Annotated in this window: 164 protein-coding genes and 3 pseudogenes (1 of these 167 only partly in view); 67 read left to right on the top strand and 100 right to left on the bottom strand. The window is 73.1% G+C overall.

The annotated features are described in order from the left end of the window. The 5 genes in view from ACF07N_RS22070 to fdhD are tightly spaced (at most 7 nt apart) and all read left to right on the top strand, a layout consistent with a single transcriptional unit that may run on beyond the window. Positions 1-801 carry the 3' portion of a 2-dehydropantoate 2-reductase gene (locus ACF07N_RS22070; protein ID WP_383321672.1) on the top strand. Its footprint begins 171 nt before the window's first position, so 801 of the gene's 972 nt are visible here — the last part of the coding sequence; its start codon lies off the left edge, out of view; it ends in the stop codon at positions 799-801. Beyond that, on the top strand, positions 798-2,717 hold the full coding sequence (locus ACF07N_RS22075; protein ID WP_392115491.1) for a molybdopterin oxidoreductase family protein: 1,920 nt from the start codon (positions 798-800) through the stop codon (positions 2,715-2,717). Before ACF07N_RS22070 ends, ACF07N_RS22075 begins: the two co-directional genes overlap by 4 nt. Before the next feature lie 6 nt (positions 2,718-2,723). After that, positions 2,724-4,556: an NADH-ubiquinone oxidoreductase-F iron-sulfur binding region domain-containing protein gene (locus ACF07N_RS22080; protein WP_392115493.1), complete on the top strand. Its 1,833-nt coding sequence runs from the start codon at positions 2,724-2,726 to the stop codon at positions 4,554-4,556. Continuing rightward, on the top strand, positions 4,553-5,413 hold the full coding sequence (locus ACF07N_RS22085; protein ID WP_392115495.1) for a 2Fe-2S iron-sulfur cluster-binding protein: 861 nt from the start codon (positions 4,553-4,555) through the stop codon (positions 5,411-5,413). Before ACF07N_RS22080 ends, ACF07N_RS22085 begins: the two co-directional genes overlap by 4 nt. A 7-nt stretch (positions 5,414-5,420) precedes the next feature. Then, positions 5,421-6,269: a formate dehydrogenase accessory sulfurtransferase FdhD gene (gene fdhD, locus ACF07N_RS22090; protein ID WP_392115498.1), complete on the top strand. Its 849-nt coding sequence runs from the start codon at positions 5,421-5,423 to the stop codon at positions 6,267-6,269. Between the two features lie 98 nt (positions 6,270-6,367). Here fdhD and ACF07N_RS22095 read toward each other — a convergent pair whose 3' ends face one another. Then, a complete protein-coding gene (locus ACF07N_RS22095) occupies positions 6,368-6,802 on the bottom strand; it encodes a MarR family winged helix-turn-helix transcriptional regulator (protein WP_383338802.1) in 435 nt (144 codons plus the stop codon). 104 nt (positions 6,803-6,906) lie between these two features. Between ACF07N_RS22095 and ACF07N_RS22100 the strand changes: the two genes are divergently transcribed. The 3 genes from ACF07N_RS22100 to ACF07N_RS22110 all read left to right on the top strand — a co-directional run bounded on the left by ACF07N_RS22100 (position 6,907) and on the right by ACF07N_RS22110 (position 11,091). Beyond that, positions 6,907-7,824, top strand: coding sequence for a zinc-binding alcohol dehydrogenase family protein (locus ACF07N_RS22100; RefSeq protein ID WP_392115501.1), 918 nt, complete (start codon positions 6,907-6,909; stop codon positions 7,822-7,824). 142 nt (positions 7,825-7,966) lie between these two features. Next, entirely contained in the window at positions 7,967-9,838 is a 1,872-nt protein-coding gene (locus ACF07N_RS22105) for an exo-alpha-sialidase (protein ID WP_392115504.1), read from the top strand. An 11-nt stretch (positions 9,839-9,849) separates the two neighbouring features. After that, positions 9,850-11,091, top strand: a complete 1,242-nt coding sequence (locus ACF07N_RS22110; RefSeq protein ID WP_392115506.1) for a DUF4185 domain-containing protein — start codon at positions 9,850-9,852, stop codon at positions 11,089-11,091. On the opposite strand, the gene ACF07N_RS22115 is transcribed toward ACF07N_RS22110, so the two are convergent. Continuing rightward, positions 11,027-12,043 (bottom strand): bile acid:sodium symporter family protein, encoded by a 1,017-nt coding sequence (locus ACF07N_RS22115; protein ID WP_392115864.1) that lies wholly within the window; start codon positions 12,041-12,043, stop codon positions 11,027-11,029. The genes ACF07N_RS22110 and ACF07N_RS22115 overlap by 65 nt on opposite strands. A gap of 172 nt (positions 12,044-12,215) precedes the next feature. Here ACF07N_RS22115 and ACF07N_RS22120 point away from each other — a divergent pair, with 172 nt between their 5' ends. From ACF07N_RS22120 to ACF07N_RS22130, 3 genes are all read left to right on the top strand, one after another. Continuing rightward, complete coding sequence (locus ACF07N_RS22120; RefSeq protein WP_392115509.1) at positions 12,216-13,094, top strand: LysR substrate-binding domain-containing protein; 879 nt, start codon at positions 12,216-12,218, stop codon at positions 13,092-13,094. 299 nt (positions 13,095-13,393) lie between these two features. Further along, positions 13,394-15,220, top strand: a complete 1,827-nt coding sequence (locus tag ACF07N_RS22125; protein ID WP_392115511.1) for an AMP-dependent synthetase/ligase — start codon at positions 13,394-13,396, stop codon at positions 15,218-15,220. Positions 15,221-15,378: 158 nt separating this feature from the next. After that, positions 15,379-16,170, top strand: a complete 792-nt coding sequence (locus tag ACF07N_RS22130) for an aldo/keto reductase (RefSeq protein WP_392115867.1) — start codon at positions 15,379-15,381, stop codon at positions 16,168-16,170. A gap of 66 nt (positions 16,171-16,236) precedes the next feature. On the opposite strand, the gene ACF07N_RS22135 is transcribed toward ACF07N_RS22130, so the two are convergent. From ACF07N_RS22135 to ACF07N_RS22145, 3 genes are all read right to left on the bottom strand, one after another. Beyond that, entirely contained in the window at positions 16,237-16,938 is a 702-nt protein-coding gene (locus ACF07N_RS22135; RefSeq protein ID WP_392115514.1) for an SDR family oxidoreductase, read from the bottom strand. Between the two features lie 85 nt (positions 16,939-17,023). After that, positions 17,024-17,980, bottom strand: coding sequence for a class I SAM-dependent methyltransferase (locus ACF07N_RS22140; protein ID WP_392115517.1), 957 nt, complete (start codon positions 17,978-17,980; stop codon positions 17,024-17,026). Between the two features lie 149 nt (positions 17,981-18,129). Continuing rightward, a complete protein-coding gene (locus tag ACF07N_RS22145) occupies positions 18,130-19,851 on the bottom strand; it encodes a glycoside hydrolase family 6 protein (protein WP_392115520.1) in 1,722 nt (573 codons plus the stop codon). Between the two features lie 399 nt (positions 19,852-20,250). On the opposite strand from ACF07N_RS22145, the gene ACF07N_RS22150 reads away from it, so the two are divergent. Together ACF07N_RS22150 and ACF07N_RS22155 are read left to right on the top strand one after the other, a co-directional pair. After that, entirely contained in the window at positions 20,251-23,169 is a 2,919-nt protein-coding gene (locus ACF07N_RS22150; protein WP_392115523.1) for a glycoside hydrolase family 48 protein, read from the top strand. A 152-nt stretch (positions 23,170-23,321) separates the two neighbouring features. Beyond that, the gene (locus ACF07N_RS22155) at positions 23,322-25,976 is read left to right on the top strand and encodes a cellulose binding domain-containing protein (RefSeq protein WP_392115526.1); all 2,655 of its coding nucleotides are present in this window, start codon (positions 23,322-23,324) and stop codon (positions 25,974-25,976) included. A 56-nt stretch (positions 25,977-26,032) separates the two neighbouring features. Here the strand turns inward: ACF07N_RS22155 and ACF07N_RS22160 are convergent, their stop codons facing one another. Further along, a complete protein-coding gene (locus tag ACF07N_RS22160; RefSeq protein WP_392115528.1) occupies positions 26,033-26,992 on the bottom strand; it encodes a helix-turn-helix transcriptional regulator in 960 nt (319 codons plus the stop codon). Positions 26,993-27,031: 39 nt separating this feature from the next. On the opposite strand from ACF07N_RS22160, the gene ACF07N_RS22165 reads away from it, so the two are divergent. Together ACF07N_RS22165 and ACF07N_RS22170 are read left to right on the top strand one after the other, a co-directional pair. Beyond that, positions 27,032-27,511 carry a hypothetical protein gene (locus ACF07N_RS22165; protein WP_392115531.1) on the top strand — a complete coding sequence of 160 codons (480 nt, stop codon included), beginning with the start codon at positions 27,032-27,034 and terminating at the stop codon, positions 27,509-27,511. Further along, a complete protein-coding gene (locus tag ACF07N_RS22170) occupies positions 27,508-27,666 on the top strand; it encodes a hypothetical protein (RefSeq protein ID WP_392115534.1) in 159 nt (52 codons plus the stop codon). Before ACF07N_RS22165 ends, ACF07N_RS22170 begins: the two co-directional genes overlap by 4 nt. A gap of 10 nt (positions 27,667-27,676) precedes the next feature. Here ACF07N_RS22170 and ACF07N_RS22175 read toward each other — a convergent pair whose 3' ends face one another. Further along, positions 27,677-28,420: a class I SAM-dependent methyltransferase gene (locus ACF07N_RS22175; protein WP_392115537.1), complete on the bottom strand. Its 744-nt coding sequence runs from the start codon at positions 28,418-28,420 to the stop codon at positions 27,677-27,679. Between the two features lie 4 nt (positions 28,421-28,424). Next, positions 28,425-28,730: a 4a-hydroxytetrahydrobiopterin dehydratase gene (locus tag ACF07N_RS22180; RefSeq protein ID WP_383321733.1), complete on the bottom strand. Its 306-nt coding sequence runs from the start codon at positions 28,728-28,730 to the stop codon at positions 28,425-28,427. Positions 28,731-28,859: 129 nt separating this feature from the next. On the opposite strand from ACF07N_RS22180, the gene ACF07N_RS22185 reads away from it, so the two are divergent. Beyond that, positions 28,860-29,666 (top strand): helix-turn-helix domain-containing protein, encoded by an 807-nt coding sequence (locus ACF07N_RS22185; RefSeq protein WP_392115540.1) that lies wholly within the window; start codon positions 28,860-28,862, stop codon positions 29,664-29,666. On the opposite strand, the gene ACF07N_RS22190 is transcribed toward ACF07N_RS22185, so the two are convergent. Beyond that, positions 29,648-30,073: a hypothetical protein gene (locus tag ACF07N_RS22190; RefSeq protein ID WP_392115543.1), complete on the bottom strand. Its 426-nt coding sequence runs from the start codon at positions 30,071-30,073 to the stop codon at positions 29,648-29,650. The genes ACF07N_RS22185 and ACF07N_RS22190 overlap by 19 nt on opposite strands. Positions 30,074-30,307: 234 nt before the next feature. On the opposite strand from ACF07N_RS22190, the gene ACF07N_RS22195 reads away from it, so the two are divergent. Both ACF07N_RS22195 and ACF07N_RS22200 read left to right on the top strand, forming a co-directional pair. Continuing rightward, a complete protein-coding gene (locus ACF07N_RS22195; protein WP_383321742.1) occupies positions 30,308-31,171 on the top strand; it encodes a helix-turn-helix domain-containing protein in 864 nt (287 codons plus the stop codon). A gap of 81 nt (positions 31,172-31,252) precedes the next feature. After that, a complete protein-coding gene (locus ACF07N_RS22200; RefSeq protein ID WP_392115546.1) occupies positions 31,253-31,720 on the top strand; it encodes a nitrate reductase molybdenum cofactor assembly chaperone in 468 nt (155 codons plus the stop codon). A 16-nt stretch (positions 31,721-31,736) separates the two neighbouring features. Here ACF07N_RS22200 and dnaK read toward each other — a convergent pair whose 3' ends face one another. From dnaK to ACF07N_RS22240, 8 genes are all read right to left on the bottom strand, one after another. After that, complete coding sequence (dnaK, locus tag ACF07N_RS22205) at positions 31,737-33,623, bottom strand: molecular chaperone DnaK (protein WP_392115549.1); 1,887 nt, start codon at positions 33,621-33,623, stop codon at positions 31,737-31,739. A gap of 64 nt (positions 33,624-33,687) precedes the next feature. Further along, positions 33,688-34,428: a glycerophosphodiester phosphodiesterase family protein gene (locus ACF07N_RS22210; protein WP_392115552.1), complete on the bottom strand. Its 741-nt coding sequence runs from the start codon at positions 34,426-34,428 to the stop codon at positions 33,688-33,690. Continuing rightward, positions 34,425-35,810, bottom strand: coding sequence for a hypothetical protein (locus ACF07N_RS22215; protein ID WP_392115555.1), 1,386 nt, complete (start codon positions 35,808-35,810; stop codon positions 34,425-34,427). Before ACF07N_RS22215 ends, ACF07N_RS22210 begins: the two co-directional genes overlap by 4 nt. Before the next feature lie 202 nt (positions 35,811-36,012). Beyond that, on the bottom strand, positions 36,013-36,441 hold the full coding sequence (locus ACF07N_RS22220) for an OsmC family peroxiredoxin (protein WP_309094191.1): 429 nt from the start codon (positions 36,439-36,441) through the stop codon (positions 36,013-36,015). A 72-nt stretch (positions 36,442-36,513) separates the two neighbouring features. Continuing rightward, a complete protein-coding gene (locus tag ACF07N_RS22225) occupies positions 36,514-38,244 on the bottom strand; it encodes a hypothetical protein (RefSeq protein ID WP_392115870.1) in 1,731 nt (576 codons plus the stop codon). A gap of 68 nt (positions 38,245-38,312) precedes the next feature. Further along, entirely contained in the window at positions 38,313-39,374 is a 1,062-nt protein-coding gene (locus tag ACF07N_RS22230) for an ATP-binding protein (protein ID WP_392115558.1), read from the bottom strand. A gap of 97 nt (positions 39,375-39,471) precedes the next feature. Beyond that, positions 39,472-41,547 (bottom strand): phage holin family protein, encoded by a 2,076-nt coding sequence (locus tag ACF07N_RS22235; protein ID WP_392115873.1) that lies wholly within the window; start codon positions 41,545-41,547, stop codon positions 39,472-39,474. Between the two features lie 109 nt (positions 41,548-41,656). Then, the gene (locus tag ACF07N_RS22240; protein WP_392115561.1) at positions 41,657-42,058 is read right to left on the bottom strand and encodes a hypothetical protein; all 402 of its coding nucleotides are present in this window, start codon (positions 42,056-42,058) and stop codon (positions 41,657-41,659) included. A gap of 83 nt (positions 42,059-42,141) precedes the next feature. On the opposite strand from ACF07N_RS22240, the gene ACF07N_RS22245 reads away from it, so the two are divergent. Both ACF07N_RS22245 and ACF07N_RS22250 read left to right on the top strand, forming a co-directional pair. Next, complete coding sequence (locus tag ACF07N_RS22245) at positions 42,142-42,915, top strand: MBL fold metallo-hydrolase (protein ID WP_392115564.1); 774 nt, start codon at positions 42,142-42,144, stop codon at positions 42,913-42,915. Positions 42,916-42,944: 29 nt separating this feature from the next. Further along, on the top strand, positions 42,945-43,565 hold the full coding sequence (locus ACF07N_RS22250; protein ID WP_383322359.1) for a DedA family protein: 621 nt from the start codon (positions 42,945-42,947) through the stop codon (positions 43,563-43,565). A 94-nt stretch (positions 43,566-43,659) separates the two neighbouring features. Here ACF07N_RS22250 and ACF07N_RS22255 read toward each other — a convergent pair whose 3' ends face one another. The 4 genes and pseudogenes from ACF07N_RS22255 to ACF07N_RS22270 form a co-directional block, all read right to left on the bottom strand. Next, the gene (locus ACF07N_RS22255; protein WP_392115566.1) at positions 43,660-44,724 is read right to left on the bottom strand and encodes an MBL fold metallo-hydrolase; all 1,065 of its coding nucleotides are present in this window, start codon (positions 44,722-44,724) and stop codon (positions 43,660-43,662) included. Next, the gene (locus tag ACF07N_RS22260; protein WP_392115569.1) at positions 44,721-45,968 is read right to left on the bottom strand and encodes an aminotransferase class I/II-fold pyridoxal phosphate-dependent enzyme; all 1,248 of its coding nucleotides are present in this window, start codon (positions 45,966-45,968) and stop codon (positions 44,721-44,723) included. Before ACF07N_RS22260 ends, ACF07N_RS22255 begins: the two co-directional genes overlap by 4 nt. 320 nt (positions 45,969-46,288) lie before the next feature. Further along, positions 46,289-46,966 carry a hypothetical protein gene (locus tag ACF07N_RS22265; protein WP_392115572.1) on the bottom strand — a complete coding sequence of 226 codons (678 nt, stop codon included), beginning with the start codon at positions 46,964-46,966 and terminating at the stop codon, positions 46,289-46,291. Between the two features lie 125 nt (positions 46,967-47,091). Then, positions 47,092-47,887: pseudogene (locus ACF07N_RS22270) on the bottom strand (RNA polymerase sigma factor SigF). Between the two features lie 255 nt (positions 47,888-48,142). Between ACF07N_RS22270 and ACF07N_RS22275 the strand changes: the two are divergent. Next, complete coding sequence (locus tag ACF07N_RS22275; protein ID WP_392115575.1) at positions 48,143-49,936, top strand: thiamine pyrophosphate-requiring protein; 1,794 nt, start codon at positions 48,143-48,145, stop codon at positions 49,934-49,936. Here ACF07N_RS22275 and ACF07N_RS22280 read toward each other — a convergent pair. After that, positions 49,890-50,075: a hypothetical protein gene (locus ACF07N_RS22280; protein ID WP_383321782.1), complete on the bottom strand. Its 186-nt coding sequence runs from the start codon at positions 50,073-50,075 to the stop codon at positions 49,890-49,892. The two genes, ACF07N_RS22275 and ACF07N_RS22280, sit on opposite strands and share 47 nt — an antisense overlap. 157 nt (positions 50,076-50,232) lie before the next feature. On the opposite strand from ACF07N_RS22280, the gene ACF07N_RS22285 reads away from it, so the two are divergent. The 3 genes from ACF07N_RS22285 (at position 50,233) to ACF07N_RS22295 (ending at position 51,784) form a co-directional block, all read left to right on the top strand. Then, positions 50,233-50,634, top strand: coding sequence for a DUF2795 domain-containing protein (locus ACF07N_RS22285; protein WP_383321785.1), 402 nt, complete (start codon positions 50,233-50,235; stop codon positions 50,632-50,634). Positions 50,635-50,714: 80 nt separating this feature from the next. After that, positions 50,715-51,149: a CBS domain-containing protein gene (locus ACF07N_RS22290; RefSeq protein ID WP_392115579.1), complete on the top strand. Its 435-nt coding sequence runs from the start codon at positions 50,715-50,717 to the stop codon at positions 51,147-51,149. 92 nt (positions 51,150-51,241) lie between these two features. Continuing rightward, positions 51,242-51,784 carry a type 1 glutamine amidotransferase domain-containing protein gene (locus ACF07N_RS22295; protein WP_383321791.1) on the top strand — a complete coding sequence of 181 codons (543 nt, stop codon included), beginning with the start codon at positions 51,242-51,244 and terminating at the stop codon, positions 51,782-51,784. A 56-nt stretch (positions 51,785-51,840) separates the two neighbouring features. Here the strand turns inward: ACF07N_RS22295 and ACF07N_RS22300 are convergent, their stop codons facing one another. Beyond that, positions 51,841-52,128: a DUF6158 family protein gene (locus ACF07N_RS22300; RefSeq protein ID WP_365744990.1), complete on the bottom strand. Its 288-nt coding sequence runs from the start codon at positions 52,126-52,128 to the stop codon at positions 51,841-51,843. A gap of 64 nt (positions 52,129-52,192) precedes the next feature. Here ACF07N_RS22300 and ACF07N_RS22305 point away from each other — a divergent pair, with 64 nt between their 5' ends. Then, on the top strand, positions 52,193-53,293 hold the full coding sequence (locus tag ACF07N_RS22305) for a Vms1/Ankzf1 family peptidyl-tRNA hydrolase (RefSeq protein WP_392115583.1): 1,101 nt from the start codon (positions 52,193-52,195) through the stop codon (positions 53,291-53,293). Positions 53,294-53,471: 178 nt separating this feature from the next. On the opposite strand, the gene ACF07N_RS22310 is transcribed toward ACF07N_RS22305, so the two are convergent. Further along, complete coding sequence (locus ACF07N_RS22310; RefSeq protein WP_392115586.1) at positions 53,472-55,091, bottom strand: ABC-F family ATP-binding cassette domain-containing protein; 1,620 nt, start codon at positions 55,089-55,091, stop codon at positions 53,472-53,474. Positions 55,092-55,156: 65 nt separating this feature from the next. Here ACF07N_RS22310 and ACF07N_RS22315 point away from each other — a divergent pair, with 65 nt between their 5' ends. Together ACF07N_RS22315 and ACF07N_RS22320 are read left to right on the top strand one after the other, a co-directional pair. Beyond that, on the top strand, positions 55,157-56,647 hold the full coding sequence (locus ACF07N_RS22315) for a diacylglycerol/lipid kinase family protein (RefSeq protein ID WP_392115589.1): 1,491 nt from the start codon (positions 55,157-55,159) through the stop codon (positions 56,645-56,647). Between the two features lie 99 nt (positions 56,648-56,746). Beyond that, positions 56,747-57,568 carry a class I SAM-dependent methyltransferase gene (locus ACF07N_RS22320; protein ID WP_392115592.1) on the top strand — a complete coding sequence of 274 codons (822 nt, stop codon included), beginning with the start codon at positions 56,747-56,749 and terminating at the stop codon, positions 57,566-57,568. A 48-nt stretch (positions 57,569-57,616) separates the two neighbouring features. Here the strand turns inward: ACF07N_RS22320 and ACF07N_RS22325 are convergent, their stop codons facing one another. The 13 genes from ACF07N_RS22325 to ACF07N_RS22385 form a co-directional block, all read right to left on the bottom strand. Then, positions 57,617-57,934 (bottom strand): gas vesicle protein K, encoded by a 318-nt coding sequence (locus ACF07N_RS22325; protein WP_383338751.1) that lies wholly within the window; start codon positions 57,932-57,934, stop codon positions 57,617-57,619. After that, the gene (locus ACF07N_RS22330) at positions 57,931-58,119 is read right to left on the bottom strand and encodes a gas vesicle protein (RefSeq protein WP_003994122.1); all 189 of its coding nucleotides are present in this window, start codon (positions 58,117-58,119) and stop codon (positions 57,931-57,933) included. The genes ACF07N_RS22325 and ACF07N_RS22330 overlap by 4 nt, the downstream gene beginning before the upstream one ends. Positions 58,120-58,135: 16 nt before the next feature. Continuing rightward, positions 58,136-58,891: a GvpL/GvpF family gas vesicle protein gene (locus ACF07N_RS22335; protein ID WP_383321813.1), complete on the bottom strand. Its 756-nt coding sequence runs from the start codon at positions 58,889-58,891 to the stop codon at positions 58,136-58,138. Next, positions 58,888-59,226 carry a gas vesicle protein gene (locus ACF07N_RS22340; protein ID WP_311680943.1) on the bottom strand — a complete coding sequence of 113 codons (339 nt, stop codon included), beginning with the start codon at positions 59,224-59,226 and terminating at the stop codon, positions 58,888-58,890. The genes ACF07N_RS22335 and ACF07N_RS22340 overlap by 4 nt, the downstream gene beginning before the upstream one ends. Beyond that, entirely contained in the window at positions 59,223-60,440 is a 1,218-nt protein-coding gene (locus ACF07N_RS22345) for an SRPBCC family protein (RefSeq protein WP_392115596.1), read from the bottom strand. The genes ACF07N_RS22340 and ACF07N_RS22345 overlap by 4 nt, the downstream gene beginning before the upstream one ends. Further along, entirely contained in the window at positions 60,437-61,078 is a 642-nt protein-coding gene (locus tag ACF07N_RS22350) for a DNA primase (protein ID WP_392115599.1), read from the bottom strand. Before ACF07N_RS22350 ends, ACF07N_RS22345 begins: the two co-directional genes overlap by 4 nt. Further along, complete coding sequence (locus tag ACF07N_RS22355; RefSeq protein WP_383321823.1) at positions 61,075-61,338, bottom strand: gas vesicle protein GvpG; 264 nt, start codon at positions 61,336-61,338, stop codon at positions 61,075-61,077. The genes ACF07N_RS22350 and ACF07N_RS22355 overlap by 4 nt, the downstream gene beginning before the upstream one ends. Before the next feature lie 4 nt (positions 61,339-61,342). Next, a complete protein-coding gene (locus ACF07N_RS22360) occupies positions 61,343-62,116 on the bottom strand; it encodes a GvpL/GvpF family gas vesicle protein (RefSeq protein ID WP_392115603.1) in 774 nt (257 codons plus the stop codon). After that, on the bottom strand, positions 62,113-62,535 hold the full coding sequence (locus ACF07N_RS22365; protein WP_383321829.1) for a gas vesicle structural protein GvpA: 423 nt from the start codon (positions 62,533-62,535) through the stop codon (positions 62,113-62,115). Before ACF07N_RS22365 ends, ACF07N_RS22360 begins: the two co-directional genes overlap by 4 nt. Before the next feature lie 49 nt (positions 62,536-62,584). Beyond that, complete coding sequence (locus ACF07N_RS22370; protein WP_392115606.1) at positions 62,585-62,956, bottom strand: gas vesicle protein; 372 nt, start codon at positions 62,954-62,956, stop codon at positions 62,585-62,587. 93 nt (positions 62,957-63,049) lie between these two features. Beyond that, positions 63,050-63,979 (bottom strand): non-homologous end-joining DNA ligase, encoded by a 930-nt coding sequence (gene ligD / locus ACF07N_RS22375; RefSeq protein ID WP_383321835.1) that lies wholly within the window; start codon positions 63,977-63,979, stop codon positions 63,050-63,052. Continuing rightward, complete coding sequence (locus tag ACF07N_RS22380; RefSeq protein WP_392115609.1) at positions 63,976-65,823, bottom strand: transketolase; 1,848 nt, start codon at positions 65,821-65,823, stop codon at positions 63,976-63,978. The genes ligD and ACF07N_RS22380 overlap by 4 nt, the downstream gene beginning before the upstream one ends. Continuing rightward, on the bottom strand, positions 65,820-67,778 hold the full coding sequence (locus ACF07N_RS22385; RefSeq protein WP_392115612.1) for an FAD-dependent oxidoreductase: 1,959 nt from the start codon (positions 67,776-67,778) through the stop codon (positions 65,820-65,822). The genes ACF07N_RS22380 and ACF07N_RS22385 overlap by 4 nt, the downstream gene beginning before the upstream one ends. A 162-nt stretch (positions 67,779-67,940) precedes the next feature. Between ACF07N_RS22385 and ACF07N_RS22390 the strand changes: the two genes are divergently transcribed. Both ACF07N_RS22390 and ACF07N_RS22395 read left to right on the top strand, forming a co-directional pair. Beyond that, positions 67,941-68,894: an LLM class F420-dependent oxidoreductase gene (locus tag ACF07N_RS22390; protein WP_383338744.1), complete on the top strand. Its 954-nt coding sequence runs from the start codon at positions 67,941-67,943 to the stop codon at positions 68,892-68,894. A gap of 117 nt (positions 68,895-69,011) precedes the next feature. After that, positions 69,012-69,353, top strand: coding sequence for a hypothetical protein (locus tag ACF07N_RS22395; protein WP_392115876.1), 342 nt, complete (start codon positions 69,012-69,014; stop codon positions 69,351-69,353). Between the two features lie 444 nt (positions 69,354-69,797). Here the strand turns inward: ACF07N_RS22395 and ACF07N_RS22400 are convergent, their stop codons facing one another. Further along, positions 69,798-70,271, bottom strand: coding sequence for a phage holin family protein (locus ACF07N_RS22400; protein WP_392115616.1), 474 nt, complete (start codon positions 70,269-70,271; stop codon positions 69,798-69,800). 48 nt (positions 70,272-70,319) lie between these two features. Between ACF07N_RS22400 and ACF07N_RS22405 the strand changes: the two genes are divergently transcribed. Next, positions 70,320-70,667 carry a VOC family protein gene (locus ACF07N_RS22405; RefSeq protein WP_383321855.1) on the top strand — a complete coding sequence of 116 codons (348 nt, stop codon included), beginning with the start codon at positions 70,320-70,322 and terminating at the stop codon, positions 70,665-70,667. Positions 70,668-70,685: 18 nt separating this feature from the next. Here ACF07N_RS22405 and ACF07N_RS22410 read toward each other — a convergent pair whose 3' ends face one another. The 11 genes from ACF07N_RS22410 to ACF07N_RS22460 form a co-directional block, all read right to left on the bottom strand. Continuing rightward, positions 70,686-71,246, bottom strand: coding sequence for a GNAT family N-acetyltransferase (locus tag ACF07N_RS22410; protein ID WP_392115619.1), 561 nt, complete (start codon positions 71,244-71,246; stop codon positions 70,686-70,688). A 31-nt stretch (positions 71,247-71,277) separates the two neighbouring features. Further along, the gene (locus ACF07N_RS22415) at positions 71,278-73,083 is read right to left on the bottom strand and encodes a CocE/NonD family hydrolase (RefSeq protein WP_392115622.1); all 1,806 of its coding nucleotides are present in this window, start codon (positions 73,081-73,083) and stop codon (positions 71,278-71,280) included. A 164-nt stretch (positions 73,084-73,247) separates the two neighbouring features. Beyond that, the gene (locus ACF07N_RS22420; protein WP_392115624.1) at positions 73,248-74,180 is read right to left on the bottom strand and encodes an LD-carboxypeptidase; all 933 of its coding nucleotides are present in this window, start codon (positions 74,178-74,180) and stop codon (positions 73,248-73,250) included. After that, positions 74,177-76,129 (bottom strand): prolyl oligopeptidase family serine peptidase, encoded by a 1,953-nt coding sequence (locus ACF07N_RS22425; RefSeq protein ID WP_392115627.1) that lies wholly within the window; start codon positions 76,127-76,129, stop codon positions 74,177-74,179. Before ACF07N_RS22425 ends, ACF07N_RS22420 begins: the two co-directional genes overlap by 4 nt. Positions 76,130-76,145: 16 nt before the next feature. Continuing rightward, positions 76,146-77,459 carry a M20/M25/M40 family metallo-hydrolase gene (locus ACF07N_RS22430; protein WP_392115630.1) on the bottom strand — a complete coding sequence of 438 codons (1,314 nt, stop codon included), beginning with the start codon at positions 77,457-77,459 and terminating at the stop codon, positions 76,146-76,148. Continuing rightward, on the bottom strand, positions 77,452-78,285 hold the full coding sequence (locus tag ACF07N_RS22435) for a M55 family metallopeptidase (RefSeq protein ID WP_392115632.1): 834 nt from the start codon (positions 78,283-78,285) through the stop codon (positions 77,452-77,454). Before ACF07N_RS22435 ends, ACF07N_RS22430 begins: the two co-directional genes overlap by 8 nt. A 74-nt stretch (positions 78,286-78,359) precedes the next feature. Continuing rightward, positions 78,360-79,457: an SGNH/GDSL hydrolase family protein gene (locus ACF07N_RS22440; protein ID WP_392115634.1), complete on the bottom strand. Its 1,098-nt coding sequence runs from the start codon at positions 79,455-79,457 to the stop codon at positions 78,360-78,362. 114 nt (positions 79,458-79,571) lie between these two features. Next, the gene (locus tag ACF07N_RS22445) at positions 79,572-80,297 is read right to left on the bottom strand and encodes a class I SAM-dependent methyltransferase (protein WP_383321879.1); all 726 of its coding nucleotides are present in this window, start codon (positions 80,295-80,297) and stop codon (positions 79,572-79,574) included. A gap of 123 nt (positions 80,298-80,420) precedes the next feature. After that, the gene (locus ACF07N_RS22450; RefSeq protein ID WP_392115636.1) at positions 80,421-82,859 is read right to left on the bottom strand and encodes a SpoIIE family protein phosphatase; all 2,439 of its coding nucleotides are present in this window, start codon (positions 82,857-82,859) and stop codon (positions 80,421-80,423) included. 144 nt (positions 82,860-83,003) lie between these two features. Next, entirely contained in the window at positions 83,004-85,394 is a 2,391-nt protein-coding gene (locus ACF07N_RS22455; protein ID WP_392115639.1) for an MFS transporter, read from the bottom strand. Between the two features lie 162 nt (positions 85,395-85,556). After that, entirely contained in the window at positions 85,557-86,000 is a 444-nt protein-coding gene (locus ACF07N_RS22460; protein ID WP_392115642.1) for an SRPBCC family protein, read from the bottom strand. Between the two features lie 170 nt (positions 86,001-86,170). On the opposite strand from ACF07N_RS22460, the gene ACF07N_RS22465 reads away from it, so the two are divergent. The 4 genes and pseudogenes from ACF07N_RS22465 (at position 86,171) to ACF07N_RS22480 (ending at position 89,691) form a co-directional block, all read left to right on the top strand. Further along, complete coding sequence (locus ACF07N_RS22465) at positions 86,171-87,211, top strand: Rv2578c family radical SAM protein (protein ID WP_392115645.1); 1,041 nt, start codon at positions 86,171-86,173, stop codon at positions 87,209-87,211. 137 nt (positions 87,212-87,348) lie between these two features. Next, positions 87,349-88,938 carry an alpha/beta hydrolase gene (locus ACF07N_RS22470; RefSeq protein WP_392115648.1) on the top strand — a complete coding sequence of 530 codons (1,590 nt, stop codon included), beginning with the start codon at positions 87,349-87,351 and terminating at the stop codon, positions 88,936-88,938. A gap of 61 nt (positions 88,939-88,999) precedes the next feature. Continuing rightward, a pseudogene (locus ACF07N_RS22475) lies at positions 89,000-89,161 on the top strand (RidA family protein); the annotation flags it as partial. Between the two features lie 32 nt (positions 89,162-89,193). After that, the gene (locus ACF07N_RS22480; RefSeq protein WP_392115879.1) at positions 89,194-89,691 is read left to right on the top strand and encodes a GNAT family N-acetyltransferase; all 498 of its coding nucleotides are present in this window, start codon (positions 89,194-89,196) and stop codon (positions 89,689-89,691) included. A gap of 1 nt (position 89,692) precedes the next feature. Here ACF07N_RS22480 and ACF07N_RS22485 read toward each other — a convergent pair whose 3' ends face one another. Next, positions 89,693-90,268 carry an adenylosuccinate lyase gene (locus ACF07N_RS22485; protein WP_392115651.1) on the bottom strand — a complete coding sequence of 192 codons (576 nt, stop codon included), beginning with the start codon at positions 90,266-90,268 and terminating at the stop codon, positions 89,693-89,695. Between the two features lie 428 nt (positions 90,269-90,696). Here ACF07N_RS22485 and ACF07N_RS22490 point away from each other — a divergent pair, with 428 nt between their 5' ends. The 9 genes from ACF07N_RS22490 (at position 90,697) to pssA (ending at position 101,573) form a co-directional block, all read left to right on the top strand. Continuing rightward, positions 90,697-92,502: a 3-hydroxyacyl-CoA dehydrogenase family protein gene (locus ACF07N_RS22490; RefSeq protein ID WP_392115654.1), complete on the top strand. Its 1,806-nt coding sequence runs from the start codon at positions 90,697-90,699 to the stop codon at positions 92,500-92,502. A 136-nt stretch (positions 92,503-92,638) separates the two neighbouring features. Further along, positions 92,639-93,448, top strand: coding sequence for a TetR family transcriptional regulator (locus ACF07N_RS22495; protein ID WP_383338714.1), 810 nt, complete (start codon positions 92,639-92,641; stop codon positions 93,446-93,448). Positions 93,449-93,827: 379 nt separating this feature from the next. After that, entirely contained in the window at positions 93,828-95,171 is a 1,344-nt protein-coding gene (gene ccrA / locus ACF07N_RS22500) for a crotonyl-CoA carboxylase/reductase (RefSeq protein WP_359763344.1), read from the top strand. A gap of 9 nt (positions 95,172-95,180) precedes the next feature. Continuing rightward, positions 95,181-97,208, top strand: a complete 2,028-nt coding sequence (locus tag ACF07N_RS22505) for a protein meaA (protein ID WP_383321907.1) — start codon at positions 95,181-95,183, stop codon at positions 97,206-97,208. Continuing rightward, positions 97,205-98,179, top strand: a complete 975-nt coding sequence (locus ACF07N_RS22510) for an HpcH/HpaI aldolase/citrate lyase family protein (RefSeq protein ID WP_383580368.1) — start codon at positions 97,205-97,207, stop codon at positions 98,177-98,179. Before ACF07N_RS22505 ends, ACF07N_RS22510 begins: the two co-directional genes overlap by 4 nt. Before the next feature lie 5 nt (positions 98,180-98,184). Then, positions 98,185-98,697 (top strand): MaoC family dehydratase, encoded by a 513-nt coding sequence (locus ACF07N_RS22515; RefSeq protein WP_383321913.1) that lies wholly within the window; start codon positions 98,185-98,187, stop codon positions 98,695-98,697. Between the two features lie 2 nt (positions 98,698-98,699). After that, the gene (locus ACF07N_RS22520) at positions 98,700-99,905 is read left to right on the top strand and encodes an acyl-CoA dehydrogenase family protein (protein WP_311680906.1); all 1,206 of its coding nucleotides are present in this window, start codon (positions 98,700-98,702) and stop codon (positions 99,903-99,905) included. A gap of 170 nt (positions 99,906-100,075) precedes the next feature. After that, complete coding sequence (locus tag ACF07N_RS22525) at positions 100,076-100,732, top strand: phosphatidylserine decarboxylase (protein WP_351361704.1); 657 nt, start codon at positions 100,076-100,078, stop codon at positions 100,730-100,732. 58 nt (positions 100,733-100,790) lie between these two features. Beyond that, entirely contained in the window at positions 100,791-101,573 is a 783-nt protein-coding gene (gene pssA / locus ACF07N_RS22530; RefSeq protein ID WP_050810223.1) for a CDP-diacylglycerol--serine O-phosphatidyltransferase, read from the top strand. A 106-nt stretch (positions 101,574-101,679) separates the two neighbouring features. On the opposite strand, the gene ACF07N_RS22535 is transcribed toward pssA, so the two are convergent. Continuing rightward, on the bottom strand, positions 101,680-102,798 hold the full coding sequence (locus ACF07N_RS22535) for a glycerate kinase (protein ID WP_392115882.1): 1,119 nt from the start codon (positions 102,796-102,798) through the stop codon (positions 101,680-101,682). A 188-nt stretch (positions 102,799-102,986) separates the two neighbouring features. Between ACF07N_RS22535 and ACF07N_RS22540 the strand changes: the two genes are divergently transcribed. The 3 genes from ACF07N_RS22540 (at position 102,987) to ACF07N_RS22550 (ending at position 105,441) form a co-directional block, all read left to right on the top strand. Then, positions 102,987-104,060, top strand: coding sequence for an ADP-ribosylglycohydrolase family protein (locus ACF07N_RS22540; RefSeq protein WP_392115661.1), 1,074 nt, complete (start codon positions 102,987-102,989; stop codon positions 104,058-104,060). Between the two features lie 50 nt (positions 104,061-104,110). Continuing rightward, complete coding sequence (locus tag ACF07N_RS22545; RefSeq protein WP_392115663.1) at positions 104,111-104,602, top strand: NUDIX domain-containing protein; 492 nt, start codon at positions 104,111-104,113, stop codon at positions 104,600-104,602. An 83-nt stretch (positions 104,603-104,685) separates the two neighbouring features. After that, positions 104,686-105,441 carry an NAD-dependent deacetylase gene (locus tag ACF07N_RS22550; protein ID WP_392115666.1) on the top strand — a complete coding sequence of 252 codons (756 nt, stop codon included), beginning with the start codon at positions 104,686-104,688 and terminating at the stop codon, positions 105,439-105,441. Between the two features lie 72 nt (positions 105,442-105,513). On the opposite strand, the gene ACF07N_RS22555 is transcribed toward ACF07N_RS22550, so the two are convergent. Both ACF07N_RS22555 and ACF07N_RS22560 read right to left on the bottom strand, forming a co-directional pair. Beyond that, a complete protein-coding gene (locus tag ACF07N_RS22555; RefSeq protein WP_383338706.1) occupies positions 105,514-105,996 on the bottom strand; it encodes a methylated-DNA--[protein]-cysteine S-methyltransferase in 483 nt (160 codons plus the stop codon). A 9-nt stretch (positions 105,997-106,005) separates the two neighbouring features. After that, a complete protein-coding gene (locus ACF07N_RS22560) occupies positions 106,006-107,475 on the bottom strand; it encodes an AlkA N-terminal domain-containing protein (RefSeq protein WP_392115885.1) in 1,470 nt (489 codons plus the stop codon). A gap of 142 nt (positions 107,476-107,617) precedes the next feature. Between ACF07N_RS22560 and ACF07N_RS22565 the strand changes: the two genes are divergently transcribed. After that, positions 107,618-107,983 carry a metalloregulator ArsR/SmtB family transcription factor gene (locus tag ACF07N_RS22565; protein WP_311680884.1) on the top strand — a complete coding sequence of 122 codons (366 nt, stop codon included), beginning with the start codon at positions 107,618-107,620 and terminating at the stop codon, positions 107,981-107,983. 24 nt (positions 107,984-108,007) lie between these two features. On the opposite strand, the gene ACF07N_RS22570 is transcribed toward ACF07N_RS22565, so the two are convergent. Next, positions 108,008-111,916, bottom strand: a complete 3,909-nt coding sequence (locus tag ACF07N_RS22570) for a glycoside hydrolase family 2 TIM barrel-domain containing protein (RefSeq protein ID WP_392115670.1) — start codon at positions 111,914-111,916, stop codon at positions 108,008-108,010. A 401-nt stretch (positions 111,917-112,317) separates the two neighbouring features. Between ACF07N_RS22570 and ACF07N_RS22575 the strand changes: the two genes are divergently transcribed. Then, positions 112,318-114,363 (top strand): SpoIIE family protein phosphatase, encoded by a 2,046-nt coding sequence (locus tag ACF07N_RS22575; protein WP_392115673.1) that lies wholly within the window; start codon positions 112,318-112,320, stop codon positions 114,361-114,363. A 37-nt stretch (positions 114,364-114,400) separates the two neighbouring features. On the opposite strand, the gene ACF07N_RS22580 is transcribed toward ACF07N_RS22575, so the two are convergent. The 4 genes from ACF07N_RS22580 to ACF07N_RS22595 form a co-directional block, all read right to left on the bottom strand. Next, complete coding sequence (locus ACF07N_RS22580; protein ID WP_392115676.1) at positions 114,401-115,675, bottom strand: diacylglycerol/lipid kinase family protein; 1,275 nt, start codon at positions 115,673-115,675, stop codon at positions 114,401-114,403. 53 nt (positions 115,676-115,728) lie between these two features. Next, entirely contained in the window at positions 115,729-116,178 is a 450-nt protein-coding gene (locus ACF07N_RS22585; protein ID WP_392115679.1) for a hypothetical protein, read from the bottom strand. A gap of 34 nt (positions 116,179-116,212) precedes the next feature. Then, positions 116,213-116,674 carry an SHOCT domain-containing protein gene (locus ACF07N_RS22590; RefSeq protein ID WP_383321945.1) on the bottom strand — a complete coding sequence of 154 codons (462 nt, stop codon included), beginning with the start codon at positions 116,672-116,674 and terminating at the stop codon, positions 116,213-116,215. A gap of 76 nt (positions 116,675-116,750) precedes the next feature. Further along, complete coding sequence (locus ACF07N_RS22595; protein ID WP_392115682.1) at positions 116,751-117,404, bottom strand: HdeD family acid-resistance protein; 654 nt, start codon at positions 117,402-117,404, stop codon at positions 116,751-116,753. 197 nt (positions 117,405-117,601) lie between these two features. On the opposite strand from ACF07N_RS22595, the gene ACF07N_RS22600 reads away from it, so the two are divergent. Beyond that, entirely contained in the window at positions 117,602-118,234 is a 633-nt protein-coding gene (locus tag ACF07N_RS22600) for a potassium channel family protein (protein WP_392115685.1), read from the top strand. Beyond that, entirely contained in the window at positions 118,231-119,640 is a 1,410-nt protein-coding gene (locus ACF07N_RS22605) for a DUF2252 domain-containing protein (RefSeq protein WP_392115688.1), read from the top strand. Before ACF07N_RS22600 ends, ACF07N_RS22605 begins: the two co-directional genes overlap by 4 nt. Before the next feature lie 21 nt (positions 119,641-119,661). On the opposite strand, the gene ACF07N_RS22610 is transcribed toward ACF07N_RS22605, so the two are convergent. The 4 genes and pseudogenes from ACF07N_RS22610 to ACF07N_RS22625 all read right to left on the bottom strand — a co-directional run bounded on the left by ACF07N_RS22610 (position 119,662) and on the right by ACF07N_RS22625 (position 124,874). Continuing rightward, a complete protein-coding gene (locus ACF07N_RS22610; RefSeq protein ID WP_383321957.1) occupies positions 119,662-119,859 on the bottom strand; it encodes a hypothetical protein in 198 nt (65 codons plus the stop codon). Positions 119,860-119,985: 126 nt separating this feature from the next. Beyond that, complete coding sequence (locus ACF07N_RS22615; RefSeq protein ID WP_392115691.1) at positions 119,986-120,495, bottom strand: hypothetical protein; 510 nt, start codon at positions 120,493-120,495, stop codon at positions 119,986-119,988. Then, positions 120,492-122,137, bottom strand: a pseudogene (locus ACF07N_RS22620) (MFS transporter). Before ACF07N_RS22620 ends, ACF07N_RS22615 begins: the two are co-directional and overlap by 4 nt. 64 nt (positions 122,138-122,201) lie before the next feature. Further along, positions 122,202-124,874: a LuxR C-terminal-related transcriptional regulator gene (locus ACF07N_RS22625; protein WP_392115694.1), complete on the bottom strand. Its 2,673-nt coding sequence runs from the start codon at positions 124,872-124,874 to the stop codon at positions 122,202-122,204. A 285-nt stretch (positions 124,875-125,159) separates the two neighbouring features. On the opposite strand from ACF07N_RS22625, the gene ACF07N_RS22630 reads away from it, so the two are divergent. Continuing rightward, the gene (locus ACF07N_RS22630; protein ID WP_392115696.1) at positions 125,160-125,993 is read left to right on the top strand and encodes a class II glutamine amidotransferase; all 834 of its coding nucleotides are present in this window, start codon (positions 125,160-125,162) and stop codon (positions 125,991-125,993) included. A 19-nt stretch (positions 125,994-126,012) separates the two neighbouring features. Here ACF07N_RS22630 and ACF07N_RS22635 read toward each other — a convergent pair whose 3' ends face one another. The 5 genes from ACF07N_RS22635 to ACF07N_RS22655 form a co-directional block, all read right to left on the bottom strand. Continuing rightward, positions 126,013-126,522, bottom strand: a complete 510-nt coding sequence (locus ACF07N_RS22635; RefSeq protein ID WP_392115699.1) for an O-acetyl-ADP-ribose deacetylase — start codon at positions 126,520-126,522, stop codon at positions 126,013-126,015. Continuing rightward, on the bottom strand, positions 126,519-127,928 hold the full coding sequence (locus ACF07N_RS22640) for a phytoene desaturase family protein (protein WP_392115702.1): 1,410 nt from the start codon (positions 127,926-127,928) through the stop codon (positions 126,519-126,521). The genes ACF07N_RS22635 and ACF07N_RS22640 overlap by 4 nt, the downstream gene beginning before the upstream one ends. A gap of 180 nt (positions 127,929-128,108) precedes the next feature. After that, complete coding sequence (locus ACF07N_RS22645) at positions 128,109-128,954, bottom strand: inositol monophosphatase family protein (RefSeq protein WP_392115704.1); 846 nt, start codon at positions 128,952-128,954, stop codon at positions 128,109-128,111. Positions 128,955-129,047: 93 nt separating this feature from the next. After that, positions 129,048-130,874, bottom strand: coding sequence for a gamma-glutamyltransferase family protein (locus tag ACF07N_RS22650; protein ID WP_392115707.1), 1,827 nt, complete (start codon positions 130,872-130,874; stop codon positions 129,048-129,050). A 119-nt stretch (positions 130,875-130,993) separates the two neighbouring features. Continuing rightward, on the bottom strand, positions 130,994-132,259 hold the full coding sequence (locus ACF07N_RS22655; RefSeq protein WP_392115710.1) for a cation:proton antiporter: 1,266 nt from the start codon (positions 132,257-132,259) through the stop codon (positions 130,994-130,996). 323 nt (positions 132,260-132,582) lie between these two features. On the opposite strand from ACF07N_RS22655, the gene ACF07N_RS22660 reads away from it, so the two are divergent. Then, positions 132,583-133,251: a hypothetical protein gene (locus tag ACF07N_RS22660; RefSeq protein ID WP_392115713.1), complete on the top strand. Its 669-nt coding sequence runs from the start codon at positions 132,583-132,585 to the stop codon at positions 133,249-133,251. A 28-nt stretch (positions 133,252-133,279) separates the two neighbouring features. Here the strand turns inward: ACF07N_RS22660 and ACF07N_RS22665 are convergent, their stop codons facing one another. The 9 genes from ACF07N_RS22665 to ACF07N_RS22705 form a co-directional block, all read right to left on the bottom strand. After that, positions 133,280-134,800 carry an NCS1 family nucleobase:cation symporter-1 gene (locus ACF07N_RS22665; RefSeq protein WP_392115716.1) on the bottom strand — a complete coding sequence of 507 codons (1,521 nt, stop codon included), beginning with the start codon at positions 134,798-134,800 and terminating at the stop codon, positions 133,280-133,282. Between the two features lie 132 nt (positions 134,801-134,932). Then, a complete protein-coding gene (locus ACF07N_RS22670; protein ID WP_392115719.1) occupies positions 134,933-135,955 on the bottom strand; it encodes a TIGR03842 family LLM class F420-dependent oxidoreductase in 1,023 nt (340 codons plus the stop codon). A gap of 11 nt (positions 135,956-135,966) precedes the next feature. Then, positions 135,967-137,352 carry a dihydropyrimidinase gene (gene hydA / locus ACF07N_RS22675; protein WP_392115722.1) on the bottom strand — a complete coding sequence of 462 codons (1,386 nt, stop codon included), beginning with the start codon at positions 137,350-137,352 and terminating at the stop codon, positions 135,967-135,969. A 91-nt stretch (positions 137,353-137,443) separates the two neighbouring features. Next, positions 137,444-138,286 (bottom strand): nitrilase-related carbon-nitrogen hydrolase, encoded by an 843-nt coding sequence (locus ACF07N_RS22680; protein ID WP_392115725.1) that lies wholly within the window; start codon positions 138,284-138,286, stop codon positions 137,444-137,446. A gap of 155 nt (positions 138,287-138,441) precedes the next feature. After that, positions 138,442-140,037 (bottom strand): PucR family transcriptional regulator, encoded by a 1,596-nt coding sequence (locus tag ACF07N_RS22685; RefSeq protein WP_392115728.1) that lies wholly within the window; start codon positions 140,035-140,037, stop codon positions 138,442-138,444. Between the two features lie 25 nt (positions 140,038-140,062). Continuing rightward, entirely contained in the window at positions 140,063-141,349 is a 1,287-nt protein-coding gene (locus ACF07N_RS22690) for an aspartate aminotransferase family protein (RefSeq protein WP_383580400.1), read from the bottom strand. Next, entirely contained in the window at positions 141,346-142,188 is an 843-nt protein-coding gene (locus ACF07N_RS22695) for a nitrilase-related carbon-nitrogen hydrolase (protein ID WP_383322009.1), read from the bottom strand. The genes ACF07N_RS22690 and ACF07N_RS22695 overlap by 4 nt, the downstream gene beginning before the upstream one ends. A 170-nt stretch (positions 142,189-142,358) precedes the next feature. Continuing rightward, positions 142,359-144,044, bottom strand: coding sequence for a hypothetical protein (locus ACF07N_RS22700; protein ID WP_392115733.1), 1,686 nt, complete (start codon positions 144,042-144,044; stop codon positions 142,359-142,361). A 110-nt stretch (positions 144,045-144,154) separates the two neighbouring features. Next, complete coding sequence (locus ACF07N_RS22705) at positions 144,155-144,406, bottom strand: helix-turn-helix domain-containing protein (protein ID WP_383580407.1); 252 nt, start codon at positions 144,404-144,406, stop codon at positions 144,155-144,157. A 32-nt stretch (positions 144,407-144,438) separates the two neighbouring features. Between ACF07N_RS22705 and map the strand changes: the two genes are divergently transcribed. After that, positions 144,439-145,206 (top strand): type I methionyl aminopeptidase, encoded by a 768-nt coding sequence (map, locus tag ACF07N_RS22710; RefSeq protein WP_392115736.1) that lies wholly within the window; start codon positions 144,439-144,441, stop codon positions 145,204-145,206. A gap of 179 nt (positions 145,207-145,385) precedes the next feature. Then, complete coding sequence (locus tag ACF07N_RS22715; protein ID WP_392115739.1) at positions 145,386-147,908, top strand: ATP-dependent Clp protease ATP-binding subunit; 2,523 nt, start codon at positions 145,386-145,388, stop codon at positions 147,906-147,908. Between the two features lie 48 nt (positions 147,909-147,956). On the opposite strand, the gene ggt is transcribed toward ACF07N_RS22715, so the two are convergent. Then, complete coding sequence (gene ggt / locus ACF07N_RS22720; RefSeq protein ID WP_392115742.1) at positions 147,957-149,756, bottom strand: gamma-glutamyltransferase; 1,800 nt, start codon at positions 149,754-149,756, stop codon at positions 147,957-147,959. Positions 149,757-149,860: 104 nt separating this feature from the next. Here ggt and ACF07N_RS22725 point away from each other — a divergent pair, with 104 nt between their 5' ends. Beyond that, entirely contained in the window at positions 149,861-150,625 is a 765-nt protein-coding gene (locus ACF07N_RS22725; RefSeq protein ID WP_383338669.1) for a hypothetical protein, read from the top strand. Positions 150,626-150,741: 116 nt separating this feature from the next. Next, entirely contained in the window at positions 150,742-152,310 is a 1,569-nt protein-coding gene (locus ACF07N_RS22730; protein WP_392115745.1) for a CocE/NonD family hydrolase, read from the top strand. A 222-nt stretch (positions 152,311-152,532) separates the two neighbouring features. On the opposite strand, the gene ACF07N_RS22735 is transcribed toward ACF07N_RS22730, so the two are convergent. Together ACF07N_RS22735 and ACF07N_RS22740 are read right to left on the bottom strand one after the other, a co-directional pair. Further along, a complete protein-coding gene (locus ACF07N_RS22735; RefSeq protein ID WP_383338667.1) occupies positions 152,533-153,276 on the bottom strand; it encodes an amino acid ABC transporter ATP-binding protein in 744 nt (247 codons plus the stop codon). Positions 153,277-153,414: 138 nt separating this feature from the next. Then, on the bottom strand, positions 153,415-153,822 hold the full coding sequence (locus ACF07N_RS22740; protein WP_383322034.1) for a DUF6278 family protein: 408 nt from the start codon (positions 153,820-153,822) through the stop codon (positions 153,415-153,417). 221 nt (positions 153,823-154,043) lie between these two features. Here ACF07N_RS22740 and ACF07N_RS22745 point away from each other — a divergent pair, with 221 nt between their 5' ends. After that, entirely contained in the window at positions 154,044-155,810 is a 1,767-nt protein-coding gene (locus ACF07N_RS22745) for an SGNH/GDSL hydrolase family protein (RefSeq protein ID WP_392115748.1), read from the top strand. Here the strand turns inward: ACF07N_RS22745 and ACF07N_RS22750 are convergent. The 4 genes from ACF07N_RS22750 to ACF07N_RS22765 all read right to left on the bottom strand — a co-directional run bounded on the left by ACF07N_RS22750 (position 155,807) and on the right by ACF07N_RS22765 (position 159,222). After that, a complete protein-coding gene (locus ACF07N_RS22750; protein WP_392115751.1) occupies positions 155,807-156,586 on the bottom strand; it encodes an exodeoxyribonuclease III in 780 nt (259 codons plus the stop codon). The two genes, ACF07N_RS22745 and ACF07N_RS22750, sit on opposite strands and share 4 nt — an antisense overlap. 53 nt (positions 156,587-156,639) lie before the next feature. Then, the gene (locus ACF07N_RS22755) at positions 156,640-157,275 is read right to left on the bottom strand and encodes an MBL fold metallo-hydrolase (protein ID WP_383322043.1); all 636 of its coding nucleotides are present in this window, start codon (positions 157,273-157,275) and stop codon (positions 156,640-156,642) included. A 33-nt stretch (positions 157,276-157,308) separates the two neighbouring features. Continuing rightward, entirely contained in the window at positions 157,309-158,616 is a 1,308-nt protein-coding gene (gene pcaC, locus ACF07N_RS22760) for a 4-carboxymuconolactone decarboxylase (RefSeq protein ID WP_392115754.1), read from the bottom strand. 63 nt (positions 158,617-158,679) lie between these two features. Beyond that, the gene (locus ACF07N_RS22765; protein ID WP_383322067.1) at positions 158,680-159,222 is read right to left on the bottom strand and encodes a DUF1707 domain-containing protein; all 543 of its coding nucleotides are present in this window, start codon (positions 159,220-159,222) and stop codon (positions 158,680-158,682) included. Positions 159,223-159,502: 280 nt separating this feature from the next. Here ACF07N_RS22765 and ACF07N_RS22770 point away from each other — a divergent pair, with 280 nt between their 5' ends. The 5 genes from ACF07N_RS22770 (at position 159,503) to ACF07N_RS22790 (ending at position 163,697) form a co-directional block, all read left to right on the top strand. Next, positions 159,503-160,018: a hypothetical protein gene (locus ACF07N_RS22770; protein ID WP_383322070.1), complete on the top strand. Its 516-nt coding sequence runs from the start codon at positions 159,503-159,505 to the stop codon at positions 160,016-160,018. 93 nt (positions 160,019-160,111) lie between these two features. Then, a complete protein-coding gene (locus ACF07N_RS22775; protein WP_383322073.1) occupies positions 160,112-160,948 on the top strand; it encodes a DUF4097 domain-containing protein in 837 nt (278 codons plus the stop codon). Between the two features lie 100 nt (positions 160,949-161,048). Next, positions 161,049-162,053, top strand: coding sequence for an ATP-binding cassette domain-containing protein (locus ACF07N_RS22780; RefSeq protein ID WP_392115759.1), 1,005 nt, complete (start codon positions 161,049-161,051; stop codon positions 162,051-162,053). Next, positions 162,050-162,841 (top strand): ABC transporter permease, encoded by a 792-nt coding sequence (locus ACF07N_RS22785; RefSeq protein WP_392115762.1) that lies wholly within the window; start codon positions 162,050-162,052, stop codon positions 162,839-162,841. The genes ACF07N_RS22780 and ACF07N_RS22785 overlap by 4 nt, the downstream gene beginning before the upstream one ends. Before the next feature lie 211 nt (positions 162,842-163,052). After that, complete coding sequence (locus tag ACF07N_RS22790; protein WP_392115764.1) at positions 163,053-163,697, top strand: FMN-binding negative transcriptional regulator; 645 nt, start codon at positions 163,053-163,055, stop codon at positions 163,695-163,697. 63 nt (positions 163,698-163,760) lie between these two features. Here the strand turns inward: ACF07N_RS22790 and ACF07N_RS22795 are convergent, their stop codons facing one another. Continuing rightward, complete coding sequence (locus tag ACF07N_RS22795) at positions 163,761-164,444, bottom strand: LmbU family transcriptional regulator (RefSeq protein WP_392115767.1); 684 nt, start codon at positions 164,442-164,444, stop codon at positions 163,761-163,763. Positions 164,445-165,067: 623 nt separating this feature from the next. On the opposite strand from ACF07N_RS22795, the gene ACF07N_RS22800 reads away from it, so the two are divergent. Then, positions 165,068-166,198, top strand: a complete 1,131-nt coding sequence (locus ACF07N_RS22800) for an IS701 family transposase (RefSeq protein WP_392115770.1) — start codon at positions 165,068-165,070, stop codon at positions 166,196-166,198. Between the two features lie 331 nt (positions 166,199-166,529). Further along, on the top strand, positions 166,530-167,372 hold the full coding sequence (locus ACF07N_RS22805; protein ID WP_392115773.1) for a DUF4097 family beta strand repeat-containing protein: 843 nt from the start codon (positions 166,530-166,532) through the stop codon (positions 167,370-167,372). A 32-nt stretch (positions 167,373-167,404) separates the two neighbouring features. On the opposite strand, the gene ACF07N_RS22810 is transcribed toward ACF07N_RS22805, so the two are convergent. The 11 genes from ACF07N_RS22810 to ACF07N_RS22860 form a co-directional block, all read right to left on the bottom strand. Continuing rightward, complete coding sequence (locus ACF07N_RS22810; RefSeq protein WP_392115776.1) at positions 167,405-168,175, bottom strand: thioesterase II family protein; 771 nt, start codon at positions 168,173-168,175, stop codon at positions 167,405-167,407. A gap of 40 nt (positions 168,176-168,215) precedes the next feature. Further along, complete coding sequence (locus tag ACF07N_RS22815) at positions 168,216-169,565, bottom strand: lysine N(6)-hydroxylase/L-ornithine N(5)-oxygenase family protein (RefSeq protein WP_392115779.1); 1,350 nt, start codon at positions 169,563-169,565, stop codon at positions 168,216-168,218. Positions 169,566-169,681: 116 nt separating this feature from the next. Next, positions 169,682-171,238: an FAD-dependent monooxygenase gene (locus ACF07N_RS22820; RefSeq protein ID WP_392115782.1), complete on the bottom strand. Its 1,557-nt coding sequence runs from the start codon at positions 171,236-171,238 to the stop codon at positions 169,682-169,684. Between the two features lie 44 nt (positions 171,239-171,282). Further along, positions 171,283-174,462 carry an AMP-binding protein gene (locus tag ACF07N_RS22825; RefSeq protein WP_392115785.1) on the bottom strand — a complete coding sequence of 1,060 codons (3,180 nt, stop codon included), beginning with the start codon at positions 174,460-174,462 and terminating at the stop codon, positions 171,283-171,285. Positions 174,463-174,693: 231 nt separating this feature from the next. Next, positions 174,694-177,807 carry a beta-ketoacyl synthase N-terminal-like domain-containing protein gene (locus ACF07N_RS22830; RefSeq protein WP_392115788.1) on the bottom strand — a complete coding sequence of 1,038 codons (3,114 nt, stop codon included), beginning with the start codon at positions 177,805-177,807 and terminating at the stop codon, positions 174,694-174,696. Position 177,808: 1 nt separating this feature from the next. Continuing rightward, entirely contained in the window at positions 177,809-184,378 is a 6,570-nt protein-coding gene (locus ACF07N_RS22835) for an SDR family NAD(P)-dependent oxidoreductase (RefSeq protein WP_392115791.1), read from the bottom strand. Continuing rightward, the gene (locus ACF07N_RS22840) at positions 184,375-202,998 is read right to left on the bottom strand and encodes a type I polyketide synthase (protein WP_392115794.1); all 18,624 of its coding nucleotides are present in this window, start codon (positions 202,996-202,998) and stop codon (positions 184,375-184,377) included. The genes ACF07N_RS22835 and ACF07N_RS22840 overlap by 4 nt, the downstream gene beginning before the upstream one ends. A gap of 42 nt (positions 202,999-203,040) precedes the next feature. After that, positions 203,041-206,229 (bottom strand): type I polyketide synthase, encoded by a 3,189-nt coding sequence (locus ACF07N_RS22845; protein ID WP_392115797.1) that lies wholly within the window; start codon positions 206,227-206,229, stop codon positions 203,041-203,043. Between the two features lie 52 nt (positions 206,230-206,281). Next, positions 206,282-207,019: a thioesterase II family protein gene (locus ACF07N_RS22850; RefSeq protein ID WP_392115799.1), complete on the bottom strand. Its 738-nt coding sequence runs from the start codon at positions 207,017-207,019 to the stop codon at positions 206,282-206,284. Continuing rightward, positions 207,016-208,266, bottom strand: coding sequence for a cytochrome P450 (locus ACF07N_RS22855; protein WP_392115802.1), 1,251 nt, complete (start codon positions 208,264-208,266; stop codon positions 207,016-207,018). Before ACF07N_RS22855 ends, ACF07N_RS22850 begins: the two co-directional genes overlap by 4 nt. Further along, the gene (locus ACF07N_RS22860; RefSeq protein ID WP_383322120.1) at positions 208,263-208,532 is read right to left on the bottom strand and encodes a phosphopantetheine-binding protein; all 270 of its coding nucleotides are present in this window, start codon (positions 208,530-208,532) and stop codon (positions 208,263-208,265) included. Before ACF07N_RS22860 ends, ACF07N_RS22855 begins: the two co-directional genes overlap by 4 nt. A gap of 199 nt (positions 208,533-208,731) precedes the next feature. On the opposite strand from ACF07N_RS22860, the gene ddaH reads away from it, so the two are divergent. The 3 genes from ddaH (at position 208,732) to ACF07N_RS22875 (ending at position 213,595) form a co-directional block, all read left to right on the top strand. Continuing rightward, positions 208,732-209,562 carry a dimethylargininase gene (gene ddaH, locus ACF07N_RS22865; RefSeq protein WP_383585375.1) on the top strand — a complete coding sequence of 277 codons (831 nt, stop codon included), beginning with the start codon at positions 208,732-208,734 and terminating at the stop codon, positions 209,560-209,562. 82 nt (positions 209,563-209,644) lie between these two features. Next, the gene (locus ACF07N_RS22870; protein ID WP_392115807.1) at positions 209,645-210,415 is read left to right on the top strand and encodes a thioesterase II family protein; all 771 of its coding nucleotides are present in this window, start codon (positions 209,645-209,647) and stop codon (positions 210,413-210,415) included. 12 nt (positions 210,416-210,427) lie between these two features. After that, entirely contained in the window at positions 210,428-213,595 is a 3,168-nt protein-coding gene (locus ACF07N_RS22875; protein ID WP_392115810.1) for a BTAD domain-containing putative transcriptional regulator, read from the top strand. Here ACF07N_RS22875 and ACF07N_RS22880 read toward each other — a convergent pair. From ACF07N_RS22880 to ACF07N_RS22900, 5 genes are all read right to left on the bottom strand, one after another. Then, positions 213,579-214,343: an ABC transporter permease gene (locus ACF07N_RS22880; RefSeq protein WP_383322132.1), complete on the bottom strand. Its 765-nt coding sequence runs from the start codon at positions 214,341-214,343 to the stop codon at positions 213,579-213,581. The two genes, ACF07N_RS22875 and ACF07N_RS22880, sit on opposite strands and share 17 nt — an antisense overlap. Further along, a complete protein-coding gene (locus ACF07N_RS22885) occupies positions 214,340-215,278 on the bottom strand; it encodes an ATP-binding cassette domain-containing protein (protein ID WP_392115814.1) in 939 nt (312 codons plus the stop codon). The genes ACF07N_RS22880 and ACF07N_RS22885 overlap by 4 nt, the downstream gene beginning before the upstream one ends. Positions 215,279-215,341: 63 nt before the next feature. After that, the gene (locus tag ACF07N_RS22890; RefSeq protein WP_392115817.1) at positions 215,342-216,127 is read right to left on the bottom strand and encodes a thioesterase II family protein; all 786 of its coding nucleotides are present in this window, start codon (positions 216,125-216,127) and stop codon (positions 215,342-215,344) included. Beyond that, positions 216,124-219,918, bottom strand: a complete 3,795-nt coding sequence (locus ACF07N_RS22895; protein WP_392115820.1) for an amino acid adenylation domain-containing protein — start codon at positions 219,916-219,918, stop codon at positions 216,124-216,126. Before ACF07N_RS22895 ends, ACF07N_RS22890 begins: the two co-directional genes overlap by 4 nt. Before the next feature lie 5 nt (positions 219,919-219,923). Next, the coding region (locus ACF07N_RS22900; RefSeq protein ID WP_392115823.1) for an amino acid adenylation domain-containing protein at positions 219,924-226,357 on the bottom strand (6,434 nt) is incomplete at its 5' end.

The raw sequence follows: 226,357 nt of genomic DNA on the forward strand, positions 1-226,357 counted from the left end.
GCGACCGACGACCCGGCCGAAGTCGGCCCGGTCGACTACGTCTTCCTGGGCCTGAAGGCCAACGCGTACGCGGCGTGCGGGCCGCTGATCGCGCCGCTGCTGCACGACACCACGGCGGTCGTCGCGGCCCAGAACGGCATCCCCTGGTGGTACTTCCACCGGCACGGCGGCCCCTGGGATGGCCACCGGATCGAGAGCGTGGACCCGGACGGCGCGGTCAGTGCGGTGCTCGCGCCCGAACGGGCCGTCGGCTGCGTCGTCTACGCGGCGACCGAGCTCGAAGGCCCGGGCATCGTGCGGCACCTGGAAGGCACCCGGTTCTCCGTCGGCGAGCCAGACCGCAGCCGCTCGGCGCGCTGTCTGGCCTTCGGCGAGGCCATGCGGGCGGGCGGCCTGAAGTGCCCGGTGGAACCGGACCTGCGCAACGACATCTGGCTCAAGCTGCTCGGCAACATCTCCTTCAACCCGATCAGCGCGCTGGCCCGCGCGACCATGCGGCAGATGTGCCTGCACGGCGGCACCCGCCGGGTCATCGAGATCATGATGACCGAGACGCTGGCGGTCGCCGGGGCCCTGGGCTGCGAGGTCGGGGTCTCCATCGAACGCCGGCTGGCGGGCGCCGAGCGGGTCGGCGACCACCGCACCTCCACGCTCCAGGACCTGGAGCGCGGCAAGCCGCTCGAACTCGACGTGCTGCTCGCGGCGGTCGTCGAACTGGCGGAGATCACCGGCGTGGAGGTGCCCACCCTGCGCACCGTGCACGCCATCTCGGACCTGCTCGCGCTGAGGAGCGCCGCATGAGGAAGCGTGAACCGAAGACCTACACCCGACTCACCCACCCTCTCGTGCGGGACTCCCGGGACCAGCCGTTCCGGCGGGCGAGCTGGGAGGAGGCCCTGGACCGGGCGGCCCGGGGGCTGGAGCGCCACCGCGGCGCCTTCGGCATGTTCTCCTGCGCCCGCGCCACCAACGAGATGAACTACGTGGCGCAGAAGTTCGCCCGGGTCGTCATGGGCACCAACAACGTCGACTCCTGCAACCGCACCTGCCACGCGCCGAGCGTGGCGGGCCTGTCGGCGGCGTTCGGCTCGGGCGGCGGGACGTCGTCGTACGAGGAGATCGAGCACACCGACGTCATCGTGATGTGGGGCTCCAACGCCCGTTTCGCGCACCCGATCTTCTTCCAGCACGTGCTGAAGGGCATCAGGAACGGGGCGCGGATGTACGCCGTCGATCCGCGCCGGACGTCGACCGCCGAGTGGGCGGAGAGCTGGCTCGGGCTGAACGTCGGCACGGACATCCCGATGGCGCACGCGATCGGCCGCGAGATCATCCACGCGGGCCTCGTCGACGAGGCGTTCGTCGAGCGGGCCACCACCGGCTTCGAGGAGTACAAGGCCCTGGTCGAGCCGTGGACCCTGTCCCTCGCCGAGAAGGTGACGGGCGTGCCGGCGGCGGCGATCCGGGAGCTGGCCCACGCCTACGCCCGGGCCGGGCGCGCCCAGTTGTGCTGGACCCTCGGCATCACCGAGCACCACAACGGCACCGACAACGTCCGCGCCCTGATCAACCTGTCCCTGCTCACCGGGCACGTCGGCCGCTGGGGCTCGGGCCTGCAGCCGCTGCGCGGGCAGAACAACGTGCAGGGCGGCGGCGACATGGGCGCGATCCCCAACCGTCTGCCCGGTTTCCAGGACATCCTCGATCCCGGCACCCGGCGGAAGTTCGAGTCGGCCTGGGACACGGTCATCCAGCCGCACTACGGCCTGAACCTCACCGAGATGTTCGAGGCCATGGAGGACGGCACCTTGAGGGCCGTCTACTGCATCGGCGAGAACCCGGCCCAGTCCGAGGCCGACAGCGAGCAGGCCGTACGGCGGCTGCGGGCGCTCGACTTCCTCGTCGTGCAGGACATCTTCCTGACGAGGACGGCCGAGCTGGCGGACGTGGTGCTGCCCGCCACGGCCGGCTGGGCGGAGACCGAGGGCACCACCACCAACAGCGAACGCCGGGTCCAGCGCGTGCGCCGGGCCGTCGCCCCGCCCGGCGAGGCCCGCGAGGACATCGACATCCTCTGCGACCTCGCCGCCCGCCTGGGCCACGACTGGAAGTACGCCGACGCCGAGACCGTGTGGAACGAACTGAGGTCGGTCTCCCCCGACCACTACGGCATGACGTACGCGCGCCTCGAGGAGCACCAGGGCATCCAGTGGCCCTGCCCGAGCACCGACGGACTGGAACCGACCTACCTGCACGGCCGGTTGTGGGACCCCGACCCGGCGCGGCGCGGGCGGCTCGCGCCGTTCGGGATCGTGCAGCACGACCCGCCGGTGGACCTCACCGACGAGCGGTACCCGATCCGGCTCACCACCGGGCGGCGCCTCGACTCGTACAACACCGGTGTGCAGAGCGGCGGTTACGCCTCCCCGTTGCGCCGCGGCGAGTACATCGAGCTGTCCCCGGAGGACGCCGAGCGGTACGGGGTCGTCGTCGGCGAGGAGGTCCAGGTGACCTCGCGGCGCGGGTCGGTGACGGCGCCGGTGTGGGTGGACCCCGCGCTGCGGCCCGGGCTCGCCTTCATGACCATGCACTTCCCGGACGAGGTGGACACCAACGCGCTGACGATCGAGGCGAACTGCCCGATCGCGGGGACGGCGGAGTTCAAGGCGTCGGCGATCCGGATCGAGAAGCTGCCCATCGCGACCACCGTGGGGTGACGCACCGTGGACCTGCACTTCGGCGACAGCAAACCGACGGACGAGGAACGGGCGGCCGTGGACGCCCTGCTCGGGCCCCCGGAGTCCTCCTGGGAGGGCGCCGCCCGCGACGAGATGCGGGCCGCCGACCTGAGGTGGGCCCGGGGCGGACGCGAGGCCCGGGACCGCCGCGACCTGCTGCTGCCGGGGCTGCACGCGATCAACGACCGGGTCGGCTGGATCAGCGGCGGCGCCCTGGACTACCTGTGCCGGCGGCTGACGGTGCCGCCGGCGGAGGCGTACGGCGTCGCCACCTTCTACGCGATGTTCTCCGTGCAGCCGCGCCCGGCGACCGTGCTGCACGTGTGCACGGACCTGGCGTGCGCGGCGGCCGGGGCGCCCGGGCTGTGCTCCGGGATCGAGGAGCGGCTGGGCCCCGGCAGCGGGGTGAGCGTGCAGCGCAGCCCCTGCCTGGGCCTGTGCGAACGCGCCCCGGCGGCACTCGCGATCAGGGCCGGGGACCCGGTCCGTACGGCGGTGTCGGCGCCGGCGACCGTCGCGGGGGCCGTCCTCGCCGCGAGCGCCCCCGACTCGGCGCCGGAGGAGCCCCCGGCCGCGCTGGCGGTGCCCCAGGCCGGGCAGGACGGCCTGATGCTGCTGCGCCGGGTCGGTGTGGCCGACCCGGCGTCCCTCGACGACTACCGCGCCCACGGGGGTTACGCGGCCCTGCGCCGGGCGTTCGAGCTGGGCCCGGCGGGCGTCATCCGGGAGGTCACCGACTCGGGCCTGGTCGGGCGAGGCGGGGCCGCCTTCCCCACGGGCCGCAAGTGGCAGGCCACGGCGTCGCAGCCGGACCGCCCGCACTACCTGGTCTGCAACGCCGACGAGTCCGAGCCCGGCACCTTCAAGGACCGGGTCCTGATGGAGGGCGACCCGTACGCGCTCATCGAGGCGATGACGATCGCCGGGTACGCGACCGGTGCCCACCGGGGTTACCTGTACCTGCGCGGCGAGTACCCGCGCGCCCTGCGCCGACTGGAGCACGCGATCGCCCGGGCTCGCGCCCGGGGGCTGCTCGGCGACGACGTCCTCGGGCAGGGGTACGCCTTCGACATCGAGATCCGGCGCGGGGCGGGCGCCTACATCTGCGGTGAGGAGACGGCCCTGTTCAACTCCATCGAGGGCTACCGCGGCGAGCCCCGCTCCAAGCCGCCGTTTCCGGTGGAGAAGGGCCTGTTCGGCAAGCCGACGGTCGAGAACAACGTCGAGACGCTGGTCAACGTGCTGCCGATCCTGACGATGGGCGCCCCCGCGTACGCCGCGATCGGCTCCGGGCGCTCGACCGGACCGAAGCTGTTCTGCGTGTCGGGGAGCGTGGAGCGGCCCGGTGTGTACGAGGTGCCGTTCGGGGCGACGCTCGGTGAGCTGCTCGCGCTCGCCGGGGTGCGGGACGGGCTGCGGGCGGTGCTCCTCGGCGGCGCGGCCGGCGGCTTCGTCCGGGCCGACGAGCTGGACGTCCCGCTCACCTTCGAGGGCACGCGCGAGGCCGGCACGACCCTGGGCTCCGGAGTCGTCATGGCCTTCGACGACACCGTGCCCCTGCCCCGGCTGCTGCTGCGCATCGCCGAATTCTTCCGCGACGAGTCGTGCGGGCAGTGCGTGCCCTGCCGGGTCGGGACCGTGCGGCAGGAGGAGGCGCTGCACCGGATCGCGGAGCGCACGGGTGCCGCCGCCGCGGACGACATCGCCCTGCTCAGGGAGGTGGGCCGCGCCATGCGGGACGCCTCCATCTGCGGTCTGGGGCAGACCGCGTTCAACGCCGTGGAATCCGCCATCGACCGTCTGGGGGCGTACGAATGACCGTCACACCGCTGGGGATCCCGCGCCGGATGCTGGAGTTCACGCTCGACGGCCAGGAGGCCCGGGTCCCGGAGGGCTCGACGATCCTCGACGCCTGCCGGGCGGCGGGCAAGGACGTCCCGACCCTGTGCGAGGGCGACACGCTGCGGCCGAAGAACGCCTGCCGGGTCTGCGTCGTCGAGGTCGAGGGGGCGCGCACCCTGGTCCCGGCCTGTTCCCGCAAGGCCGAACCGGGCATGGAGGTCCGCACGGACACCGAGCGCGCCCGGCACAGCCGGAAGATCGTCCTGGAGCTGCTCGCGTCCTCCGTCGACCTGTCCACCACGCCCCGGGTCGCCGGGTGGCTCAAGGAGTACGAGGCCGAACCGGACCGCTTCGGCCCGGACGCGGCCCGGCTCGGCGAGGAGCCCCGGGTCGACAACGACCTGTACGTGCGCGACTACGACAAGTGCATCCTCTGCTACAAGTGCGTCGACGCCTGCGGCGACCAGTGGCAGAACACCTTCGCGATCTCGGTCGCCGGGCGCGGTTTCGACGCCCGGATCGCCGTCGAGCACGACGCGCCGCTGACCGACTCGGCGTGCGTGTACTGCGGTAACTGCATCGAGGTGTGCCCGACGGGCGCGCTGTCGTTCAAGTCGGAGTTCGACATGCGCGCGGCGGGTACCTGGGACGAGTCGCGGCAGACGGAGACGACCACGGTGTGCGCGTACTGCGGAGTGGGCTGCAACCTGACGCTGCACGTGCAGGACAATGAGATCGTCAAGGTCACCTCGCCGCACGACAACCCGGTGACCCACGGCAATCTCTGCATCAAGGGCCGCTTCGGCTACCAGCACATACAGAACCGGGACTGATCAGGACATGGGACGAGTCACGGAACGACGCAAGGTGCTCCGCATCCGGGACGGGGCCGTCTCCAGCCGCCCCGACACGCTCGTCGCCGAGGAGCCCCTGGAGATCAGGCTCAACGGCAAGCCCCTGGCGATCACCATGCGCACCCCGGGCGACGACTTCGCGCTGGCGGCGGGCTTCCTGGTGAGCGAGGGCGTGCTGGGCGGGCAGCGGGACCTGCGGAACATCGTCTACTGCGCCGGGGCGACGGCCGACGGCTCGAACACGTACAACGTCGTCGACGTGCAGACGGCCCCGGACGTGGTGATCCCCGACATCACGCTGGAGCGCAACGTCTACACCACCTCGTCCTGCGGCCTGTGCGGCAAGGCGTCCCTGGACGCGGTGCGCACCACGGCCCGCTGGCCCGTCGCCGACACCCCTCCGGTCCGGGTCGCGCCCGAGCTGCTGGCGGACCTGCCCGACCGGCTGCGCGCGGCCCAGCGGGTCTTCGACCGGACCGGCGGTCTGCACGCGGCGGCCCTGTTCTCCGAGGAGGGCGAGCTGCTGGACGTCCGGGAGGACGTGGGCCGGCACAACGCGGTCGACAAGCTGGTCGGCCGTGCCCTGCAGAACGGGGAACTGCCGTTGTCGCGGGCGGTCCTGCTCGTGTCGGGCCGGGCCTCCTTCGAGCTGGCGCAGAAGGCCGTGATGGCCGGCATCCCGGTCCTTGCGGCGGTCTCCGCGCCGTCCTCGCTCGCGGTGGACCTGGCCGCCGAGACGGGTCTGACGCTGGTCGGCTTCCTGCGGGGCAGCTCCATGAACGTGTACGCGGGTGAGGACCGGATCGCCCTGCGGGCCGCGGCCGCCCAGGGCTGAGCAGGTTCGCCCCGCTGCACGGCGGCGGGGCCCCGGCCGGCGGGGAGCGCCCCCTGCGCCGCAGGGGCCCCGTCTCGGCCTTGTGCCCGCCGGGACCGTCAGCCCGTGCCGGATATGCGCCGCAGCATGCCCGTGAACTGCTCCCGCTCGGCCGCCGACAGCGGGGCGAGCAGCTCGTCGTTGGCCGCCCGGGCCGCCTTCTCGCAGCGCTTCAGCAGCCGGGTGCCCCGTTCGGTGAGGGAGACCGCGTTCTTGCGGCGGTCCCGCGGGTCCGGCTCGCGCACCACCAGGCCCGCCGCCTGGAGGTCGTTGAGGATGCCGACCAGGTCCTTGGGGTCGAGCCGCACCGCGCGGCCGAGGTCGGCCTGGGCGACGGGCGCGAGGTCGCGGACGGCCGACAGCACGACGTGGTGCCACATCCGCATGTCCTCGTCGGCCAGTGCCTCGGCCACCAGGGCCCGGCCCCGGGCGGCGGCGCGGCCGAGCAGCCAGCTGGGCAGGGAGCGGATCGCGGGGAGAGGGGCTTCCGACATGGCCGCAGCCTAACCAAGTGATCGTTGGTTCTCCCTATGATCGTCCTATACCGTTGGTGGTCCCCATGAGTTCATGGGGACCACCAACGACATCCGGAGGTGCGATGCGCCGCGTCCGCTGTGAATCCCGAGGCGGCCCCCTGCTCCTGGAGGAGGCGCCGGTCCCCGAGCCCGGCCCCGGGGAACTGCTCGTGCGCGTGGAGGCGGTCGGCGTCACGCTCCCGGTCGTCCGCAAGGTCGTGGAAGCGGCGGAACCGGTCCCGCTCGGCGGCGAGATCGCCGGGGAGGTCACCGCCGTGGGCGAGGGCGTCACCGGTTTCGGGCCGGGCGATCGCGTGACCGGGCTCTGCTGCGGCCACGGCTACGCCGACTTCGCGCTGCTGCACGAGGCGATGGCCTCCCCCGTCCCGCGCGACGCGAGCGCCGTCACCGCCGTCGCCCTGGTCCGCAGCGGCCTGGCCGCCCTCGGCGCCCTGGAGGCGGCCCGGCCGGAGCCGGGTGAGGCGGCCCTGGTCACCGCCGCGGCGAGCGGCGTCGGCCATCTGGCCGTGCAGCTGGCCGGGACGCGCGGCGCCGGACGGGTCGTGGGCGCCGTCTCCGACCCGGCCAAGGCCGGCTTCGTGCGCGGCCTCGGCGCCGACCACGTCATCACGTACGGCGACGACAGCTGGGGCACCCCGGTCGACTACGTCCTCGACGCGGTCGGCGGCGCCCTGCTCACCCCCGCGCTGCACGCGCTCGCCCCCGGGGGACGGCTCGTGGCCTACAGCTCGGGCGGCGGCGCCGTCCAGGCGTACGACCTGCTCGTGGGCGCCAAGTCGGTCATCGGCTTCCAGATGGCCCGGATCGCCCGCGCGAGGCCCGAGCTGTACGAACAGTGGCGTGAGGAGCTGTGGCGCCTGTACGCGGCCGGCGAGATCCGCCCGTGTGTGCACGGGGAGTTCGCCCTGGAGGACGCGGCGAAGGCGCACGGGGAGATCGAGGCGCGGGCCAACCTGGGCAAGGTCGTCCTGATCCCCTGACGCACGGTTCTTGTGGGGGGTCCGAGAAGCCAAGTACCGTCTGTGACCCGCCTCTCGGGACATGGGATGTCCGGATGACCGGATGTCTTCCCGCCCGTTGCCGGTGGTCCAGCCGACAGACGCATGAAGGGCAGGTCGCACCATGCCGTCAAGTCTTCGCACCCGTCTGAGATCCACCCTGACAGCCGCCCTGGCCGCCGCGGCGCTGCTCGCGCCCACCGCACCGGCCGAGGCCGGACCGGCCACGGCGTCACCGGAGTTCGAGCAGCAGGTCCTCTTCAAAGCCTCCCAGGACCCCGGGTACGCATGCTTCCGGATCCCGGCGATCGTGCGCACCACCACCGGCACGCTGCTCGCCTTCGCCGAGGGCCGCGTCCTCAACTGCGGTGACGCCGCCGACATCGACATCGTCCTCAAGCGCTCCACCGACGGCGGCCGCACCTGGGGCCCGCTCCAGGTCGTCAACGAGGGCGCGGGCGACACGCACGGCAACCCGGCGCCCCTCGTGGACGCCCGCACCGGCCGCGTCCTGCTGGCCGAGACGTACAACACCGGCCGCACGGACGCCGGGAACTGCCAGATCCCCTGCGACCGCACCCCGCACCTGCAGTACAGCGACGACGACGGCCGGACCTGGTCGCGGCCGCGCGACCTGAGCGACGAGATCCTGCCCGGCGACTGGAACTCCTGGTACGCCACCGGCCCCGTGCACGGCATCCAGCTGACCCGCGGCGAGCACGCCGGGCGACTGGTGTTCGGCGTCAACACCGAGACGTGGAACGGCAGCCGAGTCTCCGCGAACCACGCCGCGCTCGTCGTCAGCGACGACGGCGGCGACCACTGGCGGATCGGCGCCACCGACTCCTGGCCGATAGAGCAGGACGGCACGTTCCGGCAGAAGCCGTCCGAGGTGACGCTCACCGAGCGGGCGGACGGGACCCTGCTCGTCAGCGGCCGGGAGCAGGACGGCACCGACCTCGGCCACCGCGCCCAGGCGTTCAGCACGGACGGCGGCGACAGCTTCGCCTCTCCCTTCCGGGCCCTGCCGGACCTCTACACGCCGCAGGTGCAGGGCGCCACGCTGCGGCTGGGCGACCGCATGCTGCTGTCCGCCCCGGCCGACCCCGACCGCCGCCGCACGATGATGATCCGCTCCTCCTACGACGGCGGGCGCACCTGGGAGAGCGTGGACCGGGGCACGGTCGTCACCACGGACTGGTCCGGCTACTCCGACATGGCGGCGGTCGACGGCTCGACGGTGGGACTGCTCTACGAGGGCGGCGCGGCCGACGCCCGGGACGAGATCCGCTTCGCCCGCTTCACCGAGGACTGGCTCAAGCCCCGCCGGGGCGCCGACCCGACCACCCGTGACGCGGCGGCGGGCGCCAAGCCGGCGGCCGTCCTCGGCGGCGCCGGGCGGACCGCCGGGGTGCGCGGCAGCGCGATGTCCTTCGACGGTGCCGACGACGCCGTTCGCCTGCCGTACCGCTCACAACTGCCGCTCGGCGAAGGCGACTTCACGGCGTCCCTGTTCTTCCGCTACACGGCCGCGACCGGCGAGCAGCCCTTCCTGTGGATGGGCGGCATCGGCGGCACCCAGCCGCAGGTCTGGCTGCGCGGCGAGCCGGCGAACGACCGGGTCCGGGCGCTGATCACCACCCGGTCGGGCGCCGCGACCGTCCGGACGGCCTCGGTGTGGAGCGACGGCGCCCGCAACGACGGCCGCTGGCACCACCTGGCGCTGCGCCGCGGCGGCGGGCAGCTCACGCTCTTCCTGGACGGCGAGGCGGTCAGCACCGCGGACGTGGCCGGCTCGGTCAGCCGCAACTCCCCCTTCGGCGTGCACATCGGGCAGCGCATGGACAGCAGGGCGCACCTCACCGGGGCCGTCGACGACGTCCGCGTGTGGAACCGGGCCCTGTCCGACAGCGAGCTGGCCTCCGGCGCGTCGGGCGCGGCCGCACGGGGCACGGTGCTGTGGCTCCCCATGGACCAGGTGAGCGGCAGCAACTAACGTCACGGATCGTGCCCGACGACGCATCCGCAGCACGAGCACGACAGCTCGCGGGAACCGGGATCGGCCTGCTGCTGGTCCTGGTTCTCGGCGCCGCGCTGCTCATCGCCCTGCCGGACGGCGAGGAGGCGCCACCCGGCGGCGGCGCCTGCCGGGCCCGCACGGTCCGCTCCTGGCAGGCGGACGAGCGCCTCACCGCCGAGTTCGCCCGCTACGGCGACGACGCCGGCCGCACCGACGACTGGACCGGCGGCGACGGCACCCACTCGGTGCGGCTGCCGGACGGCCGGGTGCTGTGGCTGTTCTCGGACACCTACCTGGGCCGGGTGTACGGCCCGCCCAACCCGCACGGCGAGTCCTACACCTGGCGGGACTCCGCCGCGCCGCTGGTGCGCAACTCGGCCGTGCTGATGCGCGACGGCCGGCTCGAATCCACGCTGCCCGCCCCGCTCTTCGCGGACCCGGCGCCCCACCAGTGGCGCTGGCCGGTCGCCGCCCGCGTCGAGCCCCGCTCCCCCGGCGCCGACGAGCAGGTCGTCCGCGTGCTGCTGTGGGTGCGCACCGCCGGCCCCGCCCCGTGGATCTACGGCGTCCCCACCGCGACCGAGGTCGCCACCCTGTCCCTGCCCCACCTGCGCCTGGAGTCGGTGGTCAGGGTCCTCGACCAGCAGCTGGTCCCCGACCCGTCCCGGCGTGTGCTGTTCGGCACCACGCTGGTCGAGGAGGACGGCTGGAGCTACGTCTACGGCGGCGACGACGGCCGCGCCGCCTCCCGCCCCGCCTCGCACGCCTACGCGGCCCGCGTGCCGGAGGGCAGGCTCGCCGACCCGGCGGCCTGGCAGTTCTGGGACGGCTCCGGCTGGGCGGCCGGCGCACGCCCCCGGCCGGTGCTCGGGGACGGACGGCGGCGCGGCGTGGGCAGCGCGTTCACGGTGGTCCGGGACCAGGGGACGTACGTGCTCTTCACCATGGCCACCGGCACCAAGGGCCTGACCACGGTGGCCGCGTACTGGGCCTGCTCCCCCGAGGGCCCGTGGCACGGCCCGGCGAAGGAGTTCAGCCCCGCGCTGCCACCGGGCCAGGTCGCCGCCTACAACCCGCAGGCGCATCCGGTGCTCAGCGGCGACGGGCGGCTCGTGCTGAGCTACGACGTCAACTGGCTGGAGACCACGAGCGCCGCCGACCGGCTCAGCCGGAACGTGTCCCTGTACCGGCCGCGCTTCGTGACGCTGCGGCTGGCTCCGCCACGCTGACGCCGGCCGCGCCGGGGTCGTGCGAGCGGCGCTTGGCGATCACCGCGCAGACCATCAGCTGCATCTGGTGGAACAGCATCAGCGGCAGCACGGCCAGGGAGGCGTGCGCCCCGAACAGGACGCTCGCCATGGGCAGTCCGGCGGCCAGGGACTTCTTGGAACCGGCGAACTGGAGCGTGATCCGGTCCTCCCGGCCGAAGCCCAGCGCCTTCCCGCCGTACCAGGTCAGCAGCAGCATCACGGCGAGGATCACGGCCTCGACGGCCAGCAGCCCGCCCAGCCTGAGCGGGCTGACCCGGTGCCAGATGCCCTGGACCATGCCCTGGCTGAACGCGGTGTAGACGACGAGCAGGATCGAACCGCGGTCCACCAGGCCGAGGACCTTCTTGTGGCGGGTGACGAAGCCGCCGATCCAGCGGCGCAGCACCTGCCCGGCGAGGAACGGCACGAGCAGCTGCAGGACGATCTTCAGCAGCGAGTCGGCGGAGAAGCCGCCGCCGCTGCCGCCGAGCAGGGAGGCCGCGAGCAGCGGGGTGGCGACGATGCCGACGAGGGAGGAGAAGGAGCCCGCGCAGATGGCGGCGGGCACGTTGCCGCGGGCGATCGAGGTGAAGGCGATCGAGGACTGCACGGTCGACGGGACGAGCGTCAGGAAGAGCAGCCCCTGGTAGAGCGGGTCGGTCAGGATCACGGGCACCAGCCCGCGGGCCGCCAGGCCGAGCAGTGGGAAGACGGCGAAGGTGCAGGCCAGGACGGTCAGGTGCAGCCGCCAGTGGCGCAGCCCGTCCAGTGCCTCACGGGTGGACAGCCGGGCCCCGTACAGGAAGAACAGCAGGGCGATCGCCGCCGTGGAGGCACCGGAGGCGACATCGGCGGAGGTGCCCCGCGCCGGGAGCAGCGCGGCGACGCCCACCGTCGCCAGCAGGAGGAGGACGTACGGGTCGATCGGCATCCGGCGGGGCCGGCGCAGGCGTTTCACGAGGCTCCACTCACTCGGTACGGACGGGACGGGCGGATCCCGTGCGGGCCGGGACGGCCCCCTTCCATCCTGCTCCCCGCCGCGGCGATCGGGAATCCCGTATACCGCTCTGACTGTCATCACGTTCCACGATAGGCTCCGTCGCATGTACGACCCCTCCCATTTGCGGACCTTCCTGTCGGTCGCCCAGACGCTGAGCTTCACGCAGGCCGCACGGCGGCTCGGGCTGCGGCAGTCGACGGTGAGCCAGCACGTCCGGCGGCTGGAGGACGCGACCGGGCGGACGCTGTTCACCCGGGACACCCACTCGGTGGAGCTGACCGAGGACGGCGAGGCCATGCTCGGTTTCGCGCGCCGCATCCTGGAGGTGCACGAACAGGCGGCGGCCTTCTTCACGGGCACCCGGCTGCGCGGCCGGCTGCGCTTCGGCGCCTCGGAGGACTTCGTACTGACCCGGCTGCCGGAGATCCTGGAGGGCTTCCGGCACGAGCACCCGGAGGTCGACCTGGAGCTGACGGTGGAGCTGTCGGGGACGCTGCACGAACAGCTGGCCGCCGGGAAGCTCGACCTGATCCTCGCCAAGCGGCGCCCGGAGGACCCGCGCGGCGCGCTGGTCCGGCACGACCGCCTGGTGTGGATCGGAGCGGAGCGGCTCCGGCTGGATCCGGACCGGCCGGTGCCGCTGATCGTCTACCCGCCGCCGGGCATCACCCGCGCCCTCGCCCTGGAGGCGCTGGAGCGTCAGGGCCGGGAGTGGCGTGTGGTGTGCACGAGCGGCAGCCTCAACGGCCTGGTCGCGGCGGCCCGGGCCGGACTCGGCGTGATGGCCCACTCCCGCGGCCTCATCCCGCCGGGCCTGGTGCGGGTGCCGGACCGGGCGGGGCTCCCGGAGCTGGGACAGGTCGACTTCGTGGTGGTCCACGGCCGCCACCGCTCCGCCGCGCAGGGCGCCGCCGACGCCCTCGCGGCGGCGCTCCTGTCGGGCGGGGACCGCCTGCACCGCACGGCGCACAAGGGCCGGTGACCGGCCGGAGTGACGAAATCCGCGGCCTGCGCGCTGGGAGAAGAGACACCGCGGCGGCGCCCCGGCGACCGGCCGCCGGAGTCGTACAGATTCGGTGGAGATTACGGGACCGAAACTTACTCAATCGTCAGTTTCCTGTCCGACCCTTCCCCATGTGAGCGCATTTTCCCTCGCTGACCAGCGAGGACAAGAGTGCTGCTCACGTTCGGCCCCCTCCCGCGCATTGGTTGCTTGAGGTAGCTTTCACGGCGCTGTGCGGAGCGTCACTCGACTGAAGCGCTGAGGAGCGGGGAGCGGGTTTGCGCGAGTTTTCCAACCCTCCGTTGGCGTTGGCACCTCCGGTGGGCGGTCTGGCCGACGTGGTGTTCGAGCATGCCCGGCAGGACCCGCTGCACATCGCGCTCGGCCGCAAGGACGACACCGGCCGGTGGCGGGACGTCACCAGCGCCGAGTTCCGGGACGAGGTCCTGGCCCTGGCCAAGGGGCTGCTGGCGAGCGGCATCCGGTTCGGCGACCGGGTCGCGATCATGTCCCGCACACGCTACGAGTGGACGCTGTTCGACTACGCGCTGTGGACGATCGGCGCCCAGGTCGTGCCGGTCTACCCGACCTCCTCGGCGGAGCAGTGCTTCTGGATGCTCTACGATGCCGAGGTGACAGCCGCGGTCGTGGAGCACGAGGACCACGCCATGACGATCGCCACCGTCATCGACCGGCTGCCGCAGCTGCGCCGCCTGTGGCAGCTGGACTCCGGCGCCGTGCACGAGCTGTACGACGCGGGGGCGCACCTCGACGACGAGGTGGTGCACCGCCACCGGCAGGCCGTCACGCCCGACTCGGTCGCCACGATCATCTACACCTCGGGCACCACCGGCCGCCCCAAGGGCTGCGTCATCTCGCACGGCAACTTCATGTACGAGGCGGACACGGTCATCGAGCGCTGGGAGCCGGTGTTCCACTCCAGGAAGGGCGACGAGGCGGCGACCCTGCTGTTCCTGCCGCTCGCGCACGTCTTCGGGCGGATGGTCCAGGTCGCGGGGATCCGGGGCAAGGTCAAGTTCGGCCACCAGCCGCAGCTCAACGCGGCGGCCCTGCTGCCGGACCTGGCCGCCTTCAGGCCGACCTTCTTCCTCGCGGTGCCGTACATCTTCGAGAAGGTGTTCAACGCGGCCCGCCGCAAGGCCGAGAAGGAGGGGCGCTCCGGCCCGTTCGAGAAGGCCGTGGACGTCGCCATCAACTACGCCGACGCGATGGAGGCCAAGGCCTGGGGGACCGGCCCCGGACCCTCGGCGGGACTGCGCATGCAGCACCAGCTGTTCGACAAGCTCGTCTACTCCAAGATCCGCGCCGCGATGGGCGGCCGCATCAAGCACGCCATGTCCGGCGGCTCGGCGATGGACCGGCGGCTCGGGCTGTTCTTCGCCGGCGCGGGCGTCCACATCTACGAGGGCTACGGCCTGACCGAGTCCACCGCCGCCGCCACCGCCAACCCGCCCGGGCGCACCCGGTTCGGCACGGTCGGGCAGCCCATCCCGGGCATGACCGTGCACATCGCGGACGACGGCGAGATCTGGCTGAGCGGCCACAACGTCTTCCAGGGGTACCTCAACAACCCCAAGGCCACCGACGAGGCCCTGCAGGAGGGGTGGCTGGCCACGGGCGACCTGGGCTCGCTCGACGAGGACGGCTACCTCACCATCACCGGCCGCAAGAAGGAGATCCTGGTCACCTCCGGCGGCAAGAGCGTCTCCCCCGGGGTGCTGGAGGAACGCGTCCGGGACCATCCGCTGGTCAACCAGTGCATCGTCGTCGGCAACGACCGCCCCTACATCGCCGCCCTGGTGACCCTGGACCAGGAAGCCGTGGAGCACTGGCTGGCCATGCGGAACAAGCCGCGGATGTCCCCGGCGGAACTGGTGCGCGACGCGGATCTGGAGAGCGAGGTGCGGCGCGCGGTGGTCGCGGCCAACACCCTGGTCTCGCAGGCCGAGTCCATCCGCACCTTCCGCATCCTCGCCCAGCCCTTCACCGAGGAGCACGGGCTGCTGACCCCGTCGCTGAAGCTGAAGCGCAAGGCGATCGAAAAGGCGTACGAGAACGAGGTCGAGGCGCTGTACCGCGCGTGACCCCGGCTCCGACGGGGCATCCGTGGGTTGCGAATTCTCCCGTCAGGAATGCATCACGGCTCGTGATCGTTGACGATGGGAGTACCACTGACCGCACACCGAAGGATCGAGAGCTCGTGAGCAAGGTCCCCCCGATCAAGCTGAACAACGGCGTCGAGATGCCCCAGCTGGGCTTCGGCGTCTGGCAGGTGCCGGACGACGAGGCCGAGACGGCCGTCACGACGGCGCTGGAGGCCGGGTACCGCAGCATCGACACAGCGGCGATCTACGGCAACGAGGAGGGCACCGGCAAGGCCATCGCCGCCTCCGGTCTCCCCCGCGAGGAGCTCTTCGTCACGACGAAGCTGTGGAACGCCGACCAGGGATACGACTCCACGCTGCGCGCCTTCGACACGTCGCTGGAGAAGCTCGGCCTCGACTACGTCGACCTGTACCTCATCCACTGGCCGACGCCGGAGCGGGGGTTGTACGTCGACACCTACAAGGCGTTCGAGAAGCTGCACGCCGACGGCCGGATCAAGGCCATCGGCGTCTCCAACTTCCTGCCCGAGCACCTGGAGAAGCTGACCGGCGAGACGTCGGTCGTCCCCGCGGTGAACCAGATCGAGCTGCACCCGCACCTGCAGCAGCAGGACGCCCGTGAGTACCACGCGGAGCACGGCATCGCCACGGAGGCCTGGTCGCCGCTCGGCCAGGGCAAGGGCCTGCTGGAGGTCCCGGCGATCGTGGCCATCGCCCGCAAGCACGACCGCACGCCCGCGCAGGTCGTGCTGCGCTGGCACATCCAGCTGGGCAACGTGGTGATCCCGAAGTCCGTGACGCCCTCGCGGATCAAGGAGAACATCGAGGTGTTCGACTTCAGCCTGGACACCGAGGACCTCGCGGCGATCAGCGCGCTGAACGAGGACCGCCGCCTGGGCCCGCACCCGGCGGAGTTCAACGGAGCCTGACGCGCACCGACGGCGCACCGGTCCCGAAGCCCTGAGGGCTCGGGACCGGTGCCGGTCGCGGGCCGGCTAGACCGGCTGCCCCACCGGCCGTACGACGACCGTGTTGACGTCGACACCGGCCGGCTGGCGCATCGCCCACACCACCGAGTCGGCGATCTGGCCGGCGGTGAGCAGGTGGCCGGGCGGGAGGCTGCCGTAGGTGTCCCAGAAGGGGGTCTCCGTGCGGCCGGGCGCGATGAGGGTCACGCCCACGCCCCACTCCGTGACCTGCCGCCGGGTGTTCTCGGCGAGACCGGTCACGGCCCACTTCGTCGCGCCGTAGATGTTGCCCGGCGAGGGGACGAACCCGGCGACGCTGCCGACGAGCACGATCCGCCCGCGCGTCTCCTTCAGAGCGTCGATGGACGCCCTGATCAGCAGGGCCGGGCCGAGGACGTTGGTCAGCACCATGTCGGGCCAGCCGGCCGGGTCGCCCTCGGCGACCGTGTCGTGCGTGGCGAAGCCGGCGTTGGCGACGACCGCGTCCAGCCGGCCGAACTTCCCGAGGGTCGCGCCGACCGCAGCCCGGACGTCGTCGTACACGGCGGTGTCCCCGGGGACGGTGAGCAGCCCCTCGGGCCGCCCGAGCTCCTGCGCGAAGGCGTCGAGCCGCTCCTTCCCCCGTCCGGTGACGGCGACCCGGTACCCGGCGTCCAGCAACTGCCGTGCGACGGCGGCGCCGATGCCGCTGCCGCCGCCGGTGATGAGCGCCACCTGGTTCTCGGCCATGAAATCCCCCTGCGTGTCCGGTCGGAACTGCGATGCCGGGGAGTCCATCAGTTGACGCGCTCTCGAAGTCAAGGGCCCGCGGCCGCTAGCCGGGGCGGACCGCCGTGTGGACGGTGTGGGCCTCCAGGACGAACACGTCCGGGCGGTGGTGCAGGCTCGCGTCGTCGTCGGGGTCGAGGAGCCGGTCCAGGGTGGCGACGTCCTCGGCGTCGAGTGCTTCCCCGAGCCGGTCGCGCCGGCGGGACAGGGACGTGATGACGTAGGCGCGCGCCCGTTCCGCGGCGGGGGCGGGCAGGTCCAGCAGGAACGTGTGCGACCGGGTGGGCTTCAGGCCGGCGGCGGCCAGGAGGGCGGGCCAGTCCTCCGTCACCGCGACGTGGCCCGGCAGCTCGTGGCGCATCCGCGTGAACCACTCCGCCTCCACCGCGTCGATCCGCGCCTGCAGCCCTGGCCTGCCGATGCCGATGTCGCGCGGCAGGTACCGCGGGGGCAGACCGCCCTCCACGAGGGCCAGCGTGCCGCCGGGCGCGAGCCGCTCGGCGAACGCGGCGAGAGCGGCCCGCTGGTCACCGAGGTGGTGCAGGCTGCGGCTGGCCCAGAGCAGGTCGGCCGGGTAGTCCAGCTCGCCCAGCACGTCCGGCAGCTCTCCGGTGATCGTGCCGAAGCGGTCGGCGATCCCCTGCCGCTCCGCCCGCGCGCGGGCCCGCTCCAGCAGCGGCTCGGAGCCGTCCACCGCGACGATCCGCGCGCCCGGGAAGGTCTCGGCGAACAGGCATGCCACGACGCCCGGCCCGCTGCCCGCGTCGACGATCAGACCGGGCTCGGTCACCTCCTGCGCGAGCCAGCCGAGGGCCCGCTCGTACAGCGACGCGAACAGCTCCGCCGAGGACTCCAGCATCGGGCCCATCTCGGCCCAGTCCGGGTGGACGTGTTCGTCACCCCGCCCGTGACCGTGCCCGTGTCCGGGTCCCTGCCCGTGTCCGGTTCCGTGCCCGTGTCCGGTTCCGTGCCCGTGTTCGTTGCCGTGGTGGTGGTGCGCCATGGTGGCCAGCCTCTCGCTCGGATGCGGTCAGCGTGCGACGGCGCACCGCGGGAAGACCACCGTTGTTGCCGCTCCGGCAAGAAAATGCCCGCACCCATCCGCCGGGGCGCAAGGCCCCGGCGGATGGGTGGGGACGGGGTGTCAGCCGCTCACGACAGCGGCGGGTACGCGTTCTGCATCAGCTGCCGGAACTGGGCGGAGAACCACTGCCCGGAGATCGGCGCGTCCGGCAGGGCACCGGACATGTTGTTGTTGTTGCGCGGGTTGCCCGTGTAGGTCGGGTCGCACATGCGGTCGAAACCCTTGCCCTCGTTGTTGTCGATGGCCTTGCTCGACCCGTCGGACTCGCCCGGGGGCTTCATCCACACGTACGCGTCGATCCCGGTGGCGGGGTTGGCCCGCGGGCGCTCGCCGAGGCCGGCTCCGGCCTGGTTGCACCAGTTGCCGGGGTGGATGCGGCGGTCGTAGCGGCCGCCGTCGACATAGGCGTCCACGGAGGTCTGCGGACCGGGGCCGGCGGGCCGGGCGGTGCCGCCCCATCCGTTGCGGGAGGTGTCGATCAGCATGCCGATGCCGGACGGGAAGCCGATCGAGACCAGCTGGTTGCGGAAGGCCTGGGCGAAGGAGAGCTCGTCGGTGTAGCGGTTCCAGTCGACCCACTTCGACTCGCGCACGGACTTGCCCGCCACGTTGTCGGTGATGGAGAAGTTGTTCTCCTTCAGGGCGCTGTAGTTGGCCGTGTTGGTGATGAAGCCGTGGACGTCGTTGACGGTCGCGCCCTCGGCGGTCGCCGCCTCTTTGAACAGGGCCGCGGAGGGGGCGAAGTTGTCGTCCCAGCCGATCCAGCCGTGGTGGCCGGCGTCGACGTAGTTGTAGACGTTCGGCACGTCGCCGAGCTTGTTCAGCGCGTAGCCGACGCCCTTGACGTAGTTGCCGTTGGCCTTCATCACGTCGCACTGGGGAACGGCCGTCGGGCGGCTGCCGGTGTTGGTGACGAGGTTGGGCAGGGAGTCGATCTCCACCGTGGTGACGATCCGCAGCGAGGCGTACTTCGGGTCGGCGAGGATCGCCTTGATCGGGTCGATGTACTCGGTCTTGTAGCGGTCGATCTCGTCGGCCTTCAGCTCGCCGTTGGAGGCCAGGGCGGAGCAGTCCCGGCCGGGCAGGTTGTAGATGACGAACTGGACGACGAGCTCGCCGGAGCCCTTCTGGCGCAGGGCCTCGTCGAGGTGGGCGCGCAGGCCCATCTTGCCGCCGGCGCCGTTGATCGCTGCGATCCGGTCCAGCCAGACACCGGTGGGCTGGTTGGCGACGCGGCTGCCGCCCGGCTCGGCCGCGGCGTTCGCCGACCACTCCGGGTTCACGTACATCTTGGCGCCCTCGTAGGGGTTGTTGACGCGGTTCGCGGGTCCGCCCGGGTCCGGCGGGTCCGTGGGGCCGCCGGAGCCTCCGTCGTCGACGTTGCAGGTCACACCGTCGAGGGTGAAGGTGGCCGGGACGGCGTTGCTGCCGCTGTAGCTGCCCTGGAAGCCGAAGCTGACCGAGGCGCCGGTCGCCAGCTGGGCGTTGTAGCTCTCGTTGGCCGCGGTGACGTCGGCGCCGCTCTGGCTGAGCTTGGCGTTCCAGCCGCTGGTGACCTTCTGGTTGCCGGCGTAGGACCACTTCAGCGACCAGGAGGACTTGGCGGCGCTGTTGTTGGTGAGGGTCACGGCGGCGGTGAAGCCGGTGCTCCACTGGTTCTGGATCTTGTAGTCGACCGTACAGGGGACTGCGGTGGTGCCGAGGCCGCCGGGGTCGACGGCGAACGCGGTACCGGTCGCGCCGGCGACCAGGGCCATGGCGGCCAGTAACGCTGTTCGGGTACGGCTCATGAGTGCGGGTGTCCCTTTCGCTGGGGGGTGTCAGCCGTTCAGGGCGCGCTCCGGCACGGACTTACGGAACCGGGTGCCGGCACGCGAGCAGCAGAGGACGTCCGCACGGGCGGGGACTGGGAGAACTGATCGCGAGAGGTGTCGCATGAGCGACTCCTTGCAGGCCGGGCCCGCCGTGACGGACGCGTCGACTGATGGAACCGCTCCCACTGGTGTCAAGGAAGGTAGCGCCAAGTTCCGGGGAAGAACAGGGGAGTTGCCGACTTTCCGGCAACCGGTGGTGTCGAATCTTTTCGACTCTTCGAACATCTTGACCGGTACCTGACGCATCCGCACTATGGGAGCGCTCCCACTGGTTCAGGCCTTGAATTCTCCGAGCCGCAAGGAGGAACCAGCACCATGCATCCCCCACCCCGGAGACGCGGAGCCGTGCGGCGGTTGTGGACCGCCGCCCTCGCAGCTCTCGCGCTTCCGCTGACGATGCTCTCCTCGGGGTCGACTCCCGCGCAGGCGGCGCCGCTCCAGTGCAGCGTCGACTACAAGACGAACGACTGGGGTTCCGGCTTCACGGTGGACCTGACCCTCACCAACCGCGGCACGGACGTCATCGACGGCTGGACGCTGACCTACGCCTACTCGGGCAACCAGCGGCTGGGCAACGGCTGGAACGGCAGCTGGTCGCAGTCCGGCCAGAACATCACCGTGAAGAACGCCGCGCACAACGCCCGTGTCGCGGCGGGTGCCGCCGTCTCCACCGGCGCCCAGTTCAGCTACAGCGGCACCAACACCGCGCCGACGTCCTTCTCGGTCAACGGCACCCCGTGCACCGGTGCGCACCAGCCCCCGATCACCGTGCTGACCAGCCCGGCCGCCGGTGCCGTCTACAGCCAGGGCGAGAGCGTCCCGCTGGCCGCCACGGCCGCCGCCGCGGACAACGCCACGATCAGCAAGGTGGAGTTCTACGACGACACCACACTGCTCGGCACGGACACCAGCGCGCCCTACGCGCTCTCGGTCTCCAGCTTGACCGTGGGCAGTCATTCCCTGGTGGCGAAGGCGTACGACAGCATGGGCGCCTCGGCCAGTTCCACGCCGGTCGGCATCACCGTCGCCTCCGGCCCGGCCGTCGTCGCCTCCCCGCTCCAACTGGGCGTGCAGTCGGGCAAGTCGGGCACGTACGAGGTGAAGCTGTCCAAGCAGCCCGCCGCCAGCGTGACGGTGACCTCGGCCCGCGCGAGCGGCAACACGAACCTGTCGGTCTCCTCCGGCGCCTCCCTCACCTTCACGCCGCAGAACTGGAACACCGCGCAGAAGGTGACGGTGACCGCCGGGGACTCGGGCTCGGGATCGGCCGTGTTCGAGTCGACGGCCGCCGGGCACGCCAAGGCCGCGGTCACGGTGACGCAACTGGCCGCGTCGAAGGCGTACGAGGCCCGCTTCCTGGAGCTCTACGGGAAGATCACCAACCCGGCGAACGGCTACTTCTCCCCCGAGGGCATCCCGTACCACTCGGTCGAGACGCTGATCGTCGAGGCGCCGGACCACGGCCACGAGACCACCTCGGAGGCGTACAGCTACCTGCTGTGGCTCCAGGCCATGTACGGCAAGGTGACGGGTGACTGGTCGAAGTTCAACGGCGCGTGGGAGCTCATGGAGAAGTACATGATCCCCACCAAGGCCGACCAGCCGACCAACTCCTTCTACAACCCGTCCAAGCCGGCGACCTACGCGCCGGAGCTGGACACCCCGCAGGAGTACCCGGCCAGGCTCGACTCCGGCGTCCCGGTCGGCCCTGACCCGATCGCGGCCGAGCTGAAGAGCGCGTACGGCACCGACGACGTCTACGGCATGCACTGGCTGCAGGACGTGGACAACGTCTACGGCTTCGGCAACGCGCCGGGCAAGTGCGAGGCGGGCCCGTCCGACACCGGACCGTCGTACATCAACACCTTCCAGCGCGGCGCGCAGGAGTCGGTGTGGGAGACGGTGCCGCAGCCGACCTGCGACGCCTTCAAGTACGGCGGCAAGAACGGCTTCCTGGACCTGTTCACCGGTGACGCCTCCTACGCCAAGCAGTGGAAGTTCACCAACGCGCCGGACGCCGACGCGCGAGCCGTGCAGGCCGCCTACTGGGCGGACCTGTGGGCGAAGGAGCAGGGCAAGGGCGGGCAGGTCTCCGCGACGGTCGCCAAGGCGGCCAAGATGGGCGACTACCTGCGCTACTCCATGTTCGACAAGTACTTCAAGAAGATCGGCAACTGCGTCGGACCCTCGGCCTGCCCGGCTGGGACCGGCAAGGACGCCTCGATGTACCTGATGTCCTGGTACTACGCCTGGGGCGGCGCCACCGACACCAGCGCGGGCTGGGCCTGGCGCATCGGCTCCAGCCACGCCCACGGCGGCTACCAGAACCCGCTGGCCGCGTACGCGCTCGCCAACTACGCGCCGCTGAAGCCGAAGTCGGCGACGGGCGCGGCGGACTGGGCCAAGTCCCTCGACCGGCAGCTGGAGTTCTACCGCTGGCTGCAGTCGAACGAGGGCGCCATCGCGGGCGGCGCAACCAACAGCTGGGCGGGCAGGTACGCGACCCCGCCGGCGGGCAAGTCGACGTTCTACGGCATGTACTACGACGAGAAGCCGGTCTACCACGACCCGCCGTCCAACCAGTGGTTCGGCTTCCAGGCGTGGTCCATGGAGCGGGTCGCCGAGCTGTACCAGCAGACGGGCAACGCGCAGGCCAAGACCGTCCTCGACAAGTGGGTCGACTGGGCGCTGTCCAAGACCACGTTCAACCCGGACGGCACGTTCCGGATCCCGTCGACGCTGCAGTGGTCGGGCCAGCCCGACACCTGGAACGCGTCGAGCCCCGGCTCCAACAGCGGGCTGCACGTCAGCGTGGTGGACTACACGAACGACGTCGGTGTGGCGGCCGCGTACGCCAAGACGCTGACGTACTACGCCGACCGCTCGGGTGACACCGAGGCCGCGGCGGCCGCCAAGAAGCTGCTGGACGGGATGTGGGACAACCACCAGGACGCCCTCGGGATCTCCGTCCCGGAGAACCGGGCCGACTACAACCGGTTCGACGACCCGGTGTCCGTGCCGAGCGGCTGGACGGGCACGATGCCGAACGGCGACGCGATCAACTCGTCGTCGACGTTCGACTCGATCCGGTCCTTCTACGAGGACGACCCCGCGTGGTCGAAGATCGAGAGTTATCTCGCGGGCGGGGCCGTGCCGTCGTTCACGTACCACCGGTTCTGGGCCCAGGCGGACATCGCCCTGGCCATGGGCTCGTACGCGGAGCTTCTCGAATAGCCCCCGCCGGGCGCCCCCCCGAGAAGAGGGGCGCCCGAAGCGCCGCGTACGTGGCCCCGCACCTGACGCGGGGCCACCCCGGCCGGGCGGCTCCACCCGCACTGGAGCCGCCCGGCTCTCGCACGTTCCCCCTCACCGGAAGGAACCCCGCCGTGCGAAGAACCCGTGTCCTGACGGCCGTGCTCGCGCTGGCCGCCGGGCTGCTGTCGGGCGCCCCCACCGCGCTGGCCGCCGACCCGCCGGCGCCGAGGCTCGCCGCCGACACCTACACCTGGAAGAACGCCCGGATCGACGGGGGCGGATTCGTCCCCGGCATCGTCTTCAACCGCTCCGAGAAGAACCTGGCCTACGCCCGCACCGACATCGGCGGCGCCTACCGCTGGCAGGAGTCGTCGAAGACCTGGACGCCGCTGCTGGACTCGGTCGGCTGGGACGACTGGGGGCACACGGGCGTGATCAGCATCGCCTCCGACTCCGTGGACCCGGACCGGGTGTACGCGGCGGTCGGGACGTACACCAACAGCTGGGATCCGAAGAACGGCGCGATCATGCGCTCCTCGAACCGCGGGGCGAGCTGGCAGAAGACGGACCTGCCGTTCAAGCTCGGCGGCAACATGCCGGGACGGGGCATGGGCGAGCGGCTGGCCGTCGACCCGCACCGCAACAGCGTGCTGTACCTGGGCGCGCCCAGCGGCAAGGGGCTGTGGCGGTCGACGGACTCGGGGGCGACCTGGTCGCAGGTGGCGAACTTCCCCAACGCCGGGAACTACGCGCAGGATCCGGGCGACACCTCCGGCTACGCGTCAGACAACCAGGGCATCGTCTGGGTCACCTTCGACGAGTCCACGGGCACCGCAGGGAGCGCCACGAGGACGATCTACGTCGGGGTCGCCGACAAGGACAACGCGGTGTACCGCTCGACCGACGCGGGCGCGACCTGGCAGCGGCTCGCGGGCCAGCCGACCGGGTACCTGGCCCACAAGGGCGTGCTGGACGCGAAGAACGGACATCTGTACCTCGCCTACAGCGACAAGGGCGGCCCGTACGACGGCGGCAAGGGCCGGTTGTGGCGCTATGCGACCGGGACGGGCACCTGGACGGACATCAGCCCGGTGGCGGAGGCCGACACCTTCTACGGCTTCAGCGGGCTGACCGTCGACCGGCAGAAGCCGGGCACGGTGATGGCGACCGCCTACAGCGCCTGGTGGCCGGACACGCAGATCTTCCGCTCCACGGACAGCGGCGCGAGCTGGACCAAGGCGTGGGACTACACCTCGTACCCGAACCGCGAGAACCGCTACACCATGGACGTCTCGTCCTCGCCGTGGCTGACCTGGGGAGCGAACCCGCAGCCGCCCGAGCAGACGCCGAAGCTCGGCTGGATGACCGAGGCCATGGAGATCGACCCGTTCGACTCCAACCGCATGATGTACGGCACGGGTGCGACGATCTACGGCACGGAGAACCTCGGGAACTGGGACAGCGGCGGGAAGTTCACCGTCAAGCCGATGGTGCGCGGCCTGGAGGAGACGGCGGTCAACGACCTCGCCTCTCCCCCGTCCGGGGCCCCGCTGCTGAGCGCGCTCGGTGACGTCGGCGGCTTCCGCCACACGGACCTGACGAAGGTCCCCCCGATGATGTTCACCCAGCCGAACTTCACCACGACCACCAGCCTGGACTTCGCCGAGGCGAAGCCGGACACCGTGGTCCGCGTGGGCAACCTGGACTCCGGACCGCACATCGCGTTCTCGACGGACAACGGGGCCAACTGGTTCGGGGGGACCGACCCGTCGGGCGTGAGCGGCGGCGGCACGGTCGCCGCGGCGGCGGACGGCAGCCGGTTCGTGTGGAGTCCCGAGGGCGCCGGCGTGCACGTCGCGACCGGCTTCGGCACGTCGTGGCAGGCGTCGAGCGGCATCCCCGCCGGTGCGATCGTCGAGTCGGACCGGGTCGACGCGAAAACCTTCTACGGCTTCAAGTCGGGCAAGTTCTACATCAGTACGGACGGCGGGGCGACGTTCGCCGCGTCCCCGGCCACCGGGCTGCCCAGCGGTGACAGCGTCCGCTTCAAGGCGCTGCCGGGCGGGAAGGGTGACGTGTGGCTCGCGGGCGGTGCGCCGGACGGCGCCTATGGCCTGTGGCACTCCACCGACGGCGGGCGGAGCTTCACCAAGCTGCCCGGTGTCGAGCAGGCCGACACCGTCGGCTTCGGCAAGGCCGCGCCCGGCGCCTCCTACCAGACGCTCTTCACCAGCGCGAAGATCGGCGGCGTGCGCGGCATCTTCCGCTCCACGGACAAGGGCGTGAGCTGGACCCGCGTGAACGACGACGCCCACCAGTGGGGCTGGACGGGCGCGGCGATCACCGGCGACCCGCGCGTCTACGGCCGCGTGTACGTCTCCACGAACGGCCGGGGCGTCGTCTACGGCGACACCTCCGACGGCGGCACGACCGACCCGGGTCCCGGTCCGGACCCGGTGCCCACCGGCGCGTGCGCGGTGACGTACAAGGTGACGAGCGAGTGGTCGGGCGGATTCCAGGGCGAGGTGCGGCTGACCAACACGGGCCAGGACCCGTGGACCGGCTGGTCGCTCACCTGGTCCTTCGCGGACGGCCAGAAGCTGACCCAGGCGTGGAACGCGGAGGCGGCGCAGTCGGGTGCGGAGGTCACGGCGAGGAACGCCGGCTGGAACGGGACGGTCGCGAAGGGCTCGTCGGTGAGTTTCGGCTTCACGGCGAGCCGGTCGGGCACGAACACGAAACCGACGGCGTTCCGGCTGGGTGACCGGAGCTGCGCGGTGACCTGACGGACGGCCTGCGAAGGGCGCGTGCCCGTCCGGCACGCGCCCTCTCCCCCGGCGGTTCACCGTTCGTCGAGCGGCCTGCCCGCGGCGCCGTACCGGTCCGCCAGTTCCGCCGCCGTCCGGGCGATCCTCGCCCGCAGTTCCGGTGGCTCCAGCACCTCGACTCCCGTGCCCAGGCGGAGGAACTCGGCGAGGGCGTGGTCGACGGACTCGATGGTGACGGTGACGCGGCGCCGGCCGTCCGCCTCCGGGGCGCTCTCGTTCTCCGTGGCGCCGGGGAGGGTGACGCCCGGGGCCACACGCACCACGGCCCGCTCCGACCGCAGCCCGCGGTGGAAGTCGCGCTGGTACGCGGCCCAGTACCCGGCCAGGTCGAAGTCGTCCGGGCGGGTGAATTCCTCGTCCGTGGCGGACAGGCGCAGGATCTGGTCGACGCGGTAGGTACGCGGGCCCGGGCCCGCGACGACGTACCAGCGACCCGCCTTGAGGACCAGACCGTACGGTTCCAGGCGGCGTTCCACGTCGGTCGGCTCACGCCAGCGGCGGTACAGGACGTGCACCGCCCGCCCCTGCCACACGGCGTCGGCCACGGCCGGGAGGTGCGGCGTCTCGTCGGCGCCGGCGTACCAGCCGGGCGCGTCGAGGTGGAAGCGGCCGCTGATCCGGTCCGCGTGGGCGCGCAGCTGAGGGGGCAGGGCGGCGCGGACCTTGAGCTGGGCGGCGGCCAGCACGGAGCCGAGTCCGAGCTGCGCGGCGGCGCCGGGGGCACCGGCGAGGAAGAGCGCTTCGGCCTCGCCCGCGGTGAGACCGGTGAGCCGGGTGCGGTAGCCGTCGAGGAGGCGGTAGCCGCCGGCGTGGCCGGCGTCCCCGTACAGCGGGACACCGGCCGCGCTCAGCGCCTCGACGTCCCGGTAGACCGTGCGGACCGACACCTCCAGCTCCTCGGCGAGCTGGGCGGCGGTCATCCGGCCGCGGGTCTGGAGCAGCAGGAGGAGGGAGACGAGCCGGCTGGACTTCACTGACACATGATGTCAGTGGAGCGGCCGTAGCGTCCGGGCATGCCTTTCAGCGAGAAGCTGCTGACCGTGCCCCCGCCCGTGCGGATCGCCGGGCGGCACGTCAAGCGCTACCACGTCACCGCGGACCCCGCGGGCATCGAACCCGAGGTGGAGCAGGCGGCCTACGCCATCCTGCCCGAGCTGCTGCCGGAGCCGGACGGCACACCGCCGGCGACCTTCGTCGTGCTGCACCGGGGCGGCGACGACGGCGCCTATCTGAACGCCTACAGCTGGGTGTGGGACAACGTCCTGCACTTCGGGGGCGCGGCGGCGGGCCAGCCGGTGCTGGGCTGCCCGGACCGCGACCCGGCGCACTTCATCACTCCGGGCCGGCCCTGGATCGGCTGTGTCTGGGAGCTGCCGCCGATCCAGCACGAGCGGGACGCCTGGGTGCGGCATCTGCTCACCCCGGACGTGCCCGACCTGCAGGCCTACCTGACCGACTCGCTGCCCGGGGGAACCACGGGGGACCGCGCATGAGCGGCCCGCACGACTTCGCCTTCCTCCACGGCGACGGCACCCATGCCGGCCGGGACATGCGGGTGCGGTTCGTCCGGTCGGGCGTCCGCGCGACGACGGCCCGCCGGGAGCAGGCGTTCTCCCGGGACGGCGGAACGACCTGGCCGACCGACTGAGTCATGGACTTCACCCGGCCTTCCGGAACGCCCGCAGGCTGAACACCGGGTCGGGACGCGGCCGGTCCTGGCCGGGCAGGCGTGCCAGCCGCCCGGCGTACTCCTCCGCGAGGGGATCGCCGGGCGGCAGCGTGACGAACCAGCCCCGCCGCAGATCGGCGATGGTGCGGCGCGGGCTGCGGCCCTGTCCGTGACCGGTGAACCGGGCCTGCCCGGCCGGGACCAGGCCGTGGGCGGCGGCGTGGGCCTCGACGTCGGCCGCCGCGTCCCGGACCGGGCTGGGCGGCCGGGAGGACAGGACGACATCGATGTCACTGCCCACGTTGTGGGAGGCGGCCTTGTCGACCGTGGTGACGAACACCCCGCCGGGCCGCAGCACCCGGGCGCACTCGCCGATGATGGTCCGCACCTCGGCGGGCCCGGCGGCCAGGTGCAGCAGCCACACGGTGCAGACGGCGTCGAACCCCCCGTCCCGGAAGGGCAGTCTGCGGCTGTCGGCGCGGACGACGGCGCCGGGCAGCCGGGCGGCGGCCCGGCGGGCCATCGCGGGGGTGAGGTCGACGCCGGTCACGCGCAGGCCGGCGCGCGCGGCCGCGAGCCGGCGGGTGACGATGCCGGTGCCGCAGGCGACGTCCAGCAGGCTGCGCGCCCCCTCGGGCACGAGACCGAGGACCGCCTCGGCGGCTGCGGCCGCCCGGGGCTCGCCGCCCCGGGAGGCGTCGTAGCGTTCCGCTTCCTTGTCGTAGTCGAGCACGCGGTCAGTGTGCCGCGTGCCCGGGGGCCAGGTCCTCCACCTTGCGGGCGAGCTCGAAGTCCTTCTCGGTGACGGCGCCGCCCGCGCTGTGCGTGTGCACGGACAGGGAGACGGTGTGGTAGCCGAGCGTGAGGTCGGAGTGGTGGTCCAGTTCCTCCTGGACCTGGGCGATGTGCACGACCATCGCCGTCGCGGAGAAGTGCGAGCCGAGCCGGTAGGAACGGGTCAGGCGGTCGCCGTCGAGCGACCAGCCGGGCAGCTCGGCCAGCCGGTCCTCGATCTCCTTCTGCGACAGCGGTTCGACGGGCATGGGCTGTGCTCCTTCCCTCGCTGCGGGGTGTCGTCCTCGCCTCTCAGCCTGCCACAGCGGCACGCCCGCGACCCTGGTCAGAGGGGTGTGCCCTGTCCGGTGCGGCCGGTTCTCGGCTACGGTCCCGGCATGACCACTCACCCGTCCACCACGCAGCAGGGCGTCGGTCCCCTGCTGCGGGCCTGGCGGGAGCAGCGGCGGGTCAGCCAGCTGGAGCTGGCCCTGCGCGCGGACTCCTCGGCCCGCCACATCAGCTTCGTCGAGACGGGCCGCTCCCGGCCCAGCGAGGAGATGGTGCTGCGGCTGGCCGAGCACCTGGACGTCCCCGTCCGGGAACGCAACGCGCTGCTGATGGCGGCCGGTTACGCCCCGCGCTATCCGGAGACCCCGCTGGACGACCCGGCGCTGGGCGCGCTGCGCGAGGGCATCGAACGGCTGATCGGCGGTTACGAGCCGTACCCGGCGCTGGTCGTGAACGCGCTGTACGACGTCGTGGCGGCCAACCGGGGGGTCATGGCGCTGGTCGACGGCGTCTCCGGCGCCCTGCTGCAGCCGCCGCTGAACGCGATGCGGCTGGCGCTGCACCCGGAGGGTCTCGCACCCCGGATCCGCAATCTGCGCGCCTGGCGCGGGCACCTGCTGGAGCAGATGGAGCGGCAGATCGCGCTGCACCGCTCCGAGCCGCTGCGGGCGCTGTACGAGGAGGTGGCGGCGTACCCGGTGCCGGACGAGGATCCGGCCGACGAGCCGGCCGAGCCGGTGCCGTACTTCGCGCTGCCGCTGCGGATCGAGCACGAGGGGCGGACGCTGTCGTTCATCTCCTCGATCTCCACCTTCAACACGCCGATGGACGTGACCGTCGCCGAGCTGGCCGTCGAGACGCTGCTCCCGGCCGACCCGGCGACGGCCAAGTACCTTCAGGAGTCGATTTCCTGACGGGCTTTCAGTGCCAGGTGCTGCAGCGCGGCGAAGCCGGCCACGGTCAGCGCCTGGAGCACCGTCCACACCGCGCCCGCCGTGGTCGGCGAGAGCCACAGCGCCAGGGCGACCAGGCTCAGCGCGCTCCAGGCGAGGTTGGCCTCGACGACCGCCCGCACGCCCAGCGCGGGCGGACGGCGCCGGGCGGCCAGCAGGCCCACGCCGGTCGCGTACCCGGCGAGGAAGGCGCCCAGCGCGAGCAGCAGCGTCGCGTCGGCCCCGAGGAACCGCCCCAGCGGGCCGGACAGGGCGAGGTAGGCGAGCGCGTTGGCGCCGGTCACGACGGCGTCCAGGGCCAGGAAGCGGCGCAGCACCGACTGCGGCCGGGAGGTCCGGGCGAGCACGGCGAGCTGGATAGTGGACATGGGCATCATCCTCCGTCGGGTGGGGCGGGGCGCGGCCGGGTCCCGGGCCGGAGTGCGCCGGCCCGGGACCCGGTGCGTTCACGATCCCGCGCCGGCGGCACCCGGTCGATTACCCGCGGGGTAATGCCTCCGCGTCCCCCTCTCCCCCCGCGGCCTCGTCGTCGCCGGGTCTGTGATCGGGGTGGCCGGGCGTGCCACACTGATCACGGACCGGGCACGTTGGGGAGGCGTGGCGTGAGTGAACGGCGGGCCGCACCCACCGTGGGCCAGGTGGTGCTGGGCAAGCGGCTGCAGGAACTGCGTGAGGCGGCGGGCCTCAGCCGCGACGAGGCGGCCCGGGTGCTGCGCGTCGCCCCGGCGACCGTCCGGCGGATGGAGACCGCCGACGTCGCGCTGAAGATCCCGTACGTGCAGATCCTGCTGACCGCGTACGGGGTGGCCGAGGACGAGGTCGCGGCGTTCGTCGACCTCGCCGAGGAGGCGAACCGGCCGGGCTGGTGGCAGCGGTTCCACGACGTGCTGCCGGAGTGGTTCAGCCTGTACGTGAGCCTGGAGGGCGCCGCGCGGATCATCCGGTCGTACGAGCCGCACTTCGTGCCGGGCCTGCTGCAGACCGAGGGGTACGCGCGCGCCGTGCTGGAGTCCGGCACCATCGCCAACGCCGGTCCCGGCGCGGTCGAGCGGCACGTGTCGCTGCGCATGGAGCGCCAGCGGCTGCTGGAGCGCCCGGATCCGCCGCACCTGTGGGTGATCATGGACGAGACGGTGCTGCGGCGCCCGGTGAGCGTGGACGGCCGGGTCATGCGCGACCAGCTGGACAAGCTGCTGGAGTACGCCGCGCGGGACCGCGTGACACTCCAGGTCGCCGAGTTCAAGGACGGCCCGCACCCGGGGACGTACGCGCCGTTCTCACTGTTCCGCTTCGCCGAGCCGGAACTGCCCGACATGGTGTTCACCGAGTACCTGACCGGGGCGCTGTACCTCGACTCGCGCAAGGAGGTCTCGGCGCATCTGGAGGTGCTGGACCACATGACGGCCCGGGCCGCGTCCGCCCAGCGCACGCAGGAACTGCTGCGCGCGTACCGGGACGGCTTCTGACCCGTACGGACCCCGCCGGCGGGTGTGCCCTCCCGCGCGCCCCTAGCGTCGGCATCGCGGGGCGCACGCGAAGGAGGTCCGATGCCCGGATTCGAGGTGCTGTACCAGGCGGCCGCGCTGTGCCTGATGTTCCCCGACGACGACTTCCGCACCCGGCTGCCCCTGCTGCGCGAAGCCGCCCCGCAGCTGCGGGAGTTCGCCGACCACGCGGCGCTCACCCCGCCGCGCCGGCTGGCGGCGCACTACGTCGAGGTCTTCGAGGCGGAGCCGGAGCACAGCCTGTACCTCAGCTCGTGGCGCGAGGCGGCACCGACGCCTTCCGAGGAGCTGTACCGCGCGCACGGCCTGGAGACGACCGGGGAGGAACCACCGGACTTCCTCCCCGCGGTCCTCGAGTGCGCGGCGCGCACCGGCGACACCGGACTCCTGGCGGACCACCGCGACGGCCTGGACCTCCTGCGCACCCGCCTGACCGACTTCGGCACGCCGTACGCGACGGTCCTGGAGGCGGTGTGCGCGACACTGCCGCCCTGCGTCCCGGATCGCTGACCCAGCCGGGCCGCGGCTAGGCGGCGCCGCCCTTCCCGTCGCGCTGGTTGCTGTCGTCGTCCACGATCTCCGCGTCGACCACCCCCTCCTCGTCCTGCGGTGCGGTGCGGGCGGTGTCGTCCGCGGGGGGCCGTTCGGCGCCGGCGCCGGACTGGGCCTGGGCGTACATGGCCTGGCCCATCTTCTGGCTGACCGAGGCGAGTTTCTCCACACCGGCGCGCAGGGTGGGGGTGTCGGCCTGCTGGTCGAGACCGGACTTGAGGCCGGCGACGGCCGTCTCGACCTCGGACCTGGTGTCGGCCGGGATCCTGTCCGCGTTGTCGCGGAGGAACTTCTCGGTCTGGTAGACGAGTTGCTCGGCCTGGTTGCGGGTCTCGGCGGCCTCGCGGCGTTTGCGGTCCTCCTCGGCGTACTGCTCGGCCTCACGCATCATGCGGTCGATGTCGTCCTTGGCCAGGGCCGAGCCGCCGGTGACGGTCATCTTCTGCTCGCGGCCGGTCGCCATGTCCTTGGCGGAGACGTGCATGATGCCGTTGGCGTCGATGTCGAAGGCGACCTCGATCTGCGGGACGCCGCGCGGGGCCGGGGGCAGGCCGGTGAGGTCGAAGACGCCGAGCTTCTTGTTGTAGGCGGCGATCTCGCGTTCGCCCTGGTAGACCTGGATGCCGACCGAGGGCTGGTTGTCGGCGGCCGTGGTGAAGATCTCCGAACGCCGGGTGGGGATCGTGGTGTTGCGCTCGATGAGCTTGGTCATGATGCCGCCCTTGGTCTCGATGCCCAGGGACAGCGGCGTGACGTCAAGCAGCAGCACGTCCTTGACGTCGCCGCGCAGGACGCCCGCCTGGAGGGCGGCACCGAGGGCCACGACCTCGTCGGGGTTGACGCCCTTGTGCGGGTCCTTGCCGGTCAGTTCTTTGACGAGGTCCGTCACGGCGGGCATCCGCGTGGAGCCGCCGACCAGGATCACGTGGTCGATCGCCGGGAGCTTCACCCCGGCGTCCTCGACCGCCTGGTGGAAGGGCCCCTTGCAGCGGTCGAGGAGGTCCGCGGTGAGCTCCTGGAACTGGGCCCGGGTGAGTTTCTCGTCGAGGTGCAGCGGGCCCTCGGCGGAGGCCGTGATGTAGGGCAGGTTGATCGTCGTCTCGGTGGAGCTGGACAGCTCGATCTTGGCCTTCTCGGCACCCTCGCGCAGCCGTTGCACGGCCATCTTGTCCTGGGCGAGGTCGACGCCGTACTGCCCCTTGAAGCGCTTGATCAGGTACTCGACGATCCGCTGGTCCCAGTCGTCGCCGCCGAGGTGCGTGTCGCCGTTGGTGGCCTTCACCTCGATGACGCCCTCGCCCATCTCCAGCAGCGACACGTCGAAGGTGCCGCCGCCGAGGTCGAAGACGAGGACCGTCTGGTCGTTCTCCTTGTCCAGGCCGTAGGCGAGGGCCGCGGCCGTCGGCTCGTTGATGATCCGCAGGACCTTCAGGCCCGCGATCTCACCGGCCTCCTTGGTCGCCTGCCGCTGGGAGTCGTCGAAGTACGCGGGAACGGTGATCACCGCGTCCGTGACGTCCTCGCCGAGGTAGGACTCGGCGTCCCGCTTCAGTTTCTGCAGCACCCGCGCGGACAGCTCCTGCGCGCGGTAGCGCGTGCCGTCGATGTCGCCCTGCTCGGGGAAGCGCCAGTGCGCGTCGCCCATGTACCGCTTCACCGAGCGGGCGGTGCGCTCCACGTTCGTCACGGCCTGCCGCTTGGCGACCTCGCCGACCAGCACCTCGCCGTTCTTGGCGAACGCCACGACCGAGGGCGTGGTCCTGGCCCCCTCCGCGTTGGCGATGACGGTGGGCTCACCGCCCTCCAGCACGGCGACCACCGAGTTCGTGGTTCCGAGGTCGATCCCGACCGCACGTCCCATCGCTGTCCCCTTCCGCCAGGGCGCTCCGCCACACTCTCCAGCACAAAACTTGAGTGCGTCGTTGTCAATGCCGCGTGGGGGTCATCGCACCGCGCAGGGCGACGGCACGCCGGGGCCGGTCGGTGACGAGCACGTCGACGCGCGGGTGGGCGAGGAACGCCCGCATGAGGGTGTCGTCATTGACCGTCCAGACCATGGTGAACAGGCCGCGCCGACTCGCCTCGCGCAGTACGTTCGCCCTGGCCAGACGCTCGTGCACGGCGACGCCGTGGGCCCCGCAGGCCCGGATCCGGCGGGCCGGGAACAGTTCGCTCAGGCGGGTCCCGGGCAGCCGGGCCAGGGCCAGCTCCCTGCGGTCCCGGCCCAGGGACAGCGCGGTGCGCACCCCGGGGTGGGACCGGGTGACGGCGGCGACGGAACGGTCCTCCAGGGTCGTCACGACGAGTCCGTCCGCACCGAGCAGGGCGACGGCCCGGTCGAGCACCTCCCGCTCGTAGCCCGCCTCCTTCAGGTCCAGGTGCGCCACCAGCTTCCCGGCGATCAGGGCCATGACCTCGTCCACCACGGGCACGTCGTAGCCGGCCCGCTCGCTCAGCGCGGCGTGGGTGAGCGCGGACAGCGGCGGCCCGGCCGGGCCGACCCGGGGGTCGTGGTAGACGACGAGGACTCCGTCGGCCGTGCGGCGGATGTCGAACTCGGCGTACTCCGCGCCGGACTCCAGCGCGTCCTCGTACGCCTCCCGAGTCGCGGGGGCCGCGCGCTCGGAGCCGCCGCGGTGCGCGGAGACGGCGGGGTGCGGTGTCATGGGCGGGGACTCCCGGAGGGCGGGCGCGGGGGCGGGACGGGGGCGAGGTCGTCGTCGGGGGCGGGCAGCAGCGGGCCGGAACCGGCGCGGACCCGTCTGAGCAGGATCCAGCCGATCAGGACCAGGGCGGCGAAGGGCAGCCAGGCCAGCGCGTAGGCCGTGCCGTAGGCGCGCAGGTCCAGGATGGAGCGGTGCTCGTCCACGTTCGAGCCGTTCACGCCGAAGAAGGCCAGCAGGAGGGTCGGCGGCAGGGCGATCAGTGTGGCGGCGGCGACCAGGCCGGAGACCGTGCGGTCGCGGCGCTCGTCGCGCTCGGCGAGTTCGGCGTCCAGGGCGGCGGAGCGGGCGCCGATCACGGAGGTGAGGCGCTCGACCATGCGGGCCGAGTTCTCCAGGCTGTCGCGGATGCCGAGGGCGCCACCCAGGGAGGACTGGAAGGCCTCGGTGATCATCTCGGGGACGAGCAGGCTGTCGACGTAGGCCTCGACGCCGAAGGCGAGGTCCAGCTGGAGTTCGTTGACGCCCGCGGAGAGGCGGGAGATCAGGGAACGGATCTCGGTGGGCGAGTCGGCCGGGGTCCGCTCGTTGGCCTTCATCATGGCGAAGGCCGCGAGGCGGGTGCGCTGCAGGGCGGACTGCGCGGAGACCATGCCGATGGCGACGAGGGCCAGGCCGTTCTCGACGTGCGGGGCCCAGCCGGCCTGGACGGAGACGCCCCGGCCGAGGGCGGAGAGGGTGAGGCCGTGGTGGCGCGGGTGCGGGGCGAGGCCGGTGCCGTGGGGTGCGGTGGGGTTCCACGGCATCCTGCCGCGGTAGACGAGTTCGTTGAGCAGGACCGCTGTGCGGGCCTCGTCGGCGCCGAGCAGGTCCCGCTGTAACCGGCCGCCGGGGAAGACGAGTTGGTGCACGTTCTGGCCGAGGGCGGGCGGGTGGCCGCCGAGCGGCGCGGAGAGGGCGTGCAGGAGCGGGCGGTCGTCGAGTTCGAGGCGCTCACGGTCGAAGCAGGTGGTGGCCAGCCAGGCGGCGAGGTCGCCGGCCGGGGTCTCGCCGGTGAAGGCGCAGTCCAGCACCAGGGTGGCGTCGCCGCGCGGGGTGGTGACGACGAGGATCCGCAGGGACGCCAGGCCCAGCCCGTGGTCGCCGTGCGGCAGCCGCAGCCGCCGGGGTGCGACCCGCTCGTCGAGGAGCGGGACGGGCAGCACGTCCTGGCTGGTCATCAGGTGAGGGGCGAAGCGGCCGTAGTCGTAGCGGTCGACGAGGGCGCCGAGCCCGGTGTCCCGGGGCCGCAGCCGGCCGGACAGGCCGTACAGCAGCAGGACGCGGGTCCGGTCCCGGGCGGCGGAGTCGAGCGCGGTCGCGCTGGTGGTCGGTCCCGGCAGCATCGCGTTCCCTCCGGCCCGTCGGTGGCGAGGCGACTGGTTCTTACCCCGGCTCCGCGGAGGGAACCGGCGGCGCGCGGACCCCCGCGCCCACGGCGGGCGGCGGCACACCGGGGTCGCGTAAGGCGCCCGGGGGGCGGACCCGCCGGCCGCCACGCGGGCCCCGTCCCTGCCGGGCGAGCCCGCGTGACGCCGGTGTGCGGGATCAGGCCAGCTTGGCCGTCAGGGTGATGGGCGTGGCCTTCAGGGCCTGGCTGACCGGGCAGCCGACCTTGGCCTCCTCCGCCGCGGCGAGGAACGCCTCCTCGTCCATGCCGGGGACGGTGCCCTCGACGGTGAGGTGGATGCCGGTGATGCCCTCGCCCGGCTGGAAGGTGACGTCCGCGGAGGTCACCAGCTTGGTCGGCGGGGTACCGGCCTTGTCGAGGATGTTGGAGAAGGCCATCGAGAAGCAGCTGGAGTGGGCCGCGGCGATCAGCTCCTCCGGGCTGGTCTTCCCGCCCGGCTCCTCGGTACGGGCCGCCCAGGAGACCGGCTGCTCGGTGAGGATGCCCGAGGAGTCGAAGGTGACGACACCGTTGCCCTTGAAGAGGTTGCCTTCCCACACGGTGTGGGCGGAGCGCGTGGCTGCCATGACGCATCCTTTCGATGAGTATCCGGAACCCGGTCGTTCGGGGTTCCTCACCCCATCCGATCACACTCCGGCTCAACTCACGCGGAAGACCGGTCCTCTGGCGCTGAACGGCAGCCGCGCTCCGGCCGGGATCAGGTAGGCGTGCTCGCGCCGCACCCGCAGGGTGTCGCACCAGCCGTCGGTGATGATCAGCACGGGCGCGCCGGGCGGGAAGTCGCCGGCGCGGTGCAGCAGGTCGACGCCGGGCTGCAGGACGGTGCCGCCGCGGCCGTGCACGCGCACCCGCCCGGCGATCTCCGTCACGGGCAGATAGCCCGCGTCGTGCGGGGCGGTGTCGCAGAACACGACCCGGGCGGCCGGTACGTCACGCGCCTCGGCGTAGGAGGCGATCGCGCCCAGTGCCTTGCCGAGCAGCACGCGGTCCATCGAGCCGGAGGTGTCCAGGACCACGCCGAAGGTGCAGCGGGCGACCTCCTCGGGCGGGAAGTACCGCCCGGCGCGCGGGATGTCGGGCGTGGACGCCTGGCGCCGGGAGGGGCGGGCGTAGGAGCGGACGGGTTCGGGGCGGGGCACGAACTCGTCGAACCAGCGGGCCAGGCGGGCGTCCCAGGGCAGCGGCGGGTGGCTCAGCGCCCGGATCTCCTCGACCAGCCCGCCGGGCAGGAAGCCGCGTTCCTGCCGCTGGTGCAGGTCCAGGCCCTGGGCGAGGCCGCGGCGGTAGAACGCGTCGAGGTCGACGTAGTCGCGGGGCGAGCCGAGCGGGCCGCCGAGGATGTCGCCCACGCCCTTGCCGCGCAGGGTGGCCAGACGGCGCCTGCGGCGCAGGTCGCCCGCGATGCGGTCGTAGACCTCCTCGGCGGAGAGCCCGGCGAGCTGCGGGTCGTACAGCAGTCCTTCGGGCATGGTGCCGACCTCCATCTCGGTCAGCCAGCCGTTGATGACGTAGTCGCAGGCGACGTTGAAGAGGTAGGGGTCGCGGGTGCCGCAGCGGTCGCCGTGGCGCAGGGCGGCGTGCAGCATCTCGTGGGCGAGGACGAACCGCCACTCCTCGTCCTCGAAACCGCGCAGCGGGTTGATGTAGATCTCGCCGGCCCCGGCGTCGACCGCGGCGACGGCGATGCCGTGTGCGCGGGCGAGTTCGGCGTCGGCGACCAGCTTGATGCCGGAGGCGATGCCGCCGAGCAGCGGGTAGGAGGAGATGAACCAGCTCAGCGCCCGCTGCCAGGGACGCCGCGCGGGGACCTCGCCGTCCAGGCTGTCGCGGCGGCCGCCGGCCATGTCCATCGCGGCGGACACGGTCCGGGTCAGAGCGGTGGCGAAGGCCAGTTGCCAGTCGGGCGGCCGCGACCAGCCCGACCACCGCACCAGCACCTGGTCGGGCTCGTCACCGGCCGTGCCGCAGCGCTCGTAGACCGGGGGCAGTCCGTCGCGCCGCCAGCGGGCGGCGAGCTGCTCCTCGTCGCCGTCCGGGTAGGCGGCGGGCAGGTGCTCCGGGGTCTCGCCGACGGGGGAGCCGAGCAGGAAGCGGTTGACGACGACGCAGCGGGCGGCGAGGTCGAAGCGGTCGGGCTGGACGCGCTCGCCCTTGACGGCGGGGACGTGCCCGAAGCCGAGGTGGAGGACGGCGTGGGCGAGCGCCCAGGCCCAGGCGGCGGGCTCGGCGAGCCGGTCGGGGTGGACGTGCAGATCGCCGTCGGAGTCGACGGCGACGAGCCCGCCGCGGGGCGCGAAGCCGCACTCCTCCTGTCGGCAGACGTCGAACTCCACGGCCGCGAGGGCCGGGTTGGCCCGCATCAGCCGCATGCCCTCGGCGAAGGCCTCGGCCGCGAGGTCCCGCTTCTTCCTGCGCTGGTCCTTGCCGGCGCCGCGGCTCACCGGCGTGCCTCCACCAGCCGGGGCATGTCCCGCGCCGCCTCGACGAGGAACCAGGAGGGCAGCACGGGGTTGCCGTCGGCGTCGGAGGCGATGACGGTCTGGGCGACCTCGACGGAGATCTCGGCGAGCTGCACCAGCAGCGACTTGGCGCGGTAGGCGGTCTGCCGGCCGTTCGCCGACATGTGCTCCTTGCTGACCGGCAGTTCCTTGACCAGGCGGCCGCGGAAGGAGTCGGCGAGGTAGTAGAGCAGGTCGCGGTCCTCCGGGCGGTTGGGCCAGCGGGCGTCGCCCTTGATGATGGCCTCGATGCCGTACCGGCTGCGCACGATCTTGACGTAGCCGCAGAAGGCCTGCGCGTGGGCGGGGGTGAGCGTGCCGTGCGCGAGGACCCGCAGCGTCTCCTCGTCGAGGTCGCGGCCGAAGGAGTGCAGGGCGTCGGAGAGCATGTGCCAGGAGCGGGGCGTGGAGAACGGCTCCTCGGTCTTCGGCGGCTTGGACCACAGGTGGTCGGGCCGGTCGGTGAGGTGGTCCACGATCCACGGGTGGATGCCGTTCTCCCCGGCCCAGGTCAGCCAGTCCTCGGTGGAGGCCTCCAGGTGCACGTGGGTGAGCCGGTTGACCAGCGCGGAGGCGATGGGCCGGGCGAGGGCGTTGTCGGTGGCGCGGTTGCCTGCGCCGATCACGATGGAGCCCTTGGGCAGCTCGTAGGTGCCGATCCGGCGGTCCAGGATCAGTGAGTAGAACGCCTTCTGCACGTCCGGCGTGGCCGCGTTGAGCTCGTCCAGGAACAGGCAGTACGGCTCGTCCCGGGCGATCGCCTCGGGCGGGCAGAACACCGAGCGGCCGTCACGGATCTGCGGGACGCCCATGAGGTCCTCGGGGGCGAGCTGGGTGCCCAGCAGGCTGACGCACTCCAGGCCGAGCGACTCGGCGAAGTTCCGCACGAGGGAGGATTTGCCGATGCCGGGGGCGCCCCAGATGAAGACCGGCCGGACCGTGGCGAGTCCGAGCAGCAGGTCGGGGATGCGGGCGGGCGTGACGGTGACGGCTGCCTGCAAAGCAGCGGCTCCTTGGGGGTGTTCGAGGAGGACGCGCGGGTGTGCGGCGTCCGGCACGAACAGTGTGGGCGCGCGGCGCGTCCGGCGCAGCCGAATTTCAGGCGGCGCGCTCCCGCTCACCGGTCTCCAGCGGCACCTGCGGTCCGTTCGACTCGCGCAGCCAGCGCCGCAGCACGCGGTGCACCCGCTCGGCGCCGACGAGGTCCGCCCCGTCCCCGACGGGCGCGGACAGCGCGAGCGGCGACAGCAGGAACGGCTTGCCCTGGGCGCCGCCGAGTCCGCCGTGGGAGCCGATCTGCTCCTCGAAGGCGAGGACTTCGCCGTCGGCCGGGTCGTGGAAGGAGTTGACCATGATGTCGGCGGCGTGCGGGAAGGAGTGCGTACGGCGTACCGCGTCGGCGGCGCCCGGGCCGAACGCGGCGAGCGGGCCCGGGTTGTCGTCGAGGTCGGCCAGGGGGATCTCTGCGCCGTAGGCGCCGAGGACGACCCCGCCGTGCTCCTCGCTGCGCACCAGCAGGAAGCCGATGCCGGGGTGGTTGGCGAGGGTCGGCAGCAGCGCGGGGTGGCGGGCGTCGATCTCCTCCTTGCTCATCCGATGGGGGACGTCCGGGAAGGAGACCAGGCCGAGGTTGCCGGAGGCCAGCACGATCGGTTCCTCGCGCCGCCCGGGCCGGTGCCGCTCGCCGCCCTCCTCGACGGGGATGCGCAGCGCGGCACGGACGGCCGCGCGGGCCTCGGCCCCGCTGCGGGTGCGTTCGGCGCGGCGCGGCACGGGCAGGCCGCAGCCGGCCCGCACCAGGTCGCCGAGGGTGAGGCCATAGCGGGAGCGGAACGTCTCGCCGGGGCTCTGGCCGTGGTCGGACAGCACGACGATCCGGTAGGGGCGCGGGGCGTGCTCGGCGACGTTCTCGATCAGGGCGAGGCAGCGGTCGAGGCGCTGGAGGACCTTGCGCGCGTCGCGGCTCGCCGGTCCCGAGTGGTGGGCGACCTCGTCGTAGGCCACCAGGTCGGCGTAGACGGCGGTGCGTCCGGCGAGCATGTCGCCGGTGACGGCGGCGACGACGACGTCCCGCTCGACGACGGTCGCGAAGGCGCGGACGAGCGGGTAGAGGCCGCCGCGGGAGACGCGCGGGCGCTCCTTGCGGAGGCGGGCGCGGGTGGACTGGCCGATCTCCCGGCCGACCTCGGCGACGAAGGACAGGGCCGTGCGCACGGCGTTGGCGGGGTCGGAGAAGTAGGCGAAGTAGCCGTCCCGGGAGCGGTTCTCGCGGCTGCGGCGGCGGGTGGCGATGGAGAGCACGAGGGCCTGCTGGTCGGCGCCGCCGCCGAAGAGGTTGCCGCGGCTGGCGCCGTCGACGGTGAGCAGGCCGCCGTGCCCGGCGTCGCGCACGGCGCGGCGCTGCAGCTCGGCGGCGCTGGTGGGGCGGTTGCAGACGACGACCTCGCGGGTGTCCTTCTCGTACCAGCGGAACGCGGGGACGTCGTGGTTGCTGCCGTGCAGGATGCCGAGCTGGCTGGCGCCGGTCTGGCTGGACCAGTCGGTGCGCCAGGGGGTGAGCCGGTGGCTGGGGCGGCCGCCGGGGCCCGGGTCGAGCCAGCGCGCGACGGTGGGCATCAGCCCCTGGCCGACCGCGTCGAGCAGCGTGTCGTGGCCGACGCCGTCCAGTTGCAGGAAGACGGTGCCGGGGCTCGGCGGGCAGGGGGGTCCGGAGCGGCGGCGGCGGTCGGAGAGGCGGTACAGCCGGCGGCGGTAGGCGTCGTCGTCGCGGACGGCCAGGGCGGCGCCGGTCGCGGACGCCACGGCCGACATCACCGCGGCGACCACGACGGCGGTCTCGGGAGCGGCGGCACCGCGCTCGGCGGGGTTGAGGTTCAGGGCGAGCAGCAGCAGCGCCCCGTTGAGGAAGAACACGAGCAGGCCGAGGACGAGCGCCGGGACGAGGAGCAGCAGCCGCACGAGCAGCGGCCAGACCACGGCCGACAGCAGGCCGAAGGCGCCGGCGCCGAACGCGGCCGTGACGGCGATGTCGGTCGCGCTGTCGCCGTCCGCCGAGCGGAGCCGGAAGTCGGGCAGGATTCCGGCGAGCACCAGCATCGTGACCGTGGAGACCGCCCACACGGCGACGCTCCGCCCGATCTGACTGGCGGCCCGCCGCCACCACACGCCCCGCACGCCCAGCCACCTCACGTCCCGGCCCGCCGCGTCCACGGGCCCTCCCCACACAGTGTCACAACGCCCGGGCGGGCTCCCCCGTCCCCGGCTCATTCCCCCGGCGGGCAGGTCAGCGGCCGTCGTAGCCGGCCGTCGGCATCGACAGCCGGCGGTGCACGCACGCCTTCATCGCCGCGTCGTACGCCGGTTCCGCGTGCCCCACCGTCTCGATGCGGACCCCGCGCCGCGCGCACTCCTCGGTGAACTCCTCGACGGAGGCGAGCGCGCTCTCCAGGACCCGCCGGCTGGGCGCCACGAACAGGTCGCGGCCGGGCCGTACGCCGTCCCACAGGGCGTCGTGGTCGGGCCGCAGTCCGCGCACGAGCAACTCGCGGCTGACCGCCCAGCCCCGCTCGGCGGCCCAGCGGGCGCACATCGCGTGCTGGCTGCGGGAGTCGACCAGGAACGGGTCCTGGTCCAGCTCCTCCAGCGGCGTCAGACTCGCGATCGCCGTGACCCGCACCGGCCCCATGGCGTCCCCCCTCACCTCCGGTTTCGCCGCCGACCCTACTCCTGCACGTAGGCTTCGGGGAGTCGCGCGAAGGAGGCAAAGAAGTGCCGGTGGAGATCACCTGGTGGGGTCACGCCACTTGCACCGTGGAGGATTCGAACGTGCGCGTGCTCACCGACCCCCTGTTCGCGCGCCGGCTCGCGCACCTGCGCCGCCGGCGCGGGGCCGTTCCGCCTCCGGGCGCCCACCGCGCGGACGTGGCGCTGGTCTCGCACCTGCACGCCGACCATCTGCACGTGCCGTCGCTGCTGCGGCTCGCGCCGGGCACGCGCCTGCTCGTGCCCCGGGGTGCGCGCCGGGCGGTGCCCGCGCTGCGCCGGCTCACGCACCTGCACGTCAGCGAGGTGGCGCCCGGCGACGAGACGCCGGTCGGAGACCTCGTCGTCCGGGCCGTGCCGGCGCGGCACGACGGGCGGCGGCTGCCGGTCGGACCGCACCGCTCCCCCGCCCTCGGCTACGTCATATCCGGCGAGGCCCGGACGTACTTCGCCGGGGACACCGGGCTGTTCGACGAGATGGCCAAGGAGGTCGGGCCGGTCGACGCGGCGCTGCTGCCGGTGGGCGGCTGGGGGCCGTATCTGGGCGAGGGGCACCTGGACGCGGGCCGGGCGGCCCAGGCACTGGGGCTGCTCGGGGCAAGCAGCGCGGTACCGGTGCACTACGGCACGTTCTGGCCGATCGGGATGGACGCCGTGCGCCCCCACGAGTTCCACGCGCCGGGGCACGAGTTCGTGCGGCTGGCGGCCCGTTACGCTCCCGGGGCGGCGGTGCACCGGCTCGGGCACGGCGAGAGTGTGCGGCTGGAGGCGGCGCGGTGACGTGGTCCGCGCCCGTGGCACTGGCCGGGCTGCCCCTGCTCGCGGCGCCGGGTGTCACGCCGGCGTCGGTGGTGCCGGAGTCGACGCAGCAGGCGGTCGGGTATCCGACGCTGTTCGTGCTGGTGCTCCTCGGGGCGCTGGTGCCGGTGATCCCGACGGGGGCGCTGGTGAGTTCGGCCGCGGTGGTGGCGGTCCACCAGACGGCGCCGTTCTCACTGGCGATGGTGTTCGTGACGGCGTCGCTGGCGGCGTTCCTCGGGGACGCGACGCTGTACTGGCTGGGGCGGCGGGGGCTGAAGTCGAAGAACGGGTCGCGGTGGCTGGAGGCGCTGCGGGCCCGGGCGCCGGAGGACCGGCTGGCGCAGGCGCAGGAGAAGCTGGCCGGGCACGGGGTCGCCGTGCTGGTGCTGTCGCGGCTGGTGCCGGCCGGGCGGATCCCGGTGATGCTGGCGTGTCTGCTGGCGAAGTGGCCGCTGCGGCGGTTCTCCCGGGGGAACTTCCCGGCCTGCCTGGCCTGGGCCGTGACGTATCAGCTCATCGGCATCCTGGGCGGGTCGCTGTTCGACGAGCCGTGGGAGGGCGTGGTGGCGGCGATCGGGCTGACCCTGCTGATCAGTGTGGTGCCGAGCGTGGTGCGGCGGGTGCGGTAGGGCCTCGCCGGCCGCGGGGTCCGCGGTGTGCGGCGGGTGCGGAGCGCGCGTGGTCGCTCGCGCGGTTCCCCGCGCCCCTTCGGGGCACGTTCGCCTAGAGCACCCTCGACGCGCCCACCGGCATGTCCCAGAGGTTCTCGCGGGGCAGGCCCGTCTTCTCCCAGGCCGCCCGGACCCGGGTGAGGGGTTCCAGGACCGGCTCCGCGGACAGGACGAAGGTGGCCCAGTGCATGGGGGCCATCCGCGCCGCTCCGAGGTCCTGGGCCGCCCGGACCGCCTCCTCCGGATCGCAGTGGACGTCGCTGAGCCACCAGCGCGGGTCGTAGGCCCCGATGGGCAGCAGGGCGAGGTCGATGCCGGGGTAGCGGCGGCCGATGCGGGAGAACCAGTGGCCGTAGCCGGTGTCGCCGGCGAAGTAGACGCGCCGGCCCTCCCGGTCGGTGAGCACCCAGCCGCCCCAGAGGCTGTGGCAGGTGTCGGTGAGGGTGCGCTTGGACCAGTGGTGGGCCGGGACGAAGTCGAAACGGACGCCGTTCAGTTCGGCCGCCTCCCACCAGTCGAGCTCGGTGACACGGGTGAAGCGGCGGCGGTGGAACCAGCGGGCGAGCCCGGCCGGGACGAAGACCGGGGTGTCGCGCGGGAGGCGGCGCAGGGTGGGGGCGTCCAGGTGGTCGTAGTGGTTGTGGCTGATGACGACGGCGTCGACGCGCGGCAGGTCCTCCCAGGGGACGCCAATGGGCGTGATGCGGGCCGGGGTGCCGAGGATGCGGCGGGACCAGACCGGGTCGGTGAGGACCGTGAGCCCGCCGATCCGCAGGACCCAACTGGCGTGTCCCGCCCAGGTGACCGCGACCGTGCGGGCGTCGACGCGGGGCAGCGGGGCGGGGGCGTAGGGCAGGCGGGGAATGTCGGCCAGCCCTTCGGGGCCGGGTCTCACGGCGCCTTCGCGGGCGAAGCGGGCCATGGCCTTCAGGCCGGGCAGCGGGGCGGTCAGCCGGTCGTGGAAGGTCCGGGGCCACACCCGGTGCTCGGCGAGGGGCCGGGGTTCGGCCAGCGGCGGGCAGGGCGCTGCCGGAGGGGACGGGACGGCCGGGGCGGCGGCTTCCCTGACGGCCGGGCCGGTGGTCGTGCCGGCGGGCGACTCGGACTGCTGCGTCATCGCGGAGGCTCCCCTCGCTGAGCGTCGTCGCGTAGATCGTCGAAGACCGACTTCAGCCGGTTCAACGCGCGTTGCACGTGCGGCAGTTCCAACGGCGTGGGAGACGTGAGGCATTCCGCGCGCTCGGCGTCGGAGCCGGCCACCAGTGCGCCGGTGCACAACCGCACGCGCGGGGCTTCGAGGTCGTCGCCGAAGCGGTGGCCGCCGGGCGCGGGCATGCCGAGCCGGGCGGTGAGGAAGTCCTCCAGGTCCTGCGCGTCGCCGACGCCGTGCGCGGCCAGCGCCGGGCGCAGCGGGCCGAGGTCGGCGTACAGGTGCCGGCCGGCGCGCGGGGGCCGGGCGACGGCGCCGGCGGAGACCACGACGGAATGCACGGCGGCGGCCAGGCGTGCGTGCAGGCGCACCGCGGCCGTCACCCGCCCGGTGACCGGTTCCGGCTCTGTGAGCGCGTGTCCCGCGGCCGCGGCGACCGGGGCGGCCACGCGCGCGTCGAGGGCCGTGAGCACGTCGAGCACGCGCGCGTGGAGGCCGTCGGCCGTGTCGCCCGCCGGGAAGCGGGCCACGGCGGCCGGCCAGCCGGGCGGGAGCAGCGCCCCGGCCAGGTCGGAGACGACGGTGACGCGGTCGGGGAGCATCTCGGCGGGGCTGAGCAGCACGGTGTCGTGCGGATCGTGCAGGGTGTCGCGCCAGGTCTCGTCGCTGACCAGGTGCAGGCCCTCCCCCTGGGCCGCCTCGACGGTCTCGTGCAGCAGCTCGGGCGGGGCGACGGTGGCCGTGGGGTCGTCGGCCACGGACAGCACCAGCAGGCGCGGGTCACCGCCCTCCGCGCGGACCCGGCGCACCGTCTCCAGCAGGGCGTACGGGTCGGGGACGCCGCCGCTCTCGGGCGGCGTCGGCACGTGGAAGGCGGGGCGTCCCAGCAGACGGGCGTACGGCGCCCACCAGGCGGCACAGGGCCGCGGCACGAGCACATCGCCGCCGAGGGCCGCGGTCAGGGCCAGGAGCAGGGCCGGCGCGCCGGGGGCCGCGGCGACGCGGCCGGGGTCGCAGTGCAGTCCACGGCGGTCCCAGTAGCCGCAGGCGGCCTCCCGGAGGGCCGTGCCGCCGCCGACCGGCTCGTGGCCGCCGCGGGAGGCCGCGGCGGCGAGCACCGCGGACAGTTCCGGCAGTACGGGCAGGCCGTCGTCGGGGAGCGGCGGCCCGAACCGGACCGGGCCGTGGCTCTCCGGGTCCGTGCGCCGCATCCGTACCTCCGCAGTGACTCGTGCCGCTGTGTCCGGTCGCCTCCGGCAGGTGCGCCGTCCGCTGCCCGGTGGCCCGTGCGGTGCGGTTCGTGCCCTCGGCGACTGTGTACCCAGGGTGCAGCCGCCCCATGGGCCCCGCCCGGGTTGTGACGGTCACAGCATGAGCGGGCCGGGCCGGGGAAGCGGGGGGCTTGCGCGACGGTTTCGCACGCCGGGGCCGGTGTCGCGCGCCGGGTGTGGTGCCGCACACCGGGCCGGGTGCGCATCCGCCTGGTCCGGGGGCCGCACGTCGGGTCCGGTCAGGTGCGGTGCGCCGGGGCTCAGGGGTGCGTGCCGCTCCCCCGGTTGCGCAGCCGGTGCACGGCCGCGCCCAACGCGCCCGCGATCAGCACCCCACCGGCCACCAGGGCCGGGACGGAGTCGGAGAAGGCCCCGCCGTCACCGGCCCGCACACCGCGCTGGACGGGCGCTTCGGCGCACGCGGTGGGACGCGGTTCGCGGTGGTGCGTCGGCTCGGGGCAAAGGTGGTGCGGGGGCTTGTGGCCGGGCCGGTGGGACGGCGGGTGGGGGTGCGTGCCATGGGTCACCGTGAAGGTCGCGCTCCACGGCTTGCCCTCCCCGCCGGGTGCGGCCGGGCACGTCCCGTCCACGGTCCACGCGGAGTTCTCGCCCGAGGCGTCCGGATCGCCCTCGAAGTTCTCGGCGGAGGCGATGAGGGCCGTGCCGCGGTAGGCCGGGCCGGACAGTGCGTCGTCGTTGCCGGTGACCTTGTGGAGCGCCACCGTGCCCTCCTCGAAGGCCTGGGAGGTGGCGTCGACGGTCGTGGGCGGGGGTCCCCCGGTCGGATCGCAGGTGACCGAGATCGTGAGCGTGCTCCCTGGGCGCACGGTGGCGGGAGCGACCTCGGCGGCGGGTTCGGCGGACACGGCCGGTGCGAGACCCAGCAGGGCCGGGCCGGCCAGGGCGGCGACGGACAGTGCGTGGAGGGTGCGACGCATGGAGCGAGCTCCTTCGGGCGACGGCGGGAATGCCCTGCCGCCATCACAGTCGGCCGGGCGCGTCGCCGCCCGTGGCCGGCCCCCATTAGCGGGACGTCACCCGCCGACCGGGTGAACCGGAGGGCTCAGGCGACATCCCGCATGACCTGCTCCCGCACCTGCCCGCAGCACCGGCTGATCAGCCGGGAGACGTGCATCTGCGAGATCCCCAGCTCCTCGGCGATCCGGCTCTGCGTCATGTCCGCGAAGAAGCGCATGTGCAGGATCGCGCGCTCCCGCTCGGGCAGCGCCGCGATCCGCGTCTTCACGGCCTCCCGGTCCACGACCGTGTCCAGCGCCGGGTCCGTGGATCCCAGCGCGTCGCCCAGCGAGTGGCCGTCCTCGCTGCCGGGCAGCCCGGCGTCCAGGGACAGCGCGCTGAAGCTCTCCAGCGCCTCCAGCCCGGCCCGGACGTCCTCCTCGCTCAGCTGCGCGTGCTCGGCGATCTCGGCCACGGCCGGCCGGCGGTCGGAGACGCCCTGGGACAGCTCCTGGCAGGCGGAGCGCACCCGGTTGCGCAGATCCTGCACCCGGCGGGGCACGTGCAGGGTCCACATGTGGTCGCGGAAGTGCCGCTTGATCTCGCCGGTGACGGTCGGCACGGCGTAGCTCTCGAAGGCGTGGCCGCGCTCGGGGTCGTACCGGTCGACGGCCTTGACCAGGCCGAGGGCCGCGACCTGGCGCAGGTCCTCGTAGCTCTCGCCGCGGCTGCGGAAGCGCCCGGCGAGCCGGTCCGCCATGGGCAGCCAGGCCCTCGACGATCTCGTCACGGACCGCGTCCCGCTCCGGTCCGGCGGGCAGCGAGGCGAGCCTGCGGAAGGCGCCGGCGGTGTCGGGGGCGTCGTGGTGGGGGTGCTGCTTCGCGCTGGTTCGGGTCTGCATGAGGCGTCGCGATTCCCTTTTTGATGCTCTGGGTCGGGCGGTCACCGTGGGAGCGCGTCGGCTCGGTGGGAAGACAGGGGCGCCGGTGGCGGCGCGCCGGGCCGCTCCCGCGGCCGTGCCTGCTGTCCGAAGCACCGGGGTGCGCCTGCCCGGGGCCCCCACCCGCAAACCCGGGGCGGGCCCCGGGCGTTTTCCGCCGTCGCCCCGGGTGACTCGTACCTGCGGCTCCGTCCCCACGCGTCCGGGAGGTCGTACATGAGCACCAAGGTCGCCGACCACGTCCTGCAGCGACTGCGCGAGTGGGGGGTGGAGCAGGTCTTCGGCTATCCGGGCGACGGCATCAACGGCCTGCTCGCCGCGTGGGGGCGGGCCGAGAACGAGCCGCGGTTCGTGCAGGCGCGGCACGAGGAGATGTCGGCGCTGCAGGCGGTGGGGTACGCCAAGTTCAGCGGCCGTCTCGGGGTGTGCGCGGCGACGTCCGGACCGGGGGCGATCCATCTGCTGAACGGCCTGTACGACGCCAAGCTGGACCATGTGCCGGTGCTGGCGATCGTCGGGCAGACGCACCGCACCGCGATGGGCGGCTCCTACCAGCAGGAAGTGGACCTGCACACGCTGTTCAAGGACGTCGCCTCCGACTTCGTGGAGACGGTGACGGTGCCCGAGCAGCTGCCGAACGTGCTGGACCGGGCGATCCGCACCGCCTACGCGCGCCGCTGCCCGACCGCCGTCATCATCCCCGGCGATGTGCAGGAGCTCGACTACGAACCCCCGACGCACGAGTTCAAGATGGTCCCTTCCAGCCTGGACCGCCGCTCGTGGACGGCTGTTCCGTCCGACGACGCGGTGCGGCGGGCGGCGGAGATCCTCAACTCCGGTGACAAGGTGGCGATCCTGGTCGGGCAGGGCGCGGCCGGTGCGCGCGCCGAGGTGGAGCGGATCGCCGAACTGCTCGGCGCGGGCGTCGCCAAGGCGCTGCTCGGCAAGGACGTCCTCAGCGACGAACTCCCCTACGTCACCGGCTCGATCGGCCTGCTGGGCACGCGCCCGTCCTACGAGATGATGCGGGACTGCGACACCCTGCTGACCATCGGCTCGTCGTTCCCGTACTCCCAGTTCCTGCCGGAGTTCGGCAAGGCGCGGGGCGTGCAGATCGACATCGACCCGCACATGATCGGCATGCGCTACCCCTACGAGGTCAACCTGGTCGGTGACGCGAAGGCCACCCTGGAGCGGCTGATCCCGCTGATCGAGGGGGGCCGCGGCGGCGAGTGGTACGACACCGTGTGCGACAACGTGCGGTACTGGCGTGACGTCCTGGAGCGCAGGGCCGCCCTGGAGGCCGATCCGGTCAACCCGGAGTACGTGGCCCACGCGCTGGACAAGCTGCTGCCGGACGACGCCGTCGTCACCTGCGACTCGGGCTCCACGGCCAACTGGTACGCGCGGCACGTGACCATGCGGCCGGGCATGCGCGGCTCGCTCTCCGGCACGCTGGCCACGATGGGCTGCGCGGTGCCGTACGTGATCGGCGCGAAGTTCGCGCACCCGGACCGGCCGGCGATCGCGCTGGTCGGGGACGGGGCGATGCAGATGAACGGCATGGCGGAGCTGATCACCGCGGCGAAGTACCGCCACCTGTGGGACGACCCGCGCCTGGTGGTCGGCGTGTGGAACAACCGCGATCTGAACCAGGTCACCTGGGAGCTGCGGGCCATGGGGGGCGCGCCGTCGTTCCTGCCGTCGCAGGAGCTGCCGGACGTGGACTACGCGGCGTTCGCGCGGTCCCTGGGCCTGACCGGCATCCGGGTGGAGAAGCCGGAGGAGGTCGAGGCGGCGTGGCGTGCCGCACTGGAGGCGAACGGCCCGGCGGTCGTGGAGTTCCTCACCGATCCCGCTGTGCCACCGATCCCGCCGCACGCCACCTGGGAGCAGATGGAGGCGACCGCCGCGTCGATCCTGAAGGGGGACGCGGACCGGGGATCGGTGGTCAGGCAGGGCTTCAAGGCGAAGGTGCAGGAGTTCCTGCCGGGGCGGGAGAGGAAGTAGCGGCCGCGGTGGCCGGGGATGCGCCGGCCGGCTCCAGCCGGCCGGTGTCGCCCTGCGGCAGCAGCAGTTCCTCGTAACGGCCCAGCACCAGCACCACCCCGAGCATCAGCAGCGGAATGAGCACAGCGAGCAACGCCATGGCGTGTCCTTCCCCAGAGATGTGTGGGGGGTGCGATCCGGGTCTCCCGCTGCCCGTGGCGCAAACCAGGGCGTCCCGGCGATCCGGTGCGCCGGATCCGTGTCGCCCCGCGGTGTTCGGGTACGCGGTGCGGACCCCCGAAGGTCTGGAGGGAGACATGCAGCGAGGCAGCGACCGGCTGAGCGTCCACCGGGACGACGAGATGAAACACGAACTGCAAGGGCTGCTGAGGTCCGGGCACCCCACGCGCACCGAGGAGTGGCACGACCCGGAGCCGGCCGCCGAGGACGACCCCGACGTCGCGTACGGGCCGGTGACGCCGGGCCGCGGGCCGACGTCGCTGGAGTCGGTCCGGCTTGACCTGGCCCGGATCCTCGGCCGCAGGGCGTTCCCCGCGAGCCCGCGTGAGCTGGCCCGCGAGTTGCGCGGCCGCCAGGCACCCGACGCGCTCGTCGAGGCCATGGAGCGGCTGCCGCGCCAGGAGCGCTACGGCAATGTCCAGGAGCTGGCCCAGGCCCTGGTCCGGGCCCGGGAGACCGGTCCGGAGGAGTACGCGTAGGGACCGTGCGGGGCACCGCGGGCCGCGCCGGCGGGTGCGCCGCGGTGCCCCCGCCGGCCCGGTGAGGGACGGAGACTTCGGTGAAGGCCGAGTTGGTGAAGGACGTGATGACTCCGGGTGTGGTCGCCGTGCGCCCGGACGCCTCGCTCGTCGAGGCGGCGCAGCTGATGCGCACGCAGAACATCGGCGACGTGGTGGTGGCCGACGGGCAGGACGTGATCGGTGTGCTCACCGACCGTGACATCACGGTGCGGGCCGTCGCCGACGGCGCCGACCCCATGACGGTCAGCGCGCGGGCCGTGTGCACGAAGGACCCGGTCACGGTCGCGCCGGACGAGCGGGTGGCGACGGCGGTGGCGCTGATGCGCGAGCACGCCGTGCGCCGGCTGCCGGTGGTGGAGAACGGGCTGCCGGTCGGCATCGTCAGCCTCGGCGACGTGGCCGAGGCCGAGGACCCCGCGTCGGCGCTGGCGGACATCAGCCGCGCCGAGCCCGACGCCCGCGGTGGCGCCTAGCCCGGACGCCCCGGGCGGCAACGGCGAAAAGTGCAGAGCACCGAGATCAGCAAGAACAGCGAGAACGGCAACAGGAAAGGACGGCGAACACGATGCGTATCGCGTTTCTGGTCGCACCCGAGGGCGTCGAGCAGGTCGAGCTGACCGATCCGTGGCAGGCGGCGAAGGACGCCGGCCACGAGCCCGTGCTGGTGTCGACGCAGGCGGGGAAGATCCAGGCGTTCAACCACCTCGACAAGGCGGACACCTTCCCGGTCGACGAGGTCGTGGGCGAGACCTCGCCCGGTTCGTTCGGCGCGCTGGTGCTGCCGGGCGGCGTGGCCAACCCGGACTTCCTGCGCATGGACGGCGAGGCCGTCGCGTTCGTCCGGGACTTCTTCGAGCAGGGCCGCCCCGTCGCGGCGATCTGCCACGCGCCGTGGACCCTGGTCGAGGCCGACGTCGTGCGCGGCCGGGTGCTGACCTCCTGGCCGAGCCTGCGGACGGACATCCGCAACGCGGGCGGCACCTGGGTCGACGAGCAGGTGAAGGTCTGCGACCACGGGGCGAACAAGCTGGTCACCAGCCGCAAGCCGGACGATCTGAAGGCGTTCTGCGAGACGTTCCTCGACGTCTTCGCCCGCGAGGCCGCCTGACCGGCTCGTCCGCGAGGCCGTCGAACGGCCTCGCGGCGGCTGTGCCGAGGAGGGGCTCAGGTGCCGGGTGTCGTGGGAGTCGCCGACTCCCCGCTCCCGCGCTCCCGGGCCCCTTCCCGTGTGCGGCCCGCGGCCACCGGGCGGTTCGGGTTGCGGCGCAGGTACTCGCCCTCCAGCTGGGCCATGCGCTCGTTGTGGGCCCGCAACGCGTCGTTCGAGCCGTACAGCAGCGTGTCGTGGCGCGTGCGGTGAATGGTCTCGAGCTCTTTCATGAGCTGCTGGTCGTCCAGCCGGCCAGGGTCCACTCCGGTCATCGTGTCGCCCCGCTCGTCGTGTTCGTTCATGCGGTCCGGGTACCCGCCCCGGGAGCAACTGAGCACTACCCCCAGCGGCATCCGGAGGGAAGCCATGGATCTCGCTTTTCTGCACCCACTGTACGAACACCCCGGCCCTTGGGCCTCCGTGTACGTCGACACCTCCCGGCATGCGGAGGACACCGCGCACCAGCGGCAGCTGACCGCCCAGGCGATGGCGCGGGAGCTCGCCGCGCAGGGCGCCGACCAGGCGACCTGCCGGGCCGTGCAGAGCGCGATCGAGGATTTGCGGCACTCTTCCGAACCACACGGCCGGGCCCTTTTCGCCCGCGCCGGAGAAGTGGTTCTCGACCCGCCGCTGGTCCGCCCGCCGAGGGGTGGCGACTGGGCCGAATGGGCGCCCCTGCCCCGTGTCACGCCGCTGCTGGAGCTGGCCGGCGAGGACCCGGTGTGCGTCGTCGCCTACGTCGACCGCAAGGGCGCGGACTTCGAGCTGCGCAGCGCGCTGGGCCGGGAGGACGCCGGGGGCGTCACCGGGCGGCAGTGGCCGGTGCACCGCACCCGCTCCGTGGACTGGTCCGAGCGGCACTTCCAGCTGCGGGTGGAGAACACCTGGGAGCACAACGCCGCGGAGATCGCCGACGCGCTCGCCGTGTGCCAGGAGGAGACCAGGGCCGACCTGCTGATCCTCGTCGGTGACGACCGCGAGCGGCGGTCCGTGCACGAGCGGCTGCCGAAGCGGCTGCACGACCTCGTGATCGAGGCGCCGCACGGCACCGGCAGCCGGCTGCTCGACGAGGACGTCGAGCGGGCGCGCGCCGAGCACGTGGCGCGGCAGGCCGAGGCGGAGCTGGAGCGGTTCCGCGCGGCGCGCACCCCGGACGGTGAGGGCAGGGCCGCAGCCGTCGAGGGCGTCCCGGCGCTGATCGAGGCGGCGCGCGAGCACCGCATCGACGAGCTGCTGATCAGGCTCGACGGGCCCGACGCGCACCGCGAGGTGTGGATCGGCGAGGACCCCGACCAGGTCGCCGTACGGCGGACCGACCTGAAGATCCTCGGCGAGCAGCACTCGTGGCCGGCGCGGGCGGACGACGCGCTGATCCGCTCGGCGGTGGCCACGGACGCGGCGGCGCTGTCGGTGTCCGAGCACGAGGTACCGGCCGGCGGCCTCGGAGCGCTGCTGCGCTGGAAGTAGCGCCGGCGCGAAGCCCGGCCCGGCGAGCGGCGGGGCCTCGGCGAGCAGCCCGGCCGCGGCCGGCCGGGCTCCGGCCCCTGGGCCTGATCGCCTGATCGTGGGTGGGCGCCGAGCCCCGGAGAGGGGCCGGCGCCGGTGTGAAGCCCGGTCCTGTCGGGGCCGGGCTTTCGCGCTGCCGCTACCGGGCCCGCTCCACGCGGCGTTCGTCCCAGACCGGGTCCGGGGTCTCCCGGACCCGGCCGTCGCTGCCGAAGACCAGGTAGCGGTCGAAGGAGCGGGCGAACCAGCGGTCGTGGGTGACCGCGAGGACCGTGCCCTCGAAGGCCTCCAGGCCCTCCTGGAGCGCCTCGGCCGACTCCAGGTCGAGGTTGTCGGTCGGCTCGTCGAGCAGCAGCGCCGTCACGCCCTGCAGCTCCAGCAGGAGGATCTGGAAACGGGCCTGCTGCCCCCCGGACAACCGGTCGAACGTCTGCTCGGCCTGCTGGGTCAGCTCGTAGCGGCGCAGCCGGGACATGGCCGCGCCGCGGTCCTGTGCGTGCTCCTTCCACAGGACGTCCAGCAGTGTGCGGCCCTCCAGCTCCGGGTGCGCGTGCGTCTGGGCGAAGTGGCCGGGCACGACCCGGGCGCCCAGCTTCCAGTGCCCCGTGTGGGCCACGTCCTCGCCGGCGAGCAGGCGCAGGAAGTGGGACTTGCCCGAGCCGTTGGAGCCGAGGACCGCGACGCGTTCGCCGTAGAAGACCTCCAGGTCGAACGGCTTCATCAGTCCCGTGAGTTCCAGCTGCTCGCAGGTGACGGCCCGCAGGCCGGTGCGGCCTCCCCTGAGCCGCATCCTGATGTCCTGCTCGCGCGGCGGCTCCGGGGGCGGGCCGGCCTCCTCGAACTTGCGCAGCCGGGTCTGAGCGGCCTGGTACCGGGACGACATCTCGTGGCTGACCGCCGCGGCCTGACGCAGGTTCAGCACCAGCTTCTTCAACTGGGCGTGCTTCTCGTCCCAGCGCCTGCGCAGCTCCTCGAAACGGGCGAAGCGCTCGCGCCGGGCGTCGTGGAAGGTGGCGAAGCCGCCGCCGTGGACCCAGGCGTCGGCGCCGGTGGGGCTGGGTTCCAGGGAGACGATGCGCTGGGCCGCGCGGGCGAGGAGCTCACGGTCGTGGGAGACGAACAGCACGGTCTTGCGCGTCTCGGCGAGGCGTTCCTCCAGCCAGCGCTTGCCGGGGACGTCGAGGTAGTTGTCGGGCTCGTCCAGGAGGAGGACCTCGTCGGTGCCGCGCAGGAGGGCCTCCAGCACGAGGCGCTTCTGCTCACCGCCGGAGAGGGTGCGGACCTGGCGCCACTGTGCCGTGTCGTACGGGATGCCGAGCGCGGCCGTGGTGCACATGTCCCACAGCGTCTCGGCCTCGTAGCCGCGCGCCTCGGCCCAGTCGGCGAGGGCCTGGGCGTACGCCAGCTGGGCGGCCTCGTCGTCGACGGTCATGACGGCGTGCTCGGCGGCGTCGACGGCCCGGGCCGCCTCACGGATGCGGGGGGCCGCCACGGAGACGAGCAGGTCGCGTACGGTCGTCTCGTCGCGTACGGAGCCGACGAACTGCCGCATGACGCCGAGCCCGCCTCCGACGGTGACGGACCCGCCGTGCGGTTTGATCTCCCCGGCGAGCAGGCGCAGCAGGGTCGTCTTCCCGGCGCCGTTGGGCCCGACGAGCGCGACGACGGCGCCCTCCCCCACCCGGAACGACACGTCACCCAGCAAGGCCCTTCCGTCGGGCAGGTAGTACTCCAGGTGCGCGGCTTCGAGGTGACCCATGGCGGCGATTGTGTGCGGCCGGGGCGCACGTGGGCAAACGCATTTCCGCCGGGTACCCGCCCGTCATGACGATCCCCGACCTGGACCTCACCACCCTGAAGCCCGGGCGGCGTCCCCTGCGCGTGCGCGCGCTGGCCCTGGACGCCCGCCTCCACCGCGCCGTCGCCGCCCGGCGCCCACGGAACGCGCGCCCCGTGCCACCGGTTCCGGGCGGCGGCGCCGGGCACCGTGCGCTGTGGTGGGCGGCGGCGGCCGCGCTGGCGGCGAGCCGCACGCCCCGGGCCCGCCGCGCGGCAGCCCGCGGACTGGCCTCGACGGGTCTGGCCTCCCTCGCCGTGAAGGCCCTCGGCACGCACCCGGTCCGCCGTCCACGGCACGGCCTGGCCCGGTTCCCGCTGCTCCGGAGGGTGCGGCCGGTCACCACCTCCTTCCCCTCCCGGCACGCCGCGTCCGCCGCCGCCTTCGCGGCCGGTGTGGCGCTGGAGTCCCCGGCCTGGGGCGTGGTGGCCGCTCCGGTGGCCGGCGCGTCCACCCTCGCGCGGGTCCGCGCCGGGGCGCACTTCCCGAGTGACGTCCTGGGGGGCGCGGCCCTGGGCGTGGGCGCCGCGCTCGTACTGCGCGCCCTGGTGCCGACGCGCGGGCGGACCACGCCGCCGGCCCGTCCCCGTGCCGAGGCCCCGGCCCTGCTGGAGGGTGACGGACTGGTGCTCGTCGCGAACACCGCCTCGGGTACCGCCGAGCGGGCCCGGGCGCTGCGCGACGCGCTGCCGCTTGCCGAGGTCGTCACGTGCGAACCGGCGGAAGTGGCCGGGGAGTTGGAGAAGGCGGCCGCCCGGGCCCGGGTCCTCGGGGTGTGCGGCGGCGACGGCACCGTGAACACCGCGGCCCGCGTCGCCCTCCGCCACGGCGTCCCCCTCGCCGTCCTGCCCGGCGGCACCCTCAACCACTTCGCCCACGACCTCGGCGTGGAGGACGTGCGCGACCTCGCCCGCGCGCTGCGTCAGGGGGACGCCGTGCGCGTGGACGTGGGCCGCTACTCCTGCGGGGACCGGCACGGGGTCTTCCTCAACACGTGCAGTGCCGGCGTGTATCCGGAGCTGGTGCGGGAGCGGGAGCGCTGGTCGCACCGGATCGGCGGCTGGCCGGCCGGGGTGCTCGCGGCCCTGCGCGTGCTGCGGGCCGGCCGGCATCCGCTGGAGGCGGAGTTCGGGGGACGTACCCGCCCGCTGTGGCTGCTGTTCGCGGGCAACGGCACCTACCACCGCATGGGGCTGGCGCCCGGGCGCCGGACGGATCTCGCCGACGGGCAGCTCGACGTGCGGGTCGTGCACGGGGGCCGCCGGCCGGCCCTGCGGCTGCTCGCGGCCGCCCTCGCCGGGCCGCTGACGCGCTCCCCCGCCCACGCGGCCGTCCAGGTGAAGCGCCTGCACCTGGACCACGTGGCGCCCGGCACGCTCCTCGCCTACGACGGCGAGGTGACCGAGGTGGAGGGGCGGGTGACGCTGGAGAAGCTGCCGGAGGCGCTGACGGTGTACCGGCCGATCACCGGCGACTGACAGACCGTCAGTCCGTATGGCGGGACGCTCATCTCATTATCCGGCGCCGCTGCGTACGGTGATGCTACGCCGACCGGAACGGAAGGGGTGGGGTCCGCCATGCCGGAACCACGGGAGACCGCCGTCTACACGCACGGGCACCATGAATCGGTGCTGCGCTCGCACACCTGGCGGACCGCCGCCAACTCGGCCGCCTATCTGCTGCCGTCGCTCGAGCCGCACATGAAGGTCCTGGACGTCGGCTGCGGGCCGGGCACCATCACCGCCGACCTGGCCGAACGGGTGCCCGGCGGGCACGTCACCGGGGTCGACCGGGCGCCGGAGATCCTGGAACAGGCGCGGGCCACGGCGGCCGGACGGGGGCTCGCCAACATCGACTTCGCGGTCGCCGACGTGCACGCCCTGGACTTCCCGGACGACACGTTCTGCGTGGTCCACGCCCATCAGGTGCTCCAGCACGTCGGCGACCCGGTGCGCGCCCTGCGGGAGATGAAGCGGGTCACCAGGCCCGGCGGGTTCGTCGCCGTGCGGGACGCCGACTACGCCGCGATGACCTGGTACCCGGCCACCGCGGGACTGGACGCCTGGCTGGAGCTGTACGAGCGGGTCGCCCGCGCCAACGGAGGCGAGCCGGACGCCGGGCGCCGGCTGCGCTCCTGGGCGCTGCGGGCCGGATTCACGGACGTCTCGGCCGGCTCCGGCACCTGGACCTTCGCCATGGCCGGGGAACGGGCGTGGTGGAGCGGCCTGTGGGCCGACCGCACCCTGGCGTCGACGTACGCGGAGCGGGCCGTGGCGGGCGGGCACGCGAGCGAGGAGGAACTGCGGGACGTGGCCGCGGCCTGGCGGGAGTGGGGCGCCCGGGAGGACGGCTGGTTCAGCGTCCTGCACGGCGAGATCCTCTGCCGCAAGGACGCCTGAGACGCACGGGAGCGGGGACGGACGCGCCCCCGCTCCCCCGGGACCGGTTCAGTCCCGGGGGAGCAGCGGCCCCAGCGGACCGAGGTCCAGGTTCAGGTCCTCGGGACGCAGTCCGTAGCGGTCGCGCAGTTCGGCCATCCGCTCCTCCAGCAGCATGAGCGTGAGCCCGATCCGCTCCTCCTGGTCCTCGCTCAGGTCCCCCACGTCGAACCGGCGCAGCGCCTGGCGCTCCATGAGCTGGCGCAGCAGCTCGACGACCGTCAGCACGAGTTTGATGAGGTCGCGTTCGACGGTGTCGGGCTCCAGCTCGACCCTGCGGCGGGGGCGGTCGGGCCCGGGGCCCGGCCGGGGCTCGGGGGAGGTCACAGCAACTCCTCGAACGGTGACGGCACCTGGGCGTTCACCGAGCTGATCAGCGCGTTGAGGTCGATGCGGACGAGGTCGACGTCGGCGATCCGCAGCGTGATGTCCCCCGTGATGACGACCCCGCCGGCCAGCAGCCGGTCGAGCAGGTCCACGAGGGCCACCTCACGGCGTTCCACTACGGTCACGGTTTCTCCCCGTCGGTCATGCGTCCTCCCCGGCGAACGAATAGGCGGCCCAGGGGCCGGTGAGTTCGACGCGCATCCCGGGCACTTCGCCCTTCGTACGGTCGACCATCTCCACGAACTCCTCGGAGTGCGTGCGCGGCACGAGATAGGCCGCGTTCAGCACGTTGCGTCCGGTCGCCTTCGACAGCGCCGGATTCTGCGGCGCATGCAGCCGGGCGTCCTCCGCGAACGCGGAGAGCGTCTCGTGCAGCCGGGTCGCGAACGCCTCGGCCTTCTGCCACATCTCCTCGTGCGACCTGGTCTGCATACGCCGCTGGCGCAGGTAGTCCCGGCCCGAGGCGGGCTTCGGCGCGGGCGGGGCGCTCTCCTGCGGCTCGGACTCGGCATAGACCTTGACGCCCCACTCGACCCGGCCCTCCAGCCGGTCGAGCGTGCGCAGGAAGGCCTCCTCGCGGGCCTCCATCATCGTCCGGACACCGCTGTCGTCCCGGAACACCGTGCCGAGCCGCAGCGGCAGGGGGGTGGTGACGGTGGTGAGCGCGTCGATCACGCCCTGGTGGGCGCGGGCGGTCGCGGTCAGCCAGTCCAGGTCCTCCAGATGGGCGCGGAGCGGTTCCTCCGCGAAGTCCCGCTCCGGCACGTGACTCACCACGGCCACCAGGCCGCGGTGAGTCAGCGCTCTGGGCGGATCGCCCGCCACCCCCGTCAACTGGGCCTGAAGCGGGGTACCGAAGGGGCGGCAGACGGCGTAGACGTACCGCAGTCCGGTCACGGTGCCTCCTTCTTCTCCGCGCGGCCGGGCTCCAGTTCCTCGAGCCGGGCCAGCCTCTCGCGCAACTCGGCGTTCTCACGGGCGAGTTCGTCGCGGCGGGCCCGTGAGCTGAGGGCCGGGTCGGTCTCCCACCAGTCGATGCCCATCTCCTTCGCCTTGTCGACGGAGGCGACGATCAGCCGCAGTTTGATGGTGAGGAGTTCGATGTCGAGCAGGTTGATGCGGATGTCGCCCGCGATCACGATGCCCTTGTCGAGCACCCGTTCCAGGATGTCGGCGAGGTTGGCGCCGCTTGCCTGGCCGTAGGGTTCGGGCATCCTGCTGGGCGTCGTCATCGCCGGCTCCCCGCCTCGACGTCCTGGTCCTCGTACTCGTCCTCGTCGTCCTCCTCGTACTCCGCCTCGGGCTCGTCCTCGGGCGCTTCCTCGTCCTCGGCCTCGTCGTAGCCGGCCTCGGCCTCGTCGTCGTCCTCGTACTCGCCCTCGGGCTCCTCGTCGACGTCCTCCTCCTCGTCCCGGTCCTCGTCCTCGTCCTCGTACCGGTCCTCCGGCTCGTCGCCCTCGACGTCCTCGGCGTCCTCGGCGTCTTCGGCGTCTTCGGAGTCCTCGGCGCCCTCGGGCTCTTCGGCGTCCTCGTCGCGGGGCTCCTGCTCGTCGCCCTCCTCCGCCTCGGACTCCTCCTCGGCGAGGGCGTCCTCGTGGCTGGTGACGACCTCGCCGTCGCGGATCTCACCGCGCCAGCCGTCCTCGGCCTCGCCCTTGATCGTGATGAAGCGGGCGAAGTTCTTCAGGTCGAGCCGGGCGCGGCGCCCCTGGGCGCGCCAGATGTTGCCGGTCTTCTCGAAGAGGCCGGACGGGTAGTACTCGATGACCAGCAGGACGCGGGTCAGGTTGTCGGCGATCCGGTGGAAGGAGACGACCCCCTTCGTGGTGCCCTTGGCGCCTTCCGAGGTCCAGGCGATGCGGTCGTCGGGGACCTGCTCGGTGGTCTTCGCCTTCCAGCTGCGGTTGGACCACCAGATCTTCGCCTGCCAGTCGGAGTGGGTGTCGTCGTCCCGGCTCGCGCTCTTGACGCCCTTGGCGAAGGTGCTGAAGTCCTGGTACTGCGTCCACTGGTCGTAGGCGGTGCGCAGGGGCACGCCCACGTCGATGTGCTCGATGATAACGGTGGGCTTGTTGCCGGAACGGCCCTTGCCCTTCTTGCCGCCGCCCAGGTTCTTGAAGGCGCCGGTCACCTTGTCCTTGAGGTGCGAACCGCCGGTCTCCAGCGCGGCGCGCACCGGCCCCTTGCCCTCGGCGAGCTTGCGCCCGCCGTCCAGGGCGAGCTTGGCGAAGCCGGGGCTGTTGCCCTCGGCGATGTCGTTCAGCTTGCCGGTGGTCTCGCCGAGCTTGCGGCCGACGCCGGTGAGCATGCGGGTGGCCTGGGCCGCGAGGTACTCCTGCACCTCGGCCTTCAGCCGGTCCATCGCCTCACCGTGGGCCACGTCGGTGAGTGGGTTCTTCGACGCTCCGTTCGCGGCGGACTTCGCCGATCCGAGGGTGTCGGTCATTCCTCACCGCCTCCCTTCGGCTGCCGGGAGCGGCCGCCGCCGCCCCGGTTCCCCGCGGCCGTCTTCTTCGCGGCCGAGGTCTTGCGGGCCACCGCCTTCTTCGCGGGGGCCTTCTTGGCGGGGGCCTTCTTCGCGGCCTTCTTCACCGGAGCCTTCCGGGCGGGGGCCTTCTCCGCCTCCGGCTCCTCGTCCGCTCCGGAACCGGAGTCCCCGGGCTCCTCGCCCCCGGGCTCCTCGTCCTCTGCGTACTCGGCGTCGTCGGCGTCGTCGGCGTCGTCGGCGTCGGCGTCGGCGTCCTCGCCCTTGCGCCGGCCGGGCACCGCGCCCGTGAGCTGGTCGCGCACCTGGGCGGTACGGCCGTGCAGCCGGTCCGCGAGCGCGTCGATCTGGCGCTCGACCATGGCGCCGGAGGCGGCCTTGCCGACACCGCGCAGGTCCTCGCGCAGCTGGTCGCCGATCTCCTTGAACTGCGGATTGTTCTTCAGCTGCTCCTGGAGCAGATCGGCGACCATGCGCGGACTCAGGTTCAGCTTCTTCCCGGCGACCAGACCCCCGACGGCCATCGCCATCTTCAGTTTCTTGGTCCGGCCCAGGAGATATCCGGCCCCTATGGCGAGACCCAGTCCCATTCGGTTCATCGTGTCGTCCCGTCGCCTGTTCCCGCGCTCCCGCGCGAAGCGGTCTCCAACCGGTCGAGGAGTTCGTCCTCCTGCCGGTCGAACTCCTCCTCGGTGATCTCTCCGGCCTCCAGCTGCTCCTCCAGACGGGCCAGTTCGGCCCGGATCGTGGCGGGGTCGTAGTAGATGCGCTCGGCCTCCTGGAGCACCTGCTTGATGGCCCAGGCGCTGCCGCGTACCGGTGCGAACGGCAGCAGCAGCACCTCCGAGATCAGGCCCACGTCGTCACCCCGCTCCGGTGTCCGTTCCGCCCGCCGCGGTTCCCGCGTGCTCGGCCGGGCCGGGCTCGACGAAGCTGTACGCGGGCAGCGGGCCGTTGACCCGCACCTCCAGGTGCGGCATGTCCTTGCGCACCTGCTCGACCGCGGCCAGGAACGACTCGGCCGAGTCGCGGTTCACCAGGTACGACACGTTCGCCAGCCAGCCGGTGGACTCGGGGCCGACGCTGACGTCGTCGGCGGCCCCTTCCAGGGCGCGCTGCAGGGCGGCGCCGTCCTCGGCCTCCTTGGCCTTGACCGCGGCCGCGACCATCTCGCCGAGCCGGATCTTGTCGTCGTAACTGCCGCCGCCCGCCTGCCGGTTGGCCTCCGCGAGGCCGCGGATGTCGGGGCTCTCGGCCATCACCTGGTGCAGGACGGCCTCTTCGACGTGGTTGGCCTTGATGTTGTACTCGACCCGGTTGTCCAGGGCCTGCAGCCGCTCCTTGTAGTGCTCGGCGCGCTCGGCGAGCACAGCGGTGATGGAGTGGTCGTCCGGGGCGACGCTGCCGAACCGCATCGGCAGGACGCAGCCGGCCGCACCGGCCTCGCTGAGCACGTTCTGGTGGGCGAGCAGGTCCTTGCGCTTGGGCCGCAGCCCCTCGGGGGCCTCGCTGACGATGGCCGCCAGGTCCCCCTCGCGCAGGACGCGCACCGGGCGCGGCGGGTCACCCACGCCGCCCATGCCCTCCGGAAGCGCGGGGTGCGAGCTCGCCGCGATCCCATAGACGTAGGTGCTCACTCCTGCTCCTCCTTACGGCGGGCCGACGTCTTGCGGGCACGCGGTCGCGATTCGGTTTCACTTTCGCTCCGCGCCTGCTTGAAGGCGTCGGAGATGGTCTCGGCGGCGCCGGACAGCGCCCCCTTGGACTTGCCGCGGGCGCCGGACTCGGTCATCTCCCCGACCAGGTCGGGCAGGCCGGGGTCCTTGCGCGGCCCGGCCTCCAGGTCGAGCCGGTTGCACGCCTCGGCGAAGCGCAGGTAGGTGTCGACGCTGGCGACGACGACGCGGACGTCGATCTTGAGGATCTCGATGCCCACCAGGGAGACACGGACGAACGCGTCGATCACGAGCCCCCTGTCCAGAACGAGTTCGAGCACGTCATAGAGACCGCTGCTGCCGCCTCCGCCGCCGGTCTGCTGTGCCGGTACGACAGTCATGCCGGGTGTTCCTCCTCCTGTGTGCGTACGGGTGGTCCGGTGGGGCGGCCTAGCGGCCGCCGGACCTGCGCGCGTCGGAACGACCGCGTTCATAGCGGCGGACCCGCCGGTAACCCGTGAGCTGCCCGTCGCTGTCGAGCTCCACCTGGTAGCTCGCCATGAGGCTCATCGTGTCGGGCACGCGCTCGAGTTCGAGGACCTCGACCTCCAGCGCCCAGCCGTCCTCCGTCTGCTCGAAGGACGACACCGACTCGGCTTCCATGCCGGTGAGCTCGGCGAGCTGGCCGCGCGCCTGGCGCAGTACCTCCATCGGGCTCGGCCGCTTGCGGGCCGTCTCGTGGTCGTTCGACGTACGCGAATCCTGTGAGTCCTGTGATTCCTGTGAACTCTGTGAGCCCTGCGTGTTTTTTGTGTTCGACATGGCCACCTCCCCCTCCGTGTGGCCGCAAGTCTGTTCGCCAAACCTCTACGGACGCGTGCATCTGCCAACCGTCCGCTCCCGGGGCGGGCCGGTTCAGCCGCGCAGCGCGTTCAGCCGCCGTCGGGCCGGACCCAGCGCCCGGCCCCGGCTCAGCAGGCCCGACCAGGGGTCGGTACGGGCCTGCTCGACCGCGTCGGCCAGGGTCCAGCGGCGGGCGTGCAGGCCGGGGTCGTCCAGTTGCTCCCAGGTGACCGGGGTGGCCACGGGGGCGCCCGGCAGGGGCCGGACGGTGAACGGCGCGACGGCGGTCTGCGCGTAGGCGTTGCGCTGGATGTCGAGGTAGAGCCGCTCGCCGCGCTCCTTCTTGCGGGCGGCGGTGGTGAGCCGGTCGGGGTGGGCGTCGGCGAGGGTGCCGGCGACGTCCCGGGCGAAGGCGCGCACCTCGTCGAAGTCGTGCCGGCCGTTCAGCGGCACGATCACGTGCAGTCCGCGCGAGCCGGTGGTCATCAGCGCCGACGGCAGGTCCAGCTCGTCGAGGAGCTCCCCGAGCAGCCGCGCGGCCTCGCGCACGGCCTCGAAGTCGTCGCCCGCCGGATCGAGGTCGAAGACCATCCGGTCGGGGTGGTCCGGGCTGTCGGCGCGGGACAGCCAGCGGTGCAGGGTGATGCTCGCCTGGTCGGCCAGGTAGAGCAGGGCGGCCGTGTCGTCGCACACGGCGTGGTGGACGGTGCCGCCCTCCTTGGCCAGCTCGACGCGCCGGATCCAGTCCGGGTAGTGGTCCGGGGTGTTCTTCTGCATGAACCGGGGCCCGTCGATGCCGTCCGGGTGCCGCTCCAGCATCAGGGGCCGGCCGCGCAGGTGCGGCAGCATGAAGGGCGCGACGGCCCGGAGGTAGTCGACCAGGTCGCCCTTGGTGTACTCCTTGGCGTCGCCGCCGCCGGGGAAGAGCACCTTGTCCGGCCGGTGCACCTCCACCGTGCGGCGGCCCGCCCGCACCCTGCGCGTGCCGTCGCCGCCGCTCACCGCACGACCGCCTCCTCCACCAGCAGCCGTCCGGCCGCCGCGATGGACTCCGCGTCGATGCCGGCGGCGTGCAGCTGCTCGTCCGGGGAGGCCGAGCCGGGCATGGACCGTACGGCGAGCCGCACCAGGCGCGGCACGGGCCGGCCGTCGGTGAACGCGTCGAGGACCGCGTCGCCGATGCCGCCCTCCGGGTGGTGGTCCTCCACGGTCACCAGGCAGCCGGTCTCCTCGGCGGCCCGGCGCAGGGTGGCGCAGTCGACGGGCTTGACCGAGTACAGGTCGATCACCCGCGCCCGGATGCCCTGCTCCTCCAGCGCGTCGGCGGCGGCCAGCGCCTCGTGCACGGTGACGCCCGCGGCGACCAGCGTCAGCCGGTCCTCGCCGGAGGAGCGCAGCACCTTGCTGCCGCCGACCGGGAACTCCTCGTCCGGGCCGTAGATCACCGGGCTCTCGCCGCGGGAGGTGCGCAGGTAGCGGATGCCCTCCAGGCCGGCCATGGCGCCGACGAGCCGTGCGGTCTGGTTGGCGTCGCACGGGTACAGCACGGTCGAGCCGTGCACGGCCCGCATCATCGCCAGGTCCTCCAGACCCATCTGGCTGGGCCCGTCCTGGCCGATGGCGACCCCCGCGTGCGAACCGACGAGGTTGACGCCGGAGCCGCTGACGGAGGCCATCCGGATGAAGTCGTGGGCCCGGGTCAGGAAGGCCGCGAAGGTGGTGGCGTACGGCACCCAGCCGCGGGAGGCGAGCCCGACCGCGGAGGCGACCAGCTGCTGCTCGGCGATGTAGCACTCGAAGTAGCGGTCGGGGTGCTGCTTGGCGAAGTACTCGGCGCGGGTGGAGTCGCCGACCTCGCCGTCCAGGGCGACGATGTCGCCGCGGCCGGTGCCGAGCGCGGCGAGCGCCTCGCCGAAGGCGTTGCGGGTGGCGACCTCCTCGCCCTTCTCCCAGCGCGGCAGCTCGATGTCCCCGGTGTGGACGGAGTGCAGCATGCGCGTGGCGGGCGGTTCCTGCACGTGGATCCGCAGGTCGCGGGAGCCGCCGAGCTCGGCGATCGCCTCGTCGGCCTCGGGCAGCGGCTTGCCGTGCAGGCCCTCGCGGTCCTGGACGCCCTCGACGCCCTTGCCCTTGAGGGTGCGGGCGAGGATCGCGGTGGGCTGGCCCTTGGTGGAGGCGGCCTCGCCGTAGGCGCGGTCGACGGCGTCCACGTCGTGGCCGTCGATCTCGATGGTGTGCCAGTCGAAGGCCTGGAAGCGGCGGGCGTAGGCGTCCAGGTCGTGGCCGTGCCGGGTCGGGCCGCGCTGGCCGAGCCGGTTGACGTCGACGATCACGGTGAGGTTGTCCAGGTGCTCGTGGCCGGCGTGCTCGGCGGCCTCCCACACGGACCCCTCGGCGAGTTCGCTGTCCCCGCACAGCACCCAGGTGCGGTAGTCGGTGCGGTCCAGGCGCTTGCCGGCCAGGGCGATGCCGACGCCGACGGGCAGGCCCTGCCCGAGCGAGCCGGTGGCCGTCTCCACCCAGGGCAGGCGCTGCGGGGTGGGGTGCCCTTCGAGGCGGCTGCCCAGCTTGCGGAAGGTGAGGAGTTCCTCGTCGTCGATGGCGCCGGCCGCCTTGTACGCGGCGTACATCAGGGGCGAGGCGTGCCCCTTGGACAACACGAAGCGGTCGTTGCCCGGGTGGGCCGGGCGTTCGAAGTCGTAGCGGAAGTGGTGGGCGAACAGGACGGCCATCAGGTCCGCCGCGGACATCGACGAGGTCGGGTGCCCGGAGCCCGCCGCGGCGGCGGCGCGGACACTGTCGACGCGCAGCTGCTGTCCGAGGTCGGTGAGTTCACCGGTGTTCATGAGTCTCCCTTCGCGGAGTCGTCCGGGGCGTCGGTTCGCTTGACGGGGCCGGGGGAGGCACCGGGACCGGCGGGCGGCGGCTGCTCGGCCGGGGGTTGCGGTGAGGAGCCGGCCTGCGCCGAGGCCCCGGACTGCGGCGCGGCGGACTCCTCACCGGTCTGCTTCCTGCCGGGCTCACCACCTGGCTGGTTCCTCGCGGGCTCACCACCTGGCTGATTCCTCGCGGGCTCACCACCCGGCTGATTCTTCGCGGGTTCACCCCCCGGCTGATTCTTCGCGGGCTCACCGCCCGGCTGCCGCTGGTGCGGCTCGTCGCCCAGGCGTGTCCCCACGGGGTCGCCGCCCGGTCCGTCACCGGTCGCGCCCTCGCTCGGGCGGCCCTTCGCCGTCTCCGACTCGGTACGGCGCAGGACCGCGGACCCGGACCCGGCGCTGCCGCCGGCCGCACCGTCGTCCGGGCGGCCCTTCGCCGTCTCGGACTCGGTGCGGCGCAGCACGGCGGCGGGGCCGGACCCGGGCCTCCCCTTCGCGGGTTCGTCGCCGACCGGAACCCCCTCGGAGCCCGCGCCGGAACCCCCGTCCCGCGCGTCGGCCTCGATCGCCGCCCCCGGCCCCGACCGCGCGCTCGCCTCCTGCCGCGGCCCGGGCCCGCCCGGCACCCGGGCGACCTCGGGCGACGACGTGTCCAGCGGCACGGACCAGGACCGTACGAGCCCCAACTGCACGGCCTGGCGCGGCAGCACGGCGTCCAGCAGCCAGTCGGCGGCGACCCGGACCCGGTTGCCGGGCATGGCGGCGAGATGGTAGCCCCGCGTCACCGCGCCCGCCGGCACACCGGACAGCGTCACGCCCAGCGGATTGGCCGCGGCCTTCGCACCGCCCAGATCGACGACGAAGCCCAGGTCACGGTGGCGGTACGGCTTGCGCGTCCCGCCCAGTCCCAGGGACGCGGCGACGTTCTCGGCCGCGACCCTGCCCTGCCGCCAGGCGTGCTGCGCGGTCATCGGCGTGTAGGCACCGGGCTTCTCCAGGTCGGGCACGGCGGCCACATCACCGCACGAGAACACCTCGGGCCGTCCCGGCACCTGCAGATGCGGGTCGACCAGGAGCCGCCCCCTCTCCATCGGCAGTCCGAGGGACTCGACCAGCGGGTCGGGCCGTACGCCCACGCACCACACCAGGGTCCGCGTGTCGACGAACTCGCCGTCGGTCAGCAGGACCCCGTCGTGCGTGGCCTCCTTCACGGAGGTGCCCATCCGCACGTCCACGCCCCGCTGCCGCAGTACCCGGTCGGCGGTGGCGGACAGCTTCGGGTCCATCTCGGGCAGCACCCGCTCCGCCACGTCCAGCAGCATCCAGCGTGGCCGCATGCCCCGCCGCAGCGGGTGCCTGCGCACCTGCGCGTCGGTGAACATCTGCCCGTGCGCGGCGACCTCGGTGCCGGTGTAGCCCGCACCCACCACGACGAAGGTGCAGCGCGCCGCGCACGTCTTCGGGTCGTCGGCGGCGGCCGCGAGCTCCACCTGCCGGGTCACGTGGTCGCGCAGGTACAGCGCCTCGGGCAGGCCGCGGAAGCCGTGTGCGTGCTCGGCGACGCCGGGGATCGGCAGCAGCTTGTTGACGCTGCCCGCGGCGAGCACCAGCCGGTCGTAGGCGAGGGTGCCCGCCTCGCCCTCGGGGCCCGTGTAGTGCAGGGTGCGCTCGTCCAGGTCGACCCGGTCCGCCTCGCCCAGGACCAGCCGGACGTTCGGCAGCGTGTCGGAGAGGGAGACCGTGACCCGGCGCGGCTCCAGGACGCCGGCGGCGACCTGGGGCAGCAGGGGAAGGTAGAGGAAGTAGTCGGTCGGGTTCAGCAGGGTCACGTGGGCCCGGCCCCGGGTGAGCCGGGACAGGGTGCGGGCCGTGCGGTACCCGGCGAAACCGGCACCGACGATCACGATGCGGGGTCGACTCACGGCTGACTCGCCTCCGGCGCTGTTCGCGTACCTCGGGAGCCTTCCGCGTCCCCCTGGCCGGGACACCCAAACGTCCGCCCGCCCGACGCCACCGGTTTCCGGCCGCCCGCCCGGGTACCCGGTGCGGGATACGGACCGCCGACGTCGCGGAGGCACTCCCCCATGCCCGAGTACGGATACTTCCTCTCCTGCGAGCAGTACGGACCCGCGGAGCTGATCGAGCAGGCGCGGATGGCCGAGCAGGCCGGTTTCCAGGCGCTGTGGATCTCCGACCACTACCACCCGTGGAACGACGAGCAGGGTCAGAGCCCGTTCGTGTGGTCGGTGATCGGCGCGCTGTCCGAGGCGGTGTCCCTGCCGATCGAGACGGCGGTGACCTGCCCGACCGTGCGCATGCACCCGGCGGTGGTGGCGCAGGCAGCCGCGACCAGCGCGGTGATGACGAACAACCGCTTCCGGCTCGGCGTGGGCTCCGGCGAGGCGCTCAACGAGCACATCCTGGGCGACCACTGGCCGCCGGCGCATGTCCGCCTCGACATGCTGGAGGAGGCGATCCAGGTGATGCGCCGCCTGTTCACGGGCGAGGAGGTCAACCACCACGGTCCGCACTACACGGTGGAGAACGCCCGCCTGTACACGGTCCCGGACGAGCCGATCCCGATCGACATCTCCGGCTTCGGCCCGGCGGCGACCGCGCTCGCCTCCCGCGTCGGCGACGGCTACATCACGGTCATGCCCGACGAGACGATGGTGGAGCAGTACCGCAAGGGCGGGGGCGGCGGAAAGCTGGTCAGCGGCGGCACCAAGGTCTGCTACGGCACCGACAAGGAGGAGGCCGTGCGCACCGTCCACCGGCTCTGGGCGAACGAGCAGCTGCCGGGCGAGCTGGCCCAGGTGCTGCCGTCGCCGAAGCACTTCGAGCAGGCGCAGCAGCTGGTCACCGAGGACATGGTGCGCGAGAACCGGGTGTGCGGCGACGACGTGGACGAGCACGTGGCGGAGCTGAAGCAGTTCGCGGACGCCGGCTTCGACCGGGTGTACGTCAACCAGATCGGCCCGGACATGCGGGGCTTCTTCGACTTCTACCGCACGAAGGTGCTGCCGCAGCTGCCGTGAGCGTCGTGAGCGCCTCGAACGCCATGAGCGGAAATGGGGAGGTGGCGCGGGACCGGGTCGCCTACAGTCGCCGGCATGTCTCTTCGTCTGCGTCTGCGAGCCGCCCTGCCGGAGGCGATCCGGTCCCGTGACAAGGCCGCGGTGAGCGCCCTGCGCTCGACCCTGGCCGCGCTGGACAACGCGGAGGCGGTCCCGCTGGGCGAGGATTCCCCGCGCGCGGGGGCCCTGGAGGCCTCGCCGGCCGGGGCCGGCGCCACCGAGGCGGCCCGGCGGGAACTGGACGAACACGAGGTGGTGCACCTGGTGCGTGCCGAGGCCGGCGAAAGGCTGGAGGCGGCGGCCCGGCTGACCACCCCGGCGCATGCCGACCGGGCCGCGCGGCTCCGGTCGGAGGCGGAGGTGCTGCTGCGCTTCCTCGACGCGAGCGAAGAGCCCCGGCCGGCCGGTGGGCGCGGCTGACGGCGGCGGCCACGGGCGGCGGCCGCGTGCAGCATCGCGGCGGCGACCGGGGCGGCGCCCTAAGCCGTGGTGCGGCAGATGCCGCTGAACGCCCCGCCCCAGGCCATCAACGGCACCGTCCGCGGGCAGCTCCCCTCAGGAGCGCGTCGGCTGCCGGCCGGTCCCATCGCGAGCCGCGACTGGAGACGGACCGCTCCCACCACGAGCGCGGTCGGCGGCCGGCCGATCCACACGCGCGCACCCAGCGACAGGCCACAGCCGTCGCGAGCACGATCAGCGGCTGGCCGCCGCCGACGCGAGCACAACTAGCGACAGGCCACAGCCGTCACGAGCACGACTGACGACGCGCCGCTTTCGCCTCGAGCGCAGTCAGGGGCCCGGGCGACCATGCGGCCACCGGGGCCCGACCGCCCGGGCCCGACGGTCCTGTCTCGCCACCCGGCGTCACGCCCGGTGGTGCGGGACGTCCGGGTCGTCGGCCGGACGCGGCGGCACGGTGCCGGGGGCGGTGCCGGCAGCGGGCCCGGCGAAACCGCCCGGGACGGGCGGGGCCGGCGGGACGGGCGGCACCGGCATGCCGCCGGCGGTCCGGTCCGCTCCCGCGTGGGCCGGGCCGCCGCCCGGCCGGGACGGCCTGGCCATGCCGCGCAGCACGAAGGCCAGGACACCCAGGATCACGGCGGTGATCAGCGCGGCGGCCCAGTCGGGCAGGCCGAGGGCGAGGGCCAGCCCCACGGCGAGCGCGAGGGCCGCGCCCGCGTACAGGGCGAGGGCACCGGACGCGGCGTACAGCGCGGCCTTGCGGCGCTGCTTGCGCGTCTGCTCGCGCAACTCGTCCCGTACGGTCTCGCGCGCCACCTGTGCCAGCTCGTCGACCAGGTGCTTGTCCAGATGCTCCAGGTGATCCAACGGCTTCATGCCCGGTCGGGTACCCTCGGCCCCCGGCCGGTAACTAGGCTCGTCCGCATGGAGATTCTGGGTGCCACACTGCGCGTCTGCGTCGACGACCTCGAGACGGCGATCCCCTTCTACGAGCGGCTGGCGGGCGGCAGAGCCCAGCGCTTCGAACGGGGCGGTGTCCAGGTGGCGGCGATCGGCTGCTTCCTGCTGATGAGCGGTCCGCCGGCCGAGCTGGAGCTGCTGCGCAAGGTCGCGGCGACGATCGCCGTGACGGATGTCGAGGAGACCCACAAGGTGCTGACCGAGCTGGGGGCCCACGTCGTCGCGGGCCCGATCGCCTCGCCCGCGGGCCGGAACCTCATCGCCCTGCATCCGGACGGCTCGGTGTACGAGTACGTGGACCGGCAGGCGTGATCCCGGCCGGGGCCCGGCTCAGTGCCGCCCCGGCCGCCGGACCATCTCGGCGGTGATCGCCCAGCGTTCGTGGTCGCGCCAGGCACCGTCGACGAAGAGCATCTTGGGCGAGAAGCCCTCCAGACGGAATCCGCAGCCGCGGGCCAGGGCGATCGACGCGGTGTTGCGGGGCTGCACGTTGATCTCCAGCCGGTGCAGCCGCAGAGGGCCGAACGCGTACCGGACGACGAGGTCCAGGCCTTCGCTCATCAGGCCGCGTCCGGCGGCGTGCGCGAAGGCGCCGTAGCCGAGGGCCCCGGACTGGAAGCCGCCCTCGACGATGTTGTTGATGTTGATGAACCCGGCGATGGCCCCGTCGTGCTTCTCGCAGACCAGGAAGCCGGCCCGGCCGGGGTCCTCGATCAGCCGGCCCGCGTAGGCGGTGTACGCCTGGGCCGTCAGGGGCGGGAACAGCCAGGGGTGGTGCAGGTCCTTGCTCTCCCGGGCCCGGGCGGTGAACTCGGCGCCGTCCTCCTGGGTGAAGGGGCGTATGCCCACGCGGGGGCCTTCGGCGAGGTAGCGGGATGCGTCGTGGGGCACCCCGCCACAGTAACCTCACGGGCGCCGTCGCTCAGTGCCGCGCCACCGGCAGCTGGAGCACGCCGGGGTGGCCCGGCCCGCTGACGACCGTCACGGGCTTGATCCCCCGGTTGCCGAAGTAGGCGTCGTCGCTCGCCGCGATCACGAACCGCAGCCGGTGCCCGGTCCCGTAGCGGTGGACGACGCCGGGCAGGGTGACCGTGAAGGGCTTGGTCACGTCCGGCACCCGGACGGGTGCGACCAGGCGGCGCACCAGGGTGCGGGTGCCGTCGGGGGCGACGTCGTAGACCTTGGCGAACAGGACGAGCTTGTCGGCCGCGTCGCCGGAGTGCTGGGTGCGCTCGGTCCGCGGGGAGACGACCCTGAGGGTGGCCCGGGGTGCGCCGACCACGTCCAGGGGCCGCTCCAGGGGGGCGCTGGTCCAGGCCAGGTGGGTGCCCTTGGTGTCGCGCGGCGGTGAGTCCGGCAGCCCGAGGAGCCCGGCCAGAGAGCTCTCGGAATGGCTCGTGGGGATCGCCCGGTTGGTGTACGTCCGGCGCCCCGGTGTCACCTGGTGGCGGTGGTCGACGAGCCTGCCGTCGCCCGACAGGTACAGGGTGCGGTTCGGGGCGGGGAGGCGGTCGGCGGTGGCGTAGACACGGTCCGGGTCCGTGATCCAGTCGCGGTAGTAGGCGAAGGCGGGCCCGGTGTCGGTGCTCGCCTGCTTGCGCAGGTGGCGGTCGAACCAGGCGAGGACGCGCCGGCCGACGTAGCTGGTCTCCAGGTTGCCCTTCGACAGGTCGAGCTCGGCGGCGGCCCCGGGGCCGGTGATGCCGCCGCTGTGCCCCCAGGACTGCCAGATCATCTTCACCGGGGTGCCCTGCGCCTTGAGCGTCCGGTAGGTCGCCGTCGCCTCGTTGAGGTTGAACAGGGTGTCGGCCTGCCCCTGCACCAGCAGGGTGGGCGCCGTGACGCGGTGCAGGTACGACACCGGCGACACGCGCCGCGCGAAGGCGAGCAGTTCGGCGGTGCGGTCGGCCGGGTAGCGGCCGGAGTTGAGGGTGTGGACGGTCCGGCAGGCCTCGGTGACGAAGTGCAGGCAGGCCAGGGAGTTGATCCGGGACGGGTCGAGGCTGGGCTGGAGCAGCGGCTGGCCCTCGCCGATGAGGTAGAAGCCGTTGGTCCACTGCCATTTGAAGGCGCCGGGGACGGCGGTGGCCCCGACGGCGTTGTTGGGGTCGAGGGAGTACGCCAGGTCGTGCCAGGTGATCATCGGCACGAGCGCGTCGAGACGGTGGTCGACGGCGGCCGCCGCCAGTTGCACGGCCCCGCCGTAGGAGCCGCCGATCATCCCCACCCGGGGGTCGCCGGGCGCGTCGCGCGTGACGAAGTCGGCGGTGGTGCCGTCGTCGGCGGCGCGCTTCCCGCCGAGGAAGTCGACGAGTTGCGAGGCCGCCGCGCCGTCGATGTCCGGGTCGTCGAGGGAGACGAGGCAGCCGCTGCGGCCGAAGCCGAGCCCGGAGTAGACGAGTGAGACGTAGCCGCGCTGGGCGAAGGCCTTGCCGATGGTGTCCGTCGAGCCGTCCGACTTGCTGCCGCCGAAGCCGTTCGTGCCCAGCACGGCGGGTGCCGGGTGGTCCCGGTCCACGCCGGCGGGCCGGTACAGGTCGGCGTCGACCGTGCAGGCGCGTCCGCCCGCCCGGACGGTGAACGTCAAGGGCTGGACGGTGAACGTCGAAGGGGTGACGGTGCCGGAGCCGGCCGCCGTCGCGGGCGGGGTGAGGACGAGCGGGGCGGCCAGGGCGGCGCCCAGAGCGAGAGCGAGGGGTGCGCGGAATCTGGGCGCGCGTCGGGACACACGGACCTCCACGTGTGGGGGCGGCAGGCGGGAAAGACCCGGACGACCCGGTGAACCTGGATACCGACCAGTAGGTACCGGTCGGTAGCCATGGTGTGACACGTGTCAGGGAGCGTCAATCACCGAAACGAGGGTTTCCTGACGGGCTCTCAGCAGCCGCCCGCTCAGCTCAGGGCCGGTTCGTCGAACGTCAACGTCCCCGCGTCGGCGTCGAGTTCGGCCATGACGCCGAGCGGCACGGTCAGCGCGCCGTCGCCGTGCCCGAAGCCGAACTCCTCCACGACCGGCACCCCGAGGCCGCCCAGCCGGTCGGCGAGGACCGCACGCACCTCCGCGTACGGACCGCAGGCCGCCCATGACCCGAGCAGGATCCCGGCGACCCCGTCCAGCCAGCCGGAGCGCAGCAGTTGGGTCAGGTACCGGTCCAGGCGGTAGGGGCTCTCGCCGACGTCCTCCACCAGCAGCAGCCCGCCCCGGGCTCCGGCGCGGGCGTGCGGCGTGCCGAGGTCGCTCGCGAGCAGGCTCAGGCAGCCGCCCAGCGTGACGCCCCTCGCCCGGCCCGGCACCAGGGGGGCACCGCCCGGGGGCACGGCCGTGAGAGTCCGTACGGACTCCGGCGCGAGAAGGGTGGCCCGCAAGCCCTCCTGGGCTCGGGCGTGCTTGAGGAAGTCGACGCCGGCCACCCCGGGCCCGTACAGCGTGACCAGACCCAGCCGGGTGGCGAAGGCCTGGTGCAGGACCGTGATGTCGCTGAACCCGGCGAACACCTTCGGGCCCGCCGCCCGCATCGCGTCCCAGTCGAGCAGGTCGACCATGCGCTGCGCGCCGTAGCCGCCCCGGGCGCACAGCACCGCGGAGACCGACGGGTCGCACCAGGCGTCCCGCAGATCGGCGGCCCGCTGCTCGTCCGTGCCGGACAGGTGGGCCAGCGTCCCGTGCCGGCCCAGCACGTGGGGCGCCACGACGGGGTCGAGGTCCCAGCCGCGCAGGACGTCGAGCCCGGCCTGCAGCCGCTCCTCGGGCACCGGGCCGCTCGGGGCGACGACGGCCACGCGGGCGCCGAGGGCGAGCCGGGGCGGCCGGACGAGCGGTTTCACTTGGTGAGCTCCAGGGTGGGGACGCCGAGCGGGTTCAGCCGGAACACCTGGGCGTACAGGGACAGTTCGGCCTCCAGGGCGCGCACCATGGTCTCCGCCCTGCGGAAGCCGTGCCCCTCCCCCTCGAAGGCGAGGTAGGCGTGCGGCACCTGCCGGCCCGCCAGCCGGGCCAGGAACCGCTCGCACTGGACGGGCGGGCAGATCACGTCGTCCAGGCCCTGCAGCAGCAGGAACGGCACGCGCAGACGGTCGGCGTGGGCGGCGGGCGAGCGCTCCGCGTACCGGGCGGGCACCTCGGCGAGCGGGCCGATCAGGCTCTCCAGGTACAGCGACTCGAAGTCGTGGGTCTCCCCCGTGCCCCAGCCGGCCAGGTCGAGGATGGGGTACTTGATGGTGCCGCAGGCGTAGACGTCGGTCGTGGTGAGCGAGGCGGCCGCGGTCCAGCCGCCCGCGCTGCCGCCCCGCACGGCGAGCCGGGCGCGGTCGGCGGTGCCCTCCTCGGCGAGGGCGAGGGCGACGGCGGCGCAGTCCTCGACGTCGACCACGCCCCACTGCTCGCGCAGCCGCTCGCGGTAGGCACGGCCGTAGCCGGTGGAGCCGCCGTAGTTGACCTCGGCGACGCCGATGCCGCGCGAGGTGAAGTAGGCGATCTCCAGGTCGAGCACGAGCGGGGCCCGGCCGGTGGGCCCGCCGTGCGCCCAGACGACGTACGGGGGCAGTTCGTCGCCGGGCGCGACGCAGGCCGGGTGGTGCGGCGGGTAGATGTGGGCGTGGATGTCGCGTCCGTCCGGGCCGGTGAAGGTGCGGATCTGCGGCTCGGGGTAGAAGGCGGGGTCCACGGCGTCGTCGTGCTCGGCGCCGACGACCCGGGCGTGGCCGGTGCGGGTGTCCAGTTCGACGACCTCGTAGGCGCTGCGCGGGCTGGCGCCCACGGCGACGACCCGTTCGCCGTGGGCCGCGAGGGTGGGCGCGAACTCGGTCCAGGGCCCGGCCGCGTCGACGACCTCGCCCGTCTCGGGGTCGAGGACGCCGAGGGCGGTGGCGCCCCGGCCGTGCACGACGGCGACGAGGCCGCTCGCCAGGGGCGTGAACCATCGCGACCCCAGCTTCCACAGCGCGTCGGCGAACTCCTCCTCGCGCGGGCACACCGGCTGCCCGTCGAGGTAGAGGTTCCACCAGCCGGTGCGGTCGCTCGCGTGCAGCAGGCGGTTGTCGTGCGTCCAGTCGGCCTGCGCGATGGCCTCCCCGGGCCCGCCGGCCACGGTGCGGGCGCCGCGCAGGGTGCCGTCCTCGCCGACGTCGGCGAGAACCAGTTCGGTGCCGTCCCAGGGCATGCGCGGGTGGTCCCAGGCGAGCCAGGCCGCCCGCCGCCCGTCGGGCGAGAGCCTCGGCCCGGTGAGGAACCGGTGCCGGTCGTCGGTGAGTTCGCGCACGGCGCTGCGGTCCTGGGCGGCGGATCCGTCCAGCGGCACGGCGGCCAGCACGCGGCGCACGTCGGTGGGCCCGTCGCCGGTGAACTCCTCCAGCACGCACCACACCTCGCCGTGCTCCGGCCTGAGCAGCGGCTCCGCCCACCGCAGGCCCCCGCCCACCGGGGACACGGGCGTGAGCGGGCTCGGTTCACCGCCCGGCCGGCAGCGGTAGAGCCGCTGGTCGGCGAAGTTCACGAACACCACCAGCGGGCCGTCCTCGCCCGGCAGGGCCGCCCAGGGGTGTCCGCCGTACTCGATGACACGGCTGCGCACGTTCCACGGTGCGGGCAGCAGCGGCTCCTCCCGGCCGTCGGGGTGCCGCCGCACCAGGGTGCGCCGGCCGCCCTCGGCGGGGCGCGGCTCGGTCCACCACACCTCGTCCCCGACGAAGCCCACGTACTCCGGGTGCCCGTCGTGCGCGGCGGCCAGGGCCGCGTCGATGGGCGAGGGCCACGCCCCGTACGCCAGCGTCCGCACCGTCTCCCCCACTCGGTCAGGCGGTCCGCAGGAACCGGTCGAGGACGCGGACGCCGAAGTGCAGCGCCTCGACCGGTACCCGTTCGTCGACGCCGTGGAACATGGCAGCGTAGTCGTAGCCGTCCGGCAGCCTCAGCGGGGTGAAGCCGTAGCCGGTGATGCCGAGGCGCGAGAACTGCTTGGCGTCCGTGCCGCCGGACATGGAGAACGGCACCACGTGCCCCTCCGGTGCGAACGCCTCGACGGCGGCCCGCATCCGCGCGAAGGTCGGCGCGTCCACCGGCGCCTCCAGGGCGACCTCGCGGTGGTGGAACTCCCATTCCACGTCCGGGCCGGTCAGCCGGTCGAGGGTGGCGCGGAACTCGTCCTCACCGCCGGGCAGGAACCGTCCGTCCACGTAGGCCACGGCCTCCCCGGGGATCACGTTGACCTTGTAACCGGCGTCGAGCATGGTCGGGTTGGCGCTGTTGCGGAGGGTGGGCTCGACGAGCCTGCCGGCCGGACCGAGCTTGTCCAGGAGGGCGTCGACGTCGGTGAGGTCGGTCTCGATGCCGTACAGGGCGGCGAGTTCGCGGAGGGCGGCGCGCACGGTCGGGGTCAGGCGCGGCGGCCACTCGTGCGCGCCGATCCGGGCGATCGCGCCGGCGAGGTGGGTGACGGCGTTGTCCCGGTTGACCTTGGAGCCGTGCCCGGCGCGTCCGCGCGCGGTGAGCTTCAGCCAGGCGGTGCCGCGTTCCCCGGCCGCGATCGGGTAGATCTGCCGTCCGCCGCCGTCGTGGAAGGTGAAGGCGCCCGACTCGCCGACCGCCTCGGTGCAGCCCTCGAAGAGCGCGGCGTGCTGGTCGGCGAGGAACCCGGCGCCGTCCGCGGCGCTGGCCTCCTCGTCGGCGGTGAACGCGACGACGACGTCCCGCCGGGGCCGCACGCCCCGGCGGGCCCAGGAGCGCACGACGGCCAGGATCATCGCGTCCATGTTCTTCATGTCGACGGCGCCGCGCCCCCAGACCACACCGTCGCGGATCTCCCCGGAGAACGGGTGCACGCTCCAGTCGGCGGCCGCGGCGGGCACGACGTCGAGGTGGCCGTGGAGGAGCAGCGCCCCGGCGGAGGGGTCGGTGCCCTCGATGCGCGCGACGACGTTGGTGCGCCCCTCGGTGCGCTCCAGCAGCGCCGGTTCGATCCCGGCGTCGGCGAGCCGCGCGGCGGCGTACTCGGCGGCGGGCCGCTCCCGGCAGTCGCCGCCGCCCCGGTTGGTGGTGTCGATGCGGATCAGGTCGGACGTGTACGTCACGACCTCGTCCAGCGCCTGCGCGTCCACCTGCTCAGCCATACTGCTCCTCCACCGCGGCCGCGACGATCGTGGTGACCGCCTTGAAGGTGCGGATGCCCTCGTACATGGTCCCGCTCGTGTACGCCACCTTGCGTTCCCCGGTCCGTTCGACACCGGGCACGACGGTGGCGGCCATCGCCAGGTGCGCGGCGTCGAACTCGACGGCGATCGTGAACGGCCCCGCCTCGACCGCCTCGTGGCGCACCGCCAGCGCGGCGGCCTCCTTGGCCGCCGCCCGGATGTCGGCCGCGGTGCGGGCGGGCGTGCGGCACACGGCGGCGTACCGGGAGACGTGGTCCTTCACGGCGACCTTCAGCGCTTCGGGCGCGTACCCGAGCGCGTCCTCACAGGCCACGTCGTCGCCGGTGACCAGCACGACCGGCACCCCGAACTCGGCGGCCACCCGGGCGTTCAGCAGCCCCTCACTCGCCCGCACGTCGTTCAGCCACACGCCGGTGATGGAGTTGGCCAGGTAGGTGTGGGCCAGCACGCCCTCCATGCCGGCGCCCGCGTGGTAGCCGACGAACGCGACGCCGTCGACGTCGCCGTACTGCACGCCCTCCACCATGGACAGCGCCTTGTGCCGCCCGGTCAGCATCTGGGCCCGCTCGTCCAGCTGTTCCAGCAGCAGATTGCGCATGGTCGCGTGCGCCTCGTTGATGAGCACCTCGTCGGCGCCGCCGTCCAGGAAGCCGAGCACGGCGGCGTTGACGTCGGAGGTGAACAGCGCCCGGCAGCGCTCCCACTGCGAGGCGCCGGGCAGGACGTCGTCCGGCCAGGTGACACCGGTGGCGCCTTCCATGTCGGCGCTGACGAGGATTCTCATGACGAGCCGTCCGAGGTGGAGATCTTCATGGTTCGTCACGTTACGCGCTGCGGGCCGAACCGGCTACGACGTCGTCACCAGCGGATCGGCAGGCCGGCGAGGTGGGCGGTGAGCCGGTCGGCGAGGAGGCGGTGGTCGCGGGCCGAGTAGTGCCAGTGGCAGCCCGCCAGGTCCAGGCCGGTGTCGTCCAGGCGCCAGAAGCGCACCCGGGTGTCGCCGCTGGTGTTGTGCTCCCGGACGACCTGCTCGACGTGTCCGGCGAACGGTCCGGCGCCGACGGCCAGGAGGATGGCGTCCGGGCCGTGGCGGGTGCGCAGCTTGCGCAGGAAGCCGCTGTAGGCGTCGCGGTAGGCGGCGGCCAGGCTCTGGTCCGTCCAGGGCTCGCCGGGGTTGACGGGCGTCGAGAAGTCGTTGGTGCCGAGGTGGATCACGACGAGTCCGGGGCGCCAGGTGTCCGGGGCGTGCCAGACGTCGCCGGGCACGTTCAGCAGCGCGCGGTCGTAGAAGCTGCGGTAGGTCACCTCGGGCGAGCCGCCGTTGTAGTTGCGCACCATGCCCAGGCCCGAGTACGCGTTGAGCTGGTAGTCGGCCCGCAGTCTGCGGGCGGTCAGGGCGCCGTAGGCGACGTCGGCGTGGGTGGTGCGCGCGACCTGCTCGCCGGTGCAGTCCCGGGAGCCGGAGAGGTTGCCGTAGCCGGCCGTGAGGGAGTCGCCGACGAACTCGATCCGGCGGCTGCGCGCGGCGGGCCGGGCCAGGACGGCGCCGCCCGGCGCGGCGACGAACCCGCCGAAGGAACTGGTGCTCCACGGCGTGTCGTTGCGCTTGACGAGCCGCACGCTGTGCACGCCGTCGCGCAGCCCTCCGACCCAGTGGGTGGTGCGGCCCGGTGTGACGAGTGTGGCGACGGTCTTCCCGTCGACCTGGACGTCGTAGTCGGCGGCCGGGTCGTCGAGCACGACGCCCACGCCGGTGCCCCGGATCCGGCCCTCGAAGTACACGCCGGGCCAGCTGTAGCGGAGCACGTCCCCCGCGTCCTGGACCCGCCCGGCGGTGTGCACGGTCGCCGACACCCCTCTGCCGTCCGGCGCGGCGGCGGTGGCCGGGGTGGAGGTGCCGAGCAGCACCACCGAGGCCGCCGAGGCGAGCAGCATCCGTAACCAGGGCAACGACATGGCTGTCCTCCGCAGGACGGGACGGGTGAGGGACGAACGGCACGCACGGTGACGGTACACCGACAAAATGCAAGGTCACCAGGGTGCGCCCCCCGGGGGCCCGCCCGGCCGTCCTCAGCCGGTGCGCCCCACCACCAGCCACTGGGACGGCAGCTCGATCCGCGTGCCGTCCGGGCGGTACTCCGTGGTGGCCAGGGGCAGTTCGCCGCTCGCGAGGACGGTGAGCCCCGCCGAGCGCAGATACGCGGGCACGGCCTCGTCGGCGACCTCGCCGGGCGCGATGCCGTGCCGGAAGACCGGCGCCAGTTTGGGCGGCGGGCCGTCCGGACCGCTCGCCAGCCCCCGGAGCACCGCCTTGGCGGCGCCGGAGAGTTCCACGAGGAAGGCCCGGCCGCGGTCGCCTGCCAGGGTGGCGATCCCGTCGGCGAGCGCCTGCCGGTCGTCCGGCTCGCACTGGTGCAGGACGCCCCGCACGTAGACGTTGGCGTCCCCGAGCTCCGCGTGCAGGGCCTGCACCTCGCCCTTCCCGGCGGCGTCGAGCTGCCGGTACGTCGCCTGCCCGGCCGGGTCGGCCCGGCGGGCGTGCTCCAGGGCGGCGGCGGACAGGTCGGCTCCCACGACCCGCGGGAAGCGGCCGGCGAGGTAGCGGGTCTGCGTGCCGTTGCCGCAGCCGAGATCCACCAGCGGCAGCGCCGGATCGGCCAGGTGCGGTTCGAACAGGGCCAGGTGCCGGCCCGCGGTCAGGGCCGGTTCCGCGTCCCAGAGCACCGCCCCCGGCGCGTCGGACGCCTCACGCCAGAACCCTTCCCAGGACTCCCGGTACCGACTCGTCACGCTCATGCCCACTCCCCTGGGTGCGAACCGATCCCGCCCTCAGCGACGGACTCGTACGGTGTATCGCGCCCGGGTCACGGCCACAAGAAGGCGGCGCGTTCCTTCACCTCGCGTTCGGCACCGGGCTGTTCAGCGGCGCGGCAGGGTCAGCTCGAACCAGACGGTCTTGCCCGTCCCGGTGCGGCTGGTCCCCCACTCCCGGGCCAGCGTGCTGACCACGCGGAGACCGCGCCCCCGGTCGTCCAGGGGGCGCGCGCTCAGCAGCGTCGGCAGCTCGTGGTCGTCGTCCTCCACCTCGCACAGCAGGGTGTCGCCGCGCACCAGGCGCAGGGCGACCGGGCGGGCGTGGGAGTGCCGTACGGCGTTGGTGACGAGTTCGCTGACCAGGAGTTCGGCGGGCGCGGCCAGTCCGGCCAGTCCCCAGTCGTGCAGTTGCTCGCGGACCACCGCGCGGGCGCGACCGGCCTCGGCCGGGTCCAGGGCCAGGCGCCATTCGGCCACGTCGTCCGGTGCGATGCCGTTGAGCCGGGCCATCAGCAGGGCCACGTCGTCCTTGCGGCCGCCGCGGGTGTTGAGGGAGCGGATGATCGTGTCGCAGGCGTCGTCCATGGAGGCGGCCGGGTGGGCGGCGGACTCGCACAGCGTCGCCAGGCCCACGCCGATGTCCTCGCCGCGCACCTCCACCAGCCCGTCGGTGCACATCACCAGCCGGTCGCCGGGCTCGACCCGCACCCGGACCGCCTCGAAGGGCACGCCGCCGACCCCGATGGGCGCCCCCGTGGGCAGGTCGAGCAGCTCGCTGCGGCCGTCCCCGGCGCGCACCAGGACGGGCGGGATGTGCCCGGCGTTGGCCAGGTGCAGCTCGCTCGCGATCGGGTCGTAGACCGCGTACAGGCAGGTGGCGAGGTAGGTGTCGCCGAGGCGCTGGGCGAGGTCGTCGAGGTTGCGCAGCAACTGGGCGGGCGGCAGGTCGAGTCCGGCCATCGTCTGCACGGCCGTGCGCAACTGGCCCATCATCGCTGCCGAGTTCAGCCCGTGTCCCATGACGTCGCCGACGACGAACGCCGTGCGCCCGCCGTGCAGTTTCACCGCGTCGAACCAGTCGCCTCCGACCCTGCCCAGCAGGGTGCCCGGCAGATAGCGGGTGGCGATGTCGCAGCCCGCCATGCGGGGCGGGATGTGCGGCAGCATGCTGTCCTGGAGCGTCTCGGCGACGTTCTCCTGGAACGTGTACATGCGCGCGTTGTCCAGCACCAGGCCCGCCCGGGCGGCGAGTTCGGCGCCGGTGACCCGGTCCATGTCGTTGAAGACGGGCCGCTCGGGGTGGCGCAGCAGGATCATGAACCCGAGGACGACGTCGCGCGCCTTCAGCGGCACCACCAGCATCGAACGGCCGGTGATGAGCGGCCGGATGTCGCGCTTCTCGAACTGCGCGGCGATGGCGTGGCCCATCTCCTCGCTGATGCGCGGCACCAGCACGGGCTCGCCGCTGGTCATGCACTGGAAGAACGGCGTGTGCGCCGGGAACGGCATGGCCTCGCCGACCGGCACGACATCGTCCCAGCGGCCGGGTTCGTCGGTGTGCTCGACGGCGACCCGGTGCCACAGGGTCGTCGTGTCGGGCACGCCCTCGGGGAACCCCTCGCCGGCGACGACCTGTTCGCGCAGATAGGTACCGGCGACGTCCGTGAAACGGGGTACGACGGCCCTGCTGACCTCGACGATCGTGCGGGACAGGTCCAGGGAGGTGCCGATCCGGCCGCTGACCTCGTTGAGGAACTCCAGACGCTCGCGGACGGCGGCGTACTCCAGGTCCTCGGCGTCCTCGCCCAGCTCCTGCGGCACGGGCTCGCCGGCCGCCCGGGCCCGGGCGGCCCGCTCCCGGCGCGCCTTGCGCTCCGCGCGCCGCGCCACACCCCAGTCGGGGGTCACGGGCACCCGTTCGTTCTGGCTGAACTCCAGGACTGGGTAGCCGAGTTCCAGGATCTGCCCGACGATGCGGGCGCTCTCGCCCACACTCATGCTGGGCAGGATCTCGGGCAGCCGGCGGGCGAGGTCCTCGGCGCCGGGGAAGTCGGTGTGCAGCGCGAAGCCGGGAGCGATCCGCTCGATCGTCCCGTCGCCGGGGCGCAACCCGTCCGCGTCGGCGGCGAGCACGAGCAGCCGTTCGGGCCCGGGGCCGACCAGCGGGTAGGCCCACCACAGGACGTCGGCCCGTTCCCGGCCGGGCACGGCGAGGCGGGCACGGCCCGCCGCGGGGTAGGAGAGCCCGCCGTCCAGGGAGGATTCGAGGTCGGGGCCGAGGCCGTCGTCGGCGTGCGGGGCCGCGTCCCGGTCCCCGGCGAGGGCGCCGGAGACGGGCAGCAGATCCAGGGCCGTACGGCCGATGGCCTCTTCCTTGGGGACGCCGAACAGCCGGCGTGCGCCCCGGCTCCAGTGCGACACGAGCCCGTCGCGGTCGACGACGACCACCGCCAGGGGGACGCGCCCGGGCTCGGCGGGCTCCCCCGTCGCGTCCTGCCCTGCCTCCGGGCGGGGAGGTGTCTCCCTCTCGCTGCCACGGTCCATGGCCCAGGCCCTCTCTCCCCACGGATCCGCAAGATCTGTGCCGGCGTCACCACCGTACGGCGACCGCCACGCGCGATGTGAGGCAATGGGGGAATTGCTCGCGCGGGGTGCGCACCGGCGTGCGACCCCGCGCGCCGTCGGAGTTCAGTCCTCGTGCCCCAGCTGCAGGTCGCGTTCGGTCCGTCCGCCGCCGGCCACCTGGAGGACGGTGGCCACGGGCGGGTAGCCGGCGGCGATGACGGTGTACTCGCCGGAGGACAGGTCGACGAAGCGGAACGTGCCGTCGGGTCCGGTGGTGAGGGTGTCGACGACGTTGCCCGCCACGTCGAGCAGGGTCACGCGGGCGTCCTCCACGGGCCGGCCGCCCCCGGCCCGGACGGTGCCGCGCAGCACGGCGCCGCCGGCCAGCTCGATGTCCCGGCGGGTCTCGCGGGCGGCCTGGACGGTGACGGGGAGCGCGGCCGGGCGGAAGGCGGGCGCGCTGGCGGCGAGGGTGTACTCGCCGGCGACCAGCTCGGTGATGACGTAGCCGCCCTCCCGGCCGCTGCGGGTGGTGGCCACGACCTCGCCGTGCACGTTGGTGAGCGTGACGGTGGCGTCCCGGACGGGGGTGCCGTCGGCGGTGACGACGCTGCCGACGAGGTTCCCGGCGCCGCCGAGGACGATGTCGAGTTCGACGGGCCGTTCGCCGACGGTCACGGAGACCGCCTGCGGCTGGTGGCCGCCGGCCGCGGCGATCAGCACGTACGAGCCGGGGCCGGGTGTGGCCAGCGCGTAGCGGCCGTCCTCGCCGCTCGCGCCGCGCCCGGTCTGCTGTCCGGTGACGTCGATGAGCGTGAGCGCGGCGCGGGGCACGACGGTCCCGTCGTGGTGCTGCACCGAGCCGCACACGGGCACCCCGGCACTGTACGCGCCGCGCGCCTGCGGGACCGGGGCGTTCCCCGGTGCCGTGTCCGGGTCGGTGACGGAGGCGTTGTGGGACACCAGGGGTTTCTCCTTGAGGAAGAGGGCGACGAGCAGTCCGAGGACCAGCACCGGCACCAGGTAGAGGAAGATCCGCGGCATGGCGTCGGCGTACGCCCGGATGTAGCCGTCGCGCAGGGCCGGGGGCAGGGTGTGCACGAGCTGCGGGGTGAGGGACTCGGGGTCGGGCAGGCCCGCGCCCGCCCGCGCGGGGAGACGGTCGGCCAGGGCGTCGGTGAGCCGGTCGGCGAAGAGGGTGCCGAAGACGGCGGCTCCGACGCTGCCGCCGATCTGCCGGAAGTAGTTGCTGGCGCTGGTGGCGGTGCCGAGGTCGGCCGTTCGCACCGAGTTCTGCACGGCGAGGATCAGCACCGGCATCACCATGCCGATGCCCGCGCCGAGGACGGCCATCCAGATGCTGTAGTGCAGCCGGGGTGTGCCCACTTCCAGGCGGGACAGCAGCCACATGCCGGCCACGGACAGGGCGCCGCCGAGGAGGGGGTAGGCCTTGTAGCGGCCGGTGTGGCTGATGAGCTGCCCGGCGATGATCGAGGCGCCGACGATGCCGCCCATCATCGGCAGCATGAGCAGACCCGATTCCGTGGCGGAGGCCCCGTCGACCATCTGCAGGTACGTCGGCAGGTAGCTTGCGGCGCCGAACAGCGCGGCCCCGACCACCAGGCCGATCAGGCCGGTGACGTTGAAGACGGAGTCCCGGAACAGCCGCAGCGGGATGAGGGGTTCGGCGGCGAAGTGCTCGGCGACGAGGAAGAGGACGGTGGACACCGCTGCTCCGGCTCCGAGGCCGAGGATCACGCGCGAGTCCCAGGCGTACTCGGTGCCGCCCCAGCTGGTGAGCAGGACCAGGCAGGTGGAGGCGGCGGTGAGCAGCAGCGCGCCGAGGAGGTCCAGCCGGGCCCGCACGGCCGGCTTGGGCAGCTTGAGCGCCACGGCGACGACGGCGAGCGTGAGCAGGCCGAAGGGCACGTTGACGTAGAAGCACCAGCGCCAGGTGAGGTGGTCCGTGAAGTAGCCGCCGAGCAGGGGCCCGGCCACGGAGGCGAGGCCGAAGGCGGCGCCGATCAGGCCCATGTAGCGGCCGCGCTGCCGGGACGGCACGATGTCGGCGATGATCGCCTGGACGCCGATCATGAGGCCCCCCGCGCCGACGCCCTGGAGCGCGCGGAAGGCGATCAGCTGGTCCATGGTCTGCGCCCGGCCGGCGAGCGCGGAGCCGGCGACGAAGACGACGATGGCGAACTGGAAGACGCCCTTGCGGCCGAGCAGGTCACCGAGCTTGCCGTAGATCGGCAGGCCGACCGTGGCGGTGAGCAGGTAGGCGGTGATCGCCCAGGACATCCGGTCCAGGCCGTGCAGTTCACCGACGATCTTCGGCAGGGCCGTGGCGACGATCATCTGCTCCAGGGCGGCCAGGAGCAGGGCCAGCATGAGCGCGAGGAAGATCAACCGCACCCGGCGGGGGCTCAGTTCACCGGCCGGGGGCGGAGGTGGGGCGGGGGTGTCGGGAGGTGCCACCGCCGGTTCGTCCTGCGCCAGAGTGATCCCGCCCACTCACCGCTCCCCTCGTCGCGCTGCCACACCATTCCCGCGTAAAAGCGACAACTATGAGCAAGCGCGACGAGTTACGGCACGGAGCCGAACGGGACGGAGATCACCCGAACCGGTGAGGGGGCACAACATCCCCGCCCCGCTTGGGGCTTGAGCCCGCAGAGGCTACTTCTCGACCTCGGCCGCGAGCCGGGCGAGCAGCGCGTCGTAGATCCGGCCGAGACCCTTGGGGGCGAAGGTCCTCTCGAAGAAGCCGCCGATGCCGCCGGCGCCGGTCCAGGTGGTGGTGACCACGACCCGGGACCTGCCCTCGCCGGCCGGGGTGACGCGCCACGTGGTGACCATGGAGGAGTTGCGGTCCTTCTCGACCAATTCGCCGTCGGTGGGCTCGGTGACCTCCAGCAGGCAGTCGCGCACCCGCTTGCTGGTGGCCTGGAGCTTCCAGTGGACGAGGGTGCCCTCGCCGTCGCCGCCCTCGCGGACCTCGTACTCGCTGAACTGCTCGGGCATCAGCTTCGCGCGCGTGCCGCTGTAGTCGGCGAGGGCGTCGAACACCGTCTCCGCGTCCGCCGCGACGATCCGCTCCGTAGTGGCCTCGACCTGCGCCATCGCTCTCCTCCAGGACCTGGTTGCTCGGGGGTCGGGGCAAGCCAACCACCCCGCCGCCCGGGCCCCCAAATCGGGGGCGTCCAACCCGGTCGAACACGTTCGGAAAACACCCTCGCACGATCAAGGGAACATGTGTTCTATTCTGTGGTCAGTGCTACCGAGGAGGCGCCATGCGCTGGGAGAACCTCACAGCGGACTCCGAACACGGCCGGGCCGACGCCGCGCTGTTCGGCGCGGACGCGGTGACGACCCGTACGTTCGACACGCCCGAGTTCCGCGGGATCACCTTCCACGAGATCCGGGCCCGGTCGATCATCAACCGGGTGCCGGCGGTCTCCCGGATGTCCTTCCAGTGGACGGTGAACCCCTACCGGGGCTGCTCGCACGCGTGCGTGTACTGCTTCGCCCGCAAGACGCACAGCTATCTCGACCTCGACACCGGACTCGGCTTCGACAGCCAGATCGTCGTCAAGGTCAACGCGCCGGACCTGCTGCGCCGGCAGCTGGCCTCCCCCCGCTGGCAGGGCGAGCACATCGCGATGGGCACGAACGTCGACTGCTACCAGCGCGCCGAGGGCCGCTACCGGCTGATGCCGGGCATCATCGCGGCCCTGCGCGACCGCGCCAACCCCTTCTCGATCCTGACCAAGGGCACGCTGATCCTGCGCGACCTGGACCTGATCCGGCAGGCGGCGCGGGTGACGGACGTCGGCATCTCCGTCTCGGTCGGCTTCACCGGCCAGGAGCTGTGGCGCACCGTCGAGCCGGGCACGCCCGCGCCCGAGCGCCGCCTGGAGGTGGTGCGGACCTTCGCCGAGCACGGCATCGGCTGCGGGGTGCTGATGGCGCCGGTCATCCCGTTCCTGAGCGACCGGCCGGACCAACTCCGCGACACCGTACGGGCGATAGCCGCCTCCGGCGCCACGTCCGTGACCCCGCTGGTGCTGCACCTGCGGCCCGGGGCGCGCGAGTGGTTCATGACCTGGCTGGGCCGGCACCACCCGTACCTGGTGCCGCGCTACGAGCGGCTGTACGCGGACGGCTCCTACGCGCCGAAGTGGTACCAGCGCCGGATCACCCGTCAGGTGCACGAGCTGGCCGAGGAGTACGGCATCGGCCCCACGCGCGCGGGCACGCCGCGCCGGATCCGGCCTCCCGAGCCGGCGAAGGAGCCGCCGGTGGCCGGGCCCACCCAACTTTCGCTTCTTTAGGAGCATACGAGCGCATCCGAAGATCCAATTGGGTCATGAAATTGGCGGAATGAGTTCTTCCAGGACCGCTTTCCGGGACGATGCGGCGAGGACGGTGACCCTCGCGGGCCTCGATCCCGCCGTCCTGGGAGGACTCCATGAGAAAACGCGCAGCCGCGCTGTGCGGCGCCGCCGTCGTCATGGCCGGGACCTTCACGGCCGTTCCCGCCGAGGCGAGCGCCCCCGCCACCGCACCCTCCGTACACGCCTCGAAGCTCGCGTGGAAGAAGTGCGGCACCGACAGCTACCCGACCCTGCAGTGCGCGTCCCTGAAGGTGCCGCTGGACCACCGCAGGCCGCAGGGCCGGCAGATCACCCTCGCCCTGTCCCGTGTCCCGCACACCGCCAAGACGTACCAGGGGCCGCTCCTGGTCAACCCGGGCGGTCCCGGCGGCAGCGGTCTGACCCTCGCCGGGTTCGTCGCCTCCGCGCTGCCCAAGGAGGTCGCGGCCCAGTACGACGTCATCGGCTTCGACCCGCGCGGCGTGGGCGCGAGCAAGCCCGCACTGGACTGCCGGCCGGGCCACTTCGACCCGGTCCGCCCGAACTCCCTGCCGACCTCGCCCGCGATCGAGAAGGCCAACCTCGACCGCGCCAGGTCCTTCGCCGCGGCCTGCGGCAAGAAGTACGGGGACCTGCTGCCGTACATCGACACCATCAGCGCCGTGCGCGACATGGACGCCGTCCGGCGGGCCCTGGGCGCCCAGAGGATCAACTACTTCGGCTACTCGTACGGCACCTACCTGGGCGCGGTCTACGCCAAGTTCTACCCGGAGCGGGTGCGGCGGCTGGTCCTGGACTCCGTGGTCGACCCGACCGACGTCTGGTACGAGGCCAACCTCAACCAGGATGTGGCCTTCAACGACCGCCACCGCGCCTTCCTCGCCTGGGTCGCCCGGTACGACACGGCCTACGGGCTGGGCACCGACCCCGAGCAGGTCGAGGCCAAGTGGTACGCGATGCGTTCCGCTTTGGCTAAGCAGCCTGCGGACGGCACGGTGGGTGCCTCTGAGCTGGAGGACACCTTCCTCCCGGGCGGCTACTACAACGGCTACTGGCCGAGCCTCGCCGAGGCGTTCGCGGCGTACGTCAACGACAAGAACCCCGAGCCGCTGGTCCAGGCGTACGAGGACTTCGGCGCGGTCGACGCCTCGGGGGACAACGGTTACAGCGTCTACACCTCCGTGCAGTGCCGCGACGCCGGCTGGCCCCGTGACTGGCGGCGGTGGCGCGAGGACAACTGGGCGGTGTACGAGAAGGCGCCGTTCATGACCTGGAACAACGCCTGGTACAACGCGCCGTGCGCGTTCTGGCCGACGGACTCGCTGCGCCCGGTGAACGTCGCCAACGGCAAGCTGCCGCCGGTGCTCATGTTCCAGGCGACCGGCGACGCGGCCACCCCGTACGAGGGCGCCGTCACGGCCCACCGTCTGCTGGCCCGCTCCAGCCTGGTCGTCGAGGAGGGCGGCGGCAACCACGGCATCACGCTGAGCGGGAACGCCTGCCTGGACGAGCACCTGACGGCGTACCTGGCCGACGGCACCGTGCCGCGCGGGCACGGCACCGCGGACGCGGTGTGCGAGGCCCTGCCGGAGCCGAAGCCGGCGGCCGAGGGGGCGTCCAGGAAGGCGGGACAGGCCTCCTCGAAGGGCTCGGCGCTGCACGGCCTGCTCGGCTTCCGCGGCTGAGCGGTCGACGGCCCGTCCGTCCGGGGGCGGGCACGGTCGGACCGTGGTCCACCATGGACCCATGAGTGAGCCGACACGGATCCCCGCCCCCGACGGAGTCGCCCCCGCGGCGCAGAACAGCCATGTGGTCATGGGCACGGGCCGTTTCGTGGCGGTCGCCGGCCGGCTCCCGCTCCAGGTCTTCGAGAACCTCCGGCGGTGCCTCGCCGCCGCCGGGGCGAGCGTGGCCGGGTGACAGCCTTGCGCGTCCGGGAGATGACCCTCGCCGACTGCGACCGCGTCGCGGAGATCCGCGTCCGCGGCTGGCAGCACGCCTACCGCGGGATGATCCCGCAGTCGTACCTCGACGGGCTCAGCGTCGCGGAGGACGCCGAGCGGCGGCGTACCCATCTCGCACAGGCGGACTCCGGCGTGGTGAACCTGGTCGCCGAGGACACGGAGGGCGAGGTCGTCGGCTGGGCCTGCCATGGCCCGTACCGGGAGGGCGAAGTCCGCACCGCGGATGCCGAGTTGTACGCGCTCTACGTCCACCCGGACCATCTCGGCCGGGGTGCGGGGCAGGCCCTGCTCGCGCAGTCCGTCTCGCGCTGCGCCGCCGCGGGCCACGGCCGTCTCCTGCTGTGGGTGCTCAAGGAGAACGTCCGGGCCCGCCGCTTCTACGAACGGGCCGGCCTGCGGCCGGACGGCGCCGAGGAGCCCTTCGCCGTCGAGGACGTGACGGTGCCGGAGGTGCGGTACGCCAGGGCGCTGTGACTCACCGCTGTCTCGGGATCCGCCCCAGCGCCCGGACCGCCGCCTCCGCCAGCGCCGGATGCGCCAGGGCCTCGTTCAGCACGGGTCTGGCCCGGCCGTCGCCCAGGGTGCCGAGTCCGTCCACGCAGGCGAGGGCCACGCGGCGGTACGGATCGTGCGGGCGCAACCGGCGCTGGAGCGTGGTGATGAGCGCCGGCACGGCCTCCGGGGCGCGCAGCTCCACCAGCAGGCGGACCGGGTGCAGGGCGTAGGCGACGCGCAGTTCGTTGGTGGCGAGGGCGGCGGCCGCGCGCGCGGTGCGCGGGTCGCCGAGGCGGGCGAGGGCGTACGCGGCGGAGGCGCAGCGTGGCGGATCACGGTGATTGAGCAGCAGCACCAGGGACTCGAAGGCCCGCCGGTCCCCCGCGAGACCGAGCCGGAACGCGGCCAGCTCCCGGGCCCACAGCGGCTGCCCGGGCTCGGTCAGCACCGCCGCCAGGGCGTCGAGGTCGCCGGTCGCCACGAGCCGCTCGAACACGGGCGAGGCCCTCGACTCCTGCCGTAAGCGCTCCGTGAGTGATCGCAACTCTTCGTCCATGCCACCGAGGTTAGGGGGCGGGACCGGCGCTCGGGACGTACATCACAAAGACGGGGACTGGCGCGCTCGTTACCCGCCAGTTAGGCTCAGACGAGCGAGTTACCCACTCGTCTTCCTCGCGGCGGTCTGGTGACGCGGCCTCCGCGATGGGGGTACCCCCACGCCCTTGAGGCAGTGGGGGAAGTCGGTTCGGTGCCTCAGGTACCGCAGTACGACCCGGCCCCGGGACAGGGCCGGTCGGAACGGCCGTTCGCCCCGGGGCGTGTGCACGCCCGCGAGCGACGGCACCGGGCGTGTGCGCATCGCAGCCCGGCCCACACCCGCACTTCTCACGCACCCGGTGCGCCCGGGACCCCGGCCCTCGCCGGGCCGTCCCCGGCGCACCCGGGCGGCGTTCCCCGTCGTCACCCTCATCCTGGAGTCCCGCCATGGCCACTCCCCTTTCCGACCCTTCCCTGTCCCCGCTGCGGACCGTCGCCGTCGTCGGCCTGGGCACGATGGGCACCGGCATCGCCGAAGTGCTCGCCCGGGCCGGCCGCGACGTCGTCGGCATCGACATCAGCGAGACCCAGGCCGCGAAGTGCGTCGCCGCCCTGGAGGCCTCCACGGCCCGTGGCGTCGAGCGCGGGCGGCTGACCGAGCAGGACCGCGCCGGGATCCTCGCCCGCGTCCGCACCTCCACCGACCTGCGCACCGCGGCCGACGCCGACCTCGTCATCGAGGTCGCGCCGGAGTCGTACGAGGTCAAGCAGCAGATCTTCCGGGAGCTCGACGGGATCGTGCGCCCCGGGGCCATCCTGGCGACCGGCACCAACGCGTTGTCCGTGACCCGGCTGGCCGCCGACTCGGCGCGTCCCGAGCGGGTGCTGGGCCTGCACTTCTTCAACCCGGCGCCGGCCATGAAGCTGGTCGAGGTCGTCTCCTCGGTGCTGACCGCTCCCGCCGCCGTCACGGCCGTCACCAACCTCGCGCTGGACCTGGGCAAGGAGCCCGTCGCGGTCGGCGACCGGCCCGGCTTCGTCGCCGACGGCCTGCTGTTCGGCTATCTCAACCAGGCCGCCGCGATGTACGAGGCGCGGTACGCCTCCCGCGAGGACATCGACGCCGCGATGCGCCTCGGCTGCGGGCTGCCCATGGGCCCGCTGGCGCTGCTCGACCTGATCGGCGTCGACACGGCCCGCACGGTCCTGGAGGCCATGTACGCCGAGTCCCACGACCGGCTGCACGCCCCCGCGCCGATCCTCAAGCAGCTCAGCGAGGCGGGCCTGATGGGCCGCAAGGCCGGGCGCGGCTTCTACACCTACGAGGCGCCGGGCAGCGCCACGGTCGTGCCGGACGCGCTGACCCCCCGGGAGAGCGGCGACACGGTCGCCGGCCGCGCGATCCGCTCGGTCGGTGTCGCGGGCTCCGGCACGATGGCCTCCGGGATCGCCGAGGTCTTCGCCAAGGCCGGCTACGAGGTCGTGCTGGCGGCCCGCAGCGAGGAGAAGGCGCAGGCGGCCAGGGCCCGGATCGGCAAGTCCCTGGCCCGCTCGGTCGACAAGGGCCGGATGACCGCCGAGGCAGCCGCCGGGACCCTGGACCGCATCACGGCCACGGGCACGTACGACGACTTCGCCGGCGTCGACCTCGCCCTGGAGGCGGTCGCCGAGGACCTGGAGGTCAAGCGGCAGCTGTTCGCCGCCCTGGACAAGGTCTGCAAGCCGGGCGCGATCCTGGCCACCACCACCTCGTCCCTGCCGGTCGTCGCCTGCGCCCGGGCCACCTCGCGTCCGCAGGACGTGATCGGCATGCACTTCTTCAACCCGGCGCCGGCCATGAAGCTGGTCGAGGTCGTCCGCACGGTGCTGACCGCCGACGACGTCCACGCCACGGTCCGCGAGGTGTGCGGCAGGATCAGGAAACACGCCGTCGACTGCGGGGACCGCGCCGGGTTCATCGTGAACGCCCTGCTGTTCCCGTACCTCAACAACGCGATCAAGATGGTGCAGGAGCACTACGCCTCGCTGGACGACATCGACGCGGCGATGAAGCTGGGCGGCGGCTACCCGATGGGCCCGTTCGAGCTGCTGGACGTCGTCGGGCTGGACGTCTCGCTCGCCATCGAGAAGGTCCTGCACCGCGAGTTCCGCGACCCGGGTCTCGCCCCGGCGCCGCTGCTGGAGCACCTGGTGGCCGCGGGCTGCCTCGGCCGCAAGACCGGCCGTGGCTTCCGCGAATATGCCAAGCGCTGAGCGTCCCGGCGACTGGTTCCGGTCCGGCTCCGAGTGGGGCGGCCTGCTCGGCCCGGACCGGTTCCCGCCCCTCTCCGGCGGGGGCGGAGAACCGGCTCACGCGCACCGAGCTGCGCACATGCAGTACGTTCAGGGCATGTCCCAGCCCGCCAAGTCCTCACGTACACCAGCCACGGCCGACGCGCCGGAAAGTGCCGCAGGCTCCCGTGCCGCCGCCCAGCGGCTCAAGATGCGCCGGGAACTGGCGGCCGCCGCGATGGAGCTGTTCGCGACCAAGGGGTACGAGGCGACCACCGTCGACGAGATCGCGGCCCAGGCCGGGGTCGCCCGCCGCACCTTCTTCCGCCACTTCCGCTCCAAGGAAGAGGCGATCTTCCCGGACCACGACGACACCCTCATCCGCGCCGAGGCGGTGCTCAACGCCGCGCCGGCGCACGAGCATCCGCTCGACACGGTGTGCCGCGGCATCAAGGAAGTCATGAGGATGTACGCGGCCCGGCCGGAGATCTCGGTCGCCCGCTACAAGCTGACGCGCGAGGTGCCCACCCTGCGCGAGGCGGAGATCGCGTCGGTGGCCCGCTACGAGCGCCTGTTCACCCGCTACCTGCTCGGCCACTTCGACGAGCGCGCGCACGCCGACGACGCCAACGACGACCCGCTGCTGGCGGAGGTCGCCGCGTCCGCCGTCGTCACCGCCCACAACCACGTCCTGCGGCGCTGGCTGAGGGCCGGCGGGCAGGGCGACGTGGAGGCGCAGCTCGACCACGCCTTCGCGATCGTGCGCAGGACGTTCGGGACCGGGATCGGCGCCGGACGCTCGGCGGAGCCGCAGCCGGCGGCGGCCACGGCCTCCGCGCAGGGCGAGGTGCTGGTCACGGTCGCCCGCACCGACGCCCCGCTCGACGAGGTCATGCGGACGATCGAGCAGGCGCTCAAGGAGCGCTGAGCGGCCCACCGCACTGTGATGACGGCCACCCTTCGGGGTGGCCGTTTTGGCATGTCAGGGGCCGTTTTGCGGGGCCTTGGCGAGGCCGTTCGATCGATCATCGCTCATGTGTTACGTAAAGATTTCATCTGAGAGCAAGTTCTGGCACTCAGTGCCTTGCGGGGTGACACGCGGTGTCATACGTTGAAGAGGTCCGGGCGGCGTCCCAGCGGGCCCCGCGCCCGCCCGACCGGACGCCTGCGTCACAGGCACCCTCCCGCGCCACCAGCGCTGCCGATCAGCACCACCGCCGAACCGACGGCACACCCTCGACCCTCAGCAGCACCGACGTACCCATCGGCGCCCCTCCCTCAGGGCGCTCACCGCCGGAGGCAACACCGTGACCGTGAAGGACATCCTGGCCGCGATCCAGTCGCCCGACTCCACGTCGGAGGACTTCGCCGCCCTCCCGCTCCCCGAGTCGTACCGCGCGATCACCGTGCACAAGGACGAGACCGAGATGTTCGCCGGGCTCGCCACGCGCGACAAGGACCCCCGCAAGTCGATCCACCTGGACGAGGTGCCGCTGCCCGAGCTCGGCCCGGGCGAGGCCCTGGTGGCCGTCATGGCCTCCTCGGTCAACTACAACTCGGTGTGGACCTCGATCTTCGAGCCGCTGTCGACGTTCGGCTTCCTGGAGCGCTACGGCCGCACCAGTGACCTGGCCAAGCGCCACGACCTGCCGTACCACATCATCGGCTCCGACCTCGCGGGCGTCGTCCTGCGCACCGGCCCGGGCGTCAACGCCTGGCGGCCCGGCGACGAGGTCGTCGCGCACTGCCTGTCCGTCGAGCTGGAGTCGTCCGACGGGCACAACGACACGATGCTCGACCCGGAGCAGCGCATCTGGGGCTTCGAGACCAACTTCGGCGGCCTCGCCGAGATCGCGCTCGTGAAGTCCAACCAGCTGATGCCCAAGCCCGACCACCTCAGCTGGGAGGAGGCCGCCGCCCCGGGCCTGGTCAACTCCACCGCCTACCGGCAGCTGGTCTCCCGCAACGGCGCCGCCATGAAGCAGGGCGACAACGTGCTCATCTGGGGCGCGAGCGGCGGACTGGGCAGCTACGCCACGCAGTTCGCGCTGGCCGGCGGCGCCAACCCGATCTGTGTCGTCTCCTCGCCGCAGAAGGCGGAGATCTGCCGGTCCATGGGCGCCGAGGCGATCATCGACCGCAACGCCGAGGGCTACAAGTTCTGGAAGGACGAGAACACCCAGGACCCCAAGGAGTGGAAGCGCTTCGGCAAGCGCATCCGCGAGCTCACCGGCGGCGAGGACATCGACATCGTCTTCGAGCACCCCGGCCGCGAGACCTTCGGCGCGTCCGTCTTCGTCACCCGCAAGGGCGGCACCATCACCACCTGTGCCTCCACCTCGGGCTACATGCACGAGTACGACAACCGCTACCTGTGGATGTCGCTGAAGCGGATCATCGGCTCGCACTTCGCCAACTACCGCGAGGCCTGGGAGGCCAACCGGCTCATCGCGAAGGGCAAGATCCACCCGACCCTGTCCAAGGTGTACTCCCTGGAGGACACCGGCCAGGCGGCCTACGACGTGCACCGCAACCTGCACCAGGGCAAGGTCGGCGTGCTGTGCATGGCCCCCGAGGAGGGCCTGGGCGTGCGCGACGAGGCCAAGCGCGCCCAGCACATCGACGCGATCAACCGCTTCCGGAACATCTGAGAGGCGTAGATGACTGAGCGTCAGAAGGACCGGCCGTGGCTCATGCGGACCTACGCCGGTCACTCCACGGCCGAGGCGTCCAACGAGCTGTACCGGCGCAACCTCGCCAAGGGCCAGACGGGTCTGTCGGTGGCGTTCGACCTGCCGACGCAGACCGGCTACGACTCCGACCACGTCCTCGCCCGCGGCGAGGTGGGCCGGGTCGGCGTGCCGATCGCGCACGTCGGTGACATGCGCCGGCTGTTCCAGGACATCCCCCTGGAGCAGATGAACACCTCGATGACCATCAACGCCACGGCCATGTGGCTGCTGGCGCTCTACCAGGTCGTCGCCGAGGAGCAGGGTGCCGACATCACCAAGCTCCAGGGCACGACCCAGAACGACATCGTCAAGGAGTACCTGTCCCGCGGCACGCACGTCTTCCCGCCGGGGCCGTCCCTGCGCCTGACGACGGACATGATCGCGTACACGGTCTCCCACATGCCGAAGTGGAACCCCATCAACATCTGCAGCTACCACCTGCAGGAGGCGGGCGCCACGCCGGTCCAGGAGATCGCGTACGCGATGTCCACCGCGATCGCCGTCCTCGACGCCGTGCGCGACTCCGGCCAGGTGCCGCAGGAGCGCATGGGCGACGTGGTGGCCCGTATCTCCTTCTTCGTGAACGCGGGCGTCCGCTTCATCGAGGAGATGTGCAAGATGCGCGCCTTCGGCCGCATCTGGGACAAGGTCACCCGCGAGCGGTACGGCATCGAGAACCCCAAACACCGCCGCTTCCGCTACGGCGTCCAGGTCAACTCCCTCGGCCTGACCGAGGCACAGCCGGAGAACAACGTCCAGCGGATCGTGCTGGAGATGCTGGCCGTGACCCTCTCCAAGGACGCCCGCGCGCGTGCCGTGCAGCTGCCCGCCTGGAACGAGGCCCTCGGCCTGCCCCGCCCCTGGGACCAGCAGTGGTCGCTGCGCATCCAGCAGGTGCTGGCGTACGAGAGCGACCTGCTGGAGTACGACGACATCTTCGAGGGCTCGAAGGTGATCGAGGAGAAGGTGCAGGGTCTGGTCGAGGCGGCGCTCGCCGAGATGGACCGCATCGAGGAGATGGGCGGCGCGATGGCGGCCGTCGAGTCCGGCTACCTCAAGTCGCAGCTGGTGGCCTCGCACGCCGAGCGCCGGGGCCGGATCGAGTCCGGCCAGGAGAAGATCGTCGGCGTCAACATCTTCGAGGGCACCGAGCCCAACCCGCTCACCGCCGACCTGGACACCGCGATCCAGACGGTGGACCCGGCGGTGGAGGCCCGGGTCGTCGAGGCGCTGCGGCACTGGCGCGACAGCCGCTACCAGCCGCCCTTCAACCACCCGCGGCCCTGCAAGGCCCTGGAGCGGCTGAAGGAGGCGGCCCGCGGCACGGAGAACCTCATGGAGGCGACCCTGGAGTGCGCCCGCGCCGGCGCGACGACCGGCGAGTGGGCCGGGGCCCTGCGCGAGGTGTTCGGCGAGTTCCGGGCGCCCACGGGCGTCTCCTCGGCGCCGGTGGCCGTCCCCGTCGAGGAGGGCAGCACGCTGGCCCTGGTGCGCCGCAAGGTGGAGCTGACGGCCGAGGACCTGGGCGTGGGCAAGCTGCGCTTCCTGGTCGGCAAGCCGGGCCTGGACGGGCACTCCAACGGCGCCGAGCAGATCGCGGTCCGGGCGCGGGATGCCGGCTTCGAGGTGGTCTACCAGGGCATCCGGCTGACGCCGGAGCAGATCGTGGACGCGGCCGTCGCCGAGGACGTGCACGCGGTGGGCCTGTCCATCCTGTCCGGCTCGCACGCCCAGCTGGTGCCGGACGTCCTCGAACGGCTCCGTGTGGCCGGTGCCACAGACATCCCGGTGATCGCCGGTGGCATCATCCCGAACGGTGACGCCGAGCAGCTCAGGGCAGCCGGAGTGGCCGCGGTCTTCACCCCGAAGGACTTCGACATCACCGGAATCATCGGCCGCATCGTCGACGAGATCCGGAAAGCGAACAAGCTCGACCCTCTGGAGGTCCCCGCATGACCAGCCCTGCTCCGCAGGTCAACCGCCTTCGCCCCCGGCGTTCCTGCCTGGCGGTACCGGGCTCGAACCCGCGCTTCCTGGAGAAGGCCCAGGGCCTCCCCGCCGACCAGGTCTTCCTCGACCTGGAGGACGCCTGCGCCCCGCTGGCCAAGCCCGAGGCGCGGCACACCATCGTGAAGTTCCTCAACGAGGGCGACTGGACGGGCAAGACGCGCGTGGTCCGGGTCAACGACTGGACGACCGAGTGGACGTACCGCGACGTCGTCACGGTCGTCGAGGGCGCCGGCCCCAACCTCGACTGCATCATGCTGCCGAAGGTCCAGGACGCCCAGCAGATCGTGGCGCTGGACCTGCTGCTGACGCAGATCGAGAAGACGATGGGCTTCGAGGTCGGCCGCATCGGCATCGAGGCGCAGATCGAGAACGCGCAGGGCCTGAACAACGTCAACGAGATCGCGCAGGCCTCCCAGCGCGTGGAGACCATCATCTTCGGCCCGGCCGACTTCATGGCCTCCATCAACATGAAGTCGCTGGTCGTGGGCGAGCAGCCGCCCGGCTACCCGGCGGACGCCTACCACTACATCCTGATGAAGATCCTGATGGCCGCCCGCGCCAACAACCTCCAGGCGATCGACGGCCCCTACCTCCAGATCCGCAACGTCGACGGCTACCGCGAGGTCGCGCAGCGCGCCGCCGCGCTCGGCTTCGACGGCAAGTGGGTGCTGCACCCGGGCCAGGTCGAGGCGTCCAACGAGATCTTCTCGCCGTCGCAGGAGGACTACGACCACGCCGAGCTGATCCTGGACGCGTACGAGTACTACACGTCCGAGGCGGGCGGCAAGAAGGGCTCGGCGATGCTCGGCGACGAGATGATCGACGAGGCCAGCCGCAAGATGGCCCTGGTCATCGCGGGCAAGGGCCGCGCCGCCGGCATGCGGCGCACCAGCACGTTCGAGATCCCGGAGGCGTGACGGCCATGCAGTTCGGACGCACCTACGAGGAGTTCGAGGTCGGGGCGACGTACAAGCACTGGCCGGGCAAGACGGTCACGGAGTACGACGACCACCTCTTCTGTCTCCTCACCATGAACCACCACCCGCTCCACATGGACACGAACTATGCGGAGAAGACGACCGACTTCGGCAAGAACGTCGTCGTGGGCAACTACATCTACTCCCTGCTGCTCGGCATGAGCGTGCCGGACATCTCCGGCAAGGCGATCGCCAACCTGGAGATCGAGTCGCTCAAGCACGTGGCGCCGACCTTCCACGGCGACACGGTCTACGGCCAGACGACGGTGCTCGACAAGTGGCCGTCGAAGTCGAAGGACGACCGCGGCATCGTCTACGTCGAGACCAAGGGCTACAAGCAGGACGGCACCCTGGTCTGCGTGTTCCGCCGCAAGGTGATGGTGCCGACCGAGACGTACATCAAGGAGCGCGGCGGCGAGCAGCCCGGCCGCCCGGAGCTGCGAGAGCAGGAGAAGTAGTCATGGCGCGACTCGCCCAGACCGCCGGTCTGACGGACGTCCAGCAGGAGATCCTGTCCACCGTCCGGGACTTCGTGGACAAGGAGATCATTCCGGTCGCCACGGAGCTGGAGCACCGCGACGAGTACCCGCAGGCGATCGTCGACGGGCTGAAGGAGCTGGGCCTGTTCGGCCTGATGATTCCCGAGGAGTACGGCGGGCTCGGCGAGTCGCTCCTGACGTACGCCCTGTGCGTCGAGGAGATCGCGCGCGGCTGGATGTCGGTGTCCGGCATCATCAACACCCACTTCATCGTGGCGTACATGCTCAAGCAGCACGGCACGCAGGAGCAGAAGGACCACTTCCTGCCGAGGATGGCGGCCGGCGACGTCCGGGGCGCGTTCTCGATGTCGGAGCCGGGGCTCGGCTCGGACGTGTCGGCGATCACGTCGAAGGCGGTGAAGGACGGCGACGAGTACGTCCTCAACGGCCAGAAGATGTGGCTGACGAACGGCGGAACGTCGTCTCTGGTGGCCGTTCTGGTGCGAAGTGACGAAGGTCACCCCGAGGGCACGGCGCCCCACAAGTCGATGACCACCTTCCTCGTCGAGAAGGAGCCCGGCTTCGGCGAGGTGCGGCCCGGCCTCACCATCCCCGGCAAGATCGACAAGATGGGGTACAAGGGGGTCGACACCACCGAACTCATCATGGATGGCCTGCGGATTCCTGCGGATCGCGTGCTCGGCGGGGTCACCGGCCGTGGTTTCTACCAGATGATGGACGGCGTCGAAGTCGGCCGCGTGAACGTCGCGGCCCGTGGCTGCGGCGTCGCTCAGCGTGCGTTCGAACTGGGCGTCCAGTACGCGCAGCAGCGTCACACCTTCGGGAAGCCGATCGCCCAGCACCAGGCGATCCAGTTCAAGCTGGCCGAGATGGCTACCAAGGTCGAGGCCGCGCATGCGATGATGGTGAACGCAGCACGCAAAAAGGACTCCGGGGAACGAAACGACCTTGAAGCCGGTATGGCGAAGTATCTTGCTTCCGAATACTGCAAGGAGGTCGTGGAAGACGCCTTCCGGATCCACGGCGGCTACGGCTTCTCCAAGGAGTACGAGATCGAACGCCTCTACCGCGAGGCGCCGATGCTGCTGATCGGTGAAGGTACCGCCGAGATCCAGAAAATGATCATCGGCAGGCGCCTGCTCGAGGAGTATCGATTCCAGGGCTGAATGTCCGGATACGGGGTGTTTTCTTGGAGAAGAAGATCACACCCCGTCAGCACTCTTCGGCCGCCGACTCGGCTGCCTGGCTTACCCAGTTACGGCCCCGAGCCGCTACGATCGCCGGAAAGCCGCCGTCCCCCGTCAGAGTGCGGCATCATCCGCTACGAAGGTCATCCATGCCCCACAGCCAAACCTCTGCACCTCGCGACAGCCGGGCCGGCGTACGCCTCGCGCGCGGAGCATCGCCGTGGCTCCTTCCGACCGTCGCCACCGCAGCCCTCAGCCTGGCCCGTGCCCGCCGCTCCGGCGCCGCCAAGGCCGTCGCCGTTCCCGCCACCGCGCTCGCGGCGGGAATGCTGTGGTTCTTCCGCGACCCCGAGCGCGAGATCACCCAGGGCCGGGTCATCTCGCCCGCCGACGGCGTGGTGCAGAGCATCATGCCGTGGAAGGACGGCCGCACGCGCGTCGCGATCTTCATGAGCCCGCTCAACGTCCACGTGAACCGCGCCCCGCTGGCCGGCACCGTGACGTCGGTCGAGCACATCCCCGGTGGCTTCGTTCCCGCCTTCAACAAGGAGAGCGAGAACAACGAGCGCGTCGTCTGGCACTTCGACACCGAGCTCGGCGACATCGAGATGATCCAGATCGCCGGCGCGGTCGCCCGCCGCATCGTTCCCTACGTGCCCGAGGGCACCAAGGTCGAGCAGGGCGAGCGGATCGGCCTGATCCGCTTCGGCTCGCGGGTCGACCTCTACCTGCCCGAGGGCGTGGAGGTCGCGGTCGAGGTGGGGCAGAAGACCGTGGCTGGGGTGACTCGCATTGACCGTGATTGATCCTGACACCAAGGCCGGCTGGGTCCCGGAGGCCGACGAGGTGGACGAAGAGGAGGAGATGCCCCTCTCTCTGCGTCTGTCGATAGCGGACACCCTGACGCTCGGCAACGCCACGTGCGGCTTCATGGCGGTGTACTTCACCACCACCGGCATCCTGATCCCGCACCTCACGGGCAGCCAGGAGACCGGCATGGCCCGCCACAGCGCGGCCACGGCGGTCATCCTGATGCTCTGCGCGGCGGTCTTCGACCTCTTCGACGGGCTGGTGGCGCGCAAGCTGCGCTCCTCCCCCATGGGCGCGGAGCTGGACAACCTCTCCGACCTGATCAGCTTCGGGCTGGCACCGGCGTACTTCGTGCTCGTGTACGGCATGGTCGCGGACGACGCGCACCAGCGGGTCGCGGCGGTCGGGGCGATCGTGGTGCTGCTGGCGGTGGTGCTCCGCCTTGCGCGGTTCTCGTGCGTCACGGTGAAGGACGGCACCTTCCAGGGCATGCCGTCGCCGTTCGGCGCGCTGACGGTGGTGTCCATCGTGCTGCTGGAGCTGCCCTTCGTGGCGACGCTGCTGGCGATCCTGGGGACCGCCTGGCTGATGGTGTCCCGGGTGGAGTACCCCAAGCCCCGGGGCCGGCTCGCGGTGGCGATGCTGTCGTGGATCGTGCTGAGCATGGGTCTGCTGGCGGCGTGGGCGTTCGACGCGCCGAGCGGGCAGCTGCTGCTGCAGACGGGGTGCGCGCTCCAGCTGGTCATGGGGGCGGTGATCCCGCTGTTCGCGACGGCCCGGCGGGTGAACAACTTCCGTGACAACCGGCGGGAGGCGCGGGCGGCGCAGCTGCCGTAACGGCTCAGCGAGCGCCGTACCGACGGATCGACGACGAAGGCCCCGAGCGGACTGCTCGGGGCCTTCGTCGTGCCTGCGGCCGCAACCGCCCGCGTCAGCCGCCGGCTCAGGTCAGGAAGTCCCGCCCGATCCGTTCCGCGACCCGCTCCAGGATCGGGCCCGCCTCCGCGATGCACTTCGCCACGTCCGGCTCCGCGTCCGTCAGCGGGTAGGCCCGGCGGATGCCGGCCCGGCCCAGGACCTCCGGGGGCAGCGCCAGCCGGCCGCAGACCGCCACGACGTCCTTGTCCGCCGCCCGGGCCGCCGCGGCGACGCCCGCCGGGGCCTTGCCGTGCAGGGTCTGCTCGTCGAGCGAGCCCTCGCCGGTGATCACCAGGTCGGCACGGTCCAGGGCGGGCGCGAAGCCCAGCACGTCGAGCATGACCTCGATCCCGGGCCGGAAGCGGGCCCCCAGCAGCAGCGCGCCGTAGCCGATGCCGCCGGCGGCTCCCGCGCCCGGTGAGGCGGCGTACTCGGCGGCCCGGGGGCCGGCCGTCCCCTCCAGGACCTTCGCGAAGTGGGTGAGGGCCGCGTCCAGGGCCCGCACGTCGTCCGGTGAGGCGCCCTTCTGCGGGCCGTAGACCGCGGGCGCGCCCTTCGGGCCGGTCAGCGGGTTGTCCACGTCGCTCGCGAGGACCAGTTCGACCTCGGTGAGGCGCGGGTCCAGACCCGAGAGGTCCGCCGAGGCGAGCCCGGCGAGACCCCCGCCGCCCGGGGGCACGGGCTCCCCGTCCGCGTCCAGGAACCGGGCGCCCAGCGCCGACAGCATTCCCGCGCCGCCGTCCGTGGTGGCGCTGCCGCCGACCCCGAAGACGATGGTGCGGGCCCCCGCGTCCAGGGCGGCCCGCAGCAGCTCGCCGGAGCCGTGGGTCGACGCGGTGAGGGGGGCGAGGACCCCGGCCGGCAGCCGCTGCAGCCCGCTGGCCTCGGCCATCTCCACGACGGCGGTGCCCTCGCGCAGCGCGAACGCCGCCGTCACCTCGTCGCCGAGGGGACCGGCGACCTGTACCTCCCGGCGCTCGAAGCCGGCCGCGACCGCCGCGGCCACGGTCCCGTCCCCGCCGTCGGCCACGGGCAGTGCCTCGACCTGGAGGCCCGGCACGGCCCGGCGCAGCCCGGCCGTCACCCGTTCGGCGACCTCCACGGCCGTCAGGGACCCCTTGAACTTGTCCGCGGCGACGAGCACCCGCTGTGTCCGCCGGGTCCTTCGGGTGCCGCTCACTGCAGCGTCCGCCACTTGCACTCCCCTTGCTCTCCGGGCCCTCACGCACGTCAGGGCCAGTCGCGCCGCTGCGACCTTAACCGGCGGACGCCCCGGCCGTCAGCCTCTGCCCAGCCCTCGGACCGCGCCCCGGAAAGGGGTAGACCGTAACCATGACCCCCGCACGCACCGAGACAGACCTGGCGGACCGCGTCCTCGGCGGCTGGCAGGGCCGCATCGCGGGCAACATGCTCGGCAAGCCCGTCGAGCAGGGCGAGGTGTGGACCCGCGACCGCATCGACCGCTACCTCCGGCAGGCCGCCGCCCTGCCCCTCACCGACTACCTGCCCGAGCCGATCAGCGAGCACGACGGCTTCGAGCTGCGCCCGGAGTGGCGCCAGTGCGTCCGCGGCCGCATCCACGGCAGCTGCCGCGACGACGACGTCGACTACGCGATCCTCGGCCTGGACCTGCTGGAGACCCACGGCTTCGGCTTCAGCACCGAGCAGGTAGGCGACCTGTGGCTGCTGCGGCTGCCGTACATGCAGACCTTCACGGCCGAGCGGGCCGCCTACCGCAACCTCGCCAACGGGCTCAAGCCACCGCTGACGGCGACGTACGACAATCCGTACCAGGAGTGGATCGGCGCCCTCATCCGCGCCGACGTCCACGGCTGGACCTGTCCGGGCGAGCCGCGCCGGGCCGCCTCGCTGGCCCGGCGGGACGCGGTGCTCTCGCACACCGGCAACGGCGTGTACGGGGCGATGTGGGCGGCGGCGCTGATCGCGGCGGCGTTCACCGCGCCCACCGTGCGGCACGCCGTCGACGAGGCCCTGGCCGTGATCCCGGCGAGCAGCCGCCTGGCCCGCACGGTGCGCCGCGTGACCGCCCTGCACGACACCCGGATGTCCTGGGAGGACACCCTCACCACGGTCTCCGAGGAGACCGCCGGGACGGGCTGGATCCACACCGTCCCGAACGCCGCCGTCCTCACCGCGGGACTGCTCTACGGCGACGGCGACTTCACCCGCACCATCACGCTGACCGTCCGCGGCGGTCTGGACACCGACTCCAACGGCGCGACCGCCGGCTCCGTGGCGGGCGTGTTCGGCGGGGCCGCCGCCATCCCGGAGCAGTGGACGGTCCCGCTCGAGGACACGGTGCGCAGCGCGGTGTTCGGCTTCGACGGCGTGCGGATCAGCGAACTGGCGGAGCGGACGCTGCGGCTGGCGCGGGACGGCGCCTGATCCGGTTCGTTCCCGGGAGGCCGGTCCCGGCCCGCCGCTATCCTGCCGGGATGAGCACACTGGACTACGCCGCCTACATCGCGTCCCTGCCCCGCGTCATCGCCGGCGCCGCCGCGCTGTTCCGGGACGGCGAGGGGCGGATACTGCTCGTGGAGCCCAACTACCGGGAGGGCTGGGCGCTGCCGGGCGGCACCGTCGAGTCCGACGACGGGGAGACCCCGCGGCAGGGCGCGCGGCGCGAGACGGCCGAGGAGATCGGCCTGGACCGCGAACTCGGCCGGCTGCTGGCGGTGGACTGGGTGCAGGGCGCGGGCCGCCCGCCGCTGGTGGCGTACCTGTACGACGGGGGTGTGCTGGGCGAGGACGACCTGAAGGCGATCCGCCTCCAGGAGGAGGAGCTGCTGTCCTGGCGGCTGGTCCCGCGCGAGGAGCTGACCGAGTACCTGCCGGGCGCCCTCGGCCGCCGGGTGCTGGCCGGCCTGGACGTCCTGGCGGAGGGCTCCGGTACGGAGGAGCTGGAGAACGGCCATCGGGTGGGCTGACGGGCGCGCACGGCCGGGGCCCGGCGGCGTTCCGCCCGATATCCGTTCGCGGCCGCCCCACGGCCCGGCCTACCCTCGCCGACATGGCCAAGCCCCTTGTCGCCCTGCTCACCGGTGCCGGGATCAGCACGGACTCCGGCATCCCCGACTACCGCGGGCCGAACGGGCTGTGGCGCCGGGATCCGGACGCCGAGAAGCTCGTCACGTACGAGTACTACATGGGCGACCCGGAGATCCGCCGCCGCTCGTGGCGGATGCGCCTGGAGACCCACGCGCTGCGTGCCGAGCCGAACGCCGCACACCGTGCGGTGGCCCGGCTGGAGCGGTCCGGGGTGCCGGTGCGGGTGATCACGCAGAACGTGGACGGGCTGCACCAGCAGGCCGGGATGCCCGCCCGCAAGGTGCTGGAACTGCACGGCACGGCGCGGAGCTTCGTCTGCACGGGCTGCCACGCGCGCGGCCCGATGGAGGAGGCGCTCGCGCGGATCGAGGCCGGTGAGGACGATCCGCCGTGCCGGGAGTGCGGCGGGATCCTGAAGCCGGCGACCGTGATGTTCGGCGAGCGTCTCGACCCGGTCGTGCTGGGCGAGGCGGCAGCGGTCAGCAAGGCCTGTGAGGTCTTCGTCGCCGTCGGCACGAGCCTTCAGGTGCATCCGGCGGCCGGTCTCGCCGGGGTCGCCGCCGACCACGGTGCCCGGCTGATCATCGTCAACGCCGAGCCGACGCCGTACGACGACCGGGCCGACGAGATCGTCCGCGATCCCATCGGCACGGCCCTGCCCGCGCTGCTGCGCGGACTCGTGGCCGGGGAGCGTCCCGCAGGCCCTCCGGCCGTCTGAGCGGTTCGGGCCGGAAAGGGGCCCCCGTCCTCCCGTGACGTCTCGTCCCCTGCCCGCGGGGGCGGGCCCGGCTCAGAAGAGGGCCGCTCCGCGTTCGAAGTCCAGCAGGCGCTGCTTGCGCTCCAGGCCGCCGCCGTAGCCGGTGAGGCCGCCGTTCGCGCCGATGACGCGGTGGCAGGGGACGATGATGCCGACGGGGTTGCGGCCGTTGGCGAGACCGACCGCGCGGGAGGCGGTGGGGCTGCCGAGGGCGGCGGCCAGCCGGCCGTAGGTGCGGGTCTCGCCGTAGGGGATACGGCGCAGTTCCTCCCAGACCAGGCGCTGGAACGGGGTGCCGGTCAGCCGCAGCGGGACGGTGAACTCCCTCAGCTCGCCCGCGAAGTACGCCTTGAGCTGCTCCTCCGTCTCCGCGAAGAGGGTGTCGTCGCGGGGCCCGAAGCTCTCCTCGGGCGGGCGGTGGCGCTGGCCGGTCATGTACAGGCCGCACAGGACGCCGTCGTCGGCGACGAGGGTGAGGGGGCCGTAGGGGCTGTCGGTCACGGTGTGCTGCTTCATGGAACGTCCCTATGCCGGAAGAAAGTTGATCGGGTGGCTGTCGGTCGCCCACAGGTACTGGACGGCGTAGGCGCGCCAGGGGCGCCAGGCCGCCGCGCGTGCGGTGAGCGCCGCCGGCGTGGACGGCAGGCCGAGGTCCCGGGCGGCGCGGCGGATGCCCAGGTCGGTGGGGAGGAAGGCGTCGGGGTCGCCGAGGGCGCGCATGGCGATGACGTCGGCCGTCCACGGGCCGAAGCCGGGCAGGTCGAGGAGCTGGGCGCGGGTGCGCGGCCAGTCGCTCGCCACGCCGAGGTGCAGGTCGCCGTCGGCGAGCCGGCGGACCAGGGTGGTGAAGGTGGTGCGGCGGGTCCGGGGCATCGCCAGGGTCTCCGGGTCGGCTGCCGCGAGGGCCCCGGGGGCCGGGAAGAGGTGGGTGAGGCCGCCTTCGGGGTCGTCCACCGGTTCGCCGTGCGCGGTGACCAGGCGGGCCGCGTGGGTGCGGGCGGCGGCGGTGGAGACCTGCTGGCCGAGCACGGCCCGCACGGCGAACTCCGCCTCGTCGACCGTCCGTGGGACCCGCCGCCCGGGCGCCTTGTCGACCAGCGGCGCCAGGACCGGATCCGTGCGCAGCTGGTCGTCGACGGCGACCGGGTCGGCGTCCAGGTCGAGCAGCCGCCGGCAGCGGCTGATGGCGACGGTCAGGTCGCGCAGGTCGCCGAGGGTGAGGCGGCAGGCGATGTGGTCGGGGCCGGGCGTGAGGGAGACGATGCCGTGGCCGTAGGGCAGGCGCAGGGTGCGCCGGTAGGAGCCGTCGCGCCACTCCTCCACGCCGGGTACGGCCGTGGCGGCGAGGTGGCCGAAGACGTTGTCGGGGTTGAGCGGGGCGCGGAACGGCAGCCGCAGGGAGAGCGCGCCGGGCGTGCTCGGTCCCCGCCGCTTCGGGGTGCGGGCGCGCAGCTCGCTCGGGGAGAGGGCGAAGACCTCACGGACGGTGTCGTTGAAGGTGCGGATGGAGGCGAAGCCCGCGGCAAAGGCGATCTGTGCCATGGGCAGGGCCGTCGTCTCGATGAGCAGCCGTGCGGTCCGGGCGCGCTGGGCGCGGGCGAGCGCGAGGGGTCCCGCCCCGAGTTCGGCGAGGAGCTGGCGTTCGACCTGCCGGGTGCTGTACCCGAGCCGGGTGGCCAGTCCGGGCACGCCCTCGCGGTCGACGACGCCGTCGGCGATCAGCCGCATGGCCCGGGCCACCAGGTCGGCGCGCTGGTTCCACTCCGGGGAGCCGGGGCTGGTGTCGGGCCGGCAGCGCTTGCAGGCCCGGAACCCGGCCTGCTGGCAGGACGCCGCGCTGGGGTGGAAGACCATGTTCTCCGGCTTGGGCGGCACGACCGGGCAGCTCGGACGGCAGTAGATGCCTGTTGTCAGGACGGCCGTGAAGAACCAGCCGTCGAACCGCGCGTCCTTCGACTGCACGGCGCGCACGCAGCGCTCGGTGTCGGTGTGCATCCCCATCTGCATGGCTCCAGCATCGGGCACGCGGCGGGCCGGGTCTGGCGAGAATCCGACAGGGACCTCGTGGCAGGGCACCGCCCAGCGGGACAGATGAAGATTCATTCATGTGTTCGTGCCCGCCCGGTACGATGGCGCCATGGGTCATGGAGCCGTCATCCCCGCGCAGGACGCCGCACAGCGCGTACGCCTCGACGCGGACAACGTCGCGAAGGTCGCCACCACCCTCCAGGCCCTGTCCACGCCCTCCCGGCTGCTGATCCTGGCGCGCCTGCGCGAGGGGCCGCTGCCCGCGACGGAGCTGGCGGCCGAGGTGGGCATGGAGCAGTCGGCCTGCTCGCACCAGCTGCGGCTGCTGCGCAATCTGGGCCTGGTGGTGGGCGAGCGGCAGGGCCGTTCGGTGGTGTACGCCCTCCACGACCACCATGTCGCCGAGCTGCTCGACCAGGCCGTCTACCACGTCGAGCACCTGCGGCTCGGGATCAGCGACGCCGCCGACGACTGAGGCGGCGCCGCTGTCCGCCCACCCCTAGTCGGTGGCGGTCGGCCGCCGCGAGGCGCGCATCGCCTCGCTCACCCGCGCCAGAGGGCGCAGCCGGTAGGTGTAGGCGTAGTCGCGGTCGGCGAACAGCTTGAACTCGTCGTGCGTGTGCGCGCCCCAGCTGTTGTCGCCGCCCACGCCCATCTGGCGGTGGTTGAGCCGCAGCACCACGGCGTCCCGAGGGGTCAGCTGGTAGTCGTGGCGGGCACCGGCCGACAGGTCCTCGGGGGTGAAGTGCGAGGCGTTGACCTCCAGCAGCGGTTCACCGCAGACGAGCAGCCCGCGCCCGGCGGCGTCGGTCAGGGCGGCCCAGCGGACGTCGGTCTTGTTGCCGTTCTCCTGGGGGCGCAGATAAGGCGTCCACTGTTCGGCGACCGTCCCGGAGTACAGGCCCACGTCGGTGGCGTTGTTGCGGTCCCACATGTTCTCCTCGGGGCCGCGGCCGTAGTAGTGCAGCCGGTCCAGGCGGCGCGGCAGGAACAGCAGGGTGCCGACCTCGGGGATGTAGGGCAGGCCCGCCGCGCCCGGGCGCAGGGTGTTGTCGACCTTGATCTCGCCGTTGCCGAAGACCGTGTACGTGGTGCTGAATGCGGAGGCCGTGGTGGTGGGCAGCGTGCCGGTGAAGGTGATCTCGACGGCCCGGTCGTCCAGGGGCCGCACCCGGACGTCGGCGACCGTGCGCCGCGCTCCCGCGTCGCGCCAGGTCTGGTTGCGGGTGTGGTGGCCGTTGCCCCGGTCGTTGTCGGTGGGGGCCCGCCAGAAGTTCGGGACGGGGCCGGAGGTGACGAGCTTCTCGCCGCCCGCCTCGAAGGAGGCGAGCGTGCCGGTCGACTTGTCGACCGTGACCGCGAAGTCCCTGCCCCTGACCGTGACGGTCTTCTCCCCGTCGGTGTGGCGCAGGGCGGGCACGCTGCGCAGCGGGGCGGGTTTCACAGCGGGGCTGCCCGCGTCGAGGGGGAGCTGCTGCTTGGCCACCTCGAAACCGGCCTTCGCCCAGGGCGTGCTCTCCCTGGTGGTGAAGGAGAGGTGCAGGAAGAACTCGGTGCCGGGCGCGGGCGCGCTCGGCAGCCGCACCGGCAGCTCGATGTCCTTGCGGCCCGACGGTGCGACGTCCAGTTGCTCGCGGGTCAGCCGGCCGCGCTGGACGACCTCGCCGTCCGCGATCAGGGACCACCGTCCGTCGAACTCCCGCAGGTGTGTGAAGAGGTACTCGTTGACGAGGGTGACGGCGCCGGGGCCGCCCCGGGCGCGGGTGACGTTGATCGCCTGGTAGATCTGCTTGACCTCGGCGGACTTGCCGGTGAGGGTCCGGTCGGGCAGGACGATGCCGTCGCCGGCGAAGGCGCCGTCGTTGGGGTTGTCGCCCCAGTCGCCGCCGTACGCCCAGAAGGTCTTCGCGCGCGGGCGCCGCTCGGTGAGGCCGGCGGTGGCGGCGTCGAACCAGAAGCGCACGCCCTCGTCGTCCGGGCCGCGGCCGCCGGAGGCGAGCTCAGCGGCGTCCAGGGCACGGGCGTAGACGCGAGCCCGGCGGACGGTGCCGCTGAACTCGCGGGTGGGGTTGTCGACGTCGGTGGCGAGCGAGAGCGGTGCCGTGTTGACGCCGGGGCGCCGGGTGGTGGTGCGGGTGCCGCGCACCTGGCCGTCGACGTGCAGGGTGAGCGTGCCCGCCTCGGCGTCGAAGACGCCCGCGACGTGGTGCTCCTCGCCGGTCCAGTCGTCGGGCAGGGCCCAGCTCACGGTGACCCACTGGCCGCCGCCGTGGATGAAGAACTCCAGCGTCCGCTCGGTCTGCTTGAGGGCGTACTGGGTGTCGCCCTTGGCGAGGACGGGCTGGTGCCCGCCGGTGACGTGCGGGGTGAACCAGGCCTCCAGGGTGAGGGAGCCGGTGAGGTCCAGGCGGGGGTCGCGCGGGAAGACGGTGCCGCCCGAGACGCCCGTGGACCGGTCGAAGGTGCCGGCCGGTGCCATGATCTCGCCGCGCAGCGCGCCCGGACCCGACTCGGTGAGCAGCGTGCGCGCCGGGGTGGGCCAGCGCAGGGCCTGGTCGGCGAAGTCCCAGATCCAGCCGCCCTGGAGGACCTCGTAGCGGCGGACGACGTCCCAGTACTTCTTGAAGTTGCCGTTGGAGTTGCCCATGCCGTGGGAGTACTCGATCATCACGTACGGCCGGGTGTCGCTCGTGTCCCTGGCGCGCTGCTCGACCCGCTGCGGGCTGTCGTACATCTCGGAGCGGATGTCGCTGATGCCCGGGCGGTCGTCGCCCTCGTACTGGATGACACGGGTGGGGTCGTAGGAGCGGATCCAGTCGTGCATGGCGTTGAAGGTGGTGCCGCCGCCCGCCTCGTTGCCCAGGGACCAGATGACCACCGAGGCGTGGTTCTTGTCGCGGTGGACCATGTTCTGCGCGCGCACCACGCACGCCTCGGTCCACTCGGGGTGCCCGCTGCCGGGGTAGGTGTCGCGGATGCCGTGGGTTTCGAGGTTGGTCTCGTCGACCAGGTAGAGGCCGTACTCGTCGGCGAGGTCGAGCCACAGCGGGCTGTTGGGGTAGTGCGAGGTGCGGACGCTGTTGATGTTGAGCCGCTTGATGATCGTGATGTCCTCGACCATCTGCGCGCGGGTCAGCGCCGAGCCGGTGACGGGGTGCATCTCGTGCCGGTTGGTGCCGCGGAAGGAGACGGGCCGGCCGTTGATGCGCATCAGGCCGTCCTTCAGCGCGAACTCGCGGAGGCCGACCCGGTGCGAGAGGGTCTCGATCACCCTGCCGGACGGGTCCCGCAGGCGCAGCACGGCCGTGTAGAGGTACGGATGCTCCGCCGACCAGAGCTTCGGGGACGGGACGGCCCGGGACGCCTCGGCGATGGCCTCCTCGCCGTCGGGGACGTCGACGGCCCGGCTCAGGGGCCGGGACCACACGGCGTGGCCGCGCGCGTCGTACAGCTGGGTCTCGACCGTGTAGCGGCCGCCGCCCTCGCCGCCGTAGTCGCGCACGTGCGCGGTGACGTCGAGCCCGGCGGAGGTGTGGTCGTCGCCGAGCGGGGTGGTCAGCCTGAAGTCCCGCAGGTGCACGTTGGGCGTGGAGTAGAGGTGGACCGAGCGGAAGATGCCGCTCAGCCGGATCATGTCCTGGTCCTCCAGCCACTCCGCGTCGGAGTAGCGGTACACCTCGACGGCGATCTGGTTGGTGCCCGGCCTGAGGTGGCGGGTGATGTCGTACTCGGCGGAGGTGTAGGAGTCCTCGTGGTAGCCCACGAGCTCGCCGTTGATCCACACGTAGTGGGCCGACTTGACGCCCTCGAAGTGCAGGAAGGTGCGCCGGCCCCGCCAGTCGCGCGGGACGGTGAAGGTGCGGCGGTACTGGCCGACGGGGTTGTAGCGGGTGGGCGCGGCGGGCGGCTGGGCGTTCTCGCCGCCGCCGTTGGGGCCCCACCAGGGGTAGGTGATGTTGACGTAGATCGGGAAGTCGTAGCCGTGCAGCTGCCAGGCGGAGGGGACGGGGATGGTGTCCCAGCCTGAGTCGTCGACGTCGGTGCGGTGGAAGTCGGGGTCCCGGTCGTCGGGGCGGTCCGCGTAGGCGAACTTCCAGGTGCCGTCGAGGCTCATCCGGTACGGCGAGCGTGCGCGGTCGGCGGCCAGGGCCTGGGTGAGGTTCGCGTACGGCATGAGCGTGGTGTGCGGCGGCTCGGTGCCCACGCGGTACACCGACAGGCCGTCGTTCCACTCCGGCGGGCCGTCCGCCGCCGGACGCCGGCCGGCCGCGTGCGCCGGGGCGGGCGTCGCGGACAGCGCCAGCGCGCCGAGCACGGCGGCTCCTCCCTCCAGCAGACGGCGACGGCTGACGACCGGCCGTCCGGAAGGGGTGGGCCGGTCGGCGGGAGACGGGTGGGGGTGCGGCATACCGTGGCCTTCCTCGGTTCGACAGGGTGGTGCTGCACGGACTGAGGGCACGTCAGACGGGGTCCCCAACTGCCCGCCCGGAGTGGGCGTTTCTGTTGGGACTCGGGGCAACTGACGGTGACGGAGCAACTGCCGAGCAGGCACACCCTAGGACCCGAACACAACCGAAGCAATGACCGCGTCGGACTTTGTGCGGTCCTGGGGATTCCCCGCTGTGGGCCCTGACCGCTCGTCCGAGGAGACCTCGGCGTGGCGACCTGTCGCTCCTTCGCCGCGCACGACGGCGGTTTTTTGCCATTTCGGCGCGACAGTGCCGCCGCGACGACCGTACTGTGACCTCATCGGACGGCCTGTAACGGATCTCGGCGGTACCCCTTGCCGCGCCGGAAGGAGCGGCTCGCATGAGCGGCTATGCGACCTCGGACCCGGACGCCGACGCGGGCACGCCCGGCGGGCTGCTCGACCTGCTGAAGGTCGCCGCCGTCGTCCTCGACGCGTCCGGGCACATCGCCCTGTGGAGTCCCGAGATCGAGCAGCTGCTCGGCTGGACCGCCGAGGAGGCCCTGCGCCGGCGCGCCGACACCCTGCTGGTGGCGCCCGCGGACCGGCCCCGGGGCAGGGAACTGTTCGCGCAGGTCGCCGCGGGAGAGCGCTGGGCCGGTGTCTTCCCGCTGCGCCATCGCGACGGCACGGCACGCGCCGTGGAGTTCCGCACCATGCGGCTCCTCGACTCCGAGGGGCAGCCCCACCTGCTGGGGCTCGCCACGGACGCGACGACCGTACGGAAGGTCGAACGGGACCTCGCCCTCTCGCACAGTCTCGTCAACCAGACCCCGCTCGGCATCGCCGTCTTCGACAACGAACTGCGCTGGGTGGGGATCAACCCCGCGCTGGAGCGGATCAACGGCGTGCCCGAGGAGGCCGTGCTCGGCCGCCGCATCGGCGAGGTGCTGCCCGGTCTGGACGTGGCCGCCATCGAGGCCCGGATGCGGCACGTGCTGCGGACCGGCCGCCCGCTCCTGGACCAGCAGACCGTCGGCCGGACGGCCGGGGACACGGAGGACCGGGCGTACTCGGAGTCGTACCACCGCATCGAGGACATCGACGGGCGGGTCCTGGGCCTCGCCATGGCCGTACTGGACGTCACGGAGCGGCAGCAGGCGGCGGCGGAGGTCGCGCAGGCGCGCCAGCACCTGTCGGTGATCGCCGAGGCGGGTGTGCGGATCGGCACGACCCTGGATCTGCGGCAGACCGCGCGGGAACTCGCCGACGTGGTCGTGCCGCAGCTCGCGGACCTGGCCGCCGTGGACGTACTGGAGTCGGTCGTCGCCCACGGCACCATCGTGCCCGTGGCGGGAGGCGCCCCCGCCGAGTTCCGGGCGCTGGCCGTGGCGGCCGGCTACCCCACCGACGCCATCCACGCCGCCGACCCGGTGGGCGAGGTGGCCACCTACGGCTCGTCCCGGGTCATCACGCGGTGCGTGCGCAGCGCCCGCCCGGTCCTGGTCGAGCACGTGGACTCCCGGATGCTGCGGCGCCTCGCCCGGGACGCGCGGGCCGCGCAGGCCCTGCACGAGGCCGGAGCCCACACCTACCTGGCGCTGCCGCTGCTGGCCCGGGGCAAGGTCCTCGGCACGCTCTCGCTGTACCGCACCGTCAACGAGCGCCCCTTCGACGCCCGGGACCAGCTGCTCGCCTCCGAGCTGGCCGCCCGTGCCGCGATCTGCATCGACAACGCCCGCCTCTACGGACGCGAGCGCGGCACCGCGCTGACCCTCCAGCGCAGTCTCCTTCCGGCCGCGCCCGCCGAGCAGGAAGGACTCGACATCGCTGCCCGTTACCGCCCGGCCCTCAGCGAGGTCGGCGGTGACTGGTACGACGTGCTGCGGCTCGGGCCGGGCCGCACCGGGCTGGTGGTCGGGGACGTGATGGGCAAGGGCGTCCAGGCCGCGGCGATCATGGGGCAGCTGAGCACGGCGACCCGGGCGCTGGCCCGGCTCGATCTGCCGCCCGCCCAGTTGCTGCGGCACCTGGACGACATCGCGGGCTCGCTGGGCGACGCGATCGCCACGTGCGTGTACGCCGTGTGCGACCTGGGGCGGGGCGTCTGCGAGCTGTCCAGCGCCGGTCACCTGCCGCCCGTGCTCGCCGGGCCGGACGGCGGGGCCCGCCTCGTCGAGGTGCCCGGCGGTGTGCCGCTCGGGGTGGGCGGCGTGGAGTTCGGCACGGTGGAGGTGGAGCTCGCCCCGGGCTCGCTGCTCGCGCTGTACACCGACGGGCTGGTGGAGACGCGCGGCGAGCCGATCGACACCGGCCTGGACACGCTGACCCGGCTCCTGGGCAGCGCGGCGCCGAACCTCCAGCGCACCGGCGACCACCTGCTCGGCGCGCTGCGCCCGGAGCCGGACGACGACGTGGCGTTGCTGCTGGTGCGACGGCACGCCTGAGAAACCCCGGCCCCTCGGACGACCTGGCGTCGCTGCGTCAGCCCGCTGCGCGCCGTGCGGCCGCCCCGCCGAAGGCGATCCGCGCGACCTGCGGCCAGTCCGCCACCGGTCTGCTCACCGGCACCCCCGGCCGGTGGCGCGGCACCCGCACGCGGAGTGCGCCGGGTTCGGCGCGGACCACCACGGGAACCGGCAGCACCACGTGTTCGCCGTCGATGCCCACCGGGACGGTGTCCGTGTCCGCCTCGACCACCACCTCGCGCGCCGTGAGGCGCAGCAGGCCACGGGAGCGGGGGCCCCGGGCCATCCCGGCCGCCTGTGCGGCGTTCTCCACCCGTACGCCCAGGACGCCGAGCCGGCCGGAGTCCAGCCGCTCCCGGCGGCCCGGGTGGACCGAGTCGACGGCGCGCCGGTAGGGGTTGTTGCTCACGAGCAGCGCCTGGAGGCCCTCGGCGCGGGTGCCGTCGGCCCGCATCCGCAGCCTCGGCGCGTCCGGGCCGCTCAGCAGGCCGGGCAGGGTGCGCAGGGTCGTGTGCACCTTGTCGTCGCGGTAGGCGGGGGACGCGACGACGGACGCGTACGTGCCGAAGGAGGCGTTGTTGACGAAGACCCGACCGGCGGCGAAGCCGAGGTCCACGTCCAGGTCGGCACCGTCGGCCAGGGCGTCCAGGGCCGCGGCCGGGTCCTCGCGGTCGAGTCCGAGGTCGAGGGCGAAGTGGTTGCGGGTGCCGGCCGGGATCACCAGGAAGGGCAGGCGGTGCCGTGCCGCGACCTCCGCCACCAGGGCCTGCGTGCCGTCTCCGCCGGCCACGCCCAGCAGGTCCGCGCCGTCGGACACGGCCTGCCGGGCGAGTGCGGACACGTCCTGGTGCCCGGAGCCGAGCAGCACGACCCGGGCGCCTGCGGCCCGTGCCCTGTCGTCCAGGTGGAACCGCCCCACCTTGCCACCGCCGGAGCGGGGGTTCATGAGGATCCAGGGGTGGCGTGCCGCCTCGGCGCGGTGCTCCCTCGCGACCGGGCCCGCACCGGGGGTGAGGGCGATCCGGGCGGCGGCGACGGCGGCGCCCCACAGCGCGAGGGAGGCCAGCGCCGGGCCCAGCATCCCGGCGGTGGCGTACAGCGCCAGGACGGTGCACGGCGCCGCCACGGACAGCAGGAGCCCGGCGACCCGGGCGGGGCCGGTGCGGGACAGCGCCCACCACACCCCGGCGGCTGCGAGCGCCAGCCCGGCCAGGCCGAGCGGGAGCCACAGCAGGCTGCGCAGGCCGGCCGCGGCCAGCGCGACGGCCGCGCTCGCCAGGAGAGCGAGCACGGCCAGCCGGGCCCATCCCGCCGCGCCCGGGCGGAAGGAGCCCGCGGTGTGCCTCAGGGACTGCCCGGCGGCCGTTCGAAGGGCTCCCAGGCGTCGTCCTTGCGCACGGTGCACAGGGCCCAGACGACGACCGCCGACATCGCGATCATCACGACCGACCAGACCGGGTAGTACGGCAGGGACAGGAAGTTGGCGATGATCACGAGCCCGGCGATGGCCACGCCGGCGACGCGCGCCCACGTCGACGCCTGGAACAGCCCGGCGCTGACGATCACGGCGGCCACCCCGAGGAACAGGTGGATCCAGCCCCAGCCGGTGAGGTCGAACTCGAAGACGTAGTTGCGGGTGTTGACGAAGACGTCGTCCTCGGCGATCGCCGCGATGCCGCGCAGGATGTCCATGATCCCGGCGAGCATCAGCATCACGGCGGCGAAAGCCGTCAGGCCGACGGCCCATTCGCGTTTGGCCCTCGACGGCGCGTGCGTGGGGTGTGTGGCGGTCATCCTGCTGCCTCGTTCCTTGCTGGGTCCGGCGCCCTCAGCGACCGGAGGGGGAGGTGGCGGAGGCCCGGGAGTCCGAGGCGGCCGTGCCGCTCAGCACCAGGTCCTTCGCCCTGCGGAACTCCTCGTCCGTGATGTCACCGCGGGCACGGATCTCGGACAGGCGGGAGAGTTCGTCGACGCTGCTCGACCCACCGCGGGCGGCCTGCCGTACGTAGTCGTCGAAGGCCTCCTGCTGGCGGCGCGCCTGGGACGCTTCCCGGCGGCCCATGTCCTTGCCCCGGGCGATGACGTAGACGAACACGCCGACGAACGGCAGGACGATGCAGAACACCAGCCAGCCGGCCTTGCCCCAGCCGCTCATCGTGTCGTCCCGGAAGATGTCGAAGACGATCCGGAAGAGCAGGACGAACCACATGATCCACAGGAAGAAGACCAGCATCGTCCAGAAGGCGCTCAGCAGCGGAAAGTCGTACGCCAGGTAGGTCTGCGCGCTCATGTCGTCCTCCGTCCCGGGCGCAGCCCGGCAGCCGCTCGGTGTCCCTTCAGGCTGTCCGGTGCCGCGGGGGCCCGCCTCACCCGGGACGGGCGAACATGTCAGCGGCGGCGCCCCTGCGCAGTGCGGCCCGCCAGGCCAGGGCCAGTCCCGCCTCGGCCAGGCCGAGCAGGACGAGCCAGAGGCCGAGCAGCCGGGTCAGCGCCCGGGCGGACTCGGCGGGCAGGGCCAGCACGACGACACCCGCGACGACGGCCAGGACGGCGGCGCCGAGGACGAAGCCGCGGTGCGGCAGGTCGCGGGCGGCCAGGGCGGTGTGGAGGGTGAGCAGGCCGGACACCAGCCAGACCAGCCCGACGATGAGGGACAGTGCGGTGATGGTCTGCAGGGGGTCGCGCAGGCACAGCACCCCGGCCAGGACGGAGAGCACGGCCAGCAGGAGGCCGGGCAGGCGGTGGCCCGCTTCCGGCCGGGCGAACGTCTCGACGAACCGGAACGCCCCGGCGGCCAGCAGGTACAGGCCGATCAGGACGGCGACGACGTGCAGGGTCGCCTCCGGCCAGACCAGGAGCAGGATGCCCGGCACGAGGGTGGCGACCGCCGAGGCGAGGATCCAGGTCCAGGAGCGGCCGACCGCGGCCAGGAGGTCCGCGGGGTCCGCCGCGCGGGCGGGCCCGGGGCCGTCGGGCCCGTGCTCCCCCGCGTCGGGGCTGCGTCCTGGCGACGTGGTCATGGCTCCTCCTCCTGCCGCTCCCCCGGGGGGCCAGCGTGACGCGCGCCGCCGGGCGAGGGGATCACCCCCGGCGGGTGATCCGTCCGCGCCGCCGCCGCGGTGAGGCTGGGACCGCAGGCCGGGTGCCGGGCACGGTGGCTGCCCGGGTCGGCACAGGCGCCGCCCGGGTGCCGGACGGCAGAGCGGGAGACCACGCGATGAAGGATCGAGCGACCGCCCGGGCCGGTGCCCCCGGGCCCTCGCGCGCAGGGGAGCCGCAGGACCGGGAACCGCAGGACCGGGAACCGCTCAGGCGGCGTGCCTCGGCCCTCGCTCTCGCCCGGGCGCTCCTGACAGCGGCCGGGCTCCTGACCGTCTACTACCTGCTGCCCCTCGACGGACGTCTGACGAGCGGCGCCTCGGCCGTCCTCGTCTGCGGGCTGCTGCTCGTGGTGGTGGTCTTCTGGTGGGAGGTGCGGGCCATCGTGGACTCGCCCTGGCCGCGGCTGAAGGCCGTGGAGGCCCTGGCCACGACGCTGGCGCTGTTCCTGCTGCTCTTCGCGACCGCCTACTTCCTGCTGGAGCACACCACGCCGGGCTCGTTCAGCGAGCCGCTGACCAAGACGGACTCCCTGTACTTCACGCTCACCACGTTCACGACCGTCGGCTACGGCGACATCGCGGCCCGCTCCCAGACCGGCCGGGTCCTCGCGATGGTCCAGATGTTCGGCGGGCTGCTGCTGGTGGGCGTGGCCGCGAAGATCCTCGCGGGCGCGGTGCAGGCCGGCCTGCGCCGGCAGGGCCGGGAGCCGGCGGACGACTTCCCTCGCGGCCGGAGGGCCGAACGATGACCATGACGGGCACCCGCACGTCCTTCCTGTCCCCCGCCGAGCGCGCCGCCGGGGGACGCAACGCGCGGCGGCGCTCGCCTCGGTCCTCCCACGGCCGGCTGGACGTGGGGCCCGGGCGGTTCGACCCGGTGGAGGTGGTGGAACGGCAGTCGGCCACCCGGGTACCGGAGCTGGTGCCGATCCGCTACGGCCGCATGCTCGAATCGCCGTTCCGCTTCTACCGGGGCGCCGCCGCGATCATGGCGGCGGACCTCGGGTCGGCCCCCGACACCGGGCTGCGGGTGCAGCTGTGCGGGGACGCCCATCTGCTCAACTTCCGGCTGCTGGCCTCCCCGGAGCGCCATCTGGTCTTCGACATCAACGACTTCGACGAGACCCTGGCCGGCCCCTTCGAGTGGGACGTCAAGCGCCTCGCGGCCAGTGTCGCGATCGCCGGGCGGGCGAACGGCTTCGGCACCGCGGAGCAGGACGACGCGGTCGCCGCCTGCGTACGCGCCTACCGGCGGCGGATGCGGGAGTTCGCCGGCATGCGCGTGCTGGACATCTGGTACGCGCAGGACGACGCCGACCGCATGCGCGAGCTGCTGGCCGCCTCGATGACGAAGGAGGCCAGGCGCCGCACCGCCGAGGCGACGGCGAAGGCCCGGACGCGCACGCACCTGCAGGCCCTGGCCAAGCTCACGGCCGTCACGGGCGAGGGCCGGCGGATCGCGCCGGACCCGCCGCTGATCACCCCGCTGCGCGACCTGGCCGCCGGCTCCTCGGCGCGGGAGCAGGAGAAGGAGCTGCGCGCCGTCCTGGAGGGCTACGCCCGCACCCTGTCGTCCGAGCGGCGGCACCTGCTGCGCCACTACCGGCTGGTCGACGTCGCCCGCAAGGTCGTGGGCGTGGGCAGTGTCGGCACCCGCTGCTGGATCGCGCTGCTGCTCGGCCGGGACGACGACGACCCGCTGCTGCTCCAGGCCAAGGAGGCTCAGGAGTCGGTGCTGGCCGCCCACACCGAGGGCGGCCGCTACGACAACGAGGGGCGCCGCGTCGTGGCGGGGCAGCGGCTGATCCAGACCACCAGCGACATCCTGCTCGGCTGGACGCACGCCGTGGGCCTCGACGGCCGCGAGCGGGACTTCTACGTGCGGCAGTTGCGGGACTGGAAGGGCATCGCCCGGCCGGAGACCATGGACCCGGGGCTGCTCCGGCTGTTCGCGCGGCTGTGCGGGGCGAGTCTGGCGCGGGCCCACGCCCGCTCGGGCGACCCTGTCGCCATCGCCGCCTATCTGGGGAGCGGCGACCGCTTCGACCGCGCCCTCACCGCTTTCGCGCAGGCCTACGCCGACCGCAACGAACGGGACTTCGAGGCGCTCGCCGCCGCCGCCCGCTCCGGCCGGATCCGTACGGCTGCCCTGTGACCGCCCGGCCGGGCTCCCGGCTCACTCCGGGAGCCGGCGCATCTCGACGACCCTGAGCCCCAGCGACTGGCAGCGGCTCAGCAACCCGTACAGGTGGGCCTCGTCGACGACGGGCCCGAACAGGACGGTCTGCCCGGCCATCACCACGTGGTCCAGCTCCGGGAAGACCTTGGCCAGCGTCGGGGACAGCTGCCCCTCGACGCGGATCTCGTAGCGCATGGGCTGCCCTTCCCCGGACGGAGTGGGGTGTGCGGTGCGCGCCCTCCTCCCGCCATGCTCCGCCCCGCGGCCCCGGCCGCCCTCACCCGGGACAGGTGAACCCCGAGGGCCCGGTCGGCGGCGGTGTCAGTGCTTCAGGACGATCTTGAGCACGATGATCAGCAGCCCCAGCAGCAGGTTGACCGCGGCGGACAGGGCCATCTGCCCCCGGGAGGCGCCCGCGCGCACCGCCGCGGCGAGCGACCAGCCCACCTGCCCGGCCACGGCCACGGCGAGCGCCAGCCACAGGGTGCCCGGCACGTCCAGGCCCAGCAGCGGGCTGACGGCCACGGCGGCCGCGGGCGGGACGGCGGCCTTGAGGATGGGCCACTCCTCGCGGCAGACGCGCAGCACGGTCCGGCGGTCGACGCTCTCCTGCGCCAGGCGCGCCCCGAACAGCTGGGCGTGCACGTGCGCGAGCCAGAACACCGCCCCGGTGAGCACGAGCAGCAGTACCAGCTCCAGCCGGGGCAGCTCGCCCAGCGTGCCGGCGCCTACCACCACGGAGGCGGCGAGCATGGAGCCGTAGACGCCGCCGCTGTAGTCGGCGTGGGCCCGGCGCCCGGTCTTGCGGGCGTGGCGGGCGGTGTCGGTCATGGTGTGCTCCCTGCTCCGGCGCCGCGGCGCCGCGTTCCGGCCGGGGAGCCGTCGTCCCCCTCCGCCGGGCGGCTCTGCCGGCCCGCCGGCAGGTGCGGCGTGGCCAGGAAGCCGACGAGGGTGATGCCGCCGGTGGCGAGGACGGCCGCCTTCAGTCCGTCGAGCTGGGCCGAGGCGTATGACTCCGTGAGGGCTTCCGCTTCGGCCGGAGGCAGCCCGGCCCGCTCGGCCGCCGAGCGGACCTGCTCCGTGGAGACGAAGCTGACGCCGGACTCCAGGGCGATGCCGGTCTGTCCGCGGGCCTCGTCCGAAAGCCGGGGGTCGTTCTCGATCTGGGCGGTGAAGGCGTGTACGAGGGCCCCGATGAGCGGCGATCCGATGAGGGCGGTGCCCAGCGCCGAGCCCAGGTTCTGCGCGGTGAACTGCAGTCCACCCGCCTCGCTGCGCTCCTCCTCCCCCACGGCGGACTGGACGACGTTGCCCAGCTGGGAGGCGAGCAGGCCCATGCCGATGCCCAGCAGGGCCATGGCCCCGGCGAACTGGGCGTCGTCGATGGCGGGGTCGATGGTGGCGAGCAGCCACACGATCGCGCCCGCCAGCGTCAGCAGGGCCAGCCGCACCACGCGCCGGGGCCCCGCCCGCCGCCCGAGCGGTGCGGCGAGCAGGGACGCCAGCAGCATGGTGACGGACACCGGCAACAGGCGCAGCCCCGTCTGGAAGGCGTCGAAGCCCTGCACCACCTGCAGGTACAGGGGGATGGTGAAGAACAGGCCGAGCAGGATGAGGTTCTGGCTCAGGAGCATGGTCAGACCGGACCGCAGGACGGGCCGGTGCAGCAGTTCCAGGTCCACCAGGGCGTCGCCGCCGTGCGCGGCCCGCCGCCGCTCCCAGCGGGCGAAGCCGGCCAGGACGAGCACGCCGGCGCCGACGAGGAAGAGGGTCGGGGCGAAGCCCAGCACGGTGAAGGGCGGGTCGCGCGGCTGCACCCAGCCCCAGCTGGTGCTCTGCAGCACGCCCAGCACGCCCAGTCCCAGCCCGGCGGCCGAGAGCGCGGCGCCCGTGCCGTCCAGCCGCGGGGGCCGTTCGGCCGGGGGCGTGCGCGGGATCGCCCGGTGCAGGCAGAGCACGGCCAGGACGACGACGACCTCACCGGCGAACACCAGCCGCCAGGTGAGGTAGGTCGTCATCCATCCGCCGAGCAGCGGGCCACGGCGATGCCCGCGCCGGCCAGGCCGCCGATCACGCCGTAGGCGACGGCCCGGTCCCGGCCGCGGTAGGACTCGGCGACGAGGGCCGCCATGGACGGCAGGACCAGCGCGGCGCCCAGCCCCTCGATGACGGACCAGCCCAGCGCCAGCACCCACAGGGTGGGGGCCACAGCGGTCAGCGCCGATCCGGTGCCGTAGACGGCGAGTCCGAGCAGGAACACGCGCCGCCGCCCCAGGATGTCCCCGAACCGGCCGCCGATCATCATGAAAGCGGCCATGACCAGCGCGTACAGGGTGATCACGGCTTGGATGGCCGTGACCTCGGTGTCGAAGTCCTCGACCAGCCGGCTGATGGACACGTTCATCACGGACGTGTCCAGCACCATCAGGAACTGGGCGGTTCCGAGGACGAGCAGGGCGCGCCAATGGCTCACGCCTCCATCTCAGCGGGGAAATCCCCGGCGTGCCTCACCCCTCGCGGGGGAATCGGCAGCGGCCTCACAGCAGCCGCACCTCGCGGGCCCGGCGGACCGCCTCGGCCCGGCGGCTCACCCCGAGCTTGCGGTAGATGCTCTTCAGGTGGGTCTTCACGGTGTTCACCGACACGTTCAGGTCGGCGGCGATCTCCTCCGTCGACAGCATTTCGGCCAGGCGGTGCAGCACGTCCCGTTCCCGTGCGCTCAGCTCCTCGACGACCAGGTCCGCCGGCCGTCCCGGCGGGGCGGGCGCCGCGGCGGTGTGCCAGTCCGGGCCGGGCACGAGCCAGCCGCCGGCCAGTTCCCGCAGCCGGCCGGTGTGCAGCAGCGGGTGGATCCAGGGACCGGCCTCCAGGAACGGGCGGCGCAGCCGGTCGCGCCGGCTGTCCAGCAGGGCGCGGGCGACGAGACGGGCGGCGGTGGCCGGGTCGCCGGACTCGTGTGCCGCCTGGGCGCGGACCAGCGTGGCCCGGACCGTCACCGCCGGGCCGGGCCTGCCGTCCTCGGGCAGGTGGCCGATCAGGCCGAGCGCCTCGTCCGTCCGGCCCGCCGCGAGCCGGGCCCGGGCCGCCTCGATCGCGCACGCGGTGCGGTGGCGCGCCAACCGTTCCACGGCTTCTCCGGCCAGTTCCGGATGTCCCCGGGCCAGGTGGGCGGCCGAGGCGAGCAGGGCGCTGTGCTCCTGCGCCCAGGGTGAGGCCACGTCCGCGGTGACGGGTTCGCCGGCCGCCGCCAGCGCGGCCCGGGCGTCGCCTCGGGCCAGCAGCAGCCGGCCCCGGATCACGGCCCGGCCCGCCCGCTCCACCGGGTCCTCGGCGCAGGGGTGGGAGCCGTCCTCGCCGGCGAGGAGCGCCTGCGCCTCGTCGAGTTCGTCACGGTCCAGCCGGACGGCGGCCAGGACCAGGGGCACGAGGCCGTCACCGGGCCGCCGGGGCAGGCTGTGGCGCTCCGCCTGGCCGGCCGCGGCCAGGGCCTTCTGCTCCGCGCGGCCGGGCCAGCCGAGCAGGTAGTCGATCAGCGCCAGGTGGCCCAGGGCCTCCCAGCGGGGCAGCGCCGTCACCGCTCCGCCGGGCTGGGAGACGACCGCTGCCAGGGCGGACCGGGCGTCCTCGAACCGCCCGGCCCACAGACGGGCGGAGCCCAGGTGGGTGAGGAGCAGGGCGGTGAGTTCCGGGTGCTCGTCGAGGAGCTCCGCCGGGATCTCCTCCCGCAGCAGCCGGGCCTGCTCGGCGGCGTGCTCGGCCTGTTCGGGGGAGCCGGTCAGCCGGGCCGCGAGCGCGTCCAGCAGGGCGAGGCCGAGCCGTGCCGGGGCGGGTTCGCCGTCGTCCCGGGCCAGTTCCTCCCCGGCCCGGCGCAAGTGGGGCAGCCCGTGGGCGAGGTCGCGCCGGCCCAGCTCGCGGGCGGCACGCACGAGGTCGGGCGCCGGGCCTCTCACCTCGGGACCCATGTCCGCGAACACGGTGGTGAGGTCCTCGGAGCGCAGGCCGGTGAAGAGCCGGCCGATCGCGAGGTCGTCGACGACGGTACGGGCGGTGAAGTCCCAGTCGTCCGCCGCGGCGCCCTGGACGAGGGCCTCCCGCAGGGCTCCCGAACGCCGCAGCCAGCGGGCGGCCCGGCCGCGCAGCTCCGGCTCCAGGCCGGGCCGGCGCTCGCGCAGATGGGCGCGGAGTATCTCGGCGAACAGCGGGTGCAGGGTGTACCAGGCGTGTCCGAGGTAGTGGACGAAGGCGTTCTCGCGGTGCAGCGCGGCGAGGACGGCCTCGGCGTCGGTGCGCTGCGTCAGCGCGTTCACCAGGTCGGGGCAGAAACGTTCCAGGACGCTGATGCGCAGCAGCAGGTCCTGGGTGTCCGGCTCCTGCCGGTCGAGCACCTCGGCCAGGAGGAAGTCGGCCACGGTGCTGCGGCCCGCCTCGAACTGCTTGATGTACGTGCCGGGATGGTCGTCCTGCCGGGCGGCCAGTGCGCAGAGCCGCAGGCCGGCGGCCCACCCCCGCGTGCGCTCGACCAGGGCCCGGGCCGCGCTCAGGGGCAGGTGCAGGCCGTGGCGGGTGAGCAGTTCCTGCGCCTCGTCGGTGGTGAAGGCCAGCTCGGCGTTGCGGATCTCCGTCATCTCGCCGGCCGCGCGGTAGCGGTGCAGCGGCAGCAGGGGTTCCGTGCGCGTGACGAAGACCAGGTGCAGTCCGTGTCCGGCGTGCCGCAGGACGAACTGGAGCTGCCGCGCGATCTCGCCCGAGGTCACGCGGTCGAACTCGTCGAGGACGACGACGGTGGTCCTCCCGTGGCGCTCCAGGGCGGCGGCGAGGCGGGTCAGCGTGCGCGGGTCGACGCGGCTCGCCTCCGCCGGACAGCCGACGTCGGCGTGCCCCGGCACTCCGGCGGCCCGCAGCGCCTCCAGCAGATAGGCCCAGAACACCCCGGGGGTCCGGTCGGCGCTGTCGGCGGTGAGCCAGACGACGGGCTGGCGCAGGCCGGCCGCCCAGTCGGCGACCAGCAGGGTCTTGCCCGCGCCGGCCGAGCCGTTGACCAGGGTCAGCGGCGTCCGGAGGGCTTCGTCGAGGTGGCGCACCAGCCGGGCACGGCGCAGGAAGGTCGAGGGCCGCTCCGGCAGGGCGAAGCGGGTGCGCAGCAGGGGGTCGCCCGTGGGACCGACGCCCTCGGGCGCCGGTTCCGCGCCGTCTTCCTCTGTCACCGCCATGGGCTCACCGTCGATTGCCGTCCGCCGGGTGACGATCGCTCCGCCCAGCATCGCAGCGTTCCGGGAGAGCCGCACGCGCGGGACCACGGGCCGGTCCGCCGGTCTGCCGCGAGCAGTGCCCCCCGGGCGCACAACCACCCGCCGCGGGCGATGCGCGGCTCCCGCCGGAGAGGTTGCCTGAGGAGCCTCGCGCCACGGCCGCGCGGCGCGGGAGACCTGTCCGCAGCCACCGCTCACAGGACCGCCCGGCACCGCCGGGGCGGCCCGCAGACAAGGGGTGTGACCATGTGCCGCTGGCTCGCCTACTCGGGCACCCCCGTGCTCCTCGACGACGTCCTCTACCGTCCGCAGCACTCGCTGATCGACCAGAGCCTGCACGCGCGGATGGGGGTGGAGACCACCAACGGCGACGGGTTCGGCGTCGGCTGGTACGCCTGGCACCTGCGCACCCCGGCCGTCGTCCGGGACACCGGCCCGGCGTGGAGCAACCGCAACCTGCGCGAGATCGCCGATCACGTTCGCTCGCCGCTGTTCTTCGCCCATGTGCGGGCCTCCACCGGGACGGCCGTGCAGCAGACCAACTGCCATCCCTTCCGGCACGAGCGCTGGATGTGGATGCACAACGGGGCGATCACCGGGTTCTCCGCGATGCGCCGGGACCTCATGCTGGCGGTGGACCCGGAGCTGTTCCCCTCGCTGGAGGGCACGACCGACTCCGAAGTGATGTTCCACGTGGCGCTCAGCTTCGGCCTGGACAGCGATCCGCCGGGCGCGGTGGCGCGGATGGCGGGCCTGGTCGAGCGGCTCGGGCACGAGCACGGGGTGGCGGAGCCGCTGCAGATGACCATCGCGGTGACCGACGGCGAGCGCGTGTGGTTCTTCCGTTACTCCAGCGGCGGGCATTCCCGGTCGCTGTACTTCAGCAGCCGGGTCGAGGACGTGCGCGCCCTCCACCCGGACCTCGCGTTCCTCAAGCACATCTCCGACGAGACCCGCCTGGTGGTGTCCGAGCCGCTGGGCGATCTTCCCGGTGTGTGGAACGCGGTGCCGGAGAGCAGTTACGGCGTGGTCCAGCCCGGCCGGGACCTGCTGCGGCACTTCGAGCCGGAGCCCGTCTGAGTCCGCCCCGGACGGTGTCTCAGCGCAGCCGGGCCGCGAACACCTCGTACGCCTCCTGGCCGAAGAGCACGAACCTGACCCGTTCGACCGCCGTGTCCGCCGCCCGGACCGTCTCGACGGCGATGCGGGCGCCGTCCTCCATGGGCCAGCCGTAGACGCCGGTGGAGACGGCGGGGAACGCGACCGTGCGGGCGCCGAGTTCGTCGGCGACGCGCAGTGACTCGCGGTAGCAGGAGGCGAGGAGGTGGGAGCGGTCCTCGGTGGTGCTGTACACGGGGCCGACGGTGTGGATGACCCAGCGGGCGTCGAGGTCGCCGGCGGTGGTCGCGACCGCCCGGCCGGTGGGCAGGCCCTTGCCGTACCGGGAGGCGCGCAGTCTGCGGCAGTCCTCCAGGATCGCCGGGCCGCCGCGCCGGTGGATCGCGCCGTCGACCCCTCCCCCGCCCAGCAGCGAGGAGTTGGCCGCGTTGACGATCGCGTCGGCGCTCTCGCGGGTGATGTCGCCCTGGACCGCTTCGATGGTGGTCACGTCTGCCTCAGTCGCTTCCAGACGGCCTTCGCCGCGTTGTGTCCGGACATCCCGTGCACGCCCGGCCCCGGCGGGGTCGCCGAGGAGCAGATGAAGACCGCCGGGTGGGGCGTGTGGTACGGGAACAGGGTGAGCTTCGGGCGCAGCAGGAGCTGGAGGCCGGAGGCCGCGCCGGTGGCGATGTCACCGCCGACGTAGTTGGCGTTGCGGGCGGCGAGTTCGGGCGGGCCGGCCGTGGCCCGGGCCAGGACACGGTCCCGGAACCCCGGCGCGAAACGCTCCAGTTGGCGTTCCACGGCGTCGGTGAGGTCGCCGGTCCAGCCGTGCGGGACGTGCCCGTAGGCCCAGAAGACGTGCTTGCCCTCGGGGGCGCGGGTCGGGTCGACGACGCTCGGCTGCGTCGTGATGAGGAACGGCCTCTCGGGCGCCCTGCCCTCGCGGGAGGCCGCGCGCAGGGCCGCGCCGATCTCCGCGCTGTCCGCGCCGATCTGCACCGTGCCGGCGACCCGGGCCTCCTTCGCGGTCCACGGCACGGGCCCGTCCAGCGCGTAGTCGATCTTGAACACGCCCGGTCCGTAGCGGTAGCCGGCGTAGTGGCTGCCGAAGCCGGCGATGCGGGCCAGGGCGGTGGGCGAGGTGTCGAAGACGTAGGCCCGGGCGGGCGGGAGGTCGTCGAGGCGCTTGACCTCGTAGTCGGTGTGGACGCCGCCGCCGAGGTCGCGCAGGTGGGCGGCGAGGGCGTCGGAGAGCGCCTGGGAGCCGCCGCGGGCGAGCGGCCAGCCGCGGGCGTGCGCGGCGAGCGCGAAGACCAGGCCGACGGCGCCGGTGGCGAACCCGCCGAGCGGAGCCATGACATGGGCGACGAGCCCGGCGAACAGCGCCCTGGCCGGTTCGTCGCGGAAGCGCCGCATGAGCAGGGTCGACGGGGGCAGGCCGGCGAGCCCGAAGCGGGCCAGGGTCACCGGGTCGCGGGGCAGGGCCGTGAGCGGCAGGGACATGAAGTCCCGCACGAGCGTGTCCCACTTGGGCAGGAAGGGCTCGACGAGCCTGCGGTAGGCCCCGGCGTCGCGCGGACCGAAGGAGGCGGCCGTCTCGCCGACCGACCGGGCCAGCACGGCCGCCGTGCCGTCGGTGAAGGGGTGGGCCATGGGCAGCTCGGCGTGCAGCCACTCCAGGCCGTACCGCTCCAGTGGCAGGGCGCGCAACGCCGGGGAGTTGACGGCGAGGGGGTGGGCCGCGGCGCACGGGTCGTGCCGGAAGCCGGGCAGGGTGAGCTCCTCGGTGCGCGCTCCGCCGCCCACGGTGCCCTTCGCTTCGAAGACGGCGACGGAGAAGCCGCGGCGCGCCAGCTCCACGGCCGCGGTCAGTCCGTTCGGCCCCGCACCCACCACGACGGCATCGAGCATCGACGGCACCTTCTGACCCCCTCGTCAGCCGACGGCCACTGGGGGATCAGGATATGCCCGGGGACGGACAGTCACCGGCCGCGGGGCACATCGGCTGCGGACGACCGGTTTGCGACGGTGACCCGCCGTCCGCGCACACGCATGGTCATCACCTGTGCGCACCACGCAACGATTCCGCCGTCACGCGCCGCCCGCCAGGAGGGCCGCGATCCGGCGGGCCGTGGCCGCGTCGCGGGCCGCCGTGAACGGCAGGGCGTTGCCGCCCGTGATGCGGAACGGCTCACCGGTCAGGGTCAGATGGGCGCCGCCCGCCTCCTCGACGAGGAGCAGACCGGCCGCGTGGTCCCACGCCGCCTCCCAGGAGAAGGCCGTGGCGTCGGACTCGCCGCGGGCGATGGCCAGGTACTCCAGGCCGGCCGAGCCGCACGCGCGCGGTGCCACGCCCTCGGTGCGCAGGGCGAGCAGGGCGTTCTTCTGCTCGTCCGTCGTGTAGTCCGGGTGGGAGGTGGCCACGCGCAGGTCCCGGCCGGGCTCGGGGACGCCGGCGAACAGCCGCTCGCCGTCGAGATAGGCGCCCTTGCCCCGCTGGGCGGTGGCGAGCCGGTCGCGGGCGGGCGCGTAGGTCCAGGAGGCGAGGAGCGTGCCGCCCTGGGCCAGTGCGACGAGCGTGCAGAATCCGGCCTCGCCGCGCACGAACTGCCGGGTGCCGTCGACCGGGTCGACGATCCAGACCGGCGCGTCGCCGCGGATGGCCTCGTAGGAGGCCGGGTTGGCGTGGACCGCCTCCTCGCCCACCACGACCGAGCCGGGCAGCAGGGCGACCAGTTCCTCGGTCAGGTACAGCTCGGCCTTGCGGTCGGCGTCGGTCACCAGGTCGTGCGGCCCGGCCTTCTGGTCGATCTCGTGCGCGGCGAGCCTCCGCCAGCGCGGCAGGATCTCCGTCGCGGCCGCCTTGCGGATGGCCTCTTCGACGCCGGAGGCGTGCTGGACGAGAAACTCTTCGATGGTTTCGTTGCTGTCGATCACCCCTCCATCACAACACGCGCCGCTGACAATCCCCACCCGCCGGGTGCACCCCGGGCGGCAGGACGGTGAACTCCGCCGGGCGCGGGGGCGCGGTCACCGGCCGACGGCGTACCCCTGCATGCCGCGCGGGTTCGCCGCCGCCGACAGCACACCCGTCGACGGGTCCCGGGCGACCACGCAGAGGCGGCCCTCCGACCAGGGGTCGCCGACGGTCACCTCGTGGCCGCGCCGGCGCAGCTCGGCGACGACCGCCGGGTCGGTGCGGGCCTCGACGGTCACGCTGCCCGGGCGCATGCCCCGGGGGTAGAAGGAGCCGGGGAAGCTGTCGTTGTGCCAGTTCGGGGCGTCGATCGCGCCCTGCAGGTCGAGACCGCCGCGGACCGGGGGGCGCAGCGCGAGGGCCAGGAGGAAGTGCAGCTGCCACTGGTCCTGCTGGTCTCCGCCGGGCGTGCCGAACGCCAGGACGGGCACGCCCTCGCGCAGGGCCATCGACGGGGACAGGGTGGTGCGGGGGCGGCGGCCGGGGGTGAGGGTGCTCGGCAGGCCCTCCTCCAGCCAGGTCATCTGCAGCCGGGTGCCGAGCGGGAAGCCGAGTTCGGGCACGACCGGGTTGGACTGGAGCCAGCCGCCGCTGGGCGTGGCCGCGACCATGGTGCCCCAGCGGTCGACGACGTCGAGGTGGCAGGTGTCGCCCCGGGTGCTGCCGTCGGGGAGGATCTCCGGCTCGCCGGGCACGGGCGAGGTGGGGAGCTTCGCGACCGTCGGCTCGCCGGCGCCGAACGCGTCGAGGCCCGCACGGGCGGCGGCCCCGCGCGCGTGGGCGCTCAGGCGCGGGGTGCGTCCGCCCGGGCTGCCGGGCCGCAGCCGGTGCTCGGCCCGCTCGCCGACGAGGGCGCGGCGGGCCGCGTTGTACGGGGCGGACAGCAGGTCGTCGAGGGGGACGTCGGCGGCGTCCCCGTACCAGGCCTCCCGGTCCGCCATGGCGAGCTTGCAGCCTTCGACGAGGAGGTGGACGTACGCGCCCGAGCCGTACGGCGGCAGCTCGGGCGGGAGCAGGGCCAGCTGCTGGAGGAGGAGCGGGCCCTGGCTCCAGGGGCCCGGCTTGCACACGGTCCAGCCGTTGAAGTCGTAGGTCGCGGGTGTCTCGTAGCTCGCGGACCAGGTGGCGAGATCGGCGGCGGTGAGGGTGCCGGTGTGGCGGGTGCCGCTGGTGTCGAGGGTGGGGCGGGCGGCCTGCCGCACGAGGGCCTCGGCGATGAACCCGGCGCGCCAGACCTCCCGCGCCGCGTCGATGCGTGCCTCCCGGTCGCCGGCGCCCGCGGTCTCGGCGAGCAGGCGTTTCCAGGTGGCGGCGAGCGCCGGGTTGCGGAACAGCTCGCCGGGGCGGGGCGGCTCGCCGCCGGGCAGGTAGACGTCCGCCGAGGAGGTCCACTCGGTCTCGAAGAGCTCCCGCACGGTCTCGACGGTCCGGCCGACGCGCTCCACGGGCGCGTGGCCGTGCTCGGCGTATCCGATGGCGTACTTCAGGACGTCGTCGAGGGTCTTGGTGCCGTGGTCGCGCAGCAGCAGCATCCAGGCGTCGAAGGCACCGGGCACGGCGGCGGCGAGCGGCCCGGTGCCGGGGACGAGGTCCAGGCCCAGGCCGCGGTAGTGCGCGGCGCTCGCCCCGGCCGGTGCGACGCCCTGCCCGCACACCACGCGTACCTCGCCGCCGTGCGGGGCGAAGAGGATCGGCACCTCGCCGGCCGGTCCGTTGAGGTGCGGCTCGACGACGTGCAGCACGAAGGCGCCCGCGACGGCCGCGTCACAGGCGTTGCCGCCGTCCTCCAGCACGGCCATCGCCGACTGCGAGGCGAGCCAGTGGGTGGTGGAGACCATGCCGAAGGTGCCGGTCAGGGTGGGGCGCGTGGTGAACTGCATCGTCGACCTCGGTGTCGTGGACGTCGGCCGGCCCGGGAGCGGGCCGCCGGGGGGGGCAACAGGAGAACACGTACGGGACCTTCTCCTCCCCAGGGCCCCCTGCCGCTCATGCCTGCCGCCTAGGGGCCGCCCGGTGCGGCGCCGTCGCGCCGCCGGTCAAGGTGCCCGATGGCCGGCGTCGCCATCACGCCGTGCAGGACCACCGAGATCACCACGGTGAGGGCCACCGCCGCCCACAGCTCCCGTGCCAGTCCGTCGAAGGAGTCCTGCCCCAGCGCGTAGGCCAGGTAGAACAGCGACCCGATCCCCCGGATGCCGAACACGGCGATCACGGCACGCTCCTTCCTCCCCGTGCCGTTGCGTACCTGTGCCAGCCATCCGGTCAGCGGCCGTACGACCAGCAGCACGAGCACACCCAGCACCGCGCCCCTGGGCGTCAGGGCGGACAGGGCACCGGCCACCAGGTAGCCGCCGAGCAGGAACAGCAGCACGGCCGTGAGCAACCGCTCGATCTGCTCGGTGAACTCGTGCAGCACCTTGTGGTAGCCGTGGCTGCGTTCGGCGGCCCGGATGACGCAGGCGGTCACGAACACGGACAGGAAGCCGTAGCCGTGCAGCACCTCGGCGATGCCGTACGACACGAAGGTGGCCCCCAGCGCGACGAAGCCCTCCATGTGCTCGGACAGCCGCAGCTCCGGGGTGCGCACCCGGAAGAACATCCACCCCAGCAGCCAGCCGACGCCGCCCCCGACGGCCAGCCCGACGGCACACCGGCCCAGCAGGTCGCTCAGGGCCCACGAACCGATCCACTCCGCCGACCATCCCGTCCCGGCCGCCGCGGCGAGGGCGACGGCCGCGTAGACGAACGGGAAGGCGAGGCCGTCGTTCAGTCCGGCCTCGCTGGTCAGGGAGAACCGCACCTCGTCCTCGTCCCGTTCGCCTTCGAGCGGCTCCCCCACGCGCACCTCACCGGCCAGCACGGGATCCGTCGGCGCGAGCACGGCGCCCAGCAGCAGCGCGGCGGCGGGCGGCCAGCCGAGCAGCCCCCAGGCCAGCAGGGCGACGACCGCCACGGTCAGCGGCATCGTGACGCCCAGCAGCCGCCAGGCACTGGACCACCGGCGCCATCCGAAGGGCCGGTCGATCGCGAGCCCCGCCCCCATCAGCGACACGATCACACACGCCTCGGTGGTGTGCTCGACCCAGAGGCGGTCACGGACCGGATCCACCGCCGGCACACCCACCGGCAGCAGTTCGATCAGGATCCCCGCGGCGAGGAAGACCATGGGCAGGGACAGCGGCCGTCTGGACACCACCCGGGGCAGCACGGCCGCCCCCAGCGCTCCCAGTCCCAGACAGACGTAGACCACGTCCGAAAGCGTCACTGCGGCCTCCCGCCCGGCACGATCATCATCATCAGGCCAGGCGTGTACCCCGTTCGCACCGGTGCCCTCGCCCGGACATCGTCCGGTGTGGGATCAGCGCCGGTGCCGGCCGCTCGCGGGACGGGCTCCGCCCGGCGCCCCGCGCAAATCCCCCACTCCTCAGCCAACCCGCCGAAATCGCGGCGGTCCTCACCGAGGCGCCGTCACCGCGCGGCCACGCAGCGAGTTCGCCCTTCCGCCCCACAGGGAGTCGTGTGAAACTGTCGTCCCGTCCGCCGTGCGGACCCGTTCCGCACCGTCCGTTCCCCCACGAGAAGGGCGCCGTGCGTTCCCTACCCCTGCCTCTCGCCCTGACCGCACGCCTGTCCCCGGTGGTCGTGCTCGCCGCGGCGGGCTGGGCGCTGTCGTCCGGTCCGCTCGCCGCGCCGACGGCCGCCGAGCCCGGGCCGGCCGAGGAGAAGACCGAGACCCAGTCCGCCGCCACTCCCTCGACCTCGACGGAGTCAAAGACGTACGAGGCGGCGCCCGCGCCGTGCGAGAGCGTCGCCGAGAAGACGATCGAGTCGCTGGTGCCGGGCGCCAGGACGGCCGGCAAGGAGATCCCGTCCACGGACGCGAAGCTGCGCCGCACCTGTTCGTGGAACGCGCTCAAGGGCTACGACTACCGCTGGCTCGACGTCTCCTACGAGGTGATGGCGTCGGACGAGGCGGCCGAGAAGTCCTACCGGGAGCAGCTGGAGCGCAGGAGCGGCGGCGGGGCCGTCCCCGGTCTGGGGGACAGCGCGTACTCCGTCGTGAACCTCACCACCGAGGACAAGCAGCAGACCCGTGAGGGCGTCGTGGTCGCCCGCGCGTCCAACGCGCTGGTGACGATCACCTACAACGGCAGCGACTTCGAGTCCAAGAAGGCGCCCGGCACGGACACCATCAACAAGGGCGCCATCAGGGCCGCGAAGGAAGCGGTGGCCGCGCTGGAGAGCGAGAAGGGCTAGCGTCCTCCGGCGCGGCGGTCACCGGAGTTCAGCGGGCCGCGCGGCCGCGCGGCGCCATCAGCAGCAGGTACAGCAGCATCGACGTGCCGAGGCCCACGGCCCAGCCGTAGTCGGCCAGATCGGCGAGTGCCGGGACGGGACGGCCGTCGACGAGCGGCTTGAAACTCGCGCCGCCGACGGCGAGGACGCCTCCGGCCGCGAAGGCGACGACGGCCCGCCAGTTCCAGCCGCCCTCGTACCAGTACCGGCCGCCCGGGCGGTAGAGGTCGGCGAGGTCCAAGCGGGAGCGGCGCAGGATCCAGTAGTCGGCGATGAGGATGCCGGCGACGGTGCCGAGCAGACCGCCGACCAGGCCGAGCCAGGTGAAGATGTAGCCCTGCGGGTCGGAGTACAGCTTCCACGGGAAGATCAGCACGCCCAGGACGCAGGTCGCGAGGGCGCCGGCGCGGAAACTGATACGGCGGGGCGCGATGTTGGAGAAGTCGAACGCCGGGGAGACCAGGTTGGCGGCGACGTTGACGGACAGGGTCGCGACCAGCACGGTGACCAGCGCGAAGAGCAGGCCGACGGTGTTGTCGGTCTTCGCCGCGAGCTGGACCGGGTCCCAGATGGCCTCGCCGTAGACGGCCTGGCTGCCGGAGGTGACCATCACCGACAGGAACGCGAAGAGCGTCATGGTGGTGGGCAGGCCGAGGGCCTGGCCCCAGGTCTGGGCCTTCTGGCTCCTGCCGTAGCGGGTGAAGTCGGGGATGTTCAGCGACAGCGTGGACCAGAAGCCGATCATGCCCATGAGCGCGGGGGCGAACAGCGTCCAGAAGTCGGCGCCCCAGCCGAGCTTGGAGGGCTGGTCCAGCAGCGGTCCGAAGCCGCCCGCCTTGTCGCTCATCCACCACAGCATCACGAACGCGCCGACGAGCACGAAGGGCGCCGCCCAGTTCTCGAAGCGGCGGATCGTCTCCATGCCGCGGTAGATGATGACGACCTGCAGCGCCCAGAAGATCGCGAACGACAGCCACATGGTCCAGGCGTAGCCGCCGACCTTCGCGGCGTCCGTCCAGCCGCTGCCGATCAGCTTCCCGGCCAGGAAGTAGATGGCCTCGCCGCCGATCCAGGTCTGGATGCCGAACCAGCCGCAGGCCACCAGCGCGCGCACGACGGCGGGCAGGTTGGCGCCGCGGATGCCGAAGGAGGCCCGGGCGAAGACCGGGAAGGGTATGCCGTACTTGGGTCCCGCGTGCCCGGTGAGGAGCATCGGTATCAGCACGATCACGTTGGCGAGGGCGATGGTGAACACCGCCTGCTTCCAGTCCATGCCGACGGCGATGAGCCCGGAGGCCAGGGTCCAGGAGGCGGTGTTGTGGGCCATGCCGACCCACAGCGCGGAGAAGTTGTACGTGGTCCAGGTGCGCTGGGCGACCGGGACCGGCAGCAGGTCCTCGTTGGCGTAGGGACCGCTGGGCACCGGGGCGCCCGGGGCGATCTCCACGCGGCCGTCGGCGCGGGTGACTTGGGTGGTCGGGGGTGTGGCCGTGGGAGCGGTATCGGTCATGGGCCGGGCCAATCGGGAGGCGGGACGGGAATGGCCGTGCGGGTGATGCCGATGGGGGGGTGCGCCCGGGGGCGTCCTGCTCCCCCTTCCCGGGCCGGGGGAAGGGGGAGAGCGAAGGGGTTCGGGGAGGCTTCAGCCGTTGACGGCCGGGATCACCCGAGATCCGTAGGCGTCGATCACGGCCTCCTGCGCGTCGTGCATGTCGTACACGGCGAACTGGTCCACGCCCAGTGCGCGCAGCGCGTTCAGCTTCTCGATGTGCCGCTCGGCCGGGCCGATCAGGCAGAACCGGTCGACGATCTCGTCGGGCACGAACCGGGTGTCCGGGTTGCCGGCCCGGCCGTGGTGGGAGTAGTCGTAGCCCTCGCGGGACTTGATGTAGTCGGTCAGTTCGCCGGGGACGGCGGCCGAGTGCTCGCCGTACTTGGAGACCAGGTCGGCCACGTGGTTGCCCACCATGCCGCCGAACCAGCGGCACTGCTCCCGCGCGTGGGCGAGCGCCTCGGGCGAGTCGTCCTCGGTGACGTAGGCGGGGGCGGCCACGCAGACGGTCACCTCCGACGGGTCGCGTCCGGCGGCGACGGCCGCGTCCTTCACGGCCTTGACCATGTACTCGGTCAGATAGAGGTCGGCCAGCTGGAGGATGAACCCGTCCGCCTCCTCCCCGGCCATCTTCAACGCCTTGGGACCGTACGCGGCCATCCAGACGGGCAGTTCGGCGTCCGGCTTGATCCACGGGAAGCTGACGACGCTGCCGCCGCCGAGGTCGGCCTCGCGGCCGCTGCCGAGGGCCCGGATGACCCGCATGGCGTCGCTGATCCGGGCCAGGGTGTTGGGCTTGCGGCCGGCCACGCGCATCGCGGAGTCGCCCCGGCCGATGCCGCAGACCGTGCGGTTGCCGAACATGTCGTTGAGGGTGGCGAAGGTGGAGGCGGTCACCTCCCAGGTGCGGGTGCCGGGGTTGGTCACCATCGGCCCGACCTTGAGTTTCGTGGTGTTGGCCAGGATCTGGCTGTAGATCACGAACGGCTCCTGCCACAGCACGGCGGAGTCGAAGGTCCAGCCGTGGGTGAAACCGTTGCGTTCCGCGCGCTTCATCAGGCTGATCACCCGCGAGGCCGGCGGGTCGGTCTGCAGGACGAGTCCGAAGTCCATCCGCACCACTCCTAGTTGAGGTACTGACAGGTGGAACGCGGGGTGAAGACGCCGTGTCCGGCGTGCCCGGTGTACTCCCGCTCGGTGACGACGGGGACTCCGCGCGAGAGCACCGTCTCGACCCGGCCGGTGACCCGCCGGCCCTCGTACGCCGAGTAGTCCACGTTCATGTGGTGGGTCTCGGCCGAGATCACCTGCTCGGCGTGCGGGTCGTAGATCACGACGTCGGCGTCGGCGCCCGGGGCGATGGTGCCCTTCTTCGGGTACAGGCCGAACATGCGGGCCGGGGTGGCGCAGGCGATCTCGATCCAGCGGCGGCGGGAGATGTGCCCGTCGACGACGGCCTGGTGGAGCAGGTCCATCCGGTTCTCCACGCCCGGCAGGCCATTGGGGATCTTGGAGAAGTCGCCGCGGCCGAGGTCCTTCTGGCCGGTGAAGCAGAAGGGGCAGTGGTCGGTGGAGACGACCTGGAGGTCGTTCGTGCGCAGCCCCTGCCAGAGCCTGGCCTGGTGCTCACGCGGCCGCAGGGGCGTGCTGCACACGTACTTGGCGCCCTCGAAGCCGGGCTCGGCGAGGTTGTCGGTGGACAGGAACAGGTACTGCGGGCAGGTCTCACCGAAGACGGGCAGTCCCTCGTCGCGGGCCCGGGCCAGTTCGGCGACGGCCTCCATCGCCGAGACGTGCACGACGTAGAGGGGCGCGCCGGCGACCTGGGCGAGCCGGATGGCGCGGTGGGTGGCCTCGGCCTCCAGCAGGGCCTTGCGGACCTCGCCGTGGTAGCGCGGGTCGGTCTCGCCGCGGGCCAGGGCCTGTTCGACCAGGACGTCGATGGCGATGCCGTTCTCGGCGTGCATCATGATCAGGCCGCCGTTGTCGGCGGAGCGCTGCATGGCGCGCAGGATCTGGCCGTCGTCGCTGTAGAAGACGCCCGGGTAGGCCATGAACTGCTTGAAGGAGGTGACGCCCTCCTCCACCAGCAGGTCCATCTCCTTGAGGGTGTCCTCGTTGACGTCGGAGACGATCATGTGGAAGCCGTAGTCGATGGCGCAGTTGCCCTCGGCCTTGGCGTGCCAGGCGTCGAGGCCCTCGCGCAGGGCCTGCCCGACGCTCTGCACGGCGAAGTCGATGATCGTGGTGGTGCCGCCCCAGGCGGCGGCGCGGGTGCCGGTCTCGAAGGTGTCGGAGGCGAAGGTGCCGCCGAAGGGCAGCTCCATGTGGGTGTGGGCGTCGACGCCGCCGGGGATGACGTACTTCCCGGTGGCGTCGATCGTGCGGTCGGCGGTGAGGACTCCGGGCGCGGCCAGGGCGGCGATCCGGCCGTCTTCGATCAGGACGTCGGCGTGGACTTCGTCGGAAGCTGTGATGACGAGACCGCCGTGGATCAGTGTTCGGGTCATCGGGCGCTCCTCACTGTGGATGCGTGCGGGTTCGTCGTGGCTGGTCGCGCGCACGCGGCGGCAGCCGCATGCCGCATACGGCCCCGCGCCCCTAGGGGGCCGTCAGCGGGCCGTAGGCTCCGGGCGCCCGGTCCCGGTAGAACTGCCAGCGGTCGCGGACCTCGCGGAGTGTGGCCAGGTCCAGGTCGCGGACGACCAGTTCGGGCTCCTTGTCGCTCGCCACCTCGCCGACGAACTGGGCCTCCGGGTCCACGAAGTACGAGGTGCCGTAGAAGTCGTTGTCGCCGTACTCCTCGACGCCGACCCGGTTGATCGCGCCGACGAAGTACTCGTTGGCGACGGCCGCCGCCGGCTGTTCCAGCTGCCAGAGGTAGCCGGACAGGCCCCGGGAGGTGGCCGAGGGGTTGAAGACGATCTCGGCGCCCGCGAGGCCGAGGGCGCGCCAGCCCTCGGGGAAGTGCCGGTCGTAGCAGATGTAGACGCCGACCCTGCCCACGGCGGTGTCGAAGACGGGCCAGCCGGAGTTGCCGGGACGGAAGTAGAACTTCTCCCAGAAACCCTGGACTTGAGGGATGTGGGTCTTGCGGTACTTGCCGAGGTAGGAGCCGTCCGCGTCGATCACGGCGGCGGTGTTGTAGAGGACGCCGGGCTGCTCCTCCTCGTACATCGGCAGCACCAGCACGAGGCGCAGTTCCTTCGCGAGGGCCTGGAAGCGGCGGACGATCGGGCCCTCGGGGATCCGCTCGGCGTACGCGTAGAAGGCCGGGTCCTGCACCTGGCAGAAGTACGGGCCGTAGAACAGCTCCTGGAAGCAGAGGACTTGGGCGCCCTGCGCGGCTGCGTCGCGGGCGGCCTGCTCGTGGACCTGGATCATCGACTCCTTGTCGCCGGTCCAGGCGGTCTGGAAGACGGCGGCGCGGATCACTCGGCTCATCGGGACCTCCGGTCGCTCGGTGTGCCGTGAGCCTAGGAAGCCGGGACGTCCGGTTTGAGTGGCACCATGTCACGTCCGGGGACGTGCGGCGTGCCACCGTGTCACTCTCGAACGGTCTCATGTTTCACCGCCGTTTTCCCAGGTGGTTGCGTGTTTCACTGCTGTTGCGCGTCGTGCGCGAGGAGCGCGATGTGCACCGAGGCGGCCTGCTCGAAGTCGTCGAGGTCGACGCCGAGCCGGGTCTGTATCGCTTCCAGGCGCCGGTAGAGGGCCGGCCGGGAGACGTGGTGGAGCTGGGCGGTGCGGGACTTGTTGCGGCCGGTGGCGAGGTAGGTGCGCAGCACGGACAGCAGCTCCTCGTCCGCCGCGCACAGCAGCCCGTCCAGCTCCCGCTCCGCGAACGACTGCACATGCGGGTCGTCGCGCAACAGGCGGATCAGGCCGCGCAGATGGACGTCCCTCAGGCGGACCACCGGCGGCAGGTCGAGGACCGGGGAGGAGCCGGCGACGGCGTCCGCGACGTGCTGCGCCTCGAGCAGACCGGTGGGCACGTCGTCCCAGGCCGCGCGCGGGTCGGCAGCGGCGACGACGGTACGGGCCGTCCCGGACTCCGTGCGCAGCCGGGTCGCGAAGTGCGCGGCGAGGGCGGCCGCGTCCTGGTCGTGGGGCAGGCTGAGCAGCACGGCCGTGGCCCCGTCGGCCAGTTCGGCCACCAGCCCGGGCAGCCCGAGCAGCCGCAGCAGCCGTTCGAGACGGGCCGGGTCTCCGTCGCGGACGACCAGCGGCACGAACGTCCGCCGGTTCACCGGAAGTCCGGCGGCCCGCGCCCGGGGCAGCAGCTGCCGCGCCGGCACGACGCCGCTGACCAGGTCGGTCAGCAGGCTCTGCGCGGACTGCTCCTCCCAGGAGCCCGCGGCGGCGCCGGCCAGCATGCGGTGCAGGACGAGGGCCTCGGCGGCGCGGTCGGCCAGCAGCCGTCCGGTGGCGGTGTCGCCGCGGTAGCCGCACAGCACGATCCGGCCCCAGCGCTCCCCGCGCCCGCCCAGCTCGGCCCGGATCCAGCCGTCGCCCCCGGCACCGCCCGTGCCGGAACGGCCCGGGCGGTGCCCCCATGCCTGCCGGGCGATGCGCTCCCAGTCGCGCAGCACGTCGTCGACCGCGGGCCGCTCCCCCGCCGTGCCGAGGACGCGGTGGGCGAGGTTGGTGACGACGACGGGACAGCCGGCGTGCCGGGCGACCTCGTCGAGCAGCCGCTGCAGCGGTGCGCCCGCGGTGATGAGGGCGGTCAGTTCGGTGCGGACGGCCTCGGAGAGGCTGACGGCGGCGAACTTGCGCCGCACCAGCCGCGACTGCACCTCCTCGGTCAGCTCGGCGAAGGGGAAGGGCCGGTGCAGCACGACCATCGGCAGCCCGCAGCGCTCGGCGGCCCGGCGCATCACGTCCGGCGGGGAGGGGAAGGCCCGGCCGAGTCCGAGGACGACCGCCGCCGCCTCGGCGCGGTGCAGTGAGCGGACGTAGTCGGCCTGCTTGTCCTCGTCGCCGACGAGCAGCACGCCGGTGGTGAGGACCATCTCGCCGCCGCTGAGCATGACGCCGACGTCGGCGGCCTCGGCGACGTGCACCCACCGCACGGGCCGGTCGAGGTGGCTCGCCCCGGCCACCACCTCGGGCTCCCCGGCGAGGACCCGTTCCAGGGTGAGGACCTGCCGGACCGACAGGGCCGGTTCGAGGGAAGCCGAGGCGATGGTCATGTGAGGTTCCCTTGTCCGTGTACCGCTACAGGACGCTCCTCAGAGCGTTCTCGAGGATCGCGGCGCCCTCCTCGGCCTCCGCGACGTTCAGGGACAGCGGCGGGGCGACGCGCAGCGCGCTGGTGTTGTGGCCGCCGCCCTTGCCGATCAGCAGACCGCCCTCGCGGGCCGCCTCCAGGACGGCCGCCGCGGCCGCCGGGTCGGCCTCGTCGGTGCCGGGCCTGGTGATCTCGATGCCGATCATCAGGCCGCGCCCGCGGACCTCCCGCACGGCCGGGACCTGCGCGGCGGCGGCCCGCAGCCGTTCGATCAGCAGACCGCCGACGCGCCGCGCGTTGCCCTGGAGGTCGTGCTCCAGCAGGTAGGTGAGGTTGGCGAGACCCGCCGCCATGGTGATCTGGGTGCCGCCGAAGGTCGAGATGCTGTTGGAGTCCAGGCAGTTCATGATCTCGGAGCGGGCGACGACCCCGCCGATGGACATGCCGTTGCCGATGCCCTTGGCGAAGGTCATGATGTCCGGCGGCCCGTGCTGCCCGTGCGCCTGCCAGCCCCAGAAGTGCTCGCCGGTGCGGCCCCAGCCGGTCTGCACCTCGTCGGCGATCCACAGGATGCCGCGCTCGTGCAGCACCTCGCGGAAGGCGGCGTAGAGGCCGTCGGGGGGCGAGGTGAAGCCGCCGACGCCCTGGATGGGCTCGGCGATCAGCGCGGCCGGCGGGCGGGTGTGGCCAAGCAGGTCGACCAGGTCGTCCACGCAGGCCGCGACGAAGTCGCCGTCGCCGAGCGCGGCGTACGGGCCCCGGGTGCGGACGCCGCCGTGCACGTAGAGCGTCTGGAGCGGCGACAGCGAGGTCGGGGACCAGCCGCGGTTGCCCGTGATGCCGACGGAGCTGAAGGAGCGGCCGTGGTAGCTGTTGCGCATGGCCAGGATCGTGTTGCTGCGCCGGTACGTCGTGGCCAGCAGCAGCGCGGTGTCGTTGGCCTCGGTGCCGGAGGTGGTGAAGAACACCCGGGCGTCCGGGATGCCGCTCAACTGGGCGATGCGCTCGGCGAGTTCCACCATCGGGCGGTTGAGATAGAGGGTCGAGGAGTGGATGATCCGCCCGGCCTGCTCGCTCACCGCCTTGGTCACCTCGGGCAGCGCGTGCGCGGTCATGGTGGTGAGGATGCCGCCGAAGAAGTCGAGGTACCGGTTGCCCTCGGCGTCCCAGACGTGGCGGCCCTCGCCGTGGGTGATCTCGATCGGGTCCTCGTAGTAGAGGGCGAGCCAGTCGGGGAGCACGGCCCGGTGGCGGCCGAGGAGGTCGTGGGTCACGGCCGCACCAGCCCTTCGTAGGCGTCGGGGCGGCGGTCGCGGTAGAAGGCCCACGTCTGCCGCACCTCCTCGATGAGGTCGAGGTCGATGTCCCGGACCACGAGTTCCTCCTTGCTGTCGCTGGCGACGTCCCCCACGAACTGCCCGCGCGGGTCGACGAAGTAGCTCGTGCCGTAGAAGTCGTTGTCGCCGTACTCCTCCTGGCCGACGCGGTTGATCGCCGCGACGTAGTACCCGTTGGCGACGGCCGCCGCGGGCTGCTCAAGCCGCCACAGGTGGGACGAGAGGCTGCGGTGCGTGGCGGAGGGGTTGTAGACCAGCTGGGCCCCGGCCAGGCCCAGCTCCCGCCAGCCCTCCGGGAAGTGGCGGTCGTAGCAGATGTAGACGCCGACCCTGCCGGCCGCCGTGTCGAAGACGGGCCAGCCGAGGTTGCCGGGCTTGAAGTAGAACTTCTCGCGGAAGCCCTTCAGCTGGGGGATGTGGTGCTTGCGGTACTTGCCGAGGTAGCTGCCGTCGGCGTCGATCACGGCCGCGGTGTTGTAGTAGAAGCCGGGCTGCTCGGCCTCGAACACCGGCGCGACGATCACCATGCCGGTCTCGCGGGCCAGTGCCCGCATCCGCCGCACGGTCGGCCCGTCGGGGACGGGCTCGGCCCAGCGGTAGTGCTCCGGCTCCTCGACCTGACAGAAGTAGGGGCTGTTGAACACTTCCTGGAACCCGATGATCTTCGCGCCCCGGCGGGCCGCCTCGCGGGCGTGCTCCTCGTGTTTCGCCACCATGGACTCGGTGTCGCCGGTCCAGGTGGCCTGGACCAGGGCGGCACGTACGACGTTGGCCATGAGCTGCTCCTTCGACGCGACGTCTGCGCCTCTACGCCCGTAGAAGCGAGCCGTAGAGCCACGAACGTAAGCCTCCCGCCCGGGCTTGCCAAGACCATCGTCGCCAACCCGCGGGGCGACGCGCGATTCGCACTCCTGCGGGTGAGCCGCCGGGGGCACGGCGTGGCCGGTCAGGCGGGGTGCCCGGCGACGCGCAGGGCGTGCAGAAGGTCCCAGCGGCGCTCGTCCGACACGCCCGTGGCGGCCTCCAGCAGGAGCGGTACGAGGCGCCGCGGGTCGGGATCGGCGCTGCGGGCGGCCTCCTCGGGGGTGCGGGCCGTGACGTAGGCGTCGAGCAGCACGCGCACCTCACGGTGGCGGCCCTCGTCCGCCAGCGCGAGGACGGCGCGGCCGATCTCGTCCGGCGGGCGGGCGACGCCCTGCCGCAGCAGCTGCCGCGCGTCGCTCGCGCGTCCCGCCGCGGCCAGGGCGTCGGCGGCGGCGACCAGCTGCCCGGCGGGCAGGGAGGCGGCCTCCCAGAGCAGGGTCTGCCAGTCGGCGTCCAGCCCGGTCCGGTGCAGCAGCTCGGCGAGCAGCGGGAACCGGGCGGGCCCCCAGGAGGCCACCTCGGCCAGCAGGGCGTGCGCCTCCCCGCTGCGCCCCTCGCCCCGCAGCCGCGCCAGCGTCTCCACGACCCGCGCGACCTCGTGGCGGTCGGCGTCCCCGGCCGCGGCCCGCTCCCCCGCCGGGCGCTCGGCGACCGTCTCTTCGGCGGCCCCGGCGAAACGGGCGCCCCGGAGGCCGGCCCCGCTGGCCGGGGTCTCGGGCACGGGCAGCACGGGCACGGCGACGGGCACCACGACGGGCGCGTCGTCCTCGTCGACGGCCCCGGCGAACCGGGCACCGCCACGCCGGCGCCTGCGGGGCTTGGGGGCGGAGGGGGCGGAGGGCTGCGGGGCGCTCCGCGGCTGCGCAGAGGCAGGGGCGGGACCAGGGGCAGGGGCGGTGCCGGGAGCCGGGGCGGTGCCGGGAGCCGGGGCGGGACCAGAGGCAGGGGCGAGACCAGGAGTCGGGGCAGTGCCGGGAGCCGGGGCGGGACCAGAGGCAGGGGCGGGACCAGGAGCCGGGGCGCTACCAGGAGCAGGGGCGGTGCCGGAAGCCAGGGCGGGACCAGGGGCAGGGGCGGGACCAGGGGCAGGGGCGGTGCCGGGAGCCGGGGCGGTGCCGGGAGCCGCCGCCCCCGGTACCCCTCGACCCGGCGCGGACGCAGGTGCCTGCCGGCCGCCGTTCCCCCGGTCCTGCCCGGCCGCACCGACGGGGCCGCGGGGAGCGGACGCCCCGGCCCACTCCCCCGCGGTCACCGGCTGCCGGTAGCGGTCGGCCCGCGCCATCCGGGCCCGCAGTTCCGCACAGCGCGCGGTCGCGCGCGCGAGGTCGTCGCGTGCCCAGGCCAGGTCCACCCGGAGGGCGTCCGCCTGGTCCCGGGTGGTGGCCGAGGTCAGCTGGCGGGCCAGGGCGGCCTGGCGTTCCGCGGCGTACTTCTGCTCGCGGAGCATGGCGTCGAGGCGGTCGCCGAGGGCCTCGCCTCCGCCCGGGCGGCTGTCGTACGCGGCGAGCGCAGCGGTGTGCAGGAAGCGGGCGTGTCCGGTCTCGGGGCCGGCACCCTCCGGCCCGTTCGCCCCGGCGAGATCGGCCAGCAGGGACTCCACCACGTCCCAGGGCGGCACCTCACGCCCGTCGAGGCAGGCCCGCATGCCCTCCGGGTCCCGCTGCCAGAACACCGCGCACCAGCCGCCGGACGGGTCCACACGCGCCAGGAGACCGTCCAGGTAGGTCGCGAACTCCCGCACTGCCGCCGGGAGTTGATCCGCCGTCATCGCTCAACTCCCGCCAGACCGGAGCACTCCGCCCCGTAGGCAACACCAGTCGTGTTACGGCGGTGCTACAGGGAGTTTTCACCCGCGGAGCGGGCGCCTCCGGGGGCCGGTCAGAGCGGCACGAGGACGCACTGCCCGGCCAGGTCGTCCATGGACAGCCCGAGCGCGCCGGCCAGCGCGGCCACCGTGAAGAAGGCCGGGGTCGGGGCCCGTCCGGTCTCGATTTTCCGGAGGGTCTCCGCGGAGATGCCCGCGCTCGCCGCGACCTCGGCCATGCTCCGGTCGCCACGCGCCTCGCGCAGCAGCCTGCCCAGCCGCTCGCCGCGTTCACGCTCTTCGGGGGTGAGAGGGGTGCGCACCATGCCCCCATTCTAATACCGGTATAGTAATTGGCATGGTGGAGCTGAAGACGGACACATCGATCGACGCCATGTACGAGGCGGGACAGGTCGTCGCCCGTGCGCTGACGGCCGCGCGGAAGGCCGCCGGCGTGGGCGTCTCCCTGCTGGAACTGGACGAGGTGGCGCACGACGTGCTGCGCGAGGCGGGCGCGACCTCGCCCTTCCTCGGCTACCGGCCGTCCTTCGCGCCGACCCCGTTCCCGGCCGTCCTGTGCGTCTCGGTGAACGACGCGATCGTGCACGGCATCCCGACCCGCTACCGCCTGCGCGACGGCGACCTCGTGTCGATCGACTTCGGCGCCGAACTGGGCGGCTGGGTCGGCGACTCCGCGCTCAGCTTCGTCGTCGGCCGCCCCCGCCCGGGCGACCTGCGCCTGATCAAGACGGCCGAGCGGGCGCTCGCGGCCGGCATCGAGGCGGCCGTCGTCGGCAACCGCATCGGCGACATCGCCCACGCGATCGGCACGGTCTGCCGCTCCGCCGGCTACGGCATCCCCGACGGCTTCGGCGGTCACGGCATCGGGCGCCGGATGCACGAGGACCCGGGCGTGCCGAACGAGGGACGGCCCGGACGCGGCATGCGGCTGCGGCACGGCATGGTGCTGGCGATCGAGCCCATGGTCATCGCGGGCGGCACGGACGACTACCACGCGACGCCCGACGGCTGGACCCTGAAGACGAACGACGGCTCCCGCGCGGCCCACGCCGAGCACACGGTGGCGATCACGGACGCGGGCCCGAGGATCCTGACCGCGCGCTGACCTCCGCCGCCTTCCCCCTGTCATGTCCCGAAGGTGCCCCTGGCCGGCGATCGTGCGAAGGTGTTCTACGAGCGCGCCCCAGGTGTAACGGGCTGCCACCCGGGTTACCCGACCCCGGCACGTCGACCAGCGAGGGCGTCCCCCGCCCGGGCGCCGGGGACGCCGGGAACGGAAGGCCCATGAGCAGCGGCTTCAGCAGCCCGGAGGGCTACGGCTCGGACCCCTTCGGTGAATTCCTCGCACGTTTCTTCGGCGGACCGCGCCCCGGTCCCCGGCAGATCGACCTGGGCCGGCTGCTCAGCCAGCCGGCCCGGGAGCTCGTCCGCGGCGCCGCCCAGTACGCCGCCGAGCACGGCAGCCGGGACCTCGACACGCAACACCTGCTGCGGGCGGCGCTCTCCACCGAACCCACGCGCACCCTGCTGAGCAAGGCCGGAGCGAACCCGGACTCGCTGGCCTCCCAGATCGACGAACGGTCCGGCCCGGCCCAGCACTCCCCGGACGACGCGCCGCCGCCGACCGCGCTCTCCCTCACCCCGGCCGCCAAACGGGCCCTGCTCGACGCGCATGACATGGCCCGGGCCCGCGGCTACGGCTACATCGGCCCCGAACACGTGCTCAGCGCCCTGGCCTCGAACCCCGACTCGGCCGCCGGGCACATCCTCAACGCGGCCCGCTTCGCGCCCTCCAGCCCGCCCGAGGCGCCCGAGGCACCCCAGGCCGAGCGGCCGCGCGCGACGAACACGCCGACCCTCGACAAGTACGGCCGCGACCTCACCGACCTGGCCCGGCAGGGCCGGATCGACCCGGTGATCGGCCGCGACGAGGAGATCGAGCAGACCGTCGAGGTCCTGTCCCGGCGCGGCAAGAACAACCCCGTGCTGATCGGTGACGCGGGCGTCGGCAAGACCGCCATCGTGGAGGGCCTGGCCCAGCGCATCTCCGAGGGGGACGTGCCCGACGTGCTGATCGGCCGCCGGGTGGTCGCCCTGGATCTGACGGGTGTGGTCGCCGGCACCCGCTACCGGGGTGACTTCGAGGAGCGGATGAACAACATCGTCGGCGAGATCCGCGCCCACTCGGACCAGTTGATCATCTTCATCGACGAACTGCACACGGTCGTAGGGGCCGGGGCCGGGGGCGGCGACGGCAGCTCCATGGACGCGGGCAACATCCTCAAGCCCGCCCTCGCCCGGGGCGAGCTGCACATCGTGGGCGCCACCACCCTGGAGGAGTACCGCCGGATCGAGAAGGACGCGGCGCTGGCCCGCCGCTTCCAGCCGATCATGGTGCCGGAACCGACCCCCGCGGACGCGATCGAGATCCTGCGCGGCCTGCAGGACCGCTACGAGGCCCACCACCAGGTCCGCTACACCGACGAGGCGCTGGTGGCGGCCGTGGAACTGTCCGACCGCTACCTCACCGACCGTCGCCTGCCCGACAAGGCGATCGACCTGATCGACCAGGCCGGTGCCCGGGTGCGGCTGCGGGCCCGGACCAAGGGCACGGACGTACGGGCCCTGGAACGGGAGCTGGAGCAGCTGATCCGGGACAAGGACCAGGCGGTCGCGGACGAGCAGTACGAGCAGGCCACCCAGTTGCGCGACCGGATCCTGGACGTCAAGCAGCGGATCACCGAGGCCGGCGGCGACGGCGAGGTCGACGAGGGCCAGGACCTGGTGGTCGGTGCCGAGGCGATCGCCGAGGTGGTGTCCCGGCAGACGGGGATCCCGGTCAGCAGCCTCACGCAGGAGGAGAAGGACCGCCTGCTGGGCCTGGAGGAGCATCTGCACGAGCGGGTCGTCGGCCAGGACGAGGCCGTCCGGGTCGTCGCCGACGCGGTCCTGCGCTCCCGCGCCGGGCTCGCGGCGCCCGACCGCCCGATCGGCAGCTTCCTCTTCCTGGGCCCGACGGGCGTCGGCAAGACCGAGCTGGCCCGGGCGCTCGCCGAGGCCCTGTTCGGCAGTGAGGACCGCATGGTCCGCCTCGACATGAGCGAGTACCAGGAGCGGCACACCGTCAGCCGCCTGGTCGGTGCCCCGCCCGGCTATGTGGGGCACGAGGAGGCGGGCCAGCTGACCGAGGTCGTCCGCCGCCACCCGTACTCGCTGCTGCTGCTGGACGAGGTGGAGAAGGCCCACCCGGACGTCTTCAACGTCCTGCTCCAGGTGCTCGACGACGGCCGGCTGACCGACTCCCAGGGCCGCACGGTGGACTTCACCAACACGGTCATCGTCATGACCAGCAACCTCGGCTCCGAGGCGATCACCCGCCGCGGCGGCGCGCTGGGCTTCGCCTCGGGCGGCGCCGACGCGGACGAGGAGGCCCGCCGCGAGCAGATCCTGCGCCCGCTGCGCGAGCACTTCCGCCCGGAGTTCCTCAACCGCATCGACGAGATCGTCGTCTTCCGCCAGCTCACCACGCAGCAGCTGCGCCGGATCACCGACCTGCTGCTGGAGCGCACCCGCTCCCTGGTCCGGGGCAAGGGAGTCACGGTCGAATTCACCGACCGCGCGGTGGAGTGGCTGGCCGACCACGGCTACCAGCCGGAGTACGGCGCCCGCCCGCTGCGCCGCACCATCCAGCGCGAGGTGGACAACGAACTGTCACGCCTGCTGCTGGACGGCAGCGTCGCGGAGGGCGGCCGGGTGACCGTGGACGTGCAGGACGGCCGGCTCGCGTTCAGCACCGCGCCCCGTTAGGGGCGCGGGGAACTGCGCGACCGGCCCCCGCCGGCCCGCACTAGACACTCACCGCGCGGGCCGCACCACCATCGCCGACCCTCCGCCCCGCCGCACGGTCTCCGCGGCTGCCAGCCACTTCCCGCCGGGGAGCCGCTGCACCCCGGTGGCCGCCCCGATCTCCGGGTTGGCCTTGAACGCGTGCCCGATCGCCTCCAGTCGCCTCCTCACGTCACCGTCGAGCCCCGGCTCCAGCTCCGTCTGCGCGGCGTTGCGCTGACTGGCCCGGGGCGCGGCGATCGCGTCGACGAGCGGCAGCCCCCGGTCGAGGAAACCGGTGAGCGTCTGCAGCACGGTGGTGATGATCGTCGCGCCGCCCGGCGACCCCAGCGCCACCACGGGCCTGTCGTGCCGGTCGAGCACGATCGTCGGTGACATGGACGAGCGCGGGCGCTTGCCCGGGCCCGGCAGGTTCGGGTCGTGCACGGCGGGGTTGGCCGGGGCGAAGGAGAAGTCGGTCAGCTCGTTGTTGAGGATGAACCCCCGGCCCGGCACGGTGATCCCGCTGCCGCCCGTCTGCTCGATGGTGAGGGTGTACGAGACGACGTTGCCCCACTTGTCGGCCACGGTCAGATGCGTGGTGCTGTCGCCCTCGTAGGTGGTGGGTGCGGCCGTGCCTCCGGTGCCGCACGCCTGCGGGTCGCGCGGGTCGCCGGGCGCCACCGGGCTGGTGAGCACCGCGTCGTCCTTGATGAGGCACGCGCGCGAGTCGGCGAACCGCTGCGACAGCAGCTCCTTCGTCGGTACGTCCTCGAAGGCGGGGTCGCCCACCCAGCGGCCCCGGTCCGCGAACGCGATCCGGCTCGCCTCGATGAACCGGTGCAGGTAGGTGGCCCGGTCGGCCTTCGAGAGGTCGGTGCGCTCCAGGATGTTGAGCGCCTCGCCGACCGTCGTGCCGCCGGAGGAGGACGGCGCCATGGAGTAGACGCCGAGACCGCGGTACGAGGTGCGGCTGGGCGCCTGGAGCTTGGTGCGGTAGGCGGCCAGGTCCCTGGCGGACAGGTCGCCGGGCCGGGCGTTCCAGCCGGAGGAGGGGTCGACCGGCGGCTCGTTGACCGTCTCGACGATCTCGCGCCCGAGCCGGCCGTGGTACAGCTCGCCGACCCCCTTGCGCGCCAGCTCCGCGTACGTGCGGGCCAGATCGGGATTCCTGAAGGTGGAGCCGACCTCCGGCAGCCGGCCGCCGGGCAGGAACAGCTCGGCGGTGTCCGGGAAGTGGCGGAAGCGGGCCTCGTTGGAGGCGGTCTGCGCGCGGAAGGTCTCGTCGACCGTGAAGCCGTCGCGGGCGAGGCGCTCGGCGGGCTTCAGCACGCTCGCCAGCCGCTTGCTGCCCCACCGGTCCAGGGCGGTCTGCCAGGTGGCGGGCGTGCCGGGCGTGCCGACGCTCAGACCGCTGCTCACGGCCTCGGCGAAGGGGACGGGCTTGCCGTTCTCCATGAACAGGTTCGCGTCGGCACTCAGCGGGGCGGTCTCACGGCCGTCGATGGTGCGGACCGCGCGGGAGGCGGCGTCGTAGTAGACGAAGTAGCCGCCCCCGCCGATACCGGCGGAGTACGGCTCGGTGACGCCGAGGGCCGCTGCCGTGGCGACGGCCGCGTCGACGGCGTTGCCGCCCTTCCTGAGGACCTCGATCCCGGCGGCGGAGGCGTCCGGGTCGACGCTGGAGACCGCGCCGCCGTAGCCGACGGCGACGGGGGTCTTCTCCTCGCCGGGGCTCTGCGCGGCGGGTGGCGCCGCCGCCCCCACCGAAGCCACCACGGCGGCCGAGACCGCCAGGACCGTCAGATTCCGCGCGACAGGGCGACGCATCCGCACCTCCAGGCAAAGGCAGTCCGGGCAGCTTAATTCATCGCCATGGCCTCGTCAGGAGCACGCCGAACGCGTGTCCGCCCGGCCCGCTACCATGCGCGCCCATGAATGACGACGTGCGCAACATCGTCCTGGGCGTGATAGCGGCGGGCCTGAGCGCCGCGATCGGCTGGGTGGCCCGCACCTACCTGTGGAAACGCAGACTGCGCCGGAAGCAGGCGTTCTTCGGGCTGCCCGACAACTCCGAGTCCCTGCTGGTGGTGAACCGGGGCGCGGCGGGGCCCGAGTTCTCGGTGATGCGCTACGACGTGTTCGCGCTGCTCGAACTGGCCGCCCTGATCAAGGACTGCAACGCGCACGCCCAGATCCTCCCGCACGACACGGCCCGTCAGGGCTTCGGCGAGCGCACGGAGTTCTGCGTGGGCGGGCCGGCGTCAAATCGGCGCATGGCGGCCCACCTCTCCTCGCTGCTGCCGGGGGTACGGGTCAACGTGGACGCCGAACCGGGCCCGGACCGGGGCTCGTTCCTCGTCGGCACGGAGCGCTACCGCGTGGAGCACGGCCGGGAGGAGTACGCGCTGCTGGCCCGGCTCACCGCGGACCGCACCCATGACATCCGCCCGGTGTTCCTCTTCTGCGGCCAGACGTCGATCACCAACCAGGCCGCGACCCGCTATCTCGCCCGCAACCACGAGCGGCTGACCCGTAGTTACGGCAACAGCTCGTTCGTGCTGCTGCTGAAGGTGATCAACTCGCAGGCGTACGGGCCGGACGTCGTCGAGCTCGTGGCGGACGTGACGCGCGCGGCGCGGGCCGCCCTGCCCGCCGCCACGGGAGCGGCTCCACGTCATACACACCGTGCCTCCTGAACTCCTCCACGGATCAACAATCGTTACTGGCACGTAACTTACCGACGGGTTACCCCTGGTAAGGGGGCGAGGTTACCGTTCGGTCACTTTGCACTGACACGAGTGAGGAGTGACCCGTGGGACCCCATCGCAAGGCCCTGCGCACCACCGCCGTAGGCGCCGTCTCGGCGACCCTGGTCGCCGGAACCGCCCTCGGAATCGCCCCCACCGCCCAGGCGGCACCGCACCCCGTCCGCTTCGTCGACATCGGCGGCGACGGCGGCACCGTCCTCAAGGCCAACGTCGTCACCCCGGCCGGCGCCGACGGCACCCGCCGCTACCCGCTCCTCGTCCTGCCCACCAGCTGGGGCCTGCCCCAGATCGAGTACCTCGCCCAGGCCCAGAAGCTCGCCGACTCCGGATACGTCGTCGTCACCTACAACGTGCGCGGCTTCTGGCAGTCGGGCGGCGAGATCGAGGTGGCGGGTCCGCCCGACGTCGCCGACGCCTCCAAGGTCATCGACTGGGCGCTCGCGCACACCCCCTCCGACGCGGGGCGCGTCGGCATGGCGGGCGTCTCCTACGGCGCCGGCATCAGCCTGCTCACCGCCGCGCACGACCCCCGCGTCAAGGCGGTCGCCTCGCTGAGCGGCTGGGCGGACCTGATCGGCTCGATCTACTCCGGGCGCACCCAGCACGTCCAGGCGGCCGCCCTGCTGGACGGCGCGAGCGTCGTCACGGGCCGCCAGGGCGCCGAACTCCGCCAGGTCTTCGACGACTTCTACAGCTCCAACCTGGCGAAGGAGCCGGAGCTCATCGCCTGGGGCAAGAAACGTTCCGCTGCGACCCACGTCGACCGGATCAACCAGAACGGCACGGCGGTCATGCTCGCCAACGCCTGGGGCGACTCGATCTTCCCGCCCAACCAGTACACCGACTTCTACGAGAAGCTGACCGGCCCCAAGCGGCTGGAGATGCGGCCCGGTGACCACGCCACCGCCGAACTGACCGGCCTGTTCGGGCTGCCCAACGACGTGTGGAAGGACACCGAGCGCTGGTTCGACCACCACCTCAGAGGCGTGGACAACGGCATCGACCGCGAGCAGCCGGTCCAGCTCGCGTCCCGTGCGGGGGGCGGCTACGAGGGCTACCCGGACTGGAAGTCGGTGGGTGCGGACGCCCGGAAGATCGCCCTCGCGGACTCCCGGACCATCCACGCGAACGTGAACTCGGGCGCCGACGGCGGGGTCGTCCTCCTGTCCGGCATCCTCGACCAGGTGACCCGGCTGCCCCCGACGGCCTCGATCCCGCTGCTCCCGCGGCGCTGGGCCGCCGTGTGGCAGTCGGAGAGGTACACCACCGCCCAGCAGGTGCGCGGAACGGCGAAGTTGCACACCACCCTCACCCCGACCGAGGGGAGCGGCACCCTCGTCGCCCACCTGTACGACGTGGGGCCGCTCGGCCTCGGCAAGCTGGTCTCCCACGCACCGTACACCTTCCACGGGCGCACCCCCGGAAAGCCGTTCGGCGTCGACCTGGAGCTGTACTCCACGGCCTACGACGTCCCGGCCGGGCATCGCCTCGCCCTGGTCGTCGACACGGTCGACCCGCTGTACATCGAGCACAACCCGTCCGGCGCGCAGCTGACCTTCTCCTCGCCGGCGAACGACCCGTCGTACGTGTCGGTTCCGCTGCGCGAGCAGTGATCTCCGGCTGCCGCCGGACGGGCCTGGCCGATGTGGACCACCGCCCCCGTGGTCCGGTGACCGCGGGGGCCGGCCACGGCGGTGACGACCCGTGGGCCGGGCGGGCGGTCTGCTCACCCCGGACGGATCGGCGGCCTTCGGCGGAAGTCCCCCTCTCCGACAGGGATGAAGGGCACATCGTAGTCGAGGTCCGGCGCGACGAGCCGTCCGGTGCCCGCCGGTTCAGTGCTTGAGGATCTTGGAGAGGAAGTCCTTGGCGCGGTCGCTGCTGGGGTTGGTGAAGAACTCGTCGGGCGTGCGGTCCTCGACGATCCGGCCGTCGGCCATGAAGACGACACGGTTGGCGGCCGAGCGGGCGAAGCCCATCTCGTGCGTGACGACGATCATGGTCATGCCCTCGCGCGCGAGCTGCCGCATGACCTCCAGCACCTCGTTGATCATCTCCGGGTCGAGGGCCGAGGTGGGCTCGTCGAAGAGCATCGCCTTGGGCTCCATGGCCAGGGCGCGGGCGATGGCCACGCGCTGCTGCTGGCCGCCGGAGAGCTGCGCGGGGTACTTGTCCGCCTGGTCGGCGACGCCGACCCGCTCCAGCAGTTCCCGGGAGCGCCGGTCGGCGTCCTCCTTCCCGCGCCCGCGGACCTTGACCTGCCCCAGGGAGACGTTCTGCAGCACGGTCTTGTGGGCGAAGAGGTTGAACGACTGGAAGACCATGCCGACATCGGCGCGCAGCCGCGCGAGGGGCTTGCCCTCCTCCGGCAGCGGCTGCCCGTCGAGAACGATCTGCCCGGACTCGATGGTCTCCAGCCGGTTGATCGCCCGGCACAGGGTCGACTTCCCGGATCCGGACGGGCCGATGACCACGACCACCTCCCCCCGGCCGACACTGAGGTTGATGTCCCTCAGGACATGCAGGCTCCCGAAGTGCTTGTTGACGTCACGCAGCTCGATCAGCGGATCGACGGCCATGCTCAGCCCTACTCACTCTCAGCTGTGTGGTGGTTGCCGCAACGTATCCAGGCGCGATCGGCTGCGTCGGGCGACACGCACCTTTCGATCATTAGCCGTATTTACGTCGGCCGGGGGCCGGAGCCTCCGTCCCCGGGGTCAGGACTCCGCGACCTCGGCGTACAGCTGGGACAGCTCGGGCACACCGTTCGCGGCCCACTCGTGGCCGGAGTCCACGACGTCGAACTCCCGGCCGGAGGTGAGCCGTACGACGGGCTGGCCGTCGGAGCGGATCTCCCAGACGGCGCCGGGCACCGTGCGGACGATGACGGTGCCCAGATAGAGCCCGGCGTCGTTGCCGAGCCAGGTCAGGGTCTCCTCGTCGTCCCGCCAGCGCGGGACGAGCTGGTCGAGTGCCTCCAGGGAGGCCGCCGAGTCGTCCAGCCGGACCCCCTCCCGGGACGCCTGGGAGCGGAGCAGTTCGCACTCGGCGAGGAGTTCCGCGATGCCCGCCGGATCGGGGAACCCCGCCTTCTGGCGCCGGTGGCCCAGGAAAGGGATGTTCATACGTCCAGCGTGTCATTCGTACCGCCGTTTGCACCACAGGGCGCGCGGGCCGGCGGCGGCGGTCGAGTTCACGCCGAGTTCGCGCGGGGCTCGTTGACGCGTCCCGGCCGTCTCCCTAACTTCACCTTGCGTCGTGCGTACCGGCCGTCGCCAAGTCTTCTGTTCCGTCCCTGCGTGTGCGTGGTGTCGCGTCGTGTCCAGCTGAGCGGGAGGAGTCGGCCGTGCGCCGATGTGTCCGGGGGGTCCTGGCCGTGCTGACCCTGTGCGGGTCGCTGGTGCCGGCGGTGTCGGCCGAGGCCGCCGAGGGAAGGCGGGCCGGGCCGGTGCCGCTGGAGCGGCTGTTCGACAACAGCGCCGTGAGCGACGACTCCCGGCCCGAGGAGGCCGACTTCGACGGCGCCGGGGCCTCCTTGTCGGCCGGCGACCTCACGGCCGCGGGCTGGACGCCCGGTCGCTCCCTCACCGTCCAGGGCGCCCGGCTGACCTGGCCGAAGCGGCGGCCGGGAGAGCCGGACAACGTCCGCGCCGCCGGGCAGGACGTCCGCGTCACGGGGCGCGGCGACGCCCTCGCCTTCCTGGTGGCGGGCACCTCCGGCACGGAGACCGGCGGCCCGGGCACGGTGTTCTACGCGGACGGCACGCGTTCCTCGTTCCGGCTGACCGCGCCCGACTGGCGCACCGGACCGCTCGCGACGAAGGCCGTGGCCCTGCCGCACGTCAACACACCCGCCGGGCAACGCGCCGAGCGGGCCCGGCTGTACGGGGTGACGGTGCCGCTGGTGCCGGGGCGCGCGGTCGCCTCGGTGCGGCTGCCGGACGCGGCCGGACTGCACGTCTTCGCCGTCTCGGTGCGGCCGGCGGCGAGCGGCTGGACGGGCAGCTGGACGACGTCCACGGGCGGCTACGCGTCCGTCGGGCCGTGGACGGACCGCACGCTGCGGCTGGTGGTGCACGCCTCGGCCGGCGGGCCGCGGGTGCGGGTGCGGTTCGACAACACCTTCGCGTCCGCGTCCGTGCGGATCGGCGGCGCGACGGTCGCGGTGCGGGCCTCGGGCGCGGCCGCGCGGGGCGCCCCGGTGCCGCTGTCCTTCGGCGGGGCGGCCGGCGTGGAGATCCCGGCCGGGACGCAGACGTACAGCGACCCCCTCGGCTTCACCGTGCCCGCGGGCGGCGACCTGCTGGTGAGCTTCCACCTGCCCGGCACGGTGACGGCGGCGCCCGTGCACCGGCTCGCGCAGCAGCGCTCGTACGTCAGTGAGCCCGGGGACCACACGGCGGACGGCTCGGCCGGCCCCTACACCTCGGTGATCACCGGCTGGCCGCTGCTGGCCGGGGTCGACGTGGGCGGCGGGCCCGGGTCGGTGGTGCTGCTCGGGGACTCGATCACCGACGGCGACAAGTCGACGGTGGACGCGAACCGGCGCTGGCCGGACGTGCTGGCCGGGCGGCTGCGTGCCCAGCACACGGTGCCGCGCTACGGCGTGCTGAACCAGGGTGTCTCGGGCAACCGGTTGGTCACCGACCGGTACCCGGGCGACGGGGTGTCCACGGACACGGCCGGGGTGAGCGCCCTGCACCGGTTCGACCGGGACGTGCTCGCCCAGACGTCGGCACGGACGGCGGTCGTGTTCGAGGGCGTCAACGACCTGCGGTGGGACACCTCGGCCGAGGAGGTGATCGCGGGGCTGCGCGAGCTCGCCGGGCGCGGGCACGCCCGGGGTCTGCGGATGCTCGCCGCGACGATCCTGCCGTGCGCGGGCGAGGCGCGGTGCACCGCCGCCGTGGACGCCGAGCGCCGCGCCGTGAACGCGTGGATCCGGGACGGCGGCGTCTTCGACGGGGTGCTCGACTTCGACGCGGTGGTCCGGGACCCGCGGCAGCCGTCCCGGATGCTGCCCGCCTACGACAGCGGGGACCATCTGCATCCGGGCGACGCGGGTCTCGCGGCCCTGGCGGACTCGGTGGACCTGCGGCTGCTGAGGCCCTAGACGTCGAGGTCCACCACGACCGGGGCGTGGTCCGAGGCGCCCTTGCCCTTGCGCTCCTCGCGGTCCACGTAGGCGTCCTTGACGGCCTGCGCGAACGGCTGGTTGCCGTACACCAGGTCGATGCGCATGCCGCGGTTCTTCGGGAAGCAGAGCTGGCGGTAGTCCCAGTACGTGAAGGGGTGGTCGTACTTCAGGGGCCGCGGGACCACGTCCGACAGGCCGGTCTCGCGCAGGGCCGCCAGGGCGGCGCGCTCGGCGGCCGTGACGTGCGTGGAACCCTCGAAGAAGGCGCGGTCGAAGACGTCGTCGTCCGTGGGTGCCACGTTGTAGTCGCCCATGACCGCGAAGGGGCGGCTGCCGGCCGCGTCACCGGCGACGGCGGCCCTGAGCGCCTCGAACCACTGCAGTTTGTAGGCGTAGTGGGGGTGGTCCACCTCGCGGCCGTTGGGCACGTAGACCGACCAGACGCGCAGCGGGCCGCAGGTCGCCGAGATCGCGCGGGGCTCCACGGAGCCGTCGAAGCCGGGGTCGCCGGGCAGGCCCTTGACGACGTCCTCGATGCCGACGCGGGAGAGCACCGCCACGCCGTTCCACCGGCCGGTGGCGTGGACCGCCGACTCGTAGCCCAGCTCGCGCAGCTGCTCGGCGGGGAACTGGTCCTCGGCGACCTTGGCCTCCTGGAGGCACAGCACGTCCGTGCTGCTGCTCTCCAGCCAGGCCAGGAGCCTCGGCAGGCGGGCGGTGATCGAGTTCACGTTCCAGGTCGCGATGCGCATGCCTCACAACCTACCCGGAGGGTGTGACAACGCGGCCCGGTCCCCGTGGGGCCTCAGACCTCGGCGGAGTCCCCCGGGGTCAGCCGCAGGTGTTCCGCGCCGCCGAGCTGCCCGATCTGGCGGTCGTAGACCGGGCGGGCCAGGTCGGTGAGGAGGGCGTCGTGGATGTCGTAGGCGCGCTGCGGCTTCAGCTCGCGGACGTAGTCGATGACCTCGGAGATCTTGCTCCAGGGGGCCATGACGGGGAGCATCAGCGTCTCCACCGCGCGGTCGGGCACGGTGAGGGCGTCGCCCGGGTGGAAGAGCTTGCCGCCGTCGACGAGGTAGCCGACGTTGGTGATGCGCGGGATGTCCGGGTGGATCACCGCGTGGAGTTCGCCGTGCACCTCGACGTCGAAACCGGCGGCCGTGAAGGTGTCGCCGTGACCGACCGTGTGGACCCGGCCGGGGAAGGCCGCCGAGATCTTCTCCGCGACCGACCTCAGGGTCCAGATCTCGGCGGCCGGGTTGTCCTCCAGCGCGGCCCGCAACCGGGACTCGTCGAAGTGGTCGGGGTGCTCGTGGGTGACGAGGATCGCGTCCGCGCCGAGCGCGGCGTCCTCCTCGCTGAACCCGCCGGGGTCCAGGACGAGGGTCCGGCCGTCCTTCTCCAGACGGACGCAGGAGTGCGACTTCTTCGTGAGCTTCATGATTCCATCCTGCCCCCGCCCTCGCGGGCGGGTTCACTCCTGGGGCGTGGTCTCCTCGCGGATGACCTGCTGGGCCACCTTGAACGCGCTGTTCGCGGCGGGCACGCCGCAGTAGACGGCCGCCTGGAGCAGCACTTCCTTGATCTCGGCCGGGGTGAGGCCGTTGCGCAGGGCGGCTCTGGTGTGGAAGGCCAGCTCGTCGAGGTGGCCGCCGGCGACCAGGGCGGTGAGGGTGACGCAGCTGCGGGTGCGCCGGTCGAGACCGGGCCGGTCCCAGATCTCGCCCCAGGCGTAGCGGGTGATGAACTCCTGGAAGTCGCCCGAGAACTCGTCGGCCTGTGCCAGCGCGCGGTCCACGTGGGCGTCGCCGAGCACCTCGCGGCGGACCTTCAGCCCGGCGTCGTACGGGTCGGGCCGGCCCGGCCCCCGCGGCGGTGCGGCGGCCGGGGCGATCTCGGCGACGGGGCCGGTCTGCGCGGGCTGCGGCGGGGAGGGGGACAGCACCGGCCGGAGAGCGGTGGCGGGCAGGGCGGTCTGGCCGGTGGAGGTCTCGAAGGCGGGCTGCCAGGCGGTGGAGAAGTGCCGCACGAGCAGGTCGGTGACGGCGGCGGGCTGTTCCACCGGCACGAGGTGCGAGGCCCCGGGGACGACGGCGAGGCGGGCGTCGGGGATGCCGGCGACCAGGGTGCGGGCCTCCGCTGGGCCGGTGACCTGGTCGTCCGAGCCGACGAGCACGAGGGTGGGCACGCCGACGCGGCTCAGCTCGGCGCGCACGTCGAAGGAGGCGAGCGCCTCGCAGGCGGCGATGTAGCAGCCGGGGTCGGTGGTGCGCACCATCTGTACGGCCCACTCGGTGATGGCGGGCTGCGCGGCGGCGAACCCGCCGGTGAACCAGCGCTCGGGGGCGCTGCGGGCGATCGGGTCGAGGCCGTTGGTCCGCACGATCACGCCGCGCTGGCGGAACTCGTCGGCCGTGCCGAAGCGCGGCGAGGCCGCGATCAGCGCGAGGGAGGCGAGCCGCTCGGGGTGGCGCAGGGCGAGTTCGATGCCGACGGCGCCGCCGAGGGCGCAGCCCGCGTAGCCGAAGCGCTGCACGCCGAGCCCTTCGAGGGTGGCCAGCAGCCGTGTGGTGAGGTCGGTCACCGAGCCGGCCGGGTACGCGGGAGCGCCGCCGTGCCCCGGCAGGTCGAACCGGAAGACGCGCCACTGCCTGGTCAGCTCGGGGATCTGGCGGTCCCACATGTGCCAGGTCGTACCCAGTGAGGGACCGAGGATCAGGACGGGGGCCTCTTCCGGCCCGTCGAAGCGGTACTGCAGGGTGTTCGGTGGTGTCTCACTCACCCGCCTGAGCCTCTCATCCGCCGCGGGATGCCACACCGCCGGGGTGTGCCCGGCCGGCGGACCTCAGCGCCGGGCGTGGCGGATCTTCAGCCGGCCGAATCCCATCACCCCGGAGAAGCGGATCGTCGGTCCGCCGGGGCGGAGACGCCGCGGGGTCTTGTAGCGCAGGTCCTTCCACTGGGTGCGTACGCCTTCGACGTCGACGACGGCGTCGCGTGGCACCGTGATGCTGGCCCCGCCGGTGCCGAGCCGCAGTTCGATGTCGACGACCGGATGCTCGATGATCGCCCGGGACAGGTCCAGACGCACCCGTCCGAACGCGGATCCGACCTTGAGTCTCCGGGGAACCCGCCACGCGCCGCCGCGCTCGATGCGTCCGCTGGCGGCGGCGATGGTGGAGGTGGTGGCCGGCAGTTCCTGCGGGAGTGCGGCGAGGGCGGACACGAGCTGGCCGCGGGCCTTGGCGGTGAGCGCCTGGTGGAGGCGCCGGTCCAGCTCCTCGTGGGTGAGGAGCCCTTCGGAGTACGCCTCTTGGAGGCGCCGCACGGCCGCGTCGCGGTCGTGCTCACCGATCGGCGACCGTTGCTCTCGGGGTAAGGGGGTCACCGTTCCACCCTACTGCCGGCAGGGCGTCGCGCCTATGCCGGCGGCCGGTTTTTGGTGCCACCGGGAAGGCTGGGTGGCGCCTTTTGGCGTCATGTGGCGCTGATTGGCGCCATCCCGGGGCGCATCGCCGCCGCGCGTCGGCGCGTAGGCCGTGCCGACGGGACGGTACCGTCACATTTCCGCAGGCCACAGCGTTCCACAGCGTTCCCCGGCGGACAGCCCCGATCCGAGGCATCACTGGCGCTTGCCCACGGCGCCATTTCGGTGCCACCATGGCGCCATGAACCTCACCCCGTACGTCGACACCCTCCGCCGTGAACTCGCGGTGGCCGCCGAGGCCGGCGGCGACGAGGCCCGCGAGCTGGCCGAGAGGCTCACCGCTCCCCTGGAGTCGGCGACTCGGCTGATCATGCTCAACGTGCTCTCCGCCGCGATGGACGAGATCACCCGCGAGCTCGCCCCCGGTTCGGTCGACGTACGGCTGCGCGGGCTCGATCCCGACTTCGTGGTCACCCTGCCGCCCGCCGACGGCGGCCCCCTGGAGCCGGCCGCACCCGCCGAACCGCTCAGGGCGCAGGCTCCCGCCGACGGCGACGAGGGCGGCATCGCCCGCGTGAACCTGCGCCTGCCCGCGCACCTCAAGGCGCGGGCCGAGGAGGCCGCCGGCCGCGAGGGCCTGTCGGTCAACGCGTGGCTGGTGCGGGCCGTGGCGGCCGCTGTCGACGGCGGCACCCGGCCGCGTACGGCGGAGCAGACCCGCACCATCGGACAGAGCATCACGGGCTGGGTGCGCTGACCGCACCCGCGCCGCGTGACACCGTCAGGCCACCTCACCGCCATCACGTCCCGCAGCGGGGACGCTCCGACCACCCATGAGGACGGCACAGCCATGCCTGCTTTCGACACCCCGGAACCGATCACGGCCACCACCCACGTGTACGCCGGCTCGATCCGGTTCACCGCGACCGACCGCCTCGACACGGTCGTCGAGGTACGCCCCCGCGACCCGAAGCGGGGCCACGACGTGAAGGCCGCCGACCAGACCGAGATCACCTGCGCGGGTGGTGTCCTGACCATCAGGACACCCAAGGCGAACCTCGTCGGGCGGTCCGGCACCGTCGATGTGACGGTCGGACTGCCCACGGGCTCGCACATCGACCTGACCGGTTCCTGGACCCAGGTCTTCGGCGAGGGCCGCCTCGGCGAGGTCAGGGTGAAGACCTCCTCCGGTGACGTACGCCTGGACAGCACCGGCCCGCTCCAGCTGACCGCCTCCCACGGCTCGGTCACCGTCGACCGGGTCGAGGGCACGGCCGAGATCACCACCAGCTCCGGCAGCCTGCGCGTCGGCACCGTCGACGGCTCCGCCGTGCTGAAGAACTCGCACGGCACCACGATGGTCGGCACCGCGCTCGGCGAGCTGCGGGTGAGTGGCGCCAACGGCGACATCGACATCACGCGGGCCGAGAGCTCGGTCGTCGCCACCACCGCCCACGGCACCCTGCGGGTCGCCGAAGTCGCCTCCGGCATCGTTCAGCTGGAGACCAGTTACGGCGCCATCGAGGTCGGCATCCGCGAGGGCGTCGCCGCCTGGCTCGACGTCAGCTCCGACCGCGGGCAGGTGCGCAACACGCTGACCTCCTCCGAGACGCCGGAGAAGACCGAGCAGACCGTCGAGGTCCGCGCCCGGACGCGCTGGGGCAACATCGACGTGCGCCGCGCCTGAGCCACCGGTCCGCCCGGCCGGATCGCCGCCCTCTTCTCCTCCCCCTCCCCCCTCCTCCTCCCGTCACCCCATCACCCCGCCTCACGAAAGGGGTCGCACCATGCCTTCTTCTGTCATGCCCACAACACAGCGAGGGGACGGCGGCCGGTCGCCCGCCGCCGTCTCCGCCGTCGGTGTGCGCAAGTCGTACGGCGACAAGACCGTCCTCGACGGCATCGACCTCCACGTCCCGGCCGGATCCGTGTTCGCTCTGCTGGGTCCGAACGGCGCGGGCAAGACCACCGTCGTCAAGATCCTCTCCACCCTGATCAGCCCCGGCGCCGGCTCCGGTGAGATCCGCGTCGGCGGCCACGACCTGGCCGCCGATCCGCAGGCGGTCCGCGCGGAGATCGGCGTCACCGGCCAGTTCTCCGCGGTCGACGGGCTGATCACGGGCGAGGAGAACATGCTGCTGATGGCCGACCTGAACCACCTCCCCAAGAAGGAGGGGCGCCGGGTGACCGCCGGCCTGCTGGAGCGGTTCGACCTCACCGAGGCCGCGCGCAAACCCGCCTCCACCTACTCCGGCGGCATGAAGCGCCGCCTCGACATCGCCATGACCCTGGTCGGCAGCCCGCGGATCATCTTCCTCGACGAACCGACCACCGGCCTCGACCCGCGCTCACGGCACACCATGTGGCAGATCATCCGCGCACTGGTCTCCGACGGCGTGACCGTCTTCCTCACCACCCAGTATCTGGAGGAAGCCGACCAGCTCGCCGACCGCGTCGCGGTCCTCGACGGCGGCAGGATCGCCGCGGAGGGAACCCCCGAGCAGCTGAAGCGGCTCATTCCCGGCGGTCACGTGCGGCTGCGGTTCTCCGACCCGTCCGCGTACCGGTCCGCCGCCCTCGCCCTCGACGAGGTCACCCGGGACGACGACGCGATGACGCTGCAGATCCCGAGCGACGGCAGCCAGCGGGAACTGGGCGCCCTCCTCGACTGGCTGGACGCGGTCGGCGTCGAGGCGGACGAGCTGACCGTGCACACCCCCGACCTGGACGACGTGTTCTTCGCCCTCACCGGCTCTCAGCAGCCGGACCAGCCCAAGGAGTTCGCCCGATGAGCGTCCCGTCGCACGCCCTGCGTGACTCGGCCACGATGCTGCGGCGCAATCTGCTGCACGCGCGCCGCTACCCGTCCCTGACGCTGCAACTGCTGCTCACGCCGGTCATGCTGTTCCTGCTGTTCGTGTTCATCTTCGGCGACGCGATGAGCGCCGGCATCGGGGGCGGCGACGCCGACCGCTCCGCCTACATCGCCTACCTGGTGCCCGGGTTGCTGCTGATGACCATCGGCAGCACCACGATCGGTACCGCGGTGTCCATCGCCACGGACATGGCCGAGGGGATCGTGGCCCGGTTCCGCACCATGGCGATCCACCGCGGTTCGGTGCTCGTCGGGCACGTGGTCGGCAGCGTGCTGCAGTGTCTGGCGAGCGTGCTTCTCGTGGGCGCCGTCGCCCTGGCCGTCGGCTTCCGTTCCACCGACGCCACGGTCCTGGAGTGGGTCGCGGCGTTCGGGCTGCTCACCGTGTTCTCGCTGGCCCTGACCTGGCTGGCGGTGGGCATGGGCCTGTCCAGTCCGAACGCCGAGGTGGCCAGCAACAACGCCATGCCGCTGATCTTCCTGCCGCTCATCTCCAGCGCCTTCGTCCCGGTCGACTCGATGCCGGGCTGGTTCCGGCCGATCGCCGAGTACCAGCCGTTCACGCCGGCCATCGAGACCCTGCGCGGTCTGCTGCTCGGCAGCGAGATCGGCCACAACGGATGGCTCGCCGTCGCCTGGTGCCTGGGACTGGCCGCGCTCGGGCACCTCTGGTCCAGGGCGTTGTTCCGGCGCGACCCGAAGTAGATTTCCCTAATCCTTCGGGGGCCCGCCCGGAAACGCGCCCCGAATCAATGGGGCCGGCATTGTCCTTTCCCGGCCCCGACGGGCATTTCCCGGGTTCCGGTTCTGTTCTTCATTGCGCAGGGGACATCAGCGCGCCACGATGGAGGGCCCGTTGTCCTGCCAACAGGACAGGCGTCACTGTTCCCGACAGAACCCGAAGGGTGAGTGCTGCATGTTCGTCCCCAGCCACTATCGAGAACCTGATGTGTCGTGGATGCTCGACCTGATTCGCGACAACCCGCTGGCACTGGCCGCCAGCAATGGGGCTCCCACTGACGGGCCGTTCGCCACGCATCTCCCGGTCATCACCGACCCGGAATGGGACGGGCGGCCCGAAGCGGACCTGGCCGGCATGCCGCTGCTGGGTCACATGAACCGAGCCAATCCGCATTGGGCGGCACTGGACACGGGGACGGCGATCCTGCTGACATTCACCGGACCGCACGCCTATGTGTCGCCCACCGTCTACGACGTCACCCCTGCCGCGCCGACATGGAACTTCACCTCGGTGCACGTGCACGGAGTCGTGGAGAGGATCGAGTCGACGGAAGAGACACTGGGCGTCGTACAGGCGACCGTGCAGGCCTTCGAGAAGGATTTCGGCGACAGCTGGGACATGACCGGGTCCGTCGACTACTTCCGCAGGATAGTTCTGGGGGTCGGCGCCTTCCGGGTCCGGGTGACCAAGGCCGAGGGAATGTTCAAACTCAGTCAGGAACAGCGCCCCGAGGTCCGCGACCGGGTGGTCCGCTCGTTCGCCGGACGCGGCTGCACCCGGCACGCGCAGACCGCGGAGCTGATGACCCGCCTGCCTTGAGGAGCCTGTTCGGCCGCGCGGGGTCCGCACCCTCGGCGTAGCGGACCCACCCTCACGCACCGGTCATTCGAGAGCGAGCGGCCGGTCGGCCTCCCGCAGCACCTGCTCGGCGGCGGCGTCGAGCGTGGCCATCACCCATTCCTCCAGCTCCGTGCCGGCCTGTGAGGCCGCCTTGTGCCACCACTGGAGGCGATGGTCGGGCACGGCCAGCCGGCGGGTCGCCGTCCCGGTGTCCGTCTGCTGCGCGGCGCCTTCGCGCTGTGCCCGGAGGGCATTGCGGAGTTGCTTGGTGCTCCACTTCATCTGCTCGGCACGATCGAGCCAGATGTCCTGCTCCTCCACATGCAACGACGCCAGCTCGGCATGGTGCTGAAAGCTGAGTGCGTGCCGCCGGCGATTCACCTCGAATCGCCGCGACACCCAGGCGTAGTTGCGCAGCGTCTGATATTGCAGCCCGGCCGCGCGAATTCCGAGTTCATAGCGGTCGGCATAGTGGTCCTTGCCGTAGACCAGCCAGTCCCCCAGCCACCAGGACGACGAGTTGAGCAGTCCGGAGAGCTGACGCCCGGCCCGCTCCCACTCCTCGAAAGCCAGTCCCATGGGTATGCGCAGGCCCACCTTTGTGGTGAGTACCTGTTCGCGTCGCGACTCCACTGCATCGGCTCTGCGAATTCTCTGTCCCGCTCCCGCGACCCTGCCGAAGAAGGTCACCTCGGAGTCTTTGCAGTCCTCGACCTGCTGTGTCATCACGTCTCCCCGTTACACACGCGTTTTGACCGAGCGGTTTTGCGATGGCTGGCTACGAATAGGGGTCGAACCGGGCGTTCCGCGGTTCCTCGCCGAGACCGGGAGGGTCGGCTTCCGCCCTTCCGAGTAGATCCCGACATCGAGGCCAGTTCAAGAATCTCGGCGCCCTCGAACACTACTTTGCGGAGTTCGAACGCCACTCCTCCAAAATGGTCTAGTCCACTGATTGGCCTGATCTGAACACCGTCCGCTTGCCTGATCCGCTCACGGGGAGCCGGGCGGAGTGAAGCGCGCGTGAAATCGAGGGAGTGGGACAGCCACGTCCTGATTGCGGGTGTCCTGCGGGCGCCGCAGCCGCCACCGGGCAGGCGGGAGAGCACGCGCACGCCCGGGACCGTGCGAGGACGGGGTGCCGTCCTGGTGTCAAGTGCCCCCGGGATTTGCGCCATTCGTGGCACCACAACAAGTCAGCCAACCTCGGGCGCTGACACCGCACTGTGCTCCGACCTAGACTTTCGTCTCCACAACGCTCAGTAACTTCGGGGGAGTTATTGCGTATGGAGACCCTCCAGACAGGCACTTCGTCGGGTTCACGGCACGCGACCCGTGCCACCGATCCGGACATGTCTCTCGATCACTTCAGCGCCACGATCTTCAAGAGCTTACGCCGGACGGATCAGCGCAAGTGGGCCCACGCCTACCTGGAGGGACTGCTCGTCACCTCGGGCAAGAAGTCGGTGCGCCGGCTCGCCACCACGATCTCCCGCGATCCGTCCGTCGTGCAGTCGCTGCGCCAGTTCGTCAGTCTCAGCCCGTGGGACTTCGACGAGGTCATGGAGGAACTGACCCACTGGGTGGCGGTCCACCGGCCCACGCACGTCTGGCCCATCGGCCGGGCCGTCCTGCCCAAGCGCGGTGACCGGTCGGTGGGCGTCCACCGCTACTTCGACCTGTCCTCGGGCCGCACGCTCAACTGCCAATTGGGACTGGGCGCCTTTCTCTGCGTCGGCGAGGCACAGTTGCCCGTGGACTGGTGCCTGCACCTGTCCACGGCCTGGACGCAGGACCCGGACCGGCGCAGGGACGCCCGCATACCGGAGGGTGAGCGGTACCGGCCGCTGTGGGCGGCGGTGCTGCGTCTCGTCGACCGGCTCGCGGCCCGCTCGGACTCCCCGTCGGCCGTCGTCCTCGTCGACATGAGCGACGAACCCGACGTGGCGTACCTGCTGCACGGACTCGCCAAGCGCAACCGTGACTTCGTCGTCGCCGTACCCCCGCACCTGGCGGTGCTGCCCGCCGGCGAGAGCCTGCCCGCGCCGGTGAGCGCCCGGTCCCTGGTCTCCGCGCAGGGCCCGGAGACGGAGCGGCGCAGCCGGCTCCAGACGTCGCTCGTCCATCTGGCCGGAGACCTCCCCGGGCGTGCTCCGGGCCCTCCGTACCGGCTGCTCACCGAGACGGACCCCACCGGCGCCCCGGGCCCGCTGTGGCTCACCAGCCTCGCCCACCTCGGCCTTGCGGAGGTCGGCTCGATCACCGCGCTGCACACCGGGACGACGGACGCGATCGGTGCCATGGAGCGGGACTTCGGGCTGCTCGACTTCGAGGGGCGCTCGTTCCCCGGCTGGTACCACCACATGGCTCTCGTCTCGGCCGCCTACACCTACCGTCGCCTGCACGGCCCCGCCGCCGCACCGCCCGGCGACCCGGCGCACCGGGTGCCGCAGCCACGGCCGAGGCCGCTCCCACCATCCTGACACCATCTGGCGTCACATCCACCACCAATCTGCGCCACTTTGGCGCCGAGGTGCCCTGCCCTGCCGGCTGGCCGATTCCGCTCGCCGGCGTGGGGCGTTCCGTGCTGCCGTGGGGGCGTACCTCGTGTGGTGGCGCTAGTGTGATGCCACATGGCGTCAGACGTGGTGAGGATGGACCGGACTCCACCAGGTGCCCCGGCGGTACGGTTCCGCGCCGCGGTGGCCCGTGTCGCGGCACCCCGGCCGATCCGGCGCGACCGCACATGAGGGCGCGTCGGCCGGGCCGCCGCCGTCGGGCCGGTGGCCGCAGTCGTCCCGAAGGCGGCCCGCCATGCCGGCGTTCGAGACGCCCTCACCCGTCCACGTGGACCTCAGCGTCGTGTGCGGCCAGGTCCGGATCGTCGCCGGCGACCGCTCGGTGACGACCGTCGAGGTCTCCCCGCGCGACCGCGAGGACCCCGACGACGTACGGTCCGCCGACCACCTGCACATCGGCCACGCCGACGGCCGGCTGCTGGTGGAGGCCCGGGGGCCCGGCTGCAACGGCGGCGCGGTCGTCGTGGCGCTCGCCGTACCCACCGGGTCGAGTCTGCACGGCCGTGCTCTGGCCGCGGACTTCCATGCGACGGGGGAGCTGGGAGAGTGCCGGCTCAGCACGGGCCTGGGGCACATCAGCCTCCACCGGACCGGCAGCCTGCACCTGGACGCCGCCCTCGGGGACATCACCGTCGGCCGCGCGGCCGGCACCGTCGAGGCCACGGCAGACCGCGGCGACGTCCGGCTGGGTCTGGCGGAGGGCACGGCCACGCTCCGCGCCCGGGGCCGGGGCGATGTGACGGCGGACGAGGTCCGCGGTGCCGCCCTCCTGTACGCCGAGCGAGGCACCGTCCGGCTCGGCCGGGCGCACACCGACGTGGAGGCCCGGACGGTCCACGGCGACATCGACCTCGGGGAGGTGCGGCGGGGGTCCGTGCTGGCCACCGCCACGTTCGGCAACGTCCGGGTCGGTGTGGCCGAGACCAGCGAGGCGCGTCTGTCGCTCGACTCCGCCGCGGGGACCGTCTCCACGGCGCTCTCGCTCCTGGCGGGGCGCGAGCGGGCGGACGAGGTCGTGTTCGTCCAGGCCCGCACCGTGATCGGTGACGTCGTGGCGGAGTCGTCCGGCACGGAGTGATGCGGCCGGGGCGTGCCGCCCGCCCGCAGCCGTCACATGGCGGTGTGCGGGCGGTACGTGACGCCGTCCAGTACGCGGCCGAGGTCCGCCAGCAGCGCGGCCTCCTCGCCGACGAGGTAGAAGTGCCCGCCGGGCAGGACCCGGAGCCGGAAGGCGCCGTGTGTCATGTCGGCCCAGTCGCGCATCTGGTCCGGGGTCACCTCGGGGTCGGCGTCCCCGGTGTAGCCGAACACGGGGCAGTCGAGCGGGGGGCGGCTGCCGCCGCGGTAGTCGTCCACCAGCCGGTAGTCCGCGCGGACCGCGGGGAGCACGAGCTCCCTCAGGTCGGGATCGGCGAAGACCGGGGCGCGGCTGGGGTCGAAGCGCAGGATGTCCGCGACGATCCGGTCGTCCGGGCCGGAGAACCGGCGCGAGCCGTCCAGCGTGTGCGGCGGGCGTCTGCCGGACACGCACAGCGCGGCCGGCGGACACCCGCGCTTCTGGAGGCGCAGTGCCACCTCGTGCGCCACCGACGCGCCCATGCTGTGGCCGAACAGCACCAGCCGGTACGGCGCCAGCTCGGCGAGCGCGTCGGCTATGTCGTCCGCGAGGGCCTCCAGGCCCGTCGCGAACGGATCGCTGTACCGGTCCTCGCGGCCCGGGTACCGGACGGCGAGCACGCCGGTGTCCGACGGCAGTCCCGTGGACCAGGTGCGGTAGGCGCTCGCCCAGCCCCCGGCATGGGGGAAGCAGACGAGCTTCGTCCCGCAGGTGTCGTCGTCACGGAAGCGGCGCAGCCACCTCTCCGCCATCGGACTGTTCATCAGCGTTCCCTTCCCGCGGGGGTGATGGGCACCGCACCCGTCAGCGGAGGTCACCGCCGACCTCGGCAAGGATGGCATGTTCGGCGTCGCGGCCGGCGGCGAGCCGGCCGACGATCGAGGCGGCGATCTCTCCGCTCCGTACGGCGATGTTCGACAGCAGCGAGGACGTCAGGCCGTGGGTGTGTTCGGTGCCGCCCTGGAGGTAGATGCCGCAGCGCATCTCCGGGTCGGTGGAGACGCGGTAGTCCCGCTCCACCCGGTAGCGGTGCGCCTCGTCGCGCAGGCAGTGCCGGTCGAGGTCGCCGAGCAGCCCCGTGGGCTGCATCGTCCGGTAGCCGGTCGCGCAGACGAGGGCGTCGAAGTCCAGGTCGCGCACCTCGCCGTCGGGGCCCACCTGGAGGGAGACGCGGGTCTCGGCGCCCAGGCGCTTGACCCCGGTGACCCTCGTCAGGTTGAGGAACTGCAGGCGCCGGACACCGCGCACCTCGTCGTCGTACGACCTGCGGTAGAGCGCCCTGATCACCTCGTCGTCGACCACGGAGTAGTTCGTGTTGCGGTGGTACCGCCAGAACGCCTCCCGTGTCTGGTCGGTGCCGAAGTAGTAGTCGTCGACGGCCCCGGGGTCGAAGATCTGGTTGGCGAAGGGGGTGTCGTCCGCGACGGAGTACCCGTAGGACGGGATGACCGCGCACACCTGGGCGTGCGGCAGCTCGTCGTACAGGAACCTGGTGATCTCGGCCGCGCTCTGGCCGGCCCCGACCACCGCGACCCGGCGCAGGTCCGCGGGGTTCATCCGGCGGTACTTCTCCAGGAACTCGGAGCTGTGCCACACCCGTTCGTCGCGCTCGGTCCCCAGGGGCATGTCCGGGACGAGGCCCGTCGAGATCACCACGTTGCGGGCCTCGACCACGCGGCTGCCCCGCCCGGCCGTGTCCGCGACGTGCAGGCGCAGCCGGTCCGAGCCCTCGGCGTCGGTGCCCGGCGGCAGCTGGATCGACGTCACCTCCGAGCCGTACGCGACGCGGTCGGCCACGCGTGCCTGCGCCCACTCGAGGTACTGGTGGAACTCCTCACGCGTGGGGAAGAAGTCCTGGTTGTTGACGAACTGCGGCAGCCGCCCCGACGCGTGCAGGAACGCGATGAAGCTGAAGCTCGACGTCGGGTTGCGGAAGGTGACCAGGTCCTTGAGGAAGGAGATCTGCATGGTCGCCGACGGCAGCAGCATGTTGCGGTGCCAGCCGAACGACGACTGGCGCTCCAGGAAGAGGGCGCTGACCTCGTGCTCCGGGCCGTTCGCCCGGGCCTCCTCCAGGGCGACGGCGAGTGACAGGTTGGACGGACCGAAGCCGATGCCGACCACGTCGTAGATCTCGTGTTCACGATCACTCATTGGATTCTCCCGCGGGCATGAAGGTGCGATGCACTGAGCGCATCTCCGATCGGTGGTCTTCCGCTCCCGGACATGCGTGTCCTGTCAGCGGGACACCCGGTTCCAGGGGGCGTGGGTCAACTCCGCGGCGCCGGGCCGAACCAGGTGGCGAGGGCCGTCCGCAGCGCGGGGGTGCCGGGCGCGCCGCCGGCGTCGGCCGCCCAGGCGACATGGCCGTCGGGGCGGATGAGGAGCGCGGCCGGGGCGGGGATCGAGCCGACGGCCGGGACGGGCCAGTGGTCGTCCTCGCTGCGCGCCTCGACGAGGTCGACACGGTCGGTCCAGCCCTCGGCGGCCGCCGCGAGTCCGGCGTCGCCGCGCAGGTCGAGCAGGACCGGGCGGGCCCCGTGCAGCAGTTCGTACACCCGGGTGGCGCCGTCGGTGGTCTTCAGGCCGGCGTCGGGCACCCGGCGGCCCGTCAGCAGGTGGTCGCCGTCCGCCGGGTAGCGGATGTCCAGAGCCGTGAGCATCCCGCGCAGGTACTGGTTGACGTCGTCGAACACGATGAGCGCGGAGAACACGTCGCGCAGCGCGTCCGTATGGGCGCCGGGACGTGCCAGGGCCGCCTGGGCGCGGGTGTTCTGCAGGACGCGCTCCCCGACGGGGTGGCGCTCGGCATGGTAGCTGTCCAGCAGGGTCTCGGGTGCCTGTCCGCGCACCACCGAGGCGAGTTTCCAGCCGAGGTTGACCGCGTCCTGCACGCCCATGTTCAGGCCCTGGCCGCCGGCCGGGAAGTGGATGTGCGCCGCGTCGCCCGCGAGCAGCACGCGGCCCTCCCGGTAGCGGGCGGCCTGCCGTGCCGCGTCGCTGAACCGGGAGACCCACCGCGGGCTGTTCATGCCGTAGTCGGTGCCCGCGATCCGGATGAGCGAGTCCCGCAGCTGCTCGAACGTCGTGGGTTCGTCGCGGTCCGGGACCCGGCCGTGCTCGGTCGTGATCACCCGGTACCAGCCCGGTTCGAAGGCGATCACCGAGTAGTCGCCGCCGGGGCAGCGCCGTCCCCAGATGTAGTCCTCGGGCAGGTCGGGGAGTTCGACGTCGCCGATCAGCGAGGTCATCGTCGCCGGGGTGCCGGGGAAGTCGATGCCCGCCAGTTTGCGCACCGTGCTGCGGCCGCCGTCGCAGCCCACGAGGTAGCGGGCGCGCAGCGTCGCCGGTGCCGTCCCCGCCGTGCCCAGTTCGACCGTCACACCGGAGTCGTCCTGGCTGATCCCGTTCACCTCGGACGACCAGCGCACCCGTACGCCGAGTTCGGCGGCCCACTCCTCCAGGAGCCGTTCGATGGTGTACTGCAGGATCATCAGCGGGTAGGGGTGGCGGGACTCGGACTCGTCGAACTCCAGCCGCAGGCCGGAGAAGTGGCCCACGCCCTGCAGTTCGCCGGCCGCCAGGAAGCGGTCCACGATCCCGCGCTGGTCCAGCACCTCCAGGGTGCGGGAGTGCATCCCGCCGGCGCGTGACTCGCCGGTCCGTTCCGCGAGCCGTTCGACCAGCGTCACGTCGACGCCGGCGAGTCTCAGCTCGCAGGCGAGCATCAGGCCCGTCGGCCCGGCGCCCGCGATCACCACGTCCGTGTCCATGCCGGTGTGCCCCACTTCGTCGTTCCCCTCGTTCCCCTGCGGCTGTGACGTCATGGCCTCGTCTCCGGTGGCCGTGCCGGCGGCCGGGAGGTCCCCGCTCAGAGGACTTCGCCGTCCTTCGTCCGCCGGCGCAGCGTCGGCCTGCTGGACTGGGCGAGGTCCTTCCAGGTGTCCGACAGACCGGCGACGGTGCGTACCGCGAACAGCGTGCGGATGGACACCTCCTGGTTGAGCTCCGCGCGGATCAGGCCGACCAGGCGGATGGCCCGCAGCGAGTTGCCGCCGAGGTCGAAGAAGTCGTCGTCGATGCCGACCCGGTCCACCTCCAGCACATCGGCGAAGGCCTCGGCGAGCACGCGCTCGGTGCGGTTGCGCGGTGCCCGGTACTGCCCATCGTCGAAGACCGGTTCCGGCAGCGCCGCCCGGTCCAGCCTTCCGCCGGCCGTCTCCGGGAGGCGTTCCAGGACCACGAACACCGACGGCACCATGAACTCCGGCAGCCGCCCGGCGGCGAACCGGCGCAGTTCCTCGGCGGAAGGGCCGGCCGCGGCGCCGGGGCCGCCGGCCGGGACCACGTAGGCCACCAGCCGACGCTGCCCGGTGCCGTCCTCGCCGGCGATCACGGCCGCCCGTGCCAGCCCCGGGTGCTCGCACAGCGCTTCCTCGGCCTCGGCGGTCTCGACCAGGACACCCCGGACGTCCGCCTGGCCGCCGGCGCGGCCCACGTACTCCAGGCGGCCGTCGGCTCCCCACCGCACCCGGTCGCCGGTGCGGTACATGCGCCCGCCGGCCGGACCGAACGGGCAGGGCACGAACCGCTCAGCGGTCTGCCCGGGGCGCCCGGCACGACCGCGCGCCACCCCGGCTCCCGCCACGTACAGCTCCCCCGTGACGCCCACGGGCACCGGCGCCAGGCCCGGTCCGAGGACGTACAGGGCCGTGTTGTCCATCGCGTGGCCGACGGTGCCCGCCGGGTACGCGGGTTCGTCCGCTGCCGGGCGGTGACACGCGGCGAACGCGGTGGTCTCCGCCGGGCCGTGACCGTGGACGACCGTCAGCCCGGGGCAGGCCCGGCGCACCCGGCGCAGCGCGGCCGCGGGGACGCGGTCGCCGCCGGTCCACACCTCGCGCAGCCCGGCGAGCCGCTCGGGCCGGTCCGCCGCGATCGCCGCGAACCGGGCCGGGGGCAGCCACACGGTGGCTAGCGCCCGGGCCGGCGCGTCGATGTCCGGTTCCCCGGGAGGCGCCACGACCACCCGGCCGCCGTTCAGCAGCGGCGCCCACAGTTCGAGGGCGAGCCCGTCGCCGGAGTGCGGCGCGTGCCACAGCACGGTGCCGCGGGCGCCGTCCGCCCAGGCGCGGTCCCGTACCAGCCGCTCCATGTTCCGGTGCGTCACCGCCACCACGGTGGTCTCCGCGGAGCCGGGCACCACGGCCAGCAGGTTGTCCCGGCGCAGCCGCACCGGAACCGCCCGCCCGTCGTCCCCGTCGGCGGCCGCCGGGTCCGGGCCGAGGTCGTCGAGCAGCAGCGCCGGCAGTCCCAGGCCGGCGGGGAGCGCCGCGGCGGACGTCGCGTCGGTGAGCAGGAGGCGGACCGGGCAGTCAGCGGCCGCCGACGTGACCCACTCCGTCGGGAGCGCGGGGTCGACCGGCAGGTAGGCGGCGCCCGCCTTCGCCACTCCCAGCAGGGCGACGGCCAGCTCCACCGACCGGGGCAGCGCGACCGCCACCACCGTCTCGGGGCCGATGTTCCGGCCGCGCAGCACACCGGCCAGACGGCTCGACCGCTCGTCCAGCTCCCGGTAGGTGACCTCCACGTCACCGGACACCAACGCGACGGCCCCGGGCGCCTGCTCGGCCTGGCGGGCGAACAGCTCCGGGACGGTCAGTCCCGGCAGCGGGGTGTCCGTGCCGTTCGGTGCCGTCAGCACCTGGTCCCGTCCGGCGCCGCTCACCACGTCCAGCGCGCCGACCGGCACCTGCGGGCCCGCGGCCGTCAGGGCGCGGACGAAGTCGATCAACTCGGCGCCGATGAAGCGCAGTTCCGCGCGGGAGTACAGGCCAGCGGGCGCGTCGAGCCGGAAGCACAGGTCGCTGTCGGGGCTCCCGTCGGTGCCGACGGCGATGGACAGTTCGTCGAAGGTCCCGGTGGTCGCGCACAGGTAGCGGGCCGGGTGGCCGTCGAAGTGGAGCTGCTCCGCGAACTCGGTGACGTTCATGACGGCGCCGAAGCTGCCGCGGCCGCTCAGGACGGTTCCGCCGGCGCGCTGGATCTCGGAGTAGTGGCAGGCGGCGTGGTCGAAGATCTCGTAGGTCTCGTCGCCCAGCGCGTCGGCGATGTCGGTGAGGGTCGCGCCGAGCGGGACCCTCGCCCGTACGGGAACCACGTTGACCGCGAGGCCCGGTGTCCTGCTGGCCGCCCCGACCCGGTTGCCCACGGCCAGCGAGAACAGGAACTCCGGGCGGTCGCACCGGTGCCGGAGGTAGGCCGCGGCGGCCGCGGTCAGCAGCGACGACATCCACACGCCCATGGACTTGGCGGCCTCGGTCCAGGCGTCCGCCTCGGCGCGCGGGACGGTCAGTGTCCGGCTCACCATGCCGATGGCGCCGGCCAGTTCCGACCAGCGGTCGGCCTCGCTCATCGGTTCGCCGAGCGCGGACTCCGCCGACGCGGGCAGGGCGACACGCGGGACCTGGGCGGGTGCGGGCGCGTCCTTGAGGTAGTCGTGCCAGAACTCGGTGTCGTCCAGGGACCGCTGGGAGGCGTGGTACTCCGCCGCGGCGGTGGCGAACGACTCGGCGTCCCACGCGTGCGCCGGTTCCGGTGCCTTCTCGTCCCGCACCAGCGCCGTGTACACCTCGGCGAGACGCCGGGACAGCAGGCCGGCCGCCCCGTACCCGTCGGACACCAGGTGGTGGTAGGCGATCACCACCAGGGAGCGGGTCGCCGCGAGTCTGACCACGCCCAGCCGGAGCAGCAGGTCCCGTTCCAGGTCGAACGGCCGGCGCAGCACCTCGGCGAGGGCTTCACGGGCCGCCTGTCCGGGATCGGCCTCGGCGCTCAGGTCCAGGAAGAACGGCTCCCAGTCGCCCAGCTCGCGGGGTGTCAGCCGCAGTCCGCCGCCGTCGTCGGCGAAGGTGACGCGCAGGACCTCCGCCTCCTCCAGCACCTGCCGGAAGGCGGATTCCATGGCCGCCCGGTCCAGTTCACCGTCCACGTCCCACATGATCATCGCGTGGTTCAGTGAGTCGGGAGTCATTTTCTGCGCCAGCCACATCCCTTTATGCGCGGCCGGCGCATCGAATGAACGCAAACGGATCAACCCCTCAACACATAGGCCCGGGAAGCGGAGGAATGCGCAGAATTTCGCAGATCACCTCCACCTTCACGGAGGTGGATCAGCCGGTCAAGACATTCCGGTACCGGGGCGCGACGGACCGCGGCGGACCTTGCGGTGTCCCGCCGGCGGGACATCCCGCGAGGCATCGAGCGCCCCGGACCTGGGGAGTCACCGCGCCACGCGGCCGGTCATCGAGGACATGATGTGTCCGGTCATCAGTTTCGGTGTGGGGTGGCGCAGCACCACGTTCGCTTTCAGTTTGATGCCCGTCGTCGCGGCCAGACGTTTGCTCAGCTCAACGGAGAGCATCGAGTCGAATCCCATGTCCCCGAATTTCTGGTCGGGGTCGATGGCGGTGGCGGAGGGGTGACCGAGGACGAGAGCGACCTTTTCCAGGACGTGCTCCAGTACGAGTGCCTCCGCGTCCCCGTCGGGGAGGGTGGCGAGCTTGTCCATCAGGGGCAGGAGTTGCTCGTCCCGCGCGGGCAGTGCGGTCGGCGGCGGGACCGCCGCCACCGCCGTCTGCGGGGAGGCGCTCAGCCAGTAGTGCCGGTGCTGGAAGGCGTAGGTCGGCAGGTCGACGACACGGGCTCCCCGGCCCGCGAACACCGCCGGCCAGTCGACGTCCACTCCCCGGACCCACGCCTCACCGAGGGAGGTGCAGAACCGCTCCGGACCGCCCTGGCCCCGGCGCAGCGAACCCACCGCAGCGACCTCGTCGCCCGCCTCCTCCGCGATCTCCAGCACTCCCCAGGTCAGCACCGGATGCGCGCTGGACTCCACGAAGACGCGGAAGCCGTCGGCCAGCAACGACCGCACCACCGGCTCGAAGGCCACCGGGCGGCGGCAGTTGTCGAACCAGTACCCGGCGTCCAGCTCCGAGCCGTCCAGTACGCCCCCGGTCACCGTCGAGTAGAACGGCACCGTGCCCGCCCGGGGCCGGACGAAGCCGAGCAGGTCGGCGATCCGCCCGCGCAGCCGGTCCACCTGCGCGCAGTGCGAGGCCACCGTCGCCGGCACCACTCGCGCCCGCACGCCCTCCGCCTCCAGGCCGGCGACCAGTTGCTCCAGAGCGTCCACTTCACCGGCCACGGTCACCGCCCGGGGCCCGTTGACCCCGGCGACCGACAGCCGCTCCCCGAACGGCGCCAGGCGCGCCTCGGTCTCCGCCCGGCCCAGCGCCACCGAGGCCACCGCGCCACGCCCCACCAGCTCATCGGCGAACAGCTGCGACCGCGCCACCACCAGGTGCGCCGCGTCCTCGAGCGACAGCGCCCCGGACACGCAGGCGGCGGCGATCTCCCCCTGGGAACTGCCCACCACCGCCGCCGGCACGACTCCACAGGCCCGCCACAGCTCCGCCAGGGACACCATCACCGCGAACAGGACCGGCTGCACCACCTCGATCCGCTGCAGCGACGGGGCTCCGTCCACCTGCCGCAGCACATCCAGCACCCGCCACGGCACATGGGCCTCGACCGCCCGCGCGCACTCCTCGAGCCGGGCCGCGAACACCGGCGAGGAGTCGGCCAACTCCACCGCCATTCCCTCCCATTGCGCCCCCTGGCCGGGGAAGACGAACACCGTCTTGCCGTCGATGTCGGCCGTTCCGCGTACGGCGGGGTCGGCGAGCTGTTCCCGCAGCCGTTCCCGGTCGGCGCCGATCACGACGGCGCGGTGCTCGAACGCGGACCGTGACACCGCGAGCGACAGTCCCACGTCGGCGACCGGCGCGCCGGGGCCGGTGGCCGCGAAGTCCGCCAGCCGCCGCGCCTGCGCCGCCAGGGCGGCCGGGCTCCTGCCCGACACCGGCCAGGGCACCGGCCCGTCGGCGAGGACCGGGGCGGGGCCGCCGTCCGGCCGGGGCAGCGGCCGCGGCGGCTCCTCCTCCAGGATCACGTGGGCGTTGGTGCCGCTGACCCCGAAGGACGACACCCCGGCCCGCCGCGGACCGTCCCGCCGGGGCCACGCGCGGCCCTCCACCAGCAGTTCGACCGCGCCGGACGACCAGTCCACGTGCGGTGAGGGCGCCTTCACGTGGAGGGTCCGCGGCAGGTGGCCGTGGCGCATGGCCATCACCATCTTGATCACCCCGGCGACCCCGGCGGCGGCCTGGGCGTGGCCCATGTTCGACTTCACGGACCCCAGCCAGAGCGGCCGGTCCGCGGCCCGGTCCCGCCCGTAGGCCGCCAGCAGCGCACCCGCCTCGATGGGGTCGCCCAGCGAGGTCCCGGTGCCGTGCGCCTCGACCACGTCGACCTCGCGGGCCGCGACTCCGGCGTTGGCGAGCGCCTTCCTGATCACCTTCTCCTGGGCGCGGCCGTTGGGGGCGGTGAGCCCGTTGCTGGCCCCGTCCTGGTTCACCGCGGAACCGCGCAGGACCGCCAGCACCGGGTGGCCGTTGCGGCGGGCGTCGGACAACCGCTCCAGCAGCAGCACGCCGACGCCCTCGGCCCAGCCGGTTCCGTCGGCTCCGTCGGAGAAGGCCTTGCAGCGGCCGTCGGCCGACAGCGCGCGCTGCCGGGAGAACTCCACGAGCACCGCGGGCGCCGACATCACCGAGGCCCCGCCGGCCAGCGCGAGCGAGCACTCGCCCGTGCGCAGCGACTGGGCGGCCAGGTGCATCGCCACCAGCGACGACGAGCAGGCCGTGTCCACCGACACCGCCGGCCCCGTGAACCCCATCCCGTACGCCACGCGGCCGGAGGCGACGCTGAGTGTGCTGCCGTGCAGCAGGTAGCCCTCCAGCTCGTGCGCACCCGCCTCCAGGAAGCGCGCCCCGTACTCGGGCGAACTGATCCCGGTGAAGACGCCCACGTCGGTTCCGCGGACCTCGGCGGGCACGATGCCGGCCCGCTCGAACACCTCCCACGAGGTCTCCAGCAGCAGGCGCTGCTGCGGGTCGGTCGCCAGTGCCTCGCGCGGACTGATGCCGAAGAACTCGGCGTCGAAGGCGCCCACGTCCGTCAGGAAGCCTCCCTGGCGCACGTACGAGCTGCCGGCGGCGTCGGGGTCCGGGTCGTACACGTCCCGCCAGCCGCGGTCCTGCGGGACGTCGTCCACGACGTCCCGGCCGTCGCGGACCACCTCCCACAGGTCCTCCGGCGAGGACACGCCGCCCGGGTAGCGGCACGCCATGGCCACCACGGCGATCGGCTCGCCGCGGCCGGCCCTGAGGGCGTCGTTCTCCTGCCGCAGGCGGTCGCGTTCCTCCAGCAGTGTGCGGAGAGCCCGCTGGACCCGGTCCGCGTCCTCCGTCGTGCGATCCGGCGGGTTGGTCATGTCACTTGTCCCTCTCGTCCAGTGCCAGGTCGACCAGTGCGTCCAGGTCAAGGGCCGCCAGTGCGTCCGTGCCCGGGCCCGTGCCGGGCGGCGGTGCGGCGGTGTCCGTCAGGGGCGGGCCGGCACAGGCCAGGACCTGTTCCAGGAGGCCCGCGCCGCGCAGGCGGTCGATCGGGACGGTCCGCAGCACCTCCCGGATCTGCGCGTCCTCCCCCTGGTCGGCGTCCGGTGCGGGACGCAGCAGACCGCACAGGTGCCGGCTCAGCTCACGCGGCGTGGGGTAGCTGAAGACGAGGGTGGACGGCAGGCGCAGCCCGGTGGCGGAGGCCAGCCGGTTGCAGAGTTCGACCGCGGTCAGCGAGTCGAACCCGAGGTGGGTGAACGCCTGGTCGGCGTCGACGGCCGTGCCCGTGGGATGTCCGAGCACGACGGCGGCCTGCTCGCGCACCCGGTCGAGCACGACCGCCTCCGCCTCGTCCTCCGGCAGCCCGGCCAGGGCGGCGGGCAGCCCGAGGGGGTCGCCGGCCTGCGCCGTGTTCGTCCGGGTCCGCCGGGGACGGCTGCCCTCGGCGAGGTCGCGCAGCAGCGGCGGCAGCGTGTCACCGGCCCTGTCGCGCAGCGCGGGCAGGTCCATCCGGGCCGGGATCAGCACGGCCCTGTCGAGCGCGCACGCCGAGTCGAACAGGGCCAGCGCCTCGGACGTGGGCATGGCGGCGACGCCGAGGCGCCGGGTCCGGGAGAGGTCGGCCCGGTCCAGGCCGGCGGTCATGCCGCTGCGCTCTTCCCACCAGCCCCAGCACAGCGAGGTGCCGGGCAGGCCGGACGTCCTGCGCCACGCCGCCAGACCGTCCAGGAACGTGTTCGCCGCCGCGTAGTTCGCCTGCCCCGCGCTGCCGAGCGTGCCCGCCAGGGCGGAGAACTGGATGAACGCCGACAGGGTGTGTTCCCTGGTCAGCTCGTGCAGGGTGAGGGCGCCGCCGGCCTTGGCCCGCAGCACGTGCGCGAGGTCCGCCGCGGTCAGTGACTCGACGGTGCCGTCCGCCAGGACGCCCGCCGCGTGCACGACCGCCGTCAGCGGGTACTGCGGCGGCAGATCGGCGAGCAGGTCCGCCACGGCGTCCCGGTCCGCGACATCGCAGGCCACGACGCCGACCGTGGCGCCCGCCGCCTCCAGCTCCGCGACCAGTTCCGGAACCCCGTCGGCCGCCTTGCCCCGCCGGCTCGCCAGCACCAGGCTGCGCACCCCGTGTGCGGTGACGAGGTGCCGGGCCACCAGTGAGCCCACTCCCCCGGTCCCGCCGGTGACCAGCACGGTGCCGCCGCCGAAGGCCTCGCCCACCTCCAGGACGATCTTGCCGATGTGGCGGCCCTGGCTCATCTCGCGGAACGCCCTGCGCGCGTCGCGGATGTCCCGCACGGAGACCGGGTTCAGATGCAGCCGCCCGTCGGCGAACAGGTCCATGACGGCCCGGAGCATCTCCTGCGTCGCGTCCGGTCCTTCCTCGTACAGGTCGAAGGCCCGGTAGTCGACTCCGGGGTGTTCGGCCGCCACCCGGTGGGGGTCGCGGACGTCGGTCTTGCCCATCTCGATGAAGGTGCCGCCCTCGGGGAGCAGCCGGAGCGAGGCGTCGACGAACCGGTGGGCGAGGGAGTTCAGCACGACGTCCACGCCTCGGCCGCCGGAGGACGCCAGGAACGTGTCCGCGAACTCCAGGTCCCGCGAGGACGCCAGGTGCTCGTCGTCCAGGCCCAGTCGGCGCAGGGCGGGCCACTTGGCGGGGCTGGCCGTGGCGTAGACCTCGGCGCCCACGTGCTGCGCCAGCCGGACGGCGGCCATGCCGACGCCGCCCGCCGCGGCGTGGATGAGGATGCGCTGCCCCTTCTCCAGTTTCATCAGCCGGAACAGGGCGTGGTACGCGGTGAGGTAGGCGCTCGGCACGGACGCCGCCTCGGCGTAACTCCATCCGTCGGGGATGCGGATGAGCAGCCGCTGGTCCGTCACGGCCACGCGTCCGAAGGCGCCGGAGAACGAGCCCGTCACCCGGTCGCCCGGCGCGAGACCGGTGACGTCGTCCGCCACCTCCAGCACCGTTCCGGCGCCCTCGCTGCCCAGTCCCGTGCCGAAGGCCGTCCGCTCCACCAGGCCCAGGGCGATGGTGACGTCCCGGAAGTTGAGCCCCGCGGCCTGTACGGCGACCCGGACCTGGCCGCTGGTCAGGGGGGCCTCCGCCTCGGGGCACGGTACCCAGGTCAGGTTCTCCAGGGTGCCCCGCGCCGGGATGCCCAGCCGGTGGCCGGCCGGGGGCGGTCCGATCCGGTGTTCCGCCGGGGCGGCCGGTGTCATGCGCGGCGTGAGGTACGCGCCGTCGCGCAGGGCCAGTTGCTCCTCGTCGAGCGCGAGCACGTCGGGGAAGCGGGCGAGGGAGGTGTCCGCGTCGTCGATGTCCACCAGCCGGAACCTGCCGGGGTGTTCGGTCCGGGCAGAGCGGATCAGGCCCCACACGGACGCGCCGGGCAGGCTTTCGACGCTCTCCCCGGTGCCGGTGTCCAGGGCCAGCCGGGTGAGCACCACCAGGGTCGATCCGGCGAGCCGGTCCTCGGCGAGGAACCGCTGGACGGTGTCGAGGACGCGGGTGCCGGTGCCGGTGACCCGGGCGAGCAGGTCGGGGCCGGCGGGAACGACGTCGTCGAGGCAGAGGACGAGGTGCGGGGGCGCCTCGCCCTGGAGGACGTCGTCGACGGACGCGTAGGACTGGACGTTCCCGTGGCCCGCCGTGAGGAGGCGGGCGGCCAGGCCGTCCTGGGTGCCGATGACGCCCCACGGCCCGCGGTGGGCCGCCCGCTCGCCCGGCTGGAGGGGCCGCCACCGCAGTTCGAACAGGGACCGTTCGTGCGCGCCGCGCGCCGCGCTCAGCTGCTCGGGTCCGGCCGGCCGGAACGTCAGCGCCGATACGCGCCCGATGCCGCGGCCGTGCTCGTCGGCGATCAGCAGGGACACGACGCCTTCGCCCACCGGGGTCATCCGGACCCGTACGCTCGGGCCGCACTCCGCGGTGAGGTCCGCCCCGGCCCAGGAGAAGGGCATCCAGCCCCGGCCGTCGTCCACGTCGATGACTCCGCCGACCGCGACCGCGTGCAGCACCGCGTCGAGCAGGGCCGGATGCAGCGCGAACCCGCGGCCGGCCGGACCGTCGCCGGTGTCGGGCAGAGTGGCCAGCACGTAGAGGTCGTCACCGTGGCGCCACACCTCGCGCAGCCCGCGGAAGACCGGCCCGTAGTCGAAGCCCGTGTCGGCGAGGGAGTCGTGGAAACCGTCGACGGCGAGGGGTTGCGCCCCGGCCGGCGGCCAGGTGGCGAGAGGGTGCGCGTCCTCGGCACGTACGGCTGCCGCCGGTGCGCTCGGCGACAGGGTGCCCGTGGCGTGCCGGGTCCAGCCGTCCGCCGCCGGGCCGTCGTCGCCGGGGCACGAGTACACGTCGAGGGAGCGGCGCCCGCTCTCGCCCGGCGCCCCGACGACGACCCGGATCCGCGTCTCTCCCGGGTCGGGCAGCACGAGGGGGACTTCCAGGGAGAGTTCCTCGACCGACGCGCAGCCGACGGCGTCGCCCGTCCACAGCGCCAGGTCGAGGTAGGCGGTTCCCGGTACGACGACCGCGCCGAACACGGAGTGATCGGCCAGCCAGCCGTGGGTGCGCAGGGACCACCGGCCGGTGAACACCACCTCGCCGGTGCCGGGGTGGTCCACCGCGGCGCCCAGCAAAGGGTGTTCGGGTGCGGACAGACCGGCTGAGGTCACGTCCGCCGTGCTCTTCCCGGCCGTGGGGTCCAGCCAGTAGCGCTGCCGCTCGAACGCGTACGTCGGGAGGTCCACCGGCCGGCGCGTCCCGAACAGGGCGCCCCAGTCCACGGTTCCGCCCCGGACGTGCATCTGCGCCAGCGCCCCGATCAGCGCCTCGGCCGGCTCGCGGTCGCGCCGCGACGCGGACAGGACCAGCGCGTCGTCCACGCCGGCGAAGGCTTCCGTGATGATGCTCGTCAGGGCCGATCCGGGGCCCGCTTCGAGGAAGAGGCGCGCTCCGGCCGCGCGGGCGTGTTCCACCGCGTCGTGGAAGCGGACGGGTTCGCGGACGTGGCGCACCCAGTGCGCCGTGGAGGTCAGTTCCCCGGGCGTGGCCTCGCGGCCCAGCAGGGTCGAGACGACCGGGATCGCCGGCCTGCCCGGGGGAAGCGTTCCGACCGCCGCCGCGAAGTCCTCCAGGACCGGGTCCATGAGCGGCGAGTGGAAGGCGTGGTCCACCTTCAGGAGCTTGGCGCGGGTGCCGTCGGCGGTGAGGCGGTCCCGCAGTGCGTGCACCTGGTCGCGGTCGCCCGAGACCACCACGGACTCGGGGCCGTTGACGGCGGCGACACCGAGACGGCCGTACGGGGCGAGCATCGCTTCCACGATGGCTTCCGGAGCGCCGACCGCCAGCATGGCGCCGCGTTCGGTGACCGTCTGCATGACCCGTCCGCGCGCGGCCACGAGCCTGGTCGCGTCCTCCAGGCCGAGGGCGCCGGACACGTGGGCGGCGGCGATCTCGCCGACCGAGTGCCCGATGAGAAGGTCCGGCGGCGGGCAGTACCGCGTGATGAGCCGGTACAGGCCGACCTGGAGGGCGAACAGCGCCGGCTGCGCGACGTCGGTGCGCTGGGCACGCTCCTCCGCGAGTGTGCCGGACAGCAGGAGGGGCTTCAGCGCGTAGGGCAGATGCGGGTCGAAGCCCGCGCAGACCTCGTCGAGGCTCCGCGCGAACGCGGGGAAGGCGTCGTACAGGTCCCGGGCCAGGCCGACCCAGCGGGCGCCCTGACCGGGGAACATGAGGGCGGTACCGCCGAGCCGTCCGGCGACCCCCCGCACCAGCCCGGCGGAGTCCGTGCCGTCGCTCAGGGCGGCCAGTGCGCTCAGCAGCGCGTCCCGGTCGCGCCCCAGCACCACCGCGCGGTGTTCGAGGTGTGCCCGGGTCGACACCAGCGACCAGCCGATGTCGGCGGGGTCCGGGCCGGGGCCGGCGGCGGCGTCGCGCAGCCTGCCGGCCTGTGCCCGCAGGCTCTGCTCCGACCGGGCCGACACGATCCACGGCAGCACCGCGGACGCGGCGTCCGGCACGGGGCCGGCGGCGTCGCCGGACGTGTCCTGCCCGGGAGCCTGTTCGAGGATCAGGTGCGCGTTGGTGCCGCTCACGCCGAACGCCGACACGGCGGCCCGTCGTGGCCGCTCGCCCGTCTCCGGCCAGGGCCGTGCCCGCGTGAGGAGCTCCACCGCGCCCGCGGACCAGTCCACGTGCGGTGTCGGCTCGTCCACGTGCAGCGTCTTGGGCAGGGTGCCGTGGCGCATGGCCATGACCATCTTGATGACGCCCGCCGCGCCCGCCGCGCACTGCGGGTGGCCGATGTTCGACTTCACCGACCCCAGCCACAGCGGCCGGTCCGCGGGCCGGTCCTTTCCGTAGGTGGCCAGCAGCGCCTGCGCCTCGATCGGGTCGCCCAGCCTGGTGCCCGTGCCGTGCGCCTCGACGGCGTCCACCTGGTCCGCCGTCAGCCGGGCGTCGGCCAGGGCCTGGCGGATGACGCGCTGCTGGGAGGGGCCGTTGGGCGCGGTGAGGCCGTTGGAGGCGCCGTCCTGATTGACGGCCGAGCCCCGGACGACCGCCAGCACCCGGTGGCCGTTCCTCCGCGCGTCGGAGAGGCGTTCCAGGAGCAGCAGGCCCACGCCCTCGCCCCACGCGGTGCCGTCGGCGGCGGACGCGAAGGGCTTGCACCGGCCGTCCGGGGCCAGTCCGCGCTGGCGGCTGAACTCGGTGAACACGCCGGGCATCGTCATGACCGTCACGCCGCCCGCCAGGGCCAGCGTGCACTCGCCGTTCCGCAGCGCCTGGGCCGCCATGTGCAGCGTGACCAGCGACGACGAGCAGGCCGTGTCGACGGTGAGGGCCGGTCCCTCGAAGCCCCACACGTAGGAGATGCGGCCCGAGGCGACCGCGACCGAGGTGCCCGTCATCAGGTATCCCTCGAGTGCTTCCGGCGACTCGTGCAGCGGCGGCCCGTACTCCTGGCGCGCGATCCCCACGAAGACGCCGGTGCGGCTGCCGCGCAGGGTGGTCGGGTCGATGCCGGCCCGCTCGATCGCCTCCCACGAGGTCTGCAGCAGGAGGCGCTGCTGCGGCTCGATCGCCGTCGCCTCGCGCGGGCTGATCTCGAAGAAGGCCGGGTCGAACTCGTCGGCGTCGTACAGGAAGCCGCCCTCGCGCACGTACGACGTGCCGTGCGGGCCCGGTTCCGGCGCGTACAGCTTCTCGACGTCCCAGCCGCGGTTGTCCGGGAAGCCGGAGATGGCGTCCCGCCCGGCGGCGACCAGCTCCCACAGGTCCTCCGGGGAGCGCACTCCGCCCGGGTAGCGGCAGCTCATGCCCACGATCGCGATCGGTTCGTGCGCCGCCGCGGACAGTTCGGCGTTCACCCGGCGCAGGTGTTCCGTCTCCTTGAGGGAGGCCCGCAACGCCTCGACGACGGCTTCGTTCGACTGGGCCATCATGGCCTCCGCATCTCGTCGGGAACGTCGTTCTTCATCGCCATGCGCACCAGGTCGTCCACATCCATCTCGTCCAGGGACGGCACGTCGCCGTTGTCCGGTCCGTGCGCGGCGCCGTTCGGCGTGAAGGCCTCGCCGTCACCGCGGTCGCTCGTCCGCTCGGGGAAGAGCTCGTCCCGCAGGTGGCGCGCCACGGCGGCCGGCGTCGGGCAGTCGAACAGCAGCGTGGTGGGCAGTTGCAGCCCGGTCACGCGCCGCAGTCGGTTGCGCAGTTCGACGGAGGTCAGCGAGTCGAAGCCGACCAGGCTGAACGCCCGCTCGGGGCCGATCGCGTCCGGTCCGCTCAGGCCGACGACCGCCGCGGCGTGCGCGCGGACGGTCTCCAGCAGGGCCTCGTCCAGCTTGCCGTCGGGCAGTTCCTTCAGCCGGGCCGGCAGGTCGTCGTCGTTCGCCTCGTCCGCGTGACCGCCGGGACGCGCCGGGGTGGGGGAGGCGACGCCGGAAAGGTCGGCGATGAGCCTGCTGGGCCGGACCGCGGTGAACGCGGGCGCGTAGTCCGCCCACTCCACGTGGGCCACCATCACCTGGGTCTCGTCCCGGCTGAGCGAGGCGGCCAGCGCCGCCGTCGCCGTCTCGGGGACCATCGGCGGCAGCCCCTGCCGGCGCAGGCGTTCCTCCACCTCGCCGCTCACCATGCCGCCGCTCCATGACCCCCAGTGCACGGCGGTCGCGGGCAGCCCGGCGGCCCGCCGGGTCTGGGCCAGCGCGTCGAGGAAGGCGTTCGCCGCGGCGTACCCGCCCTGCCCGCCGCTGCCCCAGACGCCGCCGACGGCCGAGGAGAACAGCACGAACGCGTCCAGCTCGTGGTCGGCGGTGAGTTCGTGCAGCACGGTGGCGGCGGCGACCTTGGGCCTGAGCACCCGTGCCAGTTGTTCGGCCGTGAGGGTCTCCACCAAGCCGTCCGCGAGCACCGCGGCGCCGTGGATCACCGCGCTCAGCGGGTACTCCTCCGGCAGCGACGCCAGCAGTTCCCGCAGCCCGTCCCGGTCGGCGGCGTCGACCGCGGCCACGGTCACGCGCGATCCGAGTTCCGTCAGTTCCGCCTCGAGCTCGGTGATGCCGGGGGTGTCCTTGCCGCGCCTGCCGACCAGCAGGAGGTGCGGCGCGCCGGCCCGGGCGAGCCAGCGGCAGACGTGCGAGCCGACCTCGCCCGCGCCGCCCGTGACCAGCACGGTGCCCCGGGGCCGCCACTCCCCCGCCGGTGCGGCTCCCAGCGGCGCCCGCGCCAGCCGTCGGCCGAACACTCCGGAAGCGCGCACCGCCACCTCGTCCTCGCCGTCGGCCCCGCCGTCGCCGTCGAGGACCGCGCACAGCACCTGCGCGGCACGTCCGTCCAGTCGGGTGGGCACGTCCACGAGCCCGCCCCACCGTTCCGGCCGTTCCAGGGCCATCACCCGGCCCAGGCCCCAGATCTGGGCCTGCAGCGGGTTGGTGACGGCATCGGCGCCTCCCGTGGCGACAGCCTCCCGGGTCAGGCACCACAGCCGGGCGTCCATCCCCGCGTCGTCCAGCGCCTGCGCCAGGGCGACCGTGCCCGCGAGCCCTGCGGAGACCGGTTCCCGCGCGGCGTCCAGGCCGTCGTCGATGAGCGCGGTGAGCGACAGTACGCCGGTGACCCGGCCGGGGGTGTCTGTCCGGGCGAGGAGGGCGGTGAGCCGTCGGCCGAGCGCGGCACGGTCCCGCAGGTCGGCCGGCGCGATGTCCCACCGGACCACCTGGGCCCGGCGTTGCCTCAGCGCGTCGAGCACCGTCTCCACCGCCGGGTCCTGAGCCGCCGCCTCGGGAACGGCCACCAGCCAGGCGCCCGTCCCCGCTGCCGGCGTCGCCCCGGCCCCGATGCCGGGCAGCGGCTTCCACACGGGGCGGTAGCGCAAGCTCTCCAGCGCCGACCGGTCCAGCCGGCGCCGCCGCCACGACGCCATGGCGGACAGCACGGCGGGCAGGGCGGTACTCACGCCGTCGCCCTCCGCGTCCCCCAGTCCCAGCGTGCCGATCAGCGCGTCCAGGTCCTCCCGGTCCACCGCGTCCCAGAACTCGGCCTCGACCGCATCCGGGGAAGCGCCGGACGAATTGCCGGTGCCGGGCTCGTCGGTGTCCGACAGCCAGTAACGCTGGTGCTGGAAGGGGTAGGTGGGCAGGTCGAGGTGGGTGGGACGGGTGGCCGGGTAGAAGGCGGCCCAGTCGGCGGCGGCGTGGGTGTGCGTGGTCGCCAGGGAGGTCAGCACGCGCTGCCAGGAGTCCTCGTCGCGGCGCAGCGTGCCGGTGACGGTGACCTCGGAGGCGTCCTCTGCGGTCTCCTGCAGGGGGTGGGTCAGCACCGGGTGAGGGCTGGCCTCCACGAACAGGGTGTGCCCGTCGTCCAGCAGGGCGCGGACGGTTTCCTCGAAGACCACGGTGGTACGCAGGTTCTCGTACCAGTAGGCCGCGCCCATCACCGTCGTGTCGGCCAACGGCCCACCGACATGACCGGCGACCGTGGAGTAGAACGCCACCCTCGCTTCGTGCGCGCGCACCGGGGCCAGCAGCTCCATCAGCTGATCGTGCAGAGCCTCCACGTGCGCGGTGTGTGAGGCGTAGTCGACCGGAATGCGGCGGGCCCGGATGTCCGCCTGCTCGCAGTGAGCAATCAGCTCGTCCAGTGCGTCCGCGTCACCGGCCACCACCGTGGACGAGGGCCCGTTGACCGCGGCCACCGCCACCCGCCCCTCCCACGGGGCGATCAGCGTTGCGGCGTCGGTCTTCGGCAGCGGCACCGACACCATTCCGCCCCGGCCCGCGATCCCGGTGATGGCCTGTGAGCGCAACGCCACGACCCGGGCCGAGTCCTCCAGGGACAGCACCCCCGCGATGTGCGCGGCGGCGATCTCCCCCTGCGAGTGGCCCACCACCGCGTCCGGGACCACCCCCAGGTGCTCCCACAGCCGCGCCAGCGACACCATCACCGCCCACAACGCCGGCTGCACCACATCGACCCGGTCGAAACCGGGAGCGCCCTCCACCTGGTTCAGAACGTCGATCAGGTTCCAGCCGGTGAACGGCTCAAGCGCCGCCGCGCACGCGGTCAGATGCTCCGCGAAGACAGGGCTGGTGGACATCAACTCCACGCCCATACCGACCCATTGCGAGCCCTGGCCGGGGAAGACGAACACCGTCTTCCCTGAGCGGGCTGGCGCCGTTCCGGTCACCACCCGGGCCGAGGGCTCACCCGACGCGAGGGCGGCCAACGCGCCCCGGTAGTCGGCGAGTTCGCGGCCGATGACGACCGCCCGGTGGTCGAACACCGACCGGCCCGCCGCCAGGGCGTGACCGACCTCGGCCGGCGTCAGCCGCGGATGCCGGTCCAGATGCTCCAGCAGCCGCCGTGCCTGATCGCGCAGCGCGGCCTCCGACTTCGCCGACACCGCCCACGGCAACGTCCCGTCCGTCACCACCACCGGCGCAGGTGCGTCCCGGTCGGTGGTGTCCGGGGCCTGTTCCAGGATGAGGTGGGCGTTGGTGCCGCTGACACCGAACGAGGAGACACCGGCGCGGCGCGGGTGGCCGGTGTCGGGCCATGACCGTGTCTCCGTCAGCAGTTCGACGGCCCCGGACGCCCAGTCGACGTTGGGGGTCGGCGCGTCCACGTGGAGGGTCTTCGGCAGCAGGCCATGGCGCATGGCCATCACCATCTTGATGACCCCGCCGACACCGGCCGCGGCCTGTGTGTGGCCGATGTTGGACTTCAGCGAGCCCAGCCACAGCGGCCGGTCCTCCGGCCGGTCCTGGCCGTAGGTGGCCAGCAGCGCGTGGGCCTCGATGGGATCGCCGAGGGTGGTTCCGGTGCCGTGGGCCTCGACGGCGTCGACCTCCTCGGCCCGGACCCGGGCGTTGGCCAGGGCCTGCCGGATGACACGCTCCTGAGCCGGACCGTTGGGGGCGGTCAGGCCGTTGGAGGCGCCGTCCTGGTTGACGGCCGAGCCGCGCACGACGGCCAGCACCTGGTGGCCGTTCCTCCGCGCGTCGGAGAGGCGCTCCAGCAGGAGCAGGCCGACGCCCTCCGCCCAGCCCGCGCCGTCGGCGGAGGCGGCGAAGGACTTGCACCGCCCGTCCGGGGAGAGGCCGCGCTGCTTGCTGAACTCGGTGAAGACGTCGGGCGTCGCCATGACGGTGACGCCGCCGGCCAGGGCGAGTGAGCACTCGCCGTTGCGCAGGGCCTGGGCGGCCAGGTGGATGGCCACCAGGGAGGAGGAGCAGGCGGTGTCCACGGTCAGCGCCGAGCCCTCGAACCCGAAGGTGTAGGCGACACGGCCGGACGCGACGCTGCCCGCGCTGCCGTTGAGCAGGTAGCCCTCCAGGTCTTCCGGTACGGAGTCGAGACGGCTGCCGTAGTCGCCGTACATGACACCGGTGAAGACGCCGGTGGGGGTGGCCTGGAGGGTGGTGGGGTCGATGCCGGCCCGTTCGACGGCCTCCCAGGCGACCTCCAGCAGAAGGCGCTGCTGGGGGTCCATGGCGAGGGCCTCACGGGGGCTGATCCCGAAGAACGCGGGGTCGAAGACATCGGCGTCGTAGAGGAAGCCGCCCTCACGGACGTAGGTCTTGCCCGGACGGTCGGGATCGGGGTCGTAGAGCGTCTCGACATCCCAGCCCCGGGTGGCCGGGAACTCGGCGACGGCGTCCGACTCGCCCGCCACCAGGGACCACAGTTCCTCCGCGGACCGCACGCCGCCCGGGTACCGGCAGCCGATGGACACGATGGCGACGGGCTCGTCGGTGGCGGTGGTGGCGAGCGGCGCGGCCGGGGCGGCGGTGGGCGTGGGGGCGGCCGGGGCCAGGGTGGTCAGGAGGTGGGTGACCAGGCGGCGCGGTGTCGGGTGGTCGAAGACGAGGCCGGCGGGCAGGCGCAGGCCGGTGGCGGCGTTGAGGCGGTTGCGGAACTCCACCGCGGTCAGCGAGTCGAAGCCGAGGTCCTTGAACGCCTGGGTGAGGCTGACGGCGTCGGGCGTGGCATGGCCCAGGACGACGGCGACCTCGGTACGGACGAGGGTGCCGAGGGTCTCCTCGGCGTCCTCGGGGGAAAGGCGGGCCAAGCGGTCGCGGAGGCCGGTGGCATCGGTGACCGCCGTGGTGGCGGCGGCCCTGCGGACGGGCACGCGTACGAGGCCTTGGAGGACCGCGGGAACGGTGCCGGTCTCCAGGTGCGGCCGGAGCAGAGCGGGAGCGATCTTGGCGGGGACCGGGCAGGCACCGTCCGTGGCACGGGCCGCCTCGTACAGCGCGAGCCCCTCGTCCGCCGTGATGGGCTGGATTCCGAGGCGCGCCGCGCGGGTCAGGTCCGCGTCGTCCAGGTGGCCGGTCATGTCGCTGCGCTGTTCCCAGAATCCCCAGGCCAGCGATACGGCGGGCAGTCCCTCGGCACGGCGGCGCTGGGCCAGCGCGTCGAGGAAGACGTTCGCCGCGGCGTAGTTGCCCTGGCCCGGTGTGCCGAGAACGCCCGCCATGGACGAGAAGAGGACGAACTCGGTGAGGTCCGACTCACGGGTGAGTTCGTGCAGGTGCCAGGCGGCGTCGACCTTGGGACGGAACACGCCGTCGACGCGCTCCGCCGTCAGGGAGGTGACGATGCCGTCGTCGAGGACGCCGGCGCTGTGCACGACGGCGGTGAGCGGATGCTCCTCGGGGATGCCCGTGAGCAGCGCGGCGAGCGCCTCGCGGTCGGCGGTGTCGCAGGCGGCGACGGTGACCTTGACGCCCGACTCGGTCACCTCGGCGGCCAGTTCGGGGGCGCCCGGAGCGTCCATGCCGCGCCGGCCGACCAGCAGCAGGTGCCCGGCCCGCCCGGCCCTCGCGTAGTGCCGGGCGAACAGGGAGCCGAGGGTGCCCGTGCCGCCGGTGATCAGGACGGTGCCGCCCACTGCCGCCTCGGGTGCGGGGGCTGACGGGCTCCGGGTGTCGCGGACGAGCCGGGGGACGTGGATCCGCCGGTCGCCGTCGCGCAGAGCCACCTGCGGCTCGCCGCTGACCAGCGCCGCCCGGAACGCCTCGGCGGAGACGGTGTTCTCGTCGGCGACGTCGATCACGGTGAACCGGCCCGGGTGCTCGGTCTGAGCCGTACGGATCAGACCCCAGACGGCGGCGTCAGCGGGGCTGGGGGCCTCGCTCCCGGTGTGGACCGCGACGGCCCCCCGGGTGAGGAACACCAGTCGGCTGCCGGCCGGTCGCTCCTCGGCCAGCCAGGTCCGGATCAGGTCCAGGGCGTACCGCACGGCTTCGCGTGCGGAGCCGGGGACGTCCTCGGCCGGGCCGGGCCGGCGCAGCAGGCCGGTGGCGACGACCAGGTCCGGCACAGCGTCGGCGCCGTCGGCCGGCAGTGTCGCCGGCTCCCCGTGACACGTCACCGTGGTCCCGTCGGGCAGCGACCCGAGCAGCGCCTCGGGAACGTCGGTGCCCAGGAACGCCACCCGGTCGGCCGAGAGGCTCTCGGTGACGGACAGGGGGACCCAGTCCAGGCGGAACAGGTGCTCGTTCCCGCCCGTCGTGACCGTCGTGACCGCCTTGGCCAGTTGTTCCGCGGTGATCGGCCGCATGGCCAGCGACTCGACCTCGGCCACCGGCCGCCCGGCCGGGTCGGCGAGGCCGACGCGCAGCGCGCCCGCGTCGGTCACGGTGGTCCGGACGCGCAGTGCCCGGGCTCCGACGGCGTGCAGCCGTACGTTCGACCAGGCGAACAGCAGGGGCACCTCGTCCGGGTTCTGCTCGGAACGGGCGAAGACGCTCGGATGGAGCGCGGCGTCGAACAGGGCGGGGTGGATGCCGTAGTGGTCGGCGTCGGTGCTGTCGTCGCCGGGCAGGGCCACCTCGGCGTAGAGGGTGTCGCCCCGGCGCCAGGCGGCGGTCACCCCCTGGAAGGCGGGGCCGTACTGGTAGCCGAAACCGGCGATGAGGTCGTAGAGGGTGTCGGCGCGCAGGGCGGTGGCACCGGCCGGCGGCCAGGCCGTCGGCTCCGCCCACTCCACCGTGTCCGGCGGAGCGGACGGCTGAGGGCTGAGCGCGCCGGTGGCGTGGCGGGTCCAGGGCCGGTCCGGTGTGGCGTCGTCGGGCCGGGAGTGGACGGCGAAGGCGCGGCGGCCGTCATCGCCCGGCCCCGACACGTGCACCTGCAGATGGAAGCCGCCGGTGGCGGGCAGAACCAGGGGTGCTTCGAGGGTCAGGTCCTCCAGGTGTGGCGTGTCGGTGGACTGACCGGCGTGAAGGGCGAGTTCGACGAAGGCGGTGCCGGGCACGAGGGGTGTGCCGTGTACGGCGTGATCGGCCAGCCAAGGGTGGCTGCGCAGCGACAGGCTCCCGGTGAACAGGTGGCCGTCACCGTCCGCCAGAGCCACGGCGGCACCCAGCAGGCCGTGATCGGCCGCACGCAGGCCGAGGGTGTGGGGGTCGGTGACGCCGGTGGTGTCCGAGAGCCAGTAGTGCTGGTGCTGGAAGGGGTAGGTGGGCAGGTCGAGGTGGGTGGGGCGGGTGGCCGGGTAGAAGGCGGCCCAGTCGGCGGCGGCGTGGGTGTGCGTGGTCGCCAGGGAGGTGAGCACGCGCTGCCAGGAGTCCTCGTCGCGGCGCAGCGTGCCGGTGACGGTGACCTCGGAGGCGTCCTCTGCGGTTTCCTGCAGGGGGTGGGTCAGCACCGGGTGAGGGCTGGCCTCCACGAACAGGGTGTGCCCGTCATCGAGGAGACCGCGGGTCGCGGCTTGGAAGTCGACCGTCGTGGCCAGGTTCTCGTACCAGTAGGCCGCGCCCATCACCGTCGTGTCGGCCAACGGCCCACCGGCGTGACCGGCGACCGTGGAGTAGAACGCGACCCTCGCTTCGTGCGCGCGCACCGGGGCCAGCAGCTCCAGCAGTTGGTCGTGGAGGGCTTCGACGTGCGCGGTGTGCGAGGCGTAGTCGACCGGGATGCGGCGGGCCCGGATGTCCGCCTGCTCGCAGTGAGCGAGCAGCTCGTCCAGTGCGTCGGCGTCACCGGCCACCACCGTGGAGGAGGGCCCGTTGACCGCGGCCACCGCTATCCGCCCCTCCCACGGGGCGATCAGCACCGATGCATCAGCCATAGCGAGCGGCACCGAGACCATTCCGCCCCGGCCCGCGATCCCGGTGATGGCCTGTGAGCGCAATGCCACGACCCGGGCGGAGTCCTCCAGGGACAGCACCCCCGCGATGTGCGCGGCGGCGATCTCGCCTTGGGAGTGGCCCACCACCGCGTCCGGGACCACACCCAGGTGCTCCCACAGCCGCGCCAGCGACACCATCACCGCCCACAACGCCGGCTGCACCACATCGACCCGGTCGAAACCGGGAGCACCCTCCGTCTGGTTCAAAACGTCGATCAGACTCCAGCCGGTGAACGGCTCAAGCGCCGCCGCACACGCGGTCAGATGCTCCGCGAAGACAGGGCTGGCCGCCATCAACTCCACGCCCATACCGACCCACTGCGAGCCCTGGCCGGGGAACACGAACACCGTCTTGCCTGCCTCAGCAGGCGCCGTGCCGATGACGACCTGCGGCGAGGACTCACCGGCGGCAAGAGTGGCCAACGCGCCCCGGTAGTCGGCGAGTTCCCGGCCGATGACGACCGCCCGGTGGTCGAACACCGACCGGCCCGCCGCCAGGGCGTGACCGACCTCGGCCGGCGTCAGCCGCGGATGCCGGTCCAGATGCTCCAGCAGCCGCCGTGCCTGATCGCGCAGCGCGGCCTCCGACTTCGCCGACACCGCCCACGGCAACGTCCCGTCCGTCACCACCACCGGCTCACCGACGGCCTCTTCGGGCACCGGAGCCTGTTCCAGGACGACGTGCACGTTGGTCCCGCTGACGCCGAAGGCGGAGACGCCGGCGCGGCGCGGGCGTCCTGTGTCCGGCCAGGGGCGTTCGTCGGTCAGGAGTTCCACGGCGCCCGCGGTCCAGTCGACATGGGGGGTCGGCTCGTCCACGTTCAGCGTCTTGGGCAGCACCCCGTGCCGCAGAGCCATCACCATCTTGATCACGCCGCTGACGCCTGCCGCGGCGCCGAGGTGACCGATGTTGGACTTCAGCGAACCGAGCCACAGCGGCTGGTCCTCCGGCCGGTCCTGGCCGTAGGTGGCGATCAGCGCCCGGGCCTCGATCGGGTCGCCCAGTCTGGTTCCGGTGCCGTGGGCCTCGACGGCGTCGACCTCCTCGGCCCGGACCCGTGCGTTGGCCAGGGCCTGCCGGATGACACGCTCCTGGGAAGGCCCGTTGGGGGCGGCGAGGCCGTTGCTCGCCCCGTCCTGGTTGACCGCCGACCCGCGCACGACGGCCAGCACCTGGTGGCCGTTCCTCCGCGCGTCGGAGAGGCGCTCAAGGAGCAACACGCCTGCTCCCTCGCCCCAGTTGGTGCCGTCGGCCGCCGCCGCGAACGCCTTGATCCGTCCGTCCGCCGCCAGGCCGCGCTGCCTGCTGAACTCGGTGAACACGCCGGGGGTGGCGATCACCGACACGCCCGCGGCCACCGCGAGGGTGCACTCGCCCTGCCGCAGCGCCTGCGCCGCCTGGTGCAATGCCACCAGCGACGACGAGCAGGCCGTGTCGACAGTGATCGCCGGGCCCTCCAGGCCCAGGAAGTAGGCCAGCCGGCCGGAGATGACACTGGTCATCTTTCCGGTCACCATCAGGCCGTCCATGCCGTCCGCGGCCTCGTGGAGCGGCGGGCCGTACTCCAGCGCCACCGCGCCGACGAAGACGCCGGTCCGGGTGCCGTGCATCGACTCGGGACGGATGCCCGCGCGCTCGAACGCCTCCCAGGCGGTCTCCAGCAGGAGACGCTGCTGAGGGTCCATGGCGAGGGCTTCGCGAGGGCTGATACCGAAGAAGGCGGCGTCGAACTCGGCCGCGTCGGACAGGAAGCCGCCCTCGCGGACGTAGCTCTTGCCCGACCGGTCCGGATCGGGGTCGTACAGTCCCTCCACGTCCCAGCCACGGTCGGTCGGCAGTCCGGAGAACGCCTCACTGCCGGACGTCACCAGGTCCCACAACTCCTCCGGCGACCCCACACCTCCGGGGAGCCGGCAGCCGATCCCCACCACGGCGATGGGCTCGTCCGACGCGGCGGACACAGCCACTGGCGCCGGGGTGGCCGCCGCCTCTCCCAGCAACTGACCGCGCAGATGCCGGGCGATCGCAGCCGGTGTCGGATGGTCGAACACCACCGTCGGCGACAGGCGCAGACCGGTGGCCGCGGTCAGACGGTTGCTCAGCTCCACCGCCGACAGGGACTGGAAGCCGAGGTCCCTGAAGGTGCTGTCCGGCCGGACCGCCTCCGGGGTGGTCTGCCCCAGCACGGTCGCGGCGTGGGCGCGCACGACCTCCGTCAGCTCCCGCTCCGCCTCGGCCGGGGACATGCCGGTGAACCGGTGCCCGCCCGCCACGGCCGGCTCGGTCGGGGCCTCGCCGGCCGCGACCACGCTCCACTCGCTGCCGGAGGTCTCCAGCCAGTACCTCTGGTGCTGGAAGGCGTAGGTCGGCAGGTCGACGACCCGCGCTCCCCGGCCCGCGAACACCGCCGGCCAGTCGACGCCCGCTCCCCGCACCCAGGCCTCACCGAGGGAGGCGCAGAACCGCTTCAGGCCGCCCTCGTCGCGGCGCAGCGTGCCGGTGACGGTGACGTCACCGCTGTCCCCGGCGGTCTCCTGCAAGGGGTGGGTCAGCACCGGGTGAGGACTGGCCTCCACGAACAGGGTGTGCCCGTCATCGAGGAGACCGCGGGTCGCGCCCTGGAACTCGACCGTCGTCGCCAGGTTCTCGTACCAGTACGCCGCACCCATCACCGTCGTGTCGGCCAACGGCCCACCGACATGACCGGCGACCGTCGAGTAGAACGCCACCCTGGCCGGACGCGCCTCGACAGGCGCCAGCAGCTCCATCAGCTGATCGTGCAGAGCCTCCACGTGCCAGGTGTGCGAGGCGTAGTCGACCGGAATGCGGCGGGCCCGGATGCCCGCCTGCTCGCAGTGAGCAATCAGCTCATCCAGTGCGTCCGCGTCACCGGCCACCACCGTGGACGACGGCCCGTTGACCACCGCCACAGCCACCCGCCCCTCCCACGGAGCGATCAGCGCTGCGGCGTCAGTCTTCGGCAGCGGCACCGACACCATCCCGCCCCGGCCCGCGATCCCCGTGATGGCCTGCGAGCGCAACGCCACAACCCGGGCCGAGTCCTCCAGCGACAACACCCCCGCGATATGCGCCGCAGCGATCTCACCCTGCGAGTGACCCACCACCGCGTCCGGGACCACACCCAGGTGCTCCCACAGCCGCGCCAGCGACACCATCACCGCCCACAACGCCGGCTGCACCACATCCACCCGGTCGAAACCGGGAGCACCCTCCACCTGGTTCAAAACGTCGATCAGACTCCAGCCGGTGAACGGCTCAAGCGCCGCCGCACACGCGGTCAGATGCTCCGCGAAGACAGGACTGGCCGCCATCAACTCCACGCCCATACCGACCCACTGCGAGCCCTGGCCGGGGAACACGAACACCGTCTTCCCGGGCTCGGCGGCCACCGTGCCGGTGACCACATGCGGCGAGGGGCGGCCGGTGGCCAGCGCGGTGAGCGCGTCTCGGTGGTCCGCCGGTTCCCGGGCGACCACGACCGCCCGGTGGTCGAACGCCGACCGCGACACCGTCAGCGACAGGCCCACGTCGGCCGGCGACACCTCGGTGTCCGCGGCCAGGAACTCCCCCAGCCGCCCGGCCTGCGCCGCGAGCGCCGCCGGAGTCCTGCCCGAGACCACCCACGGCACCGGTCCGTCCGTCGCGAGGGCCGGCTCCGGCGCTTCCCCGGCGTCCGCGTCCCCGGTTTCCGGGGCCTGCTCCAGCACGAGGTGGGCGTTGGTGCCGCTGATGCCGAACGACGAGACGGCGGCGCGGCGCGGCCGGCCCGCGTCGGGCCAGGGGCGTTCCTCGGTCAGGAGTTCCACGGCGCCCGCGGTCCAGTCGACGTGCGGGGTCGGCTCGTCCACGTGCAGCGTCTTGGGCAGCACCCCGTGCCGCAGGGCCATCACCATCTTGATGACACCGGCGGCGCCCGAGGCCGCCATGGTGTGGCCGATGTTGGACTTCAGCGAACCCAGCCACAGCGGCCGGTCCTCCGGGCGGCCCTGGCCGTAGGTGGCGATCAGTGCCTGGGCCTCGATCGGGTCGCCGAGGGTGGTTCCGGTGCCGTGGCCCTCGACCACGTCGACCTCGGCCGGCGTGACGCGGGCGTTGGCCAGGGCCTGCCGGATGACACGCTCCTGGGAAGGCCCGTTGGGGGCGGTCAGACCGTTGCTCGCCCCGTCCTGGTTGACCGCCGAGCCTCGGATGACGGCCAGCACCTGGTGGCCGTTCCTCCGCGCGTCGGAGAGGCGTTCCAGGAGGAGTACGCCCGCCCCCTCGCCCCAGTTGGTGCCGTCGGCCGCCGCGGCGAACGCCTTGATCCGTCCGTCCGCCGCCAGCCCTCGCTGCCTGCTGAACTCGGTGTACACGCCCGGGGTGGACATCACCGACACGCCCGCGGCCACCGCGAGGGTGCACTCGCCCTGCCGCAGCGCCTGCGCCGCCTGGTGCAACGCCACCAGCGACGACGAGCAGGCCGTGTCGACGGTGATCGCCGGCCCCTCCAGGCCCAGGAAGTAGGCCAGCCGGCCGGAGATCACGCTGGCTATCCTGCCGGTCAGCAGCAGGCCGTCGAGCCCTTCCCCGGCCTCGTGGAGCAGTGGGCCGTACTCCTGGGTCATGGCGCCGACGAACACACCGGTCGGGCTGCCGCGCAGGGCGGTCGGGTCGATGCCCGCCCGCTCGATCGCCTCCCAGGCGACCTCCAGCAGGAGCCGCTGCTGCGGGTCCATCGCCGTCGCCTCCAGCGGGCTGATGCCGAAGAAACCGGCGTCGAAGGCGGCGGGGTCGGAGAGGAAGCCGCCCTCGCGGACGTAGCTCTTGCCCGTCCGGCCCGGGTCGGGGTCGTAGAGCCCGTCGAGATCCCAGCCGCGGTCGGTCGGGAAGTCCGAGATCGCCTCACTGCCGGACGTGACCAAGTCCCACAGTTCCTCCGGTGATCCCACGCCGCCGGGGAGCCGGCAGCCGATCCCCACCACGGCGATGGGCTCGTCCGACGCGGCGGCCGTCGCCGTGGGCCGGGCGGTGGACGGCAGGTCGCCCAGCAACTGGCCGCGCAGATGCCGGGCCATCGCGGTCGGTGTCGGGTGGTCGAAGACCGCTGTCGGTGACAGGCGCAGACCGGTGGCGGTGTTGAGGTGGTTGCGCAGTTCGACCGAGGAGAGTGAGTCGAAGCCGAGCTGCTTGAACGCGCTGTCCGGCCGGATGGCCTCGGGAGTCGGGTGTCCCAGGACGGTCGCGGCGTGGGCCCGTACGAGTTCCGTCAGCTCGCGCTCCGCCTCGGCGGGGGACATCCCGGCGAACCGGTGTCCGCCCGCGGCGCCGTCCGGTGAACCGGAGGCGGCGGTGCGCCGGGCGGGGCGAGGGCGCACCAGGGCGCCGAGCACGGGGGGCAGCGTCGCGTCGCCGCCCCCGGTGAGCCGTGCGGTGTTCAGCTTCGCGGGGACGAGCACCGGCTCGTCGAGGGCGAGAGCCGCGTCGAACAGGGCGAGTCCTTCCTGCGCCCGCAGGGGAGCCAGGCCGGCCCTGGCCATCCGGGCCAGGTCCGCCTGGTCCAGGTCCTCGGTCATGTCGCTGCGCTGGTCCCAGAGGCCCCAGGCGAGTGACGTGGCCGGAAGCCCCTCGGCCCGGCGGTGTACGGCGAGCGCGTCGAGGTAGACGTTGGCCGCCGCGTAGTTGCCCTGCCCGGCTCCGCCGAACGCGCCCATCACCGAGGAGAACAGGACGAACGCCGCGAGGTCGAGGTCGCGGGTGAGCCGGTGCAGATGCCATGCCGCGTCCGTCTTGGGCCGCAGCACCGCGTCCAGCCGCTCGGGGGTCAGCGCGGAGACCAGGCCGTCGTCCAGGACGCCCGCCGTGTGCACGACCGCGGTCAGCGGGTGCTCGGCCGGTATCGCCTCCAGCAGCCGGGACAGTGCCTCGGGATCGGACACGTCGCACGCCACCGCCCGGGCCGTGGCGCCGAGTTCGGCCAGCCCGGCGACGAGTTCCCCGGCACCCTCGGCCGCCGGCCCGCGGCGGCCGACCAGCAGCAGGTGCCGTACGCCGCGCTCGCTGACCAGGTGCCGGGCGAGCAGCCCGGCCAGCGTTCCGGTGCCGCCCGTGATCAGTACCGTGCCTTCGGGATTCCACACGGGCGGCGCGGACACCGGCCCGGCATCCCGGGTGCTCGTGCCCGTCGCCGCGGCCCGGGTGAGCCGTGGCACCAGGACCTCTCCCCCGCGCACCGCCAGCTGCGGTTCTCCGCAGGCGAGCGCGGCGGGCAGGGCGCTCAGGGAACGCTCGTCCTCGTCGACGTCGACGAGGACGAAACGGTCCGGGTTCTCCGTCTGCGCGGTGCGCAGCAGCCCCCACACCGGCGCGGAGGCGAGCGCCGGCCGCTCCGCGGGGCCGGTCACCACCGCACCTCGGGTGACGACCACCAGGCGGGTGTCGGCGAACCGCTCGTCCGCGAGCCACGACCGGACCAGGGACAGTGACGTCAGCAGCTCGGTGCGCACACCGGCGGGATCTCCGGCGGTGTCGTCCTCGCCGGGAAGCAGGCAGGCCAGGACGAGTCCGGGCCGGGAGGCGCCGGGTGCCGCCCACGCGTCGCTGAGTTCGGACAGGTCCGCGTACCGCCGTACCCGCGCGCCGCCGCTGTCCGCAAGGGCGGTCAGTCCGAGTCCGTCGCCGCCCACCAGCGCCCAGGGGGCGGCCGAAGGCGCCTCGGTCTCCCGCACCGGACGGCTCGTCCACTCCATGCGGAACAGCGCGTCGGGGTGGCCGTTCCCCGCACCGGGCAGCTTCCCGGGGTCGACGGGACGCAGGGCCAGCGAGCCGACCGACGCGACCGGCGCGCCCTCGGTGTCGGCGATCTCCACCGCCAGGGCGTCGTGGTCCGTCGGGGTCAGCCGCACCCGCACGCTGGTGGCACCGGTCGCGTGCAGCCGCACGCCGGACCAGACGAACGGCAGCCTCGGCGATTCCGTCGCCCGCCCGGCCGCCGGGGCGTCCGGGAGGAGCCCGGCGTGCAGGGCCGCGTCCAGCAGTGCCGGGTGGACTCCGAACGCGTTCGCCTCGGTGTGCCGTTCCTGCGGCAGCGCCACCTCGGCGTACACCTCCCGCCCCCGCTTCCACACGGCCCGCACCCCCTGGAAGGCGGGTCCGTACTGGTAGCCGAGGGCGGCCAGCGACGGGTACAGCTCATCGATGTCCGCCGGCACCGCCCCGGCCGGCGGCCACACCCGGGGGTTCCACGAGGACCGCACGGCACCGCCGGGGGCGAGGACCCCCGTGGCGTGGCGGGTCCAGGGCACACCTGTCCCCTCGCCGTCGGGCCGGGAGTAGACGCCCACCGGTCGCCGTCCGGTCTCGTCGGGCTCGCCCACCTCCACCCGTGTCCGGACGCCGCCGGCCGGGGACAGCACGAGGGGTGCCTGCAAGGTGAGTTCTTCCAGGTGGTCGCCGCCCACCTCGTCGCCCGCGCGGAGCGCCATCTCGACGAAGGCCGTGCCGGGCAGCAGTACGGTGCCGGAGACCGCGTGGTCGACCAGCCAGCCGTGGGTCTGCAACGACAACCGGCCGGTCAGCACGGTGACGTCCGACCCCGCCAGTTCCACCGCCGCACCGAGCAGCGGATGTTCCACCGCCGCCTGCCCGGCCGCCTCCGCGTCTCCGGCGCCCTGGGGCGCTTCCATCCAGTAACGCTGGTGCTGGAAGGGGTAGGTGGGCAGGTCGAGGTGGGTGGGGCGGGTGGCCGGGTAGAAGGCGGCCCAGTCGGCGGCGGCGTGGGTGTGCGTGGTCGCCAGAGAGGTCAGCACGCGCTGCCAGGAGTCCTCGTCGCGGCGCAGCGTGCCGGTGACGGTGACGTCACCGCTGTCCCCGGCGGTCTCCTGCAGGGGGTGGGTCAGCACCGGGTGAGGGCTGGCCTCCACGAACAGGGTGTGCCCGTCATCGAGGAGACCGCGGGTCGCGGCCTGGAACTCGACCGTCGTCGCCAGGTTCTCGTACCAGTAGGCCGCGCCCATCACCGTCGTGTCGGCCAACGGCCCACCGACATGACCGGCGACCGTCGAGTAGAACGCCACCCTGGCCGGACGCGCCTCGACAGGCGCCAGCAGCTCCATCAGCTGATCGTGCAGAGCCTCCACGTGCCAGGTGTGCGAGGCGTAGTCGACCGGAATGCGGCGGGCCCGGATGCCCGCCTGCTCGCAGTGAGCAATCAGCTCATCCAGTGCGTCCGCGTCACCGGCCACCACCGTGGACGACGGCCCGTTGACCGCCGCCACAGCCACCCGCCCCTCCCACGGAGCGATCAGCGCTGCGGCGTCAGTCTTCGGCAGCGGCACCGACACCATCCCGCCCCGGCCCGCGATCCCCGTGATGGCCTGCGAGCGCAACGCCACAACCCGGGCCGAGTCCTCCAGGGACAGCACCCCCGCGATGTGCGCGGCAGCGATCTCCCCCTGCGAGTGACCCACCACCGCGTCCGGGACCACACCCAGGTGCTCCCACAGCCGCGCCAGCGACACCATCACCGCCCACAACGCCGGCTGCACCACATCCACCCGGTCGAAACCGGGAGCACCCTCCACCTGGTTCAGAACGTCGATCAGACTCCAGCCGGTGAACGGCTCAAGCGCCGCCGCACACGCGGACAGATGCTCCGCGAAGACAGGGCTGGCCGCCATCAACTCCACGCCCATACCGACCCACTGCGAGCCCTGGCCGGGGAAGACGAACACCGTCTTCCCTGAGCGGGCTGGCGCCGTTCCGGTCACCACCCGGGCCGAGGGCTCACCCGACGCGAGAGCGGCCAACGCACCCCGGTAGTCGGCGAGTTCACGGCCGATGACGACCGCCCGGTGGTCGAACACCGACCGGCCCGCCGCCAGGGCGTGACCGACCTCGGCCGGCGTCAGCCCCGGATGCCGGTCCAGATGCTCCAGCAGCCGCCGCGCCTGATCGCGCAGCGCGGCCTCCGACTTCGCCGACACCGCCCACGGCAACATCCCGTCCGTCACCACCACCGGCTCACCGACGGCCTCTTCGGGCACCGGAGCCTGCTCGACGATGAGGTGGGCGTTGGTGCCGCTGACGCCGAACGACGAGACGGCGGCGCGGCACGGACGGCCCGCGTCCGGCCAGGGCCGCTCCTCGGTCAGCAGCTCGACCGCGCCCGCCGCCCAGTCGACGTGCGAGGACGGCCGGTCCACGTGCAGCGTCCTCGGCAGCACCCCGTGCCGCAGGGCCATCACCATCTTGATGACACCGCCCACGCCCGCCGCGGCTTGCGTGTGGCCGATGTTGGACTTCAGCGAACCCAGCCACAGCGGCCGGTCCTCCGGCCGGTCCTGGCCGTAGGTGGCCAGCAGCGCCTCGGCCTCGATCGGGTCGCCCAGTCTGGTTCCGGTGCCATGGGCCTCGACGACGTCGACGTCCTGCGCCGTCAGGCCCGCGGCGGTCAGGGCCTGGCGTATCACGGCTTCCTGGGAGAGGCCGTTGGGGGCGGTCAGGCCGTTGGAGGCGCCGTCCTGGTTGACGGCCGAGCCGCGCACGACGGCCAGCACCTGGTGGCCGTTCCTCCGCGCGTCGGAGAGACGCTCCAGCAGGAGCAGGCCGACGCCCTCCGCCCAGGCCGTGCCGTCGGCCGCCTCGGAGAACGCCTTGCACCGCCCGTCCGCCGCGAGGCCGCGCTGCCTGCTGAACTCGACGAACATGCCCGGGGTGGCCATGACGGCGGCGCCGCCCGCCAGGGCGAGTGAGCACTCGCCGTTGCGCAGAGCCTGGGCGGCCATGTGCATCGAGACCAGCGAGGAGGAGCAGGCGGTGTCCACGGTCACCGCGGGCCCTTCGAACCCGTAGGTGTAGGCGATGCGTCCGGAGGCGACGCTCGCGGTGTTGCCCGTCAGGAGGTATCCGTCGAACCCGGCGGCGCCGTCGTGCAGGCGGGGGCCGTAGTCCTGGGTCATGGCGCCGACGTACACGCCGGTCCGGCTGCCGCGCAGGGTGGCCGGGTCGATGCCCGCGCGTTCGAACGTCTCCCAGGAGGTCTGCAGCAGCAGCCGCTGCTGGGGGTCCATGGCCGTGGCCTCGCGGGGGCTGATCCCGAAGAACGCGGGGTCGAACCCGGCCGCCTCGGACAGGAATCCGCCCTTGGCGACATAGGAGGCGCCGGGCCGGTCCGGGTCGGGATCGAGGAGCTTCTCGGTGTCCCAGCCGCGGTCGGTGGGGAAGTCGGTGATGGCGTCGACGCCTTCGCTGACGAGGTGCCACAGCTCCTCGGGAGAGCGGACGTCTCCTGGATAGCGGCAGGCCATGCCGACGATGGCGATGGGCTCGCCGGCGGACTCCTCCAGTTCGCGCACCCGCTCGCGCAGGGTCTGCGCGTCGTCGACTGCGCGTCGCAAGTAGGACCGGAGCTTGTCGACGTCTTTCACCAGGGCCTCCCCCAACGGTCGTTCTCGGATGAGCGGGTGGTGCTACACGTATCCGCGGTCGATCAATTCGTACAATTCGTCGTCGCTCCGGCTTTCCGTTCTCGTTTTCTCCGTCGTTTCGCCAGCCGTTTCCTCCGCGGTTCCCTGAACCGTTTCCCGCGCCGTTTCCCGCACCGTTTCCCGCACCGTTTCCTGCGCCGTTTCCTGCGTGCCGGGCGGCTTCGGTGCGAGGAGGGAGAAGATGTGGCTGCCGAGCCGCTGCGGCGAGGGGTGGGAGAACGCGACGGTGGCCGGGAGCCGTACGCCGGCGGCCGCGGCGAGCCGGTTGCGGAGTCGTACGGCCATCGAGGAGTCGAAACCGAGGTCCTTGAAGGTCTCGGTCGACCGCGCCGCGAGATCGGCACCCGTGAGGTCCGTGCCGGCGCTGCTCAGGACCGCCGCGGTTTCGGCGCACACGAGGTCGAGGACCTCTGATGCCGAGCCCGGGTCCGGCGCGCCGGGGCCGGCGGTGGCGGGCCGGTGCGTGGCGGGTCCGCCTCCCCGTGCGACGGGGGCGGTGGGCGCCGTGCGGGTGCCGTCGGGTGCTGCCAGCCAGTACCGCTGCCGCTGGAACGCGTAGGTGGGCAGGCCGATCCGGCGGGGCCGGTCCGCCGCGAACACCTCGTCCCAGCGCGCCGGCACGCCCCGCACGTGCAGTTCGGCCAGCGAGGTGAGCAGGTCGCCCGCGCTTCCGTCGTCCTTGTGCAGGGTGCCCGTCACCACCGGTGAGGCCGCCAGGGCGTCGGCGGTCTCCGCCATCGCCACCGCCAGCACCGGGTGCGGGCTGACCTCCACGAACACCCCGCCCCCGGACCGCATCAGCCGGGCGACCACCTCGCCGAAACGCACCGTCGAGCGCAGGTTGTCGTACCAGTAGGTGCCGTCGAGGGCGCGGGTGTCGAGCAGTCCTCCGGTGACCGTGGAGTGGAACTCCACCGCCGACTTCCGCGGGGAGAGGTCCGCGGCGGCCTCCAGGACCCGGTCACGGATGCGTTCGACCTGGTGGGAGTGTGACGCGTACTCGATTCTGACCCGGCGCACCCGGACGCCGTCGGCGGCCGCCGTCGTGGCGAACTCGCTCAGGGCCTCCAGGTCTCCTGAGATCACCACGGAGCCCGGTCCGTTGACCGCGCCGACGCAGATGCGTCCGGGCCACCGCTCCAGCCGTTCCTCGACCCATGCCAGGGGCGCGGACACCGCGTTCAGCCCGCCCAGGCCTGCCAGTTCGGTCAGCGCCCGGCTGCGCAGGGCGACGATCCGGGCGGCGTCCTCCAGGGGGAGCGCGCCCGCCGCGCAGGCGGCGGCGATCTCTCCCTGCGAATGCCCGACGACCGCGTCGGGGGTGACTCCCAGGGACCGCCACACCCGTGCCAGGGACACCATCATCGCGAACAACGCCGGCTGGACCACGTCGTCGCCGTGGTCCAGCGACGGTGCCGACCCGGCTCCGGTCACCACGTCCACCAGGGACCAGTCCACCCACGGCGCCAGGGCCCGCGCGCAGTCGTCGATGCCGCGCGCGAAGACGTCCGACTCGGCATACAGGCGTCTTCCCATGCCCGTCCACTGCGAGCCCTGGCCGGGGAACACGAAGACGACCGGGCCCGCAGGTCCCCCGGCCACCCCGCGGACCACCCGTGCCGCGCTCGCGCCCGTCGCCACCGCGTCCAGACCGGCCAGTGACTCCTTGCGGTCACCGCCCAGCACCACCGCCCGGTGCTGGAACAGCGTCCGCGTCGACACGAGGGAGTGCCCCACGTCGCTCGCGGAGAGGGACGTGTCGGCGGTGACGCGTTCCCGCAAGCGCGCCGCCTGCTCCCGCAGCGCGGGCTCGGACCGCGCCGACAGCACCCAGGGCACCACCCCGGGGACGGCCGCGGAGGCCGGTTCGTCACGTGCGGGTACCCGGGGCGCCTGCTCCAGGACCACGTGCGCGTTCGTACCGCCCATGCCGAACGCCGACACCCCTGCCCGCCGCGGCCGGCCCGGCACGGCCGGCCAGGGCCGCGCGGTGCTCAGGACCTCGAAGTCCTCGTGGAAGCCGGGGATGGCGGGGTTCGGGGTGCGGAAGTTCAGGCTGGGGACCAGGTGTGCGCGGTCCACGCACAGGACGGCCTTGATGAAGCCGGCGATGCCCGCGGCCGGTTCCAGGTGCCCGACGTTCGTCTTCACCGAGCCGATCACCAGGGGTCGGCTCCGGCCGGTCTCCCGGAACACCTGGCGCAGGCCGGAGATCTCGGCCGGGTCGCCGAGCCGGGTGCCGGTGCCGTGGGCCTCGACGTAGTCGACCTCGTCGAACGGGACGCCCGCGCGTCGCAGGGCGGACAGCGCGGTCGCCGCCTGGGCGGCGGGGCTGGGGTCGGGCATCCGGGAGGTCGCGCCGCCGCTGCCGACGCTCCAGCCACGGATCACCGCGTAGACGTGGTCGCCGTCGGCGACGGCGAGGTCCAGCCGCTTCAGCAGGGCGAAGCCGCCGCCCTCTCCCCGGACGAAGCCGCTGGCCCGTTCGTCGAAGGTGAAGCAGCGGCCGTCGGGCGACAGGGCGCCCAGGTTCGCCATGCCGAGTCCCGTGTCCGGGTCGACGACGAGGTTCACACCGCCGGTGATCGCCATGTCGACCGCGCCGCTGCGGATGCGGTCGCACGCCAGCGTCAGCGCCACGAGGGAGGAGGACTGGCCGGAATCGGCGCAGAAGCTCATGCCGCGCACGTCGAACAGGCTCGATATCCGGTTGGCGATCAGCGCGCCGCTGGAACCGAGCGCGGCGTAGTGGTCGTCCCGGTCGCTGCCGGACAGCCTGCGCAGCACGTCGTACCCGGAGGAGGCGGCACCGACCAGGACGTCGACGTCGCGGCCCGCGAGCGCGGACGCCGGGACGCGGGCGTCCTCGACGGCCTCCCAGGCGAGTTCCAGGCCCAGTCGCTGCACGGGGTCCATGGCGGCGGCCTCCGCCGGGTCCACTCCGAAGAACTCCGCGTCGAACCCGTCGACGGCGTCGAAGAACGACCCGGCGCTGACGGTGGCGGCGTCCGGGTGGGCCGGCTGCCCGGAGGGGGCCGTCCGCTGTTCGGGGAACGTTCCGACGGTCGACCCGCCGTCGAGCAGGAGGCGCCAGAACTGCCCCGGGTCGTCGACGCCGGGGAAGCGGCACGACATCCCGATGACGGCGATGTCGGTGGGTGCGCCAGTCATGCGAATCCCTTCCGGTTCTCTCGGCGTACGGCGCCGGCCGGCCGCACCGCCCTCAGCGCCAAGAGGTCAGCACCTCGCGCAGTCGGTCCGGCGCGTTCATGAAGTCGTGGTGGCCGCCGTCGAGGACGTGGAAGTCGGCGGTGTCCGTGTACCGGCGCCACTCCCCGAGCTGGTCGAGGCTCACATCGGGGTCGTCCCGCCAGTGCAGGACGACGACCGGGCAGGGCAGCGTGACCGGCTGGACGCGCCGGTACCGCCGGGCGGCGGCGAGGTCGCGGAGCAGTACGGTCATGCCGAAGTCGATCATGTCGGGCCGTGGTGCGATCCCGCGGCCGCGGACGACCGACTCCAGTTCGGCGCGCAGTTCGGCCTCGGTCATGGTGAGCATCCGGTCGCTCGCGCTGTCGTGCGGTGCCGGCTGGCCCGACACGAACAGGCGGGACGGCACGGGCAGGCCCAGAGCGGCGAGCCGGACGGCGGTCTCGAAGGCGGGCAGCGCGCCCGCGCAGTGCCCGAAGAACGCGAACGGCCGGTCGAGCAGGGGCCCGAGGGCTCCGGTGAGGCCGTCGGCGAGGTCCTCGTAGGTGCCGTAGTGGGGTTCGGCCAGGCGGTTCTCGCGGCCGGGGAACTGTACGGGGCAGATCTCGGCGTCGTCGACGGCGGCCGGCCAGGCGCTGAAGGCGGACGCGCCGGACCCGGCGTAGGGGAAGCAGAAGATGCGGGCGCTGTGGGCGTCGGACGGCGGCCGGACGAACCACGGCGAGGGGGCGGTGGTGGAGCCGGAGGTCATGGCGTCATTCGTTTCTCGGCGACGACGGGGAGGTGGGTCATGCCGGCGATGAAGTACGACCGCAGGTGCTGCGGCTCGCCGTCGAGGGCGATCGACCCGAACCGCTGGAGCAGTTCCTCGAAGAAGACGCGCAGGGTCAGCCGGGCCAGCGGGGCCCCGACGCAGAAGTGCGGCCCGAAGCCGAAGGCGACCTGGCGCTTGGCGTTGTCCCGCGTGATGTCGAAGCGGTGCGGATCGGTGAACTGGGACTCGTCCCGGTTGGCCGATCCGATCCAGGCGACGACCGCCCCGCGGGCCGGGATCGTGCCCCCGTCGAGCCGGATGTCGCGCACCGCGTACCGCATGAAGTTACAGGCGGCCGAGGTCCAGCGCAGCCCCTCCTCGACCAGGTTGGGCACCAGTGAGGGGTCGGCCTGCGCCTTCGCGAACTGCTCTGGGCGCTCGATGAGCGCCTGCACGGTGCCCGAGACGGTGTGCGGCGTGGTGACGTTGGCGCCCAGCAGGATGCTGTAGCCGTCGAGGGCGATCTCCTCGTCGGTGAGCGGCGCGTTCCCCGCGCGGACGGTCATCAGGTGGTCGAGCAGACTGCCGTCCTCGTCTCCGGTGGCCCGGCGCCGTCTGACCCAGTCGGTGACGTAGGTGACGAGTTCGTGGTGGGAGATGGCCAGGGTCGCGGCCTCGCCGCCGAGCCGGAAGTGCGGGTCCGAGGGTGCCGTCACCATCGCGGTCAGCCGCACGAGTTCGTCCCAGTCCCGCTCCGGGATGCCGAGGAGCGGTCCGGTGACCATCGCCGGGAGGCGCAGTGCCTGCTCGGCCAGGTCGAACGTGCCGCCGTCCAGGGCCGGTTCGAGGAAGCGCACGACGGTCTCCCTGATCCGGTCCTCCCAGGGCGCCACGGCACGGGCGGTGAGCTTGGCGCCGATGGCCCGGCGGACCTCGGTGTGCCGTGGCGGGTCGGTGGAGGTCATCAGCCGGCCGGCGGCCACGTCGTCGACCCCGAGGTGGGTCACCACCGTGCCGCGTTCCGAGGTGAATTCGCGGTGGTCGCCGAGCACGCGGCAGACGTCGTCGTAGCGGGTCACCGACCAGAACTCCCGGCCGTCCGGCAGGACCTGGTGGTGCACGGGTGCCTTCGCCCGCATGACGTCCCAGACGGGGTGCGGGTCGCCCGAGGCGTACAGCTCCAGGTCGAACAGGTCGAGGCGGTCGAGGTCGATGTCGCGGGCGGGCCCCGGCGTCAGCCTCACGTCCGGGCCCTCCCCTGCTCGATGAGCGCGGCGACCCGGGCCGGCGTCTGGGCCAGGTAGAAATCGCGCACGGACAGGGTGACGCCGAAATCCTCGGTCACCCGATCGATGATCTTGATTCCGATCAGGGAATTCCCGCCCACGGCGAAGAAGTCGTCATCGGGTCCGATGTCGTCGGATTCGAGGTATTCCCCCCACAGTGCCGAGATCTCCCGCACGAGCGACTCGGGCGCGCTCGAAGGCACGGCTTGCGCTTCTGACTCCATTGCCAGCCTTTTCCTTTCCACTGTCCCGCCGACGGGACAGTGCGCCGAGGGGGCCATCGCCGAGCCAACGTAAAGGGCCGGGGAAACGCAATGCAAGAGTTGACGGTGCGGTCACCACCGGGCACCGTTGACCCGCTTGGCCGTGCTATTTCTTTCTCACCCGGCAATCGTTCCGGGATTCCTCGGGTTTCACCGGCAGATGGGAGTAAAGGTGCCGCACGAACAGCGAAAGGCATCGCCCCGGAAATATCTGATGTGCCGTCCCACCTACTTCGACGTCACATATTCGATCAATCCGTGGATGGACCCGGAGCGCCCCACTTCCATGGAGACGGGGCTGTCCCAGTGGAAGTGGCTGTTCGACACCTACGCCGGTCTGGGGCACGACGTGCGGCTGATCGAGCCCGTGCCGGGGCTTCCCGACATGGTGTTCGCCGCGAACGGCGCCCTCGTCGTGGACGGCAAGGTGCTCGTCGCGCGGTTCCGGCACCCCCAGCGCAGGGACGAGTCCGCAGCCTACCTGGAGTGGTTCGGCCGCGGCGGCTGGTCCGAGGTCCGGCAGGCGGAGTACCTCAACGAGGGCGAGGGCGACCTGCTGTTCACCGGCACGGAGATCCTGGCCGGCACGGGTTTCCGCACCGAGGCGCGGGCCCATGACGAGGTGCGCGAGTTCTTCGGGCGCCCGGTGACCGGCCTGACCCTGGTCGATCCGCGCTTCTACCACCTGGACACCGCCCTGGCGGTGCTCGGGGACGGGGAGATCATGTACTACCCGGCCGCGTTCTCCCCGGAGAGCCGGGCCGTGCTGGCGGAGCGGTACCCGGACGCCGTCCTCGCCGAGGAAGCCGATGCCGCCGTGTTCGGCCTCAACGCGCTGTCGGACGGCCGCACCGTGGTCCTGCCCCGTGCGGCCACCGGTCTCGCGGCGCGGTTGCGTGAGCGCGGCTACCACCCCGTCGGCGCCGACCTGGCCGAGCTGCTGAAGGCCGGGGGCAGCGTCAAGTGCTGCACACTCGAACTGCGGGAATGAGACGCGCTCCCGCCCCGGGACGGCACGGCCTGCGGGCTGTCCCGTCGACGGGACAGTTGTCCGGGAACGCGCGAGGGGACCGATGACGATCACACGCCGCCGCAAAACCGTCCACAGTGCATGGATCCGGCAATTCCACGACTCCGGGGCCGACGGCCCCACGGTGGTCTGCTTCCCCCATGCCGGTGGCTCGGCCTCGGCCCACTTCTCGCTCTCCGCCGAGCTGTCCACCTCGGCCGAGGTGCTGGTCGTGCAGTACCCGGGCAGGCAGGACCGGCTCGCCGAGCCCGCCCTGGAGGATCTGCGGCAGATGGCCGCCGAGGTCGCGCACGCCCTGGGGCCCTGGCAGGACCGGCCGTTGGCCCTGTTCGGGCACAGCATGGGGTCGCTCGTGGCGTACGAGGTGGCGTTGCGGCTCGAACGGCGCCGGGGCGACGCCCTGCTGGGACTGATCGTCTCGGGCCGGGCCGCCCCGTCCGTCCCCTCCGGCCGGCTCGTGCACGACCTCGACGACGAGCGCCTGACCGGCCATCTGGCCCGACTGGCGGGCACTCCGCCCGAGTTGCTCGCCGACAAGGACCTGCTGGCCGTCGCCCTGCCCTCGCTGCGCGCCGACTACAAGGCGGTCGAGACCTACCGGGACCGTACGGGCGCCCAGGTCGGGTGCCCGATCAGCGGCTACCGCGGGAGGCAGGACACGGGTGTGCCGCCCGACAGCATGGAGAAGTGGGCCGGCTACACGACCGGGCGGTGCGCCTTCCGGCAGTTCGACGGCGGCCACTTCTATCTGCAGTCCCGTGAACGCGAGGTGGCCCGTGCCGTTCTCCATGATCTGGCCCGCTGTCGCTCATGACAGAATCAGCGGGTGCAGATCGGGATGCTGGGTCCGTTTGAAGTCCGCACAGCCGAAGGTGACTTGGTCGATGTGCCGGGTGCGCGACTGCGCGGGCTGCTGATCGCTCTCGCCCTGCGGACGGGGCACGCGGTGCCCAAGGCGGCGCTCGTCGACTGGATCTGGGGCGAGCGCCCGCCGCTGGACGCGACGAACGCCCTGCAGCGCCTGGTCTCCCGGTTGCGCAAGGCACTGCCCGACGGGGTGATCGAGGGGCAGACGGACGGTTACCGCCTGACGGTGGAGCCCGGTGCCGTCGACGCCGTGCGCTTCGAAGGCCTCGTCGCCGCCGGCCGGAACCGTGCCGAGGACGCTCCCCGACGGGCACGGCTGCTGAGCGAGGCCCTCGCCCTGTGGCGCGGTGCGGCCCTGCAGGACGTCGGCCTCCAGGACAGCGCCGCCTTCGACGCGGCGGCCGCCCGTCTGGAGGCCCTGCGGCTGGCCGCCACGGAGGAGTGGGCCGACGCGGAGATCGCGCTCGGGCGCGGTGCGGAACTGGTCGCGCAGCTGACCGACCTGGTGGCCGCGCATCCGTTGCGGGAGCGGTTCGCCGCCGCGCTGATGCGGGCCCTCGCCGCGGCCGGCCGGGACAGCGAGGCCCTGCAGGTGTACCAGCGGGCGAGGGAGGCCCTCGCCGACGCGCTGGGCACCGACCCCTCCCCCGAGCTGGCGGCGTTGCACGTGGCGCTGTTGCGGGGCGAGCTGGGGCAGGCCCGGCGGCAGGAGGAGCCGGGCCGCAGGACCAATCTGCGGGCCGAGCTGACCACGTTCGTCGGCCGGGGCGACGAGGTCGCCGCGGTGCGTGAACTCGTCGCCGCGCACCGGCTCACCACGGTGATCGGGCCGGCCGGCTCGGGCAAGACCAGGCTGGCCACGGAGGCCGCGCGGACCCTGCTCGGCGACCTCCGCGACGGGGTGTGGCTGGTGGAGCTGGCCGCCGTCCGCGTGAACGGCGGCGTGACCGACGTGGCGCAGTCCACGCTCGCCGGGCTCGGCCTGCGGGACTCCCTGCTCGGCGGAGCCCCCAGCGCGGAGCTGACGGAGCGTCTGGTCGCCGCGATCCGCGAGCGGGAGGCGCTGCTGATCCTGGACAACTGCGAGCACGTCATCGAGTCCGCGGCGGTGTTCGCCCACCGGGTGCTCGGGGAGTGCCGCCGGCTGCGGATCCTGGCGACGAGCCGCGAACCGCTCGGCATCACCGGGGAGGCGCTGTGGCTGGTCGAGCCGCTGGCCCTGCCGGACGTCGAGGCGAGCCCGGAGGAGACAGCGGCCTCGCCCGCCGTCCGGCTGCTGCGCGACCGGGCCGGGGCGGTGCGCCGGGACCTCGGGGCCGACGCGCACACCCTGGCGACCACGGCGCGCATCTGCCGCGCGCTGGACGGGATCCCGCTGGCGATCGAGCTGGCCGCGGCCCGGCTGCGCACCATGTCCGTCGACCAGCTCGCCAACCGGCTCGACAACCGGTTCGGGCTGCTCACCAGCGGCAGCCGGACCGCGCTGCCCCGCCACAAGACGCTGCGCGCGTCGGTCGACTGGAGCTGGGAGCTGCTCAGCAGCGCGGAGCGGACGGTCCTGCGCCGGCTGTCGGTGTTCTCCGACGGGGCGAGCCTGGAGGCGGCGGAGCGGGTGTGCGCGGGCGACGCGGTCGAGCCCGAGCAGGTCCTGGAACTGCTCACCGCGCTGACCGAGAAGTCACTGCTGCTCGCGGAGGGCGGCGGCGCCCCGCGCTACCGCATGATCGGCACGATCAAGGAGTACGCCCGGCACCGGCTCACCGAAGCCGGGGAGACCGACCGGGCGCGCCACGCGCACCTGGCCTGCTTCACCGAGCTGGCCGAGGTCGCGGAGCCGCATCTGCGCCGCGCCGAGCAGTTGGAGTGGCTGGCCACGCTCGAGACCGAGCACGACAACATCGGCGCGGCGATGCGCGGCGCGCTGGCGGCGGGTGAGGCGCAGGGGGCGATGCGGCTGGCGGCGAGCGCGGGCTGGTTCTGGTGGCTGGGCGGCCACCGGACCGAGGGCATGGAGCTGCTCACCGCGGCCACCAGGACGCCCGGCGAGGTGAGCGACGAGTATCGCGCCATGGTGTACGCCCTCATCGCGATGTTCATGAGCTCCGGGCGGGGCGGTGACGAGCATCAGGCCGCGGAGTGGATCCACAAGACGTACGAGTTCAGCAGGCGCAGCCGGCGCAGCCATCCAGCGCTCGGTTTCGTGGCACCGCTGGAGCGCATGCTGCAGGCGCCGGACGCGTTCCTGCCCGCGTTCGAGCCGCTGCTCGACGACGAGGATCCCTGGGTCCGCGCGATGGCCCGGCTGCACCTGGGCAAGATGCGGATCATGCTCGGCCGGGACGGGCGGGACGCGGACGCGTACCTGGAGCGGGCGCTGACCGAGTTCCGGGCGCTCGGTGAACGGCTCGGGATCTCGTTCGCCCTGACGGAACTGGCGGACCGGATCGCGGTGCGCGGCGAGTTCGCCGCCGCGTGCGAGCACTACGAGGAGGCGATCGCGGTCGTCACCGAGGTGGGTGCCGCCGAGGACATCGTGCGGATGCGGTCGCGGCAGGCGCAGCTGTACTGGCTGCTGGGCGACGAGGACGCGGCGGCGGCCGCCCTCGCCGAGGCACGGCGCAGCGCGCGGCGGGTCACCTGGCCGGACTCACTGGCCGAGCTGGCCCTGGCGGAGGCGGAACTCGCCCGGTGGGACGGCAGGACCGAGGAGGCGTACGAGCGGCTCGATGCCGCGCGGCGCCTGCTGGGCGAGGGAGCCGAGGGGGCGATCATCCGGGCGACGACCCACGACCTGCTCGGCTACCTCACCGGTGATCCCGACGAGGCCCGGGCGCACCGCGCGGCGGCCTGTGCGGCGGCGACCGAGGCGGGACACGCGCCGCTGATCGCGCATGTGCTCGTCGGTGTCGCGGACCTGGCGCTGCGCCGGGGCGAGCACGAGCGGGCCGCGCGGCTGCTCGCGGCGAGCGCGGCCGTACGCGGGCTGCAGGACCGTTCCCATCCGGACGTGGCCCGGATCGAGCAGACCGCGCGCCGCCGCCTCGGCGACGCGCGGTTCGCCGAGGCGGCTCGGGAGGGGGCACGGGCCGACTGGTCTCAGCTGGTCCGGGTCACGCTCGCTTCTTGAACGTGGACAGCGCCCACACGTAGCCGAGCAGGGCGAGTCCGACGCACCAGGCGACGGCCGCGATCGCGTCGCTCCTGGCCGGGCCGTCCTCGACCATCAGGCCGCGCAGCGTCTCGATGATCGGGGTGAAGGGCTGGTACTCGGCGAACTGCCGCACGCCGGCCCCCATGGTCTCGGCGGGGACGAACGCGCTGCTCAGGAAGGGCAGCAGGATCAGCGGGACGGCGGCCAGGCCGGCCGACTCGGCGGTCTTGGCGGCCAGTCCCACGGCGACGGTGAGCCAGCTCGTCGCGACGGTGAGGAGCACGACGAGGCCGAACACGGCGAGCCAGTCCATGGCGCTGGCGGTGGGGTCGAACCCCATCAGGAAGGCCACTCCGACGATGGCCGCGTCGGCCACCAGGCAGCGCAGGGTGGTGACGACGACCTGGCCGGTCAGCACGGCGCCGCGGGAGACGTCCATGGCCTTGAACCGGTTGATGATGCCCTTGGTCATGTCGTCGTTCACGGCCGTCGCGGTGGCCCCCAGCCCGTAGCTGATGCCCATCACGAGCATTCCGGGGGTGGCGTAGTCGACGTAGTCCTCGCCGACGCTGAAGGCGCCGCCGAAAACCTTGACGAACATCAGCATCACGAGAATGGGGATCAGCAGCGCGTTGAACACCGTGAGCGGGTTGCGCAGCGTGTGCTTCAGATTGCGGCGCAGCATGATCGACGAGTCGGTCAGGGCCGCGGAGAGGGAACTCACTTCGCCTCCTCCTTCACGCTCGGGCGCCCGGTGAGGGCGAGGAAGACGTCGTCGAGGTCCGGGGTGTGAACGGAGAACTCCTGGGCGTTGAGCCGGTACTCGTCGAGCCGGTCCAGCATGGAACGCAGCGACTTCGAGTCGCCGTTGCTGGGGACGCGCAGGGTCAGTTCCTGGTCGTCGCGGGTGGCCCCGGGCAGGATGCGCGCCGCCGTGTCGAGGTCGTCGAGGTCACCGAAACGGAGCCGCACATGGGTGCCCGGGACCTGGCGCTTGAGTTCCTCGGCGGTGCCGTCGGCGACCAGGCGGCCCTGGTCGAGCACCACGATCCGGTCGGACAGCTCGTCGGCCTCCTCCAGGTACTGGGTGGTGAGGAAGATGGTGGTGCCGTTGGCCACCAGGTCGCGGACGATGCCCCACATCGTGCGCCTGCTGCGCGGGTCGAGGCCCGTGGTCGGCTCGTCCAGGAAGATGATCTTCGGGCTGCCGACCAGCGTCATCGCCAGGTCCAGCTTCCGGCGCATACCGCCGGAGTAGGTCGCGGCCATCTTGTCCGCGGACTCCGCCAGGTCGAACCGCTCCAGCAGCTGCGTGACCACCTGGCCGCCGGAGGGGACCCGCTTCAGGTCCGCCACCAGCGCCAGGTTCTCCCTGCCCGTGAGCAGATCGTCCACCGCGGCGAACTGGCCGGTCACGCCGATCGCCCCGCGGACCTGCTTGGTCTCGGAGGCCACGTCGTGCCCGGCCACGCGCACCGTTCCGGCGTCGGCCTTCAGCAGCGTCGCGAGGACGTTCACCGTCGTCGTCTTGCCGGCCCCGTTGGGGCCGAGCATGGAGAACACCGTTCCCTCGGCGACCTCGAAGTCGATGCCATCGAGCACGACCTTGTCGCCATATGCCTTGCGCAGTCCAGAGACTGCGATCGCCGAACTTGTCATGCGTCCAGCGTCCCGGCCGGACCTGACATCGGTCTGTCACGTCCCTGACACGCCTGCTGTCATCTAGCCCTGCCGGGCCGATTCCGCTTCGATGACGTCGAGGACCTCCCGGCCGAGGTCGACCAGATACATGTGATCACCCGGGAGTTCCGTATAGCTGAAGCCGGCCGTGGTCGCGTCCCGCCACTGCTGTGCCTCCTCCGCGGTGACCAGGCCGTCGGAGTCGCCGCGCAGGGAGCAGATCGGCACCCGCACCGGCTCGTCGGTGCTCGGGACGTAACTCTCGTGCATCTCGCAGTCGGCCTGCAGCACCGGGAGGATCAGCTCACGCATCTCCGGGTGGTCGAGCGCCTCGTGCCGGAACCCGGCGAACTCCTCGACCCGGGCCAGGAATTCCTCGTCGGGCAGCCCCGCGGCGCGCCGCTCGCGCTGCGTCCACGGTCCCGGCGAGCCGCTGACGACCAGCCGCTCGACGTGCACGCCGCGCTCGGTCAGCAGATGCACCAGTTCGTACGCGAGCACCGCGCCCAGGCTGTGCCCGAACACCAGCACCCGCGCCCCCTCGCCGAGCATCGCGGCGATCCCGTCGACCTCCTTACCGGCCGCCTCGGCCACATCGCGGTACGGCGTCTCCAGCATGCGCCGTTCCCTGCCCGGCAGTTCGAAGGCGACCACGCGCCACCGGCCGGCGGCCAGCGCCCGCCACGGGTGGAAGAACGAGGCGCCCGCTCCCGCGAACGGCACGCACAGCAACGTGGTCCCGTCCGCGTGCGGCGCGGACGTCCCGGACGTTTTCACCCCGGCCAACTCCCTTTTGTCCTGCGTCGGTTCGCCCCGGTGCCCGGTCATGCCGCGAACTTTCCGTTGATGACGTCCATGATCTCCGCCACGGGCCCGGGCATGTGCAGTTCGTGGTGGACGGCGCGCACGTCGTGCACCTCGATGGTGCCGAGCACATAGGGCCGCCACAGGTGCGCGTACGAGTTCTCCTCCAGCGTGGCGTTGAAGAACACCACGTCACCGCGGTAGACCGGTGACTCGAACTTCGACATGATCGCCGCGTTGTTGGCGAGGATCTTCGACATGGTGCCCACGAGCTGTTCCCGGTTCTCGGGGCCGAAGTACTCGCCGAAGTGCTGTTCCAGTTCCGCCCGGTAGTCCGCCAGCGTCCGGCCGGCGTGGATCTCCTTGAAGTAGTTCCCTCCGGGCTGGGAGTCCAGGATGGCCACGAAGGCGACCTCGCGCCCGCGCCGGTCGATCGCCTCCGCGACGGCCTGCACGACGGTGCCCCCGTAGGACCAGCCGACCAGGTGGAAGGGGCCTTCCGGCTGGATCCTGACCATCTCGTCGACGTAGTCCTCGACCATCTCCTCCACCGACCCCGCCAGCTTTTCGGTGCCGTTCCAGCCCCGGGACTGCAGTGCGTAGGCCGGCCGGTCCTGGGCGTGCAGCACGAAGCTGAAGAACGCCCAGCCCAGTCCGCCTCCCCCGTGGAGGAACCACAGCGGCAGCTTGCCCGTACCCGGGTCGCTGTTCAGCGTCAGCACGACGGCGAACGGGTCGGAGAGATCCTCGGAGGCGGCGACGAGCAGCAGCGCGGCCAGTTCGGCCACCGTGGGGTACTTGATGATCGTCCTGAGCGGGATGTCGATGTCGAACTCGGCGCGGATGCGGGCACTGAGCCGGGTGGCCAGCAGCGAATGCCCGCCGAGTTCGAAGAAGTCGTCGTCGATGCCGACCCGCTCCAGGCCGAGCAGCTCGCCGAAGAGGGCGCACATCCTCTCCTCGTGGGAGTTGCGCGGCTCCCGGCCGTCCGCCGGGCCCGAGTCGTCGGACGGCAGGGCCTCCTCGTCGATCCGCCCGTCCGGGGTCAGCGGGAGCTCCGCCAGGGGCAGCACCGCCGAGGGCACCAGGGGGCGCGGGAGACGCTCGCTCAGGTAGGCGGGCAGCTCGGCCAGCAGCGCCTGGACACCGGCGTCGGGCTCGGGCACCACATGGGCCACGAGCCGCTCGCCGCCGTCCTGGTCCTCCCGCGGCACGACCGCCGCCGCCACCACGCCGGGGTGCCCGGCCAGCACCTGCTCGATCTGCGCCGGCTCGGCCCGGAAACCCCCGACGCGCACCCGGCGGTCGGCCCGCCCGACGTGCACGAGCCGGCCGTCGGCGTCCCAGCGCACCAGGTCCCCGGTGCGGTACATCCGGCTGCCGGGCTCACCGTGGGGGCAGGCCACGAACCGCTCCGCGGTCGCCTCCGGCCGGCCCTGGTAACCGTGGGCCACCCCGGCACCGGCGACGTACAGTTCACCCGCCACCCCGCGCGGGACCGGGCGCAGCCGTGCGTCGAGCACGTACACCCGGGTGTTCCCGGCCGGTAGCCCGATCCGCACCCCGGTGCCCACCCGCAGGCGTGCGTCGGTGCTCCACGGCGTCGTCTCGGGCGTGCCGTGCACGTGGACCACTTCGGCGGCCTGTTTGGCCAGGATCCTGGCCAGCCGTGCCGGGACGGTCTCGCCGCCGACGATGATCCGCAGCCCGTTCGCGGCGTGCGGCACGCGCATCGCCAGCGCCTGCCAGAAGGCGGGCGTGCCCTGCACCGCGGTGACCTCGTGCCGCTGCATCAGCTCCGCCACGGCCGACACGTCCTCGGCGGTCTCCTCGCCGGCCACCACCACGGCCGCGCCGGTCAGGAGCGGGAGGTGGATCTCGGTGAGCGCCGAGTCGAGCGCCACGCTCGTGCCGAACAGCATCCGGTCCTCGGGCGACAGCGGGAACCGGCGCCGCGCCGTGGCCAGGGAGTTGGCCACCGCGCCGCGCGGGACCACCACGCCCCTGGGCTCCCCCGCGGGGTCCGACGTGTAGATCACGTACTGGGTGTTCCCGGGCCGGACGGCCACCTCCGGCGCCGAGTCCGGGTACTGCGACAGGTCCACGCCGGCCAGCGTGCCGGCGTCCAGCACGAGCTCCGGCCGCGCGTGGGCGAGGACGCGGTCGGTCCACGCCCGCGGGTGGCCGGGATCGACCGGTACGCAGGCTCCGCCGGCCTTCAGCACCGCCAGCATCGCCACCACCAGGTCGGCCGTCCGCGGCAGACGCACGGCGACCCGCGACTCCGCCCGCACCCCCCGGCCGGCCAGCCAGTGCGCCAGCGCGCTCGACCGGGCGTCCAGGTCCCGGTAGGTGAGCGACTCGTCCTCGCCGATGACGGCGAGGGCCTCCGGCGTCGCCCGGGCCTGCTCGTGCAGCGCCTCGGCGAGCCCTCCCTCCAGGGTGGGTTCGGCGGTGTCGTTGACCTCCGTCACCAGCCGCTGCCGCTCCCCCTCCAGCAGGACCTCGACGTCCCCGACGCGCCGGCCCGGGTCGGCGGCCAGCTGCCCCAGGACGTGCACGAACCGGGCGGCGACGGCCTCGACGGTCTCCCGGTCGAACACGTCGGTCGCGTACTGGATGTCGCCGCGCAGCGCCCCCGAGTCGTCCGCGACCACGTTGAAGAACAGGTCGACCTTGGAGGTCGACGCGGCGGTCCCCTCGACCTCCAGGGTGAGCCCGGCGAGTTCGAGCCGCGGCCGCTCGTAGTTCTGCAGCCCGAGCATCACCTGGAACAGCGGCTGGTAGGCGGCGGAGCGTGCCGGGTTGATCGCCTCCACCAGCATGTCGAACGGCACGTCCTGGTGCTCGTAGGCCGCCAGCGCCTTGTTCCGCACCTGGGCGAGGAGTTCGGCGAACGAGGGGTCGCCGGCGAGGTCCACGCGCAGCACCTGGGTGTTGACGAAGAACCCGACGAGATCGGCCAGCGCCTCGTCGGTCCGCCCGGCGATCGAGCTGCCGATCGTGATGTCCCGCCCGCCGCCCAGCCGGCACAGCAGTACCGCCAGCGCGGCGTGCAGGACCATCGACATGGTCGAGCCGTGCTCGTCGCCCGCCTTCCGCAGCCCCGCCGCCACCTCCGGTTCCACCAGGAGGCCGACCGTGGCGCCCCGCCCGCTGGCCTCCGGGGGCCGCGGGCGGTCCAGCGGCAGGTTCAACGGCTGCGGCACCCCGGCCAGTTCCTCGCGCCAGTACGCGATCTGCCGCGCCGCGAGACTGTCCGGGTCCGTGACGTCGCCGAGCACCTCGCGCTGCCACATCGTGTAGTCCTTGTACTGCACGGGCAGCGGCTCCCAGCCCGGGGCCCGGCCCTCCCGGCGGGCGGTGTAGGCCGCGGCCAGGTCGCGGGCCAGCGGCGCGCCCGAGGCGCCGTCGGTGGCGATGTGGTGGATGACCAGGACGAGGACGTGTTCCTCGGGCGAGCAGCGCAGCAGCCGCACGTGCACCGGGATCTCGGCCCCCAGGTCGAACCGGTACGCGCCGGCCTCCTCCACCGCGCCGGGCACCTCCTCGGGCGCCACCTCGGTGACCGGCACCTCCGGCGCGGCCTCGGCCGTCGGCAGGATCCGCTGGTGCAGTTCGCCGTCGTCGTTCATCGCGTAGACGGTGCGCAGGATCTCGTGCCGGTCGACCACGTCGCGGATCGCCGCGGCGAGGGCGTCCCGGTCGAGGGAGCCGGTCAGCCGGAAGGCCGCCGACATGTTCCAGTTCTCCGACCCGCCCTCCATCTGGTGCAGGACCCACATGCGGCGTTGCGCGAACGAAAGCGGAATCATCGCTCTTACTCCTCTGTGAACATCTTGCGCAGGCCGGGACGGCGGGGAGCGGCCGATTCCTCCGCCCAGGCGGCGAGCGCGGCCACGGTCGGCAGGTCGAAGATCTTGCGGATCGGTATCTCGATCCCCATCTCGGCACGGGCGCGGCTGATCAGCCGGGTGGCGAGCAGGGAGTGGCCGCCGAGTTCGAAGAAGCCGTCGTCGATGCCGACCCGGTCCACGCCCAGCACCTCGCCGAACAGCCCGGCGAGGGTCTCCTCGCGGGAGGTGCGGGGTGCCCGGTAGGCGGTGGCGGCGTACTCGGGCTCGGGCAGCGCGGCCCGGTCCAGCTTGCCGTTCGGGGTGAGCGGCATCCGGTCGAGGACCACGAGGGCGGACGGCACCATGAAGTCCGGCAGCCGTTCCGCGACGAACGCGCGCAGGTCCCGCGCGTCCGGGCCGGCCGGGTCGCCGCCGGCCTCCGGGGCGGCGCCGGTGGGTACGACGTATCCGACCAGTTGCCGTCCGGCGCTGCCGCCGCCGCGCCCCTCGCGGGCGACGACGACCGCCTGGGCGACGCCGGGATGAGCGGTGAGCGCCGCCTCGACCTCGGCCGGCTCGACCCGGAAGCCGCGCACCTTGACCTGCGCGTCCCCGCGGCCCAGGTACTCCAGCCGGCCGGCGTCGTTCCAGCGGGCGAGGTCTCCGGTGCGGTACATCCGGGAGCCCGGCGGGCCGAAGGGATCGGGGACGAAACGCTCGGCGGTCAGTGCGGCGCGGCCGTGGTAACCGCGGCCCACGTTGCCTCCGACGTACAACTCACCGACCGCGCCCGGGGGCGCGGGGGCCAGGCCCGGGCCGAGGACGTAGGTCCGCATGTTGCCTAGGGGGGTGCCGACGGGCGCGCTGCCCGTCGGGTCCAGCGGTTCGTCCCCGACGGTGAAGGTGGTGGCGTAGAACGACTCGCTCTGCCCGTAGGCGTTGACCACCCGTACGCCCGGGAAGGCGTTGCGTGTCCGCTCGACGAGCGCGGCGGGCAGGGCCTCGCCGGCGAAGACGACCGTCTCCACCTGGACGCGCCCGGCGATCTCGTCGACGAGTTCGGCGAAGGCGGACGGCACGGTGGAGATGACGCTGCCGCTCCAGTCCTTGCGCTCTCCCAGGACCAGGACGTCGGGGACGACGTCGACGACGCCGCCGTGGGCGAGGGTCGTGAAGATCTCGAACGCCGAGACGTCGAAGTTCACCGACGTGCCCGCGAGGAGCCGCTTGCCCGCTGCCATGCCGACGCGCGGGGCCAGTCGCAGCACGCCGTTGACCACGTTGGCGTGGGAGATGGCGACGCCCTTGGGCTTGCCGGTGGATCCCGAGGTGTACATGACGTACGCGGTCTGGTCCGGGTGCGGCGCCCGGGCGGGGCCCGGGGCGTCCGCCGTGAGGTCGAGGGTGTCGAGGAGGACGTCCGGGGCCTCGTGGCGCGGCAGGACCGGGACCGTCGCGGTGTCCGTCAGGACCAGCAGGGGCCGTGCCTCGTCGAAGATGGGCACGAGACGGTGACTGGGATACCGGGGGTCGACCGGCAGGTACGCCCCGCCGGCCTTCAGGACGGCGAGCAGGGCGACCACCAGGTCCGCCGAGCGGGGCAGCGAGACCGCGACCACCGACTCCGCTCCCACGCCCCGGCCGGCCAGTTCGCGCGCCAGGCGGTCGGCCCGGGCGGTCAGCTCGCGGTAGGTGAGCGAGGTGCCGCCGGCGATCACGGCGGTCTCGTCCGGGGTGCGTTCCGCCTGTGCCTCGACGAGTCCGGGGATCGTGACGTCCGGGGTGGGGACGGCCGTGCCGGCGGAGCGGCCGGTGAGCCGGTCGTGTTCGGCCTGCTCCAGGACGTCGAGCCGCGCGACCTTCAGGTCCGGCGTGGCCTCGATCTGTTCCAGGACGCGCACGAAGCGGCCCGCGTAGGCCTGCACCGTGTCCCGGTCGAAGAGTCCGGGACGGTACTGGAGGAGGAACTCCAGGTGCTGGTCGGCCGCCGCCATCAGCGCCAGCGGGTAGTGGGTGCCGTTGGTCGGGCGCAGTCCGGTGAAGGCGATCCCGTCCGCGGCCTCGGTGGCGGCGCCGATGCCCTCCCGGTCGACGGGATAGGACTCGAAGACGACCAGGGTGTCGAAGAGGGTCGGCAGACCGAGGGCCTGCTGGATCTCCGTGAGGCTGTGGTGGTGGTGTTCGAGCAGGCCGGCCTGGTGCCGCTGGAGCCGGGTGACGACCTCGGCGAGAGTGTCGCCGGGCGCGTATCGCACGCGCACGGGCAGGGTGTTGATGAACATGCCGACCATCGACTCGACGTCCGTGACCGCGGGCGGGCGGCCGGAGACGGTGGCACCGAAGACCAGGTCCTGGCGGCCGGTGAGCCGGCCGAGGAGCAGCGCCCAGGCGGCCTGGACCAGGGTGTTGACCGTGACGCCCAGCTCCGATGCCCGCCGGGCGAGCGCGTCGGACAGGCCGGCCGACAGGGCGAACTCGACCTGGTCGAGGCCTTCGCCGCCTTCGGAGCGCGGCGCGAGCAGGGTCGGTTCCTGTACGCCGTCCAGTTCGGCCGCCCACGCCCGTGCCGCCTCGTCCTGGTCCTGCTGCGCGCGCCAGGCGAGGAAGTCGCCGTAGCTCCGTGTGCCGGGCAGACCGGTCGCGTCGCCGTGGGACGCGTAGAGCAGGAGCAGGTCCCGCATCAGCAGGGGCGTGGACCAGCCGTCGGACAGCACGTGGTGGACGGTCATCACGAGTTCGGCCCGTCCGGGTTCCGGAACGGCGAGTGCCAGCCGCAGGAGCGGCGGGGTGTCCACGTCGAAGTGGGCGGCCCGGTCCGCGGCGAGGAACCGTTCGAAGGTCTCGGTGCGTTCCGGTTCGGCGACCGCGGTCAGGTCGAGGTACTGCCACGGCAGGGTCACTCCCGCCGCGGGCACCACCTGCGCGAACTCGCCGTCGGCCCGGTCGACGAACGCCGCGCGGAGGTTGGGGTAGCGCTCCAGCAGTGCCTGCCCGGCCCGGCGCATCCGCTCGGGGTCGACGCTGCCGCTCATCTGGAACACCAACTGGATGTGGTAGGGGTCGAACGACGCCCCGGCCATCATCGTGTGGAAGAGGATCCCGGACTGGGTGGGGGTCGTCGGCCAGATCTCGGTCAGTGGGCCGAACCGGGTCTCCCAGGCGTCGATCTCGTCCTGGCGGACGTCGACCAGGGGGGCGTCGGACGGGGTCAGTCCGCCGGCGCCGGGTGTGGTGGCGTGCCGGGCCAGGGCGGTGAGCGCCCGGACCCAGAGGCCGGCCAGTTCGGTGACCTCCTCGCGGGAGAGCACACCGGTCGGGAAGGCGAGGTAGGCGGTCAGTTCCTCGCCGTCGGGGGTGTCGGTGGCGACCGCGTTGATCTCCAGTGCCGACAGCACGGGCAGGTCGGCGTCCGGTGCGGCGATGAGGTCCTGGTGCGAGGTGTCCGGAGCCCAGCCGAGCAGGCGCAGGTCCTCGGGGATGTCCGCGCCGGAGGTCCGGCCGAGGTAGTTGAACCCGATCTGCGGCTCGGGCCCCGCCGCCAGCGCTCGGGCCGTGCCGGGGTTGAGGTGGCGCAGCAGGCCGTAGCCGATGCCGTTGTCCGGCACCGCCCGCGCCTGTTCCTTGACGGCCTTGACGACCCGGCCCGCGGCCGGACCGCCGGCGAGGGCGTCCGCCACGTCGATCCCGGTCAGGTCGAGGCGGACCGGGTACAGGGAGGTGAACCAGCCGATCGTGCCCGACAGGTCGGCGCCGGGCACCAGATGCTCCTCCCGGCCGTGCCCTTCCAGCCGGACCAGCGTCGAGGAAGCCGGCACGCCCCGGGTGCGGCGCCAGTGGGTCAGTGCCAGGGCCAGGCCGGCCAGCAGCCCGTCGTCGGCCCTGCCGCGGAACACGGCGGGGAGCGTCGTCAGCAGTGTCTCGGTGACGTCCGCCGGGACCCGGACGCGGACCGTGTCGACGGTGGCCGTGACATCGCGCGCGGGGTCCAGCGCCCGTGCTCCCAGCGGGGGTTCGGCCTCGCCGAGGATCCGCTGCCACACGGGGAGTTCCGCCGTGCGCGCGGGACCGTTCGCCTCGTCGGCCAGGGCGTGCGCCCACCGGCGGAACGAGGTTCCGCCGGGTACCGGTTCCGGGGGGAGGCCGTCGCGGATCCGCTGCCAGGACGAGATCAGGTCCGGTATGAGGATCCGCCAGGACACCCCGTCGACGGCCAGGTGGTGCAGCACGATCAGCAGTCGGTCGGCGCCCGTGCCGGAGGTGAACCACACGAACTGGGCCATGACGCCCGCGTCGGGGTCGAGGCGGTCGGCGGCCGCGTCCAGTTCGGCCTGCGCGTCGGCGCCGGGGTCGGACACCTCGCGCAGCAGCGCGCCGGCGTCGGTGCTGCCCGGCGGCTCGATCCACAGGCCTGGGCGGTCCCCCCGGTCGAGCCGGGAGCGCAGCACGTCGTGCCGGTCCAGCAGGGCCTGCAGGGTGGCGACCAGGGCCGGCCGGTCGATGCCCTCGGGCAGCGTCAGCATCCCGGACATGGAGAACCGGCCGATGCCGCCGCCCAGTTCGAGGACGTGTGCGGCCATCGGAGGCAGCGGGGCCCGGCCGACGCCGCCGCCGGGCAGTTCGGCCAGGACCGGGCGCTCCCCTTGCCGTCCTTCGACGAGTTCCGCGAGCCGGGCGACCGTGCGGTGTTCGAAGATCTCCCGGGTGCTGACCGTCAGGCCACGGGCTCTGGCCCGTGCGACGACCTGGATGGAGCGGATGCTGTCGCCGCCGGTGGCGAAGAAGTCGTCGTCGATGCCGACCCTCTCCAGACCGAGCACTTCGGCGAAGAGCGCGCTGAGGGCCTCCTCGCGTTCGTCACGCGGTGCCCGGCCGGTCGTGCCCTGCGCGTAGTCCGGCGGCGGCAGCGCCCGCCGGTTGAGCTTGCCGCTGGGCGTCAGCGGGATCTGCGTCAGCGGTACGACCGCCGCGGGCACCATGTAGTCCGGCAGCCGCTCCTGGAGGTGCTCGCGCAGTGCGGCGAGGAGCGGGCCGATCGTCTTGGCGAGGGCGGGCGCGTTGGCCCGGGCCCGTCCGCCGACGGCGCCGGGCACGTACGTACCGGACACGCTCGGCGGTCCGCCGGGACGCCGCGGCAGCAGCACCGCGTCGAAGCAGCGCGCGTCCTCCCCCGACAGGGTGAGGACGGCGTGCCGGCCGTTGTCGTCGGCCCAGCGGAGCACGTCCTGCGGGTCGACGGGGCTTCCGGGCAGGGGCGCCGGGTCGAGGAGACCCGCCGCGACGGCCACGGTGGCCTCCTCGGCCAGCCGCGCGTTGGGCACGCCGGTCACCCGCACCGGGCCCACCCGGTCCTCGACGGTCGCGAGGTCGGACAGGGCGGACAACTGCCCGCCCCAGGGCACGGACGGCACGTCGGCGAGGCCGAGGACGTCGGCCGGGGCCTTGTGCAGGACGGCCTCGTAGCGGTGCCGGGTCAGTTCGTTGTGGGCCTGGCCCGGCTTGAGGCGGATGTCGACGCCGGCGGAGTGCCGCGCCGCCCACTCGGTGAACCATTCCGGGGCGACGACGAGTTCGCGCTCGGCGAGCAGTTCCTTCTCGACGAGCGTCCGCAGTTCCTCGTACGAGGCGTGCGGGTGCGCCGCGCGCTGTGCGGCGGTGAGCAGCAGCCGGAGGGTGGTGGCGTTGCGGACGTCACCGACGATGAGCCGGCCGCCCGGCGCGAGCAGTTCCATGGCCTCGCGCAGGACCCGGTCGAGGTAGCCGGCGCTCGGGAAGTACTGCGCCACCGAGTTGAGCACGACGGTGTCGAACCGGCCGCGGGGCAGCCCGGACAGGTCGTCGGCGGCCTGGGCGCTGAGCCGGACCCGGTCGCCGTAGCCGGCCTGCTCGGCCTGGGCCCTCACCCGCTCGACCACGGGCGCCGAGATGTCGGTGCCCCAGTACTCGTCGACCTCGCCGACGATCTTCGCCATGAGCAGACCCGCGCCGACGCCGATGTCCAGCACCCGCCGGGGCGCGAACCGCAGCACCTGTGCCACCGCCGCGTCCCGCCACTCCCGCATCTGTTCCCGGGGAATCGGCTCACCGTCGTACGTGGACGTCCACATCTGGAAGTCCTCGCCCCAGGCCTGGTCCTCGGAGGCGCGGTAGCTGTCGTCGTAGACCTGCCGCCATTCGTCCGCCTGGGCGCCCGCGTCCGCCACCGCGGCGTCGGGGTCGGGCACCACGTAGCCCACGAGGCGCTTGTCGCCCCGGGTGTCCTCGCGCACCACGACCGTGGCCTGTGCCACGCCCGGGTGAGCGGTCAACGCCTGTTCGATCTCGCTGAGTTCGATGCGGAAGCCGCGGATCTTGACCTGGAAGTCGGTCCGGCCCAGGTACTCCACCTGCCCGTCCTTGTTCCACCGCACCAGATCCCCGG

Origin of the sequence: Streptomyces sp. NPDC015242 (assembly GCF_043079125.1) — a bacterium.
Taxonomy (GTDB): Bacteria; Actinomycetota; Actinomycetes; order Streptomycetales; family Streptomycetaceae; genus Streptomyces.

Excerpts from the sequence above, each read along its gene's own strand:
- ACF07N_RS22075 (WP_392115491.1), top strand. The coding sequence starts at position 798 with ATGAGGAAGCGTGAACCGAAGACCTACACCCGACTCACCCACCCTCTC.
- ACF07N_RS22085 (WP_392115495.1), top strand. The coding sequence starts at position 4,553 with ATGACCGTCACACCGCTGGGGATCCCGCGCCGGATGCTGGAGTTCACG.
- fdhD (WP_392115498.1), top strand. The coding sequence starts at position 5,421 with ATGGGACGAGTCACGGAACGACGCAAGGTGCTCCGCATCCGGGACGGG.
- ACF07N_RS22095 (WP_383338802.1), bottom strand. The coding sequence starts at position 6,802 with ATGTCGGAAGCCCCTCTCCCCGCGATCCGCTCCCTGCCCAGCTGGCTG.
- ACF07N_RS22100 (WP_392115501.1), top strand. The coding sequence starts at position 6,907 with ATGCGCCGCGTCCGCTGTGAATCCCGAGGCGGCCCCCTGCTCCTGGAG.
- ACF07N_RS22105 (WP_392115504.1), top strand. The coding sequence starts at position 7,967 with ATGCCGTCAAGTCTTCGCACCCGTCTGAGATCCACCCTGACAGCCGCC.
- ACF07N_RS22115 (WP_392115864.1), bottom strand. The coding sequence starts at position 12,043 with ATGCCGATCGACCCGTACGTCCTCCTCCTGCTGGCGACGGTGGGCGTC.
- ACF07N_RS22120 (WP_392115509.1), top strand. The coding sequence starts at position 12,216 with ATGTACGACCCCTCCCATTTGCGGACCTTCCTGTCGGTCGCCCAGACG.
- ACF07N_RS22130 (WP_392115867.1), top strand. The coding sequence starts at position 15,379 with ATGCCCCAGCTGGGCTTCGGCGTCTGGCAGGTGCCGGACGACGAGGCC.
- ACF07N_RS22135 (WP_392115514.1), bottom strand. The coding sequence starts at position 16,938 with ATGGCCGAGAACCAGGTGGCGCTCATCACCGGCGGCGGCAGCGGCATC.
- ACF07N_RS22140 (WP_392115517.1), bottom strand. The coding sequence starts at position 17,980 with ATGGCGCACCACCACCACGGCAACGAACACGGGCACGGAACCGGACAC.
- ACF07N_RS22145 (WP_392115520.1), bottom strand. The coding sequence starts at position 19,851 with ATGAGCCGTACCCGAACAGCGTTACTGGCCGCCATGGCCCTGGTCGCC.
- ACF07N_RS22150 (WP_392115523.1), top strand. The coding sequence starts at position 20,251 with ATGCATCCCCCACCCCGGAGACGCGGAGCCGTGCGGCGGTTGTGGACC.
- ACF07N_RS22165 (WP_392115531.1), top strand. The coding sequence starts at position 27,032 with ATGCCTTTCAGCGAGAAGCTGCTGACCGTGCCCCCGCCCGTGCGGATC.
- ACF07N_RS22170 (WP_392115534.1), top strand. The coding sequence starts at position 27,508 with ATGAGCGGCCCGCACGACTTCGCCTTCCTCCACGGCGACGGCACCCAT.
- ACF07N_RS22180 (WP_383321733.1), bottom strand. The coding sequence starts at position 28,730 with ATGCCCGTCGAACCGCTGTCGCAGAAGGAGATCGAGGACCGGCTGGCC.
- ACF07N_RS22185 (WP_392115540.1), top strand. The coding sequence starts at position 28,860 with ATGACCACTCACCCGTCCACCACGCAGCAGGGCGTCGGTCCCCTGCTG.
- ACF07N_RS22190 (WP_392115543.1), bottom strand. The coding sequence starts at position 30,073 with ATGTCCACTATCCAGCTCGCCGTGCTCGCCCGGACCTCCCGGCCGCAG.
- ACF07N_RS22200 (WP_392115546.1), top strand. The coding sequence starts at position 31,253 with ATGCCCGGATTCGAGGTGCTGTACCAGGCGGCCGCGCTGTGCCTGATG.
- dnaK (WP_392115549.1), bottom strand. The coding sequence starts at position 33,623 with ATGGGACGTGCGGTCGGGATCGACCTCGGAACCACGAACTCGGTGGTC.
- ACF07N_RS22210 (WP_392115552.1), bottom strand. The coding sequence starts at position 34,428 with ATGACACCGCACCCCGCCGTCTCCGCGCACCGCGGCGGCTCCGAGCGC.
- ACF07N_RS22215 (WP_392115555.1), bottom strand. The coding sequence starts at position 35,810 with ATGCTGCCGGGACCGACCACCAGCGCGACCGCGCTCGACTCCGCCGCC.
- ACF07N_RS22220 (WP_309094191.1), bottom strand. The coding sequence starts at position 36,441 with ATGGCAGCCACGCGCTCCGCCCACACCGTGTGGGAAGGCAACCTCTTC.
- ACF07N_RS22225 (WP_392115870.1), bottom strand. The coding sequence starts at position 38,244 with ATGCGGCTGATGCGGGCCAACCCGGCCCTCGCGGCCGTGGAGTTCGAC.
- ACF07N_RS22240 (WP_392115561.1), bottom strand. The coding sequence starts at position 42,058 with ATGGGGCCGGTGCGGGTCACGGCGATCGCGAGTCTGACGCCGCTGGAG.
- ACF07N_RS22255 (WP_392115566.1), bottom strand. The coding sequence starts at position 44,724 with ATGACGCAGCAGTCCGAGTCGCCCGCCGGCACGACCACCGGCCCGGCC.
- ACF07N_RS22260 (WP_392115569.1), bottom strand. The coding sequence starts at position 45,968 with ATGCGGCGCACGGACCCGGAGAGCCACGGCCCGGTCCGGTTCGGGCCG.
- ACF07N_RS22265 (WP_392115572.1), bottom strand. The coding sequence starts at position 46,966 with ATGCGTCGCACCCTCCACGCACTGTCCGTCGCCGCCCTGGCCGGCCCG.
- ACF07N_RS22275 (WP_392115575.1), top strand. The coding sequence starts at position 48,143 with ATGAGCACCAAGGTCGCCGACCACGTCCTGCAGCGACTGCGCGAGTGG.
- ACF07N_RS22280 (WP_383321782.1), bottom strand. The coding sequence starts at position 50,075 with ATGGCGTTGCTCGCTGTGCTCATTCCGCTGCTGATGCTCGGGGTGGTG.
- ACF07N_RS22285 (WP_383321785.1), top strand. The coding sequence starts at position 50,233 with ATGCAGCGAGGCAGCGACCGGCTGAGCGTCCACCGGGACGACGAGATG.
- ACF07N_RS22295 (WP_383321791.1), top strand. The coding sequence starts at position 51,242 with ATGCGTATCGCGTTTCTGGTCGCACCCGAGGGCGTCGAGCAGGTCGAG.
- ACF07N_RS22300 (WP_365744990.1), bottom strand. The coding sequence starts at position 52,128 with ATGAACGAACACGACGAGCGGGGCGACACGATGACCGGAGTGGACCCT.
- ACF07N_RS22305 (WP_392115583.1), top strand. The coding sequence starts at position 52,193 with ATGGATCTCGCTTTTCTGCACCCACTGTACGAACACCCCGGCCCTTGG.
- ACF07N_RS22310 (WP_392115586.1), bottom strand. The coding sequence starts at position 55,091 with ATGGGTCACCTCGAAGCCGCGCACCTGGAGTACTACCTGCCCGACGGA.
- ACF07N_RS22315 (WP_392115589.1), top strand. The coding sequence starts at position 55,157 with ATGACGATCCCCGACCTGGACCTCACCACCCTGAAGCCCGGGCGGCGT.
- ACF07N_RS22320 (WP_392115592.1), top strand. The coding sequence starts at position 56,747 with ATGCCGGAACCACGGGAGACCGCCGTCTACACGCACGGGCACCATGAA.
- ACF07N_RS22340 (WP_311680943.1), bottom strand. The coding sequence starts at position 59,226 with ATGACGACGCCCAGCAGGATGCCCGAACCCTACGGCCAGGCAAGCGGC.
- ACF07N_RS22345 (WP_392115596.1), bottom strand. The coding sequence starts at position 60,440 with ATGACCGACACCCTCGGATCGGCGAAGTCCGCCGCGAACGGAGCGTCG.
- ACF07N_RS22350 (WP_392115599.1), bottom strand. The coding sequence starts at position 61,078 with ATGAACCGAATGGGACTGGGTCTCGCCATAGGGGCCGGATATCTCCTG.
- ACF07N_RS22365 (WP_383321829.1), bottom strand. The coding sequence starts at position 62,535 with ATGACTGTCGTACCGGCACAGCAGACCGGCGGCGGAGGCGGCAGCAGC.
- ACF07N_RS22370 (WP_392115606.1), bottom strand. The coding sequence starts at position 62,956 with ATGTCGAACACAAAAAACACGCAGGGCTCACAGAGTTCACAGGAATCA.
- ACF07N_RS22380 (WP_392115609.1), bottom strand. The coding sequence starts at position 65,823 with ATGAACACCGGTGAACTCACCGACCTCGGACAGCAGCTGCGCGTCGAC.
- ACF07N_RS22390 (WP_383338744.1), top strand. The coding sequence starts at position 67,941 with ATGCCCGAGTACGGATACTTCCTCTCCTGCGAGCAGTACGGACCCGCG.
- ACF07N_RS22400 (WP_392115616.1), bottom strand. The coding sequence starts at position 70,271 with ATGAAGCCGTTGGATCACCTGGAGCATCTGGACAAGCACCTGGTCGAC.
- ACF07N_RS22405 (WP_383321855.1), top strand. The coding sequence starts at position 70,320 with ATGGAGATTCTGGGTGCCACACTGCGCGTCTGCGTCGACGACCTCGAG.
- ACF07N_RS22430 (WP_392115630.1), bottom strand. The coding sequence starts at position 77,459 with ATGGCTGAGCAGGTGGACGCGCAGGCGCTGGACGAGGTCGTGACGTAC.
- ACF07N_RS22435 (WP_392115632.1), bottom strand. The coding sequence starts at position 78,285 with ATGAGAATCCTCGTCAGCGCCGACATGGAAGGCGCCACCGGTGTCACC.
- ACF07N_RS22440 (WP_392115634.1), bottom strand. The coding sequence starts at position 79,457 with ATGTCGTTGCCCTGGTTACGGATGCTGCTCGCCTCGGCGGCCTCGGTG.
- ACF07N_RS22445 (WP_383321879.1), bottom strand. The coding sequence starts at position 80,297 with ATGAGCGTGACGAGTCGGTACCGGGAGTCCTGGGAAGGGTTCTGGCGT.
- ACF07N_RS22450 (WP_392115636.1), bottom strand. The coding sequence starts at position 82,859 with ATGGACCGTGGCAGCGAGAGGGAGACACCTCCCCGCCCGGAGGCAGGG.
- ACF07N_RS22460 (WP_392115642.1), bottom strand. The coding sequence starts at position 86,000 with ATGGCGCAGGTCGAGGCCACTACGGAGCGGATCGTCGCGGCGGACGCG.
- ACF07N_RS22465 (WP_392115645.1), top strand. The coding sequence starts at position 86,171 with ATGCGCTGGGAGAACCTCACAGCGGACTCCGAACACGGCCGGGCCGAC.
- ACF07N_RS22470 (WP_392115648.1), top strand. The coding sequence starts at position 87,349 with ATGAGAAAACGCGCAGCCGCGCTGTGCGGCGCCGCCGTCGTCATGGCC.
- ACF07N_RS22480 (WP_392115879.1), top strand. The coding sequence starts at position 89,194 with ATGACCCTCGCCGACTGCGACCGCGTCGCGGAGATCCGCGTCCGCGGC.
- ACF07N_RS22485 (WP_392115651.1), bottom strand. The coding sequence starts at position 90,268 with ATGGACGAAGAGTTGCGATCACTCACGGAGCGCTTACGGCAGGAGTCG.
- ACF07N_RS22490 (WP_392115654.1), top strand. The coding sequence starts at position 90,697 with ATGGCCACTCCCCTTTCCGACCCTTCCCTGTCCCCGCTGCGGACCGTC.
- ACF07N_RS22495 (WP_383338714.1), top strand. The coding sequence starts at position 92,639 with ATGTCCCAGCCCGCCAAGTCCTCACGTACACCAGCCACGGCCGACGCG.
- ACF07N_RS22505 (WP_383321907.1), top strand. The coding sequence starts at position 95,181 with ATGACTGAGCGTCAGAAGGACCGGCCGTGGCTCATGCGGACCTACGCC.
- ACF07N_RS22510 (WP_383580368.1), top strand. The coding sequence starts at position 97,205 with ATGACCAGCCCTGCTCCGCAGGTCAACCGCCTTCGCCCCCGGCGTTCC.
- ACF07N_RS22515 (WP_383321913.1), top strand. The coding sequence starts at position 98,185 with ATGCAGTTCGGACGCACCTACGAGGAGTTCGAGGTCGGGGCGACGTAC.
- ACF07N_RS22520 (WP_311680906.1), top strand. The coding sequence starts at position 98,700 with ATGGCGCGACTCGCCCAGACCGCCGGTCTGACGGACGTCCAGCAGGAG.
- ACF07N_RS22525 (WP_351361704.1), top strand. The coding sequence starts at position 100,076 with ATGCCCCACAGCCAAACCTCTGCACCTCGCGACAGCCGGGCCGGCGTA.
- pssA (WP_050810223.1), top strand. The coding sequence starts at position 100,791 with ATGCCCCTCTCTCTGCGTCTGTCGATAGCGGACACCCTGACGCTCGGC.
- ACF07N_RS22540 (WP_392115661.1), top strand. The coding sequence starts at position 102,987 with ATGACCCCCGCACGCACCGAGACAGACCTGGCGGACCGCGTCCTCGGC.
- ACF07N_RS22545 (WP_392115663.1), top strand. The coding sequence starts at position 104,111 with ATGAGCACACTGGACTACGCCGCCTACATCGCGTCCCTGCCCCGCGTC.
- ACF07N_RS22550 (WP_392115666.1), top strand. The coding sequence starts at position 104,686 with ATGGCCAAGCCCCTTGTCGCCCTGCTCACCGGTGCCGGGATCAGCACG.
- ACF07N_RS22555 (WP_383338706.1), bottom strand. The coding sequence starts at position 105,996 with ATGAAGCAGCACACCGTGACCGACAGCCCCTACGGCCCCCTCACCCTC.
- ACF07N_RS22560 (WP_392115885.1), bottom strand. The coding sequence starts at position 107,475 with ATGCACACCGACACCGAGCGCTGCGTGCGCGCCGTGCAGTCGAAGGAC.
- ACF07N_RS22565 (WP_311680884.1), top strand. The coding sequence starts at position 107,618 with ATGGGTCATGGAGCCGTCATCCCCGCGCAGGACGCCGCACAGCGCGTA.
- ACF07N_RS22570 (WP_392115670.1), bottom strand. The coding sequence starts at position 111,916 with ATGCCGCACCCCCACCCGTCTCCCGCCGACCGGCCCACCCCTTCCGGA.
- ACF07N_RS22575 (WP_392115673.1), top strand. The coding sequence starts at position 112,318 with ATGAGCGGCTATGCGACCTCGGACCCGGACGCCGACGCGGGCACGCCC.
- ACF07N_RS22585 (WP_392115679.1), bottom strand. The coding sequence starts at position 116,178 with ATGACCGCCACACACCCCACGCACGCGCCGTCGAGGGCCAAACGCGAA.
- ACF07N_RS22590 (WP_383321945.1), bottom strand. The coding sequence starts at position 116,674 with ATGAGCGCGCAGACCTACCTGGCGTACGACTTTCCGCTGCTGAGCGCC.
- ACF07N_RS22595 (WP_392115682.1), bottom strand. The coding sequence starts at position 117,404 with ATGACCACGTCGCCAGGACGCAGCCCCGACGCGGGGGAGCACGGGCCC.
- ACF07N_RS22600 (WP_392115685.1), top strand. The coding sequence starts at position 117,602 with ATGAAGGATCGAGCGACCGCCCGGGCCGGTGCCCCCGGGCCCTCGCGC.
- ACF07N_RS22605 (WP_392115688.1), top strand. The coding sequence starts at position 118,231 with ATGACCATGACGGGCACCCGCACGTCCTTCCTGTCCCCCGCCGAGCGC.
- ACF07N_RS22610 (WP_383321957.1), bottom strand. The coding sequence starts at position 119,859 with ATGCGCTACGAGATCCGCGTCGAGGGGCAGCTGTCCCCGACGCTGGCC.
- ACF07N_RS22615 (WP_392115691.1), bottom strand. The coding sequence starts at position 120,495 with ATGACCGACACCGCCCGCCACGCCCGCAAGACCGGGCGCCGGGCCCAC.
- ACF07N_RS22625 (WP_392115694.1), bottom strand. The coding sequence starts at position 124,874 with ATGGCGGTGACAGAGGAAGACGGCGCGGAACCGGCGCCCGAGGGCGTC.
- ACF07N_RS22630 (WP_392115696.1), top strand. The coding sequence starts at position 125,160 with ATGTGCCGCTGGCTCGCCTACTCGGGCACCCCCGTGCTCCTCGACGAC.
- ACF07N_RS22640 (WP_392115702.1), bottom strand. The coding sequence starts at position 127,928 with ATGCTCGATGCCGTCGTGGTGGGTGCGGGGCCGAACGGACTGACCGCG.
- ACF07N_RS22650 (WP_392115707.1), bottom strand. The coding sequence starts at position 130,874 with ATGCAGTTCACCACGCGCCCCACCCTGACCGGCACCTTCGGCATGGTC.
- ACF07N_RS22665 (WP_392115716.1), bottom strand. The coding sequence starts at position 134,800 with ATGACCGATACCGCTCCCACGGCCACACCCCCGACCACCCAAGTCACC.
- ACF07N_RS22670 (WP_392115719.1), bottom strand. The coding sequence starts at position 135,955 with ATGGACTTCGGACTCGTCCTGCAGACCGACCCGCCGGCCTCGCGGGTG.
- hydA (WP_392115722.1), bottom strand. The coding sequence starts at position 137,352 with ATGACCCGAACACTGATCCACGGCGGTCTCGTCATCACAGCTTCCGAC.
- ACF07N_RS22680 (WP_392115725.1), bottom strand. The coding sequence starts at position 138,286 with ATGAGCCGAGTGATCCGCGCCGCCGTCTTCCAGACCGCCTGGACCGGC.
- ACF07N_RS22685 (WP_392115728.1), bottom strand. The coding sequence starts at position 140,037 with ATGACCATCGCCTCGGCTTCCCTCGAACCGGCCCTGTCGGTCCGGCAG.
- ACF07N_RS22695 (WP_383322009.1), bottom strand. The coding sequence starts at position 142,188 with ATGGCCAACGTCGTACGTGCCGCCCTGGTCCAGGCCACCTGGACCGGC.
- ACF07N_RS22700 (WP_392115733.1), bottom strand. The coding sequence starts at position 144,044 with ATGACGGCGGATCAACTCCCGGCGGCAGTGCGGGAGTTCGCGACCTAC.
- ACF07N_RS22705 (WP_383580407.1), bottom strand. The coding sequence starts at position 144,406 with ATGGTGCGCACCCCTCTCACCCCCGAAGAGCGTGAACGCGGCGAGCGG.
- map (WP_392115736.1), top strand. The coding sequence starts at position 144,439 with ATGGTGGAGCTGAAGACGGACACATCGATCGACGCCATGTACGAGGCG.
- ACF07N_RS22715 (WP_392115739.1), top strand. The coding sequence starts at position 145,386 with ATGAGCAGCGGCTTCAGCAGCCCGGAGGGCTACGGCTCGGACCCCTTC.
- ggt (WP_392115742.1), bottom strand. The coding sequence starts at position 149,756 with ATGCGTCGCCCTGTCGCGCGGAATCTGACGGTCCTGGCGGTCTCGGCC.
- ACF07N_RS22725 (WP_383338669.1), top strand. The coding sequence starts at position 149,861 with ATGAATGACGACGTGCGCAACATCGTCCTGGGCGTGATAGCGGCGGGC.
- ACF07N_RS22735 (WP_383338667.1), bottom strand. The coding sequence starts at position 153,276 with ATGGCCGTCGATCCGCTGATCGAGCTGCGTGACGTCAACAAGCACTTC.
- ACF07N_RS22740 (WP_383322034.1), bottom strand. The coding sequence starts at position 153,822 with ATGAACATCCCTTTCCTGGGCCACCGGCGCCAGAAGGCGGGGTTCCCC.
- ACF07N_RS22750 (WP_392115751.1), bottom strand. The coding sequence starts at position 156,586 with ATGCGCATCGCGACCTGGAACGTGAACTCGATCACCGCCCGCCTGCCG.
- ACF07N_RS22755 (WP_383322043.1), bottom strand. The coding sequence starts at position 157,275 with ATGAAGCTCACGAAGAAGTCGCACTCCTGCGTCCGTCTGGAGAAGGAC.
- ACF07N_RS22770 (WP_383322070.1), top strand. The coding sequence starts at position 159,503 with ATGAACCTCACCCCGTACGTCGACACCCTCCGCCGTGAACTCGCGGTG.
- ACF07N_RS22775 (WP_383322073.1), top strand. The coding sequence starts at position 160,112 with ATGCCTGCTTTCGACACCCCGGAACCGATCACGGCCACCACCCACGTG.
- ACF07N_RS22780 (WP_392115759.1), top strand. The coding sequence starts at position 161,049 with ATGCCTTCTTCTGTCATGCCCACAACACAGCGAGGGGACGGCGGCCGG.
- ACF07N_RS22785 (WP_392115762.1), top strand. The coding sequence starts at position 162,050 with ATGAGCGTCCCGTCGCACGCCCTGCGTGACTCGGCCACGATGCTGCGG.
- ACF07N_RS22790 (WP_392115764.1), top strand. The coding sequence starts at position 163,053 with ATGTTCGTCCCCAGCCACTATCGAGAACCTGATGTGTCGTGGATGCTC.
- ACF07N_RS22795 (WP_392115767.1), bottom strand. The coding sequence starts at position 164,444 with ATGACACAGCAGGTCGAGGACTGCAAAGACTCCGAGGTGACCTTCTTC.
- ACF07N_RS22800 (WP_392115770.1), top strand. The coding sequence starts at position 165,068 with ATGTCTCTCGATCACTTCAGCGCCACGATCTTCAAGAGCTTACGCCGG.
- ACF07N_RS22805 (WP_392115773.1), top strand. The coding sequence starts at position 166,530 with ATGCCGGCGTTCGAGACGCCCTCACCCGTCCACGTGGACCTCAGCGTC.
- ACF07N_RS22810 (WP_392115776.1), bottom strand. The coding sequence starts at position 168,175 with ATGAACAGTCCGATGGCGGAGAGGTGGCTGCGCCGCTTCCGTGACGAC.
- ACF07N_RS22815 (WP_392115779.1), bottom strand. The coding sequence starts at position 169,565 with ATGAGTGATCGTGAACACGAGATCTACGACGTGGTCGGCATCGGCTTC.
- ACF07N_RS22820 (WP_392115782.1), bottom strand. The coding sequence starts at position 171,238 with ATGACGTCACAGCCGCAGGGGAACGAGGGGAACGACGAAGTGGGGCAC.
- ACF07N_RS22825 (WP_392115785.1), bottom strand. The coding sequence starts at position 174,462 with ATGTGGCTGGCGCAGAAAATGACTCCCGACTCACTGAACCACGCGATG.
- ACF07N_RS22830 (WP_392115788.1), bottom strand. The coding sequence starts at position 177,807 with ATGACCAACCCGCCGGATCGCACGACGGAGGACGCGGACCGGGTCCAG.
- ACF07N_RS22835 (WP_392115791.1), bottom strand. The coding sequence starts at position 184,378 with ATGATGGCCCAGTCGAACGAAGCCGTCGTCGAGGCGTTGCGGGCCTCC.
- ACF07N_RS22845 (WP_392115797.1), bottom strand. The coding sequence starts at position 206,229 with ATGACTGGCGCACCCACCGACATCGCCGTCATCGGGATGTCGTGCCGC.
- ACF07N_RS22850 (WP_392115799.1), bottom strand. The coding sequence starts at position 207,019 with ATGACCTCCGGCTCCACCACCGCCCCCTCGCCGTGGTTCGTCCGGCCG.
- ACF07N_RS22860 (WP_383322120.1), bottom strand. The coding sequence starts at position 208,532 with ATGGAGTCAGAAGCGCAAGCCGTGCCTTCGAGCGCGCCCGAGTCGCTC.
- ddaH (WP_383585375.1), top strand. The coding sequence starts at position 208,732 with ATGGGAGTAAAGGTGCCGCACGAACAGCGAAAGGCATCGCCCCGGAAA.
- ACF07N_RS22870 (WP_392115807.1), top strand. The coding sequence starts at position 209,645 with ATGACGATCACACGCCGCCGCAAAACCGTCCACAGTGCATGGATCCGG.
- ACF07N_RS22885 (WP_392115814.1), bottom strand. The coding sequence starts at position 215,278 with ATGACAAGTTCGGCGATCGCAGTCTCTGGACTGCGCAAGGCATATGGC.
- ACF07N_RS22890 (WP_392115817.1), bottom strand. The coding sequence starts at position 216,127 with ATGACCGGGCACCGGGGCGAACCGACGCAGGACAAAAGGGAGTTGGCC.
- ACF07N_RS22895 (WP_392115820.1), bottom strand. The coding sequence starts at position 219,918 with ATGATTCCGCTTTCGTTCGCGCAACGCCGCATGTGGGTCCTGCACCAG.